Source organism: Pseudomonas hamedanensis, from assembly GCF_014268595.2.
In the GTDB taxonomy this organism is placed as follows: Bacteria; Pseudomonadota; Gammaproteobacteria; order Pseudomonadales; family Pseudomonadaceae; genus Aquipseudomonas; species Aquipseudomonas hamedanensis.
Genome location: NZ_CP077091.1, coordinates 4462300 through 4692985, shown reverse-complemented (window position 1 = coordinate 4692985; position 230686 = coordinate 4462300). Strand labels below are relative to the sequence as shown.

The 230686-nt window shown below is 60.8% G+C and carries 195 protein-coding genes, 2 pseudogenes and 1 riboswitch (2 of these 198 running past the window's edge); of the genes and pseudogenes, 104 read left to right on the top strand and 93 right to left on the bottom strand.

Features of this window, described 5'->3' with window-relative positions; all coding sequences use genetic code 11:
- The 3 genes in view from HU739_RS20385 to HU739_RS20375 are tightly spaced (at most 13 nt apart) and all read right to left on the bottom strand, a layout consistent with a single transcriptional unit that may run on beyond the window.
- Positions 1-465, bottom strand: partial view of an acyl-CoA carboxylase subunit beta gene (locus tag HU739_RS20385; protein WP_186547135.1) — the 5' portion only. The gene continues 1152 nt to the left of window position 1, outside the view; 465 of the gene's 1617 nt are visible here — the first part of the coding sequence; its start codon is at positions 463-465; the stop codon falls past the left edge of the window.
- A gap of 3 nt (positions 466-468) precedes the next feature.
- Positions 469-1338 (bottom strand): SDR family oxidoreductase, encoded by an 870-nt coding sequence (locus HU739_RS20380; protein WP_186547136.1) that lies wholly within the window; start codon positions 1336-1338, stop codon positions 469-471.
- Positions 1339-1351: 13 nt separating this feature from the next.
- Positions 1352-3136 (bottom strand): acyclic terpene utilization AtuA family protein, encoded by a 1785-nt coding sequence (locus HU739_RS20375; RefSeq protein WP_186547137.1) that lies wholly within the window; start codon positions 3134-3136, stop codon positions 1352-1354.
- Between the two features lie 184 nt (positions 3137-3320).
- Between HU739_RS20375 and HU739_RS20370 the strand changes: the two genes are divergently transcribed.
- The 3 genes from HU739_RS20370 (at position 3321) to HU739_RS20360 (ending at position 5933) form a co-directional block, all read left to right on the top strand.
- A complete protein-coding gene (locus tag HU739_RS20370; protein WP_186547138.1) occupies positions 3321-3944 on the top strand; it encodes a TetR/AcrR family transcriptional regulator in 624 nt (207 codons plus the stop codon).
- A gap of 92 nt (positions 3945-4036) precedes the next feature.
- Complete coding sequence (locus HU739_RS20365) at positions 4037-4834, top strand: substrate-binding periplasmic protein (protein ID WP_186547139.1); 798 nt, start codon at positions 4037-4039, stop codon at positions 4832-4834.
- Positions 4835-4919: 85 nt separating this feature from the next.
- Positions 4920-5933 (top strand): GNAT family N-acetyltransferase, encoded by a 1014-nt coding sequence (locus HU739_RS20360; protein ID WP_186547140.1) that lies wholly within the window; start codon positions 4920-4922, stop codon positions 5931-5933.
- 135 nt (positions 5934-6068) lie between these two features.
- Here the strand turns inward: HU739_RS20360 and HU739_RS20355 are convergent, their stop codons facing one another.
- Positions 6069-6623: an RNA polymerase factor sigma-70 gene (locus HU739_RS20355; protein WP_008088195.1), complete on the bottom strand. Its 555-nt coding sequence runs from the start codon at positions 6621-6623 to the stop codon at positions 6069-6071.
- A gap of 368 nt (positions 6624-6991) precedes the next feature.
- Here HU739_RS20355 and HU739_RS20350 point away from each other — a divergent pair, with 368 nt between their 5' ends.
- The 3 genes from HU739_RS20350 to HU739_RS20340 all read left to right on the top strand — a co-directional run bounded on the left by HU739_RS20350 (position 6992) and on the right by HU739_RS20340 (position 22668).
- On the top strand, positions 6992-19990 hold the full coding sequence (locus HU739_RS20350) for a non-ribosomal peptide synthetase (RefSeq protein WP_186547141.1): 12999 nt from the start codon (positions 6992-6994) through the stop codon (positions 19988-19990).
- Positions 19991-20196: 206 nt separating this feature from the next.
- Positions 20197-21021 carry an alpha/beta fold hydrolase gene (locus HU739_RS20345; RefSeq protein WP_186547142.1) on the top strand — a complete coding sequence of 275 codons (825 nt, stop codon included), beginning with the start codon at positions 20197-20199 and terminating at the stop codon, positions 21019-21021.
- Positions 21022-21141: 120 nt separating this feature from the next.
- Positions 21142-22668, top strand: a complete 1527-nt coding sequence (locus tag HU739_RS20340) for a hypothetical protein (protein WP_186547143.1) — start codon at positions 21142-21144, stop codon at positions 22666-22668.
- Positions 22669-22716: 48 nt separating this feature from the next.
- Here the strand turns inward: HU739_RS20340 and dsbG are convergent, their stop codons facing one another.
- The 4 genes from dsbG to HU739_RS20320 form a co-directional block, all read right to left on the bottom strand.
- Positions 22717-23487 carry a thiol:disulfide interchange protein DsbG gene (gene dsbG, locus HU739_RS20335; RefSeq protein WP_186547144.1) on the bottom strand — a complete coding sequence of 257 codons (771 nt, stop codon included), beginning with the start codon at positions 23485-23487 and terminating at the stop codon, positions 22717-22719.
- A complete protein-coding gene (locus HU739_RS20330; protein WP_186547145.1) occupies positions 23463-24344 on the bottom strand; it encodes a TlpA family protein disulfide reductase in 882 nt (293 codons plus the stop codon). The genes dsbG and HU739_RS20330 overlap by 25 nt, the downstream gene beginning before the upstream one ends.
- Positions 24344-26077 (bottom strand): protein-disulfide reductase DsbD, encoded by a 1734-nt coding sequence (gene dsbD, locus HU739_RS20325; protein ID WP_186547146.1) that lies wholly within the window; start codon positions 26075-26077, stop codon positions 24344-24346. The genes HU739_RS20330 and dsbD overlap by 1 nt, the downstream gene beginning before the upstream one ends.
- A 96-nt stretch (positions 26078-26173) precedes the next feature.
- Positions 26174-26866, bottom strand: coding sequence for a hypothetical protein (locus HU739_RS20320; protein WP_186547147.1), 693 nt, complete (start codon positions 26864-26866; stop codon positions 26174-26176).
- 255 nt (positions 26867-27121) lie between these two features.
- On the opposite strand from HU739_RS20320, the gene HU739_RS20315 reads away from it, so the two are divergent.
- The 4 genes from HU739_RS20315 to rarD all read left to right on the top strand — a co-directional run bounded on the left by HU739_RS20315 (position 27122) and on the right by rarD (position 31431).
- A complete protein-coding gene (locus tag HU739_RS20315; protein WP_186547148.1) occupies positions 27122-27802 on the top strand; it encodes a response regulator in 681 nt (226 codons plus the stop codon).
- Positions 27799-29124 carry an ATP-binding protein gene (locus HU739_RS20310; protein ID WP_186547149.1) on the top strand — a complete coding sequence of 442 codons (1326 nt, stop codon included), beginning with the start codon at positions 27799-27801 and terminating at the stop codon, positions 29122-29124. Before HU739_RS20315 ends, HU739_RS20310 begins: the two co-directional genes overlap by 4 nt.
- Positions 29125-29363: 239 nt before the next feature.
- Positions 29364-30338, top strand: coding sequence for a serine/threonine protein kinase (locus tag HU739_RS20305; RefSeq protein WP_186549170.1), 975 nt, complete (start codon positions 29364-29366; stop codon positions 30336-30338).
- A 205-nt stretch (positions 30339-30543) separates the two neighbouring features.
- A complete protein-coding gene (rarD, locus tag HU739_RS20300; RefSeq protein WP_186549172.1) occupies positions 30544-31431 on the top strand; it encodes an EamA family transporter RarD in 888 nt (295 codons plus the stop codon).
- Between the two features lie 223 nt (positions 31432-31654).
- Here the strand turns inward: rarD and HU739_RS20295 are convergent, their stop codons facing one another.
- Entirely contained in the window at positions 31655-32173 is a 519-nt protein-coding gene (locus HU739_RS20295; RefSeq protein ID WP_186549174.1) for a glycine cleavage system protein R, read from the bottom strand.
- A gap of 656 nt (positions 32174-32829) precedes the next feature.
- Between HU739_RS20295 and HU739_RS20290 the strand changes: the two genes are divergently transcribed.
- Entirely contained in the window at positions 32830-35007 is a 2178-nt protein-coding gene (locus tag HU739_RS20290) for a malate synthase G (RefSeq protein WP_186549177.1), read from the top strand.
- Positions 35008-35215: 208 nt separating this feature from the next.
- On the opposite strand, the gene HU739_RS20285 is transcribed toward HU739_RS20290, so the two are convergent.
- A complete protein-coding gene (locus HU739_RS20285) occupies positions 35216-35662 on the bottom strand; it encodes a response regulator (protein ID WP_186549179.1) in 447 nt (148 codons plus the stop codon).
- A gap of 257 nt (positions 35663-35919) precedes the next feature.
- On the opposite strand from HU739_RS20285, the gene HU739_RS20280 reads away from it, so the two are divergent.
- The 8 genes from HU739_RS20280 to HU739_RS20245 all read left to right on the top strand — a co-directional run bounded on the left by HU739_RS20280 (position 35920) and on the right by HU739_RS20245 (position 45036).
- A complete protein-coding gene (locus HU739_RS20280) occupies positions 35920-37854 on the top strand; it encodes a DUF294 nucleotidyltransferase-like domain-containing protein (RefSeq protein ID WP_302467752.1) in 1935 nt (644 codons plus the stop codon).
- On the top strand, positions 37851-38558 hold the full coding sequence (locus HU739_RS20275) for a 3'-5' exonuclease (protein WP_186549183.1): 708 nt from the start codon (positions 37851-37853) through the stop codon (positions 38556-38558). The genes HU739_RS20280 and HU739_RS20275 overlap by 4 nt, the downstream gene beginning before the upstream one ends.
- A 204-nt stretch (positions 38559-38762) precedes the next feature.
- Complete coding sequence (locus tag HU739_RS20270) at positions 38763-39239, top strand: RNA polymerase sigma factor (protein ID WP_189684247.1); 477 nt, start codon at positions 38763-38765, stop codon at positions 39237-39239.
- Positions 39236-40210: a FecR domain-containing protein gene (locus tag HU739_RS20265; protein WP_186549187.1), complete on the top strand. Its 975-nt coding sequence runs from the start codon at positions 39236-39238 to the stop codon at positions 40208-40210. Before HU739_RS20270 ends, HU739_RS20265 begins: the two co-directional genes overlap by 4 nt.
- Before the next feature lie 236 nt (positions 40211-40446).
- Positions 40447-42873, top strand: coding sequence for a TonB-dependent siderophore receptor (locus HU739_RS20260; RefSeq protein ID WP_186549189.1), 2427 nt, complete (start codon positions 40447-40449; stop codon positions 42871-42873).
- Between the two features lie 74 nt (positions 42874-42947).
- Complete coding sequence (locus HU739_RS20255) at positions 42948-44078, top strand: PepSY-associated TM helix domain-containing protein (protein ID WP_186549191.1); 1131 nt, start codon at positions 42948-42950, stop codon at positions 44076-44078.
- Positions 44075-44254: a hypothetical protein gene (locus HU739_RS20250; RefSeq protein ID WP_186549193.1), complete on the top strand. Its 180-nt coding sequence runs from the start codon at positions 44075-44077 to the stop codon at positions 44252-44254. Before HU739_RS20255 ends, HU739_RS20250 begins: the two co-directional genes overlap by 4 nt.
- A gap of 152 nt (positions 44255-44406) precedes the next feature.
- Entirely contained in the window at positions 44407-45036 is a 630-nt protein-coding gene (locus HU739_RS20245) for a glutathione S-transferase (protein WP_186549195.1), read from the top strand.
- A gap of 178 nt (positions 45037-45214) precedes the next feature.
- Here HU739_RS20245 and creD read toward each other — a convergent pair whose 3' ends face one another.
- The 4 genes from creD to rloA2 form a co-directional block, all read right to left on the bottom strand.
- Complete coding sequence (gene creD, locus HU739_RS20240; RefSeq protein ID WP_186549197.1) at positions 45215-46585, bottom strand: cell envelope integrity protein CreD; 1371 nt, start codon at positions 46583-46585, stop codon at positions 45215-45217.
- A 237-nt stretch (positions 46586-46822) separates the two neighbouring features.
- Entirely contained in the window at positions 46823-48241 is a 1419-nt protein-coding gene (gene creC / locus HU739_RS20235; protein WP_186549199.1) for a two-component system sensor histidine kinase CreC, read from the bottom strand.
- Positions 48241-48921, bottom strand: coding sequence for a two-component system response regulator CreB (creB, locus tag HU739_RS20230; RefSeq protein WP_186549201.1), 681 nt, complete (start codon positions 48919-48921; stop codon positions 48241-48243). Before creB ends, creC begins: the two co-directional genes overlap by 1 nt.
- Before the next feature lie 69 nt (positions 48922-48990).
- A complete protein-coding gene (rloA2, locus tag HU739_RS20225; protein ID WP_186549203.1) occupies positions 48991-49497 on the bottom strand; it encodes a retropepsin-like aspartic peptidase RloA2 in 507 nt (168 codons plus the stop codon).
- Between the two features lie 286 nt (positions 49498-49783).
- Here rloA2 and HU739_RS20220 point away from each other — a divergent pair, with 286 nt between their 5' ends.
- A complete protein-coding gene (locus tag HU739_RS20220; RefSeq protein ID WP_186549205.1) occupies positions 49784-50671 on the top strand; it encodes an acyltransferase in 888 nt (295 codons plus the stop codon).
- A 1-nt stretch (position 50672) separates the two neighbouring features.
- Here the strand turns inward: HU739_RS20220 and HU739_RS20215 are convergent, their stop codons facing one another.
- On the bottom strand, positions 50673-51230 hold the full coding sequence (locus HU739_RS20215) for a DUF2780 domain-containing protein (protein WP_186549208.1): 558 nt from the start codon (positions 51228-51230) through the stop codon (positions 50673-50675).
- 235 nt (positions 51231-51465) lie between these two features.
- Here HU739_RS20215 and HU739_RS20210 point away from each other — a divergent pair, with 235 nt between their 5' ends.
- Both HU739_RS20210 and HU739_RS20205 read left to right on the top strand, forming a co-directional pair.
- A complete protein-coding gene (locus HU739_RS20210) occupies positions 51466-51696 on the top strand; it encodes a hypothetical protein (protein ID WP_225922753.1) in 231 nt (76 codons plus the stop codon).
- 59 nt (positions 51697-51755) lie between these two features.
- A complete protein-coding gene (locus HU739_RS20205) occupies positions 51756-51968 on the top strand; it encodes a cold-shock protein (RefSeq protein ID WP_186549212.1) in 213 nt (70 codons plus the stop codon).
- A gap of 134 nt (positions 51969-52102) precedes the next feature.
- Here HU739_RS20205 and HU739_RS20200 read toward each other — a convergent pair.
- The 10 genes and pseudogenes from HU739_RS20200 to HU739_RS20155 form a co-directional block, all read right to left on the bottom strand.
- Positions 52103-52324, bottom strand: a pseudogene (locus HU739_RS20200) (transposase); the annotation flags it as partial.
- Positions 52269-52487 carry a hypothetical protein gene (locus tag HU739_RS20195; RefSeq protein WP_186549215.1) on the bottom strand — a complete coding sequence of 73 codons (219 nt, stop codon included), beginning with the start codon at positions 52485-52487 and terminating at the stop codon, positions 52269-52271. The pseudogene HU739_RS20200 and the gene HU739_RS20195, both read right to left, overlap by 56 nt.
- A 111-nt stretch (positions 52488-52598) precedes the next feature.
- Positions 52599-53798 carry a formaldehyde dehydrogenase, glutathione-independent gene (gene fdhA, locus HU739_RS20190; protein ID WP_186549217.1) on the bottom strand — a complete coding sequence of 400 codons (1200 nt, stop codon included), beginning with the start codon at positions 53796-53798 and terminating at the stop codon, positions 52599-52601.
- Positions 53799-53977: 179 nt separating this feature from the next.
- A complete protein-coding gene (gene purU / locus HU739_RS20185) occupies positions 53978-54835 on the bottom strand; it encodes a formyltetrahydrofolate deformylase (RefSeq protein WP_007959808.1) in 858 nt (285 codons plus the stop codon).
- Positions 54836-55067: 232 nt separating this feature from the next.
- The gene (locus HU739_RS20180; RefSeq protein ID WP_186549220.1) at positions 55068-55700 is read right to left on the bottom strand and encodes a sarcosine oxidase subunit gamma; all 633 of its coding nucleotides are present in this window, start codon (positions 55698-55700) and stop codon (positions 55068-55070) included.
- A 129-nt stretch (positions 55701-55829) separates the two neighbouring features.
- Positions 55830-58847: a sarcosine oxidase subunit alpha gene (locus HU739_RS20175; protein ID WP_186549222.1), complete on the bottom strand. Its 3018-nt coding sequence runs from the start codon at positions 58845-58847 to the stop codon at positions 55830-55832.
- Positions 58844-59173 (bottom strand): sarcosine oxidase subunit delta, encoded by a 330-nt coding sequence (locus HU739_RS20170; protein WP_186549224.1) that lies wholly within the window; start codon positions 59171-59173, stop codon positions 58844-58846. The genes HU739_RS20175 and HU739_RS20170 overlap by 4 nt, the downstream gene beginning before the upstream one ends.
- 14 nt (positions 59174-59187) lie before the next feature.
- The gene (locus HU739_RS20165; RefSeq protein WP_016772829.1) at positions 59188-60438 is read right to left on the bottom strand and encodes a sarcosine oxidase subunit beta; all 1251 of its coding nucleotides are present in this window, start codon (positions 60436-60438) and stop codon (positions 59188-59190) included.
- Between the two features lie 20 nt (positions 60439-60458).
- Complete coding sequence (glyA, locus tag HU739_RS20160; RefSeq protein WP_186549226.1) at positions 60459-61712, bottom strand: serine hydroxymethyltransferase; 1254 nt, start codon at positions 61710-61712, stop codon at positions 60459-60461.
- Between the two features lie 285 nt (positions 61713-61997).
- The gene (locus HU739_RS20155; protein WP_186549228.1) at positions 61998-62708 is read right to left on the bottom strand and encodes a TraX family protein; all 711 of its coding nucleotides are present in this window, start codon (positions 62706-62708) and stop codon (positions 61998-62000) included.
- A gap of 127 nt (positions 62709-62835) precedes the next feature.
- Here HU739_RS20155 and HU739_RS20150 point away from each other — a divergent pair, with 127 nt between their 5' ends.
- Both HU739_RS20150 and HU739_RS20145 read left to right on the top strand, forming a co-directional pair.
- A complete protein-coding gene (locus tag HU739_RS20150; protein WP_016772826.1) occupies positions 62836-63876 on the top strand; it encodes a threonine aldolase family protein in 1041 nt (346 codons plus the stop codon).
- A 324-nt stretch (positions 63877-64200) separates the two neighbouring features.
- Positions 64201-64734, top strand: a complete 534-nt coding sequence (locus HU739_RS20145; protein ID WP_186549230.1) for an REP-associated tyrosine transposase — start codon at positions 64201-64203, stop codon at positions 64732-64734.
- 67 nt (positions 64735-64801) lie between these two features.
- Here the strand turns inward: HU739_RS20145 and gbcB are convergent, their stop codons facing one another.
- A complete protein-coding gene (gene gbcB, locus HU739_RS20140) occupies positions 64802-65902 on the bottom strand; it encodes a glycine-betaine demethylase subunit GbcB (RefSeq protein WP_186549232.1) in 1101 nt (366 codons plus the stop codon).
- A 296-nt stretch (positions 65903-66198) separates the two neighbouring features.
- Here gbcB and gbcA point away from each other — a divergent pair, with 296 nt between their 5' ends.
- Entirely contained in the window at positions 66199-67494 is a 1296-nt protein-coding gene (gene gbcA, locus HU739_RS20135) for a glycine-betaine demethylase subunit GbcA (protein ID WP_016772823.1), read from the top strand.
- Positions 67495-68247: 753 nt separating this feature from the next.
- Here gbcA and HU739_RS20130 read toward each other — a convergent pair.
- From HU739_RS20130 to HU739_RS20100, 7 genes are all read right to left on the bottom strand, one after another.
- A complete protein-coding gene (locus tag HU739_RS20130) occupies positions 68248-68814 on the bottom strand; it encodes a GNAT family N-acetyltransferase (protein WP_186549234.1) in 567 nt (188 codons plus the stop codon).
- 218 nt (positions 68815-69032) lie between these two features.
- Complete coding sequence (gene etfB / locus HU739_RS20125; RefSeq protein ID WP_186549236.1) at positions 69033-69803, bottom strand: electron transfer flavoprotein subunit beta; 771 nt, start codon at positions 69801-69803, stop codon at positions 69033-69035.
- A 9-nt stretch (positions 69804-69812) separates the two neighbouring features.
- On the bottom strand, positions 69813-71033 hold the full coding sequence (gene etfA, locus HU739_RS20120; protein ID WP_186549238.1) for an electron transfer flavoprotein subunit alpha: 1221 nt from the start codon (positions 71031-71033) through the stop codon (positions 69813-69815).
- Positions 71033-72982 carry a dimethylglycine demethylation protein DgcB gene (gene dgcB, locus HU739_RS20115; RefSeq protein WP_186549240.1) on the bottom strand — a complete coding sequence of 650 codons (1950 nt, stop codon included), beginning with the start codon at positions 72980-72982 and terminating at the stop codon, positions 71033-71035. The genes etfA and dgcB overlap by 1 nt, the downstream gene beginning before the upstream one ends.
- 163 nt (positions 72983-73145) lie before the next feature.
- A complete protein-coding gene (gene dgcA / locus HU739_RS20110) occupies positions 73146-75206 on the bottom strand; it encodes a dimethylglycine demethylation protein DgcA (protein WP_186549242.1) in 2061 nt (686 codons plus the stop codon).
- A gap of 15 nt (positions 75207-75221) precedes the next feature.
- Positions 75222-75752: a 4-vinyl reductase gene (locus HU739_RS20105; RefSeq protein WP_186549244.1), complete on the bottom strand. Its 531-nt coding sequence runs from the start codon at positions 75750-75752 to the stop codon at positions 75222-75224.
- 78 nt (positions 75753-75830) lie between these two features.
- Positions 75831-76808 carry a dipeptidase gene (locus HU739_RS20100; protein WP_027610650.1) on the bottom strand — a complete coding sequence of 326 codons (978 nt, stop codon included), beginning with the start codon at positions 76806-76808 and terminating at the stop codon, positions 75831-75833.
- A gap of 231 nt (positions 76809-77039) precedes the next feature.
- Here HU739_RS20100 and HU739_RS20095 point away from each other — a divergent pair, with 231 nt between their 5' ends.
- The 3 genes and pseudogenes from HU739_RS20095 (at position 77040) to HU739_RS20085 (ending at position 78124) form a co-directional block, all read left to right on the top strand.
- On the top strand, positions 77040-77441 hold the full coding sequence (locus tag HU739_RS20095) for a lysozyme inhibitor LprI family protein (protein ID WP_186549246.1): 402 nt from the start codon (positions 77040-77042) through the stop codon (positions 77439-77441).
- A gap of 19 nt (positions 77442-77460) precedes the next feature.
- Positions 77461-77679, top strand: a pseudogene (locus tag HU739_RS20090) (helix-turn-helix domain-containing protein); the annotation flags it as partial.
- 28 nt (positions 77680-77707) lie between these two features.
- The gene (locus tag HU739_RS20085; RefSeq protein WP_186549248.1) at positions 77708-78124 is read left to right on the top strand and encodes a DUF3010 family protein; all 417 of its coding nucleotides are present in this window, start codon (positions 77708-77710) and stop codon (positions 78122-78124) included.
- Positions 78125-78245: 121 nt separating this feature from the next.
- On the opposite strand, the gene HU739_RS20080 is transcribed toward HU739_RS20085, so the two are convergent.
- Positions 78246-79190, bottom strand: a complete 945-nt coding sequence (locus tag HU739_RS20080; protein ID WP_186549250.1) for a GlxA family transcriptional regulator — start codon at positions 79188-79190, stop codon at positions 78246-78248.
- A 190-nt stretch (positions 79191-79380) separates the two neighbouring features.
- Between HU739_RS20080 and HU739_RS20075 the strand changes: the two genes are divergently transcribed.
- The 6 genes from HU739_RS20075 to HU739_RS20050 all read left to right on the top strand — a co-directional run bounded on the left by HU739_RS20075 (position 79381) and on the right by HU739_RS20050 (position 84884).
- Positions 79381-80325: a choline ABC transporter substrate-binding protein gene (locus tag HU739_RS20075; RefSeq protein ID WP_186549252.1), complete on the top strand. Its 945-nt coding sequence runs from the start codon at positions 79381-79383 to the stop codon at positions 80323-80325.
- 74 nt (positions 80326-80399) lie between these two features.
- Positions 80400-81287 (top strand): BKACE family enzyme, encoded by an 888-nt coding sequence (locus tag HU739_RS20070; protein WP_186549254.1) that lies wholly within the window; start codon positions 80400-80402, stop codon positions 81285-81287.
- 138 nt (positions 81288-81425) lie between these two features.
- Positions 81426-82391, top strand: coding sequence for an L-carnitine dehydrogenase (locus tag HU739_RS20065; RefSeq protein ID WP_186549256.1), 966 nt, complete (start codon positions 81426-81428; stop codon positions 82389-82391).
- Between the two features lie 177 nt (positions 82392-82568).
- Positions 82569-83045 (top strand): thioesterase family protein, encoded by a 477-nt coding sequence (locus tag HU739_RS20060; RefSeq protein ID WP_186549258.1) that lies wholly within the window; start codon positions 82569-82571, stop codon positions 83043-83045.
- A 25-nt stretch (positions 83046-83070) separates the two neighbouring features.
- On the top strand, positions 83071-84234 hold the full coding sequence (locus HU739_RS20055; RefSeq protein WP_186549260.1) for a gamma-butyrobetaine dioxygenase: 1164 nt from the start codon (positions 83071-83073) through the stop codon (positions 84232-84234).
- A 386-nt stretch (positions 84235-84620) separates the two neighbouring features.
- Positions 84621-84884 carry a hypothetical protein gene (locus HU739_RS20050; RefSeq protein WP_186549262.1) on the top strand — a complete coding sequence of 88 codons (264 nt, stop codon included), beginning with the start codon at positions 84621-84623 and terminating at the stop codon, positions 84882-84884.
- Between the two features lie 88 nt (positions 84885-84972).
- Here HU739_RS20050 and gbdR read toward each other — a convergent pair whose 3' ends face one another.
- Positions 84973-86076: a choline metabolism transcriptional regulator GbdR gene (gene gbdR / locus HU739_RS20045; RefSeq protein ID WP_007949927.1), complete on the bottom strand. Its 1104-nt coding sequence runs from the start codon at positions 86074-86076 to the stop codon at positions 84973-84975.
- 514 nt (positions 86077-86590) lie between these two features.
- On the bottom strand, positions 86591-87967 hold the full coding sequence (locus HU739_RS20040; RefSeq protein WP_186549264.1) for an L-serine ammonia-lyase: 1377 nt from the start codon (positions 87965-87967) through the stop codon (positions 86591-86593).
- A gap of 436 nt (positions 87968-88403) precedes the next feature.
- Here HU739_RS20040 and HU739_RS20035 point away from each other — a divergent pair, with 436 nt between their 5' ends.
- From HU739_RS20035 to choV, 3 genes are all read left to right on the top strand, one after another.
- Positions 88404-89351 (top strand): choline ABC transporter substrate-binding protein, encoded by a 948-nt coding sequence (locus HU739_RS20035; protein ID WP_186549266.1) that lies wholly within the window; start codon positions 88404-88406, stop codon positions 89349-89351.
- A gap of 77 nt (positions 89352-89428) precedes the next feature.
- A complete protein-coding gene (choW, locus tag HU739_RS20030) occupies positions 89429-90274 on the top strand; it encodes a choline ABC transporter permease subunit (protein WP_186549268.1) in 846 nt (281 codons plus the stop codon).
- A complete protein-coding gene (gene choV, locus HU739_RS20025; protein ID WP_034153601.1) occupies positions 90271-91449 on the top strand; it encodes a choline ABC transporter ATP-binding protein in 1179 nt (392 codons plus the stop codon). The genes choW and choV overlap by 4 nt, the downstream gene beginning before the upstream one ends.
- 253 nt (positions 91450-91702) lie before the next feature.
- On the opposite strand, the gene betT is transcribed toward choV, so the two are convergent.
- Entirely contained in the window at positions 91703-93700 is a 1998-nt protein-coding gene (betT, locus tag HU739_RS20020) for a choline BCCT transporter BetT (RefSeq protein ID WP_186549271.1), read from the bottom strand.
- Positions 93701-94129: 429 nt separating this feature from the next.
- Here betT and betI point away from each other — a divergent pair, with 429 nt between their 5' ends.
- From betI to yccS, 9 genes are all read left to right on the top strand, one after another.
- On the top strand, positions 94130-94723 hold the full coding sequence (betI, locus tag HU739_RS20015; RefSeq protein WP_042561476.1) for a transcriptional regulator BetI: 594 nt from the start codon (positions 94130-94132) through the stop codon (positions 94721-94723).
- An 88-nt stretch (positions 94724-94811) separates the two neighbouring features.
- A complete protein-coding gene (gene betB / locus HU739_RS20010; RefSeq protein ID WP_186549273.1) occupies positions 94812-96284 on the top strand; it encodes a betaine-aldehyde dehydrogenase in 1473 nt (490 codons plus the stop codon).
- Positions 96285-96493: 209 nt separating this feature from the next.
- The gene (betA, locus tag HU739_RS20005; RefSeq protein ID WP_186549275.1) at positions 96494-98197 is read left to right on the top strand and encodes a choline dehydrogenase; all 1704 of its coding nucleotides are present in this window, start codon (positions 96494-96496) and stop codon (positions 98195-98197) included.
- A 279-nt stretch (positions 98198-98476) separates the two neighbouring features.
- Entirely contained in the window at positions 98477-99919 is a 1443-nt protein-coding gene (locus tag HU739_RS20000; protein WP_186549277.1) for a TldD/PmbA family protein, read from the top strand.
- A complete protein-coding gene (locus HU739_RS19995) occupies positions 99919-101256 on the top strand; it encodes a TldD/PmbA family protein (RefSeq protein ID WP_186549279.1) in 1338 nt (445 codons plus the stop codon). Before HU739_RS20000 ends, HU739_RS19995 begins: the two co-directional genes overlap by 1 nt.
- Positions 101257-101445: 189 nt before the next feature.
- Positions 101446-102873, top strand: coding sequence for a multidrug transporter subunit MdtD (mdtD, locus tag HU739_RS19990; RefSeq protein WP_186549281.1), 1428 nt, complete (start codon positions 101446-101448; stop codon positions 102871-102873).
- A gap of 401 nt (positions 102874-103274) precedes the next feature.
- Entirely contained in the window at positions 103275-104612 is a 1338-nt protein-coding gene (gene dbpA, locus HU739_RS19985; RefSeq protein ID WP_238344745.1) for an ATP-dependent RNA helicase DbpA, read from the top strand.
- A 146-nt stretch (positions 104613-104758) separates the two neighbouring features.
- Positions 104759-105937, top strand: a complete 1179-nt coding sequence (locus HU739_RS19980) for a BaiN/RdsA family NAD(P)/FAD-dependent oxidoreductase (RefSeq protein ID WP_186549285.1) — start codon at positions 104759-104761, stop codon at positions 105935-105937.
- A gap of 230 nt (positions 105938-106167) precedes the next feature.
- Positions 106168-108360 (top strand): YccS family putative transporter, encoded by a 2193-nt coding sequence (gene yccS / locus HU739_RS19975; protein WP_186549287.1) that lies wholly within the window; start codon positions 106168-106170, stop codon positions 108358-108360.
- 101 nt (positions 108361-108461) lie between these two features.
- On the opposite strand, the gene HU739_RS19970 is transcribed toward yccS, so the two are convergent.
- Positions 108462-109199, bottom strand: a complete 738-nt coding sequence (locus HU739_RS19970; RefSeq protein WP_186549289.1) for a substrate-binding periplasmic protein — start codon at positions 109197-109199, stop codon at positions 108462-108464.
- Between the two features lie 255 nt (positions 109200-109454).
- Between HU739_RS19970 and HU739_RS19965 the strand changes: the two genes are divergently transcribed.
- Positions 109455-109907: a GNAT family N-acetyltransferase gene (locus HU739_RS19965; RefSeq protein WP_186549291.1), complete on the top strand. Its 453-nt coding sequence runs from the start codon at positions 109455-109457 to the stop codon at positions 109905-109907.
- 115 nt (positions 109908-110022) lie between these two features.
- On the opposite strand, the gene HU739_RS19960 is transcribed toward HU739_RS19965, so the two are convergent.
- Genes HU739_RS19960 through HU739_RS19950 form a run of 3 tightly spaced genes read right to left on the bottom strand, consistent with a single transcriptional unit; the run spans position 110023 to position 113001 of the window.
- On the bottom strand, positions 110023-110319 hold the full coding sequence (locus tag HU739_RS19960) for a winged helix-turn-helix domain-containing protein (RefSeq protein WP_186549293.1): 297 nt from the start codon (positions 110317-110319) through the stop codon (positions 110023-110025).
- A gap of 18 nt (positions 110320-110337) precedes the next feature.
- The gene (locus HU739_RS19955) at positions 110338-110832 is read right to left on the bottom strand and encodes a M48 metallopeptidase family protein (RefSeq protein WP_186549295.1); all 495 of its coding nucleotides are present in this window, start codon (positions 110830-110832) and stop codon (positions 110338-110340) included.
- A 45-nt stretch (positions 110833-110877) separates the two neighbouring features.
- Positions 110878-113001 carry a putative bifunctional diguanylate cyclase/phosphodiesterase gene (locus tag HU739_RS19950; RefSeq protein WP_186549297.1) on the bottom strand — a complete coding sequence of 708 codons (2124 nt, stop codon included), beginning with the start codon at positions 112999-113001 and terminating at the stop codon, positions 110878-110880.
- A 314-nt stretch (positions 113002-113315) separates the two neighbouring features.
- On the opposite strand from HU739_RS19950, the gene HU739_RS19945 reads away from it, so the two are divergent.
- A complete protein-coding gene (locus HU739_RS19945; RefSeq protein ID WP_186549299.1) occupies positions 113316-113984 on the top strand; it encodes a polysaccharide lyase family 7 protein in 669 nt (222 codons plus the stop codon).
- A gap of 98 nt (positions 113985-114082) precedes the next feature.
- Here HU739_RS19945 and HU739_RS19940 read toward each other — a convergent pair whose 3' ends face one another.
- Positions 114083-114484, bottom strand: coding sequence for a hypothetical protein (locus HU739_RS19940; RefSeq protein WP_186549301.1), 402 nt, complete (start codon positions 114482-114484; stop codon positions 114083-114085).
- Between the two features lie 587 nt (positions 114485-115071).
- Here HU739_RS19940 and HU739_RS19935 point away from each other — a divergent pair.
- The 3 genes from HU739_RS19935 to HU739_RS19925 all read left to right on the top strand — a co-directional run bounded on the left by HU739_RS19935 (position 115072) and on the right by HU739_RS19925 (position 121920).
- Positions 115072-119679 (top strand): dermonecrotic toxin domain-containing protein, encoded by a 4608-nt coding sequence (locus HU739_RS19935; RefSeq protein WP_217844292.1) that lies wholly within the window; start codon positions 115072-115074, stop codon positions 119677-119679.
- An 802-nt stretch (positions 119680-120481) separates the two neighbouring features.
- Positions 120482-120790, top strand: a complete 309-nt coding sequence (locus tag HU739_RS19930; protein WP_186549305.1) for a hypothetical protein — start codon at positions 120482-120484, stop codon at positions 120788-120790.
- 440 nt (positions 120791-121230) lie between these two features.
- Complete coding sequence (locus HU739_RS19925; protein ID WP_186549307.1) at positions 121231-121920, top strand: transposase; 690 nt, start codon at positions 121231-121233, stop codon at positions 121918-121920.
- A gap of 365 nt (positions 121921-122285) precedes the next feature.
- On the opposite strand, the gene fba is transcribed toward HU739_RS19925, so the two are convergent.
- The 6 genes from fba to tkt all read right to left on the bottom strand — a co-directional run bounded on the left by fba (position 122286) and on the right by tkt (position 128625).
- Positions 122286-123350 (bottom strand): class II fructose-bisphosphate aldolase, encoded by a 1065-nt coding sequence (fba, locus tag HU739_RS19920; protein ID WP_008081027.1) that lies wholly within the window; start codon positions 123348-123350, stop codon positions 122286-122288.
- A 252-nt stretch (positions 123351-123602) separates the two neighbouring features.
- The gene (locus HU739_RS19915) at positions 123603-123935 is read right to left on the bottom strand and encodes an MliC family protein (protein ID WP_071173874.1); all 333 of its coding nucleotides are present in this window, start codon (positions 123933-123935) and stop codon (positions 123603-123605) included.
- A gap of 57 nt (positions 123936-123992) precedes the next feature.
- Complete coding sequence (locus tag HU739_RS19910) at positions 123993-124214, bottom strand: hypothetical protein (RefSeq protein ID WP_186549309.1); 222 nt, start codon at positions 124212-124214, stop codon at positions 123993-123995.
- A gap of 34 nt (positions 124215-124248) precedes the next feature.
- Positions 124249-125412, bottom strand: a complete 1164-nt coding sequence (locus tag HU739_RS19905; protein WP_186549311.1) for a phosphoglycerate kinase — start codon at positions 125410-125412, stop codon at positions 124249-124251.
- A 12-nt stretch (positions 125413-125424) separates the two neighbouring features.
- Positions 125425-126477 (bottom strand): erythrose-4-phosphate dehydrogenase, encoded by a 1053-nt coding sequence (gene epd / locus HU739_RS19900; protein WP_186549313.1) that lies wholly within the window; start codon positions 126475-126477, stop codon positions 125425-125427.
- 150 nt (positions 126478-126627) lie between these two features.
- Positions 126628-128625: a transketolase gene (gene tkt, locus HU739_RS19895; RefSeq protein WP_186549315.1), complete on the bottom strand. Its 1998-nt coding sequence runs from the start codon at positions 128623-128625 to the stop codon at positions 126628-126630.
- Between the two features lie 258 nt (positions 128626-128883).
- On the opposite strand from tkt, the gene HU739_RS19890 reads away from it, so the two are divergent.
- From HU739_RS19890 to HU739_RS19875, 4 genes are all read left to right on the top strand, one after another.
- The gene (locus HU739_RS19890; protein ID WP_186549317.1) at positions 128884-129879 is read left to right on the top strand and encodes an ArsR/SmtB family transcription factor; all 996 of its coding nucleotides are present in this window, start codon (positions 128884-128886) and stop codon (positions 129877-129879) included.
- An 18-nt stretch (positions 129880-129897) separates the two neighbouring features.
- Complete coding sequence (metK, locus tag HU739_RS19885) at positions 129898-131088, top strand: methionine adenosyltransferase (protein ID WP_186549319.1); 1191 nt, start codon at positions 129898-129900, stop codon at positions 131086-131088.
- Positions 131089-131319: 231 nt separating this feature from the next.
- The gene (ligB, locus tag HU739_RS19880) at positions 131320-132996 is read left to right on the top strand and encodes an NAD-dependent DNA ligase LigB (RefSeq protein WP_186549321.1); all 1677 of its coding nucleotides are present in this window, start codon (positions 131320-131322) and stop codon (positions 132994-132996) included.
- A gap of 95 nt (positions 132997-133091) precedes the next feature.
- Positions 133092-133487 carry a DUF1090 domain-containing protein gene (locus HU739_RS19875; RefSeq protein ID WP_186549323.1) on the top strand — a complete coding sequence of 132 codons (396 nt, stop codon included), beginning with the start codon at positions 133092-133094 and terminating at the stop codon, positions 133485-133487.
- A 166-nt stretch (positions 133488-133653) separates the two neighbouring features.
- Here the strand turns inward: HU739_RS19875 and HU739_RS19870 are convergent, their stop codons facing one another.
- A complete protein-coding gene (locus HU739_RS19870; protein WP_186549326.1) occupies positions 133654-134103 on the bottom strand; it encodes a c-type cytochrome in 450 nt (149 codons plus the stop codon).
- A 128-nt stretch (positions 134104-134231) separates the two neighbouring features.
- Between HU739_RS19870 and mltA the strand changes: the two genes are divergently transcribed.
- Complete coding sequence (gene mltA / locus HU739_RS19865) at positions 134232-135416, top strand: murein transglycosylase A (RefSeq protein ID WP_186549328.1); 1185 nt, start codon at positions 134232-134234, stop codon at positions 135414-135416.
- Positions 135417-135530: 114 nt separating this feature from the next.
- Here the strand turns inward: mltA and HU739_RS19860 are convergent, their stop codons facing one another.
- Positions 135531-135914 carry an MAPEG family protein gene (locus HU739_RS19860; RefSeq protein ID WP_186549330.1) on the bottom strand — a complete coding sequence of 128 codons (384 nt, stop codon included), beginning with the start codon at positions 135912-135914 and terminating at the stop codon, positions 135531-135533.
- A gap of 39 nt (positions 135915-135953) precedes the next feature.
- Positions 135954-136787 carry an EamA family transporter gene (locus tag HU739_RS19855; protein WP_186549332.1) on the bottom strand — a complete coding sequence of 278 codons (834 nt, stop codon included), beginning with the start codon at positions 136785-136787 and terminating at the stop codon, positions 135954-135956.
- Between the two features lie 321 nt (positions 136788-137108).
- Here HU739_RS19855 and HU739_RS19850 point away from each other — a divergent pair, with 321 nt between their 5' ends.
- Complete coding sequence (locus HU739_RS19850; RefSeq protein ID WP_186549334.1) at positions 137109-138278, top strand: MFS transporter; 1170 nt, start codon at positions 137109-137111, stop codon at positions 138276-138278.
- Positions 138279-138527: 249 nt separating this feature from the next.
- Positions 138528-139763 (top strand): cation:proton antiporter, encoded by a 1236-nt coding sequence (locus HU739_RS19845; protein WP_186549336.1) that lies wholly within the window; start codon positions 138528-138530, stop codon positions 139761-139763.
- Between the two features lie 15 nt (positions 139764-139778).
- Here the strand turns inward: HU739_RS19845 and HU739_RS19840 are convergent, their stop codons facing one another.
- Positions 139779-140612 (bottom strand): LysR family transcriptional regulator, encoded by an 834-nt coding sequence (locus tag HU739_RS19840; RefSeq protein WP_407681964.1) that lies wholly within the window; start codon positions 140610-140612, stop codon positions 139779-139781.
- A gap of 54 nt (positions 140613-140666) precedes the next feature.
- Here HU739_RS19840 and HU739_RS19835 point away from each other — a divergent pair, with 54 nt between their 5' ends.
- Together HU739_RS19835 and HU739_RS19830 are read left to right on the top strand one after the other, a co-directional pair.
- The gene (locus HU739_RS19835; RefSeq protein WP_186549341.1) at positions 140667-141080 is read left to right on the top strand and encodes a VOC family protein; all 414 of its coding nucleotides are present in this window, start codon (positions 140667-140669) and stop codon (positions 141078-141080) included.
- A 37-nt stretch (positions 141081-141117) separates the two neighbouring features.
- Complete coding sequence (locus HU739_RS19830; protein WP_225922750.1) at positions 141118-142407, top strand: cation:dicarboxylate symporter family transporter; 1290 nt, start codon at positions 141118-141120, stop codon at positions 142405-142407.
- Here the strand turns inward: HU739_RS19830 and HU739_RS19825 are convergent.
- Both HU739_RS19825 and HU739_RS19820 read right to left on the bottom strand, forming a co-directional pair.
- Positions 142397-143317 carry a formate/nitrite transporter family protein gene (locus tag HU739_RS19825; protein WP_225922749.1) on the bottom strand — a complete coding sequence of 307 codons (921 nt, stop codon included), beginning with the start codon at positions 143315-143317 and terminating at the stop codon, positions 142397-142399. The two genes, HU739_RS19830 and HU739_RS19825, sit on opposite strands and share 11 nt — an antisense overlap.
- 177 nt (positions 143318-143494) lie before the next feature.
- Positions 143495-143899, bottom strand: coding sequence for an acyl-CoA thioesterase (locus HU739_RS19820; protein ID WP_016772772.1), 405 nt, complete (start codon positions 143897-143899; stop codon positions 143495-143497).
- A gap of 197 nt (positions 143900-144096) precedes the next feature.
- Positions 144097-144195: riboswitch (S-adenosyl-L-homocysteine riboswitch) on the top strand.
- 23 nt (positions 144196-144218) lie between these two features.
- Here HU739_RS19820 and ahcY point away from each other — a divergent pair.
- The 4 genes from ahcY to HU739_RS19800 all read left to right on the top strand — a co-directional run bounded on the left by ahcY (position 144219) and on the right by HU739_RS19800 (position 149736).
- On the top strand, positions 144219-145628 hold the full coding sequence (gene ahcY, locus HU739_RS19815; RefSeq protein ID WP_039757587.1) for an adenosylhomocysteinase: 1410 nt from the start codon (positions 144219-144221) through the stop codon (positions 145626-145628).
- 189 nt (positions 145629-145817) lie between these two features.
- On the top strand, positions 145818-146663 hold the full coding sequence (gene metF / locus HU739_RS19810; protein ID WP_186549344.1) for a methylenetetrahydrofolate reductase [NAD(P)H]: 846 nt from the start codon (positions 145818-145820) through the stop codon (positions 146661-146663).
- A 163-nt stretch (positions 146664-146826) separates the two neighbouring features.
- A complete protein-coding gene (locus HU739_RS19805) occupies positions 146827-147639 on the top strand; it encodes a substrate-binding periplasmic protein (RefSeq protein ID WP_186549346.1) in 813 nt (270 codons plus the stop codon).
- Between the two features lie 222 nt (positions 147640-147861).
- Positions 147862-149736 (top strand): DEAD/DEAH box helicase, encoded by a 1875-nt coding sequence (locus HU739_RS19800; protein WP_186549348.1) that lies wholly within the window; start codon positions 147862-147864, stop codon positions 149734-149736.
- Between the two features lie 265 nt (positions 149737-150001).
- Here HU739_RS19800 and HU739_RS19795 read toward each other — a convergent pair whose 3' ends face one another.
- Together HU739_RS19795 and HU739_RS19790 are read right to left on the bottom strand one after the other, a co-directional pair.
- The gene (locus HU739_RS19795) at positions 150002-150580 is read right to left on the bottom strand and encodes a YceI family protein (RefSeq protein WP_039757580.1); all 579 of its coding nucleotides are present in this window, start codon (positions 150578-150580) and stop codon (positions 150002-150004) included.
- A gap of 31 nt (positions 150581-150611) precedes the next feature.
- Positions 150612-151163 (bottom strand): cytochrome b, encoded by a 552-nt coding sequence (locus HU739_RS19790; protein ID WP_186549350.1) that lies wholly within the window; start codon positions 151161-151163, stop codon positions 150612-150614.
- Positions 151164-151477: 314 nt separating this feature from the next.
- Here HU739_RS19790 and HU739_RS19785 point away from each other — a divergent pair, with 314 nt between their 5' ends.
- The gene (locus HU739_RS19785) at positions 151478-151975 is read left to right on the top strand and encodes a hypothetical protein (protein WP_186549352.1); all 498 of its coding nucleotides are present in this window, start codon (positions 151478-151480) and stop codon (positions 151973-151975) included.
- Positions 151976-152329: 354 nt separating this feature from the next.
- On the opposite strand, the gene HU739_RS19780 is transcribed toward HU739_RS19785, so the two are convergent.
- Positions 152330-154096 carry a flavin monoamine oxidase family protein gene (locus tag HU739_RS19780; protein WP_186549354.1) on the bottom strand — a complete coding sequence of 589 codons (1767 nt, stop codon included), beginning with the start codon at positions 154094-154096 and terminating at the stop codon, positions 152330-152332.
- Between the two features lie 224 nt (positions 154097-154320).
- Between HU739_RS19780 and HU739_RS19775 the strand changes: the two genes are divergently transcribed.
- Together HU739_RS19775 and HU739_RS19770 are read left to right on the top strand one after the other, a co-directional pair.
- Positions 154321-155727: an adenosylmethionine--8-amino-7-oxononanoate transaminase gene (locus tag HU739_RS19775; RefSeq protein ID WP_186549356.1), complete on the top strand. Its 1407-nt coding sequence runs from the start codon at positions 154321-154323 to the stop codon at positions 155725-155727.
- Positions 155728-155876: 149 nt separating this feature from the next.
- Positions 155877-156596, top strand: a complete 720-nt coding sequence (locus HU739_RS19770; RefSeq protein WP_186549358.1) for a 16S rRNA (uracil(1498)-N(3))-methyltransferase — start codon at positions 155877-155879, stop codon at positions 156594-156596.
- Between the two features lie 174 nt (positions 156597-156770).
- Here HU739_RS19770 and trhA read toward each other — a convergent pair whose 3' ends face one another.
- Positions 156771-157388 (bottom strand): PAQR family membrane homeostasis protein TrhA, encoded by a 618-nt coding sequence (trhA, locus tag HU739_RS19765; RefSeq protein ID WP_186549360.1) that lies wholly within the window; start codon positions 157386-157388, stop codon positions 156771-156773.
- A gap of 180 nt (positions 157389-157568) precedes the next feature.
- Between trhA and HU739_RS19760 the strand changes: the two genes are divergently transcribed.
- Positions 157569-158489 carry a LysR family transcriptional regulator gene (locus HU739_RS19760; RefSeq protein ID WP_186549362.1) on the top strand — a complete coding sequence of 307 codons (921 nt, stop codon included), beginning with the start codon at positions 157569-157571 and terminating at the stop codon, positions 158487-158489.
- Positions 158490-158603: 114 nt separating this feature from the next.
- Here HU739_RS19760 and madM read toward each other — a convergent pair whose 3' ends face one another.
- The 16 genes from madM to pilG all read right to left on the bottom strand — a co-directional run bounded on the left by madM (position 158604) and on the right by pilG (position 176949).
- Positions 158604-159368: a malonate transporter subunit MadM gene (gene madM / locus HU739_RS19755; protein WP_016984761.1), complete on the bottom strand. Its 765-nt coding sequence runs from the start codon at positions 159366-159368 to the stop codon at positions 158604-158606.
- A 5-nt stretch (positions 159369-159373) separates the two neighbouring features.
- Positions 159374-159766, bottom strand: coding sequence for a malonate transporter subunit MadL (gene madL, locus HU739_RS19750; protein WP_186552304.1), 393 nt, complete (start codon positions 159764-159766; stop codon positions 159374-159376).
- Positions 159767-159831: 65 nt separating this feature from the next.
- Entirely contained in the window at positions 159832-160752 is a 921-nt protein-coding gene (gene mdcH / locus HU739_RS19745) for a malonate decarboxylase subunit epsilon (protein WP_186552303.1), read from the bottom strand.
- Positions 160749-161369 (bottom strand): malonate decarboxylase holo-ACP synthase, encoded by a 621-nt coding sequence (locus HU739_RS19740; protein ID WP_186552302.1) that lies wholly within the window; start codon positions 161367-161369, stop codon positions 160749-160751. Before HU739_RS19740 ends, mdcH begins: the two co-directional genes overlap by 4 nt.
- Positions 161363-162148: a biotin-independent malonate decarboxylase subunit gamma gene (mdcE, locus tag HU739_RS19735; protein WP_186552301.1), complete on the bottom strand. Its 786-nt coding sequence runs from the start codon at positions 162146-162148 to the stop codon at positions 161363-161365. The genes HU739_RS19740 and mdcE overlap by 7 nt, the downstream gene beginning before the upstream one ends.
- On the bottom strand, positions 162145-162996 hold the full coding sequence (locus HU739_RS19730) for a biotin-independent malonate decarboxylase subunit beta (RefSeq protein ID WP_186552300.1): 852 nt from the start codon (positions 162994-162996) through the stop codon (positions 162145-162147). Before HU739_RS19730 ends, mdcE begins: the two co-directional genes overlap by 4 nt.
- Positions 162989-163288 (bottom strand): malonate decarboxylase subunit delta, encoded by a 300-nt coding sequence (locus tag HU739_RS19725; protein WP_056786420.1) that lies wholly within the window; start codon positions 163286-163288, stop codon positions 162989-162991. Before HU739_RS19725 ends, HU739_RS19730 begins: the two co-directional genes overlap by 8 nt.
- A complete protein-coding gene (locus tag HU739_RS19720) occupies positions 163288-164145 on the bottom strand; it encodes a triphosphoribosyl-dephospho-CoA synthase (RefSeq protein WP_186552299.1) in 858 nt (285 codons plus the stop codon). Before HU739_RS19720 ends, HU739_RS19725 begins: the two co-directional genes overlap by 1 nt.
- Positions 164145-165815: a malonate decarboxylase subunit alpha gene (mdcA, locus tag HU739_RS19715; RefSeq protein ID WP_186552298.1), complete on the bottom strand. Its 1671-nt coding sequence runs from the start codon at positions 165813-165815 to the stop codon at positions 164145-164147. Before mdcA ends, HU739_RS19720 begins: the two co-directional genes overlap by 1 nt.
- A gap of 198 nt (positions 165816-166013) precedes the next feature.
- On the bottom strand, positions 166014-166379 hold the full coding sequence (locus tag HU739_RS19710) for a DUF6124 family protein (RefSeq protein ID WP_186552297.1): 366 nt from the start codon (positions 166377-166379) through the stop codon (positions 166014-166016).
- A gap of 534 nt (positions 166380-166913) precedes the next feature.
- Positions 166914-167384 carry a chemotaxis protein CheW gene (locus HU739_RS19705; RefSeq protein WP_186552296.1) on the bottom strand — a complete coding sequence of 157 codons (471 nt, stop codon included), beginning with the start codon at positions 167382-167384 and terminating at the stop codon, positions 166914-166916.
- Positions 167377-173298, bottom strand: a complete 5922-nt coding sequence (locus HU739_RS19700) for a hybrid sensor histidine kinase/response regulator (protein ID WP_186552295.1) — start codon at positions 173296-173298, stop codon at positions 167377-167379. Before HU739_RS19700 ends, HU739_RS19705 begins: the two co-directional genes overlap by 8 nt.
- Positions 173299-173309: 11 nt before the next feature.
- Positions 173310-175358: a methyl-accepting chemotaxis protein gene (locus HU739_RS19695; protein ID WP_186552294.1), complete on the bottom strand. Its 2049-nt coding sequence runs from the start codon at positions 175356-175358 to the stop codon at positions 173310-173312.
- A 210-nt stretch (positions 175359-175568) separates the two neighbouring features.
- A complete protein-coding gene (locus tag HU739_RS19690) occupies positions 175569-176108 on the bottom strand; it encodes a chemotaxis protein CheW (RefSeq protein ID WP_186552293.1) in 540 nt (179 codons plus the stop codon).
- A gap of 10 nt (positions 176109-176118) precedes the next feature.
- On the bottom strand, positions 176119-176484 hold the full coding sequence (pilH, locus tag HU739_RS19685) for a twitching motility response regulator PilH (RefSeq protein WP_186552292.1): 366 nt from the start codon (positions 176482-176484) through the stop codon (positions 176119-176121).
- A gap of 60 nt (positions 176485-176544) precedes the next feature.
- Positions 176545-176949 carry a twitching motility response regulator PilG gene (pilG, locus tag HU739_RS19680; RefSeq protein ID WP_016772743.1) on the bottom strand — a complete coding sequence of 135 codons (405 nt, stop codon included), beginning with the start codon at positions 176947-176949 and terminating at the stop codon, positions 176545-176547.
- Between the two features lie 225 nt (positions 176950-177174).
- Between pilG and gshB the strand changes: the two genes are divergently transcribed.
- The 7 genes from gshB to HU739_RS19645 all read left to right on the top strand — a co-directional run bounded on the left by gshB (position 177175) and on the right by HU739_RS19645 (position 183222).
- Complete coding sequence (gene gshB / locus HU739_RS19675; protein WP_186552291.1) at positions 177175-178146, top strand: glutathione synthase; 972 nt, start codon at positions 177175-177177, stop codon at positions 178144-178146.
- A gap of 107 nt (positions 178147-178253) precedes the next feature.
- Entirely contained in the window at positions 178254-179153 is a 900-nt protein-coding gene (locus HU739_RS19670; RefSeq protein ID WP_186552290.1) for an energy transducer TonB, read from the top strand.
- A 171-nt stretch (positions 179154-179324) separates the two neighbouring features.
- Entirely contained in the window at positions 179325-179897 is a 573-nt protein-coding gene (locus HU739_RS19665) for a YqgE/AlgH family protein (RefSeq protein WP_186552289.1), read from the top strand.
- The gene (gene ruvX / locus HU739_RS19660) at positions 179897-180334 is read left to right on the top strand and encodes a Holliday junction resolvase RuvX (RefSeq protein ID WP_041476809.1); all 438 of its coding nucleotides are present in this window, start codon (positions 179897-179899) and stop codon (positions 180332-180334) included. The genes HU739_RS19665 and ruvX overlap by 1 nt, the downstream gene beginning before the upstream one ends.
- Positions 180335-180415: 81 nt before the next feature.
- Complete coding sequence (gene pyrR, locus HU739_RS19655; RefSeq protein ID WP_186552288.1) at positions 180416-180922, top strand: bifunctional pyr operon transcriptional regulator/uracil phosphoribosyltransferase PyrR; 507 nt, start codon at positions 180416-180418, stop codon at positions 180920-180922.
- A 27-nt stretch (positions 180923-180949) separates the two neighbouring features.
- Positions 180950-181954 (top strand): aspartate carbamoyltransferase catalytic subunit, encoded by a 1005-nt coding sequence (locus tag HU739_RS19650; protein ID WP_016772736.1) that lies wholly within the window; start codon positions 180950-180952, stop codon positions 181952-181954.
- Positions 181951-183222, top strand: a complete 1272-nt coding sequence (locus HU739_RS19645) for a dihydroorotase (protein ID WP_186552287.1) — start codon at positions 181951-181953, stop codon at positions 183220-183222. The genes HU739_RS19650 and HU739_RS19645 overlap by 4 nt, the downstream gene beginning before the upstream one ends.
- A 151-nt stretch (positions 183223-183373) precedes the next feature.
- Here HU739_RS19645 and HU739_RS19640 read toward each other — a convergent pair whose 3' ends face one another.
- Complete coding sequence (locus HU739_RS19640; RefSeq protein ID WP_186552286.1) at positions 183374-183808, bottom strand: NINE protein; 435 nt, start codon at positions 183806-183808, stop codon at positions 183374-183376.
- A 248-nt stretch (positions 183809-184056) separates the two neighbouring features.
- Here HU739_RS19640 and HU739_RS19635 point away from each other — a divergent pair, with 248 nt between their 5' ends.
- Positions 184057-184674, top strand: a complete 618-nt coding sequence (locus HU739_RS19635; protein WP_186552285.1) for a C40 family peptidase — start codon at positions 184057-184059, stop codon at positions 184672-184674.
- Positions 184675-184801: 127 nt separating this feature from the next.
- Here the strand turns inward: HU739_RS19635 and HU739_RS19630 are convergent, their stop codons facing one another.
- Positions 184802-185836, bottom strand: a complete 1035-nt coding sequence (locus HU739_RS19630; RefSeq protein ID WP_186552284.1) for a type IV pilus twitching motility protein PilT — start codon at positions 185834-185836, stop codon at positions 184802-184804.
- A 56-nt stretch (positions 185837-185892) separates the two neighbouring features.
- Here HU739_RS19630 and HU739_RS19625 point away from each other — a divergent pair, with 56 nt between their 5' ends.
- The 9 genes from HU739_RS19625 to HU739_RS19585 all read left to right on the top strand — a co-directional run bounded on the left by HU739_RS19625 (position 185893) and on the right by HU739_RS19585 (position 192608).
- A complete protein-coding gene (locus HU739_RS19625) occupies positions 185893-186579 on the top strand; it encodes a YggS family pyridoxal phosphate-dependent enzyme (RefSeq protein ID WP_186552283.1) in 687 nt (228 codons plus the stop codon).
- Between the two features lie 23 nt (positions 186580-186602).
- Complete coding sequence (gene proC, locus HU739_RS19620) at positions 186603-187421, top strand: pyrroline-5-carboxylate reductase (RefSeq protein WP_186552282.1); 819 nt, start codon at positions 186603-186605, stop codon at positions 187419-187421.
- A 10-nt stretch (positions 187422-187431) separates the two neighbouring features.
- The gene (locus tag HU739_RS19615; protein WP_090287149.1) at positions 187432-188022 is read left to right on the top strand and encodes a YggT family protein; all 591 of its coding nucleotides are present in this window, start codon (positions 187432-187434) and stop codon (positions 188020-188022) included.
- 205 nt (positions 188023-188227) lie between these two features.
- Positions 188228-189367, top strand: coding sequence for a homoserine O-succinyltransferase MetX (metX, locus tag HU739_RS19610; protein WP_186551063.1), 1140 nt, complete (start codon positions 188228-188230; stop codon positions 189365-189367).
- Between the two features lie 7 nt (positions 189368-189374).
- Positions 189375-189995, top strand: coding sequence for a methionine biosynthesis protein MetW (gene metW, locus HU739_RS19605; protein ID WP_034153662.1), 621 nt, complete (start codon positions 189375-189377; stop codon positions 189993-189995).
- Positions 189996-190021: 26 nt separating this feature from the next.
- The gene (locus HU739_RS19600) at positions 190022-190456 is read left to right on the top strand and encodes a DUF4426 domain-containing protein (protein WP_186551062.1); all 435 of its coding nucleotides are present in this window, start codon (positions 190022-190024) and stop codon (positions 190454-190456) included.
- Positions 190453-191049: an RdgB/HAM1 family non-canonical purine NTP pyrophosphatase gene (gene rdgB, locus HU739_RS19595; RefSeq protein WP_186551061.1), complete on the top strand. Its 597-nt coding sequence runs from the start codon at positions 190453-190455 to the stop codon at positions 191047-191049. The genes HU739_RS19600 and rdgB overlap by 4 nt, the downstream gene beginning before the upstream one ends.
- On the top strand, positions 191046-192251 hold the full coding sequence (hemW, locus tag HU739_RS19590) for a radical SAM family heme chaperone HemW (protein ID WP_225922748.1): 1206 nt from the start codon (positions 191046-191048) through the stop codon (positions 192249-192251). The genes rdgB and hemW overlap by 4 nt, the downstream gene beginning before the upstream one ends.
- A gap of 33 nt (positions 192252-192284) precedes the next feature.
- Positions 192285-192608, top strand: a complete 324-nt coding sequence (locus HU739_RS19585) for a DUF3392 domain-containing protein (RefSeq protein WP_003229134.1) — start codon at positions 192285-192287, stop codon at positions 192606-192608.
- 135 nt (positions 192609-192743) lie between these two features.
- On the opposite strand, the gene trmB is transcribed toward HU739_RS19585, so the two are convergent.
- From trmB to HU739_RS19565, 4 genes are all read right to left on the bottom strand, one after another.
- A complete protein-coding gene (gene trmB / locus HU739_RS19580) occupies positions 192744-193469 on the bottom strand; it encodes a tRNA (guanosine(46)-N7)-methyltransferase TrmB (protein WP_024014663.1) in 726 nt (241 codons plus the stop codon).
- Positions 193470-193478: 9 nt separating this feature from the next.
- Positions 193479-194273, bottom strand: coding sequence for a thiazole synthase (locus tag HU739_RS19575; protein ID WP_186551207.1), 795 nt, complete (start codon positions 194271-194273; stop codon positions 193479-193481).
- Between the two features lie 61 nt (positions 194274-194334).
- Complete coding sequence (thiS, locus tag HU739_RS19570; RefSeq protein ID WP_186551208.1) at positions 194335-194535, bottom strand: sulfur carrier protein ThiS; 201 nt, start codon at positions 194533-194535, stop codon at positions 194335-194337.
- A 71-nt stretch (positions 194536-194606) separates the two neighbouring features.
- Complete coding sequence (locus tag HU739_RS19565; RefSeq protein ID WP_186551209.1) at positions 194607-194987, bottom strand: DUF423 domain-containing protein; 381 nt, start codon at positions 194985-194987, stop codon at positions 194607-194609.
- A 74-nt stretch (positions 194988-195061) separates the two neighbouring features.
- Here HU739_RS19565 and mtgA point away from each other — a divergent pair, with 74 nt between their 5' ends.
- Positions 195062-195784, top strand: coding sequence for a monofunctional biosynthetic peptidoglycan transglycosylase (gene mtgA, locus HU739_RS19560; RefSeq protein ID WP_186551210.1), 723 nt, complete (start codon positions 195062-195064; stop codon positions 195782-195784).
- A 180-nt stretch (positions 195785-195964) separates the two neighbouring features.
- On the opposite strand, the gene rpoH is transcribed toward mtgA, so the two are convergent.
- The 4 genes from rpoH to ftsY form a co-directional block, all read right to left on the bottom strand.
- Positions 195965-196819, bottom strand: a complete 855-nt coding sequence (rpoH, locus tag HU739_RS19555) for an RNA polymerase sigma factor RpoH (RefSeq protein WP_016772717.1) — start codon at positions 196817-196819, stop codon at positions 195965-195967.
- 115 nt (positions 196820-196934) lie between these two features.
- Positions 196935-197960 carry a permease-like cell division protein FtsX gene (gene ftsX / locus HU739_RS19550; RefSeq protein ID WP_053124717.1) on the bottom strand — a complete coding sequence of 342 codons (1026 nt, stop codon included), beginning with the start codon at positions 197958-197960 and terminating at the stop codon, positions 196935-196937.
- The gene (gene ftsE / locus HU739_RS19545; RefSeq protein WP_003229148.1) at positions 197957-198628 is read right to left on the bottom strand and encodes a cell division ATP-binding protein FtsE; all 672 of its coding nucleotides are present in this window, start codon (positions 198626-198628) and stop codon (positions 197957-197959) included. Before ftsE ends, ftsX begins: the two co-directional genes overlap by 4 nt.
- Positions 198625-200118, bottom strand: coding sequence for a signal recognition particle-docking protein FtsY (gene ftsY, locus HU739_RS19540; RefSeq protein ID WP_186551211.1), 1494 nt, complete (start codon positions 200116-200118; stop codon positions 198625-198627). Before ftsY ends, ftsE begins: the two co-directional genes overlap by 4 nt.
- A 344-nt stretch (positions 200119-200462) precedes the next feature.
- Between ftsY and HU739_RS19535 the strand changes: the two genes are divergently transcribed.
- The 4 genes from HU739_RS19535 to HU739_RS19520 all read left to right on the top strand — a co-directional run bounded on the left by HU739_RS19535 (position 200463) and on the right by HU739_RS19520 (position 205106).
- The gene (locus HU739_RS19535; RefSeq protein ID WP_186551212.1) at positions 200463-201818 is read left to right on the top strand and encodes a M16 family metallopeptidase; all 1356 of its coding nucleotides are present in this window, start codon (positions 200463-200465) and stop codon (positions 201816-201818) included.
- A complete protein-coding gene (locus HU739_RS19530; protein ID WP_186551213.1) occupies positions 201811-203298 on the top strand; it encodes a M16 family metallopeptidase in 1488 nt (495 codons plus the stop codon). Before HU739_RS19535 ends, HU739_RS19530 begins: the two co-directional genes overlap by 8 nt.
- The gene (rsmD, locus tag HU739_RS19525) at positions 203298-203912 is read left to right on the top strand and encodes a 16S rRNA (guanine(966)-N(2))-methyltransferase RsmD (RefSeq protein WP_186551214.1); all 615 of its coding nucleotides are present in this window, start codon (positions 203298-203300) and stop codon (positions 203910-203912) included. The genes HU739_RS19530 and rsmD overlap by 1 nt, the downstream gene beginning before the upstream one ends.
- A 198-nt stretch (positions 203913-204110) precedes the next feature.
- Positions 204111-205106 carry a hydrolase gene (locus HU739_RS19520; protein ID WP_186551215.1) on the top strand — a complete coding sequence of 332 codons (996 nt, stop codon included), beginning with the start codon at positions 204111-204113 and terminating at the stop codon, positions 205104-205106.
- Positions 205107-205357: 251 nt separating this feature from the next.
- Here HU739_RS19520 and HU739_RS19515 read toward each other — a convergent pair whose 3' ends face one another.
- Positions 205358-206212: a sulfurtransferase gene (locus tag HU739_RS19515; RefSeq protein WP_186551216.1), complete on the bottom strand. Its 855-nt coding sequence runs from the start codon at positions 206210-206212 to the stop codon at positions 205358-205360.
- Between the two features lie 33 nt (positions 206213-206245).
- Positions 206246-206917: a TetR/AcrR family transcriptional regulator gene (locus HU739_RS19510; protein ID WP_186551217.1), complete on the bottom strand. Its 672-nt coding sequence runs from the start codon at positions 206915-206917 to the stop codon at positions 206246-206248.
- Positions 206918-207065: 148 nt separating this feature from the next.
- On the opposite strand from HU739_RS19510, the gene HU739_RS19505 reads away from it, so the two are divergent.
- The 5 genes from HU739_RS19505 to HU739_RS19485 all read left to right on the top strand — a co-directional run bounded on the left by HU739_RS19505 (position 207066) and on the right by HU739_RS19485 (position 211807).
- Positions 207066-208496, top strand: a complete 1431-nt coding sequence (locus HU739_RS19505) for a coniferyl aldehyde dehydrogenase (RefSeq protein WP_186551218.1) — start codon at positions 207066-207068, stop codon at positions 208494-208496.
- 30 nt (positions 208497-208526) lie between these two features.
- Positions 208527-209072 carry a twin-arginine translocation pathway signal protein gene (locus HU739_RS19500; protein ID WP_186551219.1) on the top strand — a complete coding sequence of 182 codons (546 nt, stop codon included), beginning with the start codon at positions 208527-208529 and terminating at the stop codon, positions 209070-209072.
- Positions 209073-209202: 130 nt separating this feature from the next.
- On the top strand, positions 209203-210798 hold the full coding sequence (locus HU739_RS19495; RefSeq protein ID WP_186551220.1) for a GMC family oxidoreductase: 1596 nt from the start codon (positions 209203-209205) through the stop codon (positions 210796-210798).
- Positions 210799-210913: 115 nt separating this feature from the next.
- A complete protein-coding gene (coaD, locus tag HU739_RS19490) occupies positions 210914-211393 on the top strand; it encodes a pantetheine-phosphate adenylyltransferase (protein ID WP_042606545.1) in 480 nt (159 codons plus the stop codon).
- 162 nt (positions 211394-211555) lie between these two features.
- Positions 211556-211807 (top strand): YfhL family 4Fe-4S dicluster ferredoxin, encoded by a 252-nt coding sequence (locus tag HU739_RS19485; RefSeq protein WP_046487844.1) that lies wholly within the window; start codon positions 211556-211558, stop codon positions 211805-211807.
- 125 nt (positions 211808-211932) lie between these two features.
- On the opposite strand, the gene HU739_RS19480 is transcribed toward HU739_RS19485, so the two are convergent.
- The 3 genes from HU739_RS19480 to HU739_RS19470 are packed head-to-tail and all read right to left on the bottom strand — an operon-like array spanning position 211933 to position 213950.
- The gene (locus HU739_RS19480) at positions 211933-212256 is read right to left on the bottom strand and encodes a multidrug transporter (RefSeq protein ID WP_186551221.1); all 324 of its coding nucleotides are present in this window, start codon (positions 212254-212256) and stop codon (positions 211933-211935) included.
- 56 nt (positions 212257-212312) lie between these two features.
- The gene (gene mutM / locus HU739_RS19475; protein WP_186551222.1) at positions 212313-213125 is read right to left on the bottom strand and encodes a bifunctional DNA-formamidopyrimidine glycosylase/DNA-(apurinic or apyrimidinic site) lyase; all 813 of its coding nucleotides are present in this window, start codon (positions 213123-213125) and stop codon (positions 212313-212315) included.
- Positions 213126-213137: 12 nt separating this feature from the next.
- Entirely contained in the window at positions 213138-213950 is an 813-nt protein-coding gene (locus HU739_RS19470; RefSeq protein WP_186551268.1) for an HDOD domain-containing protein, read from the bottom strand.
- Between the two features lie 226 nt (positions 213951-214176).
- On the opposite strand from HU739_RS19470, the gene HU739_RS19465 reads away from it, so the two are divergent.
- The 6 genes from HU739_RS19465 to ilvD all read left to right on the top strand — a co-directional run bounded on the left by HU739_RS19465 (position 214177) and on the right by ilvD (position 221926).
- On the top strand, positions 214177-214716 hold the full coding sequence (locus HU739_RS19465) for a type 1 glutamine amidotransferase domain-containing protein (protein WP_186551223.1): 540 nt from the start codon (positions 214177-214179) through the stop codon (positions 214714-214716).
- Between the two features lie 208 nt (positions 214717-214924).
- The gene (locus HU739_RS19460) at positions 214925-216121 is read left to right on the top strand and encodes a class I SAM-dependent rRNA methyltransferase (protein WP_186551224.1); all 1197 of its coding nucleotides are present in this window, start codon (positions 214925-214927) and stop codon (positions 216119-216121) included.
- 426 nt (positions 216122-216547) lie between these two features.
- Complete coding sequence (locus HU739_RS19455) at positions 216548-217630, top strand: SagB family peptide dehydrogenase (RefSeq protein ID WP_186551225.1); 1083 nt, start codon at positions 216548-216550, stop codon at positions 217628-217630.
- Positions 217627-218604: a diiron oxygenase gene (locus HU739_RS19450; RefSeq protein ID WP_186551226.1), complete on the top strand. Its 978-nt coding sequence runs from the start codon at positions 217627-217629 to the stop codon at positions 218602-218604. The genes HU739_RS19455 and HU739_RS19450 overlap by 4 nt, the downstream gene beginning before the upstream one ends.
- Positions 218597-219829 carry a multidrug effflux MFS transporter gene (locus HU739_RS19445; RefSeq protein ID WP_186551227.1) on the top strand — a complete coding sequence of 411 codons (1233 nt, stop codon included), beginning with the start codon at positions 218597-218599 and terminating at the stop codon, positions 219827-219829. The genes HU739_RS19450 and HU739_RS19445 overlap by 8 nt, the downstream gene beginning before the upstream one ends.
- A gap of 255 nt (positions 219830-220084) precedes the next feature.
- Positions 220085-221926, top strand: a complete 1842-nt coding sequence (ilvD, locus tag HU739_RS19440) for a dihydroxy-acid dehydratase (RefSeq protein WP_186551228.1) — start codon at positions 220085-220087, stop codon at positions 221924-221926.
- 163 nt (positions 221927-222089) lie between these two features.
- On the opposite strand, the gene HU739_RS19435 is transcribed toward ilvD, so the two are convergent.
- The gene (locus HU739_RS19435; RefSeq protein WP_186551229.1) at positions 222090-223151 is read right to left on the bottom strand and encodes an HAD family hydrolase; all 1062 of its coding nucleotides are present in this window, start codon (positions 223149-223151) and stop codon (positions 222090-222092) included.
- A gap of 242 nt (positions 223152-223393) precedes the next feature.
- On the opposite strand from HU739_RS19435, the gene HU739_RS19430 reads away from it, so the two are divergent.
- A complete protein-coding gene (locus HU739_RS19430; protein WP_186551230.1) occupies positions 223394-224785 on the top strand; it encodes an L-cystine transporter in 1392 nt (463 codons plus the stop codon).
- A gap of 90 nt (positions 224786-224875) precedes the next feature.
- Here the strand turns inward: HU739_RS19430 and HU739_RS19425 are convergent, their stop codons facing one another.
- Positions 224876-225388, bottom strand: a complete 513-nt coding sequence (locus tag HU739_RS19425; RefSeq protein WP_186551231.1) for a dihydrofolate reductase — start codon at positions 225386-225388, stop codon at positions 224876-224878.
- Between the two features lie 85 nt (positions 225389-225473).
- Between HU739_RS19425 and HU739_RS19420 the strand changes: the two genes are divergently transcribed.
- A complete protein-coding gene (locus HU739_RS19420) occupies positions 225474-226847 on the top strand; it encodes a DUF2868 domain-containing protein (RefSeq protein WP_186551232.1) in 1374 nt (457 codons plus the stop codon).
- The gene (locus HU739_RS19415; protein ID WP_186551233.1) at positions 226840-228216 is read left to right on the top strand and encodes a GTPase/DUF3482 domain-containing protein; all 1377 of its coding nucleotides are present in this window, start codon (positions 226840-226842) and stop codon (positions 228214-228216) included. The genes HU739_RS19420 and HU739_RS19415 overlap by 8 nt, the downstream gene beginning before the upstream one ends.
- 151 nt (positions 228217-228367) lie before the next feature.
- Here the strand turns inward: HU739_RS19415 and HU739_RS19410 are convergent, their stop codons facing one another.
- A complete protein-coding gene (locus tag HU739_RS19410) occupies positions 228368-229516 on the bottom strand; it encodes a TIGR03364 family FAD-dependent oxidoreductase (protein WP_186551234.1) in 1149 nt (382 codons plus the stop codon).
- Positions 229517-229698: 182 nt separating this feature from the next.
- Positions 229699-230686, bottom strand: the 3' portion of a protein-coding gene (locus tag HU739_RS19405) for a putative 2-aminoethylphosphonate ABC transporter substrate-binding protein (RefSeq protein WP_186551235.1). Its footprint extends 38 nt past the window's final position; only the last 988 of its 1026 coding nucleotides appear in the window; its start codon lies off the right edge, out of view; its stop codon occupies positions 229699-229701.

The window sequence follows — 230686 nt, the reverse complement described above, 5'->3', positions numbered from 1 at the left end:
CGCGTAATTGAGGTTGGCGCCGCCGCTTTCGGCGAGGGTGATCACTGGCAGTTTGTTTTCCAGGGCGATCTGTTGCAGGCGCAGGGATTTTTTCAATCCGCTTGGCGAGATGGTGCCGCCCTTGATCGCGCTGTTGTTCGCCACCACCACCACGCGCACGCCGGACACATAGCCGATGCCGGCGATCAGGCCGCCACCGGCCGCGCTGCCGTCTTTGTCGTCGTGCAACTTGTAGCCGGCGAGGCTGGCCAGTTCGAGGAACGGCGCGCCGGGGTCGAGCAACAGGTTCAGGCGTTCGCGGGGCAACAATTGCCCGCGCTTGTCGAATTTGGCTTTGGCTTCGGCGGCCTTGCCCAGCAGGTTCCGTTCCAGCTGTTGCACCTGCTCGATGGCCGCCAGCATGGCCGCGCGATTGCGCGCGAACGTGTCACTGTGCGGGTCGAGTTGCGACTGTAGGTGCGCCATGGCTTATTCCTTGTCCTTGAGCACTTCTGGAAGATAGGCGCGGTGGAAGCCGTTGAACGACTCGCTGTGGCTGGCCTTGTGCAGCGGCCAGGCGCGACTGCCGAGGCTGGCGGCACCGTCGATTTTCACCGTGGTGCCGCTGATGAACGCGGCTGCCGGACTGAGCAGAAACACGATCGCCGCACTCACCTCCGACTCGGTGCCGATGCGTTTGAGCGGCACATGCTCGCGCAGGGTCGGGATCACCGCTTTGAACGCACCTTCATACGTATCCATGCCGCTGGAGGCGATCCAGCCGGGCGCCACCGCGTTGACCCGAACTCCGGCATAACCCCACTCGAACGCAGCGGTCTTGGTGAAGTTGTCCATGCCCGAGCGCGCCGCGCCGGAGTGGCCCATTCCAGGCATGCCGCCCCACATGTCGGCAAGCATATTGACGATGCTGCCGCCGTGTTTGCTCATCGATTGATTAAACACTTCGCGCGCCATCAGGAAGCCGCCGACCAGATTGGTGCGCAACACGGTTTCGAAGCCTTTCTGATTGATCGAGGCCAGGGGTGACGGATACTGACCGCCAGCGTTGTTGACCAGGCCGTGGACCGGCCCATGCTCAGCGATCAGATCCTTGATCAACTGCCTGACTGCCTCTTCATCGCGAATGTCGCAAGCTTTCCAATGTGCACGGCCGCCGTCCTCGGCGATCTCGGCGGCGACTTTTTCAAGCTTTTCCGGCTTGCGCCCAACCAGCAGCACATTAGCGCCGAGGGCTGCCAGTTCATGGGCGGTGCAACGGCCGATACCACTGCCGCCGCCGGTGACAATGACGTTGTCGCCGCTGAACAGATCGGCTTTGAAAATCGACGCGTAAGCCATGCGCACCCCTCCTTTAATCGAGCTGTTCGGCGATGCTTGTTGGCACCGGAATCTGAATTTCCAACAATTGCTGGGCAAAGGCTTTGCCCTGCGGGTCGATGCGCAGACTGGCTACGCCGCCACCGCCGAGGGCGTTTTCCAAAAGAAAGTTGAGGCTGTGAGTGCCTGGCAGATACCAGCGCTCGACGCGGCCCAGGACCGGATCAAGAACATGACGCATCCAGTCGACTACCACCGAAGTGGTCAGCGCTTCGGCGATCCACGGCAGGTAGTCGGGGTGGCGCGGCAGCACGCCGATGTTGCTGTGGTTGCCCTTGTCGCCAGAGCGCGCCACTGCCAGTTTCACCAGCGGCACACTGGCATCGGCGCGCCCCTGAGGTTTGGGTGGTTGATGGGCGAGCGGTAAATCCTCGCTAACGAGCGCAACCTGCGAGGGCAGGGCGCAGGGATAGCGATCACCGGCCATTTCGACGTGCAGGGTGCAGGCGGTTTTGTCGATCAGGAACGAGAATAGGCGGATCAACGGATAAACCGTCGGGCGTCCACCGACGATACCGGTCAGGCCCGGAGCCATGCCGGTCGCGGCCTGGGCAATCTCTCTGGAGAACAGCACCAGGGCTTTTTTTTCGGGATGGCGCACGGCGATTTTGATCACCACTTCACGGCTGTCGCGGCGTTGACCGTGGGGGCCATAGGTGGCCTCGCTGCCGAGCAATTCGATGTGGGTTTCGCTGTAGGGCGCCCAGCCGCGCAGGCTGAACATTTCAGCGGTCTTGTCGATGATCGCCTGACTGACGCGCCGTGCTTTTTCCACTGCGTCGATGCCGGCCATCAGGCAACTGGCGGTGCAGCGAAAACCATCCGGGTACGTCGCGCTGACCTTGTACTTGTCGGTCGGCGGCAGGCCTTTGGCGCCGTGTACGTGGACGACGTTTTTGCCTTGCTGCTGAAGTTTGACCTGGGAAAAATCGCAGACCACATCAGGCAACAGATAGGCCTGCGGATCGCCGATCTCATAAAGCATCTGTTCGCCGACAGTCAGCGGCGTGACCAGCCCGCCGGAGCCTTCGGGTTTGCTGACGATGAATTGGCTGTCGGCGCTGACTTCGACGATCGGAAAGCCGATGTGCTCGTAATCCGCCACGTCGCGCCAGTCAGTGAAGTTGCCGCCGGTGCATTGTGCGCCGCACTCGATGATATGCCCGGCCAGTGCGGCCTGGGCGAGTTTGTCGTAGTCCTGCCACGACCAGCCGAATTCGTGGACCAGCGCGGCGCTGACCACCGCACTGTCGACCACCCGTCCGGTGATGACGATGTCCGCGCCCAGGCGCAGCGCTTCGACGATACCCGGCGCGCCGAGGTAGGCGTTGGTCGATACGCACAGCGGCGGCAGCGGGGCGCCGCTGAACATCTCGGTGACGCCGGTGAGTTGTTTGAACTGGGGTTGCAGGTCATCGCCCAGCAGTACGGCGATTTTCAGATCAATGCCGGCGTTGTCGCAGGCCGCTTGCAGCGCGGCGGCGCAGGCGTGCGGATTGACGCCGCCGGCATTGCTGATGACGCGAATGTTCTGCTCGGCCAGTTGTGGCAACAGCGGTGCGAGCACTTCGATGAAGTCGCTGGCGTAGCCTGCCTGCGGGTCTTTCATGCGTGCCCCTGCCATGATCGACATCGTGATCTCGGCGAGGTAATCGAACACCAGATAATCCAGGCGTCCAGCGCTTACGAGCTGCGCGGCGGCGGTCGATGTATCGCCCCAGAAGGCACTGGCGCATCCGATGCGGACGGTGGTTGGCATGTTTATCTCCGACTCAGAAGCCTGCGACAGAAGTGTCTGGAGGCTACCAAGCAAGCGCTTGGTTTGTAAACAGTTGAAACTATCTTCTGCCCAAGCGCTTGCTTGGTCACGGTGCGCGGCTTAAATTGCGCGCAACCCTTAAGGTTCGGGGGGCAACGCACTGATCGACTGTAGGAGAGAACGGGTGAACGAGCAAAAAGCCCTGGGGGTCATGCGCCAATTGGTCGACGCGGGCCAGTTGACCGATCCTGATAGCGCCCGCGGCAAATTGCTGCAAGTGGCGGCTCACCTGTTCCGCAACAAAGGCTACGAGCGTACGACAGTGCGCGACCTGGCCGGTGCGGTGGGCATTCAGTCGGGAAGTATTTTTCATCACTTCAAGAGCAAGGACGAAATCCTGCGCGCGGTGATGGAAGAAACCATCCGTTACAACACCGCATTGATGCGCGCAGCGCTGGCCGAAGCCAGCGATGTGCGCGAGCGCGTGCTGGCGCTGATCCGCTGCGAATTGCAGTCGATCATGGGCGGCAGCGGCGAAGCCATGGCGGTGCTGGTCTATGAGTGGCGGTCGTTGTCCGAGGAAGGTCAGGCCAAAGTCCTCGCGCTGCGCGATGTTTACGAAGACATCTGGCTGCAAGTGCTGGGCGAAGCCAAGGACGCCGGTTTTATTCGCGGCGATGTTTTTATTACTCGACGCTTCCTCACCGGCGCACTGTCCTGGACCACCACCTGGTTCCGCGCCGGCGGCAGTTTGAGCCTCGATCAACTGGCCGATGAGGCGCTGATTCTGGTCCTTGAAGAGCGTTGAGCGAGTTTCTATCCGGCCGGGAAACTGGCTAACTGGGCGAAACCGCCTAGCTTGAATGCATTGATCGATCTTTTTTCGGGGAGTGGGGTGTTTTGAAGTCTTTGCCAATTCGGACGGCCGCCGGGCTGATGCTCGCAGGGCTGGCTGCGCTTTGGGTATTGCCCGCTCAGGCAGCGCAATTGGTTCGGGTCGGCGCGGCGCATTTTCCGCCTTACACCATTCGCCCTGAAAACGGCGCCGACACCGGTTTGCTGCCGCAACTGGTCGAGGCCTTGAACCGTTTGCAAAGCGACTATCAGTTCGTTCTCGTACCGACGTCGATTCCGCGGCGCTTTGGTGACTTCAAACAGGGCCGGATCGACATGGCCATCTTCGAAAATCCGCAATGGGGCTGGAAGGAAATTCCCCACACGGATGTCGACATGGGTCTGGAAGACGCCGAGATTTTCGTCGCGCAACGCCAGGACAACCGCCAGCAGAGCTACTTCGCCGACCTTGCAGGCAAGCGTCTGGCCCTGTTCAGTGGGTACCACTACGAATTCGCCAGCTTCAACGCCGACCCGAAGTTCCTCGCCCGCAACTACAACGCGACGCTGACCTATTCCCACGACAGCAACCTGTTGATGGTGCTGCGCGGGCGCGCCGATATCGCACTGGTGACCCGTTCGTATCTGAGTGACTACCTGATGCGCAACGAAAAGGTGCGCGACGAGCTGCTGGTCTCGCAACGTATCGATCAGGTCTATCACCACTACGCCATTTTGCGCAGCGCCGCGCCGATTTCCGGCGAAGCGTTTGCCCGACTGCTCAAGGGCTTGCGCGACAATGGCGAGATGCTGAAGATCTTCGATCCTTACAAGATTGCGGTGGTGCCGGTGCCTCAGCGCTGAAGGCTGTTTTCGCCTTGAGCCTAAATTTCCCCCTGCGGCTCACGTCACATCGTTGAACTGTCGACGATTACCGTGAGCCCGACCCATGTCCCATCTGAATGACCTGACTGCGCTGGCCTTGCCTTCGGGCAGTCAACTCCAGGCCGATGCCAGCGAAAGCCGCCTGAGCCTGAGCCTCGACGGCCAGCCGTTGATTCGTCTGCGCCTTGACCGCGAAGCGAAAGGCCCGATCCAGCTTGATGAACGTTACGCGCTGCCGGCGGGCCAAGCGTTGTGGGCGGCCTGTTATTGGCTTTTTGCTCGTGATCCCGATTGCCGGCAACTGACCTGGCAACTGGATCAGCCGCCGACCGAAGCCTTGCTCAGCGGTTTGCTGGTGAACACCGAGGTCGCCGGTGAATATCGCTGCGAGCGCACGTTGTTCTGGCAATTGCCGCAGCCCTGGCTTGGCACATCCATCAGCGGTAGCTATCCGCAGCAAATGGTGATCAGTCAGGGCAAGCGTCATCCGCGGCGACCGGTCAAACCGCGGGGTGAAGTCTATCGGCGCTTCGATGCCCGTCTTGGCGCCTGGATTTCTTTGCGCACACTTGAGATTGAAGAAGATTTGCCGCGCTTCAATCGCTGGCAGAACAGCCCCCGCGTGGCCAGTTTCTGGCAAGAGGAGGGCAGTCTCGAGCAACACCGCGAGTATCTGCGCAAGCTCGACGCCGACCCGCACACGCTGACCTTGATCGGCTGTTTCGATGATCAGCCGTTTGCCTATTTCGAAGCCTACTGGGCCAAGGAAGATCGCATCGCGCCGTTCTACGAGGCCGGGGATTACGACCGTGGCATTCACATGTTGGTCGGCGAGGAAAATCACCGCGGTCCGCACAAAGTCGCGAGCTGGTTATCGGCGCTGGTACATTACCTGTTTCTTGATGATCCGCGTACCCAGCGCGTGGTGGCCGAGCCGCGGGCCGATAACGCGAAGATGATCGGGCATATGCACAACCAGTGTTTTCATTGCGAAAAGGAATTCGACTTCCCGCACAAGCGTGCGGCGCTGATGATTTTGGGGCGTGAGCGGTTTTTTGATCGGTGCAGCTTGGCCTGACGTGTCCGGGCTCAAGATCTTCTGCGATCTTGAGTCCGCCATCGCGAGCAGGCTCACTCCTACACTCGAACTGTGAACACAGGACCGATGTAGGAGTGAGCCTGCTCGCGATCGGAGGCGCATCGACCCGACAGACTAGCGCCGACCCGCGATCACCGCATCCCGACGGCTGCCCGAAACCTTGCGGCAGTGCACCAGCGCATCACGAATCATGAAGTTGACCAGGGTTGGCGATACGCCGAGCTCCTTGGCAATGTCCTTCTGCGGCACGCCGTGCAAACGGTACATCTCGAACGCGTAGCGGGTGCGGCTGGGCAGCTCGGTCAGCGCATCGGCGATGTGTTCCAGGGTCGAGAAGTTGATGTGCGAGGTTTCCGGCGAAGCACCCTGAATGACCACGTTCAGCCCTTCCTCTTCAGGGCCGGAGTACTTCTGTTCCAGCGCCTGTTTGCGGTAGTGATCGATGGCAAGGTTGCGCACGATCTGGAACAGATAGCTCAGTTGGGCCTTGATGGACGACGTGATCGGTGGTGCCGATTGCAGGCGGAAAAACGCATCCTGCACCACATCTTCGGCGCGTGACCGACAGCCGGTAATGCGCGCTGCAATCTTTACCAGAATCAGTCGGTTGTCGACAAATGCCTGAAGTAGCGGTGAATCGCACCTGCTTGTGGATACCTGTTCCGTCATGGAAATCACCTTGCTGCCAATAGGTTAGTGGAGGGCCTGGGGGACGGGGCCGTCCTACACATCGAGCGACAAATTATGTTGAATGATAATGATTGTCAAATGAGAAAGAGAAGTAGTGCTGTAAGTCGATGTGTTTTGCGAACTGCGGCACGCTGCCGCACCCCGGCCCCGTTGGGGGGCGAGCCTGCCGACTAATTATTTCCAGAGGTCATCCGTTCTCATTGGTGAATGGTCTGGGCTACAACGCCCGGCCAGACAGCTTTGCGAAGCCCTGCGCGGTCGGCCCAGACCGCGCCCCGCGCGCCTTTCGATGGGCGTGTTGCAGCAACCCGATTCCACTGGCAAGCCGATTTCAGGCAGGAAACCTCATGACCGACGCGTTCGAACTCCCCAGCACCCTGGTCCAAGCCCTGCAGCGCCGCGCCGCGCTGACACCGGACCGACTGGCCTTGCGTTTTCTTGCCGAAAACGAAGAGCAGGCTGTGGTACTCAGTTATCGCGAACTGGATCAGCGGGCGCGCACCATCGCCGCCGCGTTGCAGGCCGAAGCTGAGCCGGGCGATCGCGCGGTGCTGCTGTTTCCCAGCGGTCCGGACTACGTCGCGGCGTTTTTCGGTTGCCTGTACGCCGGTGTGATTGCAGTGCCCGCTTATCCGCCGGAATCCGCACGCCGTCATCATCAGGAACGTCTGCTGTCGATCATTGCCGACGCCGAGCCGCGCCTGCTGCTGACCAGTGCCGATCTGCGCGAGGCCTTGCAGCACATTGAAGGCGCGCCGCCGCTGTTGTGTGTCGACACCCTCGACAGCGCGCTGGCCGAGCGCTGGGTTGAACCGCCGCTGCCACCCGAGCACATCGCTTTTCTGCAATACACCTCCGGCTCCACCGCGCTGCCCAAAGGCGTGCAGGTCAGCCATGGCAATCTGGTCGCCAACGAACTGCTGATTCGCCACGGCTTCGGTATCGACGTCAACCCGGACGACGTTATCGTCAGCTGGTTGCCGCTGTACCACGACATGGGCCTGATCGGCGGTCTGCTGCAACCGGTTTTCAGCGGCGTGCCGTGCATTCTGATGTCGCCGGCGTATTTTCTGGCGCGGCCCTTGCGCTGGCTGGAAGCGATCAGCCAATACGGCGGGACCATCAGTGGCGGCCCGGATTTCGCCTACCGCTTGTGCAGCGAGCGGGTCAGCGAATCGGCACTTGAGCGACTCGATCTGAGCCGCTGGCGCGTGGCGTATTCCGGCTCCGAACCGATTCGCCTCGACACCCTTGAGCGCTTCGCCGAAAAATTCGCCGCGTGTGCTTTCAGCGAAAACAGTTTCATGGCGTCTTACGGTTTGGCCGAGGCCACACTGTTTGTCGCCGGCACGCCGCGCGGCACCGGTATTCCCGCATTGCGCGTGGACGATCAGGCGCTGGCGCAAAACCGCGCCGAGCCGGGCGACGGCAGCCCGGTCATGAGCTGCGGCATCAGCCAGCCGCAACATGCAGTGCTGATTGTCGAACCGAATACGCTTGAAGAGTTGACCGACAATACCGTCGGCGAAGTCTGGGCCACCGGCCCGAGCATTGCCCATGGTTACTGGCGCAACCCCGAAGCCAGCGCGAAGACCTTCGTTCAGCACGCCGGTCGCACCTGGCTGCGCACGGGGGATTTGGGCTTCATCCGCGCCGGCGAGCTGTTCGTCACCGGGCGCCTGAAAGACATGCTCATCGTGCGCGGTCACAACCTCTATCCGCAGGACATCGAACAGACCATCGAGCGCGAAGTGGAAGTGGTGCGCAAGGGCCGGGTGGCGGCATTCGCGGTCAATCAGAATGGCGCCGAGGGCATCGGCATCGCGGCGGAAATCAGCCGCAGCGTACAGAAAATCCTGCCACCCGAAGCGTTGATCAAAGCCATTCGCCAAGCCGTCGCCGAGGCCTATCAGGAAGCGCCAAGCGTGGTGGTGCTGCTCAATCCGGGCGCACTGCCGAAAACCTCCAGCGGCAAACTCCAGCGTTCGGCGTGCCGCAGCCGTCTGGTCGACGGCAGCCTCGACAGTTACGCAGTGTTCCCGTCGACGAGCGCCGAACCCCAAACCCCGGCTACCAGCAGCTCAGGCCTCGAAGCGATGATCGGTCAAATCTGGGCCGAACAGCTGAACGTCGAACAGGTCGCCGCCGACGACCACTTCTTTCTGCTCGGCGGTAATTCGATCGCCGCCACTCAAGTGATTGCCAGGGTCCGCGAAGAACTTGCGCTGGAGTTGAACCTGCGTTTGCTGTTCGAAGCGCCAACGTTGTCCGCGTTCACCGCGGCCGTGGCGCAACAGCAACAGGATGGTGCCAGCGCCCAGGCTGCAATCACCGTGTTGTCGCGCAGCGAACCGCTGCCACAGTCGGTGGCGCAAAACCGTCTCTGGATCACTTGGCAACTCGATCCGCACAGCAGCGCCTACAACATTCCCGGCGGCCTGCGCCTGCGTGGCGAACTGGACGAAAATGCGCTGCGCGTGAGTTTTCAGCAACTGATCGAGCGCCATGAGTCCCTGCGCACGCGCTTCTTCGAACGTGACGGCGTGGCGTTGCAGCAAGTCGTTGCCACCGCCGAGCTCAACCTGCAACGCATCGACCTCAGCGACTTGCCAGCCGACCAGCGCGAGGTGCGCGCGCAACAGATTCGCGAAGACGCGGCACGCACCCGATTCGATCTGCAACATGGCCCACTGTTCACGGTGACTCTGGTGCGCCTTGGTGACGAAGACCACCAACTGCTGGTGACGATGCACCACATCATCGCCGACGGTTGGTCGCTGAGCGTGCTGATCGACGAATTCTCGCGCCTCTACGCCGCCGCTTCGCAAGGCCAGCGCGCCGAGCTCGCGCCGCTGCCCACCCAGTACGCCGACTACGGCGCCTGGCAGCGCCAATGGCTGGCGCAAGGCGAGGGCGAGCGACAACTGGCGTATTGGAAAGCGCAGTTGGGCGAGGAGCATTCGCCGCTGGAACTGGCCACCGACTACCCGCGTTCGGCGCAACACAGCCATAGCGCCGCGCGCCACAGTGTGCGCTTGAGCGCCAAGCTCAGCGAGGCGATCCGGCAGACCGCCCAGGCGCATGAAGCTACGCCGTTCATGCTGCTGCTCGCGGCGTTCCAGAGCTTGTTGCACCGCTACAGCGGCCAGCGCGATATTCGCATCGGCGTACCCAACGCCAACCGCCCGCGTCTGGAAACCCAAGGCCTGATCGGCTTTTTCATCAATCCCCAGGTGCTGCGTGCGCAGATCGATTCGCGCCTGCCGTTTGTCGACCTGCTGGCCCAGACCCGCCAGGCCACACTCGGCGCCCAGGCGAATCAGGATTTGCCGTTCGAGCAACTGCTCGAGGCCTTCCCGCAAGCCCGTGAGCAGGGGCTGTTTCAGGTCATGTTCAACCATCAGCAGCGCGACCTCAGCGCGCTTAAACGCTTGCCGGGCCTGCTCGCCGAAGAGCTGCCGTGGCACAGCCGCGAAGCCAAGTTCGACCTGCAACTGCACAGCGAAGAAGACCGCAATGGTCGGCTGACCTTGTCGTTCGACTACGCCAGCGAACTGTTCGATGGCGCGACCATTGAGCGACTGGCCGACCATTTCCATAACCTCGTGAGCGAAGTCTGCGAACGGCCGCAGCAGGCGATTGGCGATCTGCGCTTGCTGACCGTCAGCGAGCAACATCTGCAGGACGACTGGAGCGTGGCACCGTGCACTCCCGCGCAGCAGTGGCTGCCGGAACTGCTCGACGATCAACTGCGCAAAAGCCCACAACGCACCGCGCTGATGTGGGCCGGCGGCAGCCTCGATTTTGCCGAGTTGCACGCGCAGTCCAACCGTCTGGCCCATTACCTGCGCGATAAAGGCGTCGGCCCGGACGTGTGCGTGGCCATCGCCGCCGAGCGTTCGCCGCAACTGTTGATCGGTCTGCTGGCGGTCATCAAGGCCGGCGGCGCCTATGTGCCGCTGGACCCGGATTACCCGGCGGAGCGCCTGGCCTACATGCTCAGCGACAGTGGCGTCGAATTGCTGCTGACCCAGACCGAACTGCTTGAGCGCTTGCCGGCCAGCGCCGGCGTCAGTGTGATCGCGATGGACGCGTTGCACCTGGAAAACTGGCCGAGCCAGGCTCCAGGTCTGCACCTGCACGGCGACAACCTCGCTTACGTGATTTACACCTCGGGTTCTACCGGGCAACCGAAAGGCGTCGGCAACACTCATGCCGCGCTGGCCGAACGGTTGCAATGGATGCAGAACACCTACGGTCTCGATGAAACTGACGTGCTGATGCAAAAAGCGCCGATCAGTTTCGACGTGTCGGTGTGGGAATGCTTCTGGCCGCTGATCACCGGCGCACGCCTGCTGATTAGTGCCCCGGGCGAACACCGCGACCCGCATCGCATCGCGCAATTGGTTCAAGCATATGGCGTGACCACGCTGCACTTCGTCCCGCCGCTACTGGCGCTGTTCACCGACGAACCGCTGAGCGCCGAATGCACCAGCCTGCGCCGGGTGTTCTCCGGCGGCGAAGCCTTGCCAGCCGAGCTGCGCAACCGTGTGCTGGCGCAACTGCCGGCGGTGCAATTGCACAACCGCTACGGCCCGACCGAAACCGCGATCAACGTTACCCATTGGCATTGCACTAGCGCCGATGGGGAGCGCTCGCCGATTGGTCGCCCGTTGGGCAATGTGATTTGCCGCATCCTCGATGCCGATCTAAACCCTGCACCGGCCGGTGTGCCGGGGGAGCTGTGCATCAGCGGCATCGGTCTGGCTCGCGGTTATCTTGGACGTCCTTCGTTGACTGCTGAACGCTTTGTTGGCGATCCGCTGGGCGAGCAGGGCGCGCGTTTGTACCGCACGGGTGACCGCGCGCGCTGGACAGCTGATGGCGTGATCGAATACCTCGGCCGTCTCGATCAGCAAGTGAAGCTGCGCGGTTTCCGCGTTGAACCGCAAGAAATCGAAGCGCGTCTGCTCGCTCAGGACGGCGTTGCCCAAGCCGTGGTGCTGGTGCGGGAAACCGCTGCCGGTGCGCAACTGATTGGCTACTTCACGGCGACCGATGCCGATGAAAACGCCGACCAGCAAATCACTCGCCTTAAAACCGCTTTGGCTGCCGAGTTGCCGGAGTACATGGTTCCGGCGCAACTGCTGCGCCTTGACGCGATGCCCCTGAGCCCCAGCGGCAAACTCGACCGCCGCGCCTTGCCCGATCCGCAATGGCAAATACGCAAACACGTCGAACCGGTTACCGCGCTGGAGCAACAGATCGCCGCGATCTGGTGCGAGGTGCTTGGCCTGAAGCAGGTCGGCCTGCGCGACGACTTCTTCGCCCTCGGCGGTCATTCGCTGCTGGCCACGCAGATCATTTCGCGCAGCCGTCAGGCCTGTGACGTCGAGTTGCCTCTGCGCACGTTGTTCGAACACAGCGAACTCGGCGATTACGCCGAACAGATCCGCCTGATCCAGGCCAGCGGCCGCACCAACCAGCAACTGCCGATCGGCAAAGTCGACCGCCGCCAAGCGGTGCCGTTGTCCTATTCACAACAGCGCATGTGGTTCCTCTGGCAAATGGAACCGGACAGCCCGGCCTACAACGTCGGCGGTATGGCGCGCCTGCGTGGCGTGCTGCATGTCGAACATTTCGAGGCGGCGTTGCAGGCGCTGATCCTGCGTCACGAAACCCTGCGCACGACGTTCCCCAGCATCGATGGCGTTGCTCGTCAGCACGTGCATGCCGAGACGGGCGTGCGCATGGGCTGGAAGGATTTCTCTCGATTGCCGTTCGAAGTGCGCGAGCAGAGCGTCCAGCACCTGGCCGACGAAGAAGCGCACCAGCCTTTCGACCTGGAAGCCGGTCCGCTGCTGCGCGCCTGTCTGGTGAAGACTGCCGAGCAGGAGCATTACTTCGTTCTGACGTTGCACCACATCGTCACCGAAGGCTGGGCGATGGATATTTTCGCCCGCGAACTCAGCGCGCTGTACGAAGCGTTCGTCGATGAGCGCGATTCGCCGCTGCAACCGTTGCCGGTGCAGTACCTTGATTACAGCGTCTGGCAGCGCCAGTGGCTGGAATCCGGCGAGCGTCAACGGCAACTCGATTACTGGACCGCGCAACTGGGCCGTGAACATCCTCTGCTGGAGCTGCCGGGCGACCGGCCGCGTCCACCGGTGCAAAGTCATCAGGGCGAACTGTTCCGCTTTGATCTGAGCGATGAACTCGCCGCGCGGGTTCGTGCCTTCAACGCGCAACACGGTCTGACCCTGTTCATGACCATGACCGCCGCGCTCGCCACGCTGCTTTACCGCTACAGCGGCCAGACCGATCTGCGCATCGGCGCGCCGGTGGCCAACCGCATTCGCCCGGAAAGCGAAGGGCTGATCGGTGCGTTCCTCAATACCCAAGTGCTGCGTTGCCAGCTCGACGGGCAGATGTCGGTGGGTGAACTGTTCGAGCAGGTGCGCCATACGGTTATCGAAGGCCAGTCGCATCAAGATCTACCGTTTGATCATTTGGTTGAAGCCTTGCAGCCACCGCGCAGCGCCGCTTACAACCCGCTGTTCCAAGTGATGTGCAATGTGCAGCGCTGGGAATTCCAGCAGAGCCGGACGTTGGCCGGCATGACGGTCGAGTACCTGGCCAACGATGCGCGGGCGACCAAGTTCGACCTCAATCTGGAAGTCACCGACCTGGATCATCGCCTCGGTTGCTGCCTGACCTACAGCACCGATCTGTTCGACGAACCGACCATTGCGCGCATGGCTGGACACTGGCGCAACCTGCTGCAAGCGCTGATCGCCGATCCGCAGCAACGCCTCAGCGAACTGCCGCTGCTGGATGCGCCGGAGCAACAGCAACTGCTCGACAGCCTTGGCGTCGAGCCGGGCGTGCATCGTCTCGATCAGTGCGTCCATCATCTGTTTGCCGAGCAGGCGCTGGCGTGCAAAGACGCACCGGCCCTGACCTTCGCCGGGCAGACCCTGAGCTACGCCGAACTCGACGCCCGCGCCAATCGTCTGGCCTGGGCGCTGCGCGAGCGCGGCGTCGGCCCGCAGGTGCGCGTCGGTCTGGCGCTGGAGCGTTCGCTGGAAATGGTCATCGGCCTGTTGGCGATTCTCAAGGCTGGCGGCGCCTATGTGCCGCTGGATCCGGAATACCCGCTCGACCGTCTGCATTACATGATCGAAGATAGCCGCATCGGTTTACTGCTCAGTGACCGAGCGATGTTCCAGACCCTCGGTGAGTTGCCGCCAGGTGTGGCGCGCTGGTGCCTGGAAGACGACCGCGCGGCACTGGCCGATTACCCGGCCGGCGAGCTGCCATGCATCAGTCTGCCGCAGCATCAGGCTTACCTGATTTACACCTCGGGCTCCACCGGCAAACCGAAAGGTGTAGTGGTATCCCACGGCGAGATCGCCATGCATTGCCAAGCGGTGATCGAGCGTTTCGCCATGCGCCCGGACGACTGCGAACTGCACTTCTATTCGATCAACTTCGACGCCGCGACCGAGCGTCTGCTGGTGCCTCTGCTCAGTGGTGCGCAGGTGGTGCTGCGTGCGCAGGGTCAGTGGGATGCCGAAGAAATTTGCGGCTTGATCCGTACCCATCAAATCAACGTCCTCGGTTTCACGCCGAGCTACGGCAGCCAGCTCGCGCAATTCCTCGCCTCGCAGAACCAAGTCCTGCCGGTGCGGATGATCATCACCGGCGGCGAAGCGTTGACCGGTGAACATCTGCAACGGATTCGCGCAGCCTTCCAACCGACGGCGTTTTTCAACGCCTACGGGCCGACGGAAACCGTGGTCATGCCGCTGGCCAGTCTGGCCCCCGACGTGCTGGAAGAGGGCGCTGGCAGCGTGCCGATCGGCAGTGTGATCGGCGCGCGCGTCGCCTATATTCTCGATGCCGATCTGGCCCTGGTGCCGCAAGGCGCGACCGGTGAATTGTTCGTCGGTGGCGCCGGTCTGGCGCAGGGTTATCACGACCGCCCCGGCATCACTGCCGAGCGTTTTGTCGCTGATCCGTTTGCTGCTGACGGCGGGCGCATGTACCGCACCGGCGATCTCGTGCGCCAGCGTGCCGACGGTCTGGTCGAGTATCTGGGGCGGATTGACCATCAGGTGAAAATCCGTGGTTTCCGCATCGAACTGGGCGAAATCGAAACGCGTCTGCTCGATCACGCGTCGATCCGCGAAGCGGTGGTACTGGCGCTTGAGGCGCCGAGCGGCAAGCAACTGGTTGGCTACCTGGCGACCGAAGTCGCCGGACACAGCGAAGCGCAACAGGCTGAACTGCGCGAAACCCTCAAGTCGCACCTCAAGGCACAACTGCCGGACTACATGGTGCCGACGCACCTGATCCTGCTGGCGAGCATGCCGCTCACCGCCAACGGCAAACTCGACCGCCGCGCGTTGCCGGCACCGGATCCGGAACTCAATCGTCAGGATTACGTAGCGCCGAGTAACGAGCTGGAGCAGGCGCTGGCGCAGATCTGGTGCGAGGTGCTCAACGTCGAACAGGTGGGGCTGAACGACAATTTCTTTGAACTGGGCGGCGATTCGATTCTGTCGATTCAGGTGGTCAGCCGCGCACGCCAGCAGGGCATTCACTTCAGCCCGCGCGATCTGTTCCAGCATCAGACCGTGCAGACCCTCGCCGCTGTCGCCAGCCGCACACAGCAGGTGAGCGCCGAACAAGGTCTGGTGGGCGGCGACTCGCGCCTGACGCCGATTCAACACTGGTTCTTCGATACCGAGATTCCCCAGCGTCAGCACTGGAACCAGGCGTTGTTGCTAAAACCGACCGTGATTCTTGAACCGCAGCGTTTGCAGCAGGCCTTGCGGGCCATGATCGAACAACACGACGCGTTGCGTTTGCGCTTCAGCGAAGTCAATGACGCTTGGCAAGCGACGCATCAAATGCTGACCGATGCAGACGTTCTTTGGCAATTCAGCGTCGATTCGATGGACCAGTGCGAAGCCTTGTTCGCCGACGCGCAACGCAGTCTGCACCTGCAAAACGGTCCGCTGCTGCGCGCAGTGCTGGTCGACGGCCCGCATGATCAGCAACGGCTGTTTTTCGCTATCCACCACTTGGTTGTCGATGGCGTGTCGTGGCGTGTGCTGCTGGACGATCTGCAGACGGCGTATCGCCAACTCGACGCTGCTCAAACGCTAAAACTGCCGGCCAAAACCAGTGCCTTCAAGGACTGGGCCGCGCGTTTGCAAGCCTACGCCGGTAGCGAATCACTGCGTGAAGAGCTGAACTGGTGGCAAGCGCAACTGGCCGGTCCGAGCGCCGATCTGCCGTGCGAAAACCCGCACGGCGGCGGGCAGAATCGCCATGCGCAAACCGTTAGCGTGCGTCTCGATGCCGAGCGCACCCGGCAGTTGCTGCAACAGGCGCCGAGCGCTTACCGCACGCAGGTAAACGACTTGCTGCTGACCGCACTGGCCCGCGTGCTGTGCCGCTGGAGCGGCCAGTCATCGGCACTGATTCAACTGGAAGGCCACGGCCGCGAAACCCTGTTCGACGAGATCGACCTGACCCGCACCGTTGGCTGGTTTACCAGCGCTTACCCGCTGCGCCTGACCCCGCACGCCATCGAAGAAGCCGCCGGGCAGGGCGCTTCGATCAAGGCGATCAAGGAGCAACTGCGCGCGGTGCCGCACAAAGGCCTGGGGTATGGCGTGCTGCGGTATCTGGCCGATGACGCCAGTCGCCAGCAAATGGCAGCGCTGGCGAACGCGCCAGTCACCTTCAACTACCTGGGCCAGTTCGACCAGAGCTTCGGCGACGACGCATTGTTCCGTCCTGTGGATGAGCCAAGCGGCGCTGCCCATGATCCGCAAGCGCCTTTGCCGAACGAGCTGAGTATCGACAGTCAGGTCTACGGCGGCGAATTGCTGCTGCGCTGGACCTTCAGCGCCGAGCGCTACGCTGAGCAGACCATCAACGATCTTGCCGATGCTTACCTCGGCGAACTGCAAAGCCTGATCGAACATTGCCTGCAAGACGAAGCCGGTGGCCTGACGCCGTCGGACTTCCCTTTGGCGAAGCTGACCCAGGCGCAACTCGATGCCCTGCCGGTGCCCGCCACGCACATCGAAGATGTCTATCCGCTGACGCCAATGCAGGAGGGCATGTTATTGCACACCTTGCTCGAACCGGGCACCGGTCTGTACTACATGCAGGATCGCTATCGTATCAACAGCGAACTCGATGCCGAGCGTTTCGCCCAGGCCTGGCAAGCGGTGGTCGCCCGTCATGAAGCATTGCGTGCGTCGTTCTGCTGGAACGTCGGCGAAGACATGCTGCAAGTGATTCACACGCCGGGGCGCACGCCGATCGAGTCTCTGGACTGGAGTGCCATCGACGAAAACGAGCAGGAACCGAAGCTGCAAGCGCTGCTGAAAAGCGAGCGCGAGGCCGGTTTCGATCTGCTCAATCAAGCGCCGTTCCACCTGCGCCTGATCAAGGTCGGCGCGGCGCGCTACTGGTTCATGATGAGTAACCACCACATCCTCATCGATGCCTGGTGTCGCTCGCTGCTGATGAACGATTTCTTCGAGATCTACACCGCCCTCGGCGAAGGTCGCGAAGCCCACTTGAGCGTGCCGCCGCGTTACCGTGACTACATTGGCTGGTTGCAACGCCAGAGCCTGACCGAGGCGCGGCAGTGGTGGCGACAGAACCTGCAAGGCTTCGAACGCACCACGCCGATCCCGAGTGATCGTCCGTTCCTGCGTGAGCACGCCGGTGAAAGCGGCGGCATGATCGTCGGCGACTGCTACACCCGCCTCGATGTCGAAGACGGTGTGCGCCTGCGTGAACTGGCGCAGGCCCATCAACTGACGGTCAACACCTTCGCCCAGGCGGCGTGGGCGCTGGTGCTGCGGCGTATGAGCGGTGATCGCGACGTGCTGTTCGGTGTGACAGTGGCCGGACGCCCGGTAGACATGCCAGAAATGCAGCGCACCGTCGGCCTGTTCATCAACAGCATTGCGCTGCGGGTGAAGATGCCCGAGGACGACCAACGCAGCAGCGTGCGGCAGTGGCTCAACGCTCTGCTCGACAGCAACATGCAACTGCGCGAATACGAATACCTGCCGCTGGTGAACATTCAGGAACAAAGCGAGTTGCCGAAAGGCCAGCCGCTGTTCGACAGCCTGTTCGTCTTCGAAAACGCGCCGGTCGAAGTCTCGGTACTGGATCGTGCGCAGAGCCTTGACGCGACATCGGATTCAGGTCGCACCCACACCAACTTCCCGTTGACGGCGGTGTGCTATCCGGGCGATGACCTGGGCCTGCATTTATCGTATGACCAGCGTTACTTCGACGAGTCGACGGTCGAGCGCATGCTCGGCGAATTCAAGCGACTGTTGCTGGCACTGGTCGACGGCTTCCATGGCGACATGGACGATCTGCCGCTGCTGGGCGATGAGGAGAAAAGTTTCCTACTGAACGGTTGCAACCAGAGCAGCCACGACTATCCGCTGGAGCAGAGCTACGCTGCGCTGTTTGAAGCACAGGTGGAGCAGCACCCGCAGCGCATTGCTGCCAGTTGCCTTGACCAGCAATTGAGCTATACCGAGCTGAACCACAATGCCAACCGTCTGGGCCATGCATTGGTCGCGGCCGGGGTGCGGATGGATCAACCGGTAGCCTTGCTCGCCGAGCGCAACCTCGATTTGCTCGGCATGATTATCGGCAGCTTCAAGGCCGGTGCCGGTTATCTGCCGCTGGATCCCGGCCTGCCGAGCCAGCGCCTGAGCCGCATCATCGAGCTGAGCCGCACGCCGTTGCTCGTGTGCAGCGCAGCCTGCCGTGACCAGGCGCAGACTTTGCTGGAAGCGTTTGGCTGTTCCAACCGTCCGCGCCTGCTGATATGGGAAGAGATACAAGCCTCGGTCGCCGCGACGCACAATCCAGGTATTCACAGCGGCCCGGACAATCTCGCCTATGTGATCTACACCTCGGGTTCGACCGGCCTGCCAAAAGGCGTGATGGTCGAGCAGCGCGGCATGCTCAACAACCAGTTGAGCAAGGTGCCTTATCTGAATCTGAGCGATGCGGATGTCATTGCCCAGACCGCCTCGCAAAGCTTCGATATTTCGGTCTGGCAGTTCCTCGCCGCGCCGCTGTTCGGCGCGCGAGTGGACATCGTGCCGAACGCCATCGCCCACGATCCGCAAGGTTTGCTGACGCATGTGCAAGAACAGGGCATCACCGTGTTGGAGAGTGTGCCGTCGCTGATTCAGGGCATGCTTGCCTCCGAACGCCTGAGCCTCGACGGCCTGCGCTGGATGCTGCCGACCGGCGAAGCGATGCCGCCGGAGCTGGCGCATCAATGGCTGCTGCGTTACCCGGATATCGGTCTGGTCAACGCTTACGGCCCGGCGGAATGTTCGGACGACGTCGCTTTCTTCCGGGTCGACAGGGCTTCGACGCGCGGCAGTTATTTGCCGATCGGTACGCCGACTGACAACAACGTTTTGTATCTGCTCGATGGCGCGCTGGAGCTGGTGCCGTTGGGTGCGGTGGGTGAGTTGTGCGTGGCGGGCACAGGCGTTGGTCGCGGTTATGTCAGCGACCCGTTGCGTACCGCGCCGGTGTTTGTACCGAACCCGTTCGGCGCGCCGGGCGAGCGCCTGTATCGTACCGGCGACCTGGCGCGGCGGCGCAGCGATGGCGTGCTGGAATACGTCGGCCGAGTCGACCACCAAGTGAAGATCCGCGGTTACCGGATCGAGCTGGGTGAAATTGAAGCGCGCCTGCATGAACAACCGCCAGTGCGTGATGCTGCGGTCGGCGTGCAGGAAGGCGTCAATGGCAAGCATCTGGTCGGCTATCTGGTCGCTGCGGATTCTGCACTCGATCCGGGCCAAAGCCTGGAAAGCATCAAACAGCGTCTGCGCGCCGAACTGCCTGAATACATGGTGCCGTTGCACTGGCTGTGGTTGCCGCAGCTGCCGCTCAACGCTAACGGCAAACTGGACCGCAAGGCCTTGCCAACACTGGAGATCGGGCAATTGCAAAGCCAGGATTACCTGGCCCCGCGCAGCGACCTCGAACAGACCCTGGCCGGTATCTGGGCCGAAGTGCTGAAAGTCGAGAAGGTCGGCGTGCGCGACAACTTCTTCGAGCTGGGCGGGCACTCGCTGCTGGCGACGCAGATCGCCTCACGGGTGCAGAAAGCCCTGCAACGCGATGTGCCGCTGCGGGCGATGTTCGAGTGCGGCACGGTGGAGGAACTGGCCGAGTACATTGCTGGCCTGGCGGCCAGTGATATCACCGAGGAGAAGGTAGACCGGTTGAATGATCTGATGGCGGAGCTGGAGGGGTTGTAGTTCTCTAGTGTTTTCATCGGCCTCTTCGCGAGCAGGCTCGCTCCCACAGTTGGAACGCGTTCCCCCTGTAGGAGTGAGCCTGCTCGCGATGGCGCCGGCGGATTCAACACAAATCAACAGGTACATGTCAGTACATTTCCACCCTTGACGATCACCAACCGGCAGCTCAGTCTGCCGGTTCTGTTTTTTCTCACAGGAGGTGGTCGATGCCTTTTTTCACGGTTGACGGACAAGCGCTGCACTACATTGATCAAGGCACCGGCCCGGCCGTGTTGCTGGCCGGCAGTTATTTGTGGGACCAGGCCATGTGGGCGCCACAGATCGCCGCACTCACTCCGCACTATCGGGTGATTGCGCTGGATCTGTGGGGGCACGGTGAGTCGGGACGGCTGCCTGAAGGGACTGCATCGCTGGATGACATCGCCCGTCAGGCGCAGGCCTTGCTCGATCACCTGAGCATTGACCGCGTCACGCTGGTCGGGCTATCGGTCGGCGGCATGTGGGGCGTTCGCCTGGCACTGTCGGCGCCGCAGCGTCTCAACGGTCTGGTGCTGATGGACACTTACGTCGGCGTCGAACCTGAACCTACTCGTCAATATTACTTCTCGCTGTTCAAGCAAATCGAAGACAGCGGAGAAATCTCCGAGCAACTGCTCGACATTGTTGTGCCGATCTTTTTCCGCCCGGGCATCGATCCGCAGTCGGCGCTGTATCAGGATTTTCGCGCGAAACTTGCGGCTTATTCATCCGATCGCCTGCGCGAAAGCATCGTGCCGATGGGGCGCATCACCTTTGGCCGTGATGATCTGTTGCCGCGTCTGGGCGAGTTGAATGCCGCGACTACGCTGGTGCTGTGCGGCGATCAGGACAAACCGCGCCCGCCGTCGGAAGCCCGAGAAATGGCTGAACTGATCGGCTGTCCATGCGTGCTGGTGCCGGAGGCGGGGCATATTTCCAATCTGGAGAATCCAGAGTTTGTCACGCAGATATTGCTCTCCTTTTTGTCTGAATACGAAAAATTCAGTTCCTGATTCAGCTTTTTGTGAATTGCGCTACTGTCAACTCTGACAGTAGCGCAAACGCTCCTGGGTGGATTTAAATCCCCTTTCGGTCCAAGCAATATCGCGCGGGCTGCGGAAGGAGAAACGTTTATGACCAATCAAACAGAAAATGACCTCGAGCTGCCTGTACTAACCGTCTTGGAGGCTAAAAACAACTCGACATTGGCGCCTTGCGACGTGTTGAGCGGCGCGACGACGCGCATTTCTTTTCAGGGTGTAAACTCCAGGCACGTTGTCCGGCTTGTTTGGGCTGGGCCCTCTGAGTGGGTTCACGAGTTCACTGCACAATGGAAAGAGGATTCACAGTCTTTCGAAGTTTTTGTTCCCGCGGAAGTCATCGGTCTCTCTGTCGGCAAGACGATAGATCTCTCGTATACGGCTAGCCTGGACGGCAGCGTGATGCGCTCCAAGGTTCTGCGCCTGACGGTCGAGTACATTTCACCGGCGCAATTGCCGGAACCCCGGTTACCTGAAATCGTCGTGGAAGAAGGCACCAAGTTTCTCGATATGCGTCGATTCGCCGGTAATCCCCGCGTTCAGCTAGCGCCCTGGAAGTTCATCGCTCCGGGGCAACGCGTCTGGATGAGAGTTGTCGGCCAGCGCGATCATCCCACTCACGAAACCCTTGATTTGGTCACCGCTCTGGAAGTGACGTCAGAGCAGGTCCGCAACGGTCTGGAATTGACCATTGATCGAGCCTGGTTAAATGGGCTTGACTATAAATCGGCATTGACGGTGGAAACATTCGTCACGTTCGATAAAAGCCCGAACATTGACGCTGCTCATGAATTACCGCGCTGGACCCAGCTTCTCATCACATCCGATACTGATTTGCTGGCGCCGACCGTCGAACAAGTCTCAAGCGGCGTACTGGACCCGGAACTGGTCCCTGAGCAAGCATTGATCATTATAGCGTTTAACGGTATGCGACTCACCGACAGGATCACGCCGCAGTGGTGCGGGACTTCGGGCGAGGGATCCCCTGAACTGGCGAGTGTGAATGGCAGCGTTGAAGGGATTGTCAAAGTGGCGGTCGGTGCGGCTGCAGTGATCGCCAATGAAGGTGAAACGGTCGAAGTGAGTTACAAGCTGATGCGCGATGGTATCGAGCGGCCTTCACCCATCACTCGCGTGACGGTGCAGAAGCGACGCTATGTTCACTTGGAAAACTTCGATGAGCAAGAAGAGAAGATTGTCAGCGTAAATCATAATCACTCGTTTACCCTACCTAATATGTCGATCAAATTGGTTGAAGGGGCAGGATCAGCAGGTGTTATGCGTTTTAGTACGACCATTAAGGGGTTGCTGGAAGGGCGATCTTTCGGTATGTGCCTCGACGCGGCTATCATTACTCCACCACAATGCATTCAGTTTGATTTTGACGCTGACTACGAGCGGATTTCCTTTACCTGGACGTACCTCCACGAAAAAGGCGTTGTCACCTACTTCGATGCCGACGGAGCAGTATTGGGAAGGAATGAATATCTCGGCTTTAACAAAGGAGGCGAGGTGCATCGGTTGATCGATTTCGTCGCACCTGCACAATCGCGAATCAAGTCCATGCAGGTTTTAGCAGAGGATTATAGCTTTCTCGACTTTTTTACGATGTGCGGTTAATACGTCAGTCAAACGTCCAGAGCCCGCCTTTCAAGGCGGGCTTTTTCGTTATCTCGGACCAAGAATCTTCACCAGCTTCTCCGGTGTCGGCGCCCCTTGCTGCTGTTGCAGCTCACCCTTGCCATCCATGTAGAAAATTGCCGGCGTGGCCTGCAACTCCAGATCTTCCATCAGTTGCATGTTCGCCGCGAGCTTGGTCTGCACCGCCACCGGAATATCCTTCAGAGCTTTGAGTGAGCTGCCCTTGCCAGCCTTTTCGTGATCCTCCAGCGCCTTGGCCGGATCTTTCGCTGCTAGCAGCGCCGCCGATTTGCCCGGGCTGTCTTCGCGGATGATCCCGACCATGATGTGGCGCAGCTGCACCTTGCCGGCCTTGACCCAGGGCCGCGCCTGTTCCCAGAACACGTTGCAGTACGGACAGTTCGGGTCGCTGAACAGATACACGGTGCGTGGCGCGTCCTTGTTGCCGTCCTGAATCCAGTTGCTGGCTTCGAACTTGGCCCAGACTTCCTTGGCCATTGGCGCGTAGACCAGTTTTTGCAGCGGTTCGCTGCTCAAGTCCTTGCCCTCGGCGTCGTATAGATTGCCCACCATTACGTGCTTGCCATCCGGCGTCAGGTACAGCGCCATGCCGCGGTTCTGATATTGCGCGGCATAACCGCGCAGGCCGTCGGGCGCGTCGAACTGGCCGACGATTTTCGCGCCCTTGGCTTCGATCTGCTTGATCGCGGCGGGCAGTTCTTCAGCAGCCTGCACCGACGGCAAGTGCAGCAGAGCGCTGCCCAGAGTCAGCGTCAGCAGGTGGCGGAGGCGGGGCATGGGAGTTTCCTTGCAGAAGTGGCCGGTGCAGCGGCCGGGTTTGAATTCAGGTTCGGTTCGCCGAAACTTTCCAGGGCGCGTGCCAGACTGGCGTTGGACAATTCGCCCAAGTGGCTGGACAGCAGGCGGCCGTCGGGACTGTAGAACAGCGTAGTCGGCAGCGCCATGGAGCCTACGGCCTGACCGAGTCGACCGCCACGATCGAACAATACGTTGTTCAGGCTCAGGCCCTGGGTTTCGAGGAACGTCGCGACGCTTTGCATGCTTTCGGCCTGATTGACGAACAGGAAGGTCAGGTCCGGGCGCTGCTGCTGGGCGTTTTCCAGCACCGGCATTTCGCGCCGGCACGGTGGACACCAGGTGGCCCACAGGTTGATGACCAACGGGCCGCCCTGATAATCGCTGAGTTTTACCGTTTCTCCGGCGGCGTTGCGCAGTGAGATTTCCGGCAGGCGCGTGCCTTGTTCGTAAATGTTCAGCGACAGGGTTGCCAGCAACCAGAAGGCCACGCCGCTGACCACGCCAAAGCCCAGCGGTCGCCGCAAGCCCGGACGCCGCCAACCGCGATAGAGGGCTGCGAGCAGCAGCACGATCACCCCCGGCCAGGCGAGGAAACCGCCGTCGCGCAGGTCGATGATCTGCCAGGGGTCATTGCGGTAGTGCGGCCAGTACATCAGCACAAACGCAATGCGCGCCGCGAGCATGCCCAGCAGAAACAGGCTGAATAGCGCCGACTCGGGATTCTCGCCGCCACGTTTGGCCACCCGCCAGCCGACAAACGTCGCCAGCGCCAGGGCACTGATCAGCAGCAGGTGGTTAAGTGCGATGGCGAAGGTGCCGAGGGTGAAAGTCAGCATTAATTGGCGTCTCGGGTAGTGGTCCAGCGTTGCAGGAACGCCTCGGCATCGACTTCGCCGGTGATGCGCTGGCTGCGCCGCTCTTCGCCATCCGTGCCGATCCAGATGAAAGTCGGTGGTCCCGGCACTTTGTAACGACCGAGCAGTTCACGGCTGGCGGCGTTGTCGGCGGTGACATCCAGGCGCAGCAGGCGCACATCGTTCAACGCCTGCATCACTTTGGCCTGGCCGAACACCTGTTTTTCCATGACTTTGCACGACACACACCAATCGGCGTAGTAGTCGAGCAGGACCCACTGGCCCTGCGCCTTGGCAGCGTCGAGTTCACGTTGCAACGCCACCGGGTCGTTGATCGTGGTAAACGCCTCGTGACCTGATGGTGCCGCCGTGCTGGCGCGACCGGCACTGTAAACCTGCAGCGGTTGATAGGGATCATCGCTGCCGCCCGCCGCGCCGATCACCAGCAGACTGCCCCACAACCCGAGCAGTAGCGAACTGGCGCCGAATAACTGGGCAACCCGGCCAAAACCTTCGGACTGTTTCCAGGCGCAGAAAGCGGCGATCAACAGCAGTGCACCGCACAGACCCAGCCACAACGAAGCGTCCAGTACCGGGCGCAGCATCAGCAACGCAGTGGCGAGGAACAGGAAGCCGAACACGCCTTTGAGCAGATTCATCCAGGCGCCGGGCTTGGGCAGAAAACGATTGCCGACCGTCACCAATAACAACAGGGGCACACCGATACCGATGCCCAGCGCAAACAGAATCAAGCCGCCGTGCACGGCGTTTCCGCTCTGCGCGATATAAAGCAATGCTCCGGCCAGCGGCGCAGTCATGCACGGGCCGACCAGCAGACCGGACAACGCACCGAGCACACCGGCGCCAATCAGACTGCCGCCGCTGCGGCTGCGCGAGGCGTGTTCCAGTCGGTCACGCAGGGCCACGGGCAATTGCAGCTCGAAGAAGCCGAACATCGGCAGGGCAAGTATCACGAATACGGCGGCGAAGGCACCAAGCAACCACGGGTTCTGTAGCCAGGCCTGCAGGTTTGCCCCAAGCAGTGCGGCGATCACGCCCATTGCCGCATACACCAGCGCCATGCAGACCACATAGCTGCTGGCCAGAGCGAAACCGCGACGGGGTGTGGCACCGCTGCCGACAATCATGCCGGCCAGAATCGGCAGCATCGGCAAGGAGCACGGGGTGAATGCCAACAGCAGGCCAAGGCCGAAAAACACCAGCAGGCTCCAGCCCAACGCCCGTTGTTGCAGGCTGCTGGCGAGGGCCTGATCTGGCGCTTGAGCATCGTCGGCCTGCACCGTTTTGCCGCCCAGATCAATCACCCGGGTTTGCGGCGGGTAACACAGCCCCGCATCCGCGCAGCCCTGATAGCTGACCTTGATCTGCCCTGTGGCGGCGGCCGGGATTTTCATTTCCAGGCCTTGCCGATAGACCGGTTGCTCGCCAAAAAACTCATCGCTGTGGGATTCGCCCGCAGGCAACGTCGGCTGTTGTGCGGGCGTCAGCCCATCGAATTTCAGACGCTTCTGATACAGGTAGTAGCCATCGGCGATTTGCCAGAACACCTGGGTTTCACCCGACTCCAGCCGTTCGGAGGTGAGTACGAATGCCTTGTCGACTGGCAAAAAGTCCGGTTTTGTCTCAAAGGGATTGTTTCCGGCCTGGGCCAGACCGGAGATCAGCAGAGCAAACAACAGAAAAAAACGACGCATGGAGGAGCCTTGTCCCTGTGCAAGTGGGTGCAGAATGGGCGGCGGCGATTAACCGATAATTAACCGTATCCTACTAGCCCCTCCATGATTGGCCAATCAGCCGCGCAACAGACCGGGCCAATTACCTTCATTAATGGTTTGCGGACCGGAAACCAGTCGATCCGACTGGATGTTGTAAGTCAGATATTGATTATGGGTCAGGAAGATATACCAGTAACTGTCGGCAAAGGTCCGGTCATTTTGGGCGGCGGTGATGATTCGGTCCTTGTAGGGTTTTAATGCCCCCAGTTGATAGTCGCCGAAGGGCTTGCGAGTCAGCGTCTTTGCTTTGTAATTGAACGACAAGTAATGCCCGTCATTAAGAATGAAGCGAAACAGGAACGGATGACCGGTCAGTTGAAACCAGGTGCCGGCGATAATCTTATCGAAATACGGCAGGATCGGCTTCCAGATCGAATCGGCCACTTTATGGAAAGCGGCAACTTTGTCAGTGTCCTGATCATATTTACAGACCATCGGGGTTGTTCCCTGGTAAAAGAAGAACCAGGCAATGTCTTCATCGCTATCCACGTTCCAGCCGAACGAAGTGGTGGTCAGGCCAAAGCGCAGGTGTTGGGTAAAAGGGCTGAAACTGTCCCAGTGGCCTGCTGTCTTGGTGGGATAGTTACCAGGGACAATGTTGTCGCCGATATCGAATCGAGAGTAAGTGTCAGTATCCTTGAAAAAGAAATAAATGCGGTCGGGGCCGGAGCGCCAGTCGACGGCGACAAAGTTTTTTAATTCGGTCATGTTTATAAAGTCCATTTAGAAGGTTGGCGAAGTTGCCCGATTCAAAGTAAGTGACGACGCATTCACAGACAAAGCGATGAATTGTTTCTGAAGACGCCTTTAAGTTGGCGAATGTTTCGACCGTCGCTACCCCGGGTTTCCCGTCGCCTGGAAGTGGCCGGAATGTTTAACCGGCTTCCCGTGACTGTCGCGCACGGCCATAATTGCCCCTTAATCCTTGCCTGCTTCACTCGCTATTTTTCTCACGGAGCACCCATGCACGTACTGGTTTGCGAAGACGATGAGCTGATCGCCAGTGGCATTGTCGCCGGCCTCACCGCTCAGGGCTTGACTGTCGAGCACGTCAACACGGCGTCCAAGGCGCGGGCGATGCTCAAAGTCGCGGAATTCGACGTGATGGTGCTTGACCTGGGCCTGCCGGACGAGGATGGGCTCAAGCTGTTGCAGCAGTTGCGTCACTCGGGCCTGGAGATCCCGGTGCTGATCCTGACCGCACGCGATTCGGTCACCGACCGCGTCGATGGCTTGCAGGCCGGTGCCGACGACTACCTGCTCAAGCCGTTCGACCTGCGCGAACTGTTCGCCCGCTTGCAAACCCTGTTGCGTCGGGTTGCCGGGCGCAGCGTCAACCTGATCGAGCATGGCGCGCTGACGTACGATCCGAGCAGCCGCGAAACCACGCTGGCGGGGCAGCCAGTGGACCTGTCGCGCCGCGAGCAGTCACTGTTGCAGGCACTGCTGCACAATCGTGGGCGAGTACTGTCCACCGAGCAGTTGAAAGACAGCGTCTATGGTTTCAACGATGAGCTGGAAAGCAACGCCCTCAACGTGCACATCCATCATCTGCGCAGCAAACTTGGCAAAGGCATCGTCGAAACCGTGCGCGGCCTGGGTTATCGCCTCGGCCCGGCCGACGGCGGGGATCAAGGCAAATGATGAGTCTGCGCCTGCGCCTGAGCCTGACACTCGGCGCCGCGTTTGCGCTGATCTGGGCGCTGGCGGCGGCGTGGATGCTCAGCGATCTGCGCAACCAGATGATGTTTTCCCTCGACCAGCGGCTGGTGGCCTCGGCGCGTATGGTCGCCGGGTTGCTCGAGCAACTGCCGACGCTGCCGAGCAAAGGCGAGGGCACCCACTTCAGTGCCGAGCAACTCAATGTTCCCGGTGGCATGGCCTGTCAGGTCAGTTCCCTGCGCGGGGAAATTCTCGCGCGCAGCCACAACAACCCCGAGCAAGCGCTGGAAGCCGAGAAGATGGGCTTCCACGATCAAATCATCGACGGCGCGCCGTGGCGCAGTTTCACCCTGGCCCGGGGCGATGTGCGCATCACCACGGCGGACCGGCAGATCGAGCGCGAGGCGCTGAACATGTCGATTCTGCTCGCCGCCTCGGTACCGGTCGGCGTCGCCTTGTTGGGCTGCCTGTGCCTGTTATGGCTGGGCATCGGACAAGGGCTGGCTCCGCTCAATCGCCTGCGTGAAGCGTTGATGCGGCGCAACGCCGATTCGCTTGAACCGTTGCAGTTGCAGGCGTTCCCCAGCGAACTGAAACCGTTGCTCGAAACCCAGAACCAATTGTTCCAGCGTATTGGCAAGACCATCGAGCGTGAACGCCGCCTGACCGGTGACGCGGCGCATGAGCTGCGCAGTCCGCTGACGGCCATCAAAACCCACTTGCAAGTGGCGCGCATGACCGATGGCAGCGCCCGCGATCAATCGCTGGCGCGGGCCGAAGAGGGCGCTGACCGTCTGCACCGAACCCTGGAGCAATTGCTGCTGCTGGCGCGCGTCGAGGGCAGCCTGTCGTTCGATGACGGCTCGCAATACAGCGCCGAACAAGTCGCCCGGCTGGCGATTCAGGACGCGACGGGCGGTGAGCGACTGCGGATCAGACTGCAGGTGCCGGATGATCTGTCCGCCGCGCCGCTGCAGATGCCCGCCGTGCTGGCGATCGCGGCGCTGCGTAATCTGCTCGACAACGCACTGCGCCATACGCCTGAAGACTGTGCCGTCGAGGTCACACTGGAAACCATCGGCAATCGCGTGCGTTTTGTCGTGCGCGACCATGGCCCGGGTATCGCGCCTGACGATCTGCAACATCTGACCCAGCGCTTCTGGCGCAATGGCCAAAGCACCGGCTGTGGCCTGGGTCTGGCGATCGTGCAGGCGATTGTTCAGCGTTGTGACTGTGCCTTGCATTTTGACAGCCGCCCGGATGGCCTGCGGGTCGAGTTGACGATGCCGTTGCAAGTCAGCTGAATCCACCACAACTCCCCTGTAGGAGTGAGCCTGCTCGCGATAGCGTCATGTCAGTTGACAAGTTTATTGATGACGGAACGCTATCGCGAGCAGGCTCACTCCTACAGGGGAATGCGTTGCAAATGTAGGAGTGAGCCTGCTCGCGATGGCGTCGGCACAGACACCAACCCCCTCAATGCCTGCCATCTGCGCTACCATGCCGGGCCGGACGCAGCAGCCTGCTGCGCGCAGGAGTCAGCATGGCCCACCCGTTTGAAACCCTCACACCCGACCTTGTCCTCGATGCCGTTGAAAGCATCGGGTTTCTGAGTGATGCACGCATTCTGGCGCTCAACAGCTACGAGAATCGCGTTTACCAGGTCGGCATCGAAGATTCCGAGCCGCTGATCGCCAAATTCTATCGTCCGCAGCGCTGGACCAACGAGGCCATCCTCGAAGAACACCAGTTCACCTTCGAACTGGCAAACATCGACATTCCGGTGGTCGCGCCGCTGATCCACAACGGCGAAACCCTGCACGAACATGCCGGCTTCCGTTTCACCCTGTTCCCGCGCCGTGGTGGCCGCGCGCCGGAGCCGGGCAATCTCGATCAGCTGTACCGTCTCGGTCAGTTGCTCGGGCGCATGCATGCGGTGGGCGGCACCAAGCCATTCGAACACCGTGAAGCCCTCGCCGTGCAGAACTTCGGCCATGCTTCGCTGAAGACCCTGCTCGAAGGCAACTTCATTCCGAAAAGCCTGCTGCCGGCCTATGAGTCCGTCGCTCGCGACCTGCTCAAGCGCGTCGAAGACGTCTATGCCGCCACGCCGCACCAGAACATCCGCATGCACGGCGACTGCCACCCCGGCAACATGATGTGCCGCGACGAAATGTTCCACATCGTCGACCTCGACGATTGCCGCATGGGTCCGGCGGTGCAGGACATCTGGATGATGCTCGCCGGCGATCGTCAGGAATGTCTGGGGCAGTTGTCGGAGTTGATGGACGGCTACAACGAATTCCACGATTTTGACCCGCGCGAGCTGGCGCTGATCGAACCGCTGCGCGCCCTGCGCCTGATGCACTACAGCGCCTGGCTGGCGCGGCGCTGGGATGACCCGGCGTTTCCGCACAGCTTTCCGTGGTTTGGTACGGAACGGTATTGGGGCGATCAGGTGCTGGCGCTGCGTGAGCAACTGGCGGCGCTCAATGAAGAGCCGCTGAAACTGTTCTGACACCGCAGGGCAACCTGTGGGAGCGAGCTTGCTCGCGAAGACGTCATGTCAGGCAACATCGATGTTGAATGTTAGTCCGCCTTCGCGAGCAAGCTCGCTCCCACATGGGTTTGTTTTCATTCATTACTGACCAATCGGTTCAGGCATTTGCAGACAAATCTCCTTACAATCCCTCCTTTGTCAGTTGCCTGAGCAAGGATTCTGCATGCAAGCCGCCAACCCGCGTCGCGGGTACATTCTGGGCCTGAGCGCCTACATCATCTGGGGCCTGTTCCCGATTTATTTCAAAGCCATCGCCGAAGTGCCGGCCGTCGAGATCATCATTCATCGGGTGCTGTGGTCGGCGCTGTTCGGCGCGCTGTTGCTGATGGTGTGGAAGCACCCCGGCTGGCTGCGCGAGTTGCTCGACAATCCCAAGCGTCTGGCGATTCTCGCCTTGAGCGGCACGCTGATCGCGGCCAACTGGCTGACCTACGTGTGGTCGGTGAATAACGGCCGCATGCTTGAGGCCAGCCTGGGTTACTACATCAATCCGCTGGTCAATGTGCTGTTGGGCATGGTGATTCTCGGTGAGCGTCTGCGGCGCATGCAGTGGGTGGCGGTCGGCCTGGCGGCCGTTGGCGTGGCGCAGCAGGTGTGGCAGGTCGGCAGTTTGCCGTGGGTGTCGCTGGCCCTGGCGCTGACGTTCGGTTTCTACGGGCTGATCCGCAAGCAGGCGCCGGTCAAGGCATTGCCGGGGCTGGTGGTGGAAACCTGGATGCTGGTGCCGATCGCTATCGCCTGGTTGTTGTTCAACCAGACCGCGACCAGCGTGCAACCGGCATTCTGGACCACCTCCGAGGCTTGGTGGCTGGTGGCCGCCGGGCCGGTGACACTGGTGCCGCTGGTGTGTTTCAACGCCGCCACCCGCCATCTGCCCTACACCACCATCGGTTTCCTGCAATACATCGCGCCGACGTTAGTGCTGCTGCAAGCTGTGCTGCTGTTCGGCGAGCACTTGTCGTCCAGCACGTTGGTGGCGTTCATGTTTATCTGGGCCGGTCTGGCCGTTTACAGCGTCGACGCGTGGATAAGTCTGCGCCGGCGCAGCTGATCAAAAAACGCACAAACCTCCACAGGCCACGGTTCTCGTGGCCTGCACCGTTCCTTCCCAAGGTTATCCACAGCGTGATCCCCGCCGTTTGTGTGCAACTCACTGATAACTGGCGGTTTTTTGATCAACCTTGGCAAAGCCACGGCCACTATGGGGTTGCGGGCTGTCTCTACAGGTTATCCACAGGCAGGTGCACGTTAAAACTGGATAACCTCAACGGCCGTTAAGCGTCTGTGCGTAACACCAACTCGACCATCAGATCATCGGCGAGGGTTTCCAGCCGTGCTTGCAAGACGTCCAGCGCTAACGTCAGCGGCACCGCGAGTGTTGCTTCGGCGTGAAACAGCGATTCGCTGCTCATCGGGGCCGGACGCACCTCCGTCACCAGCCTTTCCAGATTCACGCCCTGCTCGCTCAACAACCGTGTGATGTCCCGCACGATGCCGGGGCGGTCATTGCCCACCAGTTCCATGGCGATCGGTTTCCAGGTGCAGGATTGCTCGACATTGCTCTCGGCGATCAGCACGCGGATACCGTGCGCCGCCAGCGCCTGTAAGGAATCGACTAATTCGTCGTAAGCCTCCGCCGGCACACCCACACGCAGAATCCCCGCGAATTGCCCCGCCATCCGCGACATGCGGCTTTCCAGCCAGTTGCCGCCGTGCTCGGCAATGCACTGGGCGATGCGCTCGACCTGCCCGGGCTTGTCCGGGGCGAAAACCGTGAGTACGAGATGGTCCATGGCGCAGCCCTCTTGTCATGACTTTTGTTATCGAAGGGCAAGTATAGGCAAGGGCGTTGATTCAGCCCGACCCGGTGCTGGAATTGGAAACCATCTGCAGACGATGACCTGTGGCGAGGGGATTTATCCCCGTCCGGCTGCGCAGCAGTCGTAAATCCTGCCAATTGCGTCTGCCTGCCAGAGCGCAGGGGCGGCTTCGCCACCCAACGGGGATAAATCCCCTCGCCACAGATTCCCTCGCCCCAAAGGTGGAGACGCCAAAACTGCGCCATAGCAGCCAAACAGCATTTATGTGTACAACTTTGGATATTTAGCTGGAACAATCCAACAGTTTTTTGAGAACATCCCGTTCCGCGATGTGACCGCAATGCGACATGAGGTCGCAGAACGACGTAATTAGTCTGATTTTCACAAGCGCAACTCATCATGTAGTATGCCGCAGCGCGCACTACATAACGCTGGATCGATGTCTGCCCAAGGCCCGTCCGCAACCCTGAAAGCCCTGTCAGCAAGGCCCCCAAGCCGTTGATTGGTCCCAGCCCAGCCGCCCGCAATGGCATGTACTGGTCGGCAGGTTTGTGGTTTAAATGGCCCGAGGCTTCATTGCCAAATTGAAGAGCTGAAAAGCGAAATAGCTGAGCAGAGTGAGGCAAGCAATGACTGAACACGTTCAAGTCGGTGGCCTGCAGGTCGCCAAAGTCCTGTTCGACTTCGTGAACAACGAAGCCATTCCCGGTACCGGCCTCACCGCCGAACAATTCTGGGACGGTGCCGACAAGGTCATTCACGACCTGGCGCCGAAGAACAAAGCCCTACTCGCTAAACGCGACGACTTCCAGGCGCGCATCGATGCCTGGCACCAGCAGCATGCCGGTCAGGCTCACGACGCCGTGGCGTACAAGGCTTTCCTGCAAGAGATCGGTTATCTGCTGCCAGAAGCGGCTGATTTCCAGGCCACGACGCAAAACGTCGACGATGAAATCGCCCGTACCGCCGGCCCGCAACTCGTGGTGCCGGTGATGAATGCTCGCTTCGCACTCAATGCCTCGAACGCTCGCTGGGGTTCGCTGTATGACGCCCTCTACGGCACCGACGCGATCAGCGAAGAAGGTGGCGCGGAAAAAGGCAAAGGCTACAACAAGGTGCGTGGCGACAAAGTCATCGCCTTTGCCCGGGCCTTCCTCGACGAAGCGGCACCGCTGGCTGCCGGTTCCCACGTCGATTCGACCGGCTACAAAATCGCTGACGGCAAACTGGTGGTAACGCTGAAGGGCGGCAGCAACAGCGGCCTGCGCGATGACGCTCAGCTGATCGGTTTCCAGGGCGACGCCAACGCGCCGATCGCGATTCTGCTCAAGCACAACGGCCTGCACTTCGAAATCCAGATCGATACCAGCACCCCGGTCGGCCAGACCGACGCGGCCGGCGTCAAAGACATCCTGATGGAAGCGGCGCTGACCACCATCATGGACTGCGAAGACTCCGTGGCCGCCGTCGATGCCGACGACAAAGTGGTGATCTACCGCAACTGGCTCGGCCTGATGAAGGGCGACCTGGCGGAAGAAGTCGCCAAGGGCGGCCAGACCTTCACCCGCACCATGAACCCGGATCGCACCTACACCGCGCCCGATGGCGGTGAAGTCACCTTGCACGGCCGTTCGCTGTTGTTCGTGCGCAACGTCGGTCACCTGATGACCATCGACGCGATCCTCGACAAGCACGGCAACGAAGTGCCGGAAGGCATCCTCGACGGCCTGGTCACTTGCCTGGCGGCGGTGCACAACCTCAACGGCAATACCTCGCGGCGCAACACCCGCACCGGTTCGGTTTACATCGTCAAACCGAAGATGCATGGCCCGGAAGAAGCCGCGTTCACCAACGAGCTGTTCGGGCGCATCGAAGATGTCCTGCGCTTGCCGCGCAACACCCTGAAAGTCGGGATCATGGACGAGGAACGCCGCACCACGGTCAACCTCAAGGCCTGCATCCAGGCCGCGAGCGAGCGTGTGGTGTTCATCAACACCGGTTTCCTCGACCGCACCGGCGATGAAATCCACACCTCCATGGAAGCCGGCCCAGTGGTGCGCAAGGCTGACATGAAGGCCGAGAAGTGGATCGGCGCCTATGAGAACTGGAACGTCGATATCGGTTTGAGCACCGGCCTGCAAGGTCGCGCGCAAATCGGTAAAGGCATGTGGGCGATGCCGGATCTGATGGCTGCGATGCTTGAACAGAAAATCGCTCACCCACTGGCCGGCGCCAACACCGCCTGGGTGCCATCGCCAACCGCCGCTGCGCTGCACGCGCTGCATTATCACAAGGTCGACGTGTTCGCCCGTCAGGCCGAACTGGCCAAACGCGCCCGCGCCTCGGTGGACGACATCCTGACCATCCCGCTGGCAGTGAACCCGAACTGGACGCCAGAGCAGATCAAGCACGAACTGGACAATAACGCCCAGGGCATTCTTGGCTACGTGGTGCGCTGGATCGATCAGGGCGTCGGTTGTTCGAAAGTGCCGGACATCAATGACATCGGCCTGATGGAAGACCGTGCGACGCTGCGTATTTCCAGCCAGCACATCGCCAACTGGTTGCGCCACGGCATCGTCACCCAGGACCAGGTCATGGAAAGCCTCAAGCGCATGGCGCCGGTGGTCGACCGTCAGAACGCCAACGACCCGCTGTATCGTCCGCTCGCCCCGGATTTCGACCGCAACATCGCCTTCCAGGCGGCGGTCGAACTGGTGATCGAAGGCACCCAACAGCCGAACGGCTACACCGAGCCGGTGCTGCACCGTCGTCGTCGTGAGTTCAAGGCTGCGAATGGTCTGTAATTTGCGCTGATGCTGGAAACGAAAAAGGCCCTGATCGAGAGATCAGGGCCTTTTTCATTGGAGAACCGAAATTCTACTATCACTCGAGAGCCAATGTGGGAGCGGGCTTGCTCGCGAAAACGCCCTGTCTGTCGACATCAATGTTGAATGCCGGTCCGCATTCGCGAGCAAGCCCGCTCCCACATTGGATTTTCGTTGGTTCGCAATGTCAGGGTTCTATACCCAATTCGTGTTTCACCAGACCGAGCAGCTTCACTGTATCAATCGGCTTGAGCAGAAAATCCACCACGCTCAGATGCATCGCCTCGATCGCGTCTTTCACGTCGGCATCGCCGGAGACAATGATGATCGGCATCGCTGCCCTCACAGACTCGCGAACCTGCCGGATCAGCTCCAGGCCATCGACGTTGCCCATGCGCAGATCGGTAATCACCAACCCGATCGAAGGCTTTTCGTCGAGCATTTTCAGCGCGGTTTCACCGCTGGCCGCGGTCATGCAGCGAATCCCGTCCAGCGCGAGAATTTCCGACAACAGTTCCCGGGCATCCTTGTCGTCATCGACGATCAAGACACGCTGCGGCGGCAGATCGGGTTCGAGCATCACTGCGCTGAGCGCTTCACGCTCGGCATCGCTCAAAATATCGTGGTCGGACATGGCGTTCTCTAAGTGTTCCAAACAATCATCTGGCAAGTCGTCAGACATCGCCAGACAGCGCTTCAATGTGCACTTCGTCGGATTTTTTTCCAAGGGGCAACGGCACGCTTTTCCGGGCTTTTGCGTAGGGTATTTCCGAAATGTTGCCAATGGTGGCAAAACCTAGACTTACGTCCAATGGGCACCCCGCCTGTGGGGGAAGACCATGGTTGCCACGATCCGACAACAACAATTCGAAAAAGACTGCGGTAATGGTTATGAGTAAAGCGGACGCCTTCACCCAGGCAGGGAAAACCGCGGTTTTGCAGAATATTCAGGGCACCCTGCAATTCCTCCAGCGCTTCCCGCCCTTCAATCAGATGGAACACGCCCACCTCGCTTATCTGGTGGAGCAATGTCAGCTGCGTTTTTTCGCCCAGGGCGAGAGCATCATCAAACCCGCCGACGGCCCGGTCGAACATTTCCATATTGTCAAGCAGGGTCGCGTGGTCGGCGAACGCCAGCACATCACCAAACCCGGCACCGAAACCACCTTTGAAATCACCACCGGCGAATGCTTTCCGCTGGCGGCCCTGCTCGGTGAGCGCGCCACACGCACCGAACATCTGGCGGGTGAAGATACTTTTTGCCTGCAACTGAACAAACTGGCGTTCATCAAACTGTTCGCGCTCTCCAGCACCTTCCGTGATTTCGCTTTGCGCGGGGTCAGCAGCCTGCTCGATCAGGTTAATCAGCAGGTGCAGCAAAAAGCCGTGGAAACCCTCGGCACGCAATATTCGCTGAACACCCGTCTGGGTGAGCTGGCGATGCGGCATCCGGTAACGTGCAGCGCGGACACGCCATTGCGCGAGGCGGTAAAGCTGATGCACGAGCAACAGGTCGGCAGCATCGTCGCGGTGGATGAGCACAAGGCGCCGCTGGGAATTTTTACTCTGCGCGATCTGCGCCATGTGGTGGCCGAAGGTGCCGGCGATTTCAGCGATCCCATCGAACGGCACATGACCCGCGCGCCGTTTTATCTGTCACCGGATCACAGCGCATTCGATGCGGCGATCGCCATGACCGAGCGGCACATTGCGCACGTTTGCCTGGTCAAGGATCAGCGTCTTTGTGGCGTGGTCTCCGAGCGCGACCTGTTCAGTCTGCAACGGGTCGATCTGGTCCACTTGGCCCGAACGATTCGCAGTGCCCAGCGGGTTGAGCAACTGGTGATCCTGCGCGGTGAGATCGGCCAACTGGTCGAACGCATGCTCGCCCACGGCGCATCCTCGACGCAGATCACTCACATCATCACCTTGCTCAACGATCACACCGTATGCCGGGTGATCGAACTGACCCTCGCCGAAAAAGGCGATCCCGGCGTGCCGTTCAGCTGGTTGTGTTTCGGCAGCGAAGGTCGCCGCGAGCAAACGCTGCACACCGATCAGGACAACGGCATCCTGTTCGACGCCCGCGATGCGGTGCACGCGGCGGAGATTCGCGGCAAGTTGCTGCCGATTGCCCAGCAGATCAACCAGAGTCTGGCGCAGTGTGGCTTCACCCTGTGCAAGGGCAACATCATGGCCGGCAACCCCGAGCTATGCCTGTCGCGGGCCGAATGGGCGCGGCGCTTCGCGGCATTTATTCGAGAAGCGACGCCAGAGAACCTGTTGGGCTCAAGCATTTATTTCGACCTGCGCGTGGTCTGGGGCGATGAGCAAGGCTGCGGGCAATTGCGCAGAGGCATTCTCGAGCAGGTCGGCGACAACCGTTTGTTCCAGCGCATGCTGGCTGAAAACGCGCTGCGCAATCGCCCGCCGGTGGGCCGATTCCGTGAGTTCGTGCTGGCACGCAAGAATGGCGAGAAAGCCACGCTGGATCTGAAAATCCAAGGCCTGACGCCGTTCGTGGATGGCGCCCGCTTGCTGGCGCTGGCCAACGGCATCGACGCCAACAACACCCTCGAACGCTTCCGCCAACTGGTGGACAAAGAGGTGATCGAACCGCTAGACGGCGCGGCGTATGAAGAGGCCTATCACTTCATTCAGCAAACGCGGATGCAACAGCATCAATTACAGACCCGCGAAAATCTGCCGTATTCCAACCGCGTCGATCCCGACAGCCTCAATCATCTGGACCGGCGCATCCTGCGTGAATCCCTGCGCCAGGCGCAGCGTCTGCAAAGCAGCCTGACCTTGCGGTATCAGCTATGAGCCTGTTTTCCTGGCTGCGCCCTGCCAGTCCTGTAGTGTCGGCGGCTCTGCAACAGCGTCTGGCAAAGTTGTCAGTCATCACCGGGCCGAGCGAATGCAGCCTGCGCGAGCAGCGTTGGGTAGTCCTGGATCTGGAAACCACAGGCCTCAATATCAACAAGGACCGCGTACTGTCGATCGGCGCGGTGGCCATCGAGGACGGAGCGATTGATTTCAGCCAGCAGTTCGAGCGCACCTTGCAATGCCGTGAGTTGAAGCTCAGCCCTAGCGTGCTGATTCACGGGTTGGGGCCAAATGCGATTGCCGCCGGCAGTGACCCGGCCGAGGCCCTCGTGGAGTTCATGGAGTTTGTCGGCGACAGCCCGCTGCTGGCGTTTCATGCGCCGTTCGATCAGCACATGCTCGGGCGCGCGTTGAAGGAACATCTGGGGCATAAGTTGCAGCATGTGTTTCTGGATGTGGCGGATATCGCGCCATTGCTGTGTCCACAAGCGAACATTCGCGAAGCCGGCCTGGATGAATGGATCGAGTGGTTCCGGCTTGAAGTGTTCGAGCGGCATAACGCGAGTGCCGATGCGCTGGCCACGGCGGAACTGGCGTTGATTCTGTTCAGCCGGGCGCGGGCGCAGCAGATTCATAGTCCGTTGAATTTGCAGCAGCGGCTGGGTCAGTGGAAGCGACGGCAGCAGGCACCGTCCTTTTAGCTTTTCGACGCCTGTCCGGCCGCCTTCGCGAGCAGGCTCGCTCCCACAAGGCAGCGCATTGCCTCATATCACCTGACCAGTGGCCAATTGCTAACCATTCCCACCTCTGCCAGAATCGCGAACAATTCGCGTTAGTTAATATTTCCCAATCGGTGATGTCCGGTGTCGTCAGTCCCAAGTCCCCGCAGTGAGCTCGTCGGTGCGATGTATCGCGATCATCGCGCTTGGCTGCTGGCGTGGTTGCGGCGCAATGTCGCCTGCCCGCAACGCGCCGAGGACTTGAGCCAAGACACGTTTGTGCGCCTGCTCAACCGCGACGAACTGCTGACACCACGCGAACCACGGGCGTTTCTGGTGGCGATCGCCAAAGGCCTGCTGTTCGATTACTTCCGCCGCGCCGCGCTGGAACAGGCCTACCTCACCGAGTTGATGCTGATCCCCGCAGGCGAACAACCGTCGGTGGAAGAACAGCAGATGATCCTCGACGACCTCAAGGCCATCGACCGCCTGCTCGGCAAGCTGTCGACCAAGGCCCGCGCCGCCTTCCTGTATAACCGCCTCGATGGCCTCAGCCACGCCGAAATCGCCGACAAGCTGGGCGTCTCGGTGCCGCGCGTGCGGCAGTATCTGGCGCAAGGCCTGCGCCAGTGTTACGTGGCGCTGTACGGTGAGCCGACATGAGCCCGGCCAGTTCCAGACCGGTACCGGCCCATGTGCTGGACGCGGCGATTGCCTGGCAGTTGACCCTCGATTCGAGCACCGCGCTGGAACGCGAGGAGTTCGCCAAATGGCACGCGGCCCATGAAGAACACGCCCGTGCCTGGCGCCAGTTGGGCATGCTCGATCAGCGCTTCAGCGTTGCCAAGGGCCCGGCCCGAAGTGCGTTGCTGCAATCGCGCGAAGGCATCCGTCGGCGCGTGCGCAAACTCGGCAGCGGGCTGGCCAGCGTCGTCGTGATCATCGGTCTGGGGTTATTTGTCAGTGAGCGTTATCTGCCGCTGGACTACTGGCTCGCCGATCAGCGCACCGCCACCGGCGAACAGCGCACCCTGCGCTTGCCCGACGGCACCCTGCTCAATCTCAACACCCACAGCGCGGTGGATGTGCGCTTCGATGAGCAGCGCCGTTTGGTCGTGCTGCAGGAAGGCGAAATCCTCGTCGAGACTGGCCATGGCGATGCGCGGCCGTTCATCGTCGAAACCCGCGAAGGCAGCATGCGCGCCCTGGGTACACGGTTTCTGGTCAAGCGCGAAGAGCAAGGCACGCGCCTGAGCGTGTTGCAGTCGGCGGTCGCCGCACAGGCGCAAGGCAATCCGGCAGAACAGATTCTGCGCGAAGGCCAGCAAGCGCTGTTGCGCAGCGACGGGCTAGGCTCAATTGTCGCGCTCAACCCCGGCGCCGATGCGTGGACGCGCGGCATGCTGGTGGTGGACAACGCGCGGCTAGGGGATCTGGTGCAGGAGCTGGGACGCTATCGGCGCGGCCATCTGGGCGTGGCGCCGGACGTGGCGGATCTGCGCATCACCGGCAGCTTCCCGTTGCATGACACCGAAAAAGCCCTGAGCGCATTGCTGCCGACCCTGCCGGTGCAGATCGAGCGGCACACACAGTATTGGGTGACCGTGGCGAAGGCTGAGACCAAACCCGAGTAATGCGGCGTCTGAGCGGCCGCCTTCGGGAGCAAGCCCCCTCCCACATTTGAAATGCATTCTCCTTGTGGGAGCGGGCTTGCTCGCGAATGGGCCGTTAGCCACAGCACCAGAAACAGGCTCAACCCAGATATCGGCAGCCCCGGTAAACCGAAATAATTTCCACCCAGCCCTATCACTTTTCGAATCTCGTCCGGCACACAGGCAATTGAGAAATATTTCCATTCAGGAGCCGCCGTATGTCCCGTTCGCTAGACACCTTGTTGCGTCCCAGTCTGCTTGCCATTGCCATTGCTTGCGGGACACCGCTGATCAGCAGCCCGCTGCTCGCTGCTGAACAAGCGTCCAGCGTGCGCGCCTACAACCTGCCGGCGGCGCCGCTGTCGACCACGCTGAACCAGATCGCCAGCCAGGGCGGCCTCGCGCTGTCGCTGAACCCGTCGCTGGCGGCCGGCAAGACCTCGGCGCCGGTCAACGGTCAATATGACCCTGCCGGCGCCCTGCGTGCAGCGCTGCGCGGCACCGGTCTGCAACTGGAACAAAGCAGCGCCGGCACCTTCACCCTGGTGGCCGTGCCCGACGGCACGATGGCCCTGCCGGAAACCGCGATCATCGGCGTGGAAAACCTGGAAAGTGCCTGGGGCCCGGTCGAGGGCTATACCGCGACCCGCACCGCCGCCGGTACCAAGACCGACACCGCACTGGTCGAAGCACCGCGTTCGATTTCCGTTGCCACCCGTCAGCAAATGGACGACCGCAGCGTGCACAGCCTCGATGACGCCGTGCGCTACATGCCGGGTATCACCGCCAGCAGCTACGGCAGCGACACGCGCGCTGACTGGCTGCGTGTACGCGGTTTCGAACCGACCCAATTCCTCGATGGCCTGCCGCTGCCCAAGGGCGTGTACGCCAACCCGAAACAGGAAACCTGGAACCTCGACCGCCTCGCCCTGCTGCGCGGCCCGGCCTCGTCGGTGTACGGCCAGACCCCGCCGGGCGGCCTGCTCGACATGGTCAGCCGGCGTCCCAGCGCCGAAGCCAGCAGCGAAATCCAGCTGCAATACGGCAGCGACAATCACCGCCAGATCAACTTTGCCAGCACCGGCAAGATCGATGACGCCGGGCAGTTTCTCTACGGCATCAGCGGCGTGGTGCGCGACAGCGGCACGCAGGTCGATCATGTCGACAACAAGCGCTACAACATCGCGCCGAGCCTGACCTGGAATATCGATGACGACACCAAATTCACCCTGCTGAGCCAGTTCACCCGCGACGATACCGGCATCACCAGCCAGTTTTTGCCGATCCAGGGCACCAAAATCAAATCGCCGTTCGGTGATATTTCTCACCATAAAAATCTCGGCGATCCGGACTGGGAATATTACGACCGCACTTACTACGCGCTGGGTTACGCCTTTGAGCATCGGTTGAACGATGTCTGGCAGTTCAAGCAGAACCTGCGTTATACCAAGTCGGATTTGTCGTTCCAGTCGCTGACGCCCGGTTCCTACCCGTTCACGACCGTGGATGAGCAGGGCAACGTCGGCCGCACCAGCACGAGCGTCGACGAGGACATCAGCCAGTTCGCCGTCGACAACAACTTCCAGGCCGACTTCTCTACCGGTGATATCCGCCACACCCTGCTGCTGGGCCTGGACCACCAACGCAGCAACACCAACTACACCTCAATCTTCGGCGATGGCCTGACCACCAACGTGATCACGCCGATCTACGGCCAGCCGATCGTGCGCCCGGCGCGCTCCACAGCGTTTTACGACTACAACCAGAAAACCTTCCAGACCGGTCTCTATGTGCAGGACCAGATGGCCCTCGACCAATGGCGCCTGACCCTCGGCGGCCGTGAAGACTGGGTGCACACCAGCACTGAGTTCTTCAACAAGGGCGATGCGACAAATACCCAGCGCGACAAACAATTCAGCGGCAACGCCGCGCTCAGCTACGTGTTCGACAACGGCTTTGTACCGTACCTGTCGTACGCCGAATCCTTCCAGCCGACCACGGGCGCTGACGCCACCTCGACCGGTTCGCTCAAGCCAACCGAAGGCAAGCAGTGGGAACTGGGTATCAAATACCAGCCACCGGGCAGCAAGACCCTGCTGACCGCCGCCGTGTATGACCTCACCCAGAAGAACGTGTCGGTCAACACCTTCGTCAACAATGTCTCGATCACCAGCCAGGCCGGCGAAGTGAAGGTCAAGGGCCTGGAACTGGAAGCGGTCTCCGACGTGACCGACAACCTGAAAATCATCGCCGCCTACACCCTGGCCAAGTCCGAAGTGCAGAACGGCGTCGACAAGGGCAACCGCCTGCAATTGATGCCGAACCAGCAAGCCTCGCTGTGGACCGACTACACCTGGCACACTGGCGTGCTCGACGGTTTCGGCGTGGGCGCCGGCGTGCGTTACACCGGCAACACCTACGGCGACAAGGCCAACACCTGGCTGGGCAAGGCTGACGCCTACACCGTGTTCGACGCTTCGGTGCATTACGACCTCGGCCGCCTGGACAACAGCCTCAAAGGCGCGTCGCTGGCAGTCAACGCGACCAACCTGTTCGATAAAGACTACATTTCCACCTGCGACGGCTTCTATTGCTATTACGGCGACCAGCGCAGCGTGGTCGCCAGCGCGACTTACAAATGGTAAGCCAGTGAGCTGAAACAGGCCCTGTTACCAGGCCGTCCTCCGTGGACGGCTTTGGTGCTTTTGAAGGTCATGAAATGAAAAGTAAAACAATTCGTCGCTGGTCGTTCATCCACACCTGGACCAGCCTGATCTGCACCGTGTTTTTGCTGATGCTGGCATTGACCGGTCTGCCGCTGATTTTCCATCACGAGATCGAGCACCTGCTCGGCGATGCACCTGAAGTGCGCGAGATGCCCGCCGACACACCGCGGCTGAATCTGGCGCAGTTGGTCGCAGCGGCCGAAAAACATCGCCCTGATGACGTCGTGCAGTACTTCGGCTTCGACGACGATGAGCCGAACGCCGTGCTGACCATCATGGCAAAAACCGCCGGCACCGAGCCGAACGCTTCCCACACGTTCATGCTCGATGCGCGCACCGGTGAAGCGCTGGAAACGCCTTCGGCCAACGGCGGCTTGATGCTGTTCATCCTGCGCCTGCACGTCGACATGTTTGCCGGATTGCCTGGCAAGCTGCTGCTGGCGTTCATGGGTCTGCTGTTTGTCGTGGCGATTGTCTCCGGAACGGTGCTGTACCTGCCGTTCATGCGCCGCTTGAAGTTCGGCACCGTGCGCCAGGACAAATCCACGCGCCTGCGCTGGCTCGACCTGCATAACCTGATTGGCGTCGTGACCCTGACGTGGTGCCTGGTGGTGGGCGTGACCGGGGTGATCAGCGCCTGCGCCGACCTGCTGATCGCCGCGTGGCGCAACGACGCGCTGACCACGCTGATCGCGCCGTATCGCGATGCACCGCCGCTAACCAGACTGGCACCGGCCACGCGCCTGCTCGATATCGCCGCTGAAGTGGCACCGGGCATGAAACCCGACTTCATCGCTTTCCCCGGCACACGATTCTCCAGCGAACACCATTACTCGGTGTTCATGAAGGGCGGCACGCACCTCACCTCGCACCTGCTGACGCCGGTGCTGATCGATGCCACGACCCTGCAAGTCACCGCCGTGGCCGAACGCCCGTGGTACATGGACGCCATGGGCATGTCGCAGCCGCTGCACTTCGGTGATTACGGCGGCATGCCGATGAAAATCCTTTGGGCGACGCTGGATGTGCTGACTATCGTTGTGCTGACGAGCGGCGTGTATCTGTGGGTGGTGCGGCGTAAAGCGGCCAGACCGGTGCTGGAAACCACGGAGGCTTCGGCATGAAACCGCGTCAGTCGAGTTTCTGGAAAGTCTTCAGCACGCCGATTGTGCTTGCGCTGCTCAGTGCCGGTGGGCTGTTTGCGGCGTTGCTCGGGGATGGACTCTGGGATGCGTTGAGCTGGGTCGGGCTTGGCGTGCCGGCATTCTTGGCCATAAAGGGATTAATGCGGCGAAGCTGAAATCCCGTGTAGGAGTGAGCCTGCTCGCGATAGCGGACTAATGTTCAACATCGATGTTGACTGACCCAACGTCATCGCGAGCAGGCTCACTCCTACAAGGGATCGGTAACAGGCTATGCTGCCCGATCATAGTCCTGATCGAGACCTTGCCCATGTCCGCCCCCAGCATGACCCTGTACCACAACACCCTGTCGCCCTTCGTCCGCAAGGTCATGGTGCTGCTGCACGAAACCGGTCAGCAGGATCGCGTCGCCCTGCAAGACTGTGTGCTCAGCCCGGTCAGCCCGGACCCGGCGCTGATCGCCGACAACCCGCTGAGCAAGATCCCCGCCCTGCGCCTGGCCGATGGCAACGTCATCCATGACAGCCGGGTGATCCTCGAATACCTCGACCAGCAGCACGTCGGCAACCCGCTGATCCCCCGCGAAGGCGCGGCGCGCTGGCGGCGGCTGACCCTGGCATCGATGGCCGACGGGATCATGGATGCCTCGGTGATGGTGCGATACGAAACCGTTTTACGCCCGGTAGAGAAGCACTGGGACGAATGGCTCGACGCCCAGCGCGACAAGATTCGCCGCGCCCTGGCCGTGCTGGAACAGGATGCGATCGCCGAGCTGACCAGCCATTTCGATGTCGCGGCGATCAGCGTGGCGTGTGCGCTGGGTTATCTCGACCTGCGCTTCCCCGACCTGGACTGGCGCGCGGCCAACCCGCAACTGACCAACTGGTATTTTGAGGTGAGTCAGCGACCGTCCATGGTTGCAACAATGCCCAAGTCCTGATTCTGCGGCGCTTGCTCGGCCCCTATCGCGAGCAGGCTCACTCCCACAGTTGACCGCGTTCCCCTGTAGGAGTGAGCCTGCTCGCGATGGCCCCACCTCGGTTCCACAGGCAAAAGCCCGATAAGCCGCATCACCAATCCGTCCTTCCAATGCTGATCCTCGCGCAAGCCCAACCCGCTCATTGCATCACCTCCACATCAAACTCCAGCGGTTTGGCCGGTTTCAAACCAATCCCGTACCAGTCCAGTTTGCGTGTCAGCACCATGAACACTCCGAGCAAGCCGAACAGCAGCAGCGAGCCCATCAACAGCGCGTAATCCTCGGCGCTCAGCAAGCCATAAAGCAGGCCGTACAACGCCGCCAGCCCGGCCGAAAAACTCAAGCCATGCCACGCGCTGCGCAGCACATGACTGACATAGAAACCGATCAGTAGCACGCAGCCACTGGCCGACAGCACGTACGCCAGGGCAAAACCGATGTGTTCCGACAACGACAGCAGTAACAGATAAAAGAACGCCAGCGCCACGCCGACCAAGGCGTATTGCACAGGGTGCACCGCCAGGCTCTTGAGCACTTCGAAGAGGAAGAAACCGGCGAACGTCAGGACGATGAACAGCAGCGCGTATTTGATCGCCCGATCGCTTTTCAGGTACTGATCCACCGGATCGATGAAGCTCACGCCGAAGCTGCGGCCGGTAAACGCCTCGCACTCGTTGCTATTGACGCAACGGCTCATGGCGTCTTGCAGGTTGGTAGAGAAGAAAGTGGTCTGCCAGTCAGCACTGAAACCGGCGTCGCTGATCTCCCGTTTGCCCGGCAGAAAGTTGCCGACAAAACTGGGGTGCGGCCAGTTGGCAGTCAGGCTGACGCTGCTGGTCTTGCCCACCGGCAACACCTGCAATGAACCGGTGCCTTGCAGGCGCAGGTCGAAACCAAAGCTCAGCTCGGTGGTTTTGCCGGTGTCCAGCAGCGGCAGCGTCACGCGAACGCCTTCTCCGAGCCAGCCGACTTGAGTCCCCGGAACGAAATCCAGGCGCTGGCCGTCGAGTTCCAGTTGCAGTGCGTTTTCGATCCCGCGGATGTCGCTGATACCGACCGCGAGGAACGGCGCGTCAAAACGGTAATCGCTGAAGTCTTCTTTAATCCCCAACTGCGCCGGTAACGAGAAATGACCGTTGATGCGGTTATCGGCGTGAAACAGCCGCGCTTCATAAATGCCCCGGGCGCGCAGCTCGGTCTGCACCTGGCCGTCGAGTTCGAAGCGCTCCGGCAGGAAATACAGACGACCGCGCTCCTCAGTCGGTTCGTCATAGCGCTTGTTGGTTTTATCGTGGGTCTTCCAGTTATGGATCACTTTGCGATACGGCACCACCATCACCGGCCCGCTCAGTTGCTGGCTATAACTGGAACTGCGGGCGATGTCTTCGAGCACGCCGTCGCGCAGTTGCTGACGCTCGTCGATGACGCCGTCGATCATCAGCAACGGGATCAGCAACAGCAGGATCAGCAGGGCAATGGCGCCGAGCTTGATGGTCAGATTCTTGTTCATGGGACTCTCCCTGTTTGGATGAGGGGGAGTCTGGCGATGCGGTGTGGTGGGAATGTGGGGGAAATATGGAGATTGTGTGGAAAATGCACCGGCCCCTGTGGCGAGGGAGCTTGCTCCCGCTCGGCGACGCAGTCGTCGTAAGCCTTTATCAGCGACTCAGCACACACACCGAGGCGCATGGACCCGGGGCCGCTTCGCAGCCCAGCGGGAGCAAGCTCCCTCGCCACAGGGATCAGCTCAAGGCAGGCGCAACGTCACCTCAACACCCTTTTCGACGTTACGAATCCGCATTGTCCCGCCATGCAACTTGACCACTTCCTCGACAAAATTCAGCCCCAGCCCGGTACTTTTGCGCCCGGTGTCCGGGCGCGGCAACGAGTAGAACCGCTCGGTCAAACGCGGCAAGGCGTAATCGGGGATCGGCGCGGTTTGGTTGAACAGACGACATTCGATCTGCTCGCCGACCCGCTCGGCACTGAAGCGCAACACGCCTTGCGCCGGGGTGAAATCGAGCGCGTTTTCCAGCAGATTGCCCAAGGCCTGGCGCAGCAGGAACGGCTCGCCAATCAGCAGCAGATCGCTGCCGATCGCTTGCTCGACACGCAGTTGTTTCCCCTCGATCCGCGCCGCTTGGGCGCTCAATAGTTGCTCGACCAACACCGAAAGCGGCACCGCCACTCGCTCTTCCAGGCCTTGGCGTTGTTCGACCTGCGCCAGGTTGAGCAAGCGTTCGATCAACTGTTGCATGCGCGCACTTTCGCTGTCGATATTGCCGACAAAGCGCAGGCGCTGAACCGTTGGCATGTCCGCCAGCAGCAACTCCGCCGCACCGCGAATCGCCGCCAGCGGGCTTTTCAGTTCGTGGGTCAGCGTGTGCACATAGCGCTCGACGTAGGCCTTGCCTTCCAGTTGCGTGCGCATCTGCTCGACCGCCGTGGCGAGTTGCGCAAGTTCACCGCCGCGATAGTGCGGCACTTCCACCCGCCGCCCTTCGCTCACGGCTTGCGCATAACCGGTCAGGCGATGCAGCGCGCGGCTCAGCCACCACGACAGCAAGGCGCCGAACAACAGACCGAGGCCGATCAGGCCGGCACCGTAAATCAGCAGGCGCCGTTCAGTGCGATCGACATACGGCTGCAGCGAACTGTTGGGTTTGGCCACGGTGACCACGCCGATGATCTTGCCGTTGTCACGGATCGGCGCGCCGACGTGCATGACTGACGAACCCGGATCACCGGCATCGCTGCGGCTGGAGCGCGCGCCGTACTCGCCGCGCAGGGTCAGGTAGACGTCATTCCAGCGCGAGTAATCCTGACCGACCGCCACGCCACTGGAATCGAGCACGACGATGCCTTTGGCGTCGGTGACATAGATGCGGTGGTTGACCTGATTCTTCGGCAGGCCCCAAATCGTCGCCTGCGGCTGGCGCTCGCCATAGGCACGCAGCAATTGCGGCCAGCGGTTCTCGCTGAGGGTGCCGGCCTTGAAATCGTCGCGCAGGATTTCCGCCATCAGGTTGGCGGTATCGACCAGTGTCTCTTCGGTGGACTGGCGCACGCCGGGGCGGATTTCCTCCATCACCGTGTTCAGTACGAAATAACCGGTCAGGCCGACAAACAGCACGTACACCAGGAAAATGCGCAGGCCCAACGACATCAGCTATGCCCCGGACTGTAGCTGTAGCCGAGGCCGCGATGGGTCTGGATCGGCTCGGCGTCGGCGCGCACCAGGCGCAGCTTGGCACGTACGCTTTTGATGTGGCTGTCGATGCTGCGTTCGTAACCGGCATCAGCGGCAACGCCCAGCGCGTCGAGCAATTGCTCGCGGCTGAAAACCCGCTCGGGCTGTTCGAGCAGGCATTGCAGCAGACGGAATTCATGACGGGTCAGGCTCAGTGGCTGGCCGCGATAGCTGATTTGTACGCGTTCGGGATCGATGCGAAACAACGTGGAACCGGTATCCACGGAGGGGCGCGGCGCGATGCGCTTGAGGATGGCTTTGACCCGCGCCGCCACTTCGCGCGGGCTGAACGGCTTGACCACGTAATCGTCTGCGCCGATCTCCAGCCCCACCACGCGGTCGATCTCGGCATCCCGTGCGCTGAGGAACAGCACCGGCACTTCGGTGAAGCGCCGCAGTTGCTTGCAGGTCTCGAAGCCACTGATGTCCGGCAGGCCGATGTCGAGAATGATCAGATCGGCCGGCGTCTGCCGCTGGTGTTCCAGCGCCGCCGCGCCGAGGCTCAGCCACGTGGTGGTGAACCCCTCGCCCTGCAAGGCAAATATCAGCGTGTCGGCAATCGCCGCTTCGTCTTCGACAATCAGAATGTGCGGCATGGCGTCCGAGCCCGTGGCAGGTAATGCGCGAACGGTGCCCCAAGCCCGGCGTTACGTCAATCAGACCACTTAGCAGTCAGGCTTGTCGGCGGTGTAGCGCCGTGCCGGATTGACTGCCGCGCCGAACTCGCGCAAGGCCTTGGCACCGATCAGCAGCGGGTAATTGAAGTGGCTGCGATCGGTAAGGTTGACCTCGACGGTGCGCTTGACGTTGCCCAGGCACAATTCCAGATCGACCACCGGGCGCTTGGCGGCATCGCTGGCGTCGCGCTCTTCATCGTCCTCGTCGGAGCGGCTTTTGATCTTGCTGATGCGCGCCACCTTGTGTTCGAAGACCTTGTTGCTGGCGTCCTTGGTGGCGAGGCGGAAACGCACCCAGTCTTCGCCATCGCGGGTGAAGGTCTCGATGTCCTTGGCCGACAGCGAGGCGGTCAGCGCGCCGGTGTCCATCTTGGCCTTGAGCACTTCGCCGCCGATTTCCGGCAGCGCGATGTATTCGTAACGCCCGTACAGGGTCGGCTCGGCGGCCATGACCGGCAGGGCGACAAGGGCAAACAGAGCAAGGAGGGATTTCACGTAAGGGGGCTTCCTTGGAAAAATTTAAGGGCGGCAGGCGCGAGATTTTAGACACCAGCGAAGTCATTCGTTCGCCATCGGCCGCCTTCGCGGGCAAGCCCGCTCCCACAGGGTGAACGCATTTCAAATTGTGGGAGCGGGCTTGCTCGCGAAGGGGCCAACTCAGTCAACACAACACTTGAGCGAAGCATACCCGGCAAAAAGTGAAACATTCGTCAGCGCCGATTTGGCCTGCTGCGTGAAGCTGCTTATCATGGCCCGCCCACCGGACTTCAAAGAGTTGCTTATGCGCCGCCTGCTCACCGGCTGTTTCGTCACCCTGCTGCTGTTGCTCAACACCCTGATCCTGATCGGGCCGTTGATGGTGTTCGCCCTGCTCAAACTGGTCGCACCCGGGCGCTGGCGTGACTACGCATCATGGGCGGTGATGTGGATTGCCGAGACCTGGGCCGAGATCGACAAATTGATCTTTCAGTGGTGCATTCCGACGCAGTGGGACATTCGCGGTGGCGACGATCTGCGTCGCGACACCTCGTATCTGGTGGTCAGCAATCATCAATCCTGGGTCGATATTCCGGCGCTGATCCAGACGCTCAACCGGCGTACGCCGTTCTTCAAATTCTTCCTGAAGAAAGAGCTGATCTGGGTGCCGTTTCTGGGCCTGGCGTGGTGGGCGCTGGATTACCCCTTCATGAAGCGCTACACCAAGGCGTTTCTGGCGAAAAACCCGGAACTGGCCGGCAAGGATCTGGAAATCACCAAACAGGCCTGCGAGCTGTTCAAGCGCCAGCCGGTGACGGTGGTGAATTATCTGGAAGGCACCCGCTACACCGCAGCGAAAAGCACACAGCAGACTTCGCCGTTCAACCACCTGCTCAAGCCCAAGGCCGGCGGCGTGGCGTTTGTGCTGGCGGCGCTGGGTGAACAACTCGACGCCATGCTCGACGTCACCGTGGTTTATCCGCAGGAAAAAATCCCGGGCTTCTGGGACCTGATCAGCGGCAACGTGCCTCGCGTGATCATCGACATCCAGACCCGCGAACTCGACCCGGCGCTGTGGCAGGGCGATTACGAGAAAGATCCGGCGTTTCGCGAGCGCGTCCAGAACTGGGTCAACGAGCTCTGGACCGAGAAGGACCAGCGCATCGCCGAACTGCGCAACGAGCGCCGTTGAATCAACTGCCGGTACCCGTGCCCCAGATGCTGCCCAGGCTGCTCAACAGCGAACCGCCGACACCCTGCTGACCGAGGTACTGGAGCAGCACCGGAGCAAACTGGCCGATCATGCCGCTGTCCATGCCCAACGCGCTGAAGGCATTGTTCAGGTCATTGGTGTCCTTGACGTTGCCCAGCGCATTCTCCAGGCCTGCGGATTTGCCGGACGAACCGAGCAACGCGCCCAGCGCCGCCAGGTTGCCGCCGCCACCGGACAACTTGTCGATGCCCGGCACTTCCTTGGCCAGTTGCGAGTAATCGGTACTGCTCAACTGATTCTTCGCCAGCCCGAGCATCGCACTGGTGCCGCCGACGGCTTGCTCCGGCGTGACATCCAGCGCACTCAGCGCACTGAGCAAACCGGCGGTCTCCGAAGTCGGCGCGGCAGCGGCCGCCTTGTCACCACCCTGCATGCCCGATACCGCACCGGCCACGTCATTCAGACTGAAACCGGCAAACACCGGCCCGGCGGCCAGGGTCAGGAGCGATGCCAGGGCAAAACCGCGTGAAATATTCATTCAGACATCCTCTTGGGAAAAGCTGCCGCCGGACAACGGCGACCAAACTGCCGGTTTGACCGGGGATCCGGTGGCATGTTCCGGTCATTCCAAATCAAGATTCAGGCTATTCCAAAACGTTTCTAAAAACTGTCAAACCTGACAGTTACCTGCTGAATTCAAGTTGTTTAGATTTGAATTCGAGACAAGTTTGCCGCGGATCAATTTCGAGGGAGGTACTGCGATGGAAAAGCGAATGTCAGACCGCGACGACTCGATCATCCCGCCGGTGAACGGACCGTTGAAGGACGCCGCAAAGGATGTGATTGCCCAACCCTCATCAATCATCTTTTGCGTTGATCCTGACGACCCAATCATTGGAAAAATCAGGGCTGGAAGAAGGGTCAGTTATGAAGTGATGAAAAGCGATACAGGGCAGCAATACGCAATCAACGTTCGACTGGTTCGCGACAGAAGGAACAGATAAATCCTGGTCGCTATCGCTCGGATATGAATCGATACACAAAGCAAACAGGAAGCATGGACATGTCAGACAAACAAACCGGTGTGGTCAAATGGTTCAACGATGAAAAAGGTTATGGTTTCATCACGCCTCAGAGTGGTGACGATCTTATCGTCCATTTTAGAACCATCCAATCGGATGGATTCAAAAGTCTAAACGAAGGGCAGAAGGTGTCATTCGTTGCCAAAGAAGGAGATAAAGGTATGCAGGCGGAAGAAGTTCAGATTATCGAGTAGAACAGAACACAGTTGCACAAAAAAACGGCGCCAGACCAGACTGTGTGAAAACGCACTGAAGGCCAGCCCAACAAACGCCCCGAACTTGTTCGGGGCGTTTTGTTTTGTGTGAGCAGCAGACGAAAAAAGGCCTTTCAGCCCATCAGCGCCATCAGCTGGCGGGCTCCGAGCACGCTAATCGCTCGCTTGAGGTTATAGGCGTTCACCGCCAAGGCCATTTCTGCTTTTGCTCCCTCCAACTGGCGCAGCAGGAAACGACCATTCCCAAACAGCCATTGCTTGAGGTTGCCGAAAGGGTGCTCAACGATGGATCTTCGGCTGGCCATCATCTGCGGATGCGCCAGCATTCGCTGCTCCGGTGCCTTTGGGCAGCGCTTTATCAAAGCCCAGTTGCACCAGATCCAGCTTGGCGACGTAGAGATCAATGCCCCGTACGAGGTGATCTTCGGGGATCAACTCTTCCAGCGAGACCGGGAACAGGCTGGTCTGGCTGCGGGACTGTTCTTGGATGTAGGCCATAACGAAAAATGCTCCGTATCTTTCGATACGGAGCATTTTCTTTGAGCCCTGCGCAGATTGCTAGGTTTTCACACAGTCTGAGACGGCGCCGTTTTGCGTTGCAATAAAGCCTTACGCCGCACTAAACAACTTATGCGGATCAATCACAAACTTCTTCGGCACACCCGCATCGAACTCGCCGTAACCTTCCGGCGCTTGATCAAGGCTGATGACTTGCACGCCGACCACTTCGGCGATGTTGATGCGATCCCACATGATTGCCTGCATCAGTTGGCGGTTGTATTTCATCACCGGGGTCTGGCCGGTGTGGAAGCTGTGGGATTTGGCCCAGCCCAGGCCGAAGCGGATGCTCAGGCTGCCCATTTTTGCGGCGGCGTCGACGGCACCTGGATCTTCGGTGACGTACAGGCCCGGGATGCCGATCTTGCCGGCAACCCGCACCACGCCCATCAGTGAGTTGAGCACCGTGGCCGGGGCTTCGGCCTTGACGCCGTCGTGGCCATGGCCGCGTGCTTCGAAACCGACGCAGTCGACTGCGCAGTCGACTTCCGGCTCGCCCAGCAGAGCGGCGATCTGTTCGTGCAGCGGCGTGTCGGTGGACAGGTCGACGATTTCAAAACCCTGGGCCTTGGCGTGGGCCAGGCGGATGGTGTTGACGTCGCCGATGATCACCACCGCCGCGCCCAGTAGGCGTGCGGAGGCAGCAGCGGCCAGACCGACCGGGCCGGCGCCTGCGATGTAAACGGTGCTGCCCGGGCCAACGCCGGCAGTGACGGCGCCGTGGTAACCGGTCGGGAGGATGTCGGAGAGGCAGGTCAGGTCACGGATTTTCTCCATGGCCTTGTCGCGGTCCGGCAGTTTCAGCAGGTTGAAATCGGCGTACGGCACCAACACGTATTCGGCCTGGCCACCGGTCCAGTCACCCATGTCGACATAGCCGTATGCGCCACCGGCACGGGCCGGGTTGACGGTCAGGCAGACGCCGGTGTGTTGCTCTTTGCAGGAACGGCAGCGCCCGCAAGCGACGTTGAACGGCACGGAGACCAGATCGCCGATCTTCAGGTTTTCGACGTCGGAGCCTTTTTCGATCACCTCACCGGTGATTTCATGGCCCAGCACCAGACCGGTCTGCGCCGTAGTCCGGCCGCGCACCATGTGCTGGTCGGAGCCGCAAATATTGGTGGAGACCACTTTGAGAATGACCCCGTGCTCGATCTTGCGACCGCGCGGGTCCTGCATTTTCGGGTAGTCGATTTTCTGTACTTCGACCTTGCCAGCGCCGAGATACACCACACCACGATTGCCAGACATGCTTTCACCTCGCTGTTGTTTTTATGGAACTGCGTTGCCCCGGTTGGGCAGCGCGTTGAGTGCTCGGGTTATTGCTTGTTGGGTTTTGCGTTGTTTGTTATGACCCTATCGCGAGCAGGCTCACTCCTACATTTGGAATGCGTACCCCTTGTAGGAGTGAGCCTGCTCGCGATGGCGATCTAAAGAACGACCGTGCGATTGGCGTTGAGAAACACCCTCCGCTCAATGTGATATCCAACCGCCCGCGCCAAGGTCAGGCCTTCGATATCCCGCCCCTTGGCAATCAGATCCTCGGGGTAATGGCTGTGATCCACCGCCTCGACGCCCTGGGCAATGATCGGTCCTTCGTCCAGATCGTTGTTGATGTAGTGCGCGGTGGCGCCGACCAGTTTCACGCCCTTGTTGTAGGCCTGGTGATACGGCTTGGCGCCCTTGAAGCCCGGCAGCAGCGAGTGGTGAATATTGATCGCCTTGCCGTCGAGCTTGCGGCACAGCTCCGGTGACAACACCTGCATGTAGCGCGCGAGGATCACCAGTTCGGCACCGGCCTCTTCGATCACCTGCCAGACCTGACGCTCCTGCGCCGGTTTGTCGTTGGGGTCGAGAGGGAAATGGTAGTAGGGAATCTGGTGCCAGTCGGCCAGCGGCTTGAGATCCGGATGGTTGGACACCACCGCCGCCACGTCCATCGACAACTGGCCGATGCGCTGGCGGTAGAGCAAGTCGTTGAGGCAGTGATCGGCCTTGGACACCATGATCACCACTTTCGGCCGGTAGTTCGGCGCGGTCAGCTCGAAGATCATGCCAAAGGCCTGCCCGCGCTCGGCCAAGCCTGCACGGAAGGACTGTTCGTCGAAGCCGTCGGGCTGACGGAATTCCACACGAATGAAGAAGCGCCCGGAGAGGCGATCATCGAACGAGTGGTGCTCGGTGACATAACAGCCCTGCTCGAACAGAAAACGCGTCACCGCGTCCACGGTGCCGAGGACGCTGGGGCAGTCGGCGGTCAGAATCCATGTGTCTGGGGCGCGGCTCATGGTGCGGTGACTCCTGTTACAACAACGGTGAGCAAAGTGAACTCTGAACCAGGCTGACCTGCGCTGCACTGCTTCTGTGGCGAGGGGATTTATCCCTGTTCGGCTGCGAAGCAGTCGCAAAACCTGTGAATTCGATCTACCTGATGAACTGCGGTGATTGGTTTTGGGGCGGCTTCGCCACCCAACGGGGATAAATCCCCTCGCCACAGAAGCAGGCACTGGCCATTCAGCTTCAAGCCTGAACGCTCAAACCGTACTCAGCCGAAGCATCCTGCAACCACAACCACCAGTAATCGGAAAAGCTACGGCGAATCAGCAATTCCCAAGTGTCTTCAGCCGTGTGACGAATCATCAGTTGTGACTTGGCGAACACCGTGCCTACAGCCTTGCCGACCGGAAAGTTGTTCGGGTGCACGTCATAGCTGGTGGACTTCATCAGCACCTGACGCACGTTCGGCCCGCTCAGTTCGAGAATCTGCTGGCCGCCGCTGACGTTGACGATCGCGATGTGCAGATCGCCCAGCGCGTCGCGCAGCTTCTGTTCGGCGGCAAATTCTTCACCGCTTGGCACGATCAGCAGCCACTCGTCCGGGCCCATCCATTGCAGGCTGGTTTCGCCTTTGACGATGACGCTGAGGGCGCCGGGCAATTCAATGCCGAGGGCCTTGTGCACGCCGGCGGCGAACGCTGCGTCGTGGCCATCGCCACGAATGGTCAAATGGCCGAGGAGTTTCTTTTCACGCACGATCACGCCGGCGTTCTTGCGGCCCTTGCCGACCAGGCTGGCGAGGTCGGCATGGTGCAACGACGACTCGGCACGGGCGCCAGTGGTCGGGCGTTGTAGGTATACGTTGGCTGTGGTCATAAAGCACCTTCTTGTATTGATCGTTCCCACGCTCTGCGTGGGAATGCCGCCATGGACGCTCTGCGTCCGCTCTTGGGACGCGGAGCGTCCCGGGATGCATTCCCACGCGGAGCGTGGGAACGATCAGTTTCAGATGTTCTGCCGCTCACCCTTCGGATCGAAGAACACCGAAGAAACGATTTCCGCCTCGATCACGCTGCCATCGGCCAGCGGTGCAAACACCCGCTCACCCAGACGCTTGAGACCGCCCTTGACCACGCCCATGGCAAACGAATAACCGAGGGAGTTGTGCGCGTAGCTCGAGGTCACGTGGCCGACCATGGTCATCGGGATCGCCTGCTTGGTGTTGAACACCAGCTGCGCACCTTCCGGCAGCCACTTGGTCGGATCGATGGGCTTGAGACCGACCAACTGTTTACGCTGATCGCGTACGCAGTCTTCACGGTTCATGCCGCGCTGGCCGATCCACGAGAACGGTTTGGTGCGACCGACACACCAGCCCATGTTCAGATCGTCCGGGGTCATCGAGCCGTCGGTGTCCTGGCCGACGATGATGAAACCCTTCTCGGCACGCAGCACGTGCATGGTTTCGGTGCCGTACGGCGTCAGGTTGTATTGCTTGCCGGCCTCGACGATTTTCTCCAGCACGCCCATCGCATAGTCGGCCTGCACGTTGACTTCGTAAGACAGTTCACCGGTGAACGAGATGCGGAACACCCGCGCCGGCACATCGCCGACCAGACCTTCTTTCCAGGTCATGAACGGGAACGCTTCGTTGCTCAGATCAATGTCGGTCACGGCGCTGAGCAGCTTGCGGCTGTTCGGCCCGGACAGGGTCATGGTCGCCCAGTGGTCGGTGACGGAGGTGAAGTAAACCTTCAGGTCCGGCCATTCGGTCTGGTGGTACAGCTCCAGCCACTGCAGTACGCGTGCGGCGCCGCCGGTGGTGGTGGTCATGACGAAATGGTTATCGGCCAGACACGCCGTCACACCGTCGTCGAAGACCATGCCGTCTTCCTTGCACATCAAACCGTAGCGGGCCTTGCCCACGTCGAGTTTGGTCCAGGCGTTGGTGTACACGCGGTTAAGGAACTCGCGGGCATCCGGGCCTTGAATGTCGATCTTGCCGAGGGTCGAGGCGTCCAGCAGGCCGACGCTGTCGCGCACGGCTTTGCATTCGCGCTTCACCGCGGCGTGCAGGTCTTCACCGTTTTTCGGGAAGTACCATGGACGCTTCCACTGACCGACGTCTTCAAACTCGGCGCCGTTCTTCACATGCCAGGCATGCAGTGCGGTGTAGCGCACCGGTTCGAAGATGTGTCCACAGTGCCGACCGGCCACGGCGCCGAAAGTCACCGGCGTGTAGTTCGGGCGGAACATGGTGGTGCCCATCTGCGGGATGGTCACGTTCAACGAACGGGCGGCGATGGCCAGACCGTTGACGTTGCCGAGCTTGCCCTGATCGGTGCCGAAGCCTAGCGCGGTATAGCGTTTGACGTGCTCGACCGACTCGAAACCTTCACGGGTCGCCAGTTCGATGCCACCGGCGGTGACATCGTTCTGGAAGTCGACGAATTGCTTCGGTGCACGCGCCGAGTTCTTCTCGTGGGGCACCTGGAACAGCGCCAGCGTTGGCTCTTCGAGACGGCTCAGCGCTTTGGGCAACACGCCTTCGACGGTCTGGAAACCGGCTTCGACGGCCGCGCGCACGCCGCCTTCGAAACCGTCGGCCAAGGCATCGCCCAGACCGTAGACGCCGTTGATGCCACCGACGCACACGCGTTTCTGCGGCGCTTCGCCCGGCACAAATCCGAGGATGTCTTCGCGCCAGACCGGCTTGCCGCCCAGGTGCGAGGCCAAGTGCACCACCGGACTGTAACCGCCGGAGCTGGCGACCACATCGCAGTCGAGCCATTCGCCCGGGCTGGTCACGGCGTGTGCCTTGACGTCAATCGCGGCGACCCGGGCAGCGGTGACGCGCTTGCTGCCACGGGCTTCGATCACGGCGCTGCCGGTGAGGATACGAATGCCCTTGGCGCGCGCCTCTTCCACCAATGCACCGCGCGGATTGCTGCGGGCGTCGGCGATGGCGACCACTTGTAGACTGGCATCGAGCCAATCGAGAGCGACGCGATAGGCGTGATCGTTGTTGGTCGACAAGACAAGCTTCTTGCCCGGTGCGACGCCGTAGCGGCGCACGTAAGTCGAGACAGCACCGGCGAGCATGTTGCCCGGCACATCGTTGTTGCCGTAGACCAGCGGACGCTCATGGGTGCCGGTAGCCAGCACCACACGCTTGGCGCGCACGCGGTGGATGCGCTGCCGTACCTGACCGATCGGCGCACGGTCACCGAGGTGATCGGTGAGACGTTCGTGAATGGTCAGGAAGTTGTGGTCGTGATAACCGTTGACCGTGGCGCGCGGCAACAGCAGCACGTCCGGGGTGTTCGCCAGTTCCGCGATGACACTGGCGACCCACTCCATCGCCGGCTTGCCGTCGAGGCTTTCGCGCGAGTCGAGCAGGCTGCCGCCAAACTCTTCCTGCTCATCGGCCAGAATCACCCGCGCACCACTGCGCGCCGCCGCCAGGGCAGCGGCCAGACCGGCCGGGCCGGCACCAACGATCAGCACGTCGCAGTGCTGGTTCATGTAGTCGTAGGTGTCCGGATCGTTCTCGGTCGGCGAGCGGCCTAAACCTGCGGCCTTGCGGATGTACTTCTCGTAAGTCATCCAGAACGATTGCGGGTACATGAAGGTTTTGTAGTAAAAGCCCGGCGGCATCAGCTTGCCGCCGACCTTGCCGAGAATGCCCATCATGTCGTTGTTGACGCTTGGCCAGCCGTTGGTGCTAGTGGCGACCAAGCCTTGATACAAAGCCTGTTGCGTGGCGCGCACGTTGGGAATCTGCGTGGCTTCAGTAGCGCCAATCTGCAGCACAGCGTTCGGCTCTTCGGCACCGGCAGCGAAGATCCCGCGAGGACGCGAATACTTGAAACTGCGGCCAATGATGTCGACGCCGTTGGCGATCAGGGCGGCGGCCAGCGAGTCGCCTTCAAAGCCTTTGTAGGTCTGGCCGTTGAAGGTGAAGCTCAGCACTTTGTTGCGGTCGATCCGTCCACCGTTGGACAGGCGATTGATCTGGCTCATACCTTCTCTCCCAGAGCCGTGGCGGCCGCTTTCTGAGTGTCAGCCTTGTCAGTGAATTGCGGCTTCTCGCCGATCTTGTAGCTCTCGAGAATCTCGTAGGTCACAGTGTCGCGGGTGACGTTGAAATACTGGCGGCAACCGGCAACGTGGTCCCACAACTCGTGATGCAGACCGCGCGGGTTATCACGAAAGAACATGTAATCGCCCCACTCCTCGTCGGTGCAGGCGTTCGGATCCAGCGGACGCGGGATGTGCGCCTGGCCGGATGCATGGAATTCCTCTTCGGAGCGCAGTTCGCCGCAGTGAGGACAGAAGATGTGCAACATAGGGATTTCTCCTGTTAGTGGGCGACGGCAGCAGCGCCGTGTTCGTCGATGAGCGCACCGTTGTGGAAACGGTCGATGGAAAACGGTGCGGCCAAGGGGTGCATTTCACCCTTCGCGAGGCTTGCGGCAAACACGTTGCCCGAGCCCGGGGTGGCCTTGAAGCCGCCGGTGCCCCAACCGCAGTTGAAGAACATGTTCGGTACCGGCGTTTTCGAGATGATCGGGCAGGCGTCCGGGGTGGTGTCGACGATGCCGCCCCACTGACGGTTCATGCGCACCCGCGAGAGCACCGGGAACATTTCGACGATGGCCTGAATGGTGTGCTCGATCACCGGGTACGAACCACGCTGGCCGTAGCCGTTGTAGCCGTCGATGCCGGCGCCGATCACCAGATCGCCCTTGTCGGACTGGCTGATGTAACCGTGCACGGCGTTGGACATGATCACGCTGTCGATAATCGGTTTGATCGGCTCGGACACCAGCGCTTGCAGCGGGTGGGATTCGATCGGCAGGCGGAAACCGGCAAGCTTGGCCATGTGCCCGGAATTACCGGCAGTCACCACGCCGACGCGCTTGGCACCGATGAAACCCTTGTTGGTTTCAACGCCGATGCACACGCCGTTTTCCTTGCGGAAACCGATCACCTCGGTCTGCTGGATCAGGTCCACGCCCAAGGCATCGGCGGCACGGGCAAAGCCCCAGGCCACGGCGTCGTGACGGGCGACGCCGCCGCGACGCTGGACGGTGGCGCCCATGATCGGGTAGCGGGTGTTCTTTGAGCAGTCGAGGTATGGAATTTCGTCCGCAACCTGCTTGGCGTCGAGCAGCTCGCCATCGACGCCATTAAGGCGGTTGGCGCTGACCCGACGCTCGGAATCACGAATGTCCTGCAGGGTGTGGCACAGGTTGTAGACGCCGCGCTGGGAGAACATCACGTTGTAGTTGAGATCCTGCGACAGGCCTTCCCACAATTTCATCGCGTGTTCGTAGAGGTGCGCCGACTCGTCCCACAGGTAGTTGGAACGGACGATGGTGGTGTTGCGCGCGGTGTTACCGCCGCCCAGCCAGCCTTTCTCGACCACGGCGACATTGGTGATGCCGTGTTCCTTGGCCAGGTAGTAGGCCGTCGCCAGGCCATGCCCGCCGCCGCCGACGATGACCACGTCGTAGACTTTTTTCGGGGTGGGCGTGCGCCACATGCGCTGCCAGTTTTCGTGGTGGCTGAGCGAGTGTTTGAACAGGCCGAAGCCGGAATAGCGTTGCATAGTCAGTTACTCCAAAACGCTCAGCGATAAACCGGGAAGTCAGCGCACAGGGCCGAAACCTGCTGGGCGACATTGGCCTCGACGTCGGCATCGCCGAGGTTGTCGAGGATGTCGCAGATCCAGCCGGCGAGGGTTTCGCACTGGCTGACCTTGAAGCCTCGGGTGGTCACCGCCGGGGTGCCGATGCGCAGGCCCGAGGTCACGAACGGCGACTGCGGGTCGTTCGGCACGGCATTCTTGTTGACGGTGATGTGCGCACGGCCCAGCGCGGCATCGGCATCTTTACCGGTCAGGCCCTGACGGATCAGGCTGACCAGGAACAGGTGGTTGTCGGTGCCACCGGAGACGACATCGTAGCCCCGCTTGATAAACACGCCGGCCATCGCCTGGGCGTTGTCGATCACTTGCTGCTGATAAGCCTTGAAGCCAGGCTCCAGCGCTTCCTTGAAGCACACCGCTTTACCGGCGATGACGTGCATCAGCGGGCCGCCCTGGGCGCCGGGAAAGACCGCGGCGTTAAGCTTTTTCTCGATCTCTTCGTTGGACTTGGCCAGGATCAGCCCGCCACGCGGACCGCGCAGAGTTTTGTGGGTAGTGGTAGTGACCACGTCGGCATACGGCAGCGGGTTCGGGTACAGGCCAGCGGCGACGAGGCCGGCAACGTGGGCCATGTCGACGAACAGCAGCGCACCGACCTTGTCGGCGATCTGACGGAAGCGCGGGAAGTCCAGAGTCTTCGAATACGCCGAGAAACCGGCAACGATCATTTTCGGTTGGCATTCGACGGCCAGACGCTCGACTTCGTCGTAGTCGATCAGCCCGGTGTCGGTGTTGATACCGTACTGCACGGCGTTGTAAAGCTTGCCCGAGGACGACACTTTCGCGCCGTGGGTCAGGTGACCGCCGTGGGCCAGGCTCATGCCCAGAATGGTGTCGCCCGGCTTGATCAGCGCCAGGTACACGGCGCTGTTGGCGGAAGATCCGGAGTGCGGCTGGACGTTGGCGTAATCGGCGCCGAACAGTTGCTTGGCGCGTTCGATGGCCAGCGCTTCGACTTTATCCACATGCTCGCAGCCGCCGTAGTAGCGCTTGCCCGGATAGCCTTCGGCGTACTTGTTGGTCAGGCCGCTGCCTTGTGCCTGCATGACGCGCTTGCTGGTGTAGTTCTCCGACGCGATCAGCTCGATGTGATCTTCCTGACGTTGCTCCTCGGCATTCATCGCCGCCAGCAGTGCATCGTCGTAACCCTGGATCTGGTCTTGCTTGCTGAACATCGCGTCTCTCCCAGCGGCATCTGTGCGCCATTTCGTCTCGGTGAGGCACCGGCAATCGCAGCGGTGCCCTTTGATGCGATGGTATGACCGGCACAGACAGCTCAAATGCCTGCGCGCGCCACGCAAAGGTGCGTTTACGACATGGCTGGAAAAGGCTGGTCGGACACATCATCCAAAACTGTGGAGATCCCCTGTGGGAGCGGGCTTGCTCGCGAAGAGGCCGTGTCAGTCACATCAATGCCGCCTGACACACCGCCTTCGCGAGCAAGCCCGCTCCCACAAGGGTTAGGTGTATGCCGCACGGACGGCGAGCAACATTAGGAAGTGCACGGGATAAAGCGCATAAGCCCAGCGGCGCATCGGTGGTGGCTGGAGATGTCGCAGATGTCGCAACAAGAACATCCCCAGCATCGGCGCAAACAGACACGTCGCCAGGCCGAGAGTCGCCAGGCTGCTGCCGAACCGCGCCGATTCAAGCAGCACCTGCCATTGATTCGCGGCGAGACAAATCAGCCCCGGCAACACACTGAGAGACCATGGCCGGCGAAATACCAGCAGCATCGCCAACGGCAGCATCACTCCGAAAAAGCCGAACATCAGTCGCTCTGAAAACACCGCCGCGGCGACCAGCGCGGCCAACGCGAGCAATCGCGACACCGGCGCTGAATCCTGCCAGCCCCGAGCCACCAGCAGGCCCAGCGCCAGGGTCGGCATTACGTTCAAGGTGTCAGGCTCGGGTATGTACAAGCGATACGGAATTTCACTGACAGCGCTGAACAGCACCAGCCAGCCCAGATAACGCCATTCCGTTTTCCGCCTGCCGTCACGGGCCAGATTCGCCGCCATCGCCAGGCAAAACCACGGAAACGCCAGCCGCCCCGGCACGTAGAGCCAATCGGCGGAGAACCCGACATAGCGCAGGTGATCGAGCAACATGCTCAGCAGCGCCAGCCACTTGAGCAAATCGAGGGCGCCGTCGCGTTTTCTCAGGTGCATAATCGGCCCGTGTCCTTGTAAAGTTCTGCCAGCGACATCCCGTGTGCTCCCCGGATGATCTTCGGTAAAGTGCGCACCCTCATTGACCAACGAAGCGTCAAAAGCGCTTCGATCACGGAAGCCGGCCATGACCGACAAGAGCCAACAATTCGCCAGCGACAACTATTCCGGTATCTGCCCCGAAGCCTGGGCGGCCATGGAACAGGCCAACCACGGCCACCAGCGCGCTTACGGCGACGATGAATGGACCGCCCGCGCGGCCGATCATTTCCGCAAACTGTTCGAAACCGACTGCGAAGTGTTCTTCGCCTTCAACGGCACCGCCGCCAACTCGCTGGCCCTGTCGTCGCTGTGCCAGAGTTACCACAGCGTGATCTGCTCGGAAACCGCCCACGTCGAAACCGACGAATGCGGCGCCCCGGAATTTTTCTCCAACGGTTCGAAACTGCTGATCGCCGGCACCGAAAACGGCAAGATCACCCCGCAGTCGATCCGCGAAGTCGCGCTCAAGCGCCAGGACATCCATTACCCGAAACCGCGCGTGGTCACCCTGACCCAGGCCACCGAAGTCGGCAGCGTCTACACCCCGGAAGAAGTCCGCGCGATCAGCGCCACCTGCAAGGAACTCGGCCTGCACCTGCACATGGACGGCGCACGTTTCTCCAACGCCTGCGCATTCCTCGGCTGTTCCCCCGCCGACCTGACCTGGAAGGCCGGCGTCGACGTGCTGTGCTTCGGCGGCACCAAGAACGGCATGGCGGTGGGTGAAGCGATTCTGTTCTTCAACCACAAACTCGCTGAAGACTTCGACTACCGCTGCAAACAGGCCGGGCAACTGGCGTCGAAGATGCGCTTTTTGTCAGCACCGTGGGTCGGCATTCTGGAAAACGACGCCTGGCTCAAATACGCCCGCCACGCCAACCACTGCGCGCAACTGCTCGCCGAGCTGGTCAGCGACATCCCCGGCGTCGAGCTGATGTTCCCGGTGCAGGCCAACGGCGTGTTCCTGCAACTGTCCGAGCCGGCCATTGCCGCCCTGACCGCGAAGAACTGGCGCTTCTACACCTTCATCGGCAAGGGCGGCGCGCGCTTCATGTGCTCCTGGGACACCGAAGAAGAGCGTGTGCGCGAACTGGCGCGCGATATTCGCGAAGTCATGTCTGCCTAGTTCCCTCCCTGCGCGAAGAGGCCGTCACGATCGTTCCCACGCTCTGCGTGGGAATGCCTCTCGGGACGCTCCGCGTTCCAGCTTCACCATTGGCGACAGCTGAACACCGCTATGACGCAGAGCGTCAGTGGCGGCATTCCCACGCGGAGCGTGGAGACGATCCCGCGTCTAAATGACGTTTCCCACGAACACCAGTGACTTCTTCCTCTAGCGAGTTAAATCCTCACGCCTCACCCTGATCGTTCCCACGCTCTGCGTGGGAATGCATCCCGGGACGCTCCGCGTTCCATCTCCGTCGCACCGCAAGATTCAAGGAAGAATCCCATGGGCCGCAGCCGCTATACGATTACCGAAGCCGACAAGCCACACTTCCTCACCTGCACGGTCATGGAGTGGTTGCCGTTATTCATTCGTCCGTACATCGTTGAACACCTGCTCAATTGCTGGCGATATCAACAGGCTCATCACGAGTTGAAACTGTACGGTTACGTGATTCTGGAAAACCATCTTCACTTTGTTGCCCAAGCGCCCGACCTAGGGAAGTGCCTCAGCCAGTTCAAGTCCTTCACTGCGCGACAGATCATCAACGACTTGCAAACAAAAGGCGCCAACAAAGCCCTGCAGCGCCTGCGCTTCAGCAAGCGTGCGCACAAGCAGGATCGGTTGTATCAGCTATGGCAAGAAGGCGCGCACGCAGAGATGGTCTACGGCGAATCAGTGATGCGTCAGAAGCTTGATTACATTCACAACAACCCGGTGAAACGCGGGTATGTGGATTTACCGGAGCACTGGCGTTATTCGAGTGCCAGGGACTACGCGGGAATTGAGGGGCTGATCAAGGTTCAGTGCTGGTATTGAAATGGGACGCGGAGCGTCCCGGGCTGCATTCCTTTGCTGCACGTGGGAACGATCAAGTACAACCTACTTAAAACTCAATCCGCACATCCCCCTTCGGCACACTGCAGCACGACAAGATAAACCCTTCAGCCTCATCGTCCTCGGTAATCCCGCCGTTGTGCTCCATCTCCACCTCGCCGCCCAGTTTCATTACCTTGCACGTCCCGCAAATACCCATGCCGCAGGCTTTCGGAATCATCAGGCCAAGCTTGGCTGCCGCCGCGTGCACGGTTTCGCCCGGTGCCACGCGGATGCTTTTGCCGGAGGCAGTGAATTCGACCTGATGCAGATCCGCTGCGTCGATTTCCGGCGCATCGGCGGCTTGTTCGGCCTGTTCCACTGCATCGGCGCGAGCCTCGGGTGGCGTGGCGCCGAAGGACTCCTCGTGATAACGCGACATGTCGTAACCGGCCACTTCCAGCAGGCGTTTGACCGCGTTCATGTACGGCGTCGGGCCGCAGCAGAACACTTCGCGCTCGAGGAAGTCGGGGACCATCAATTCGAGCATCTTGTGATTCAGATAACCGCGATACCCGGCCCAAGGCTCGCCGAGGCCGTGCTTTTCACAGATCAGGTGCAGGCTGAAGTTGTCGATGCGCGAGGCCATGTGTTCCAGCTCGCGGTGGTAAATGATGTCTTTCGGCGAGCGCGCGCTGTGCACGAAGGTCATGTCGACGTTGGCGTTGGTGTCGTAGAACCAGCGCGCCATCGACATGCACGGCGTGATGCCGACCCCGCCGCTCAGATACAGGACTTTCGGGCTCGGGAAGTCCATCGCATTGAACAGACCGACCGGGCCGTGCACCGCCAGCTCCTGCCCCTCATGCAGGGTGTCGTGCAACCAGTTCGACACCTTGCCGCCCGGCACCCGTTTGATCGTCACCGAAAAGCTGTACGGCACCGACGGCGAGCTGGAGATGGTGTAGGAGCGCATGATCGGCTGGCCTTCGATTTCCAGCTCCAGGGTGACGAACTGCCCGGGCTTGAAGAAGAACAGGATCGGCTGGTCGGCCATGAAGCAGAAGGTGCGCACATCCCAGGTTTCCTGGATGACTTTGACGCAACGGACAATGTGTCGGCCATTGGCCCAGGTCTGGGTGGTGACCGGATTCAGGAAGCTGTTGGACATGCTGTTCTCCACGGCCGACTGTCGGCCTCATGTCGGCGATTCTGCGTATAGCGCCGAGCGTGCGTTTACCTATTCGCGACATTGACATACTTATCGCGACCAGCCCCCAACCACCGGGGGTTGCGCGTCGGGAACAGATTGCGCCATGTCGCCCATGGATAAGGTTGCGGGCCGCGCCGGCCCCACACTCGCCTCAACACAAGACGACTTCTTTACACCTTGCGTAGCAACCGTTTTGCAGCACACCTGATCAGCCACTTTCGCCGGCCACGCAGAGGGCCATGAGGATTACATCGATGGACGTCACCGCAAAAATCAGCCTGGGCGATCCGCTGGAACCCGCACGCAAGGCCACCGCGCAAATGCTTCAGGAGCGCGAGCGCACCTTCTCCCTGCCACAGCCGTTCTACAGCGACGAGCGGTTGTTCGATATCGACATGCAGGAGATCTTTCAGAAAGAGTGGTTGATCGCCGGCATGACCTGCGAGATCCCGGCCAAGGGCAATTACCTGACCCTGCAGGTCGGCAAGAACCCGATCATCGTCATTCGTGGTGCCGAAGGTGTGGTGCATGCGTTTCACAACGTCTGCCGCCACCGTGGCTCACGGCTGTGCACCAGTGAAAAAGGCAAGGTCGCCAAACTGGTCTGCCATTACCACCAGTGGACCTACGAGCTGGATGGTCGCCTGTTGTTCGCCGGCACCGAGATGGGCGCCGACTTCGACATGAAGCAGTACGGTCTGAAACCGGTGAACGTGAAAACCGCTGGCGGCTACATCTTCATCAGCCTGGCGGAAAATCCGCCGGCCATCGATGACTTCCTGTCGACGCTCAACCATTACATGGAACCGTACGACATGGAGAACACCAAGGTGGCGATTACCACCACCTTGATGGAAAAGGCTAACTGGAAACTGGTGCTGGAAAACAACCGCGAGTGCTACCACTGCAACGCCTCGCACCCGGAACTGCTGAAAACCCTGCTGGAGTGGGACGACGTCACCGACCCGCGCGCCGACCAGGCGTTCAAGGACCACGTCGCCGCCTCAGCCGCCGCCTGGGAAGCCGAGAAGATCCCTTACGCCCATGCCAGTTTCGGTCTGCGCAACCGCATCGTGCGCATGCCCCTGCTCAAGGGCACTGTGTCGATGACCCTCGACGGCAAACAGGGCTGCGCGAAACTGATGGGCCGGATCAAGAACCCGGATCTGGGTTCGATGCGCATCCTGCACCTGCCGCATTCGTGGAACCACTGCATGGGCGACCACATCATCGTCTTCACCGTGTGGCCGATCAGCGCCCAGGAAACCATGGTCACCACCAAATGGCTGGTGCACAAGGACGCGGTCGAGGGTGTCGATTACGACGTCGAACGCATGCGCCAGGTGTGGGACGCGACCAACGACCAGGACCGCCGTCTGGCAGAGGAAAACCAGCGCGGGATCAACTCCACCGCTTACCAGCCTGGGCCTTACTCCAAGACTTATGAGTTTGGCGTGGTCAACTTCGTCGATTGGTACAGCGAGCGGATGTTGAACAACCTCGGGGCAGAGCCTGCTCCGTATCTCAAAGGTGTTCCGGTTCAAGGCTAAAAGCAAAAGCTTCGCGAGCAAGCCCGCTCCCACAGGTGGAATGCATTTCAACTGTGGGAGCGGGCTTGCTCGCGAAGGCTTCCTGACAGACGACACGTTTCTCAAACCCGATTGCACAATTTCTGACCAACCACCCCGCCGCCCATGCCCACCAAGCCCTCCAGCCTTCCGCGAACAAGTTATCCACATGCTCACCCACAGCAAATGGGGGTAACTGTGAACGAGATGAAAAATATCTTTCTGATTTATAAAGAAAAACCGTGACTTATTCAGAAGCATGGTTCCCAACAACCGTTGAGCGTTTTTTGATCAAAGCCCTGCAAGCCACGGTTATAAAGGCTTCTAGCGGGGAGCGAACATGTTATCCACAGAAGCGCCAACAGAGATCGGGGGTAACTTTGGCTTGCTTGTGGAAAAGCGTGCTCAACTGGGGAAAAGCGCTTGCTCAGGCCGCTTGTAACGCTGGAAAGCTGCATTTGGTCAATAATTGATCAAACGTGTGTAAGCCTTGATCCATATAGCCTACAGCTGATAGCGAACATCTTATCCACAGAAGCGCCAACAGAGATTGGGGGCAACTGTAAGATCCGTTCACGGAAAAACCCTCGAAAAAACCGCAACTTAAATTGGTTATTTTTTGAGCTCCTGTGCAAAGGGCACGCTCTGCGTGGTCCGCAGCGATGGGCAAACATGTTATCCACAGACTGACCAACAGCGATTGTGCGTAAACCCAGCTCAGTGGATAACTACATGCTAAGCGCGATACATCAGATAAGCCTCACCTGTCACCCGGATCAGCGGATGCGGCGCCACTTGGCAGGTTTTAACAATGCCAAAGCCGTGGCGCTCGTAGAATCGCCGCGCACCGGTATTGGCCGAATAGTCGATCAGGCTCAGGCCTTTGAGCGCCAACTGATCGGCGCGCTTCTGGGCATGCTGGAGGAACTGCACGCCCAGCCCCTGGTTGCGCCAGCCTTCATGCAGCGCCAGGCTGGAGATGTACAACGAATCCGCCACTTCCATGTCGGCATATGGCGCCAGCACCGGATCGGTGGGCGGCGCAGGCTCGGGGTCTTCGCGCATGGCGTAGCTGTGCATCATGCCCACGACGCACCCTTCAGCCTCGGCAATCAGGCAGTTCTGCCAGGAAAAATCCACATCGTCGCGGGCATAACGCCGCTCACCGACATCGAGCAAATCCTCGCCCGGCTGCGCCAATTGGCTCCAGATGTAATCCGAGGCGCCCTCCGAGGAAATCTGAAACAAACGCGCAATGTCGCGCGCATCCGTGCACCGGGCAGGTCGAAACTTAACGGTCATTCGCTTGACTCCTTAGGCTTGAGCGACGGTTTTAACCTGCATTTGAACGCCGGAACAACCACAGCCAAGGCGGTTTTTCATGTCAACAAATGACAGCTGTCGACCCAATACCTGTGGGAGCGGGCTTGCTCGCGAAAGCGGTTCATCGGCCAACATATTTGTCGACTGACCCGACGCATTCGCGAGCAAGCCCGCTCCCACAGAGGATAGTGGCGGTGTCAGCGGACGACGCCTTCTTCGATCAGCAGCTTGAGAATGGCCTCGGCGCCGGCCTGTGGGGTGACGCCTTTGAGCACTTGACCGCCGCCGCCACTGGCCTTGGCTGTCGCCGCTTTCATGCGGTCGGCGCCGCTCTTGGCCGTGATTACTTTCAGGCGTTTTGGTCTCGGTTTAGCTGGTTGCAAGGTGGCGACCGCCAAAAGGTCGTCGTTAACGATCTCGACGTCGTCGGCCTCCAGCCCCCCACGCCGTGCCGGGCCATAAGCACTCTGCCGAGGCTTGGGCGCGGCGTTATCCACAGTCGCCAGAAACGGCAGTTTCACCTTCAGCCGCCGTCGCTGCCCGCGCGGCAACGCTTGCAGGACCAGCGCCGAACCGTCATTGATCGACTCGACCTGCGCCAGACCCACCACCAGCGGCCAGCCCAGCCCTTCAGCCAGGAGGAACGGCAACATCCCCGAGCCTTCACCGGTTTCCGCCTGACTGCCGGTCAGCACCACTTGCGCCCCGGCATCGCGCAGATACTCGGTCAATGCCGGCAGAGCATCGCCCCCCGGCGGTTGTTCCAGCACATGCAACTGCTCAAGGCCCATGCCCAGATAGGCGCGCAACGCAGGTTCGGCGGCATCGCCGGCGTGCAGCACTTGCAGGTTATCCCCAGCCAGTTGCAGGCCCAGTTCCACCGCGCGCGCATCCTGGTCGGCGCGACGAGGCCGGCCGGAGGTCGGGTGGGCGCCGATCGAGACCAGACTGATCACTTTACTGTTCATAGGGTTTCCTTAAGCCGCGTCGCGCTTGGCGTCGTTGCGATAGGCCTCAACTGCCGCGATCAGTGCGCGCAGAATCTCTGCGCTTTCGCCGATCACCGAGAGGTCGGCGCGTTTGATCATGTCGCAGCCCGGATCAAGGTTGATCGCCACCACCTTGTCGCAGGCACCGATGCCTTGCAGGTGCTGGATCGCCCCGGAAATACCCACCGCGACGTACACCCGAGCCGTAACCCAGGTGCCAGACGCGCCGACCTGGCGGTCACGGGCCATGAAACCGTCGTCCACCGCAACGCGCGAAGCGCCTTCAGTGGCGCCGAGCGCTGCCGCCGTTTCGTGGAACAGCGCCCAGTCTTTCACGCCGTTGCCGCCGGAGAAGATGAACTCGGCCTCGGCCATTGGAATCGCCGCCGGGTCCACCGCCACCGCGCCGAGATCTTCGATCCGCGACAGGCTGCGCGCCACGCTTGTGGATAACTCCACTGGCAACGCTTCGTGACGGGTTTCGCTGACCGGTTCAGCGCATTCGGCAGCGGCGAGAATCAACCGCGCAACCGGACGCGCAAGGTCTTGCAGCCCCGCACCGGCGCGGCCGATGCACTCTTGATCCTTGACCTGCCACACCCGTGTTGCCGGACGCTCACCCAACGCTGCGGCAAAGCGACGACCGAGTTCGCCACCACCGCTGCGGCTGTCAGGCAGCAACCAATGGCGCGGGTTGAACTGGTTATCCACAGCGCGCAAACCTTGCACCCGTTGCTCCGGTGCATAACCGCTGAATTCCTCGCCTTCGAGCACCAGCAAGCGATCGACGCCAGCGGTTTCGAAAGCGCTTTCCTTGTGCTCGCCAAAGACCACCGCCAACACTGCACCGGCGGTGCCTGCGAGTTGATGAGCGAGGCCGAGCAGGTCGCGGTCGTGGCTGCTCAGGCGGCCGCCGACCATGTCCGGCACCACGCAAATGTAGAACGCCGGCGCCGGTACCTGATGCAGCGGCAATTGCACTTCCACCGTGGCCGAGCGTTTGACTGCCCCGCCCTGCTGAGCGCCGCTGCGGTCGATTCGCTTGATGCCGTTGGGCCCGACAAAGCCCATGCCGTGGGGGTTCTTGCGGATGACGCCGTTAGGCCCCATCCAGCTGTGCTGCGCCGGTTGCATCGCTGCGTGCAGCGGATGCAGGCGGTTGCGCGCGATCCATTCGGCACGCGGGTCGCGGCGGATAATGTCGCTCATCAATGGACCTCCGCAGGTTCACGTTTGGCCGGCGTGGCAGGTTTGCTCGGCGCCGCGTCTTCGAGCAAGGCGTCGGCCACCAGTTCGGCAATGTCCTTGATCAGCGGACGTGGTTCGACCACGCCTTCAAGCATCGCCGTGCACTGTGGACAGCCCACGGCCACCAGTTCGGCGCCGGTCTCGCGGATGTCTTCCATGCGCATGTCGGGAATCCGCTGCTTGCCCGGAATGTCAGTGATCGGCGCGCCGCCACCGCCGCCGCAGCAGCGCGAACGGAAACCGGAACGTTGCATCTCTTTGACTTCGATGCCGAGCGCACGCAGCACTTCACGCGGTGCTTCGTATTCGCCGTTGTAACGCCCCAGGTAGCACGGATCGTGATACGTCACGCTGTTGCCTTTGTGCTGCCCAAGATTGAGCGCGCCAGCCTGGATGATCTCGGCCATGTAGGTGCTGTGGTGCTGCACCAGGTAGTTGCCGTCAAAGGCGCCGTACTCGTTTTTCAGCACGTGGAAACTGTGCGGATCACAAGTGACGATGCGGTTGAAGCTGTATTTGGCCAGGGTCTGGATATTGCGTTTCGCTAGCGTCTGGAACGTCGCTTCGTCGCCGAGGCGCCGGGCCACGTCACCGCTGTCGCGTTCTTCGAGGCCAAGCACGGCGAAGTCGATTTTCGCCGCTTTCAGCACTTTGACGAACGCGCGCAACGTGCGCTGGTTGCGCATGTCGAAGGCGCCGTCGCCGACCCAGAACAGCACGTCGGTGGATTTCTTCTCGCTGAGCAGATTCAGGTTCAGGTCCGCCGCCCAGTTCATCCGCCCGCCCGGGGCGAAGCCGCCAGGGTTGTCGGTGGCGATGAGGTTTTCCAGCACTTCGGCACCCTTGTTCGGCGTCGCGCCTTTTTCCAGGGTCAGATGACGGCGCATGTCGACGATGGCATCGACGTGCTCGATCATCATCGGGCATTCCTCGACGCAGGCGCGGCAGGTGGTGCACGACCACAGGGTTTCGGCATCGACCAGACCGTTGACGATCGGTTGATGCGGGTTGCCGCCGTGTTCGCCCACAGGCTTGCCTGGATACGGGCTACCGGCGAATTTGGCATCGGTGCCACCAGCGAGGCCGACGACCATGTCCTGAATCAGTTTTTTCGGGTTCAGCGGTTGGCCGGCGGCGAAGGCCGGGCAGGCCGCTTCACACTTGCCGCATTGCACGCAGGCGTCGAAACCGAGCAACTGGTTCCAGGTGAAATCCTTGGGTTTTTCCACGCCCAGCGGCGCATCGGGATTGTTCAGGTCCAGCGGTTTCAAACCAGTGGAGCGACCGCCACCAAAGCGCTCGGGACGACGGTGCCAGGCCAGGTGCAAGGCACCGGCAAAGGCGTGTTTCATCGGCCCGCCCCAGGTCATGCCGAAGAACAATTCGGTCACGCCCCACAGCACACCGATACCAAGAATGACCGCGAGCACCCAGCCGCCGAAGTTCTCCGGCAGGATCCCGGCCACCGGCAGGGTCACCAGGAAAAACGACGCGGAGAATGCCAGCAGGCTTTTCGGCAGACGCATCCACGGGCCTTTCGACAGGCGTGCCGGCGGGTTGCGTCGGCGCAGGTACATGAAGATCGCGCCGACGAACATCACCGCCGACATCAGCAGCAGGGCGTAGCCGAGGATGCGGTTATGCAGGCCGAAACCGTGCACCAGAATCGCCAGCACAATCGACGCCACCGCGCCGCCCGCCGTGGCGACGTGGGTGTTGGCAATGTATTTGTCCCGCGCCACGACGTGGTGCAGATCGACCATGTAGCGCTTGGGCATGGCCAGCAGACCGCCAAGCAGATCGACCTTCGCCGCCCGCCCCCGGCGCCACATGTTCACCCGCCGCAACGCGCCGAGGACAGCAAGGCCCAGGGCTGCGAACAACAGGATTGGAAGAAGGGTGTTCAACATAGGTGCAGCTCCCAAAGACCTCGGGTCTTGCAGGTCGAGATGCCTTACTCGGTTCCTGTGGGAGCGAGCTTGCTCGCGAAGGCGGACTGACATTCAACATCGATGTCGACTGACCCACCGCTTTCGCGAGCAAGCTCGCTCCCACAGGGTTGTGTGCAAGCCTTTAGAAGTCTTTACACAGTCTGAGTGCGTCATAGATCGCGGCGTGGGTATTTCGCTGCGCCACGCAGTCGCCGATGCGGAACAGCAAGTAGCCGTCGCCCGCCTCGCTCAGCGAAGGCTGCGGCTGGATCGCGAACAGCGCTTCGACGTCGATCTGGCCCTTGTTGCGCGAGCCGTCCTTGAGGGCGTAGTAGATTTCCTCGTCCGGGCGTACGCCGTTTTCGACGACCACCTGATCGACCACCCGCTCCTCTTTCGCACCGGTGTATTCGTTCTCCAGCACCGCAACCAGTTTGTCGCCCTCGCGATAGACCTTCTCCAGCATCATGTCGCCGGTCATGATCACTTCTTTCGGGTACATGCTGCGGTAGTAGGTCGGGAACGAGGTGCCGCCGATGGCCACGCCCGGTTTGATGTCGTCGGTGACGATCTCGACCTGGCTACCCTTGTCAGCGAGGAAGTCGGCAACCGACATCCCGGTGAACTCGCAAATGGTGTCGTAGACCAGCACGTTCTTGCCCGGCGCGACTTTGCCGTCGAGCACGTCCCAGCTGCTCACCACCAGGCCTTCGGCCGCGCCCCAGTGCTCGTTCTGCTCAAGGTACGGATGACCACCGACTGCCAGCACCACCACATCCGGACGCAGGTCCATGATCGTGTCGGCATCGGCCGCCGTGCCCAGACGCAGATCGACCTTCAGCCGCGCCAGTTCCAGCTGGAACCAACGGGTGATACCGGCAATCTGGTCGCGCTGCGGCGCTTTCGACGCCGTGGTGATCTGCCCGCCGATGAAGTCTTTTTTCTCGAACAGGGTCACGTCGTGGCCACGTTCGGCGGCGACGCGCGCGGCTTCCATCCCGGCCGGGCCGGCACCGACGACCACCACTTTGCGTTTCGGCCCGGTGGATTTCTCGATGATGTGCGGCACGCCCATGTACTCACGGGAGGTCGCAGCGTTCTGGATGCACAGCACGTCCAGCCCCTGATACTGGCGGTCAATGCAATAGTTGGCGCCCACGCACTGCTTGATCTGATCGATCTGGCCCATCTTGATCTTGGCGATCAGGTGCGGGTCAGCAATATGCGCGCGGGTCATGCCGACCATGTCGACGTAGCCGCCCTCGAGAATGCGCGTGGCCTGATTCGGGTCCTTGATGTTCTGCGCGTGCAGCACCGGCACCTTGACCACTTCCTTGATCCCGGCAGCCAGGTGCAGGAACGGCTCCGGTGGATAACTCATGTTCGGAATGACGTTGGCCAGGGTGTTGTGGGTGTCGCAACCCGAGCCGACCACGCCGATGAAATCGAGCATGCCGGTGTCGTCGTAATACTTGGCGATCTGCTTCATGTCTTCGTGGGACAGGCCGTCCGGGTGGAACTCGTCACCGCACAGGCGCATGCCCACGCAGAAGTCGTCACCGACCTCGGCGCGCACGGCTTTGAGCACTTCCAGACCGAACTTCATTCGGCCTTCGAAGCTGCCGCCCCATTCGTCGGTGCGCTTGTTGACGCGCGGGCTCCAGAACTGGTCGATCATGTGCTGGTGCACGGCCGACAGCTCAACACCGTCAAGGCCACCGGCCTTGGCCCGGCGCGCGGCCTGGGCGTAGTTGCCGATCACCCGCCAGATTTCTTCCGGCTCGATGGTCTTGCAGGTGGCGCGGTGCACCGGTTCGCGGATGCCCGACGGTGACATCAGGGTCGGCCAGTGGAAACCGTCCCAGCGCGAGCGGCGACCCATGTGGGTAATCTGGATCATGATCTTGGCGCCATGCTTGTGCATGGCGTCGGCCAGATTCTGGAAGTGCGGAATGATCCGGTCGGTCGACAGGTTGACCGAACTCCACCACTGCTGCGGGCTGTCGATGGCGACCACCGAGGAGCCGCCGCAGATCGCCAGGCCGATGCCGCCCTTGGCTTTCTCTTCGTAATATTTGACGTAGCGCTCGGTGGTCATGCCGCCGTCAGTCGCGTAGACCTCGGCGTGCGCAGTGCTGAGCACGCGGTTGCGGATGGTCAGTTTGCCGATCTGGATCGGCTGGAACATTGCTTCGAAAGCCATGGCACGGTCCTCGGCTTACAACGGCTTGACGATGAACAAGCCGTCATCGTGGCCCTCTTCGGAGCCTCCGTAGACTTGTTCGGCCACAGTGCGGATCTTGCTGCCACGGGCTTCAAGGATTTGATCCATGGCGCCGGCAAACCAGCCAGTGAACATGTAATCGACCTTGCGCCCGACCTTGCCATAGACGTAGACGAATGCGGAGTGCTCGAGCTTGACGCTGGCGGTGCCTTTGTCGAGGTCGATGTCCTGAATTTTGAACAGGCCCCAGCCGCGCTGCGACAAGCGCTTCATGTAATGCTCGAACACTGCGACGCCTTCCAGACCGTGGCATTCGGCTTCTTTTTCGCACCAGTGCCAGGCGGATTTGTAGCCGGCCTTGTAGAGGATCTCGGCGTAGGCGTCAGCGCCCAGCACTTCCTCGATGCCCATGTGGTTGTTGACGAAGAAGTGACGTGGCACGTAGAGCATCGGCAGGGCGTCGGAGGTCCAGACACCGGTCTCGCTGTCGACTTCGATAGGCAATTGCGGGGCGATCTTGGCCATGGAAACTTAACTCCAGAAAATTTGGTTTGTTGCCCCCGGCGCGGATGGCCGGGGGAAAGGATTCAGAAGTGCGGCGGCTTATTCGCCCCAGACATCCTTCAAGACGTTGACCCAGTTCTCGCCCATGATCTTGCGCACCACGCGTTCGGAGTGACCGCGCTTGAGCAGGGTTTCGGTGAGGTTGGGGAATTCGCCGACGGTGCGGATGCCCAGCGGGTTGATGATCTTGCCGAAGCTGGTCAGACGGCGGGCGTAACCCTTGTCGTGGGTCAGGTACTCGAAGAAGTCCTGGCCGTGGCCCTGAGTGAAATCGGTACCGATGCCGATGGCGTCTTCGCCGACGATGTTCATGGTGTATTCGATGGCTTCGGCGTAATCGTCGATAGTCGAATCGATGCCCTTGGCGAGGAACGGCGCGAACATGGTCACACCGACAAAACCGCCATGGTCGGCAATAAACTTCAGTTCTTCATCGGACTTGTTGCGCGGGTGCTCTTTGAGACCCGACGGCAGGCAGTGCGAGTAGCACACCGGTTTTTTCGATTCGAGGATGACTTCTTCGGAGGTCTTGGAACCGACGTGGGACAGGTCGCACATGACGCCGACGCGGTTCATCTCGGCGACGATCTCGCGACCGAAACCCGACAGGCCGCCGTCACGCTCGTAGCAGCCGGTGCCGACCAGGTTCTGGGTGTTGTAGCACATTTGCACGATGCCGACGCCGAGCTGCTTGAACACTTCGACATAGCCGATCTGGTCTTCAAAGGCGTGAGCATTCTGGAAGCCGAAGAGGATGCCGGTCTTGCCCTGCTCCTTGGCGCGACGGATGTCGGCGGTGGTGCGCACCGGCATCACCAGGTCGCTGTTCTCGCGGATCAGCTTCTGGCTGGCAGCAATGTTGTTCACGGTCGCCTGAAAGCCTTCCCACACCGACACGGTGCAATTGGCTGCCGTCAGACCGCCCTTGCGCATGTCTTCGAACAGCTCGCGGTTCCATTTGGCAATGATCAGACCGTCGATAACGATGCTGTCGGCGTGTAATTCGGCTGGGCTCATCAGGCGTCCCCTTATTGGCGATTCATGCGCCGAATCGTCTGCCGGCGCTTTGGGGCCAGCATATGCCTCGGTGCCGGGGCGACCGGGTGCAAAAACGACAGGGGAATTGCCGAAAGCGTCAATCCGCGACAAAGGGTCGTCGGCCGCTGCGCTCGGTGACCTGTTCAAGCCTGCGCGCTTGCGCCAGAATCTGCCGCATCCTGCACACACCACTGGATTAGAGCGACCTCAATGAAATCGATCTTCCTCGCCCTGGCACTGATTGCGACCGGCGTCCACGCCGCTGAAGAATCCGAGAACAACCCGTGCGACGCGGTGGAAAACGACATCCAGACCCTGGAATGCTCGGCCTACAGCCGCACCACCGCCGAAGACCTGCTCAAAGACAACTACGCCAGCCTCAACGAACGCCTGCAGACTGCGTACGGCAAGAACCCGACACAGCTGGCGGATATCACTGCCAAGTTGAAGACGGCACAGCAGCAATGGCTGAAAACCCGCGATGCCGACTGCGCGGTGGAAGCGTTCCCGGCAACGGCGGGAAGTAAGGCGTTCACCATTGCGCAGAATGACTGCGTGGCGCGGATGAGTGACGAGCGGTCGGAGTTTTTGGAGTCGATCGGGCAGGAATAAACATAAAAAGGATAAATCAATGATTCCTCATGAAGTGGTCAGCCAGATGGTTGACGGCGCGACACCGATCCGTGCCTGGCGCGAACATCTCAACCTGACTCAGGAAGAAGTCGCCAAGCGCATGGGCATCTCGCAACCGGCGTTTGCCCAGCAGGAAACAGTCGCCAAGCCCCGCAAGGCCACCCGCGAGAAAATCGCCGCCGCGTTCGGCATCACAGCCAGTCAGCTCGAGCTGTAGGCTGCCCTCTTTATTCAAAGGAACTCCCATGAACATCTGCGGCATTGAAATCAAAGGCAGCGAAGCGATCATCGCTGTGGCTGCGCTCGACGGTTCGACGTTGAGTCACGTCCCTCTCGCGACAAAAAAGATTGCGCTTGAAGAGGATGACGAGGCGGCGAATGTGCGGCGGTTCGCGGCGCAGGTGGCGTCGTTTGTGCGGGAGAATTCGGTGGACCGGATTGCGATCAAGAAGCGCAGCAAGAAGGGTGAGTTTGCCGGTGGGCCGACGACGTTCAAGATTGAGGGTGTGTTTCAGTTGCTTGATGGCTGTGAGGTGACGCTGTTGTCGCCGCAGACGATCAATGCACAGGCCAAGAAGCATAATTTCGAGCTGCCGGGGACGTTGAACAAGTATCAGCATGAGGCTTACAAGGCGGCGTGTTCGGCGTTGGTGAAGAAATAACGCTGATCGCATTGTAGGAGTGAGCCTGCTCGCGATAGCGGTGGGTCAGTCCCACACATGTCAGCCGATAGACCGCTATCGCGAGCAGGCTCACTCCTACAGGGGGTTTGTGTGCATCCATTCAGGCTTGGGCGGTACGCCGGTCTTCCCGGGGGCAGCGGGCGAAGCGGGCGCGATAGCTGCGGGTGAAATACGACGGTGATTCAAAGCCGCAGGCGATGCTGACTTCGAGCACGCTCATGTCGGTCTGGCGCAACAGCTGCCGGGCTTTCTCAAGCCTTAACCGTAGATAGAAGTTGCTCGGCGTATCGTTCAGATGCAGCCGAAACAAACGCTCCAGTTGCCGCCGCGTGACCTTGATCGACTCCGCCAATTGCAGCGTGGTCAGCGGCGGTTCGCTGTGTTGCTCCATCTCGCCAATCACCTGCACCAGCTTCTTGTTGTTGATGCCGTAGCGCGTGGCGACTTCCATGCGCTGGTGGTCTTTGCGCGGGCGAATGCGCCCCAGCACAAATTGCTCGCTGACCTGAATCGCCAGTTGCGGGCCGTGGGCCTGGGCGATCAGGTCGAGCATCAAATCAATCGACGCCGTGCCACCGGCCGAGGTGATCCGCCGCCGGTCGATCTCGAACAGCTCCTGGGTCACGCTGAGCTGTGGATAAGATTCCTTGAACGCGTCAATAGCTTCCCAGTGCAGGGTCAGGCGATGCCCATCGAGCAAGCCCGCTTCGGCGAGGACGAAGCTGCCGGTGTCGATGGCGCCGAGGGTCACGCCTTCCTTGTCCAGCCGGCGCAACCACTGCTCCAGCGCCGGCGTCATGAATTTCAGCGGTTCGAACCCGGCCACCACCAGCAACGTCGCGCCTTTCTTCAGCGGCTCCAGCGCCGCGTCGGCGTTGACCGACATGCCGTTACTCGCCAGCACCGCGCCGCCATCGGCGCTGAGAACATGCCAACGATACAGCTCCCCGCGAAAACGGTTGGCTACGCGCAGCGGTTCGATCGCGGAGATAAAGCCGATGGCGGAGAACCCCGGCATCAGCAAAAAGTAGAAATCCTGGGACATGGGCGCACTCGGTTGGCGGACGCGTGGCTCGTTGATACGCCGATTGTCGGCGCCGTTCAAGCGTGCAGGTCGCTACAGTGCAAATGCCAGTCGCCGCAGTGCGCTTTCACCGGCCCGTAGCTGCGTAACTTGGCATCACCGGTGCGCAGATGCCGGAAACCACAATAATCGAACTGCCGAGGAACCCGACATGAAACGACTGATCAGCAGCTGCGTTCTTGCACTCAGCGGTACCGCTTTCTTCAGCGCCGGCGTCATGGCCGCCGAACCTGCATCGTGCAAGAACGTACGCATGGGCGTGGTCAACTGGACTGACGTGATCGCCACCAGTGCCATGACCCAGGTCCTGCTCGACGGCCTCGGCTACAGCACCAAACAGACCAGCGCCTCCCAGCAGATCATTTTCGCCGGGATTCGCGATCAGCGCCTGGACCTGTTCCTCGGCTACTGGAACCCGCTGATGACGCAGACCATCACTCCGTTCGTCGAGGCCAATCAGGTCAAAGTGCTCGATGCGCCCAGCCTGAAAGATGCGCGCGCCACCCTCGCCGTGCCGACCTATCTGGCCGACAAGGGCCTGAAAACTTTCGCCGACATCGCCAAATTCGAGAAGGAACTGGGCGGCAAGATCTACGGCATCGAGCCTGGCTCGGGCGCCAACACGCAGATCAAGGCGATGATCGCCAAGAACCAGTTCGGTCTGGGCAAATTTCAGCTCGTCGAGTCGAGCGAGGCCGGCATGCTCGCCGCCGTCGATCGCGCGGTGCGCCGCAAGGAAGCCGTGGTGTTCTTCGGCTGGGCGCCGCACCCGATGAACGTCAACGTGCAGATGACCTATCTGACCGGCAGCGAAGATGCGCTTGGCCCGAACGAAGGCATGGCCACGGTGTGGACGGTCACTGCACCGAAGTACGCCGAGCAATGCCCGAACATCGGTCGCCTGCTGAGCAACCTGACCTTCACCGCCGAATCCGAGAGCCGAATGATGCAGCCGTTGCTTGATCACAAGGATGCCTTCGAGTCGGCGAAGCAGTGGCTCAAGGATCACCCCGAAGACAAGCAGCGCTGGCTCGAAGGTGTAACGACTTTCGATGGCAAACCGGCCGCTGAAAATCTGCAACTGACCAGCAAGTAACTCACGAGAAATCGACGCTTCGCAGCCCCGCCACGGGCTGCGAACAGACCCATCACGCCTGAAGGAAACGCACCATGAACCACGACGTCATCATCACCTGCGCACTTACCGGTGCTGGCGACACGACCGCCAAAAGTCCACACGTGCCGGTCACCCCGAAACAGATCGCCGCGGCCGCCGTGGAAGCGGCCAGGGCCGGCGCCACCGTTGTGCACTGCCATGTGCGCGACCCGCAGACCGGCAAGTTCAGCCGTGACGTGGCGTTGTACCGCGAAGTGATGGAGCGCATCCGCGAAGCCGACGTCGACATCATCGTCAACCTCACCGCCGGCATGGGCGGCGACCTGGAAATCGGTGCCGGGGAGAGCCCGATGGAATTCGGCCCGAACACCGATCTGGTCGGCCCGCTGACTCGTCTGGCCCACGTGGAAGAACTGCTGCCGGAAATCTGCACCCTCGATTGCGGCACGCTGAATTTTGGCGATGGCGACACCATTTACGTCTCCACGCCAGCGCAACTGCGCGCCGGGGCCAAACGCATCACCGAGCTGGGCGTGAAGGCCGAACTGGAGATTTTCGACACCGGTCACCTGTGGTTCGCCAAGCAGTTGATCAAGGAAGGCTTGCTCGACAACCCGCTGTTCCAGCTATGCCTGGGCATCCCGTGGGGTGCGCCGGCCGACACCACCACCATGAAAGCCATGGTCGACAACCTGCCGGCCGACGCGGTGTGGGCCGGTTTCGGCATCGGCCGCATGCAGATGCCGATGGCCGCGCAAGCGGTGTTGCTGGGCGGCAACGTGCGGGTCGGCCTTGAAGACAACCTGTGGCTGGACAAAGGCGTACTGGCGACCAATGGCCAATTGGTTGAACGCGCCGCGCAAATCCTCAGCCGACTGGGTGCCCGCGTACTCACGCCCGCAGAAGGCCGCCAGAAAATGGGCCTGACCCAGCGCGGCTAATGAACACCCATTTCCCTTGTAGGAGTGAGCCTGCTCGCGATGGCGTCAGTACATCCGAAGCATCTCCAGCGGATGAACAACCGCTATCGCGAGCAGGCTCACTCCTACAGATTTCGAGCCAATTTCAGGAAATCCATCATGCGCTTTATCACTGAAATCAAAACCTTCGCCGCCCTCGGCAGCGGTGTCATCGGCAGCGGCTGGGTCGCTCGTGCCCTCGCCCATGGCCTGGATGTGGTCGCCTGGGACCCGGCGCCGGGAGCCGAAGCGGCGCTGCGCAGACGCGTCGCGAATGCCTGGGGTGCGCTGGAGAAAAACGGTCTGGCGCCGGGCGCCTCACTGGATCGCCTGCGCGTTGTCGCGACCATCGAGGAATGCGTGCGTGATGCCGATTTCATTCAGGAAAGCGCCCCGGAGCGGCTGGAGCTGAAACTGGACCTGCACAGCAAAATCAGCGCAGCGGCCAAACCTGACGCGCTGATCGGATCGAGCACCTCGGGCCTGCTGCCCAGCGAATTCTACGAGAGTTCGACACACCCGGACCGCTGCGTGGTCGGGCACCCGTTCAACCCGGTCTACCTGTTGCCGCTGGTGGAAGTGGTCGGCGGCAAGCACACCGCGCCCGAGGCGATCCAGGCGGCCATGCAAGTCTATGAATCCCTCGGCATGCGCCCCCTGCATGTGCGCAAGGAAGTGCCCGGCTTTATTGCCGACCGCTTGCTTGAGGCGCTATGGCGCGAGGCGCTGCACTTGGTCAATGACGGCGTGGCGACCACTGGCGAGATCGACGATGCGATTCGCTTTGGTGCCGGCCTGCGCTGGTCGTTCATGGGCACGTTCCTGACTTACACCCTGGCGGGCGGCGATGCCGGCATGCGCCACTTCATGTCGCAGTTCGGCCCGGCGTTGCAGTTGCCGTGGACCTATCTGCCGGCGCCGGAACTGACCGACAAGCTGATCGATGATGTGGTCGATGGCACCAGCGAGCAGTTGGGCCGGCACAGCATTTCGGCGCTGGAGCGCTATCGTGATGACTGCCTGCTGGCGGTGCTGGAGGCGGTGAAGACCACCAAGGAAAAGCATGGGATGAGTTTCAGCGAATAAATGCCGCTCCCTGTGGCGAGGGAGCTTGCTCCCGCTCGGCCGCGAAGTGGTCGTAAAACCAGCGAACGCAGTCTGACGGACGCATGCGCTCAGAGGATTTGGGACTGTTACGCAGCCCAGCGGGAGCAAGCTCCCTCGCCACAAGTGTGTTCCGCCAGCGATTTATGGAGTTCAGCCATGCCTCACCTCACCACCTACCAGACCAGAATCATCCCCGACTGGGTCGACTACAACGGCCACCTGCGCGACGCCTTCTACCTGCTGATTTTCAGCTACGCCACCGACGCCTTGATGGATCGCCTCGGCATGGACAGCAACAACCGCGAAGCCAGCGGCCATTCGCTGTTCACCCTCGAACTGCACCTCAACTACCTGCACGAAGTGAAGCTCGACACCGAGGTCGAAGTGCGTACGCAGATCATCGGTCACGACAGCAAACGCCTGCATCTCTATCACAGCCTGCACAAGGTCGGGGACGAGCAGGAACTGGCTGGCAACGAGCAAATGCTTCTGCATGTCGACCTCGCGGGACCGCGCTCGGCGCCGTTCAGCCCCGACACGCTGGATCGCCTGCAAGCTATCGTCGCCGATCAAACCGACCTGCCCGCCCCCGTTTACATCGGTCGCGTCATCGCCCTGCCACCCGCCCGGTAAATCCACCCATCGCCAAGGAGCCGCCATGAACACCGCTGCCGTTGTTGCCGATTTTCGTACTTATCCGTTGATCAGCGCGCTCGGTAGCGTGCAGACCCTGGCCGATCGCGTTGCCGTCGAATGGGCGGACGGGCGCATCAGCCCGTTCCACCATGTCTGGCTACGGGACAACTGCCCGTGCCAACAGTGCGTCTACAGCGTCACCCGCGAGCAGGTCTTCGAAATTGTCGATGCGCCCGACGATCTGCAACCGACTGCCGCGCACATCGATGCCGAGGGCTGCCTGTGCCTCGACTGGCATGACGGCCACCGTAGCCGTTTCGACCCAGGCTGGCTGCGGGCGCATGCCTATGACGATCAATCGCGCGCCGAACGCCTGGCCGGCCAACCGCAAAGCCATTTATGGCGCAGCGATTTGCAGTTGCCGGTGTTCGAGTACACGGCGTTGATGGAAGACCCGGCGGCTTTGCTGCAATGGCTGATTGCCGTGCGTGACATCGGCCTGACCCAGGTGCGCGGCGTGCCCACCGCACCCGGCTCGCTGAAACTCATCGCCCAACGCATCTCGTTCATCCGCGAAAGCAACTTCGGCGTGCTGTTCAACGTGCAATCCAAAGCCGACGCCGACAGCAATGCCTATACCGCTTTCAACCTGCCCTTGCACACGGATTTGCCGACTCGCGAGTTGCAACCGGGACTGCAGTTTTTGCATTGCCTGGTCAATGACGCCGAAGGTGGCGAAAGTATTTTCGTCGACGGTTTTGCGATTGCCGATGCGTTGCGCAGTGAAGACCCAGCCTCGTTTCAGGCGCTCTGTGAAATCCCCGTGGAATTTCGCAACAAGGACAGGCACAGCGACTACCGCTGTCTGGCGCCGATCATCGCGCTGGATGCGCTGGGCCGGGTCGCGGAGATTCGCATGGCGAACTTTCTGCGCGGCGCGTTCGATACCTCGGTAGAGCAGATGCCACGCCTGTATCGGGCCTATCGGCGGTTTATGGCGATGACGCGCGAGCCGCGGTTTCGCCTGATGCAGCGGCTCAATCCGGGCGAGCTGTGGTGCTTTGACAATCGCCGCACGTTGCATGCGCGCAATGCGTTCGATCCGGCGACCGGGGCGCGGCATTTTCAGGGCTGCTATGTCGACCGGGATGAGTTGTTGTCGCGGATTCTGGTGTTGCAACGTTAGACCGCGTCATCGTTCTTCGTCGGAACGCCGCCCGGAGTCAGGCTCGCTCCCACAGGGGAACGCATTCCAAAGTGGGGCGAGCCTGCTCGCGAAAGCGTCAGCGGGAACAACAAATCTCTGGCTGATTCACAGGCAAAAAAAACCCCGATCAAGCCGTGACAGGATCGGAGCTGAGGAGGGTACTGTCGAGGAGCTGCCCAGGCGAGGGTGACCAAACCTTCGTGAAGCGAGCTGGAGCCAGTGTGCCCACTCGCCAAGCGGCTCAGTTAGCCGAAAACGACCTGTTCATAGTCGTCATAGCCACTGCGACAAATCGCCCTTGCCGCGCCCGGCCGTGGCTACCAGAATCGATCCAAGACCTCCGTTGCCACAGAAGGATTTGCGTGATGATGTACGCCGATTTGATTGACCAGGAAGATCTGCTGGGCCAGCTCAAGGCCTTGGGCATTCAGGTGCCGAGCGGCACCACGGCCGATCAGGCCTGTGAGTGCGCTGTGCGTGGTCTGGATAATGTTCGCGCGTTTGAACTGCGCAAGATGGTCAAGGACATGTACACCAGCGGCGCCAGTATCCAGCCGGCGGTGCGCCAGGCGATCGACAAGCAATTGCTGCCGGCCCTGGCGGATTACCAACAGTCCCACCGCGCCTGATAAATCCCTTCGCGAGCAGGCTCGCTCCCACTCTGGAATGCATTCCAACCGTGGGAGCGAGCCTGCTCGCGAAGAACGATGACTCGGTCTACAGCCTTACACTGGCAAAAGTGGACTCATTGCGCGCCTGACTCAGCGCCGACATCGGCCCCGACAGCGGCGACATCACGATGGCCTGCGGCAGCGGCAGCATCGCCACTTGCTGGGTGGTGTTGGAGCCCACGCGTTCGTCACGCGGCGGGATGCCGAAGTATTCGCGGTAGCACTTGGAGAAGTGCGGCGTGGAGACGAAACCACATACCGAGGCCACTTCGATGATCGACATCGGCGTCTGCTTGAGCAGTTGCCGGGCGCGGATCAGGCGTAGCTTGAGGTAATAGCGCGACGGCGAGCAGTGCAGGTATTTCTGGAACAGCCGCTCCAGCTGGCGACGCGACACCGCGACGTAGACCGCCAGTTCGTCCAGGTCGATCGGCTCTTCCAGGTTGGCCTCCATCAGCGCGACGATTTCCTGCAACTTCGGCTGGTTGGTGCCAAGCATGTGCTTGAGCGGCACGCGCTGGTGATCCTGCTCGTTGCGGATGCGCTCGTAGACGAACATTTCCGAGATCGCCGCCGACAGTTCACGGCCGTGATCGCGGCTGATCAGGTGCAGCATCATGTCCAGCGGCGCGGTGCCGCCGGAGCTGGTGAAACGGTTGCGGTCGAGGGTGAACAGGCGTGTGCTCATCGCCACCCGCGGGAAGGCTTCCTGCATCGCCGCCAGACATTCCCAGTGCACGCTGCAATCGAAACCGTCGAGCAGACCGGCGCAGGCCAGCGCCCAACTGCCGGTGCACACCGCACCGAGACGCTTGGACTGACGCGCCTGGCTTTGCAGCCACGAGACGTGTTCACGGGTCACGGTGCGCTGGATGCCGATGCCGCCGCAGACGATCACGGTGTCCAGCGGCGGGGCTTTGTGCATGGAGGCGTCGGGAGTGATTTGCAGACCGTCACTGGCCCACACCTGACCGCCATCGACGGTGAGGGTGCTCCAGCGATACAGCTCGCGACCGGACAACTGGTTGGCCATGCGCAGTGGTTCTACTGCGGACGCCAGAGAAATCAGCGTGAAATTGTCCAGCAGCAGAAAGCCGATGGATTGAGGCGCACGGTTCTGGGGTTGGGCCCCGGAGTTGAACGACGTCATCGCGGTATCTCCTCACACAAAGCGGGTGATGGCCTCAGGCGGAGGCTCTTGTTATTGCCGGCGTACTCACGGGGAGACGGGCTTTGTTATGACAGAGCAATTGCCATGCCTAAAATTGGATGGGCGTTCAATAACTCCTGAAAACGACCTCGCGACGTGTCTATTCGAGACCTCGGAACAGGGCATTTCGAAGTGCCATCAAGCGCTGCCAGGGGCCTGCTGCGCAGTCTGTGAGCAGATCGGTAGCACTTGTGGGAACGGGCCTGCGCGCGATTCAGACAGAGTGTCACCGCAAGCACGGGCGATGGACGGTCAAGTAGCGACTCAGCAGTCACGACCGACAACGACTCTTGTCTGATTGCGACGCGCCAAAAGGTGGCGTGGCTGGTTTGTGGTGTTCGTTTGGTGAGCAGTTTTGACTGGTCTTGCCTCATCGCGAGCAGGCTCACTCCTACAGGGGAACGCATTTCAAATTGTAGGAGTGAGCCTGCTCGCGAACAGAGACAACTCGGTTTCAGCATTCAACGGCGCTGACCGCCAATCCACCCCGGGAGGTCTCTTTATATTTGTCATGCATATCCGCGCCGGTGTCGCGCATGGTGCGGATCACCCGGTCCAGCGAGATAAAGTGCTGACCGTCGCCACGCAGGGCCATTTGCGCCGCGTTGATCGCTTTCACTGCCGCGATTGCATTGCGCTCAATGCATGGCACTTGCACCAGGCCACCGACCGGGTCGCAGGTCAAACCAAGATTGTGTTCCAGGCCAATCTCCGCCGCGTTGCATAACTGCTCCGGCGTAGCCCCGAGAATCTCCGCCAGCCCCGCCGCCGCCATGGCGCAAGCCGAACCGACTTCGCCCTGGCAACCGACTTCGGCACCGGAGATCGAAGCGTTCTTCTTGCACAGAATCCCGACCGCCGCCGCGCCGAGGAAATAGTCGACGACGTTGGCGTCCGTGACCGCTTCGCTGAACTTCATAAAGTAGTGCAACACCGCCGGGATGATCCCCGCTGCGCCATTGGTCGGTGCCGTGACCATGCGCCCGCCCGCCGCGTTCTCTTCGTTGACCGCGAGGGCGAACAGGTTGACCCACTCCATCGCGCTGAGGGTTGAGCCGATCACATTGGGCTTGCCCAACTCCTGCAGGCTGCGGTGCAACTTCGCCGCGCGCCGCCGCACGTTCAAACCGCCGGGAAGGATGCCTTCGTGCTTAAGACCCTGCTCGACACAGTCCTGCATGGCCCGCCACAGCTTCATCAGCCCGGCGCGGATTTCTTCTTCGCTGCGCCAGACCTTTTCGTTGGCCATCATCAGTTCGGCGACGCGCAGATTGTTCTTCTTGCACAGGTCGAGCAGCTCGACCGCACTGGAAAAGTCGTAAGGCAATTCGGTGCGATCCAGATCGACCACGCCGCTGCTGGCTTGCGCCTCATCAACGACAAAGCCGCCGCCGACCGAATAATAGGTGTCGCGGTGCAGCTCACCGGATTCACCTTCGGCAACCAGGGTCATGGCATTGGGATGGAACGGCAGGTTTTCGTCGATCAGCCGCATGTCGCGCGCCCAGACGAACGGCACCGACAAGCGACCATCAAGTAACAGCGTGTGGGTTTCGCGCAGTGCCTGAATGCGCGGACCGATTTGCAACGGATCGATTGCGTCCGGCCATTCGCCCATCAGCCCCATGATCACCGCGTTGTCGCTGCCGTGGCCGATGCCGGTGGCCGACAGCGAACCGAACAATTGCACCTCGATGCGCCGCACCTGCTCCAACTGATGCTTGCCGCGTAGCGACTCGACGAACAATGCGGCGGCGCGCATCGGGCCGACGGTGTGGGAACTGGAGGGGCCGATGCCGATTTTGAACAGGTCGAAAACGCTGATAGCCATTGCTGCGAAGCTCCTGAAGATGCCGGTCCGGATGTGAAAAGCACCCGCTGGCGGAGCTGCTACGCTCAAGCTGCGATCCGCCGAATGCCCGCATCATCGGGCTTTTGCCGGCTCGTGCGGCGTCTGACACCGACGCACTCATGTCCACCAGCGCCGTAGTGTTTTCACCCCGCAAATGCGCCGTTTTTATGCAGTTCAGAAGATCATCGGGGGCGGAAAAAAGCTGTAAGCGACGTCACCGACACTGGAAGCGACCATCCCTGTACTGGATACGACCCTCCCTGTAGGCGTCAGATTTTCACTGGTACATGATCGGGATGACTCGATTGCAAGGCGCTGCGGTACAGCTGTCTCCAGAACGCCACCCAACCGCAACCTATAAGTGCGGTGGTCCACAGTCGGAACACTGCCAAAAAAAACACCAAGGAGTCCATCCATGAAAGGTTCCCCGTCGTTGTTGTTGGCCGCCCTGCTGAGTCTGCCGTTACTGGCGCAAGCCGCAGAACCGGCACAGTGCAGCCTCGTTAACTTCTCCGATGTCGGCTGGACCGACATCACCGCGACCACCGCCACCACCTCCGTGGTCCTCAACGCCCTCGGCTACAAGACCAAGACCACCATGATTTCTGTCCCGGTGACCTACAAGTCGCTGGCCGACGGCAAGAACATGGACGTGTTTCTCGGCAACTGGATGCCGACCATGGAGAACGACATCAAGGCCTACCGTGACGCCGGCACCGTGGAAACCGTGCGCACCAACCTCAAGGGCGCCAAATACACCTTGGCCGTGCCGCAAGCGCTGTACGACAAAGGCCTGCATGACTTCGCCGACATCGCCAAATTCAAGAAAGAACTCGACGGCAAGATCTATGGCATCGAGCCGGGCAACGACGGCAACCGCCTGATCCAGAGCATGATCGACAAGAACGCCTTTGGCCTGAAGGACGCCGGTTTCAAAGTCGTCGAATCCTCCGAGGCCGGCATGCTCTCGCAGGTCGACCGTGCACAGAAACGCGACACCGCCGTGGTCTTCCTCGGCTGGGCGCCGCACCCGATGAACAAGCGTTTCAAGATTCAATACCTGACCGGCGGCGACGATTTCTTCGGTCCCGACTTTGGTGCCGCCACCGTGGCCACCAACACCCGCAAGGGCTACGCCACCGAATGCAGCAATGTCGGTCAGTTGTTGAAAAACCTGGAGTTCACCGTCGACATGGAAAGTGAACTGATGGGCAACATCCTTGACGACAAAATGAAGCCTGACGCGGCCGCCAAGGCCTGGCTGAAAAAGAATCCACAGGTGCTCGAAACCTGGCTCGCTGGCGTGACCACCATTGACGGTAAACCTGGCCTGGAGGCCGTGAAAGCCAAGCTCGCGCCTTGATTCCAGAGGCACCGCTTATGCCGGGCAGGCGTGCCTGCCCGGGCTGTTAATTTCCTTGCATGCGGACGTTCACTACCATGCTGATTGATCAGAAAATACCTTTAGGCCAGTACATCGCGGGCTTCGTCGAATGGTTGACGCAACACGGCGCCAACACCTTCGACGCAATCGCCGTGACACTGGAAACGATGATCCACGGCGTGACGTTTGCGCTGACCTGGTTCAACCCACTGGTCTTGATTGGCCTGATCGCGCTACTCGCTCACATGATCCAGCGCAAATGGGGCCTGACTGCGTTCGTGGTCGCCTCGTTCCTGCTCATCCTCAACCTGGGGTACTGGCAGGAAACCATGGAAACCCTCGCCCAGGTGCTGTTCGCGACCCTGGTCTGCGTGTTGATTGGCGTGCCGCTGGGCATCGTCGCCGCGCACAAACCGATGTTCTACACCATGATGCGGCCGGTACTCGATCTGATGCAGACCGTACCGACCTTCGTTTACCTCATTCCTACCCTGACCCTCTTCGGGCTGGGTGTGGTGCCAGGCCTGATCTCGACGGTGGTCTTCGCCATCGCGGCGCCGATCCGCCTGACCTACCTGGGCATCCGCGATGTCCCGCAAGAACTGATGGACGCCGGCAAGGCCTTCGGCTGCTCGCGTCGCCAACTGCTCTCACGGATCGAACTGCCGCACGCCATGCCGAGCATCGCGGCCGGCATCACCCAGTGCATCATGCTGTCGCTGTCGATGGTGGTGATCGCGGCACTGGTCGGCGCCGACGGACTTGGCAAACCGGTGGTCAACGCACTGAACACTGCTGATATTGCGCTGGGCTTCGAAGCAGGCCTGGCAATCGTACTGCTGGCGATCATGCTCGACCGTATCTGCAAACAACCCGACGCTAAAGTAGGGGGTGACGCATGAGCATTATTCGCTTCGAAGACGTCGACGTAATCTTTTCCAAGGATCCACGCGAGGCGCTCAAGCTGCTCGATCAGGGCATGACCCGCAACGAGATCCTGAAGAAGACCGGTCAGATCGTCGGCGTGGAAAAAGCCACGCTGGACATCAACAAAGGCGAAATCTGCGTGCTGATGGGCCTGTCCGGCTCAGGCAAGTCGAGCCTGCTGCGCTGCATCAACGGCCTCAACACCGTGAGCCGCGGCAAGCTGTTCGTCGAGCATGAAAACCGCCAGATCGACATCGCTTCCTGCACCCCGGCCGAGCTGAAAATGATGCGCACCAAGCGCATTGCCATGGTGTTCCAGAAGTTTGCCCTGATGCCTTGGCTGACGGTGCGCGAGAACATCAGTTTCGGCCTGGAAATGCAGGGCCGACCGGAGAAGGAACGCAAGAAACTGGTCGATGAAAAACTCGAACTGGTCGGCCTCACGCAATGGCGCAACAAGAAGCCCGACGAACTCTCCGGCGGCATGCAGCAGCGCGTCGGCCTCGCCCGCGCGCTGGCGATGGACGCCGATATTCTGCTGATGGACGAACCGTTCTCGGCCCTCGACCCGCTGATTCGCCAAGGCCTGCAGGACGAGCTGCTGGAGCTGCAGCGCAAGCTGAGCAAGACCATCGTATTTGTAAGCCACGACCTCGACGAGGCGCTCAAATTGGGTAGCCGCATCGCGATCATGAAAGACGGCCGGATCATCCAGTACAGCGTGCCGGAAGAAATCGTGCTCAACCCGGCGGACGACTATGTACGCACCTTCGTCGCCCACACCAACCCGCTCAACGTGCTCTGCGGCCGCAGCCTGATGCGCACGCTGGACAAGTGCAAACGCATCAACGGCTCGGTGTGCCTCGATCCGGGCGGCGATTCGTGGCTGGACCTGGCCGAAGGCAACACCATCAAAGGCGCGCGGCAGAACGGTTCGGTGCTGAACCTGCAGAACTGGGCACCGGGCCAGGCGGTGGAAGGCCTGGAACGCAAGCCGACGCTGGTGGACTCGAACATCGGCATGCGTGACGCACTGCAGATCCGTTATCAGACCGGCAACAAGCTGGTGCTGCACGATGACAATCATGTGGTCGGGATTTTGGGGGACAGCGAGTTGTATCATGCGTTGTTGGGCAAGAATCTGGGGTAGGAATCCCAGACACAAAAACGCCGCGAGACTCTCGCGGCGTTTTTGTTAGTGCAGATATCTAGCTGTAAACAAAGAACCTGTGGCGAGGGGATTTATCCCCGATGGGTCGCGAAGCGGCCCCAAGTCGTCAATCGCGGTAATTCAATAAAACCGCGTTTGACGGTTTCAGGACTGCTTCGCAGCCCAACGGGGATAAATCCCCTCGCCACAATGGTTCAGCGGTGCAGCTGACTGCATCGCTGAATCTCAAGGTTTAGCTATACACCCGCCCAAGAAGCTGCCGATGGCTCTCGAACTGATCCAGCACATCCCGGGTGATCTGCTCCGGGGTGAAGCCCATCAAGTCGTAATCCTGACTGCCATTGTGCAAATACACCTCGGCCCGGTAATAACGCTGACGAGCCTCATCCGATTGCGCCGATTCGGTCGGGGTCGCCAGATAGCCCTCCAGGCTCACTTCGTAAACGAAAGGGTTGCCCTCTTCCATCTCGACCCGCACGCCCATGCAGCGCTTGGCTTTGCCCAACAGCGTCTGCACTTCAATCCCCTGATTGCGCAATTGCGCGGCTGCATCTTCCAGTGCCGGGGTCACATGTTTGTCCATAAAGCGCTGCACCACCGATTGGCTCGGCTGCAGATCCAGCTGCGTCAAACGCTCGCTGAATCCGCGACGTCCGCGCTCGGCCAGTTGCGCTTGCTCCTGTTCAATCTGCACGTCCTGGCGCATCGCCTTGTGCAAGCCGAACATGAAGCAGATCAGCACCACCGAGAACGGCAGACCGGCCAGCACCACCATGGTCTGCATGGCTTCGAAATTACCGGCAAACAACAGGCCGATGGTCACCAGCGTAATCACCACCGACCAGAATATCCGCAGCCAGTGCGGCGCGTCTTCATCGACGTTGCCGCCCTTGCACGACAGATTCGCCATCATCACCGCGCCGGAGTCGGCCGGTGTCAGGAACAGCACGAAGCCGACGAAGATCGACACACCAATGACAATCTTCGACGCCGGGTAATGCTCCAGCAATTGATAGATCGCCATCGACGGCTGTTCCAGCGCCGTCTTGCCCAGCTCCACCGCGCCCTGGTTCATCACCAGATCCAGCGCCGAGTTACCGAAGATCGACAGCCAGGCCAAGGTGAAACCCAGTGGAATCAGCAGCACGCCCGCGACCAGCTCACGCACGCTGCGGCCACGGGAAATCCGCGCGATGAACATGCCCACGAACGGCGCCCAGGAAATCCACCACGCCCAATAGAACAGAGTCCACAGACCCAGCCAGCGATCAGACTTGGCGTTGTCGCCTTCATAGACGTACAGGTCGAACGTCTTCAGCACCACGCCGTTGAGGTAGTCGCCGATGTTCTGCACGAAGCCGTTGAGCAAGTGCAGGGTCGGGCCGAACAGCAGAACGAAGATCAGCAGACCGCTGAACAGCACGATGTTCAGGTTGGACAGACGACGAATACCGTTTTCCACGCCCGACACGGCAGCGATGGTCGCCACGGTGCTCATGACGATGATCACGATCAGCAGGTTGGTGTTGCTGTGTTCCATGCCGAACAGGTTTTCCAGCCCGGACGACACTTGCAGCGAGCCAATGCCCAGGTTGGTCACCAGCCCCAGCAGGGTCACGAACATGCCGAAGCCGTCGACCGCATGACCGGCCGCGCCTTTGACCCAACGCTCGCCAACCAGCGGATACAGCGCCGAACGCAGCGCCAATGGCTGGTTGTGCCGATAAGCAAAGTACGCCACGGCGAGACCGACCAGTGCGTAGATCGCCCAACCGTGCAGGCCCCAATGCAGGAACGTCAGCTGAACCGCCTGACGCGCGGCCATGTGGGTGGCCGACGTGCCTTCTGGCGGATTGAAATAGTGATCCAGCGGCTCGGAGGCGCCGAAGTACAGCAGCGAAATACCGATGCCCGACGAGAACAGCATCCCCGCCCAGGCGCCGTAACTGAAATCCGGGGTGTCGTCCTTGCTGCCCAGTTTGAGTTTGCCGTACGAGGAAAACGCCAGACCGACCACAAACACCAGGTAGGCCGCGATCACCACCATGTAGTACCAGCCGAAGCTGCGCGACAACCAGGCCTGGGCCATCCCCAACATTCTGCCGGCCTCTTGCGGGGCGATGATCAGAATGGCGGTCAACAACAGAATCAGCGCGGTCGAGGTGTAGAACACCCAACCGTTGACCGTCACCTTCTCGGGCGGGGTCTTTATTAGCGAGGCAGAACTCATGGCACAAATGCTCCAGGCAGTGCGAGAGAAGAACACAAGGCAACACGGGACCCGATCAATCGGTTAGTTGGCAGCCGACCGGCGGGTGATATAAAGACACTCCGAAAAAAGCCCGAACCTGCCGAAATGGCGTTGCGTATTCGCTTTCGTGGCCAGCGATGCCGGACGTTCATCCGAAACCTGGCCCCGAGCGTCTTGCCCTTTCAACACGTCCATCGAATCGCGAACCGCGCCATGCTCCACGCAGGTTTCGAGCCGTTTCAGGTGTCGGTTTTTATCGTCATCACGCGTAGGAAAAATCTGTAGGCAGCGACGAATTGTCGCAGATCTTATTCTTTGTTGATTGAACGTTCAATCAAAACAAAATAGACTGGCCCTCAATCCGATCGGCGTCATTCGCCCCTCGGAAGGCCTAAGGAGATGTGCAAGATGCCCAAGGTCGGTATGCAACCCATCCGCCGCCAACAACTGATCGAAGCCACATTGCAGGCGGTCGATCAGGTCGGAATGGGGGACGCCAGCATTGCGCTGATCGCCCGTCTGGCCGGTGTCTCGAATGGCATCATCAGTCATTACTTTCAGGACAAGAACGGCCTGATCGCCGCCACGATGCGGTACCTGATGACCGCCCTCAGCGAGAGCGTCACCGCGCGCCGTCAGGCGCTGGCAGATGACAGCCCACGGGCGCATCTGCAGGTGATCATCGAAGGCAACTTCGACGCCAGCCAGGTCAATGGCCCGGCAATGAAAACCTGGCTGGCCTTCTGGGCCACCAGCATGCACCAGCCGTCTTTGCACAGGTTGCAGCGGATCAACGATCACCGTCTGTATTCCAACCTGTGCTGCCAGTTCCGCCGTGTGCTGCCGCTCGAAGATGCGCGCAGCGCCGCCCGAGGCCTGGCAGCGTTGATTGACGGCTTGTGGTTGCGCGGCGCGCTGTCGGGAGACGCTTTCGACACGGCGCAGGCGCAACAGATCGCTTACGAATACATGGATTTCCAATTGGCCAAGCAGGTGAGCTAGAGCACACAGAAAACGCTCAGCCCCTGAACTCCACCGCAGCGTGATCGCGGTGGGCAACGCCAACCACCAATGCACTTGCGAGGACACTATGGCCCGTTTCGAACTGCAAAAACTCTACATCGATGGCGCGTACACCGACGCTGGCAGCGATGCCACCTTCGAAGCCATCAACCCGGCGAACGGTGAGGTCCTCGCGCTGGTGCAACGTGCAACCAAGGAAGACGTCGAGCGCGCCGTGGTCAGCGCCGAAAAGGGCCAGAAAATCTGGGCCGCGATGACCGCCATGGAGCGTTCGCGCATCCTGCGTCGCGCCGTCGACATCCTGCGCGAGCGCAACGATGAGCTGGCCGCGCTGGAAACCCTGGACACCGGCAAATCCTTCTCCGAAACCAAGTACGTCGACATCGTCACCGGCGCCGACGTGCTGGAATACTACGCAGGCCTGGTGCCCGCCATCGAAGGCGAGCAGATCCCGCTGCGTGACACCTCTTTCGTTTACACCCGTCGCGAGCCACTGGGCGTGGTTGCCGGTATCGGCGCGTGGAACTACCCGATCCAGATCGCCCTGTGGAAATCCGCACCGGCGCTGGCCGCCGGTAACGCGATGATCTTCAAGCCAAGCGAAGTCACCTCGCTGACCACCCTCAAACTGGCGGAAATCTACACCGAAGCCGGCGTGCCGAACGGCGTGTTCAACGTGCTGACCGGCAGCGGCCGTGAAGTCGGCACATGGCTGACCGAGCACCCGCGCATTGAGAAAATTTCCTTCACCGGCGGCACCGACACCGGCAAGAAAGTCATGGCCAGCGCCTCGGCCTCGTCGCTCAAAGACGTGACCATGGAACTGGGCGGCAAGTCGCCGCTGATCATCTGCGACGACGCCGACCTCGATCGCGCCGCCGACACCGCGATGATGGCCAACTTCTACAGCTCCGGTCAGGTCTGCACCAACGGCACCCGTGTATTCGTCCCGGCGCACCTGAAAGCCGCGTTCGAAGCCAAGATCGTTGAGCGCGTTGCACGCATCCGCGTCGGCAACCCGGAAGACGAAAACACCAACTTCGGCCCGCTGGTCAGCTTCGCCCACATGGAAAGCGTGCTGTCCTACATCGAAAAAGGCAAGGAAGAAGGTGCCCGCGTACTGTGCGGCGGCGGTCGTCTGACCGACGGCGAATTCGCCAAAGGCGCGTTCGTTGCGCCAACCGTGTTCACCGATTGCACCGACGAGATGACCATCGTGCGCGAAGAAATCTTCGGCCCGGTCATGGCGATCCTCTCCTACGAAACCGAAGAAGAAGTGATCCGCCGCGCCAACGACACCGACTTCGGCCTGGCCGCCGGTATCGTCACCAAAGACCTGAACCGCGCGCACCGCGTGATTCATCAACTGGAAGCCGGTATCTGCTGGATCAACGCCTGGGGCGAGTCCGACGCGAAAATGCCGGTCGGCGGCTACAAGCAGTCGGGCGTGGGCCGTGAAAACGGAATCAGCTCGCTGAACAACTTCACCCGCATCAAATCGGTACAGGTCGAGCTGGGCGATTACGTCTCGGTGTTCTGATCTGACCCAGAGTCCGGGTGGGGCCCTTGTGGCGAGGGGATTCATCCCCGTTGGGCTGCGAAGCAGCCCCCTCACCCAGACACTGCAATTCTCCAGACAGAACCCAGTCGCTGACTCTGCGACTGCTGCGCAGCCGAACGGGGATAAATCCCCTCGCCACAGGTGCGCGGTCACAGTTGACCTGACCAACTTCAAAGAGGGTGCATTCAATGTCCCAAGAATTCGATTACATCATCATCGGTGCCGGCTCGGCCGGTAACACCCTGGCGACCCGTCTGACTGAAGACGAAGGCGTCACCGTTCTGCTGCTCGAAGCCGGTGGCCCGGACCATCGCCTCGACTTCCGCACGCAAATGCCGGCCGCGCTGGCCTTCCCGCTGCAGGGTCGTCGCTACAACTGGGCTTACGAAACCGATCCAGAACCACACATGGACGGTCGTCGCATGGAGTGCGGTCGCGGCAAGGGCCTCGGCGGTTCTTCGCTGATCAACGGCATGTGCTACATCCGCGGCAACGCCATGGACTACGACGGCTGGGCGAAACTGCCGGGCCTGGAAGACTGGTCCTACCTCGACTGCCTGCCGTACTTCCGCAAAGCCGAAACCCGTGACATCGGCCCGAACGATTACCACGGTGGCGATGGCCCGGTCAGCGTGACCACGCCGAAAGCCGGCAATAATCCGCTGTTCCACGCCATGGTTGAAGCCGGCGTGCAAGCCGGCTATCCGCGCACCGAAGACTTGAACGGCTACCAGCAGGAAGGCTTCGGCCCGATGGACCGCACCGTGACGCCGAATGGCCGTCGTGCTTCCACCGCGCGTGGCTACCTCGACATCGCCAAGAAGCGCTCGACCCTGACCATCGTCACCCACGCCCTGACCGACAAGATCCTGTTTGAAGGCAAGCGTGCGGTCGGCGTGCGTTACCTGATTGGCGACGCTGAAGAGCGCGTTGAAGCCAAGGCGCGCAAGGAAGTCCTGCTGTGCTCCGGCGCCATCGCCTCGCCGCAAATTCTGCAGCGCTCCGGTGTCGGCCCGGCGAAACTGCTCGAAAGTCTCGACATCCCGGTGGTTCACGACCTGCCGGGCGTGGGCGAAAACCTGCAGGATCACCTTGAGCTGTACCTGCAATACGCCTGCACCCAACCGGTCTCGCTGTACCCGTCGCTGCTCTGGTACAACCAGCCGGCGATCGGTGCCGAGTGGCTGTTCAACGGTACCGGCATCGGCGCCAGCAACCAGTTCGAGGCCGGCGGTTTCATCCGTTCGCGTCCGGAATTCGAATGGCCGAACATCCAGTACCACTTCCTGCCGGTGGCGATTAACTACAACGGCAGCAACGGTGTGAAAGAACATGGTTTCCAGGCGCACATGGGTTCCATGCGTTCGCCGAGCCGTGGTCGCATCCAGGTCAAATCCAAGGATCCACGCCAGCACCCGAGCATCCTGTTCAACTACATGGCCACCGAGCAGGACTGGCAGGAATTCCGCGACGGCATCCGCCTGACCCGGGAAATCATGCAACAGCCGGCACTGGACGCTTTCCGTGGCCGCGAAATCAGCCCGGGCATTGAAGTGCAAACCGATGAGCAGCTCGACAAGTTCATCCGCGAGCACGCTGAAACCGCGTTCCACCCGTCCTGCTCGTGCAAGATGGGCACCGACGAGATGGCCGTTGTCGATGGCGAAGGTCGTGTGCATGGCATGCAGAACCTGCGCGTGGTCGATGCCTCGATCATGCCGATCATCACCACCGGCAACCTCAACGCACCGACGATCATGATGGCCGAGAAAATCGCCGACAAGATCCGCGGCCGCAAGCCACTGCCGCGCAGCAATGCGGCTTACTACGTGGCGAATGGTGCGCCGGTGAAGGGCAAACCGATGCGTGATATCACCCCGGTTACTCAGTAATCCAATTACACTGCATCAAGGCTGATCGCGAGCAGGCTCACTCCTACAAGGATCTCCAGTGAACACAAACTCTGTGGACACTGATGATTAACTGTAGGAGTGAGCCTGCTCGCGATGAGGCCCTGCCATTCAGCACAAATCCCTCTGTTTCAAGTAAATCCCCCTACACCCCCTCTCCACTTGATCCTACCCCCACGCAGGCCTACTCTAGACCTCGCGCAGCCGTTTCACCCCGCCCCGCCGTCGCTCTACCGCTTCCCCCTACAAGGAGGTTCCCGAATGTTCGATTTCCACCCCCAGCTCAAGCAGCGCTTCGCTGCCTTGCGCACGGGCGCTGAATTCTTTTCCCTGCGCTATGTGCGCGAATCCGGGCAGTACCTGTCGGTGCGCAAGAATGTCGCCGAACCGCCGAGCCTGAGCCGGGACGAAGGGGCGATGCTCACCGTGCGCGTCAATGGCGTCGAAGCCTACGCCGCGACCAACGACCTGTCGCAGCAAGGCCTGCAAGCGGCCCTCGAACGCGCCGAACAGCAGGCACGCCGGCTCAAGCCGCATGCCCTGCTCGACCTGCGCGAGCAACCGGTCTCAAGCGACCGCGCGGATTATTTTTCACCCAACCTGGAACAGCCCTTCCCGTCCCTGAGCGAATGTTTCGAACTGCTCGGTGCGGAGTCCGCCTCGGTGCCCAAGGATGAGCGCTTGGTGAACTGGCAGGTAAGCATTGGCATTACCCATGTCGAGCAGATTTATTTGAGCAGCGCCGGCGCCGAATTGCGTCAGGCCCAGCGCTTCGTCTACCCGAGCCTCGACGTCACCGCCTACGACGGCAACGACAGCCAGACCCGCAGCCTGGGCCGTGAAAACTTCGGCCAACAGGGCGGCGCCGACGTGATCAGCCGCTGCGGCCTGGTGGGCGCCGGCCCACAAGTCGCCGATCAGGCGCTGCAATTGTTGCTCGCCCCCAATACCCCGCAAGGCCCGCGCGATCTGTTGTTGATGCCGGACCAGATGATGTTGCAGATCCACGAGTCCATCGGCCATCCGCTGGAGCTCGACCGGATTTTGGGCGACGAGCGCAATTACGCCGGCACCAGTTTCGTCAAGACCAGCGATTTCGGCAGCCTGCAATACGGCTCAAACCTGCTTAACGTAACTTTCGATCCGGGCATTCCTGAAGAACTCGCCAGCTACGGCCATGACGACGACGGCACTGCGGCGAGCAAACAATTCCTGATTCGCGATGGCCTGCTGCTGCGCCCATTGGGCGGGGCGCTGTCGCAGTATCGCGCCGGCCTCGACGGCGTTGCCAACAGCCGCGCCTGCGGCTGGAACCGGCCGCCGATCGACCGCATGGCCAACCTCAATATCGAGCCGGGCGATCAGACGCTGGAGCAGATGATTGGCGGTATCGAACACGGCATTCTGATGAGCACCAACCGTTCGTGGTCGATCGACGATGCGCGCAACAAATTCCAGTTCGGCTGCGAATGGGGCCAGTTGATCGAGAAGGGTGAACTTAAAGGCGTGGTGAAAAATCCCAACTACCGGGCAATTTCCGCGCACTTCTGGAAAAGCCTGCGCGCGGTCGGCGACGCCAACACCGTCAAGGTGCTCGGCACACCGAACTGCGGCAAGGGCGAACCGAACCAGGTGATTCGCGTCGGCCATGCTTCGCCGGCCTGCGTATTCAGCAACATTGATGTGTTTGGGGGAGACGCCTGATGAACATTTCCAAGCGTCAGTCCGACGCCTTCAAGGTCATGGTCGACTGGCTGCGCGACAGTGTGCGCGAGCCGGAACAATTCACGCTCAGCTACGCCGCCGAAGCCTCGGCGTTCGTGCGCTTCAATCACGCCAAGGTGCGCCAGGCCGGGCAGGTGCAGCAGGCCAATGTCGGCTTGAAACTGATCAACGACGGTCGTCACGCCGATTTGCAGATCACCTTGTCCGGGGACCAGGAAGCCGATCTGCAGCGTCTTGCCGAAGGCCTGCAACAATTGCGCGAAACCCTGCCATTGCTGCCGCAGGATCCGTATCTGCTGCTCAATCACAACGGCTGGCAGAGCACGCATGTACAAGCACATCCGCTGCCGGACACAGAAGATGTCGTGGCCCAAATCTGCGCGGCCGCTGAAGGTCTGGATTTGGTCGGTTTTTACGCGGCCGGCCCGATCAGCCGGGGTTTCGCCAGTTCGGCGGGTGCGTTTGGCTGGCATGAGGCCAACAGTTTCAATTTCGACTTCAGTCTGTTTCACGAAAACGGCGAAGCGGTAAAAGCCAGCTACGCCGGCCACGACTGGAGCGACGAAGGTTTCGCCAGGCGTTTCGCTCAGGCACGCGAGCAACTGGAGTTTCTTGGTCGACCGTTGCGCACGTTGGCGCCAGGACAATACCGCGCCTATCTGGCACCGGCAGCGCTGGAAGAAATCATGGGCATGCTCAGCTGGGGCGGCTTCTCGGCGCAGTCGATCGCCAGCAAGAGCAGTCCGTTGCAGAAACTGTATGTCGGTGATCACGCGTTCAGCCCGTTGGTGTCGCTGGATGAAAAGGTCAGTGAATCGCTAAGCCCGGCGTTTTCCGCCGAAGGTTATCCGCGCAGCGATCTGCGGCTGATCATCGAAGGCCAGGCCGGCGATCAACTGGTCGGTTCGCGCAGTGCAGCCGAATACGGTTTGGCGGCCAACGGCGCGGGCGGCGGCGAAATGCCCAGTGCGTTGAACATGGCGGCCGGTGATCTGTCGCAAGAACAGATACTGAAAGAGCTGGGCACCGGGCTGTACATCAGCAATCTGTGGTACCTGAACTACTCGGATCAACCGGCGGCGCGCATGACCGGCATGACCCGCTTCGCGACCTTCTGGGTCGAGAACGGCGAGATCCAGGCGCCGGTCAGCACCATGCGTTTCGACGATAGCGCCTACAGCCTGCTCGGTTCGCAGCTTGAGGCGCTGACCACGGAGCGCGAATTGCTGCTGTCGGCGAGCACCTACAGCCAGCGCAATACTTCGTCATCGCTGTTGCCGGGGGCGCTGATCAGCCGGTTGACCCTAACGCTGTAAAACAAAGATCCCCGGCACACAGGGATCAACTGTTGGAATAGAAACTGTGGCGAGGGGATTTATCCCCGATGGACTGCGCAGCAGTCCCGCTTTTTTGGGGCCGCTGCGCGACCCAGCGGGGATAAATCCCCTCGCCACAGGGTTTCATGTTTGAACAAAAATCTGGATTAACCACCCATCAGAGGTTCCATGCCCAACCGCCCGCCTCTCGACGCCATCACCGCCCGCTGGTTGCCGTGGGTGGTGGCCATTGCGTTTTTCATGCAGTCCCTCGACGGGACGATTCTCAACACCGCGCTGCCGGCCATGGCCAGCGATCTGGCCGAAGACCCGTTGCGCATGCAGGGCGTGATCATTGCCTACATGCTCACCGTGGCTCTGTTGATCCCGGCCTCAGGCTGGATAGCCGACCGCTTCGGCACCAAGAAAATCTTCTTCGGCGCAATTCTGCTGTTCAGCTTCGGCTCGCTGCTGTGCGCCTTGTCCAGCAGCCTGAGCATGCTGATCGGTGCACGGGTGATTCAGGGCCTCGGCGGTGCGCTGATGTTGCCGGTCGGGCGGTTGGTGGTATTGCGCGCCTATCCGCGCTCGGAACTGGTGCGGATCATGGGTTTCATCACCATCCCCGGCCTCCTCGGCCCACTGATCGGTCCGACCATGGGCGGCTGGATGGTCGAATACCTGACGTGGCACTGGATCTTCCTGATCAATCTGCCGGTCGGGGTGATTGGTTGTTATGCGGTGTGGAAATTCATTCCCGACCTGCGCGGCACTGAGCGCACACGCTTCGATAGCCTGGGCTTTCTGCTGTTCGGTGCGGCGATGATCTTGATCACCATCGCCATGGAAGGCCTCGGCGAACTGCACTTGCCGCACCTGCGGGTGATGTTGCTGCTGTTCGCCGGCATGGCCTGTCTGGCGGCGTACTGGTTGCGCGCCGGGCATATCGAGAATCCGCTGTTCGCGCCGTCGCTGTTCAAGACCCGCACCTTTGCCGTCGGCATTCTCGGCAACCTGTTCGCGCGTCTGGGCAGCGGCGCCCTGCCGTTTCTGGTGCCGTTGCTGCTGCAAGTGGCCTTGGGCTATTCGCCGTCCCAGGCCGGCATGAGCATGTTGCCGCTGGCCGCTGCGGCGATGGTTGCCAAGTGGGTCGCACGACCGCTGATCGAACGCCTCGGCTACCGCATCGTGCTCACCGGCAACACCCTGGCACTGGGGATCATGCTGGCGAGCATGGGTCTGGTCAGCGAACAGACGCCGTACTGGCTGCTGTTGTGCCTGCTGGCGGTGCTGGGGGCAATCAACTCGCTGCAATTCACGGCGATGAACACCGTGACGCTGATCGACCTCGACGATGCCAGCGCCAGCAGCGGCAACAGCTTGCTGTCGGTGGTGGCGCAGTTGTCGCTGAGCCTCGGCGTGGCGTGTGCCGGTGCGCTGCTCGGCGGCTTCACCGCCAAGGTCGGCAACGATGGCGTGGAAACCGTACTCGGCGCGTTCCAGCTGACCTTTGTCACAGTCGGCATCATGGCCATGCTCGCCGCGACGATTTTCTCGCAGCTGTCGAAGGAAGACGGCCGCCGCGCCAAGCGTCCTGAAGAGCACATCGAGCACTGATTCTGCCAAAGGACTTCTGGAGCTGGTGAAGGACTACTGTGGCGAGGGGATTTATCTGTGGCGAGGGGATTCATCCCCGTTGGGGTGCGTAGCGCCCCTCTGCTTCTGCTGTCGCCTTGGCCAGTCAGGCTGATCGCATTCATCTTTTTTGGGGGGTGCTACGCACCCCAGCGGGGATAAATCCCCTCGCCACAGATAAATCCCTTCACCACAGATAAATCTCCTCGCCACAAGTCATCTTCGGACAGGAACCGCTCGCGGATATCGATTGAGTCGCTGTTCGTCCAGAACTGTCGAGGAAATCGTCACGGGGCTGCTACACTGCGCGACATTTTGTTTTGCAGGCCAGTCCCGTGACCACCATCGCCACCGCTTTTAATACTCTGCCGCTGTCCGCCGCCATGCTGGCTAACCTCGAATCACTCGGTTATGCCCAGATGACGCCGATCCAGGCGCAGAGCTTGCCGGTGATCCTCAAGGGGATGGACCTGATCGCCCAGGCCAAGACCGGCAGCGGCAAGACCGCCGCGTTCGGCATCGGTCTGCTCAACCCGATCAACCCGCGCTACTTCGGTTGCCAGGCGCTGGTGATCTGCCCGACCCGCGAGCTGGCCGACCAGGTCGCCAAGGAAGTTCGCCGTCTGGCCCGTGCCGAAGACAACATCAAGGTCCTGACCCTGTGCGGCGGCGTGTCGTTCGGTCCGCAGATCGCTTCGCTGGAACACGGCGCGCACATCATCGTCGGCACCCCGGGGCGCATTCAGCAGCACCTGCGCAAGGGTTCGCTGGTACTCGATGGCCTGAACACGCTGATTCTCGACGAAGCCGACCGCATGCTCGACATGGGTTTCTACGACGCCATCGAAGACATCATCATCAAGACCCCGGAACGCCGTCAGACCCTGCTGTTCTCTGCGACGTACCCAGTGGGCATCAAGCAACTGGCGTCGAAATTCATGCGCGACCCGCAGACCGTCAAGGCTGAAGCCTTCCATGACGACACGCAGATCGAGCAGCGCTTCTACGAGATTTCCCCGGAAGAACGCATGAGCGCGGTGACTAAAGTCCTGCACCATTTCCGTCCGGCGTCCTGCGTGGCGTTCTGCTTCACCAAACAACAGGTGCAGGAAACCGTCGATCACCTGACCGCCAAAGGCATTTCCGCCGTCGGCCTGCACGGCGATCTGGAACAGCGCGATCGCGATCAGGTGCTGGCGATGTTCGCCAACCGCAGCACCTCGGTACTGGTTGCCACCGACGTTGCGGCCCGTGGTCTGGACATCGACGCGCTGGACATGGTGATCAACGTCGAGCTGGCGCGCGATTCGGAAATCCACATTCACCGCGTCGGCCGTACCGGTCGTGCGGGCGAGAAAGGCATCGCCATCAGCCTCGTCGCGCCGTCCGAAGCACACCGTGCGCAAGCCATCGAACAACTGCAGAAAGCACCGCTGAACTGGGATCAGATCGACAACCTGAAGTCTCAAGGCCTGGCACCGCTGCAACCGCCGATGACCACCCTGTGCATCGGCGCCGGCCGCAAGGACAAAGTACGTCCGGGCGACATTCTTGGTGCGCTCACAGGCGAAGCCGGCATTCCCGGCGCTCAGGTTGGCAAGATTGCGATCTTCGATTTTCAGGCTTTCGTGGCCGTGGAACGCACCGTCGCCATGCAGGCTTTGCAGCGCTTGAACGACGGCAAAATCAAGGGCCGTTCGTTGCGGGTGCGTATCCTGTAAGAACAACGCGGCTTTGATCGTTCCCACGCTCCGCGTGGGAATGCATCCTGTGACGCTCCGCGTCACGATTGAAAGCGGACGCAGAGCGTCCATGGCGGCATTCCCACGCAGAGCGTGGGAACGATCATTTGTGTGAGGACACCGTTTTGCGCTCTACCGAAGTCGTGATCATTGGCGCTGGCGCCGCCGGCTTGATGTGTGCCCTGACCGCCGCCGGGCGTGGGCGCGAAGTGTTGTTGCTCGACCATGCGAACAAGGCCGGCAAGAAGATCCTCATGTCGGGCGGTGGCCGCTGCAATTTCACCAACATGTACACCGAGCCGAGCAATTTCCTTTCGCAGAATCCGCATTTCTGCAAATCGGCACTGGCGCGTTACACCCAGTGGGACTTTATCGGTCTGGTCGGCAAACACGGCGTGCCGTACCACGAGAAGAAACTCGGCCAGCTGTTCTGCGATAACAAATCCAGCGACATCCTCGGCATGCTTCTCGATGAATGCGATCAGGCAGGCGTAGAGCTGCACCTCGACACGTCGATCCAGACGATTGAAAAGGTCGACAACGGCTATTTGCTCGACACCACCCTCGGCCAGATTCAATGCCAATCGCTAGTCATCGCCACTGGCGGTCTGTCAATTCCAACCCTGGGCGCGACCGGATTCGGTTATCAAGTGGCGAAACAGTTCGGCCATGAACTGCTGCCGACCCGCGCCGGCCTGGTGCCGTTCACCATCACCGATCAGCTCAAGGAGCTGTGCACCGAGCTGTCCGGAACGTCGGTGGATTGTCTGGTCAGTTGCAACGACCAGAGCTTTCGCGAAAACATCCTGTTCACACATCGCGGCCTCAGCGGCCCGGCGATCCTGCAGATTTCCTCGTTCTGGGAACCCGGCGACACGGTCGAGATCAACCTGCTGCCGGATCACGACGCCGCCACATGGCTGCAACAGCAAGTCGCCGAACGCCCGAACAGCGAGCTGAAAACCCTGCTTGGCGAAATCTTCACCAAGAAAATGGCCAATCTGCTGGCGGACAGCTGGTTTGTCTCCAAGCCGATGAAGCAGTACACCCACGCGGAACTGGCAGAGATTGCCGAGAAGCTCGGCAGCTGGAAGGTTGTGCCGGCGGGGACTGAAGGCTATCGCACCGCTGAAGTGACCCTGGGCGGCGTCGACACCCGCGAGGTCTCATCCAAGACCATGGAATCGTTGAAAAGCCCCGGCCTGTATTTCATTGGTGAAGTGCTGGATGTCACGGGGCACCTGGGTGGCTTCAACTTCCAGTGGGCTTGGGCCTCCGGTTACGCTGCTGCGCAGTACGCTTAACTCAAGGCCAAATACAAAACCCTGTAGGAGTGAGCCTGCTCGCGATAGCGGCCTGTCAGCCAATAAATTCGGTGACAGACACACCGCTATCGCGAGCAGGCTCACTCCTACATTTGTCATGTGTGATGCAGTAAGGAACACTTTTTGCTGTCAGATGTGCTCGGCGCCATTGCGTCGGCGTCATTACTGGCTCAATTTAGCGGCATCGCCTCGGAAGGCCTTCGCACTTCATGTCCTCGACCTCGTTTCGTCAGTCTTTGCGGCGCCTGTGGGCGCTGGATAAATTCAGCTACAGCGTGCGGGTATTCATCGCCCTGACCGGCAGCATGGCGCTGTGTTGGTATCAGGATGAAATGGGCCTGCTGATCCCGTTATTCCTGGGAATCATCGCCAGCGCCCTGGCCGAGACCGACGACAGTTGGCAGGGTCGCCTCAATGCGCTGGCAGTGACGCTGGTGTGTTTCAGCATCGCCGCGCTGTCGGTGGAGCTGCTCTTCCCCTACCCGATCATTTTTGCCGCGGCCCTGGCACTGGCCAGTTTCGGCCTGACCATGCTCGGTGCACTGGGCGAACGTTATGGGGCGATTGCCTCGGCGACGCTGATTCTCTCGGTGTACACGATGATCGGCGTCGACCAGCGTGGCGGCGCAGTCACCGACTTCTGGCATGAACCGATGCTGCTGGTGGCCGGCGCGGCGTGGTACGGCCTGCTCTCGGTGCTGTGGCAGGCGCTGTTTTCCAATCAGCCGGTGCAGCAGAGCCTGGCGCGGTTATTCCGTGAGCTGGGTTTTTACCTGAAGCTGAAATCCTCGCTGTTCGAGCCGATCCGGCATATGGACGTCGAGGCTCGACGCCTCGAATTGGCGCAACAGAATGGGCGCGTGGTCGCCGCGCTCAATACGGCCAAGGAAATCATTCTGCACCGGGTCGGCAACGGCCGCCCCGGCTCGAAAGTCAGCCGCTACCTCAAGCTGTACTTCCTCGCACAGGACATTCACGAACGCGCCAGCTCGTCGCACTATCCCTACAACGCGTTGGCCGAGGCGTTCTTTCACAGCGACGTGCTGTTCCGCTGCCAGCGTCTGCTGCGCCAGCAGGGCAAGGCCTGTCGCGCGCTGGCCGAATCGATTCAGATGCGCCAGCCGTTCACCTACGACGCCAGTTTTGCCGAAGCCCTGAGCGACCTCGACGCCTCGCTTGAACACCTGCGCATCCAGAGCAATCCGGCGTGGCGCGGCCTGCTGCGCTCGCTGCGCGCACTGGCGACCAACCTCGGCACCCTCGACCGTCTGCTCAGCGACGCGAGCAACCCCGACGCCCTCGCCGACGCCACCGACAGCAGCCTGCTCGACCGCTCGCCGCGCAATCTCAAAGACGTATGGATTCGCCTGCGTACGCAACTGACGCCGACCTCGTTGCTGTTCCGCCATGCCCTGCGCCTGCCACTGGCGCTGAGCATCGGCTACGGCATGGTGCATCTGATCCACCCTTCGCAAGGCTACTGGATCATCCTTACCACGCTGTTCGTTTGCCAGCCGAACTACGGCGCGACGCGGCGCAAACTCGGCCAGCGGATTATCGGCACGGCGATCGGCCTGACCGTGGCGTGGGCATTGTTCGATCTGTTCCCCAACCCATTGGTGCAGTCATGTTTCGCCATCGCCGCCGGGGTAGTGTTCTTTACCAACCGCACCACCCGCTACACCCTCGCGACGGCGGCGATCACCATCATGGTGCTGTTCTGCTTCAATCAGGTGGGCGACGGTTACGGGCTGTTCCTGCCACGGCTGTTCGATACCTTGCTGGGCAGCCTGATTGCGGGGCTGGCGGTGTTCCTGTTCCTGCCTGACTGGCAAGGTCGGCGCCTGAATAAAGTGCTGGCCAACACCCTGACCTGCAACAGCATTTATCTGCGCCAGATCATGCAGCAATACGCCGCTGGCAAAAGCGACAACCTCGCGTATCGACTGGCCCGCCGCAATGCGCACAACGCCGATGCGGCACTGTCGACGACACTGGCGAATATGCTGATGGAGCCAGGGCATTTCCGTAAGGAAGCCGATGTCGGCTTCCGCTTTCTGGTGCTGTCGCACACGCTGCTCAGTTATCTGTCGGGGCTGGGCGCGCACCGCGAGACGCAACTGCCGGCCGATGTGCGCGAACACTTGATCGAAGGCGCCGGGGCGAAACTGGCCGCCAGCATCGACGAGATCGCCCAAGGCCTGGCGAGCAAACAGCCGGTCGCGATTCAAAGCGATGAAGAGGAAGCACTGGCCAATGAGCTGGAGCAGATGCCCGATGAAATCGATGAGGGCCAGCGTCTGGTGCAAACGCAATTGGCTCTGATTTGTCGGCAGTTGGGGCCGTTGCGCACGTTGGCGGCGCATCTGATCAAGGACACCAGTGAGGTTAGCGCTGGCTGAAAGGCCTTCGCGAGCAGGCTCGCTCCCACAATTTGAAATGCATCCCCTGTGGGAGCGAGCCTGCTCGCGAAGACGCCATCAGCCAAAGGCCGGATCAGCCCTCACATCCCATGTCGTCGCAACAACTTCTCGTAAGTCCCGTCGGTCTTCATCTCGGCAATCGCCCGATCAAACCCGGCCACAATCTGCTCATGCTGCGGGTTCTTCAGGCTGACCAGGATATGCAGGCTGTTCTCACTCAACGGCTTGGGTAGAAACTCCACCGAGTTACGCACCTTGGCCGATTCCCGCGCCAGGTAGTATTTCGCTACGTACTCGTCTTCCAGCGTCAGCTTGACCCGATCCGCCGCGAGCATGCGCACGCCCATGGCGAAGTTATGCACAGGGACTTTCTGCAGCGCGGTGTCGGCATCGAACGGCGCCGAGTACGCATAACCCCGCACGACGGCAATCGGATAAGTGTGCAGCTGTTGCAGATTGCTGTATTCGACCGGAGTGTCCTTGCGCTTGAGGAAGCGAATGCGGTTGGTCAGGTATTCGCCAGAGAACTGGCCGATCAGGGTGCGCTCGTCGTTGTACCAGGCGTTGACCAGCACGTCGTAGCGCCCTTCGCCAATCCCCAGCAATGCCCGCGCCCAAGGCACTTGTTCATAACCGCTGGCATAGCCGGCGCGGGCCAGCGCAGTGCTGACAATGTCGGTGGCCAGCCCACCGTTGACCAGCGCGTCGTCGGTAAAGGGCGGCCAATTATCGAACACCAGCCGCAGCTTCTGCGCCGCAGCGCTCTCGGCCAGCAGCAACAATCCGATCAAAGCAACGACTTGCAGCAATCGCAGCATGCTTGAACATCCTCAGCGGGCGTCTGCCCGACGTGTCTTCACGTCAAAATCCAAGGCCCCTTACCGGCAAAACCCAAGCGTTGAACATTAGCTCATGCAAGCCGGTGCGCAGTGCTCACCAGCAGATTACACAAAGTCGGCATGACTGCGCGAAAGGAATGATGGCATTTTGACCTTTGTTTCCGACGCTTACGCCATACAGACATCTTCGGCGAGTGCGCTTAGTATCGGCCGACACGTTCAAGGAATCGGAAAATGACTATCGAGTGGATCTGCAAACATCACAGCGATCTGGGCAAAGAGCAGCTTTACGCGGTTTTGAAGCTACGCTCGGACGTGTTTGTGGTGGAACAGAAATGCACCTACCCGGATCTCGACGGTCAGGATCTTGAGGGCGACACCCACCACCTGATGGGATGGGAGGATGATCAGTTGATGGCTTACCTGCGTCTTCTGGATCCGGAGTCCCAAGGCGGTGACGTAGTCATCGGGCGCGTGATCACCGCGCCCGCCGGTCGCGGCAAAGGGCTGGGGCACGCGATGATGGAGCAGGCGCTGAAACAGGCCGAGAAGCACTGGCCGCAGGTGCCGATCTATCTGTCGGCACAGGCGCATTTGCAGGGGTATTACGGCAAGTACGGGTTTGGCGTGGCGGGTGAGGAGTATCTGGAAGATGGCATCCCGCATATAGGCATGCGTCGTTCTTGAGGGCCCTTTTCGCGAGCAAGCCCGCGCCCACATTTTGACCGGATTTTTCTGGAGAAGTCGGTCTACTGTGGGAGCGGGCTTGCTCGCGAAGACGTCAGCCCGATCTCTGCGGGACTCAGGGATATTCGAGGACAGTCTTTATCTGCCGCAGATTCTGCTCTATCCACCCTCGATCAATCGCCCCCCACTCACGAATCCGATAGCGCCCGGCATGGTTGCGCGCGCCTTCTTCCTGCTCGAATTCACAAACAATATCCAGATCAGCCAGCGCAGCGATGGTGTCCTGCGCCGTGCGCCGGGGCATGCCAGTGACTTCGATCAACGCGGGCACACTCGGCGCCAGGCCGCTGTCGATCAGCCAGGCCACGTACAAACGACGGTAGAAACTGCTTTTGGTCTTGCTGACGTCCATCCACACCTTCCTGATTGGTCAAGCCTGCATATCGCGCCACGTCAGGTACACGCGCAGATCGAACTCGATCTGGTGATACCCCGGCAGCATGTGTTCGCACAGCTTATAAAACGCCTTGTTGTGATCCGACTCTTTAAAGTGCGCCAGTTCGTGCACGACGATCATTTTCAGAAAATCCGGCGCGGCATCCTTGAACAGCGAAGCGATGCGGATTTCCTTGTTGGCCTTGAGCTTGCCACCCTGCACCCGCGAGACCGTGGTGTGCAGACCCAGCGCACGGTGGGTCAGGTCGAGGCGGTTGTCGAACAGGACCTTGTCGATGGCTGGGGCGTTGCGCATGTACTGCTGTTTGAGATCCAGTGCGTAGCTGTACAACGCCTTGTCGCTCTGCACGTCATGCCGCCCTGAATAGCGTTGATCCAGATAGTCACCCAGGCGCCCCTCGGCGATCAGTTGGCGCACCTGATCCTGCAAACGCTCGGGATAGGCCTGGAGGTACTTCAACACAGTCATGGACGGGCAACACGGTTCGAAAAAAGGTGCGCCAGTGTAGCGAATTCAGCCGGACACTGCGCTCCAGTCGAACGGTTCGACGAAGCGAGCGGCGTCTTCGGCCATCAACGGACGCGCGACCAGGAAACCCTGCACGTATTCGCAGCCATGGGCTTGCAGCCAGTGGTATTGCTCAAGGGTTTCGACCCCTTCGGCGATCACCAGCAAGCCGTACTGTCTGCACAGCGCGATTACCGTACTGACCAGCGAAGCGTCTCTGGACGAATCAGGCAAGCGCGCGATCAGGCGACGGTCGAGCTTGAGCGTATCCAGTTCCAGATCGCGCAGATGCGCCAGCGAACACGGGCCGGAGCCGAAGTCATCGAGGGCCACGCGCACACCAAGATTGCGCAACAGACGCAGTTGCTTGCGGGTCTCGTCCGGGTTTTGCATCAGCGCCTCTTCGGTGATCTCCACCTCGAGCTGCCGGGGTTGCAAGGCGTGCCGCTCCATGACCTGGCGCAGCTCGGTGACCAGATTCGGCAGGCTGAACTGGGTGTTGCTCAAACTTACGCCAAGCACCAGATCTTCATCAAACAGCGATTCCCAGGCTTTGCGCTGGCCGGCGCCACGATGGTAAATCCAGCTACCGAGGCGACTGATCAACCGCGCCTCTTCCAGCAACGGCAGGAACAACCCCGGCGGCACATCGCCAACGCTCGGATGCTGCCAGCGCAACAAGGCTTCAAAGCCACGAATCACACCGCTGCCGATAGCCACCTGCGGCTGATAGACCAGATTGAAGTCACGATTGTCGATGGCGGCCCGCACGCTTTCTTCAAGCATCAGCCGCGAGCGCGCCCGGCCGTTCATTTCAGGATCGTAGAAACGATACTGCTGACGCCCGGCCCGCTTGGCTTCGTACATGGCAATGTCAGAGGCGCGCAGCAAGCCATCGAGGTTCGAGCCGCAGTCCGGATACGTGGCGATGCCAATGCTGGCACCGAGCGCGATGTCCAGGCCTTCGATCTGCTGGCAGACCGAAACCCGTTCGATGAGTTTCTCGGCGATTTTCGCCGCCTGCTCGGGAAATTCCAGGTCCAGCAGCGCGGTGAATTCATCGCCGCCCATGCGCGCCAGAATGTCGAATGGCCGCAGACAGGCTTTCAACTGTTCGGACACCCAGCGCAGGACGCGATCGCCGGCATCGTGACCGAGCGAGTCATTGACCCGTTTGAATCCGTCCAGATCCAGATACAAGAGCACCCAACTGCTGTCACTGCGCTCACCGCGCAGCAGCAGGTTCTCCACGGTTTGATAAAAACCACGGCGATTGAGCAAACCGGTCAGCGGATCGGTGACGGCCTGGAATTCGAGTTGCTGGTGCAGGTGACGCACCACCGACATGTCCAGCACCGTCACCACCATGGCGTGCTGCTCCGCTGGCAACGCAGCGCAGGACAAGGCCACCGGCACCTGCTGACCGGGCGCGGTGCGCAGCAAGGCATCGTGCAGCCTCAGCGTCTCGCCACGCTTGTAGCTGGCATAAAAGTCGCAATCGGCCCACACCGGGATGTGCGGTTTCTGCAGATAATCAAGAAACTCCCGCCCTTCGAGTTCCCTCACCGGCGCATTGAGCAACCGCGAAATCGCAGGATTGGCAAAGCGGATCAGCCCGTCCTCAGCCAACACCAGAATCCCTTCGGCCGCGTTATCCAGCACCGAGGCGTTGAACGCACGGGCAACCTCCAGATCATGGCTCAAGCGCTGCAAGGCACGGCGATTGCGCTGATGCTCCAGCAGCGCCTGCACTTTCGGCTTGAGAATCTGCGGGTCGAAGGGTTTGAACAAGTAATCCACGGCGCCGTTGGCGTAGCCCTTGATCACCGCGTCCTGGGATTGCTCATTGGCCGTCAAGAAAATAATCGGGGTCAGACGCGTGCGTTGGCTGCCGCGCATCAGCCGTGCGACTTCAAAACCGTCCATGCCCGGCATTTGCACATCCAGCAGCACCAGGTCGACGTCGTGTTCGAGCAAAAGATTGAGCGCCTCGAAACCGGAGGCGGCGGTGATGACGTGCCAGTCCTGCCGCTGCAACAAGGCTCGCATGCTGATCAGGTTTTCGGGGTAATCGTCGACGATCAATAGGACCGATCTGCCTTCACCTGGCTGGGGTTGCGCGCATTCCATGCTGCTTCTCTTATCGGGACCGGTAGCCGGCAAAAACCATAAACATACTGAGCCTTCACTCTAGTCGTGGATCCGCTAAAGCAGAAGCTGTCGTCCCGCCATCATTTCGCCAAAGTTTCCTCCAGCCGACTAACGGTCGCGCCTGAAGGCCCCTAAAACCGGCGAAGATGGCATTTCGACAGGATGTTGACGTCAATCATCCGCCGGACGGGCATTAACAAATATTGCCGCTACGCTTATAAAGGCCGGCCCAAAAGGCGCGGGCTAGAGCTTCTGGCACCCGCGTTCCGGATGAATCGAGTGGAAGAACCGATATGATCGACCTCGCAACCTGGAACCTCAGCGTTCCCGTTGGCAGCCCGCCGTACACCGTCGAAACCGAAAAACTGGTGAACGGCTTCAAGGATCAATACTTCCATTCCGACACTGGCACCTTGTTCTTCTGGTCACCGGTTACCGGGTCAAAAACCGCCAACGCCGTCTATCCGCGCACCGAATTGCGCGAGACTTACAGCAACGGCACCCTGCGCAACTGGTATTACCCGGACGCCGACAACCTGCTGCGCGCCACCCTCACCGTCAACCAGGTCCCGAGCTCGGGCAAGATCGTCATCGGCCAGATCCACGCGTACGAGAGCCAGCGGCCGATGGTCAAACTCGAATATCAGTACAAGGAAAAAACCCAGACTGGCAATCTGGTGATCAAAGTGCGCATGCGCCCGGACGATGCCGAAAGCCGCGTCATCACCCTCGCCACCGGCATCAAGCTTGATCGCGAATTCAACTACCTCATCCACCTAAGCCCCGGCGGTGCGCTGGGCGTCAGTGCGGCGGGTTATCAGTGGGATTCCCAGATCAGCGCGACCTGGCGTGACAAGCCGTTGTATTTCAAGGCTGGGGTTTATGTGCAAGACAACACTGGATATACGAGTGAAGGTGGGCAGGTCACGTTTTCGAAACTTGATATCGATCATGACAAATAAATATTTACTACCTGAACGCCTTGGGTCGCTGATAAAAATGAAAATGGCAGGCTCAGGGAGTCTGCCACTTGCTCTAACGTCGCATAAGCCATGGAATCTCAAATTCGAAAAAAATCAAAAACCGCTAATACAGAAAATGCGTTATTTTCGGACCAACAGATTACTCCCTTCGGATAAGCACCGTTTCTGTACAGATAAATAATACCCTCGGCTTGTTTATCACTATCAAACTCATCCAGTTTCAGGTGAGCAGATGCTACTGTCCCCAGCTCGCCCAGCTTGTGAGCAACGTTGATCTCAGCATTCAACTTAATTCGGGAACCAATATAAAAATTGTGCCCTCCCAAACTGAAGGACGTTCCAAAGCGGAAATAATCTTCGCCCCATTCTAAAAAATCTTTACCCCCAATTGAGTATATAAATTCCTCCTCTTGGAAAGTCGTTAACGACAAGTAAATGTTACCCTTAGCGTTCGCTTTGGTTAGCTTATCCGTTGACATTTCGTGCATCCTTAAATAGAAGTGAGCACTTACGGTAAGCCTTTAATAAAATAGTCACTACTGTCATATCTGACAGGCTTTTAGATCATTTAGAAATATACATCCAGCTTTTGACAGTCACATTAGGCGTTTGCCTGTGCAACCGGCGCGCAGGCCGACACAAGCGGCAACAGGCACACTCGCCATGTAGTAACCATGTATATCGGGTCCGTTGGCGCGAGCCATTAGGGTAGGTCGAATCGATTGTTCGATTCGCGTGCAGCACCGCCAGCACGGGCGGCACTGCATGTTGAACCTACCTTAAGGAACCCCGGGTCATGACTTCATCCTCACTCAAACCTGAAGGCGCCCTGCGCCGATTGCCGGCGTGCATCGCCGCCATCGAGCATCTGCTCGACGCGCAGCCGGACTTCGCGGCGGTAATGGCCACGCATTTACGGCAGGGCCTGGCAAACCTTGTACCCGACAGCCCGCCTGATCCCGACGCGGTGTTTCTCAATGAGTACATTTATGACACGCCGCCGGACGCGCAGGACAACACCGCACAGCCAGCGCGCCTCACCCGCACGCGCAACCTGACACAGGTGTTGCAGGACGCCATTGCGACGGGACAATCAGCGACCGAACTGGAAAAAGAGCCGGAAACCGCGCGCGTCGACCGCGCAGTGGGGTTTTACCCTCGCGCTGTCGGCACAGGTCGCGATGGCGAAATCGGCGCCCTGGAAGTCACGGCAGTGAATACACTGATCAGTGATTTGCAGCAGGACAGCCCGATGCTCTATTGGCTTGCGCTTGAGGCATTCTGGTCGTCGCCCCATGTCACCACGGGTGCGCTGACGGTGCATGAGGCTGTCAGTCAAAAACAGCGCATGGCGTTTCGTCTCGAGGCGGACCTCAAACTGCACGATGCCCGACAACAGCTACTGCAAGCCGAGCAGGCGTTGCAGCAAAAGCCTGCCGACCTACAACGCCAGACCGCGTTGGACACTGCCAGGACCTACCTGGCGGTGGTGACCGAAGGCCGGCAACTGATCGAAAATCTTGTACTCCACGAGACCACGAACACCGCCAGGCCCGAGCAAGTCGTGGGCATTACGTTGTATGCGACGGATTTGCCGGAATGGTCGGCCCCGTTGAGCGGCTGTTTCATCATTACCGAGCAATTGCATGGCGCGCGACCCACCGTGCTTTACACCCCGCAATTCGGCATCGAGATATTCCAGCACTTCACCGCCATGGAAAATTTCATGCACCGTCGCCTCGTGGCAGGCCTTGAGAAAACGCTGCTGCTCAAGAACATTGCGCTCAGCGAAAGGGCTCGCGCCAGCGAGGTGTTGAGCCAGGGGCAGAACTTGCGTTACAGCCCGATCACCGGCGCGGTGTTCAGTGCTTGCCTGAAGGCTTGCCGCCAACAGCAGGAAGCCGAACTGGATCACGCCTTCGACTCGCCCCGGACAACCTTCGAGGCCTTGGCCACGCGCTTGCATTCCGCCCTGGCGCTGCCGCTCAAGGGCTGTCCGGACTTGATCGCGCGATTGCCTGAAACGCCCCCGCCGATGAACATCACCGCGCAGGCTCTGCCGGACACCGAGCAACAGACACGCTTGATTCAACGCTGGAACGATCTCAATCAGCAGATCGGCGATGTACTCGACGAGCAGCGGCATCCTTCACTGCAGACGGCCCTCACATCTCTGCTCAAGGAGACCTTCCCACAGCTGCCGACCGATAGCGGATTCGCCGGTTTATATGTAAACCACTACCAGACCGATGACGATGGTCTTCGCCGACTGGAGTCTTCTCGCCCATTGCTCGAAGCGCTGCGCACCTTGTTGCTGTGGGAAAACACCGCTGTGCCCAGTGATGAGGATGACGCTGTGCAACCGGAGGACGCCGCTCCGGTCACCGAAGGCGTATTCAGCAGCCCCACGGCTTGCAACGAAGCCGAGCAGATCCTGCTGAGCGGCTCACTGGCGCAACTGGCTGATGCTCTGCAGGCGCGCTTGTGCGAACAGGTCAGCGCTTACTGGCAGACCCCGATCGCCCCTGAGCTGAACTGCCCACAGGTGCGGTTGATCGAGCTTCATCGCCAGGCCCTGGATGTTCAGGCGTGCCTGCGCACAGCCGACCAGACTCTGAGCCCACAGGCGAAACAGTTGATCGACAGCGCGCTGCGCTATCCGACTTTGGCCCGGCGTGAGGTCAACTTCAGCGACGGCGCGCGGCCTGGCGTCTATCAATTGACGGTCAACAGTGGCACCGCCGAAGGCGCACGCCTGGCGGGCAGTTTCGTCCTGACGGCCCGGGACGGTTCCAGCCCGGTGCTTCCTCATTGGCCCCACAGACACAAAAATCTCGATAGCCGAGGCGTCGGCGGGAGCAGCGACGCCGGCCTGGTGGTGCTCTATACACCGCATCTGGGCTTTGAAGAGATGCCGACCCTGCAAGCGCTACGTAACACGTTGGTGGCACGCTTCAATGCCGGCGACGACACCGGCAGGTTGCTCGCCGTCGGTTTGCCGCTAGCGGTACAACACACGAAAACCGGTTTGTGGGGCAGCGACCTGCGCCACGCCTTCGCACCGATAGCGGACGACTTTGTCGCCGACAGTATCCAGGCAATGTTGGACAAGCAGCAGACAGATATCCATACGATTCTGGGGCTGACCGAAGATGAGCCGGACAGTGCAAGCAATGCCCGCACAGAACTGATCGAATTGCTGGATATGGCCGACGCATTCATGGCACGTAATCGGCAGTTGCTGGAGCACTGGCGACCGGAATGGGAAAAACGCCTCAGCCCCAATGACCGCAAGGCGCTGCAAGAGCTGGCGCAGACCGCAGAAGAAAAACAGCAACAACTGAGTCAGCAATGGAAAGCTCTCATCCCCTCCCTGGCGGAGTACGCCAAGGAACAGGTGCTGCTGAAGATACGCACATACCTCGAAGAAAAAGGGCCGGACGGCCAGGCCAGGGCAGACTACCCGTCCGAGGGCGTCGACCCGGACCAGACCATCGTCATTCAGACCACTAGAACCCGGGTCGGCTCTGGCGTACAGGCCGGGTTTGGTACGCTGCATGAAAGCCTCGCAACCACTCGCATGACGCTGACCAACCTGCTGCTGAAAAACAACAAGCCCTGGGAAAAGAGCCTTGCATGGACAGAGCACGACTCGCTGGCGGCCAGGCTGGTTACAACGCAAGGTCGCGGGGTATTTGATCGCCAGGGCAAAGCCGTCAGCCTCGATCAACAATGCCTGGAGCGCTGGGTCAAAGAGCTGAACATTGGTCAGCGATACACGCAAAGCGTGCTGGACAGCCACCTGGCTCCCCAGGCCACTACGACCGATGCCATAGCCCTGAAACAGGTCTGGATGAACAATCAGGCGTGTGCGCTGGAATACTCGGCGCTGTCGGCCCGATTGAGCCCTGATGCCTATCGTAGTGCATTGCACAGCGACAATACGCAGAAAAAAGCCGCGGCATGGATGGCGGCAGTCCTGGCCGGCCCCGATCCGGCAACGCGCCAGACCGTCGACGGACAGGCAATCATTGCCAACGCCCTGATGTTCAACCCGGCCAACAACGCTCCTGAGGGACGCGGTGGCCAAACCGTGAACGGCGTGCTGATTCTCTCTGCCACCAACAGTGACATGCGCGTGCTGTACACGCCGGACGCACCGGACGGCATGGACCTGCGAGAGATCGCCAGCGAAGCACATCTGTCCGCGCTGATGCGCAGCCCGGCCTGGCAGGCTTACCTGAAGGCACGATTACCGGCGAACACTCGTCTGCTAAACCACCGACTGGCCGCCTACACCGGCGATATGCTAGCGGGACTGTATCGACAGAACTATTTGCACCTGCGTGACAAGACTGACACCGAAAGCGTGACCAACGAAGAACTGGACGCGCAGTCCAGGTTCAACAAGGTCATGTTCGGGGTCGATGTCGTGACGACTGTGCTGGGCGCGCTCCCCTGGGCAGGCCATCTGGGCTCTACGGCGTTGCGCTGGGCCGGTGGCGCCGGTCGTATCAGCGTCCAGACCGTGCGCCACCTGGGGCAAAACGTTGCGGGCCTCATTCTCCGTCGCGGGATGACTGGGCGCGTGCTGTTCGAGGTCGCGACGGCGACGACAAAAGTCGGCAGCGTTGCGCGGTCTACCGGCATTGGCATCAAACCGTTGCAGATGCTGTTCAGGCCGGTGAAGCAAACACCGATCGCCGATCTGAGCGGATACCAAAGAGCGTTTTTGCAGGAACACGCGCGCCTGCTGGTAAAGGGCGGTATTCCGACCGGGTCCTCCTTGGCCGAGGGCACGGGCATCTATCGCTCCCCGGCCAATAACTTGCTGGTGCGCAGCACCGGCGCAGAGGGTGAAGAGCACGTATTCCGGATCCAGAACTCATTCAACCTCTACGACCCCAAAGGGCTGGTCGCTCCGGTGCTCACGCCGAGCGGAGCGTTTACCTCTTTCAGATTACGCAAGATGCCCAATCAACTCTGGGCACTCGATACTCTGAACCGGTTACCCGGTGGTGGCCCCAAGGCTGACAGCCGGATATTAAGGGCGCTTAAAGAATGGGAAGAACGGATCACCGCCAATGCCCAATCGGCCAACCCTTTACCTACTCTCGATCCCGTACCTTTTTTCAATGAACGAAACATCCCGGTACGGTCCTGGAACAAATTCGTCAGACAACGCACAGGAGAAATCAATACGCTCGGCTACGCGATGCTCAGGCCGGCACACTACGAGAAGCTGACAGACAACCTTTTTCAAATATGGCTTTGCATGAATCAACCCACCAAAGAGGCCGCAGAGACGTTTGCCAGGACTCACCGCCTGCACCCTTTGAGGTGGCGCACCTTCGTCGCAAAAAATGGCGAGCTGACCATCCCTGGCACTATCAGGGCAATAAAACTGCATAAAGGCTCCGCGGGAAAGTACACCAGGATTACCGACCAGCACTTTCGAGACTGGCACCAGCTTGCTCTCAAACCGGAAAACCGAAACCGCTACGCGGTCGTCAAGTTTGCACTCGATAACGACATTCATGCTGAATCGTGGATGAAATACGTCCAAACCAACGGCGAATTCAGGATGACGATCCGAACGGTTGCTGAACGGGTAAACCGGTTGGGACTGACAAACACGCAGCCCCAACCGGGGCGTTCGGGGTCCTCTGCCTGAACAGGCAGTGCTGGAGGACCTGAAGCTCCCTTGAAGCAAGCCTGCTTGCGATTGCGCAATATCGCCCGGCGGCATTGTCGGCCGGACTATCGCCATCGCGAGCAGGCCCGCGCCTGCAAGCTCAGCTGTGCACCGCGGAGTGCGCCACCTCGACGTGATCCAGCCCCCGTTTCACCGCCAGCTCCGCCAGTAGGGTGATGTGCGCAATTGCCAGAATCGATTCGGGTGATTCCCAGGGGTTTAATAAATCTGTCCCTTTTTAGAAACAAAGAAACAAAGCGGACAGAAACTACGAAACTAAGGGGACAGATTTATTAAACTAAGGGGACAGATTTATTTAAATCCGATGGATCAAGCCGCGCAGCCTTCCGAACTGCAGTTGATAAGAGGGGCGTTGCAACGAGGGCAATTGACGGGCAGTCCGCGCTTCACAGACGTAATTGAAAACATCACGGGAATGCGGATTTCACGGCGCTCTAGAGGGCGACCTGCGAAATAGTGCGGACGCTTACACACAATCGAAGGGGCACAGGGGATGATTTAATAAATCTGCCCCCTTTTTTTCTTTTTTCCAAATTTATGGCCACGGTCAACGAACCCGACCGCATGTACTTCGCCCCCTCGCCTACAACACCGAATCCCTGCTTGCCAACGCCAGCGAAATTGAACTATTGCCTATAACAAAAAAATATAAAAAACTGTAATTTCTGTCAGGTGTCAAAACCCACATACCCAATTAATCTGGAACAGCAAACAACAAACAACAAACCAATTTTTTATACGTCGGACAAGGAGTTCCAAAATGTACAGAACCAACATCACCAAAAACATGCTAATCACAGGGGCTGCTGTTTCGCTTCTAAGCCTGACAACTCAAGCATTTGCAGCGTGCAATGCAGAAGAGGTTTCTTACGCAGTCGGAAACAGCCTTCCCCCTACGAGTTCTCCAGCGTTTCAAGCAGCATTAGATAGCTACATGAATCAGACAGGCGCAGCACAAGTTCGCGGCGTCGCGCCAAGCGGCATCACGACCAAGGATTACAAATCAGATGCTCTGTGGGTATGGTACGACAACGCAAACAAGATCACTAAATTCGTATGTGGGCATTAATTTAAGTTGAAACAGCAATAAAAGAGCAATGAAGTGGACGGATTTATTTAGCCGCCAACCTATCATTAACCGCTACAAGCTGCGCGGACCATGACAATGTCACCCATATCGGACTCCGGCCAAGCCAATCCAGATATTTTCCGTTATAGGTGACATTTCATGGAGCAGAAATAGGACTTAAAGGGGACCAAAAAGGACCAAAAAGGGGACAGATCTATTTAGATCCCCGCCTTCCCCTGTGACGAGGGAGCGTACTCCCGCTCGAACACGTAGTAGGCCCCGCTTTTTTAGGGCCGCTTCGCGCCCCAGCAGGAGCAAGCTCCCTCGCCACAGGTATTTTGTCACTGAAAAAGGTGAAAAAAGGGGGCAGAACTATTGAAATCACCTGCCCTTCTCCGCTGCTACACTTGCCTTATCGCTACAAGGACGTAGGAGGCTACATGCCAAGAATGGCACGAATTGTATTACCTAATTATCCGCATCATATCGTACAGCGAGGCCACAACAAGCAAGTCGTATTTGCCGAGCCAGAGGACTTCCGGCGCTATCTCAGCGATTTAAAAGAACTTAAACACCATTTCGAGGTGAAGGTCTATGCCTTCTGCCTAATGACCAATCATGTCCATTTACTACTCGCTCCAAGAGAAGACGCATCTACACTCGGGCAGCTAATGAAAGGCTTGGCGGGCCGCATGACGCGTTATCGCAACAAGCTCGAAGGACGTTCGGGCACTCTGTGGGAAAGTCGGTACAAATCCAGTGTCGTCGAAACAGACACCTATTTGCTGGCCTGTAGCCGATATATCGAACTCAACCCGGTGCGAGCTCAAATGATTGCTCGGGCACAGGATTACCCTTGGTCGAGCTATTCCTTGAGGCTCAAAGAGACTGCAGAGAACACTTGGCTGGATGAAGGCCCTGGCTTCAAAGGACTTGGCTTGGACCATTCAACCCGCGTGGATCGTTACATAGCGTTCATGGATCAAGCTGCGCCACCCTCCGAACTGCAGTTGATAAGAGGGGCGTTGCAACGAGGGCAATTGACGGGAAGTCCACGCTTCACAGACCAAATTGAAAACATCACGGGAATGCGGATTTCACGGCGCTCTAGAGGGCGACCTGCGAAATAGTGCGGACGCTTACACAAAATCGAAGGGGCAATAGGGATGAGTTAATAAATCTGTCCCCTTTTTCCTAACAGCAGGATTTACGTCACGCTATCTCCAAACGGCGCGACTCAACTGGGATCAGGAGAGTCTTACGGAGACGGAAATTTTGGCTTTACAATTAGCTTCCCGGAAAAAGGGTTACAAAAAGTTGTTGCAACAGCCTTGGTAAATGGTGTCGCTGACAATACAAGATGGTCAGCCGTATATTCGTATAATGTTGCATAATTTAAACCCCATAAACTCATGCCCTCTATTTTAGCGAACGAGTCATCCACAAAAAACCCGCCTCTCGGCGGGTTTCTTTTAAATCAGCTCAACACTCAGGCTCAGTTAACCTTCGCGTTCAACTCACCCTTCAAATAACGCTGATACATCGCTTCCAGCGAGATCGGTTTGATCTTCGAAGCATTGCCGGCAGTACCAAACGCTTCATAACGAGCGATACACACATCACGCATTGCAGTCACGGTCGCGCCGAAGAATTTACGTGGGTCGAATTCGCTCGGGTTGGTGGCCATCAGGCGACGCATCGCACCGGTGGAGGCCAGGCGCAGGTCGGTGTCGATGTTGACCTTGCGCACGCCGTGCTTGATGCCTTCGACGATTTCTTCAACCGGTACGCCGTAGGTTTCTTTGATGTCGCCGCCGTACTGGTTGATGATCGCCAGCCACTCTTGTGGCACCGAGGACGAACCGTGCATTACCAGGTGGGTGTTCGGAATGCGCTTGTGGATTTCCTTGATGCGGTCGATCGCCAGCACGTCGCCGGTCGGTGGCTTGGTGAACTTGTAGGCGCCGTGGCTGGTGCCGATGGCGATGGCCAGGGCGTCGACCTGGGTGCGCTTGACGAAGTCAGCGGCTTCTTCCGGGTCGGTCAGCATCTGGCTGTGATCCAGAACGCCTTCGGCGCCGATGCCGTCTTCTTCACCGGCCATGCCGGTTTCCAGCGAACCCAGGCAGCCCAGCTCGCCTTCTACCGATACGCCGCAGGCGTGGGCCATGGCGACGGTTTGTTGGGTGACGCGGACGTTGTAGTCGTAATCGGTCGGGGTCTTGCCGTCTTCGCCGAGCGAGCCGTCCATCATCACCGAACTGAAGCCCAGCTGGATCGAGCGCTGGCAGACGTCAGGGCTGGTACCGTGGTCCTGGTGCATGCACACAGGGATGTGCGGGAATTCTTCGATCGCCGCCAAGATCAGGTGACGCAGGAAAGGCGCGCCGGCGTATTTGCGGGCGCCGGCCGAAGCCTGGACGATCACCGGGGAGTCAGTCTTGTCAGCGGCTTCCATGATGGCGCGCATCTGCTCAAGGTTGTTGACGTTGAAGGCTGGAACGCCATAGCCGAACTCGGCTGCGTGGTCCAGCATCTGGCGCATGCTGATAAGTGCCATTGTGTGTGTCTCTCCCGGTTGAGGGTCGTTGATCGTGCCAGCCTGCCGGAGCGGCGGCGGCTATTCAAGTTAATGCAGATCGGGGGTTGAGGCCCGGTCTGGTGATTCGATGAAGCAAATTCTTCAGAACTGCACAGATCCCCTGTAGGAGTGAGCCTGCTCGCGATAGCTATCTTGCAGTCAATATTGCAGCGACTGTCATACCGCTATCGCGAGCAGGCTCACTCCTACATTAGGCCTGCGGTGTCGCAATTATTCGGCTTTGCAACCGCGGCCAATCAGGTCATTGGTGGCGACCCAGTACACCAGGCCTTCGTCACCCTTGACGTGAAACGCCAGCATGCCGTCGCTGTACAGCGTGCCCGAGGCGCCCGGCTCTTCTTTCAAGCGATAGACCTGATCGCCGCCGCCGAGGCGAACGTCGACTTCTTTCTGGCCGGCATCGGCGTAACGCCACAACACCTTGGCCTGGCTGTCGCAGGTCCAGGTCGTCCAGTTGTCCGCCGGGGCCGACGACTGAAACAGGTTCAATTGCGCGCAACCGCCCAACAATGCCAACGCCGCAACGGCGATCAAGCCTTTCATCCGTGTTCCTCGACTGACAGCGCACGCCGCCAGCCCTGAGTTAAAGAGTCAGACCCGTCAAGGACAACCATGTTCCTTGACCGGGGTTTGCGTCTCGTATTTGTCCAGGCCGTCCGGCCCCGAGCGCTTGTTCAGCACCGGGTTGGTTTCGGCCTGCCAGTCGGCCTGGTAACAGCCTTTCTGCGCCTCACTCGGTGCAGGTGTGGCTTCGGCCTTCGGGTTACTCCCGCAGGCCGCCAGCGTACCGGTCAGCAACAACAGTGCTAACGACTTGACCATGTGAACACTCCTTTGCCTGGCCAAACGGGCGGCCTCAGGCCTTGGCCCGGCTTTCCAGCACTTCAACCGCTGGCAGCACCTTGCCCTCGACGAATTCGAGGAACGCGCCACCACCGGTGGAAATGTAGGAGATTTGCTCGGACACGCCATATTTATCGATGGCCGCCAGCGTATCGCCACCGCCGGCAATGGAAAACGCCGAGCTTTCGGCGATGGCCTGGGCCAGCACTTTGGTGCCGTTGCCGAACTGGTCGAATTCAAATACGCCGACCGGGCCGTTCCACAGAATAGTCTTCGACGATTTCAGCAGTTCGGCGAAATTGGCCGCGGTTTGCGGACCGATGTCCAGAATCATGTCGTCCGCCGCAACGTCGGCGATCAGCTTGACGGTGGCTTCGGCGCTTTCGGCAAATTCCTTGGCGACCACCACGTCAACCGGCAAAGGCACGCTGACTTTGGCCGCGATTTCACGTGCAGTGTCGAGCAGGTCCGGTTCGTACAGCGATTTGCCGACCGGATGACCGGCGGCAGCGAGGAAGGTGTTGGCGATGCCGCCGCCGACGATCAGTTGGTCGCAGATCTGGCTCAGGCTGTTCAGCACGTCGAGCTTGGTCGACACCTTGGAACCGGCAACGATGGCCGCCATTGGCTTGGCCGGTGCGCCAAGGGCTTTGCCCAAGGCTTCCAGTTCAGCGGCCAGCAGCGGGCCAGCGGCAGCAACTTTGGCGAACTTGGCGACACCATGCGTCGAACCTTCGGCGCGGTGAGCAGTGCCGAAGGCGTCCATCACGAACACGTCGCACAGGGCCGCGTATTGCTGGGCCAGTTCGTCGGCGTTCTTTTTCTCGCCTTTGTTGAAGCGCACGTTTTCGAACAGCACGATCTCGCCGGCCTTGACGTCGACGCCGCCCAGGTAGTCGGCCACCAGCGGCACTTCGCGGCCCAGGGCCTTGCTCAGGTAGTCGGCGACAGGCTTGAGGCTGTTCTCGGCCGAGAACTCGCCTTCGGTCGGACGGCCAAGGTGCGAGCAAACCATCACGGCCGCACCTTTTTCCAACGCCAGCTTGATGGTCGGCAGCGAAGCCAGGATTCGCGCGTCGCTGGTGACAACTCCGTCCTTGACGGGGACGTTGAGGTCTTCGCGGATCAATACGCGCTTACCTTGCAGATCGAGGTCGGACATCTTCAACACGGTCATGGGTCGCACTTCCTACGGTTTTTTTGAAGTTGCTGTTTGCAGATAGTGGTCTGCAACGTCCAGCATTCGGTTGGCAAAACCCCATTCGTTGTCGAACCAGGCCAGGATGTTCACCAGCCGTGGGCCGGAAACGCGGGTCTGACTGGCATCGACGATGGCCGAATGTGGGTCATGATTAAAATCACAGCTGGCGTGCGGCAACTCGGTGTAGGCCAGCAGGCCTTTGAGCGGGCCGTTGCTAGCGGCTTCGCGCAGGATCCGGTTGACCTCGTTGGCGTCCGTCGCTGTGGCGGTCTGCATCGTGATGTCGAGGCAGGACACGTTGACGGTCGGCACGCGCACGGCTTTGGCCTGAATTCGCCCGGCAAGTTCCGGCAGCAGGCGCTCGATTCCGCGCGCCAGACCGGTGGACACCGGGATCACCGACTGAAACGCCGAACGGGTGCGGCGCAGGTCTTCGTGATGATAGGCGTCGATCACCGGTTGGTCATTCATTGCCGAATGGATGGTAGTGATCGATACGTAATCCAGGCCGATCGCCTTGTCCAGCAAGCGCAACAGCGGCACGCCACAGTTGGTGGTGCAGGACGCGTTGGACACCAGCAGCTCGTCGCCGGTCAGGCAGTCCTGATTGACGCCGTAGACGATGGTGGCGTCGACATCCGCTTCGCTGGCCATCGGCTGCGAGAACAGCACCCGCGGCGCGCCTGCATCGAGAAAGCGCTGACCGTCTTCGCGGGTGTTATAGGCACCGGAGCATTCAAGCACCAGATCGACGCCCAGCGACGCCCAATCGATGCCTTCGGGGGTGGCACTGCGCAGAACCTTCACGCAATCGCCATTGATATGCAGACAATCGCCCTCTACACGCACCTCGCCAGGGAAGCGACCGTGAGTGGAGTCGAAGCGTGTCAGGTATTCGATGCTGGCCATGTCGGCCAGATCATTGATCGCGACAATTTCAAACCCGGCCTTTTCGCCTCGCTCGAACAATGCCCGCAAGACGCAACGACCAATGCGGCCGTAGCCGTTGAGTGCAACTTTGTAGGGACGCGGTTGAGGCATGGGGTTCTCGATTACCGTGGTGAATCAGAAAGCTCTTTATTGCCTGAACCGACGCTATCGCGAGCAGGCTCACTCCTACATGGGACATAAACCCCTGTAGGAGTGAGCCTGCTCGCGATGGCGCCAGCCCAGACAACTCAACTGTCAGACTTAGTCTTCCAGCAGTTCTTCAGCCTGACCGAGGATGTTTTCCAGGGTGAAGCCGAACTCTTCGAACAGTGCCGAAGCCGGCGCCGACTCACCGTAGGTGGTCATGCCGATCACGCGACCTTCCAGGCCCACGTACTTGAACCAGAAGTCGGCGTGGGCCGCTTCGATGGCGATACGTGCGCTGACTTGCAACGGCAGCACCGCCTGTTTGTACTCCGCATCCTGAGCATCGAACGCGCTGGTGCATGGCATCGACACCACGCGCACCTTGCGGCCCTGTTCGGTCAGTTTGTCGAAGGCCTGAACGGCCAGACCGACTTCCGAACCGGTGGCGATCAGGATCAGCTCAGGCTCGCCTGCGCAGTCCTTGAGTACGTAACCACCACGGCTGATGTTGGCAATCTGGCCGGCATCACGTTCCTGGTGCTGCAGGTTCTGCCGCGAGAAGATCAGCGCCGACGGGCCGTCCTTGCGCTCCAGGGCGTTTTTCCAGGCCACCGCCGATTCCACGGCATCAGCAGGACGCCAGGTGTCGAGGTTCGGTGTGCTGCGCAGGCTGGTCAGTTGCTCGATCGGCTGGTGCGTCGGGCCGTCTTCGCCCAGACCGATGGAGTCGTGGGTGTAGACGTGGATCACGCGCTTCTTCATCAGTGCCGACATGCGCACCGCGTTGCGCGCGTATTCCATGAACATCAGGAAGGTCGCGCCGTAAGGCACCAGACCGCCGTGCAGGGCAACGCCGTTCATGATGGCGGTCATGCCGAACTCGCGCACGCCGTAATACATGTAGTTGCCGCTCGCGTCTTCAGCGTTGACGCCTTTACAGCCTTTCCACAGGGTCAGGTTGGAGCCGGCCAGGTCAGCCGAACCGCCGAGCATTTCCGGCAACAGCGGGCCGAACGCATTGAGGGTGTTCTGGCTGGCTTTGCGGCTGGCGATGGTTTCGCCCTTGGCCGCGACTTCGGCGATGTAGGCCGAGGCTTTTTCCGAGAAGTCGGCCGGCAGTTCGCCGCTCAGGCGACGGATCAGCTCATTGGCTTCGGTCGGGAACGCTGCTGAGTAGGCAGCGAAACGCTGATCCCACTCGGCTTCAGCGGCGCGACCTTTTTCCTTGGCGTCCCACTCGGCATAGATCTCGGCCGGGATTTCGAACGGGCCGTAGTTCCAGTTCAGCGCCTGGCGGGTCAGGGCGATTTCCGCGTCACCCAACGGGGCGCCGTGGCAATCTTCCTTGCCCTGCTTGTTCGGCGAGCCGAAACCGATGGTGGTCTTGCAGCAGATCAGCGTCGGCTGCGCGCTCTTGCGCGCGGTTTCGATGGCGGTCTTGATCTCTTCAGGATCGTGGCCGTCGACGTTGCGGATGACCTGCCAGTTGTAGGCTTCGAAACGCTTCGGCGTGTCATCGGTGAACCAGCCTTCGACTTCGCCGTCGATGGAAATGCCGTTGTCATCGTAGAAGGCGATCAGCTTGCCCAGGCCCAGCGTGCCGGCCAGGGAGGCCACTTCGTGGGAAATGCCTTCCATCATGCAGCCATCACCGAGGAATACGTAGGTGTGGTGATCAACGATGTTATGACCAGGACGGTTGAACTGCGCGCCCATGACTTTTTCCGCCAGCGCGAAACCGACGGCGTTGGCCAGCCCCTGACCCAGCGGGCCGGTGGTGGTTTCGACGCCCGGGGTGTAACCGAATTCCGGGTGGCCCGGGGTGCGGCTGTGCAGCTGACGGAACTGCTTGAGGTCGTCGATCGACAGGTCGTAACCGGTCAGGTGCAGCAGCGAGTAGATCAACATCGAACCGTGACCGTTGGACAGCACGAAGCGGTCACGGTCGGCGAACGATGGGTTGCTCGGGTTGTGCTTGAGGTAGTCGCGCCAAAGCACTTCGGCGATATCTGCCATACCCATGGGGGCACCGGGATGGCCGCTGTTGGCTTTTTGCACGGCATCCATGCTGAGGGCACGAATGGCGTTGGCACGCTCACGACGGCTAGGCATCGCTGATCTCCTGGGTGTGAATAGATTGAAACGGAAAAAAGGAGGGCATTTTCCCTCACCCAAGCGCCTCGGGGCAATGACAGATAGTCATCGGCAGGCGTTTTTCCCATGGTTGGCGACGGTTTCGACAGGTGAAACCTTTCCGCTACGGGTTTGTAGAGTTAACCGTTTCGTGAGAAGTGCCATTTATCGAGCAATATCAAAACTTTTTGATATTGACCTTGCGATGCTTTCTCGCCGTCACTAGACTGCGGCCCTATGAATTTACGCGTGCCTTCCATTCGCCACGACGATTGCGACGAGCTGGCGGCCCTGTGCAAGGCCGGCGGCGATCCGCTGCGGCTGAATGTCTTGCGCGCGCTGGCCAACGATTCGTTTGGTGTATTGGAGCTGGCGCAGATTTTCGGCATTGGCCAGTCGGGCATGAGTCATCACCTTAAAGTGCTGGCGCAAGCCGATCTGGTAGCGACACGCCGTGAAGGCAACGCGATTTTTTACCGCCGCGCCCTTCCGCACACCGAATTGCTCGGCGGCAAATTGCATGCTGCATTGTTAGAAGAAGTCGACAATCTGGCTTTGCCGGATGACGTGCAATCACGGATCGAGCAGGTCCATGGGCAACGTGCTGCCGCCAGTCAGGACTTTTTCGCCCGGGTTGCGGAGAAATTCCGTGCCCAGCAGGATTTGATCGCCGGCCTGCCGCAGTACCGCGATAGCGTGCTGGCCCTGCTCGACAAGCTGAATTTCAATGGCGCTGCCACGGCCATCGAAGTCGGCCCCGGTGACGGCGCTTTTCTGCCCGAACTGGCGCGCCGCTTCCACGCTGTGACGGCACTGGACAACAGCCCGGCGATGCTCGAACTGGCGCGTCAGGTCTGCGAACGTGAACAGCTGGCTAACGTCAGCCTGCAACTGGCCGATGCATTGAATGGCTCAAGCCTTCAGGCCGATTGCGTGGTGTTGAACATGGTGTTGCACCATTTCGCCGCCCCGGCCGATGCGCTCAGGCACATGGCCGACCTGCTGCAACCGGGCGGTAGCCTGCTCGTGACAGAGTTATGTAGCCACAACCAGAGTTGGGCCAGGGAGGCCTGCGGTGATCTTTGGTTGGGGTTTGAACAGGACGATCTGGCCCGTTGGGCCACCGCTGCGGGACTCGTTCCCGGGGAAAGCCTCTATGTAGGCTTACGTAATGGTTTCCAGATTCAGGTTCGCCACTTTCAGCGACCGGCTGGCGACACTCACCATCGGTAAATTCAGGAAAACATCGAGATGAGCGAATACTCCCTCTTCACCTCCGAGTCCGTGTCTGAAGGACATCCGGACAAAATCGCCGACCAGATTTCCGATGCGGTGCTGGACGCCATTATTGCCCAGGACAAACACGCCCGCGTGGCTGTGGAAACTCTGGTCAAGACCGGCGTGGCCATTGTTGCCGGTGAAGTGACCACCAGCGCCTGGGTCGACCTGGAGCAGATCGTTCGTGACGTGATCTGCGACATCGGTTACACCAGCTCCGAAGTCGGCTTCGACGGCGCGACCTGCGGCGTGATGAACATCATCGGCAAGCAGTCCCCCGACATCAACCAGGGTGTTGACCGTGCCAAACCTGAAGATCAGGGCGCCGGCGACCAGGGCCTGATGTTCGGCTACGCCAGCAACGAAACCGACGTGCTGATGCCAGCACCGATCACCTTCTCCCACCAACTGGTGCAGCGCCAGGCCGAAGCGCGCAAGTCGGGCCTGCTGCCTTGGCTGCGTCCGGACGCCAAGTCGCAAGTGACCTGCCGTTACGAAGGCGGCAAGGTGGTCGGTATCGACGCCGTGGTTCTGTCGACCCAGCACAACCCTGAAGTGTCGTACAAAGACCTGCGCGAAGGCGTGATGGAGCTGATCGTCAAGCACGTACTGCCTGCCGAACTGTTGAGCAAGGACACCCAGTTCCACATCAACCCGACTGGCCAGTTCATCATCGGCGGTCCGGTAGGCGACTGCGGCCTGACCGGTCGCAAGATCATCGTCGACAGCTACGGCGGCATGGCCCGTCACGGCGGCGGCGCGTTCTCCGGCAAGGATCCATCGAAGGTCGACCGTTCGGCTGCCTACGCTGGCCGTTACGTTGCCAAGAACATCGTCGCGGCCGGCCTGGCCGAGCGCTGCGAGATTCAGGTTTCCTACGCGATCGGTGTAGCCCAGCCTACCTCGATCTCGCTGAACACCTTCGGCACCGGCAAGATCAGCGATGACAAGATCGTCAAGCTGGTGCGTGAAGTGTTCGACCTGCGTCCTTACGCCATCACCACCATGCTCGACCTGCTGCACCCGATGTACCAGGAAACTGCAGCCTACGGCCACTTCGGTCGTGCACCGCAGACCAAGACCGTGGGTGAAGACAGCTTCACCACGTTCACCTGGGAAAAAACCGACCGCGCCGACGCCCTGCGTTCTGCCGCTGGCCTGTAATTCCCTGGCTGCATAAAAGCCCCGCACGGTTCGCGCCGTGCGGGGCTTTTTTACGCCTGAATACAACCTTTCATTCACGCCGGCCTCCTGTGGGAGCGAGCCTGCTCGCGAAGGGGCCCGCACTCGCAACATGAATTCGGCAAACCGGAAACACCTCGAAAAACACCCACACACCGCATTGCAAATCCTCACCTACCCTTCAAACATTCCCCTTGAGCAAGGACGCTCACAATGCTCTTCACGCTGCGCTTGTTATTGGTTTTCCTGCTGGCACACATCGCACTCGCCGCCCACGCCAACTGTCCCAACTGGCCCCGCCCACAAGCCCAACGCGAAATCACCACCCTGCAAAACCAGATCGACCAATGGAACGACGCCTACCACCGCGAAGGCCGCTCACTGGTCGCCGACGAACTTTACGACCAGGCCCTGTCGCGGCTGAGCGAATGGCGCAACTGCTTCCAACAACCCTCATCACAGCAGCCTTTGCGCTCGGCGTCAGGCTCGGTTGTACACCCGACCCCACACACCGGCCTGGATAAACTCCATAAAGCCGAGGAGGTGGATCGCTGGATGCGTGATCGCCGAGACGTCTGGGTGCAACCCAAAGTCGACGGCGTTGCCATCACGTTGATCTATCGCCAGGGAGTATTGCAGCAGGCCATCAGTCGCGGTGACGGTGTCAGCGGCCAGGACTGGACCGTCTCCGCGCACAGGATCGCTGCCATTCCACAACGGCTGACACAGCCACAAAACCTGCTGGTGCAGGGCGAGCTCTACTGGCGACTGAACGACCATGTGCAAGCGCAATCGGGCAGCGTCAATGCCCGCGCGACGGTCGCAGGTCTGATGGGGCGAAAATCCCTCACGGCCGAAGACGCCGCCGGGATCGGCCTGTTCGTCTGGGACTGGCCGCAGGGCCCTTCAAATCTGCCTGAGCGATTCTCCGCACTGGCGGCGCTGGGGTTCGCCACAACCGAGCCGTACACCCATCCGATCCGCGAGTTTGCCGATGCGCAAAAATGGCGCGAGCACTGGTATCGCTCACCGTTGCCGTTTGCCAGTGACGGTGTGGTGCTGCGCCAGAATCAGCGCCCGCCCGCCGAACGCTGGCAGGCACGCGCACCGTACTGGGCGATCGCCTGGAAATATCCATTTGCCCAGGCGCTGGCTGAAGTGCGCAAGGTGCACTTCAAGGTCGGCCGAACCGGACGTATCACCCCGGTGCTGGAGCTTGTGCCGGTCAAGCTGGACGATCGTGAAATCAGACGAGTCAGCGTCATCTCGCTCAAACGCTGGCTGACACTCGACGCGCGTCCTGGCGATCAGGTGGCAATCAGCCTGGCCGGCCTGACCATCCCGCGACTCGACAGCGTGGTGCTGCGCGCCAGCGAGCGAGCCGATCTCTTCGTCCCCGGCGCCAGTGACTACCACGCCTTGAGCTGCTGGCAACCGACGCCCGGATGTGAGACCCAGTTTCTCGCGCGCCTGACCTGGCTCAGTGGCAAGCAGGGCCTGGCCATGCCGCATGTCGGGCGCGGCACCTGGGAGAAACTTCTCGAAACAGGCCGTCTGAACAACCTGCTGGATTGGTTGACCCTCGATGCGCCAGAGCTTGCTAACATTGCCGGCTTCGGCGAGCGCAGCAGCGCGCGCCTGATGCACAGTTTTCATAGCGCCCGGCAACAGCCGTTCGCTCAATGGTTGAAAGCGCTGGGCCTGCCACCAACCGGGCAGGCCCGACTCCCCGATTCGTGGCAGGCGCTGGTACAACGTGACACCGAACAATGGCAGGCAGAAGCCGGCATCGGCCCGGGGCGCGCGGCGCAATTGCGTGCATTCCTGCGCGATCCGCAGGTGCTGGCCTTGAGCGAAACCTTACACGCCGCCGGAATCGACGGTTTCTGAACATGCACGCCCGGCACGCCGGGAACCCACGGCGGACAAGGCGCTCCAACTGCGCAGTGCCTGACCAGCCGATTGCCTTTGCACATGGAGCTATTATGAAATTTCTCACACCGCTCGCCCTGCTGACCCTTTGCGGCGTAATGGCCGCCCCGGTAATGGCGGAAGAAGACGGCCCGGGCCTGACCGGCTGCGCGGCCAAGAAGCAGGGCATCATCAATCAGATCGAACAGGCCAAGTCGCGCGGCAACCTGGAGCAGCAGGCAGGCCTGGAAACCGCGCTGCGTGAAGTGACCGAGCACTGCACCGACGCCGGTCTGAAGAAAGAACGCGAAAACAAAGTGCTTGAGGCCAAGCATGAGGTGAGCCAGCGTCAGGCCGATCTCGACAAAGCCATGAAGAAAGGCGATCCGGAGAAGATCAACAAGCGCAAGGAGAAGCTGGCCGAGTCGCGCAAGGAACTGCAGGAAGCGCTGGACCAGATCGACAAGTGACCGAAGCCCCTGTGGCGAGGGGATTTATCCCCGTCCGGCGGCGAAGCCGTCGCAAATTCGGCTAGTCGCGTCTGACTGAAAAAACTCGGCTGTATGGTTTTGGGGCTGCTTCGCAGCTCATCGGGGATAAATCCCCTCGCCACAAGGTACTCAGCAGCGTCAGGAGTCAATGATCGCGAAACTGTTTATGGCAAGCACTGCAGGCATCTTCAACTTTCTGCACCGCCGGCCCGAGATTGCTGGCCTTGTACGGTTGAACCTGACTGGCGAGCACCAATTCGCCAGTGGCCGCTTCAAGAGCGCGGGCCATTTTCTGAAACTGTGCCTGCTTGCGCCAGACATCGTCGGTGGCACTGGTGTGGTCTTCCTCACGCACCTGCGGGAAATGCTTCCACGGTTCATGGGACAAGGCATCAAGCTTGACCGCACCTTCGGCAAATTTCGGCCCGTCGAACGGGATGCGTCCGCGCAACATGCCACCCAGCTCTTCGCTGGTCTTGAGCATCTGTTTGAAGATGGCCTTGCGCTGGCCCAGCGGGGAATTCGGATCGACGCCGCCACAGGCGGACAAGCTCAGGCAGGCCAGCAATACAACAGCAATTCTTTTAAGCGTCATGGTGGCTTCAGGTCACGGAAATCGGCGGCCAGTATCCTCGCGTCACCGCCAAACACCAATAGCCCTATTAAAAATACGGGTTGCCGGAGCGCAGGGAGCACTCGGGTAACCGGCACAGGAATCACTCCATGAACAGCCGTCTCAAGGCCTGGCGTCATCCGCTGATCGCCACCCTTCCCCTGCTGGCGGTTCTCGCCGGCTGCACCGGCGGCGACAGCGCCAAGCCGACAACCCATGCGCTGGCCACCTATTCCAGTGCAACGTGGGAAGCCCTGCCGGCGGTATCCGACAACGACCTGGTTGCCGGTTTCGGCTCATGGCGCAGCGCATGCACGCGCCTCAAAGCCGATGCGGTCTGGGGACCGACCTGCGCCGCAGCGGTCAACGTGCCGCAGGATGCCGAAGAAATTCGCGCATTCCTCAAGCAAAACCTTGATGTCTACGGCCTGCGTGCCGAGCACGACAACCCCAATGGCCTGATCACCGGCTACTACGAACCGGTCTACCCCGGCAGCCTGACGCCAACCGAAACGGCGAACGTGCCGGTGTACGGCGTGCCCGAAGACATGATCATCGTCTCGCTGGACAGCATCTACCCGGAGCTGAAGGGCAAGCGCCTGCGCGGACGCCTCGAAGGACGCGTACTCAAGCCTTACGACGATGCGGCGACCATCGAATCCAAAGGCGTGAACGCGCCAGTGGTGGCTTACCTGACCGACCCGATGAATCTGCAATTTTTGCAAATCCAGGGTTCCGGCCGGATCCAGACAGAGGATGGCAAACAGCTGCGCATCGCCTACGCCGACCAGAACGGCCACCCGTACCGGCCGATCGGCCGCTGGCTGGTCGAGCAAGGCGAGCTGAAGAAAGAAGACGTGACCATGAGCGCCATCAGCAATTGGGCCAAGGCCAACCCTTCGCGTATTCCGGAACTGCTGGGCAGCAACCCGAGCTATGTGTTCTTCACCCGCAACCCGGACAGCAACGAAGGGCCGCGCGGCTCGCTGAACGTGCCGTTGACCGCAGGCTACAGCGCGGCGGTGGATCGCAAAGTGATTCCGTTGGGCAGCCTGTTGTGGCTGTCGACCACGCGTCCCGACGGCACGCCGCTGGTGCGTCCGGTCGCGGCACAGGACACTGGCGGCGCGATTGCCGGCGAAGTCCGTGCGGATCTGTTCTGGGGCACCGGGGATGCGGCCGGGCAACTGGCCGGGGATATGAAACAACAAGGCCAGATCTGGATGCTCTGGCCTAAAGGCGCGGCGTTGCCGCAAGTGCCGCAAGTCGCGGATACGCCGAAGGCAAAACCTTAATATATTCGGCGTCTGACCGATCGTCTTCGCGAGCAGGCTCGCTCCCACATCGGGATGCGTTCCGAATGTGGGAGCGAGCCTGCTCGCGAAAAGGCCGGCAGCAACACCCAATATTCACATAGACACAAAAAAGAACGAAGCAATCAACCCCATCCCCACAAACCATACCAGCGACCGCAGAATCGCCCAGTCCGCCAGGTAGCAGATGACGTACAGCAGGCGACTGGTGATAAACAGCACCGCCAGTACATTCACCGTCACCAACTGTGCCGTCCCCACCAGATGCGCAACGATCACCGCCACAGCAAACGCCGGAATCACTTCAAAACTGTTCAATTGCGCCGCATGTGCCCGCCGCGCCAGACCGTTGAGACTCTCCATAAAGTCCCGCGGGTCATGATTGTCACTTAACCGGTAGCCACCCACGGCCTTGGCTATGCCTGTGCAGACATAGGGCAGAAAAATCGCGATCAACACACACCATAGAGCCACCGTCATAACGCCGTCCTTTTTTCGAGTTATAAAATTCGCGAGTGGTCAGAACTTCATCACCAGCATGCCGATCAGCACCAGCCCACAGGCTAAGAGCCGCGGGCGGCCAAAAGGTTCTTTGAGGTAGCGCATTCCGAACAGCACCACCAGAATCACACTGATTTCGCGCAACGCTGCTGCTTCGGCGATCGACCCCAACTGCATCGCCCACAGCACCAGAGCGTAGCTGAACAACACGCAAAACCCGACGGCCAGCCCGAGTTTCCATTGCTCGCGCCAGAACTGCAGGAACGCCGGGCGCCGTGCAACCCACGCCAGCAGCGGAAACGGCCAGGCGCTGAGCAGCGTGACCCAGACCAGATAATCGAGCGGGTGCGACCAGCGCCGCAGCGCCTGCCCATCAATGTAGGTGTAACAGCCGATGCACAAACCGATCAGCGCCACCACCGGCAGCATCGACCACGGCAAGCGCCCGCCGCCGCCACCCTGCCACAGCAGACAGACCATACCGAACGGGATCAGCATGATTCCGAAGATCTGCTGGGTGGTCAGCACCTCACCGGCGAAGATCAGGGTCAACGCCAGCACCACCAAAGGCGACAGCCCGCGCATCAGCGGATAGACGAGGCCGAGATCGCCCACGCGATAAGCCTGAATCAACAGATAACGATACAGCAGCTCGAACGCCGCTGAAGCGAGAATCCAGGGCCAGATCTGCACGGGCGGCAGACTCACGAAGGGCAGCGCGAGGGCGACAAACAGCAGCGCCACGGTGTCCATGCACGCCACCACCAGCAACCGTTCGGCGCTGAATTTGATCAGGGTATTCCACGCCGCATGCAGCAGCGCCGCCACCAACACCAGAGCTGTCGCCAGCACAATTGACCCCTTTATTTTTATTAACCCCTGTAGGAGCTGCCGAAGGCTGCGATCTTTTGACCTTGCCTGTAAAAAATCAAAAGCAAAAGATCGCAGCCTTCGGCAGCTCCCACAGTGGACATCCGAAAATCCGAAAACCGATTAGTCAGATTATTGATTCGCGATGTGTCAGCAGCTGTTTATACTGCAAGCAACCACGCCGCACTCAGCTACACACCGAAAAATTCCAATAAAAGCTGCCTGCTCCCGCTCCTCCACGAACGGTCGCTGGCACGCGTATGCCTGATCAAAGCGTCAAGACTACCGACAGAGACCTTGCGCATGCCACTCGCCTTGCTTGCCCTTGCTGTTGCCGCGTTCGGCATCGGCACCACTGAATTCGTCATCATGGGCCTGCTCCCCGATGTCGCCCGCGACCTCGCGGTGAGTATTCCGCACGCCGGCCTGCTGATCACCGGTTACGCCCTGGGCGTGGTGTTCGGTGCGCCCATCCTGGCGATCGGCACGGCCAACATGCCGCGCAAGGCAACACTGCTGGGCATGACGCTGATGTTCATCCTCGGCAACGTGCTGTGTGCGCTGGCACCGAACTACGCCACGCTGATGGCCGCGCGCGTGGTTACCGCGTTGTGTCATGGCGCGTTTTTCGGCATAGGCTCGGTGGTTGCCGCCGGGCTGGTCGCGCCGAACAAACGCGCCCAGGCGATTGCCATGATGTTCACCGGCCTGACCCTGGCGAATGTGCTCGGCGTGCCGCTGGGCACTGCACTGGGCCAATACGCCGGTTGGCGTTCAACCTTCTGGGCAGTGTCGGTGATCGGCATCATCGCCGCGCTCGCGCAATGGCTGTGGTTGCCGAAACACATCGCCATGGACAAAGCCAACCTCGCCAGCGAGTTCAAGGTCCTGGGCAAAGCCAACGTGCTGCTGGCGCTGGGCATGAGCGTGCTGGCCTCGACCAGCCTGTTCAGCGTGTTCACCTACATCGCGCCGATCCTGCAGGACATCACCGGCGTCAGCCCCCACGGCGTGACCGTGATGCTGCTGTTGTTCGGCGTTGGCCTGACCGCTGGCAGCATGCTCGGCGGGCGTTTGGCCGATAGCCGTTTGCTGCCGTCACTGGTCGGGGTGGCATTGGCGGGGGTGGTGGTTCTGGCCGCCTTCAGTCAGACCAGCCGCTCGGTAGTTCCGGCCGCGATCACCTTGGTGCTGTGGGGGATTTTCGCGTTTGCGCTGTGCCCGATCCTGCAACTACTGATCATCGATCAGGCCCATGAAGCGCCGAATCTGGGTTCGACCCTGAACCAGAGCGCGTTCAACCTCGGCAACGCGGCGGGCGCATGGATTGGCGGCCTGGTTGTGGCCAGCGGCGCGGATCTGGCGGACCTGCCGTGGACCGGGGCGCTGGTCGGCGTGCTGACTGTGCTGACGGCACTGTTGTTCATTTACCTGCAACGTCGGCGAGCGACTGCGGTCAATGTGTCCGACTGAGACCTCTGCGACCACCCACCTGTGGCGAGGGGATTTATCCCCGCTGGGCTGCGCAGCAGCCCCAAAACCATTCAATCGGGTCTTGTCAGAATAACCGATAAACCGGGTTGCGACGGCTTCGCCGCCGAGCGGGGATAAATCCCCTCGCCACAATGAACTGTGTTGTATCCCCTGCCGCTGTTGGCCCATCCAACCCCTGCGACCAGACTCCGGTCGCGCTCCATTCACCCTTCATCCAAAGGACCCCGGATGCTTGAACTTGTCGCCGCTTTCATCTGCCTCACCACCCTCCTGACCTTCGTCAACTTCCGCTTCATCGGCCTGCCGCCGACCATCGGCGTGATGGTCACCGCGCTGCTGTTCTCGCTGATTCTGCAAGGCCTCAGCGTGCTCGGCTTTCCCGGCCTCGAAGAGCGCGTGCAACAACTGATCGGCCAGATCGACTTCGGCGATCTGCTGATGAACTGGATGCTGTCGTTCCTGCTGTTCGCCGGCGCCCTGCACGTCAACCTGAACGACCTGCGCAGCTACCGCTGGCCCATCGGCCTTTTGGCCACGTTCGGCGTACTGATCGCAACCGTGGTGATCGGCAGCCTGGCCTTCTACATCTTTGCTCTGTTCGGCTGGCACGTGAGCTTCCTCTATTGCCTGCTGTTTGGCGCGCTGATTTCGCCGACTGACCCGATTGCGGTACTCGGCGTGTTGCGTACCGCCAACGCGTCAAAGCCGCTGAAGACCACCATCGTCGGCGAGTCGCTGTTCAACGATGGCACTGCGGTCGTGGTGTTCACCGTGCTGCTGGGCATCGCGCAACTGGGCGAAACGCCGACCGTCAGCGCCACGGCCATGCTGTTTGTTCACGAAGCGATTGGCGGTGTGCTGTTCGGCGGGCTGATCGGCTATCTGGTCTATCGGATGATCAAAAGCGTCGAGCAGCATCAGATCACCGTCATGTTGACCCTGGCCCTAGTGATTGGTGGCTCGGCCATGTCCACAGAGCTGCACGTCTCGGCGCCAATCGCGATGGTGGTTGCCGGTCTGATCATCGGCAACCTGGGGCGCAATCTGGCGATGAACGACATGACCCGTCGCTACCTCGACGGTTTCTGGGAATTGCTCGATGACATGCTCAACGCCTTGCTGTTTGCGCTGATCGGCATGGAGTTGTTGCTGCTGCCGTTCAACTGGCTGCACATGGCCGCGGCAGGTTTGCTCGCGGTGGCGATTCTGCTGTCGCGCCTGCTCACCGTAGCGCCGGCAATCCTCTTGCTGCGCCGCTGGCGCTCAGTGCCGGCCGGCACTATCCGCATCCTGACCTGGGGCGGTTTGCGTGGCGGCGTCTCGGTCGCGCTGGCCCTGTCGCTGCCATTGGGGGCCGAGCGCGACCTGCTGCTGAGCATTACCTACATCGTCGTGCTGTCGTCGATTCTGGTTCAGGGCCTGACGATTGGCCGAGTCGTACGCCGGGTGACTCAGCCGACCTGAGTGAGCGCGGCGGCGCTAGCCGCTGCACAGCAACTCAAGCAGATACCGCATCGCCACAGGACGGTGCGGCGTCGAACCCTGCAGCACTACCAGATCCCGCGCATAGCGCGGGTTATCGACCGGCAGCACTTGCACGCCGTCCAGGTTCATCCCGGCCCACTGCGGCACCAGCGAAACGCCCATTCCCTGAGCGACGAGCATGACGATGGTCTCCAGCGCATCCAGCTCACACAGAAGCGTCGGCTCAAGCGATTGTTCATCAAGGAAGCGCTGTGCAATCTGTCCACCCCAGGAGCGTGCGTCATAACGAATGAACGGCTCCTCGCGCAGCAAACTCACCAGCGACGGCTCGCTGAGACTGGCCGGAGCGATGAGGATCAGCGGCTCGGCCTTGAGCAGCTTCAGCGCGAGAGCTTTGGGCGGTGGAAACGGTGGCCGGACCAGAATTGCCGCATCCAGCTCACCGCTCAGCACCTTTTCATAGAGGCTTTTTGAATCACCCGGGGTGATCTTCAGCTTCAACTCCGGTGCCGACTGCGCCAGACGCTCGATCACGCCGGGCAACACACCGGTCAGCGCCGTCGATATCGCCCCGATCTTCACTTCACCCGACAGCCCGTCACGACTCAGATCGTGATGCAACGCCTGCGCCTGCTCAACGATTGCGCGGATTTTCGGCATCAGCAGCAGGCACTGATCCGATGGCCGCGCGGTATGCGCCGTTCGTAACAGCAAGGCGCATCCCAGCGTTCGTTCCAGCGCCTGGACACGCTGACTGATCGCCGCTGCCGTGCGGTTTTCCCGGCGCGCAGCTGCCGCAATCGAACCGGTCTCGACCACCGCAATCAGGCTTTCGCCGCGCGGGCTGTTTACCCTGAGCGCTCCTTCACTCGGGGATCTCCCATGAACAGACCCTTTCACGCTGCATACCATGTTTGCGACCTGGAACAGACGCGGATTTTTTATCGAGATGTGTTGGGTTGCACCGAAGGGCGCAGCACCGACACCTGGATCGACTTCGATTTTTTCGGCAACCAGTTATCCCTGCACCTGGGCACGCCCTTCGCCACGACTCGCACCGGTCAGGTCGGCGAACACAAAGTGCTGATGCCGCACATCGGCGTGGTATTGCCACTTGAGCAATGGCTGGTACTGGCCGAGCGCCTGACCCACCTCGGCACCCGATTCGAGATCCCGCCCGTGGTGCGCTTTGCCGGCGAACCCGGCGAGCAACGCACGATGTTTTTCCTCGACCCCAGTGGCAATCCCCTCGAAGTCAAAGGCTTCAAAGACTTCAGCAACCTCTTCGCACACTGATTCCACCCCAACAAACACAACAACAAAGGGGCACACCATGCGCAACAGAAAACCCACCAGCCTTGTCACCCGGATCATGCTCGGCCTCGCGGCCGGGGTCATCGTCGGCCTCCTGCTTAACCAGTTTCCCGAACACAAGACGTGGTTCATCGACAACTTGCTGCAGCCGGCGGGCGACTTGTTTATCCGCCTGATGAAAATGATCGTCGTGCCGCTGGTGTTTGCCTGCATGGTCGTCGGTATCGCCGGCGCGGGCAGCACCCGGGCGCTGGGGCGCGTCGGGATAAAGACGCTGGTGTATTTCTTCACCGTCACCAGCATTGCCATCGTCTTCGGTTTGATCGTCGGCAACGTCTTCCAGCCCGGCGCCGGCGCAGACTTCAGCAGCACCCTGCAAACACCGGTAACCGGCCTCGCCGCGACGGGCGAGGCGCAGAACCTTGGCCGCACTCTGGTCAACATTGTTCCGGACAACATCGTTCTCGCCATGTCTCAGGGCAAGCTGCTGTCGGTACTGTTCTTCGCCATCCTGTTCGGCTGCGCCCTGTCGATGCTGCCCGAACAGCAGAAAGCACCGTTGATTGCGGTGATACAGGCGATCTCGGACACCATGTTCAAGGTCACACATCTGGTCATGCACTATTCGCCGATCGGTATCTTCGGCCTGATCGGGGTCACCGTGGCGAGTTTCGGCCTCAGCGCATTGCTGCCGCTGGCCAAGTTGATCGGTATCACGTACGTGGCGGTACTGCTGTTCGCGTTTTGCGTGCTGGGGCTGGTGGCGCGAATAGCCGGCATCCGTTTTTTCCGCCTGATCAAGGCCATCCGCAGTGAACTGATACTGGCCTATAGCAGCGCCGCGTCGGCCACGGTGATGCCGCAACTGATCGAGAAAATGGAGCGCTATGGCGCACCGCGCCCTATCACCAGCATGGTCATCCCGCTGGGTTACTCATTCAATCTGGATGGCGCGTCATTGTTCGCCGGTCTGGGCACCCTCTTCATTGCCCAGGCCTACGGCATCGATCTGAGCCTGTCCGACCAGGCGATGCTGGTGCTGATCATGGTGCTGACGTCCAAAGGCGCGGCCGGCGTGCCCGGCTTCATGTTCATCATCCTGACAGCAACGTTGACAGCGGCCGGGTTGCCCGTGGAAGGCGTGGCAATCATCGCCGGCGTCTATCGCTTGATGGACATGCCGGTCACGGCGCTCAACGTGCTGGGCAACGCGCTGGCGCCTCTGGTCATCGCTCGCTGGGAAGGCCAGCTCAAGGCGCCTGAAAGCGAACCCGCCCAGGCGCCAGCCGCCCAGACGTTCAAGGCCTGACGCTTTTTTCAGGTGAGGCGGATTTCGCGCGCAACGGAGCCGGGCCTGTTTGATCAGGGCTCGGTTTATCCGCCTTCGGCGCACCGCTCTCACTGCGAATCTGTGCATGGCTGATCAACGCGAAAATGAAACTGCCGCCGATGATATTCCCGGCCAATGTCGGTCCAGCAAATACCGCCCAGAAATCACCCCAAGGCAGTTCACCGGCAAAGACCAGATATGACACTTCTGCCGAGCCGACCACGATATGGGTGAAGTCGCCGAGCGCCATGAAATAGGTGATGAGGATGATGATCCACATCTTCGCGCTCTCCATGGACGGAATCATCCAGACCATGGTGGCGATCATCCAGCCGGAGACGATGCCCTTGGCGAACATCTGCCCGGCGCTGTGCTCCATCACCTTGCGGCCGATTTCCAGGAAAGCGTGGTCGGTCTTGCTGTCGAAGATCGGCAACTCAAGCATCACGTAAGCCACCAAAATCGTGCCGCACAGGTTGCCGAGCAACACCACCGTCCAGAGGCGAATCAGCCGTGCGAAATTGAGCAGGGTCGGTTTGGTCATGACCGGCAGTACGGCGGTCAGGGTGTTTTCGGTGAACAATTGCTGGCGAGCGAGAATCACCGCAAGAAAGCCTGCGCAGTAGCCGAAACTGGCGATCACCTTGAATTCGTCACCGTCGGGCAGGCGCGAGTTGAGCAGGCCCATCCCCATCAGCGACAGGCCCATGGTCAGGCCGGCCGCGAGCGCCGACCACCACAGCGCAGCAATGCTGCGCTCCAGTTCCTGATCGCCCTGGGCACGAATGATTTCATGCAGAACCGCCGCGCGTGGCGGCTGGTTTTTCTCGATTTCTTTCTTTTCCTGGGTCGACAGGTCTGGGGTCTTGCCGTCAGTGGGGGTGGTCATGGCGTAGGAAACCGTGGGGGACGATTTAGCTACGACCGTTGCGCTTGGGAATACGTTCTGTAGGCAGCGGGCAAATCTTCATGCGTTCAAACCAGCTTTCGCGAGCAGGCTCGCTCCCACAGGTACCGTGTGATCCCTGTGGGAGCGAGCCTGCTCGCGAAGAATGCGCCGCCGATCTTATTGAACCGCTTCGTCATCCTTGAACTGGTCTTTCACATATTTTATCTCGGTGCGCCCGTGTGGTGCCGGCAGGCCGTCCTCACCCAGGTTGACGAAAACCATCTTCTCGACCGTGAGGATGCTCTTGCGGGTGATCTTGTTGCGCACTTCGCAGGTCAGGGTGATCGAGGTGCGGCCGAACTCGGTGGCGGTGATGCCCAGTTCGATGATGTCGCCCTGGCGCGAGGCGCTGACGAAGTTGATTTCCGAGATGTATTTGGTCACCACGCGCTGATTGCCCAACTGGACGATGGCGTAGATCGCCGCTTCTTCGTCGATCCAGCGCAGCAGGCTACCGCCGAACAAGGTGCCGTTGGGATTGAGGTCTTCGGGTTTTACCCATTTGCGGGTGTGGAAATTCATGTTCACTCCTGAGCGCTTGCCGAAAGATGCGCCCATCTTGGCAGACTGACCAGTCAGGCTCCAGGCCGCTGCGACTATGGTCGCCATTGGCGATCTTCATTTGGTCGACAGAAACCCTTTGGAAGATCAGCCCGGACGGCTATAATCGCTTCCGTTTCAAAAACGGTAATGATCGCTTGCTACCGTTTTCCCGCCACCTGTCCGAGGGGCGCTGCAGCAGGTTCGACCTGTCAGGCTCGGATGGGGCGTTGACTGGCCACGGCCAGACACTAAACGCACAACGGCGCCCATTCGCATACATTACGAATGGAGGCTCTTCATGAGCGCTGTCAACACGCCTGCCGATTTTACCGATTACAAAGTTGCCGACATGTCCCTCGCAGCCTGGGGCCGTCGCGAAACCATCATCGCCGAATCGGAAATGCCGGCTCTGATGGGTCTGCGTCGCAAGTACGCTTCCGAGCAGCCGCTCAAAGGCGCGAAAATCCTCGGCTGCATCCACATGACCATTCAAACCGCCGTGCTGATCGAAACCCTGGTTGCCCTGGGTGCCGAAGTACGCTGGTCGTCGTGCAACATTTTCTCCACTCAGGATCAGGCCGCTGCCGCTATCGCTGCTGCCGGCATCCCGGTGTTCGCCTGGAAAGGCGAGACTGAAGAAGAGTACGAGTGGTGCCTGGAGCAGACCATCCTCAAGGATGGCCAGCCATGGGACGCCAACATGATCCTCGACGATGGCGGCGACCTGACCGAGCTGCTGCACAAGAAATACCCGCAGGTGCTGGACCGCGTTCACGGCGTGACCGAAGAAACCACCACCGGCGTGCATCGCCTGCTGGACATGCTGGCCAAGGGCGAGCTGAAAATCCCGGCCATCAACGTCAACGACTCGGTGACCAAGTCCAAGAACGACAACAAGTACGGCTGCCGTCACAGCCTGAACGATGCGATCAAGCGCGGTACCGACCACCTGCTGTCCGGCAAGCAAGCGCTGGTCATCGGTTACGGTGACGTGGGCAAGGGTTCGGCGCAGTCCCTGCGTCAGGAAGGCATGATCGTTAAAGTCTCCGAAGTCGACCCGATCTGCGCCATGCAGGCCTGCATGGACGGTTTCGAACTGGTTTCGCCGTTCATCGACGGTATCAACGACGGTTCCGAAGCGAGCATCGACAAAGCGCTGCTGGGCAAGATCGACCTGATCGTGACCACCACCGGTAACGTCAATGTTTGCGATGCGAACATGCTCAAAGCCCTGAAGAAGCGCGCCGTGGTCTGCAACATCGGTCACTTCGACAACGAAATCGACACCGCTTTCATGCGCAAGAACTGGGCATGGGAAGAAGTGAAGCCACAGGTGCACAAAGTTCACCGCACCGGTGCCGGCAGCTTCGACCCACAGAACGACGACTACCTGATCCTGCTGGCCGAAGGCCGTCTGGTGAACCTGGGCAACGCCACCGGTCACCCGAGCCGCATCATGGACGGTTCGTTCGCCAACCAGGTACTGGCGCAGATCTTCCTGTTCGGTCAGAAATACGCCGACCTGTCGCCAGCGCAGAAAGCCGAGCGCCTGACCGTTGAAGTACTGCCGAAGAAACTCGACGAAGAAGTGGCCCTGGAAATGGTTCGCGGCTTCGGCGGCGTGGTCACTCAACTGACCAAGCAACAGGCTGACTACATCGGCGTCACCGTCGAAGGCCCGTTCAAGCCGCACGCTTACCGCTACTAAGTAACCGGCTGCTTTATTTGTAGGAATGGCTTGTTGTGGCGAGGGAGCTTGCTCCCGCTGGGCTGCAAAGCGGCCCCAGGATGTTGGGAGCGCTGCGCACTCCAGCGGGAGCAAGCTCCCTCGCCACATACAGGTTCGCTCCTACAGATGAAACATACCGAAGGCTTTCGTGTTTCCAAGGGTATGACCATGTCCCAAGACCGTCGCTACAGCTTCGAGTTCTTCCCGACCAAGACCGATGCTGGGCATGAAAAACTGCTTGCCACTGCCCGTCAGCTGGCCACTTACAACCCCGACTTCTTTTCCTGCACCTATGGCGCTGGTGGTTCGACCCGTGATCGCACCCTCAACACCGTGCTGCAACTGGAAAGCGAAGTCAAAGTACCGGCCGCACCGCACCTGTCGTGCGTCGGCGACAGCAAGGACGACCTGCGCGGGCTGCTGAACGAGTACAAGGCGGCCGGCATCAAACGCATCGTCGCCCTGCGCGGCGACCTGCCGTCCGGCATGGGCATGACCAGCGGTGAGCTGCGTCACGCCAATGAGCTGGTGGAATTCATTCGTGAAGAAACCGCCGATCACTTCCACATCGAAGTCGCCGCTTACCCGGAGATGCATCCGCAAGCGCGCAACTACGAAGACGATCTCGCCAACTTCGTGCGCAAGGCTCGCGCCGGCGCCGACAGCGCGATTACCCAGTACTTCTTCAACGCCGACAGCTATTTCTACTTCGTCGACCGTTTGCAGGCGCTGGGCGTGGACATTCCGGTAGTGCCGGGGATCATGCCGATCACCAACTACAGCAAACTCGCGCGCTTCTCCGATGCCTGCGGGGCGGAAATTCCGCGCTGGATCCGCAAGCAACTGGAAGCCTATGGCGATGACGCGCTCAGCATTCAGCGCTTTGGCGAGCAAGTCGTCACCGAGATGTGCGAACGCCTGTTGCAGGGCGGCGCACCGGGGCTGCATTTTTATTCCATGAACCAGGCCGAGCCTAGCCTGGCGATCTGGAATAACCTGAAGTTGCCGCGCTGAAGCAGCTGTAAGCTACAAGCTACAAGCAAGGTCCAGAAATCGCAGCCTTCGGCGGCTCCTGCAGGAGTTGTCGTAGCTGTGATTTTTTGCGTTTGGAGCCGCGAAACAGAGCTTGTGCAGGCGCTTTCTGGCTCTTTGCGGGTTCTCGTCGTAATCTCCAGCCATGCCTTTGATCACGCAATTATTCGCCGTGCTGGTTTTTGCTTGCCTGAGCTTCGCCGCTCGAGGCGAGAAGCTGCGTATTGTCACCGAGCCGTGGGCGCCTTACGTGTACGAAGAGGATGGCCGAAGTCTCGGTCTGGATTACGAAACCACGGCCATCGTGTTCAAGCGCCTGGGCATTGACGTCGAATGGCAGTTCCTGCCGTGGAAGCGTTGCCTGTCGATGCTTGAATCCGGTCAGGCCGACGGTGCGCTGGACATCTTTCACAGCGATGAGCGCGACGCCACCCTGCTCTACCCCAGCGAGCCGCTGTCGGACGTCGAGTTCGTGATGTTCTACGCCAATGAGCGCCCGCACCCGTTCAACACGCTCGAACAACTCAAAGGCCTGACCATCGGCACCTCGCCGGGCTATCTGTACAGTCCCGATTTCAGCCAGTCGGACCTGTTTACTCGCGAACCTGCACCGACCCATGAAGCCAATTTCGGCAAGCTGGTGCGTGGCCGCATCGATCTGTTGATCACTGACCGTCGCGTCGGTCAGCATTTGCTCGATCAGTTGGGTTTGCGCGCGCAAATCAGCGAAAACCCCACCGTCATCAGCCGTCAGAGCCAATTTTTGGCGGTTCGGCGCAATGCGGGCATGGACTTGCTGGTGCAGCGTTTCGGCGCCGAACTCAAGCGTTTCAAGCGTGAACCTGCCTACGCCGAACTGAGCGCACGCTACGGAGCCGCACCTGCCGGCAGTGCGCCGATACGCTCTGCCACGGCCAACGGCAAAACCGTTGAGCAGCAGGAAAGCGGCGCGCGGTGATTGCTCTGTTATACTCCGGCGTTCCCGCCAGGCTCACGCCCGGACGCCCGGAACCGTAAAAGGCCTCACGACCCGCTACAGCGCAGCTTTGCAGCCCGCGCGAGCGCTCCTGACGTGCCTTCGGAACCGCAGCAGGACCGGACGGGATTGCGTCCTCTTAAACGTGATTCGCGCCAGGCAAGACTCCCATTGGGCCAAGCCCTAACTAAAACAGGATTACTCATGTCCTTTGCTTCCCTCGGTCTCTCCGAGGCTTTAGTCCGCGCCATCGAAGATGCGGGCTATACCGAGCCTACTCCGGTGCAACAGCGGGCCATTCCCGCCGTGTTGCAAGGTCGCGACCTGATGGTCGCGGCTCAGACAGGTACCGGTAAAACCGGCGGTTTCGCCCTCCCGATTCTGGAGCGGTTGTTCCCCAACGGTCACCCGGACAAATCCCAGCGTCATGGCCCGCGCCAACCGCGCGTACTGGTCCTGACCCCGACCCGCGAACTCGCGGCTCAGGTGCACGAGAGCTTCAAGATCTACGCCCGTGACCTGAAATTCGTCAGCGCCTGCATCTTCGGCGGTGTCGGCATGAACCCACAGGTCCAGGCCATGTCCCGCGGCGTCGACGTGCTCGTCGCCTGCCCGGGTCGTCTGCTCGACCTGTGCGGCCAGGGCAGCGTTGATCTGTCCCACGTGGAAATCCTCGTCCTCGACGAAGCCGACCGCATGCTCGACATGGGTTTCGTGCACGACGTGAAAAAAGTCCTCGCACGCCTGCCGTCCAAGCGTCAGAACCTGTTGTTCTCGGCGACGTTCTCCAAAGACATCACCGACCTTGCCGGCAAGCTGCTGCACAACCCGGAACGCATCGAAGTGACGCCGCCGAACACCACGGTCGAGCGCATCGAACAACGCGTGTTCCGTCTGCCGGCCAGCCACAAGCGTGCACTGCTGGCGCACCTGATCACCGCCGGCGCGTGGGAACAGGTGCTGGTGTTCACCCGCACCAAGCACGGCGCCAACCGTCTGGCCGAGTACCTGGACAAACACGGCCTGCCGGCTGTGGCGATTCACGGTAACAAGAGCCAGAACGCCCGCACCAAAGCCCTGGCCGACTTCAAGGCCGGCGAAGTGCGCATTCTGGTCGCCACCGACATCGCCGCCCGTGGTCTGGACATCGATCAGTTGCCGCATGTGGTCAACTTCGAGCTGCCGAATGTCGACGAAGACTACGTGCACCGCATTGGCCGTACCGGCCGTGCCGGTCGCTCGGGCGAGGCGATCTCGCTGGTCGCACCGGACGAAGAAAAGCTGCTGAAAAGCATCGAACGCATGACCAAACAGAAGATTGCCGACGGCGATCTGATGGGCTTCGACTCGAGCACCATCGAAGCCGAGAAGCCGGAAGTCCGTGAGCGTCCGGATGTCCGCAACCCACGCAATTCCCGTGGCCCGCGCGGCGACGGCCCGAATGGCGGCGGCGGTGGCGGCGGTCGTAAAGACAAGGGCAAGGACAAAGGCAAGGAAAAACCGGCCGGCGACCGTGGCGAACGCCCTGCCCGCGCGCAGAAACCACGCGAAGGCACGCCGAGCCGCGAACAGCGCCCGAGCCAGCCACCGCGTGCAGCGGCTGACCGTGCCCCGGACGAGTTCCTTGACGACGATGTGGATAACTTCGGTAACCGCGTTGACTACGTGCCGAAAGCCGCTCCTGCCGGCGGCCGTGGCCGTCGTCCGGGCGCACCGGCGCAAGGCGCTGGCGCTGGTGCACCGCGTGGCGGTCAGCCACAAGGTCGGCAGAACGGTCCGCGCAACAGCAACGGTTCGAGCACCGGCACCCCGCCCGCCAAACGCAGCGGCCCGCGTAACGGCGCTCCGCGCGATGGTCAGTCAGGACGTCGCGACGATTCCGCCCCGCGCAACCGCCGTCCGGCCCGCGACGATCAGCCACGTACCGAGCAGCCCGCCGTGCAGAACCCGCGCAGCAATGGCCCGAAGATCATGCACAAGGAATCGAAAGCCGACCGCTTCCCGACGCCTGAGCAGCTCGATCAACTGCCAAGCCGTCCGCGTGGCGAGAAACCGGCACTGCTGACTCGCAATCGCTGAGTTAACGCCGCAATGAAAAATGCCCCGGTTCGAAAGAGCCGGGGCATTTTTTTACCTCGAATATTTCTGCCACACCGCAATACCCTGTGGGAGCGAGCCTGCTCGCGAAGGCGTCGGATCAGCTCAATCTCTGCCGAATGACACACCGCTTTCGCGAGCAGGCTCGCTCCCACAAGATATCTTCTACAAGGGGTCCGTGGTGTGGCAGGCAATAAAAAACGCCCCCGGCCTTTCGACCGGGGGCGTTTTTTATGTGCGGCGAAGATTACTTCGCTTTCACACCTTCAAACGAAACGTACAGCTCGACCGCATCGGACTTCGGACCGAGGTCTTTCTGCTTGCCGAAATCGGAACGCTTGATAGTGGTGGTGCCTTCGAAGCCGGCACGGTAGCCGCCCCATGGATCTTTGCCTTCGCCCAGGAAAGTCGCTTTGACAACGACAGGCTTGGTCACGCCCAGCAGGGTCAGGTCGCCGGTCACGTCAGCGGTGTTGGCACCGGTGGACTTGACGCTGGTGGAGACGAAGGTGGCCTTGCCGAATTTGCTGGCGTTGAGGAAGTCAGCGCTGGCGATGTGCTTGTCGCGCTCGGCGTGGTTGGTGAACACGCTGGCGGTGTTGACGTTGAACTCGATTTTGCTGTCTTCAGGCTTGGCAGCGTCGAAGCTGAACTTGCCGTCGATGTCCTTGAAGGTACCGGTGATGTAGCTGTAGCCCAGGTGGCTGATCTTGAAGTCGACGAAGGCGTGCTGGCCTTCTTTGTCTACGACATAGTCAGCGGCCATTACGTTGGCGGACAGGACGGCAGAACCGATTGCCAGAGCGGCCAGAGTCTTTTTCAACATGCTTTCTTTTCCTTTGAGTCGAGGTTGAATTTCAGGCTTTGCGACCGAGCATTCGAGTGAGGGTCGCATCACGATCGATAAAGTGGTGCTTCAATGCTGCCAACGCATGGAGACCGGAAAAAATTACCAGCGCCCACGCCAGCCAGAGATGAATCACCCCAGCGGTATCTGCCTGATCCGGTAGTCCGGAGAGCAGAGCAGGAACTTCAAACAGGCCAAACACCGGGATCCCGACACCGTCTGCGGTGGAAATCAGGTAACCGGCAATCATCACAGCAAACAGCGCCAGATACAGAAACCCGTGGCCGAATTTCGCGCCGATACGGGTCATGCGGCTGTAGCTTTGCAGCGTAGAGGGCGGTGGGCTGATAAAACGCCACAGCACCCGCAACACCATCACAGCGAGCAGCACCAGACCGATGCTTTTGTGCAGATCCGGCGCGTCTTTGCGCCAGGTGCTGTAGTAATCCAGCCCGACCATCCACAGACCCAGCGCAAACAGCCCGAAGACCGCCAGCGCCACGCCCCAGTGCATGAAGATGCTGACCCAACCATAGCGCGAAGAAGAGTTACGTAGCTGCATTGCCCAAATCCTGTGAGAACTGCGAACCAAGACTAGCGAGTTATCTATCGAATTAAAGCGGAAAATTTTGCTTTGAAATATCGAGAAATACGATCAAGAGTCTGCGAGCGGGGTGTTAAGGAAGGATTAAAGGCGATTTCGCTGTGGAACGCTTGGACAAATGATCGGTGCTGCGTCATCGCTCAAGAGCACCTTGGCGAAGGCATACGCAGACCGTTAACGGGGAAATTCGCAACCGATAACTATGTACCGCTGTTACCACGGATGAACCTGTTCGAATGATGCCCCGTCATCATTTTTAACAGGCGCAAGATATGTCTCTGCGATATACCCCGTTTCAGGCAAACGGTTCTTCTGTATTGCCGCCCAATCAAACAATGTCGGCCGGCCAGTACCTGCAATCGGACAACGCTCGATTTCGCTTGCTGTTGCAGAGCGATGGAAATCTGGTCATGAAAGAGGGCGAGGCTGACATCTGGATTGCGGACAACAACCAGCCTTACAGCGCAACGTTGCATCCGAAGAGAATGCGCGAGCCGCTGCAATTCGTAATCAGCAACAACGGTTTCCTTTTCGACCCCTCCAGACGGCGACTGTGGATTGCCGAAAGCACGCACAGCCTTGATAAATCGCTGTGGTACAACACTTACATGACGCTTCAGGACGATGGAAACCTGGTGATTTATGACCAGCGCACGGGAAATCTGCGCTGGGCGCGCTTTGGTTTTATTCCCGGGCGAATCCGCAAGCCCAAGCAAAAGTGGCTGAAGAAATTGCCGAACGGCATCGAGTTCTTCAAATGGGAGTTCTAACCGTTTTGACTGACTAGTTATGCAGTACCGCCGGCGGTTGCAGGCAATCGGCGCTGTAAGGATCTATCTGGCAGGTGTGCGCAAGTTCAGAACCATACCCGCCCGGAAAGAAATGCCCATGGGTACAGCCGGAAAGTGTCATCAGCAAAAGTATGAGCGTGAGCGTTTTCATCAAGTGCCTCCAATTTCTCCCAGCTTAAAATGGGCGCTCAGGCAGCCGCTATCACCCCTTTCCGAGTGTCTTGTGGGAAGCCTCCGCTACGCAGGTAAGCCCCGTGGGCGGATCGCGAAGGACATAAATACAGGCCAAAAAAAACGCGACCCGAGGGTCGCGTTTTTCATGGGAGCAAAGCCTTACTGCGCCTTGGTCTCGGCCGGTGTTGCTGGCGCCGCAGGTTTGGCGGCTGGCTTCTTCGCCGGTTCAGTTTTCTTCGCCGGCGCTTTTGCCACAGGCTTCTTCGCCTCGGTCTTGGCTGCCGGTTTCTTCGCGGCAGGCTTGGCCGCAGCCTTCTTCGCGGGCTCAGCTTTCACCGGGGCCGCTGGCTTCGGCGCTTCCACCGGGGCTGGCGCAGGTGCCGGGGCTGGCGCGACCGGAGCAGGAGCAGGCTCTGGCGCCTTCACCGGCTCAGGCTTCTTGTCGTCATCGGAACCGCCAAACAGGTTAGTGAAGAAATTGCCCTTCTTCGCCGCCACGGCACCCGCCGCGCCTGCCGCTGCGGCAGCCGGAACCACTTTGACCGGTTCGAACGATTTGCCTGCCGCCAAATCTTCAACCTGGCTGGCCGCGCGCTGACCGGTGCGCAACGCACCTTCCAGTGTGCCCGGGTACAAGGTGTCGGTGTGTTCGCCAGCAAACGCTACGCGTTGCAGAGGACGCTCCCACAGGCGCCAGAACCTGCTGATCTGCCCCGGGCCGTAGGCCAGGTAGGCGCCGCCCATCGACGGGTCGGTGCTGTAGCGACGGATTTCATAACCGGTGAACGAGCCACGGGCCTGTGGATAAAAAGCGTGCAGACGGATCAACACCTGATCAACCATTTGCTTGTCGCCGAACGCCTGCATGACGCGGGCGTTGTCGCCGGACAGGTTGATCACTACGTTGGCGCCACCCTTCAGCGCCGGCTCGATCCAGAGCATGCCCAGACCGGTATTGCTGTAGATCTCGCCGGACATGCGCGATTTGCTTTCCCACACTGGCGTCTTGAACTTCAGCATGATCTGGTCGCGCCAGCCGTAGTTGGTGCCTTTGATCGCAGCCAGATGCTGGGCATCCAGTGCTGGAGTCAGCTGGATCTTGTTCAGCGCACGCAGCGGCACCGCCAGCACCACGTAATCGGCCTGGTAACCGACGCTGCCGACCTTGACGGTCACGCCGTCCTTGTCCTGGGTCACTGCCGACACTGGCGAGTTGGTCTTGATGGTCTTGATCTGTTTCACAAAGGCCTGGGCCAGCACCTGACTGCCGCCGACCAGACGCGAGGCACGCAGGTCACGGTCGGAGACGCCACGATAAACGCGGTTCTGCTGGGCGAAATACAATAGCGACAGACGGGAAGGTTCGTCGTAGTGGGTGCGGATGTCCTGATTGATCAACTGACGTGCGGTGGCCGGCAGGTTCTGCTTGTCGAGCCAGCTCGACACGGTGATCTGATCCAGCGCGTGCAGGGTGGCGGTCGCTGCCGGGTTCTGCGGATCGTCGATCGAGCGTGCCAGATCGTCGAGGGTTTTCTGGTAGCGCTTGAGCGCGTCGGCGGTGGCTGGCTGCTTGGTCGCCAGATCAGCAGCAGTGAAATAATCACCGTCGATCAGATAACTCGGCGTACGCACGAATTCCGGTGCCGGCGTGGTGCCGAGCTTGAAGGTCGAGACGTACTTGTTCAGCACCGGCTGGGTCTTGTCGTTGCCGATCCACTCACTGGTGGCCATGCCCGAACGACCACCCAGGCTCGGTTTGGCTTCCAGCAGCGTGACCTGCCAGCCCTTGTTTTGCAGCTCATAAGCAGCCGTCAGGCCCGACAGGCCGCCGCCGATCACGATTGCGGTTTTATCCTTGGCCAGCGCCGTAACGCTGAACAGCCCCAACATCACCAGCGCACAGGCGCGCAGCCAACCGACAGACATTCAGCGAACTCCGGAAAAAACACGTAGGAAAAATCAGTTGTGCGGGTCAGACGACCCAAAGAACCGCGAAGAATACGTTAGCCATCAAAACGCCGCCAGCGACGTCTATCGGCTCAGACAAAGTAGCTCAATCGACACAATGGGTTGTCCCCGCGCGACGCATTGCATAGGCTTGCCCGATTGTTCGCCCGCGCCTGACGCGAGCCGCCTCGAGGAGACTGTAAATGGGCCTGAATAACCAGTGGATGCAACGCGATCTTGCGGTGCTGTGGCATCCCTGCACCCAGATGAAAGACCACGAACAGCTGCCGCTGATCCCGATCAAGCGCGGCGAAGGCGTCTGGCTCGAAGATTTCGAAGGCAAGCGTTACCTCGACGCCGTCAGCTCGTGGTGGGTCAACGTGTTCGGCCACGCCAACCCGCGCATCAACCAGCGCATCAAGGATCAGGTCGATCAACTCGAACACGTGATCCTTGCCGGGTTCAGCCATCAACCGGTGATTGAGCTGTCCGAGCGTCTGGTCAAGATGACGCCGGAAGGCCTGAACCGGGTGTTCTACGCCGATAACGGCTCGTCCTGCATCGAAGTCGCGCTGAAGATGAGCTTTCACTACTGGCTCAATCGCGGCCAACCGAACAAAAAGCGCTTTGTCACCCTGACCAACAGCTACCACGGTGAAACCATGGCAGCGATGGCGGTCGGCGATGTGCCGCTGTTTACCGAGACCTACAAAGCGCTGCTGATGGACACCATCAAGGTTCCGAGTCCGGACTGCTACGGGCGCCCCGACGGCATGAGCTGGGAAGAGCATTCGCGCAATATGTTCGCCGCCATGGAACAGACGCTGGCCGAGCATCATGACAGCGTCGCGGCGGTGATCGTCGAGCCGTTGATTCAGGGCGCGGGCGGCATGCGCATGTATCACCCGGTGTACCTCAAGCTGCTGCGCGAGGCCTGCGACCGCTACGGCGTGCACCTGATCCACGACGAAATCGCCGTTGGTTTCGGCCGCACCGGGACCATGTTTGCCTGCGAACAGGCCGGCATCCGCCCGGACTTCCTCTGCCTCTCGAAAGCTCTGACCGGTGGCTACCTGCCGCTGGCAGCGTGCCTGACCACTGACGATGTCTACAGCGCGTTCTACGACGACTACCCGACCCTGCGCGCCTTCCTTCATTCGCACAGTTACACCGGCAATCCGCTGGCCTGCGCGGCGGCGTTGGCGACGCTGGATATTTTCGAGCAGGACAATGTGATCGAGAACAACAAGGCGCTCGCTCAGCGTATGGCCTCGGCGACGGCGCATCTGGTTGATCACTCGAACGTCTCGGAAGTGCGCCAGACCGGCATGGTCCTGGCGATCGAGATGGTCAAGGACAAGGCCACCAAGGAGGCCTACCCTTGGCAGGAACGCCGTGGCTTGAAGGTGTTCCAGCATGCGCTGGAGCGTGGCGCGCTGCTGCGGCCGCTGGGCAGCGTGGTGTATTTCCTGCCGCCGTATGTGATCACCCCGGAGCAGATAGACTTTTTGGCCGAGGTTGCCAGTGAAGGCATCGACATTGCGACGCGTGACAGCGTCAGCGTGGCGGTGCCGAAGGATTTCCACCCCGGTTTCCGTGATCCGGGCTGATGCAAATCATTCAAGATATGTAGTGCCTGGCGGCCGCTTTCGCGAGCAAGCCCGCTCCCACAGGGGAATGCATTTCAAGTGTGGGAGCGGGCTTGCTCGCGAATGAAGTCGACGCCGATCCAACTGATTCATATTTGCAGAGACCCGAAATGAGACTGTCCCGCTTCTTTATCGACGCCCCGCTGAGCACCGGCGAACACGAATTGCCGGAAGCCCAGGCGCATTACATCAGCCGCGTGCTGCGCATGGCCGAGGGTGATGCCGTGCAGTTGTTCGACGGCTCCGGCCATGAGTTTCGCGGATCGCTGGTGGAAGTCGGCAAGAAGCGCGTCGTCGTGCAGATCGACGAGCAATTCGCCGGGCAGGTCGAATCGCCGCTGCAGATCCACCTCGGCCAGGGCTTGTCCCGTGGCGAGCGCATGGACTGGGCGATTCAGAAAGCCACCGAACTGGGCGTGACTGAAATCACGCCGATCTTCAGCGACCGCTGCGAAGTCCGCCTCAAGGATGAACGCGCCGACAAGCGTTTGCTGCACTGGCGTCAGGTGGCAATCAGCGCCTGCGAACAGTGCGGGCGTTCACGGGTGCCGGTGATCCACCCGCCCGTGCTGCTGGCGGATTGGCTCAAGCAGACCGAAGCCGAGTTGAAGCTGGTGCTGCACCCGGTGGCCGAGCCGCTGGTCAGCCATGCGAAACCGGCGACGCTGGCGTTCCTGATCGGGCCTGAAGGGGGCTTGTCGGATGCCGAAGTCGAGCAGGCCAAGGCCAACGGCTTCCACGCCGCCCGCCTCGGCCCGCGGGTGCTTCGCACCGAAACCGCGCCGGTGGTTGCATTGGCAGTGGCCCAGCAGCTTTGGGGAGATTTCTAAGGCCTCTTCGCGAGCAAGCTCGCTCCCACAGTAGATCTCCAGGGAATAGAGATTTTGGGAGCACTCTAGATCCAATGTGGGAGCGGGCTTGCTCGCGAATGCGGTGTGTCATTCAACGAAATGTTGGCTGATCTGACGCCTTCGGGAGCAAGCCCCCTCCCACAGGGATTGCATTCACAGGACGTAAAACAGAATCGCGACAAAGTGCAGCAGACTCCCGGCAATCACAAACAGATGCCAGATGCCATGGGCATGCCGCAACCGATGATCCAGGGCAAAAAAGAAAATCCCCACCGTGTACAAAACCCCGCCCGACGCCAGCCAGGTAAACCCCGCCGTGCCCAATGCGGCGATCAGCGGTTTAACCGCGACCAGCACAATCCAGCCCATCACCGCGTAAATCACGATCGACAGAATCCGCGCTTCGGAACGCGGTTTGATCTCTTGCAGAATCCCGATCAGCGCCAGCCCCCAGACAATCCCGAACAGCGTCCAGCCCCACGGCCCGCGTAACGTCACCAGGCAAAACGGCGTGTAGCTGCCGGCGATCAACAGGTAGATCGAAAAATGATCGACCTTCTTCATGATCGCTTTCTTGCGCCCGCGCACGCTGTGGTACACGGTCGAGGCGCTGTAGAGCACCAGCAAGGTGAAGGCGTAAATCGCCACGCTGACGATCTTCCATGGACTGCCGTCGAGGCTGGCAATCACCAGCATCCACACGCCGCCGATAAACGCTGCGATGGCTCCGACGAGATGGGTCCAGGCGTTAAGTTTTTCCCCGTGATACATGTATCGCACACCTCATATTCATTACCGCAGCGCGCAAGGCTCGGGCCTTGAGCGTAAAAGCGCAATGTTTCCGTTTAAAAGATCAAAAGATCGTCCGATCGCGGCCCGAGCCTTCGGCAGCTCCTACAAAGGGCGGCGCATACCGTGCACAATCGGCGCATTCCAAAAAGAGTCCGCGCCATGCTGATCGACGAAGAATTGACCCTGAAAAAACTCGAGGTGTTCCTCGCCTTCATGCGCACCGGCAACCTCGCCCGCGCCGCCGCCGAATTGCAGACCAGCAATGTCAGCGTGCACCGCGCCATTCACTCATTGGAAAACGCCCTGCGCTGCCCACTGTTCAAACACGAAGGCCGCAACCTGACGCCGCTGGAAAGCGCTTACGTGCTGGAAGAACGCGCGCAGAAGCTGATCAACGACGTGGTCGAAAGCGTGCGCCTGACCCGCGAAGCCGCCGGGTTCTCTGCAGAACGCTTCAAGCTTGGCTCGCTGTATTCGCTGACGGTAAAGACCGTGCCGCAGCTGATCATGGGCCTGAAAATCCGCCGCAGCGAACTCAACATCGACCTGATCCTCGGCTCGAACATCGACCTGCTCTACAAGCTGAAAAACATGGAAGTCGACGCGATTCTGGTGTCGCTGGACGACAGCATCAACGATCCGGATTGCGAGCAGATTGCGCTGTTCTCCGACGACATCTTCCTCGCCACCCCGGCGGATTCAAAGTTTGCCCAGCGCAGTGAAGTGGATCTGGCGGAGGTGCGTGATGAAACTTTCATCACCCTGACCCAGGGTTTTGCCACGCATCAGGACGGCGTGCGGGTGTTCAAACAGGCAGGATTCGAGCCGAAGGTGGCGATGCAGGTGAATGACATTTTCACCCTGCTGAGCATGGTCAGTTCCGGGGTGGGTTATGCACTGCTGCCGGGGCGGATTGCGGCGGTGTACGAGAACCGGGTGAAGCTGATTCCGTTGCAGGAGAAGTACCGGTTGCAGCAGCACATAGGCGTGGTGTTTCTGAAGGCCAAGGAGCGCGATCCGAATCTGCTGGCGTTGCTGGCGGAGTGCCGGATGTATGCCAATCGCCAGGCCAGCGCATGATCGTTCCCACGCTCTGCGTGGGAATGCCTCAATGGACGCTCTGCGTCCGCTTTGGGACGCGGAGCGTCCCGGGCTGCATTCCCACGCAGAGCGTGGGAACGATCAGTCAACCGACTAGCCCACCAACCCGCGCATCGCCAGAAACAATAGCGAAGGTCCGAGCAGACACCCAAGCGCTGTATAGAACGCCGCCGTCAGGCACCCATAAGGCACCAGTTTCGGGTCGGTCGCCGCCAGCCCGCCGGCCACACCGCTGGAGGTACCCATCAAGCCGCCGAAGATCACCGCACTGCGCGGATTGTTCAGGCCGATCATGGGTGCCACGAACGGTGTCATCACCATTACCAGAATCGCCTTTATCAAGCCCGCCGCAATCGACAGTGCCATGACTTCGGAACTGGCGCCAATCGCCGCGCCGGTCACCGGGCCGACGATGTAAGTCACGGCGCCTGCGCCAATGGTGGTCAGGCTGACCGCATCGGTGTAACCGAACGCCATCGCCACGCCGACCCCGGCCACGAACGAAGTGCCCACGCCCACGAACAACGCCAGCACACCGACAAATCCGGCGCGCTTGAGCTCATCGACACTGACCCCGAACGCTGTGGCGACAATCGCAAAATCCCGCAGCATCGCGCCCCCCAGCAGACCGATGCCGGACAGCAGCGGAATATCCACCACACCCTTCTGCCCGCCGGTCAGCGCACCGCCGACATACGACAGCACCAGCCCGAGCAGAATGGCGATCGCCGAACCGTGCAAACGACCCTTGGTGAACGTGTTGGACATCCAGTAGGACACCCACATGGTCAGGCCAACAATCAAAAAGCCGCTGATCAAACCGTAGCCGGTGATCACTTTCATCATCGATTCGTACATGGCGATCACCCTGCGGTCTTGGCTGGGGCGATGGGGGTCTGCTCCTTGTTGCCCATGCGCGTCAGCACCGGCACCAGGGCAAAGGCGATCACCACGGCGAGCGTTCCGGCGAGGATCGCCATCGGCCCACCCTTCAGTGCGCCGTAGACGTTCTGCTGCGCCGCCATGGCCACGACGATAGGGATGTAGATCGCGCTCCAGAACTCGACGCCCTGCTCGGTCTTGCCCTTGAGCCAGCCGCTCTTGTAGAGGTAGCTGCCCAGGCCGATCAACAGCAGCATCGCAATACCGACGCCGCCGACATTGGCCGGCACGCCGATCAGCTTGCCGAGCAATTCACCGACCCAGATACCCACCAGCGTACAAAAGGCGAGAAACGCCACACCGTAAATAATCATTGTTGTAGTCCTCAATGTGCATCGTCGAATGTTGTTTTTGTTGTTCGAAGCTTGAGTCGGCGGTTTTAGAGTTGGCGGCCACCCTCCTCTCGTAACAGCGCTTGCAAGGTATCGAGGCGGGCACTGTCAAAGGCAGTGACGGTGCCCTGCTCGAACACCCGGCGCGCCAGCCCGGTCAGCACCGCACCGGGCGGCAGTTCGATGTGTAAACGCACGCCGCGCTCGTAGGCGCTTTGCACGGTGCCGCGCCAATCCACCACGCGGCACATGTTGCAGGCGAGGTCGTCGCGCAGCGCTTCTACTTTGGTCACAGGGCGAGCACGGCTACCACTGAGATAGGCAATCCGTGGGGTTTTCAGTTCGACCCTGGCGAAGGCTTCCGCGAGGGCCTGCGCCGGTTTTTCCAGCAGCGGGCAGTGCGATGGCACGCTCACGGCCAGACGTTTCGCCAGTCCGGCGCCACGGCTGCGCGCCAGCTCCGCTACCGTTTGCATGGCCGGGTCGCTGCCGGCGATCACCACTTGGTTATCGGCGTTGATATTGGCCAGATACACCGGTGTTTCTTCGCTGTGCACCTGGGCCAGCAGCGTTTCGACGGTGGATAACTGCAAGCCGATGATGGCGGTCATGCCGTAGCCCTGTGGATAAGCTTGCTGCATCAGCTCGCCGCGCAGGCTGACCAGATGCAGCGCATCGCTGAAACTCAATGCCCCCGCCACCACCGCCGCGGGGTATGCGCCGATGGACAGGCCGGCGACGTAATCAACACTGAGTCCGTCCGCAAGCAACTGCCGCGATGCCGCAACACCAGTGATCAGCAGGCACAGCTGAACCGCCCTTGTTGTGCGCAGCGCCTCGGCAGAATCGAGCAGCAAAACGTCCTCGCCGAGCACATCACTGGCCTCGACCAGCGTTTCCCTTGGCAAACGCTGGAGCATGCCCGCTCGCTGTGCGCCCTGGCCCGGAAACACCAGCAAACTGCTCACGCTGCCTGCTCCTGCGGGTTCCACGGATCAATTACCAATTCAGCCTGATGTGCATTTTTCAGCAGCACCCGTGCCGAGCCGCTGGCCCATTCACGCAAGGCGACCGCGCCGAATGGCGTCTGCAATTGCATGTCGATGCGGCACACAGCTTGATCGAACAACTCGACCAGTTCGCGTGCCTGATGACGGGTGATTATCTGCGGCGTACGCAAAATCAAATCAAGATCGCTCGCCTCATGCATCGCAACAAATCCGCTGGCCAATTCAAACCCGGCACTGCCGCTGACACCCCAGACCCAACCGCAATCGTCGAGCAGCGGGCGCACTTGCCTCAGCGCGTGCATGACCGGCAAATCGCGTTGGCAATCAACATGACTCAGCGCTTCAGGACTGACCCGCCGCGTAACCGCGTCAACCGCCATGAACGCCGCCAGTCGCTGCTCACGCGCAACCCCACGCACACCGACGGCGACAAAACCTTCAGCGCTCAACGCCCGCCGCACCACCACCGGTTGCCCGGCGGCGAGCGACTCGACGGCCCAGTGCGGCGCATCCGCCGATAACTGCGCAGGCGTCATGCCCCAGAGCAGGTCGTGAGCCAGTGGCAGATTCACCACTGCGCCCTCAGCAATTCGCGGACACGGCTGGAAGCTGCGCGGTTACTCGCACCAAGGCGCCCTTTCAAATCGGTACTGGTGACATCGCTGATCGCTTGTTTCAGGCACTCGACCACCCGTGCCAGATCTTCCGCCGTCGGCTGTTCGATCTGCTGCACCGAAAGGGTTTCCCAGAGCAGACCGAGGCTGGCGTAGCTGTCGATGTCGTAGGCCATCGGCGGCACGCTGGCGGCCAGCGCTTCCAGTTCCTCAACGCTGCGCAACGTCACCCGCGCCGCCGAGGCCTTGCCCATCGCGTGCACCATCACGCCGGGGTCGCGCAAAGCAATCAAGCGATTGGCCTGATAACCGTGAGCCAAAAACGCACCCGACATGGCCTTGCCCACCAACAGCGCAATCACCGGATGCCCAGCCAACCGGGCACGGGCATAACTGTCCGCCGCGCCGGCCAGCGCCTGATGAATGCCGAGGGCCTCTTCGCGCCGACCATAGGCTTGGCTCGGCACATCGACGATGGCGATGATCGGGCGCTTCTTCGGGTTGTCGCGGTCGGCGCTGATTGCGTCATCCACAGCCTTGGCCAGACCCCAGCCTTCGAGCAAACCGACCTCACCGTTCCGGGCGCGGGGAAAACGATTGTCCGGGTCTGCGACCACAGCGATGAATCGCCCGAGCTCAGCATCGGCCACCTTCAATGAGGGCGGCAAACCTTCGACGACACTGGCGCCAGCGCTCAAGGCGTTGAACCAGTGCAAACCGCGCAGTGAATAACCGCTCATGAGCGCTCTCCTTGATACAGATCGCGAACCACCGCCGGTTCGATTTGCCGGTCAGTGTTCAAACTGCCGAGGCGTTGCAGAAACCATTCGGCGCGTTGACTGCGCGGCTGCGCCGGCAAGCCTTGCTGGAGCAGTTCGCCGACCTGCTGACGAATCTGCGCCACGTCATCGCCGACATAACGATCCACCAGACCGCTGTTGAAGCGCTGTTCGCCACCGGTCAGGCTCCAGATGAATGGCCTGTCGCGGGAGTCGTACTCTTCGATCCCGGCTTCCTGCTCGATCACTTGCGGGCCGTTCAAGCCGAGACGTGCTTCCTGGGTCACCAGCAAATAACTGCACAGCGCCGCCGCAATCGACATGCCGCCAAAGCAACCGACACTGCCCGCGACCACACCGACCACCGGCTGGTATTGCTGCAAATCGACGATCGCTGCATGAATATCGGCAATCGCCGCCAGCCCGAGGTTGGCTTCCTGCAAACGCACGCCACCGGTTTCCAGCAGTAACACCGCGCGGGTCGGGATGCCGTTGCGATTGTCTTCGGCGGCCAGTTCCAGCGCACCGGCGATCTTCGCCCCGCCGACTTCGCCAAGGCTGCCACCCTGAAAAGCGCCTTCAATCGCGGCGATCACCACCGGCAAACCGTCGAGACTGCCCTTGGCGATCACCACGCCGTCGTCGGCCTGCGGAACCACGCCCTGGCGTTCAAGCCATGGCGACATCACCCGTTGAAACGGATCGAGCAATTCGCGAAAGGTCCCGGCGTCGAGCAAGGCTTTCGCCCGTTGCCGCGCGCCGAGTTCGACGAAGCTGTGTTTGTTGAGCAGCGCTGCGCTGTCAGTCATGGCCGATCTCCTCGAAACCCTGTTCCAGACGCAAGCGCACCACCCCCGGCGTCGCGCCGAAATCGTGGATGTCGATGGCCATCGCCGGCGGCGTAGTGCCGTCGAACATCCGTGCAAACAGGTGCTGCCAGCGCTGCTGTGCGCCGTTGACCGAAGTCTGCACGTTGATGGTCAACTTGCCGGCCAGGCCCGGTTCGATCAGCACTTCCAGATCACCCGAGCCGACACAACCGACCAGCGCACGCCCACGTGGCGGCTGCCCGGCGGGGAATTCAAACGATAGGCTTTCCATCAATACGCTCCCTGAACAATGCCGTCGCGCTCGATGCGATCGAGCAGCAGCGTGGCGGCGAGCAAGTCGGCGGCGCCACCGGGCGAGGCATTCAATGCGATGAGTTGTTGATCGAGTTCATGCAAGCGACGGCGGCCGCTGAGAGAGGCGCTGCCGCCAGCATCGAGCACTGCTTGTGCGCCGCGTTGCATGGCGTGCAGGCCGGGTTCGCCGGCGCGGTAGAGCACGCAGGTGTCGGCCAGCTCGGTCATGATTGCGAGCAAGGCGTCGAGCCGGGCGTTCTGTTCGCCGTGGCCGTTGGCGCGGCTTTTGTGCAGTTGCGGCAGGCCGCGTTGCAGCACGGACGGGAAGCCCAGTTGCGCTTCTTCCCGGGCACCGCGTGCGCCGTAGCGCTGGGCGACTTGTGCACCGTGGCTTAACGGTTTCGGTGCATAGCAGTCGTCGAGCAGTGCCAAACGTGCGGCACACAGGGCGATGAATTTCGGTTGCAGCGCGGCCGCCGTCACCAACAGTCCCAACGCCCAGATCGCACCGCGATGGGTGTTGACGCCGTTGGTGGTGGCGAGCATCGCTTGCTCGCCTTCACGACCGATGCGGCCAATGGCTTCGCGCAATGGCAAACCGACTTCGCCAATGTTCAGCGCTGCCTCGACCATTTCCTTGAACGCCGGCCACAACGCCAACGCCGAAGCGTGCATCAGGCCCAGGTGCAGGTCGGTGTGCGCGCCATTGCCGCGACGATCTACCAGTGCCGGTTTCGGCGACAGGTCCGCTTCGTCGATCAGCGCGTCCACCGCCAGATCGGCCAGGCGCTCGGCCAGCGACAGCGGTTTCGCTTGCAGGTTGAGTGCGTGCATTACCAGCTCCTGAATTTGGCGGGCGGGTTATAGAGACCGCCGGACCACTCGACCAGATCGGCCACACTTTTCGCCGCGAGCAATTCGCGAGTGGCGTCGGTGCGGCGAATGCCGAGGTCTTCGGGCAAAGCGATCAGGCCTTCTCGGCGCATGCGCTCGGTGTCTTTCGGGTTGTGGCGCAGGCCGATGGCGGTGACGCCAGCGACCGCTGCGATCATCGCTTGGCGTTCCTCCAGCGAGCGCGCCTTGTACAAATAGGCGATGCCTTCTTCGGTGAGCAAGTGGGTGACGTCATCGCCGTAGATCATGATCGGCGCCAGCGGCATGCCGCCTTTCTTCGCCACTTCCACGGCATCGAGGGTTTCGACGAAGGTCGGTTTGCCGCCCTCCTGGAAAGTCTCGACCATTTGCACCACGAGTTTCTTGCCGCGTTCGAGCATCGGTTGCGGCGCATCGCCGTGGCGCATATCGAGCCACGCCGGGGTGCCGTGACGGCGGCCTCGCGGGTCGTGGCCCATGTTCGGCGCGCCACCGAAACCGGCGAGACGACCACGGGTTACGGTCGAGGAATGGCCATCGCCATCGACCTGCAATGTCGCGCCGATAAACAGGTCCACCGCGTATTGTCCGGCCAGTTGGCAGACCATACGGTTGGAGCGCAGCGAGCCGTCGCGCCCGGTGAAGAACACATCCGGGCGGGCGGCAATGTAGTTTTCCATGCCCAGTTCGGTGCCGAAGCAATGCACGCTTTCGACCCAGCCGCTTTCAATCGCCGGGATCAGCGTCGGGTGCGGGTTGAGCGTCCAGTTGCGGCAGATCTTGCCTTTCAGACCGAGGGATTCGCCGTAGGTTGGCAGGATCAACTCGATGGCGGCGGTGTTGAAACCGATGCCGTGGTTGAGCGACTGCACGTTGTGTTTTTCGTAGATGCCACGGATCGCCATCATCGCCATCAACACGTGCACAGGCTTGATGTGCCGTGGGTCGCGGGTGAACAGCGGTTCGATGTAGAACGGCTTGTCGGCCACGACGACGAAATCGACCCATGAGGCGGGTATGTCCACGCGGGGCAATTCGCTGACGTCGTCGACCAATTGGTTGACCTGGACGATGACGATGCCATCGCTGAACGCGGCCGGCTCAATCAGCGCCGGGGTGTCTTCGGTGCTCGGGCCGGTGTAGATATTGCCGGCGCGGTCGGCCATGAACCCGGCCGAAAGCACAACGTTGGGGATCAGATCCACCACCAGCCGCGCATAGAGTTCGATGTAGGTGTGGATCGCGCCGACTTCCAGCAAGCCGTCTTCCAGCAACTGGCTGATGCGCAGGCTCTGAGTGCCGGCGAAGGAGAAATCAAGCTTGCGGGCGATGCCGCGTTCGAACAGATCAAGGTGCTCGGAGCGGCCGACGCTGGGCATGATCATGTGCAGATCGTGGAGCTTGGTCGGGTCGGCCTTGGCCAGCGAGCGCGAGAGGAAATCCGCCTGCTTCTGATTGTTGCCCTCCAGCACCACGCGGTCGCCGGGATGGATCAGCGCTTCGAGCGCGGCGACGATCTTGTCGCTGGGCAACACCGCGCCATCGGCCAGCCCGCGCACCTTGTCGAGCCGGCGCTGCTTCTCGTCACGCCGCCGCGTCCAGCGCGAGTCGGGGGAAATTGTTGTTGTCATGCTCACTCCACGGGGTTCGCTGTCGTGGAGCCAAGTTAGGCGTGTGCGGGGCGGGCATCAATCAAGCTGGGTGGTGAATCATTACGCTGAGCGTAACGTTCGGAATAGCTATCGCGAGCAGGCTCACTCCTACAGTTGGAATGCGTTCCCCTGTAGGAGTGAGCCTGCTCGCGATGGCGTCGGTGGGCTCACCACCTCTCAGTCAGTGGGCACCAACTTGTCCAGCACCCGATTCACCGCCATCTCCGCCACCATCACAATCTGCGCGATACCCTGCAGGGTCTTGCGCTGGGAACCTTCAAGCGAGGCGGCGTGGTTATGCAGCATCACCGTTGCCGAACCGAGGGTTTCACAGGCATCGGCCAGCAGTGATTCGGTGTCGACGTCGGGATTGGCCATGTACAGCGTGTTGGGGGTGTACGGCGGGGCCATGAAGTCAGCGCTGGGCGGGCCGAGGTAATGGTCGAGGGCGCGCTCGGCGGCTTCGTGGAATTTCTTTGAGTCGGGGGATTCGTAGGGAGATGCCGGGTCTGTGGCCGGCGGATTGGGCGTTACTTTGAACATAAGCTGTGTTCCCGTTGTTGAGCGCCAACCCCTTGGCTACTAAACGAAAGGGAGGCAGCTGTACGCAGGTTAGTAGACCGGGGAACTCAGCTTAAGCCGGCGCGCCGAAGCGCCCTACGTACAGCCACCATCAAGCTCAGATGCGGAACACCTGTGATGAATGCACGACCAGCTGAATTACCGCGGGCTACTAAACCCGATCACTGGGAATCAGTGACCCGATCCACGTTACGCAGCAAGCCCTGGGCGCACAAGCCGGCGGATTCTGGCGCAAGCGTAGGCAGGGGCGCAAGGATTTGTAGGCTGGCGGGGCGTAACACCGGGTGTCTTTAAACACCGGTAAAGATTGGTGTTTATTGAGCTACAGGAATTGAGGATTTACCTGTGGGAACTTGGTGATGCGACTGGCGTAATCGCGAGCAGGCTCACTCCTACAATGGATCTGCGTCCAGCCGAAAAATCTCATGCACCGCAGCCCCCCTGTAGGAGTGAGCCTGCTCGCGATGAGGCCAGCAAAGCCGCCCAAAATCCGGATCAGCCCACTAGGCCAGCCTCCACCAACAACCGCTCCAGCCCCAACAAATCCGGTACCTTCGCCACCTGATCCCCCACCTGCACCGCCGCTTGCTCCAGCCCACACAACGGCACATCAACGTAACTCAGCTGACTATCCAGCTTGTAAGACCGAGGAATCCCCTGCACCAGCAGCGCAATGAATTTCAGCTCCGGCAACCCACCCAAGGCATTCAGAATCACGATCCGCGCCCGTTCGCCAATAACGATTTTCTGCCCGCACGCAGACTCGAAACTGATCAACGGAATCTGCCGCTCACGCCAGGTCACCCGACCCAAGTACCACGGCGGCGTGTCGAGGTCGAAGGCGCTGGCCTGGTAGTCGATCAGCTCGGCGATGGCGACGTTAGGCAGGATCAGATTGCGATCGGCCAACGGCAGCAGCAGCCCGGTGAGTTGGCTGGTGCGCGGGTTATGCCGGTGCTCATGCATGTTTCTTGCTCCACTGGGCGATGCTCTCCAGCAGCACCGATTCCTGATACGGCTTGCCGAGGTAGTCGTTGACACCGATGGCCATGGCGCGGTCGCGGTGTTTCTGCCCGGTGCGCGAGGTGATCATGATGATCGGCAAGTGGCGCAGGCGTTCGTCGTTGCGCACCTGAGTGGCGACTTCAAAACCGTCCATGCGTGGCATTTCGATGTCGAGCAGCATCAGGTCCGGCATGTGCTCTTCGAGCAGCAGCATCGCATCGACGCCGTCCTTGGCGGTCAGCACGTTCATGCCGTGGCGTTCGAGCAAGCGGCTGGTGACCTTGCGCACCGTCACCGAGTCATCGACGACCATGATCAGCAGCGGCTTGTGCGGTTCGCTGTCGATCTCCCCGCGCGCCGGTTCCTGCGCCAGCCGCGCCTGCATCGCACGGATCGGCGCGAGCAGGTCGAGGATCAGCACCACCCGACCGTCGCCGAGAATTGTCGCCCCGGTCACGCCCTGCACCGCCGCGAACTGCGGGCCGAGGCTCTTGACCACGATTTCGCGAGTGCCGGCCATGGCGTCCACCAGCACCGCAATGTGCCGGTCGTTGTAATGCACCAGCAGCACCGGCAATGGCTGATTCAGCCCGAGCAGCTTTGGCCGTGGCGCGGTTTTCAACAGCTCGCCCAGGTAGCACAGCTCATAGCGCTGGCCGCCGTATTGGTAGCGCGGCGGATCGTGACGGAAATGCCCTTCCAGATCATTCGGCAACACGCGCACGATGCCTTCGATGGTGTTCAGCGGAATCGCATATTGGTCCTCGCCGCACTGCACCATCAGCGCGCGGTTGACCGACACGGTGAATGGTAGGCGAATGCGGAAGTGCACGCCCTGCCCCGGCACCGAATCGATGCTCATGCTGCCGCCGAGCTGGCGCACCTCTTCATGGACCACGTCCATACCGACGCCACGCCCGGAAATCTGGGTGATCTTTTCCGCCGTGGAGAAGCCCGGCTGGAGGATGAATTGCAGCACATCGCGGTCACTGATATCGGCGTCGGGCGCCAGCAAACCGCGCTTGATCGCCTTGCGCCGCACGGCTTCCAGCGGCACCCCGGCACCGTCGTCGCGGATGTCGAACACGATGTCGCCGCCCTCCCGGGACAGGTCGAGGGTGATTTGCCCTTGCGCCGGTTTGCCTGCCGCCAGCCGCACTTCAGCGGATTCGAGGCCGTGGTCAACGGCGTTGCGCAACATGTGTTCCAGCGGCGCGGCCATGCGTTCGAGGACGTTACGGTCCATCTCGCCATCGGCATTGCCGACAACAAACGCGACATCCTTGCCCAGTTCTTCGGCGACCTGACGAACAATGCGTTTGAGGCGCGGCACCATGCGCTCGAACGGCACCATGCGCGTGCGCATCAGGCCTTCCTGCAATTCGGTGTTGATCCGCCCCTGTTGCTGCAACAGGTTCTCGGCGTCGTGGTTACGCCGATCGAGGGTTTCCTTGAGGTCGAGCAAATCCGAAGCAGATTCGAACAACGCCCGCGACAGTTGCTGCAACTGAGAATGGCGGTCCATTTCCAGCGGGTCGAACTCTTCGTAACCGAGGCGTTCGCCGTCGACTTGCTGACGGCTGAGAATCCGTCCCTGGGTTTCGGTGTCGAGGCGGCGTAACTGATCGCGCATACGCTCGATGGTGGTTTCCATCTCGTTGAGGGCAATCTGCGCATCGTTGACTTGCTGTTCGATTCGTCCACGAAAAATCGAGGTTTCCCCGGCCAGATTGACCAGTTCATCGAGCAGTTCGGAGGACACCTTGACCATGTCCGCGCCGGCATCGGCGGTCGGCGGCGCAGCCTCGGGCTTGGGCGCAGAGGTCAAGGCAGGCGTCGGTGCCGGCGGCGCTTCGACCTGCTCTGGATGGCTGAAATTCTGGATCGCGCTAATCAGCCGATCGGCTGGCGGACAAGGCTGGCCGGCACGCACGCCATCGAGCATTTGCGCCAGTCGGTCATGCCCACGCTGCACCAGTGCAAACAATTCTGCCGAGGGCTGCAACGCACCGGTGGAGAGGCTCTCGTAAAGAAATTCCAGTTCATGGGCAAGGTCGCCGATCGGGCCGATCTCGACCATCCGCGCGCCGCCCTTGAGGGTGTGCAGATCGCGCAGCAGGGTTTCCACTTCCTGACGATTGCCTGGTTCGGCCTGCCAGCGCAGCAGCGCGGCGCCGGAGCTTTCGATGATGTCGAAGCCTTCTTCGAGGAAAATCTCCAGCAACTCCGGATCGTGCCCGGCGCTGTCGTGATCGGCTGGCGCGGACGCTGTAGCGCCCACGGTCTGGCCCTGGCGCAGATCACGAATGGCTTCAATCAGGTCCTGCGCCGGGTTCGGCGGCTGGTGGTTTTGCAACTGCTCAACCAGCAGCGCCAGACGCGCATGGCTCTGCTGCAACAAGCGGCCAAGGGCTTCGCTGTGGCTATAGCGTCGGTCCGCCAGGCCTTCGTAAAGGCTTTCCAACTCTTGAGCCAGATCGCCGATGGCCTCGACCTCGGCCATCCGCGCGCCGCCCTTGAGGGTGTGAAAATCGCGCTGCAACGAGGACAGCGGCGCAGTGTTATCCGTGTCGCTGAGCCAGCGCCCCAACGCCTGACTGGCGCTGTCGAGAATATCGACGGCCTCTTCGATAAAGATCTCGACGATCTCGTCGTCTGCGTCCGCAGCGTCTGAGGACTGCTGCAATTGCGCGGTGGCACTGCCCAGTTCGTGAATGCTCAGCGTGCGGCTGCCATCGCTGCGAATCAGGCCCATGGCCGATGGATCAAGCCCTTCATCGAGCAGATCCTGCAAGGCATGGATCCGCGCCGGTTGCGCGGTGATTTCCTGGCCGGCAGCGAGTTCATCGAGCATGTTGATCAGCGCTTCGTGGGCCAGTTGCGCCTCGTGAAAAAACCGCTCGCTGACCGCCAGGCTGCTTTCTTCCACCGCGCCATAGAGGTCGAGCAAGGCTTCGCACAAGCCGTCGACCGGCGACAGATCGGCGAGGTGCGCGCCCTCGCCCAGGGTGGTCAGTTCATCGAGCAAGGCGCTGAGTTCCTGGCGCTCGCCGGGGTGTTGCTGCCAGCGCTGCAACAGGCTTTCGGCGTCGAGCAGGATGTCCATGCCCTGGGCGAGGAAGTTGTTGATCAGTTGCGGATCGCGCTTGACGCGCAAGCCGGTGTCGGGAGACTCGAAGTTCGCTTGCAGACGCTCGGCAAGCAGCGCATCGGTGCGTTTGATCAGCGATTGCGCGCCGACAATCGGCGCCAGCGGATCGTGCTTGAGCTGACGCAGGCCGACGCGAAACAGGCCCTCGGCTTCAAGCAGCAACTCCACTTCATCAAGGTCTAGCGGCAACTGGTGCGCCTTGAATTCCCGGGCCAGTTGATCCAGCGACGCGGCGAGTTCAGCCATCGGCAACACACCGGCCATCGAGGCGCTGCCCTTGAGCGTGTGCAGCGCGCGTTGCAGCTCATCGCTGGCCTGCAACGGCACGTGCTCGGCAGCCTGATCGAGGAAACGGTTAAGGCTGGCGAGGTGGGTTTCGGCTTCGTTGCGGAAGATCTCCAGCAACAACGGATCGAGCGCGGCGACGTCATCGGTGTCTTCGGCGGCCAGCGGCTCATCGCCCTTGGCCAGCGCATGGGCGCGGGCGGCGAGCTGGTCGACGTCGCTGCGCTGACGCTGTCGATGGGTGGCGAATTCGCTGATCAGCTCGGGCAGCAGTAACACTGTGTCGTCGAGCAACTCGCGCAGCACTGTGCCGGGTTCGACGCTTTGCTCCAACACGCGGTTGAGCAGGTTTTCCACGGCCCAGGCCAGTTCGCCGAGGACCAACGCGCGGACCATGCGCCCGCTGCCCTTCAAGGTGTGGAAGGCGCGGCGCAGTTCAGTCAGCGCGGCGCGGTCCTGCGGGTGGGCGGTCCAGCGCGGCAGGTATTCATGGAGGACTTCGAGGACCTCGTCGGTCTCTTCGAGGAACACCTCGCGCAGCTCATCGTCGACCGGTTCTTCATCGGCCGGCGGCGGCATCAGGCTGCCGGGGGTCGTGCGTGCCGGCGGATTGAGCGCCGACAGCGGACTGGCCAGCACTTCGGCCAGCGACTGCACGACTTCGGGATCGTCAAGCGTTTGCAGATCCTGCATGACCCGCGCTTCGCTGGGGCTAAGCACCTCGTCGAGCACCGGCACCTGCGCCTCGCCGGGCTGCTCGCTTGGGAAGAAGCCGAGACTGGCAAGGCCGTTCCGGGCGACATCGAGCAGATGCTCGGCAGGTGCCTGTGGGTCATCGCTCAGGCGTTCGAGGTAATACTCGAGGCTGCTGATCACATCGGCCAAGTGATCGAGTTGTTCCCAACCCGGCTCGTGGGCATCGAGCATCAAATGCTCGCGGATAAAACCATTGCAGGCTTCGACCAGACTCGCCGCACGCGTCAGCGGAATCATCGCCAGCGCCCCGCGCACTTGGGTCAGCAGGTCGGGCAGTGGTTGCAGATGCTGGCGGTCCCAATCGGCGTCGATGTAGTCGACGATCATGTCCTTGGCCTGTTGCAGGCAAATGCGCGCTTCCTTGATCACGATCTGGTGGATCTGTGTCAGATCGGTGGTCGGCAGGCGCGCGTCGTCGGCGCTTTGCGTTTCCACTGTGCCGACCATGCCGGCCAGCGTCGCTTCGACGTAGAGCAAGGCCCCGGCAACGTCCATGAGGATCGCGTCATTCGGTTCGCGCTGGCCCTGAGCGAGGCTGAGCACTACCGCCAGTTGGTCGATGATGACTTTGCGCGGCTGGCCGAAACCCAGCACCGCGAGGGTGTCGGCGATCTGCCGCAGCGGTGCGAGCAGACTGTCCAGATCCGAGGCGTGCTGGCGGTCGCTGCGCACGAACAGGTCGAGGCGCTCCTTGACCCGCACCAGCTCCTCGCAGAGCGCGGCCAGCACCGAGCGCATGGCATCGCGATCGGGGCCGGCGAGGCGTGCGCGTTCTTCATCGACCATCGCGCTGTCGGGCAACGCGTCGTCCAGGGAGTAGCGATCTTTCATGGTCAGCATCTGCCCGGTGGGATGTTCGGCTTTGGCAATATAGAACAGCAGGCTTTTGAGCAGTTCTGGCGGGGGCGGCTGGTTGAGTCCGGCCATGCCTTGTTCGAGCAGGCGCTTAAGCTCTTTGTCGGCGTCCTTGAAAAGACTGCGCAGCGCCGGGCTGTTGCCGATGGCGCCTTCGCGCATGCCCTCGACCAGCGCCGAGGCGACGTGCCACAGCGGACTCAAGGGCGAATCGCCGCTCAGCGTTTCAAGGCGGGTGAAGACTTTACTCAGGTAATCGAGGTGAGTCTGATCGTCCTGTTCGCGCATCAGACCGACCAGAGCCATCTGCAGCATCTGCCGCAGTTTGCGCAGCACATTGGCCAGCTCTGGCGGTTCGAGCAGGGCCAGCGCCTCTGCGCCCAGCGGTGCCGGTTCGGGCAACTGCGGGCTGAACAGACTGGTTTCCGAGAGCAGGCTTTCGCCGCGAGCGCTGCGCAGGTCATTGATCAACGGTAACACCACCAGCGGCAGGTCGCGGCGGGCGTTTTGCACGCGGTCGAGATACGTCGGCAGTTGCCCCATGGCTTGCAGCAACAGGTGCAGGGCTTCGTCGCGGTGCAGCACGCGTTCTTGCTGCAAGGCCTCGACCAGTTGCTCCATTTCTTCGGCAAGCAACGCGGCGCCGTAGAATTCGACCATCTGCAGACTGCCGTGCACCTGATGAACGTATGCCAGGCACTCGTCCAGCCCGGGAAAGGCCTGCGGATCATCAAGCACGGCTTCGATCGCCTGATGCGCCAGCCTCAGCGTTTCGGCAATTTCGCCCTTGACCCATTCCAGGGCCACATAGTCGTGCCGATCCCCCATAACCACTCCACTCACGCTTTGTCTGTCGTCGCCGGCAGGGTGAAACCGGATACCGAGCGACGCAACTGACTGGCCATTTTTGCCAGATTGCCGATGCTCTCAGCGGTGGCCGTGGAGCCTGACGATGTCTGCGAGGTGATCTGCTGGATCACGTTCATCGTCAGCGAGATCTGCCCGGCCGAAGACGTCTGCTGCTGCGCCGCGTTGGAAATGCTCTGGATCAGCGCCGCCAGGGTTTTCGAAACGCCTTCGATTTCTTCCAGGGCCACACCGGCATCCTGCGCCAGTCGCGCGCCGCGCACCACTTCGGTGGTGGTCTGCTCCATGGAAATCACCGCTTCGTTAGTGTCGGCCTGGATCGCCCGCACCAGTGTTTCGATCTGCCGCGTGGCGGCGGAGGATCGCTCAGCCAGACGCTGGACTTCGTCGGCAACCACGGCAAAACCGCGCCCGGCATCGCCGGCCATCGACGCCTGAATCGCCGCGTTGAGGGCGAGGATGTTGGTCTGGTCGGCAATGTCATCGATGAGGCTGACGATGTCGCCGATTTCCTGGGACGACTCGCCAAGGCGCTTGATGCGCTTGGCGGTGTCCTGAATCTGTTCGCGAATGTTGTCCATGCCGTGGATGGTGTTGTGCACCACCTCGTTGCCCTTGTTGGCAATTTCCACGGAACGCTCGGCCACCGCCGACGACTCGGCGGCGTTGGCCGAGACCTGATCGATGGACTCGGCCATGTCGCTGATCGCCGTCGACGCTTCGGAAATCTGCTGGGCCTGTTGCTCCGAGGCCTGCGCCAGGTGCATGGCGGTGGCCTGGGTTTCCTGTACGGCAGCGGCGACCTGGCCGGCGGTGAGGTTGATGGTCGCGACCAGATCACGCAACTGATCGACGGAATAGTTGATCGAGTCGGCGATGGTGCCGGTGAAGTCTTCGGTCACCGACGCGGTCACCGTGAGGTCGCCGTCGGCGAGATCTTCGATCTCGTCGAGCAGGCGCATGATCGCGTTCTGGTTGCGTTCGTTTTTTTCCGCGGTTTCACGCAACTGGCGGTTGGTTTCGCGGACCATCACCAGCCCAATGAGGATGATCGAGGCCAGCGCCAGCAAGCCCAGCACGTAGCCACCGATGGTGTCGGTGTTGCGCCCGCTGGCGAGGTTCTCAAAACCAGTGGCCAGGTGCGAGGCTTCGTCGAGCAGGGTTTGCGACAGGCTGAAAATGTTGGTGGCCGACTCGCGCACCTTGAACAACTCCGGCGAGGTTTCGAGGATTTCATCCACGGAGCCTGAGACGAACTGGAACAGTTCCGAGATTTCGCTCAAACGCGCACGGGCGTCGCGGTCTTCGACCTGGCTGATTTTCAGCGCCGGGTTGCCCTGCAACATGCCATTGAGCACCTGACCGAAACGTGTGGCGTCGCGACCAAACGCGTCGGCGGCCTGCTGGGAGTTCTCGTCGCCGGCCAGCACGGTGTTGACCGCGCCGAGGATGCGCTCGGCCAGCAGCGATTGACGCTGGGCCATCGCCACCTGGCCCGCCGGAGCGCCGCGCTGGAGCAGAATTTCCACGACCTTTTCGTATTCGATCTGCAACTGCGGCACGGTTTCGGCCAGGGTCGCGGCGACCTGGTGCAGCGACAGCACGGTCTGCTCGCTGGTGAGGATCGCGTCGGTGTTTTTCAGCAGGCGTTCCCAGTCCAGTTGCACCGCACGCATTTCCGGGCGCACGGCAGCCGGTGCCGGCGGCAGCCCGGTGTTCGGGTCGCCTTTTTTCAAATAACCCCAGCGCTGGGCAAAATCGTTGCGCGCATCGCTGAGCAATTTGAATGCTGCCGCCTTGCCCGCCGCCGCTTCGGTGGCGTTTTTGGCGATGCGTTGCGAGAGCACGCGCAGCTCACCGGCGTGGCCGATGTACTGCTTGTCGTAGTTCGCCTGGGTGTTGAGGTAGGCGAAGTTGGCGAACAGCAGCATGATGAACACGATCAGTGCGATAAACAGCACGATGATCTGCGCGCGACTGCGCGACCCTTCTGCCGACTTGCCTGTTTTTGCTGTTGTCATCGGTCCTCGCCTATGAAACCTGCCACCTTCAAATGTGGGAGCGGGCTTTGTGGCGAGGGGATTTATCCCCGTTCGGCTGCGAAGCAGTCGCAAAAATATCGCATGCGCTGACGGTGTCAGGCATTGCAGTTTTTGGGGCCGCTGCGCGACCCAACGGGGATAAATCTCCTCGCCACATGGCCCGCGTCCACATGGGTTCAGTTGTTCCTGCTATATCGCAACACCCATGAACACCGGGGACTTGGCCAGTGCGAACAGGCTGAACACCCGCCAGTTCTGTTCGCGACGGAAATAGCCTTTGACGAACTCGGCCTTCGAACCCTGGCGCTTGCTGATCGACAGCGGCTCGAAACTGCCCTGCTCGAAATGCTGCAAACCGATGACTTCATCGACCATCAGCCCGGCAAACACATCCCCATGTTCCACCACCAATACCCGCCGTTGTTTACGCAGTGGCGACAGCTCGTGGCCGAAGAACCCGCACAGGTCCATGATCGGCAGCAGCCGCCCGCGCAGATTCGCCACACCCTTGACCCACGGTTTGACCCCGGGCAATTGGGTGAAGCGCGGCTCGTGCAGCACTTCGCTGACTTCGCCCATCGGCGCCACATACCAATGCTCGCCAAGGCGAAAGCCGATGCCGCTCCAGCGATCCTGGCGTGCCGCTTGCGACGGCAGGTCCGCCGCCAGCAAGCGGCAGCGCTGGTCGATCTGCCAGAGCAGTTCGAACGCGGTCAGCGATTCGTTCATGATCGCGCGATCAGCCTTTGAGCACGTTTTTCAGGGTCTTGATCAGGGTGTCTTCGTCGACCGGTTTGGTCAGATAATCCTTGGCGCCCTGGCGGGTGCCCCAGACCTTGTCGGTCTCCTGATCCTTGGTGGTGATGATGATCACCGGGATGTGCGCAGTGTCGGCATCCTTGGTCAACTGACGGGTCGCCTGAAAACCGTTGAGGCCGGGCATGACGATGTCCATCAGCACCGCGTCGGGTTTTTCCTGACGGGCCAGGGCCACGCCATCGGCGCCGTTCTCGGCCTTGAGTACTTCATGGCCGTGCTTTTCGAGCATGCCGGTCAGTTTGTACATTTCAGTCGGCGAATCATCGACGATCAGGATACGTGCCATGGTCTTCCCCATTTTTCTGGTCGACTGCCGGCCCGCTGGCCGAGCGTCACTGTGCGTGTCTTACTGCGGCAAAACAGCGGCGAAGCCCGGAACATGGGCCTGGATCGCATTGAGCAGTTCTTCTTTGCTGAACGGCTTGGTCAAAAATTGATCAGAACCGACAATCCGCCCCTTGGCCTTGTCGAACAGCCCGTCCCTGGAGGACAGCATGATCACCGGCGTGGCCTTGAAGGCGCTGTTGTTCTTGATCAGGGCGCAGGTCTGATAGCCATCCAGACGCGGCATCATGATGTCGACAAAGATGATCCCCGGATGGTGGTCGGCGATCTTCGCCAGCGCATCGAAACCGTCGATGGCGGTGATCACTTCGCAACCGACATTCTTCAACAATGTTTCGGCGGTGCGGCGAATCGTTTTCGAGTCGTCGATCACCATGACCTTCAAGGCGCTGGACTGCTGTTCCATAAGAGGGTTCTACCGTCGCCTTTGCGAATCAAATTGTCCGTTTTGCTGTGAGTTTTGGCCCCAAACCCTTGATAGCCAAGGGGCGGCGCGCTCTGCCAGCCTTTTTAGCACAGTCTCCAGATGCAATCTATCGACGGGTTTTTCCTTGACCCGAAACACGCCCGGCGCCACTCTGGCGGCACTTTTTCAATACCGATCCGGTAGCCAAATTTCGAGGAAAACCCAATGAGCGTTCGCGTCGGGATTGTCATGGACCCTATCGCCAGCATCTCCTATAAAAAGGATAGCTCGCTGGCCATGCTGCTGGCCGCGCAGAAGCGTGGCTGGGAATTGTTCTATATGGAGCAGCGCGACCTGTATCAGGGCGAAGGCCAGGCACGGGCGCGGATGAAGCCGCTGAAAGTGTTCGCCAATCCGGAAAAATGGTTCGAACTGGACGCCGAGCAGGACCAGCTGCTGAGCGACCTGGACGTGATCCTGATGCGCAAGGATCCGCCGTTCGACATGGAATTCGTCTACTCCACTTATCTGCTGGAGCAGGCCGAAGCCGCCGGCGTGCTGGTGGTCAACAAGCCGCAGAGCCTGCGCGACTGCAATGAAAAGCTGTTCGCCACGCTGTTCCCGCAGTGCACGCCGCCGACCGTGGTCAGCCGCCGCGCCGACGTGTTGCGCGAATTTGCGGCGAAACACGGTGACGTGATCCTCAAGCCGCTCGACGGCATGGGCGGCACTTCGATTTTCCGCCATCGTGCCGGCGACCCGAACCTGTCAGTGATCCTGGAAACCCTGACCGCACTCGGCGGCCAGCAAATCATGGGCCAGGCCTACCTGCCGGCGATCAAGGACGGCGACAAACGCATCCTGATGATCGACGGCGAGCCGGTGGATTACTGCCTGGCGCGCATTCCCGCCCAGGGCGAAACCCGTGGCAACCTCGCTGCCGGCGGCCGTGGCGAAGCGCGTCCGTTGAGCGACAAGGATCGCTGGATCGCCGCCCAGGTCGGCCCGACCCTACGCGAGAAAGGCCTGCTGTTCGTCGGCCTCGACGTGATTGGCGAACACCTGACCGAAATCAACGTCACCAGCCCGACCTGCATCCGCGAAATCGACAATGCGTTTGGCACTGATATCGGCGGCATGCTGATGGATGCCATCGATAAAAAGCTGCAAGCGGCCGGCAAAAAGCCACAAGCTTGATGCACGTCACATGCAGTCTGTCGCTTGAAGCGTGAAGCCCAAGGCGCGAAACCAACATTGCGTTATCATGCGCAGCCTCTGAAAAACGCGATGTTGGTTTTTTTGTCATGACCCTCCCGTCCGATCTGCCCGCTGAACTCGCCCATCGTGGCGTGCGCCCGGCCGATCGCCTCGGTTTTACCCTGTTTCTCGCGGCGCTGATTCATTTGGCGCTGCTGCTGGGTGTCGGCTTCACCATGGTCGAGCCGCAGCAGATCAGCAAAACCCTGGAAATCACCCTGGCCACTTTCAAGGCCGAGAAGAAGCCTGAGAAGGCTGACTTCCTCGCCCAGGAAAATCAGGAAGGCAGCGGCACGCTGGACAAGAAAGCGATTCCCAAGACCACCGAGGTCGCGCCGTTCCAGGACAACCAGGTCAAAAAAGTCACCCCGCCGCCGGCCGCCAAGCCAGAAGTGCAGGAAGCTGCGCCCAAGGCAGCGGTGACCACCGTCGCGCCGAAACCGAAAAAAGCGCCGACCAAAAAAGAAGAAAGCAAAACCGAAGTCAAACCGACAGTCGACGCGCCGACGTTCGACAGCTCACAGCTGTCCAGCGACATCGCCAGCCTGGAAGCGGAACTGGCCAAGGAACAACAGCTGTACGCCAAACGCCCGCGCATCCACCGTCTGAGCGCCGCCTCGACCATGCGCGACAAAGGCGCCTGGTACAAGGACGACTGGCGCAAGAAGGTCGAGCGCATCGGCAACCTCAATTATCCCGAAGAAGCACGGCGCAAACAGATCTACGGCAATTTGCGTCTGATGGTCTCGATCAACCGCGACGGTTCGCTGTATGAAGTGCTGGTGCTCGAATCCTCCGGCCAGCCGCTGCTCGATCAGGCCGCGCAGCGCATCGTTCGCCTGGCCGCGCCGTTTGCACCGTTTACCGGGGATCTGTCGGATATCGACCGCCTGGAAATCATCCGCACCTGGAAATTTGCCCGGGGCGACAAGCTCTCCAGCAACTGACACACCGCAAATCCCTTGTAGGAGTGAGCCTGCTCGCGATAGCGGTGTGCCAGAACCTGAATATTTGACTGACACTCCGCTATCGCGAGCAGGCTCACTCCTACAGTTGATCGGTGTGTTGCTTACATCTCCAGCTTGTCAGTTCGCCCCTCGAACGCCACACTAGCGCACATGAAAAACGTCAGCCCCAGCTACCTCAAGCATCACTTCCTGATCGCCATGCCGCACATGGCCGACCCGAATTTTGCCCACACCTTGACCTACATCGTCGAGCACACGGCCAATGGCGCGATGGGGTTGGTGGTGAACAGGCCGCAAGAGTTGAGTCTGGCCGACATCCTCGAACAACTGCGCCCGGACATCGAGCCGCCGGCCCTGTGCGAGCATGTGCCGATCTTCATCGGCGGGCCGGTGCAGACCGATCGCGGCTTTGTCCTGCATCCCGCCGGCCAGATCTTCCAGGCCACCGCGCAGCTGGAAGGCGACCTGGCCCTGTCCACGTCGCAGGACGTGCTGTTCGCCATCGCTGATGGCGTCGGCCCGTCGAAAAGCCTGATCACCCTCGGCTACGCTGGCTGGGAAGCCGGGCAACTGGAAGCCGAACTGGCCGACAACGCCTGGCTGACCTGCCCGTATAACGCCGACATCCTCTTCAATACCAGCAGCGAGTTGCGCCTGGAAGCGGCGGCGCGGCATTTGGGGGTCGACCTCAATCTGCTCACCAGCCAGGCAGGTCACGCCTGATGGCCCTGCGCCTGATTCTCGGCTTCGACTATGGCACCAAACAGATCGGCGTCGCGGTCGGCCAGGTCATTACCGGCCAGGCCCGCGAGCTGTGCACCTTGAAAGCGCAGAACGGCGTGCCGAACTGGGATCAGGTCGAAGCGCTGATAAAAGAATGGAAGCCCGACGCCGTGGTGGTCGGCCTGCCGCTGAACATGGACGGCACGCCCAGCGACATGTGTGTACGCGCCGAGAAGTTCGCCCGACGCCTCAACGGCCGCTACAACCTGCCTTTCTATACTCACGACGAACGCCTGACCACCTTTGAAGCCAAAGGCGAGCGGCTGGTGCGTGGCGGGCAGAAAGGCAGTTACCGCGACAACCCGGTGGACGCCATCGCCGCCGCTCTGCTGTTGCAGGGCTGGCTCGATGAAAACACTGCATTGTTTGAATCCTGACAAGCGCTTCGGCGCTTTTCTTTTGGTTATAAACCGAGCCTTGTCCGGCAGGACGCGGCCCGGATTCACGAAGGAGCAACCATGAGCCTGCCCAATCCCGCCGATCTGATCAGCCAGATGGCGACCCGCCTCAAGGCGCACCTTGCCCAGCGTGACATCAGCGAACCGCGTTACATCGGCATCCGCACTGGCGGCATCTGGGTCGCGCAGGCGCTGCTCAAAGAGCTGGCCAGCGATGCGCCACTGGGCACCCTGGACGTGTCCTTCTACCGCGACGACTTCAGCCAGAACGGCCTGCACCCGCAAGTGCGCCCATCCGCCCTGCCCTTCGAGATCGAAGGCCAGCATCTGGTGCTGATCGACGACGTGCTGATGAGCGGTCGGACCATCCGCGCCGCCATGAATGAACTGTTCGACTACGGCCGCCCCGCCAGCGTCACCCTGGTCTGCCTGCTGGACTTGGACGCCGGTGAGCTACCGATCCGCCCGAACGTGGTCGGCGCCACCCTGACACTGGCCGCCAACCAGCGGGTCAAGCTGTCCGGCCCCGAGCCGCTGACGCTTGAACTGCAAGACGTCACCCTTTAATCCGCCCTATTGAGAGTCCCCCTCGCGATGACGCCTCTAGATACCAAGCGCCCGCTGCAGCTCAATGATCAGGGCCAGCTGCGCCACTTCCTCTCGCTCGATGGCCTGCGCCGCGAGTTGCTGACGGAAATCCTCGACACTGCCGACTCGTTCCTCGAAGTCGGTGCCCGGGCGGTGAAAAAAGTCCCGTTGTTGCGCGGCAAGACCGTGTGCAACGTGTTCTTCGAAAACTCCACGCGCACCCGCACCACGTTTGAACTGGCAGCCCAACGGCTGTCGGCGGACGTGATCACCCTGAACGTGTCGACATCGTCGGCAAGCAAGGGCGAAACGTTGCTCGATACCTTGCGCAACCTTGAAGCCATGGCCGCCGACATGTTCGTTGTGCGCCACGGCGATTCCGGCGCTGCGCACTTCATCGCCGAGCATGTCTGCCCGCAAGTGGCGATCATCAACGGCGGCGATGGCCGTCATGCGCACCCGACGCAAGGCATGCTCGACATGCTCACCATCCGTCGGCACAAGGGCGGATTCGAAAATCTCTCGGTGGCCATCGTTGGCGACATCCTGCATTCGCGGGTGGCGCGCTCGAACATGCTTGCGCTGAAAACCCTCGGTTGCCCGGACATCCGCGTAATCGCGCCGAAAACCCTGCTGCCGATCGGCATCGAGCAATACGGCGTCAAGGTCTACACCGACATGGCCGAGGGCCTGAAAGATGTCGACGTGGTGATCATGCTGCGCCTGCAACGGGAGCGCATGACCGGCGGCCTGCTGCCGAGCGAGGGCGAGTTCTATCGCCTGTTCGGCCTGACCACCGCGCGTCTGGCCGGGGCCAAACCGGATTGCATCGTCATGCACCCGGGGCCGATCAACCGCGGCGTGGAAATCGAGTCGGCAGTGGCCGACGGCCCGCACTCGGTGATCCTCAATCAGGTCACTTACGGCATCGCGATTCGTATGGCCGTGCTGTCCATGGCCATGAGCGGGCAGACTGCGCAACGTCAATTCGAGCAGGAGAACGCCCAGTGAAGCTCAGCATCCTCGGCGCACGCGTCATCGATCCAAGCAGCGGCCTGGATCAAATCACCGACATCCACGTTGAAGCCTGCAAGATCGTCGCCCTTGGCGCCGCGCCGGCCGATTTCAACGCTGTCGAAACGATTGATGCCCACGGTTTGGTTGCCGCGCCTGGCCTGGTCGACCTCAACGTCGCCCTGCGCGAGCCGGGCTACAGCCGCAAAGGCTCGATCGTCAGCGAAACCCGCGCCGCCGCTGCCGGTGGCGTGACCAGCCTGTGCTGCCCGCCGAAGACCAAACCGGTGCTCGACACCTCGGCCGTGGCCGAACTGATCCTCGACCGTGCCCGCGAAGCCGGCAACACCAAGGTGTTCCCGATTGGCGCACTCAGCAAAGGCCTGGACGGTGAGCAACTGGCCGAACTGGTGGCTTTGCGCGACGCCGGTTGCGTGGCGTTCGGCAACGGTCTGGAGAGTTTCCGCAACAGCCGCACCCTGTGCCGGGCGCTGGAATACGCGGCGACTTTCGATTTGACGGTGATTTTCAACTCGCAGGATCACGACCTGGCCGAGGGCGGTCTGGCCCATGAAGGCGCCGTCGCCAGTTTCCTCGGCCTGCCGGGCATCCCGGAAACCGCCGAAACCGTGGCGCTTGCTCGCGATCTGCTGCTGGTCGAGCAAACCGGCGTGCGTGCGCACTTCAGCCAGCTGACCAGCGCTCGCGGCGTGGCGTTGATCGCCCAGGCGCAGGCCCGTGGCCTGAAAGTCACCGCCGATGTCGCGCTGTATCAGTTGATCCTGACTGACGAAGCGCTGATCGACTTCAACAGCCTCTATCACGTGCAACCGCCGCTGCGTACCCGCGCTGACCGCGATGGCCTGCGCGAGGCGGTCAAGTCCGGCGTGGTTTCGGCGATCTCCAGCCATCATCAGCCCCACGAGCGCGACGCCAAACTGGCACCGTTCGGCGCGACCGAGCCGGGCATCAGCAGTGTTGAACTGCTGCTGCCACTGGCGATGACGCTGGTGGAGGATGGTTTGCTCGATCTGCCGACGCTGCTGGCGCGTCTTAGCGCAGGCCCGGCGCAAGCGCTGCGCTTGCCGGCGGGCAAACTGGCAGTAGGCGGTGCGGCGGATATCGTGTTGTTCGATCCGAAGGCATCGACGGTGGCAGGTGAGCAGTGGCTGTCGAAGGGCGAGAACTGCCCGTTCATCGGTCACAGTCTGCCGGGGGTGGTGCGCTATACGCTGGTGGATGGGCGGATCACCCACCAGGCATAACCTGCTGCTGAGGAACTTGTGGCGAGGGGATTTATCCCCGTTCGGCTGCGAAGCAGTCGCGAAGCCATCGCGCGCGGTGGATCATATCCACCGCGTTCTCAGATTCAGGACCGCTTCGCGGCCCAACGGGGATAAATCCCCTCGCCACAACTTATTGGAAGGCGCCGCGCTTCTGCGCGTTACGCACCGACACCTGATCGTTCAGCGTCCAGAAGTCATACAGCACGCCCAGAAAGAACAACCCTCCCGTCAGCAGATACAGCAAACCGCTGATCCATTTGCCCTGATACATCCGGTGCACGCCGAACACACCGAGGAAGGTCAGCAGGATCCACGCGACGTTGTACTCGATTGGCCCGGCGGTAAAGCGCAGGTCTGCTTCGCGATCCATCGCCGGGATCAGAAACACGTCGATCAGCCAGCCAATCCCCAGCAAACCGAAGGTGAAAAACCAGACCGTCCCGGTCACCGGCTTGCCGTAATAAAAGCGGTGCGCGCCGGTGAAGCCGAAAATCCACAGCAGATAGCCGATGACTTTGCTGTGGGTGTCTTTTTCCTGCACACGGGGTAGCTGATAGCTGTTCATTAAAACCTCATTGCACTCGATAGATAAATATTCTTCATTTCTTTGTGACTTTTTTACAGGTGCCCGACGTATGGCAAATGTTACCGTTGCTAGCGCGAAACCCTTGTAGAACCTGACTTCTGTCGGACAATTGCGTACTTTTTGTGCTTTTTTGGTTCCGTAGCAAGCCGAAGGAATCGATGAACGGCCTCGGAGCGGCAAAAAAAGCTGTTATAAAGTTGCGCGCTACCACTCAAGAGCCACGCCTAATGCGACCATTTTTCAAGACATGGCTAACTATTTGCCTATTAATGCCACTGGCCGCCCACGCCACCAATCGTGAGCAACGTCTTCCCAACGTCAACGGCTTCACCCCTAAATCCCATGCTTCGGCTCCTTCGAGCAAAAGCAGCAAGAGCAAAACCACCACGCTGAGCAGCAAGAGCCACAGCAAGCTGGTGCCACCGATGGCGAGCAAGGAAAGCAGTAACGTGCTGAGCCGTGCGGTGAACGTTCTCGGTACACCTTATCGTTGGGGCGGCAGCAGCCCAAGTAAAGGCTTTGATTGCAGCGGCCTGGTGAAATACGCGTTCAACGACGCCACCTTCGACCTGCCACGCACCTCCAATGCCATGGCCAGCGGTCACGGCGAGAAAGTCGAACGCAAGGATCTGAAGCCGGGCGACCTGATTTTCTTCAACATCAAGAGCCGTCGGGTCAATCACGTTGCCATCTACCTGGGCAACGACCGCTTCATCCACGCCCCGCGCCGCGGCAAAGCGGTAAGCATCGACACGCTGAACAAACCGTACTGGCAGAAGCACTACGTCGTGGCCAAGCGGGTGTTGCCGAAAGAGCAACAGCAGTTGCGCGTAGTTCAGCGCTAACACGCGATTGATCGTTCCCACGCTCCGCGTGGGAATGCATCAATGGACGCTCCGCGTCCGCTTCGGCAGGGACGCAGAGCGTCCCGGGCTGCATTCCCACGCAGAGCGTGGGAACGATCACCGTCCCTCAGAAATTATCCGGGGTACGCGCCTTCTCCCGAGCGTGCTCGCGGCTGATCAAGCCCTTGGTCACCAGATCCTTCAGGCACATGTCCAGTGTCTGCATGCCCAACGACCCGCCGGTCTGAATCGCCGAATACATCTGCGCCACCTTGTCTTCGCGGATCAGATTGCGGATCGCCGACGTGCCGAGCATGATTTCGTGCGCCGCCACCCGCCCGCCGCCGATCTTCTTGATCAGCGTCTGCGACACCACCGCCAGCAATGACTCCGAGAGCATCGAGCGGACCATCGACTTCTCGTCCCCGGGAAACACGTCGACCACGCGGTCGATGGTCTTGGCCGCCGAGGTCGTGTGCAACGTGCCGAACACCAGATGTCCGGTCTCAGCGGCGGTCAGCGCCAGGCGAATGGTTTCCAGATCGCGCATCTCGCCAACCAGAATCACGTCCGGATCTTCACGTAGCGCCGAACGAAGCGCCGTGGCGAAACTGCGGGTATCGCGATGAACTTCGCGCTGATTGATCAGGCATTTGCGCGATTCATGAACAAATTCGATCGGATCTTCAATGGTCAGGATGTGATGATGCCGATGGGTGTTCAGGTAATCGATCATTGCCGCCAACGTAGTCGATTTGCCGGAGCCGGTCGGCCCGGTCACCAGCACCAGCCCGCGCGGCGCATCGGTGATCTTGCGGAAAACATCGCCCATGCCGAGGTCTTCCATGCTCAGCACTTTCGACGGAATGGTGCGGAACACCGCGCCAGCGCCACGGTTCTGGTTGAACGCGTTGACCCGAAACCGCGCGACACCGGGCACATCGAAGGAAAAATCGGTTTCCAGATTTTTCTCGAAGTCGACCCGCTGGGTGTCGTTCATGATGTCGTAGATCAGTTCGTGTACTTGCTTGTGGTCCAGCGCTGGCAGATTGATCCGCCGCACATCACCATCGACACGGATCATCGGCGGCAGGCCGGCCGACAGGTGCAGGTCGGAAGCGCCCTGTTTGGCGCTGAAGGCCAGCAGTTCAGTGATATCCATAGCGTCCCTCAATTCCAGTAGAATGCCGCGAACCTACAGACCGCCGGCGCCTCTTGATGTCCACGATAGCAGACAACATCGCCCTCGTTAGTTCACGCATTCAGGCCGCGACTGCCGCTGCCGGACGACCTGAAAACAGCGTCCAGCTACTCGCCGTGAGCAAGACCAAACCTGCCCAGGCCCTGCGTGAAGCCTACGCCGCCGGCCTGCGCGACTTCGGTGAGAACTACCTGCAGGAGGCCTTGAGCAAACAGCTGGAGCTGGCCGACCTGCCCTTGATCTGGCACTTCATCGGCCCCATTCAATCGAACAAGACTCGCGCGATTGCCGAGCATTTCGACTGGGTGCACTCCGTGGATCGCCTGAAAATTGCCCAACGCCTGTCCGAACAACGCCCGGCCGAGCTGCCGCCGCTGAACATCTGCATCCAGGTGAATGTCAGCGGCGAAGCGAGTAAATCCGGCTGCAACCCGGCCGATCTGCCCGCGCTGGCCGAGGCCATCAGCCAACTGCCGCGTTTGCACTTGCGCGGTTTGATGGCGATTCCCGAGCCGACCGAAGCGCGCGCCGAGCAAGATGCTGCCTTCGCCGCCGTGCAGACATTGCAGGCGAGCCTCAATCTGCCACTCGACACATTGTCCATGGGCATGAGCCACGACCTCGAGTCGGCCATCGCCCAAGGCGCCACCTGGGTGCGGATCGGTACCGCGCTGTTTGGCGCCAGAGATTACTCCCAGTCTTGAACGTTTCCAGATAAGGACCACACATGAGCAACACACGTATTGCGTTTATCGGTGCGGGCAACATGGCGGCCAGTCTGATTGGCGGCTTGCGCGCCAAGGGTCTGGAAGCGGCGCAGATTCGCGCCAGCGATCCGGGCGAAGAAACCCGCGCCAAAGTCAGCGCCGAACACGGCATCGAAACCTTTGCCGAGAATGCCCAGGCCATCGACGGCGTCGATGTCATCGTGCTGGCGGTCAAGCCACAGGCGATGAAAGCCGTGTGCGAGGCGCTCCGCCCGAGCCTGAAGCCGCATCAACTGGTGGTGTCGATTGCCGCCGGCATCACCTGTGCGAGCATGACCGCGTGGCTCGGCGAGCAGCCGATCGTGCGCTGCATGCCCAATACCCCGGCGCTGCTGCGTCAGGGCGTCAGCGGCTTGTACGCCACCGACGAGGTAACCGCCGAGCAGCGTCAGCAAGCCGAAGAGCTGCTGTCCGCCGTTGGCATCGCCCTGTGGCTGGAAGAAGAGCAGCAACTCGACGCAGTCACGGCGGTCTCAGGCTCTGGCCCGGCGTACTTCTTCCTGCTGATCGAAGCCATGACCGCTGCCGGCGTGAAACTCGGCCTGCCCAAGGCAATCGCTGAACAGCTGACCGCGCAAACCGCGCTGGGCGCCGCGCACATGGCGGTGTCCAGCGACGTTGACGCCGCCGAACTGCGCCGCCGCGTGACCTCGCCAAACGGCACGACGGAAGCGGCGATCAAATCATTCCAGGCTGGCGGCTTCGAAGCGCTGGTCGAAACCGCACTCGGCGCCGCCGCGCACCGCTCGGCCGAAATGGCCGAACAACTGGGCAAATAAGGAGCCTTTCATGATCGGATTGAACACCGCAGCGGTTTACGTGCTGCAAACCCTCGGCAGCCTGTATTTGCTGATCGTGCTGCTGCGCTTCGTCCTGCAACTGGTGCGGGCGAACTTCTATAACCCGCTGTGCCAGTTCATCGTCAAAGCCACCCAGCCGCTGCTCAAGCCTCTGCGCCGGATCATCCCGAGCCTGTTCGGCCTCGACATGTCGTCGCTGGTGCTGGCGATCCTGGTGCAACTGCTGCTGATGGCGCTGACCCTGCTGCTGACCTATGGCACCACCGGCAATCCGCTGCAACTGTTGATCTGGTCGCTGATCGGCGTCACCGCGCTGTTCCTGAAGATTTTCTTCTTCGCCCTGATCATCAGCGTGATCCTGTCGTGGGTCGCACCGGGCAGCCACAATCCGGGCGCCGAACTGGTCAACCAGATCTGCGAACCGGCACTGGCGCCGTTCCGCCGCTTCCTGCCGAACCTGGGCGGCCTGGACCTGTCGCCGATCTTCGCTTTCCTCGCGCTGAAATTGATCGACATGCTGGTCATCAACAATCTGGCGGCGATGACGATGATGCCGGAGATTCTGCGTTTGCTGATGTGAGATGGTGCGTTCGGTCTGACTGACCGAGTCGCGCTTTTCGCGAGCAGGCTCACTCCTACATTTGGAATGCGTTCCCCCTGTAGGAGTGAGCCTGCTCGCGATGGGCGCACCTCGATATAGCTGAATAAACGCAGACCCGATCGTTGCTTGCCGCTAACCCCCCCGGTCTTTAGACTTACGCCTCATTTCAACGAGAGCAGGGTCGATGCCAACTGCCTTTCCCCCCGATTCTGTTGGTCTGGTAACGCCGCAAACCGCGCATTTCAGCGAACCGCTGGCGCTGGCCTGTGGTCGTTCGCTGGCCGCCTATGACCTGATCTACGAAACCTACGGCACGCTCAATGCGCAGGCGAGCAACGCCGTGCTGATCTGCCACGCCCTGTCCGGCCATCATCACGCCGCCGGTTATCACAGCGTCGACGACCGCAAGCCCGGTTGGTGGGACAGCTGCATCGGTCCCGGCAAGCCGATCGACACCAACAAGTTCTTCGTGGTCAGCCTGAACAACCTCGGCGGCTGCAACGGCTCCACCGGCCCGAGCAGCGTCAACCCGGAGACCGGCAAGCCGTTCGGCGCCGACTTCCCGGTGCTCACCGTGGAAGACTGGGTGCACAGCCAGGCGCGTCTCGCTGACGTGCTCGGCATTGGCCAGTGGGCGGCGGTGATCGGCGGCAGCCTCGGCGGCATGCAGGCGCTGCAATGGACCATCACCTACCCGGATCGCGTGCGTCACTGCCTGGCCATCGCTTCGGCGCCGAAGCTGTCGGCACAGAACATCGCCTTCAACGAAGTCGCGCGTCAGGCGATCCTCACCGACCCGGAATTCCATGGCGGTTCGTTCCAGGAAGCGGGCGTGATCCCCAAGCGCGGCCTGATGCTGGCGCGCATGGTTGGGCACATCACCTACCTGTCCGACGACTCCATGGGTGAGAAATTCGGCCGGGGCCTGAAGAGCGAAAAGCTCAACTATGACTTCCACAGTGTCGAGTTCCAGGTTGAAAGCTACCTGCGTTATCAAGGCGAGGAGTTCTCCGGTCGTTTCGATGCCAATACGTACTTGTTGATGACCAAGGCGCTGGACTACTTCGATCCGGCGGCGAACTTCGACGATGATCTGGCAAAAACCTTCGAAAACGCCACGGCGAAATTCTGCGTGATGTCGTTCACCACTGACTGGCGCTTCTCCCCAGCCCGTTCGCGGGAATTGGTGGACGCGCTGATGGCCGCGCGCAAAGACGTCAGTTACCTGGAAATCGACGCGCCGCAGGGCCACGACGCCTTCCTGATTCCGATCCCGCGTTATTTGCAGGCGTTCGGCAATTACATGAACCGCATTTCGTTGTGAGAAAGCCATGAGAGCTGATCTGGAAATCATCCAGGAATGGATCCCCGCCGGCAGCCGCGTCCTCGACCTTGGTTGCGGTGACGGCGAACTGCTGACCTGGCTGCGCGACAACAAGAACGTCACCGGTTATGGCCTGGAAAACGACGCCGAGAACATCGCCGAGTGCGTGGCCAAGGGCATCAACGTCATTGAGCAGGATCTGGACAAAGGGCTGGGCAACTTCGCCAGCAACAGTTTCGACATCGTCGTCATGACCCAGGCCCTGCAAGCCGTGCATTACCCGGACAAGATCCTCGACGAAATGCTTCGCGTCGGCCGCCAGTGCATCATCACTTTCCCGAACTTCGGCCACTGGCGCTGCCGCTGGTATCTGGCGAGCAAGGGCCGCATGCCGGTGTCGGAATTTCTGCCTTACACCTGGTACAACACGCCGAACATCCACTTCTGCACGTTCGAGGATTTCGAAGAACTGTGCCGCGAACGTGATGCGAAGGTCATTGATCGGCTTGCCGTGGATCAACAGCACCGCCACGGGTGGGCCAGTAAGCTATGGCCTAATCTGTTAGGTGAAATCGGTATCTACCGCGTCAGCAGCCCGCAACTGGCGGACCACAAGGTCGCGGTCTGAGCCGAGCCATTTCGAGGAGCACGAACATGAGTCGTCTAGCGTTGTTGTTACTCACTGCCTGCCTGAGCGCTGGCGCCATCGCGGCGGACGTCATCAAGGGTGAACGCAAGGAAACCTTTGGCGACATCACGGTGCACTACAACACCTTCAATTCGACGTTCCTGCAACCAGACATCGCCAAGGCTGCCGAGCTGATCCGCAGCAAGAACCAGGGCGTGATCAACGTTTCAGTGATGAAGCACGGCAAACCGCTGATCGCCAGCGTCACCGGCACGGTCAAAGACCTGACCAGCCAAAGCGTGCCGCTGAGTTTTCGCCAGGTCACCGAGCAGGGCGCGATCTACTACATCGCCCAGTACCCGGTGCCGCAGCAGGAAACCCGCACCTTTGAAATCAAGGTGCAGAACGGCGACAAGACCCACACTATCCACTTCAACCAAGAACTCTTTCCCGGCGAATGATGAACATCAAGCAGCTCGTACTGGCCAGCCATAACGCCGGCAAACTCAAAGAACTCCAGGCCATGCTCGGCGAATCGGTGCAACTGCGTTCGATTGGCGAGTGGAGCAAGGTCGAGCCGGAAGAAACCGGCCTGTCGTTCGTCGAGAACGCGATTCTCAAGGCACGCAACGCCGCGCGCATTTCCGGTTTGCCGGCACTGGCCGACGATTCCGGGCTGGCGGTGGATTTCCTCGGCGGCGCGCCGGGTATTTACTCGGCGCGTTATGCCGACGGCAAGGGCGATGCAGCCAACAACGCCAAACTGCTCGAGGCGCTGAAAGACGTGCCGCAAGCCGAGCGTGGCGCGCAATTCGTTTGCGTATTGGCGCTGGTGCGGCATGCCGACGATCCGCTGCCAATCCTCTGCGAAGGTCTGTGGCACGGGCGCATCCTCACCGCTGCCAGCGGCGCACACGGTTTCGGTTATGACCCGTTGTTCTGGGTGCCGGAGCGCGACTGCTCCAGTGCCGAGTTAAGCCCGGCCGACAAGAACCAGATCAGCCACCGCGCCCGTGCAATGGATCTGCTGCGCCAGCGTCTGGGCCTGAAATGACCACTGATTCTTCCGCGTCGTCGCTGATCTTCGGCGGCGCCGCGTCTTCGCCTCGGGCGCCGCTGGCAACCTTGCCGCCCCTGGCGCTGTACATCCACATCCCGTGGTGTGTGCGCAAATGCCCTTATTGCGACTTCAACTCGCACACCGCCAGTCCCGTGCTGCCGGAGCAGGAATACGTCGACGCGTTGCTGGCCGATCTCGATCAGGATCTGCACGCTGTTTACGGCCGTGAAATCAGCTCGATTTTCTTCGGTGGTGGCACGCCGAGTCTGTTCAGTGCCGAGGCGCTCGGACGCTTGCTGAAGGGTGTCGAGCAGCGCATCCCGTTCGCCAGCGATATCGAAATCACCCTTGAGGCTAACCCGGGCACCTTCGAACAAGAGAAGTTCGTGGCGTACCGTCAGTTGGGCATCAATCGCCTGTCGATCGGCATCCAGAGTTTCCAGCAGGAAAAGCTTGAGGCGCTGGGCCGCATCCACAACGGCGACGAAGCGGTGCGCGCTGCCGGCATGGCGCGGCAGGCCGGGTTCGACAACTTCAACCTCGACTTGATGCACGGTTTGCCCGATCAATCGCTGGACGATGCGTTGAGCGACCTGCGTCAGGCCATCGCGCTGAATCCGACGCATATCTCGTGGTACCAGCTGACGCTGGAGCCGAACACGGTGTTCTGGAATCAGCCGCCGGTGCTGCCGGAAGACGACACGCTGTGGGACATTCAGGAGGCCGGGCAGGCGCTGCTGGCCGAGCATGGTTACGCGCAATATGAAGTGTCGGCGTATGCCCAGGCCGGACGGCCGGCGCGGCATAACCTCAATTACTGGAGCTTCGGCGATTTCATCGGCATCGGCGCCGGTGCGCATGGCAAGTTGAGTCATCCGGACGGGCGCATTGTGCGGACCTGGAAGACCCGCCTGCCGAAAGACTATCTGAATCCGGCGAAAAGCTTTCAGGCCGGCGAGAAATCGCTGACCGATGAGGAAATGCCGTTCGAATTCCTGATGAATGCCCTGCGTCTTACCGCCGGGGTGGACTCGCGCCTGTACAGCGAGCGTACCGGTCTGTCTCTGGACACGCTTGCCGAAGGCCGGCGCGAGGCCGAACAAAGCGGTCTGTTGCAGGTCGAACCGTCACGTCTGGCGGCCACCGAACGCGGCCAGCTGTTCCTCAACGATTTGCTGCAACAATTTCTGAACTGAGCCCAACCCCGAACGGCAGCCCAAGGAAAACCCATGGATTTGATACTCGACCTGCTCGCCACTGTCTCCCGCTGGAGCCGCAGCAACCTCTCGGAAATCGCTCTGGCGCTGGTCGGTTGCCTGCTGGTGCTGTTCGGCGCCGATTTCAAAGGCTGGGTCGAGCAACGCCTGGGCAGCATCGCCGGCGCCCTGCGCGTGCCACTGATGGCCCTGCTGTGTGTGATAGGCAGCGGCGCCGCGCTGATCTACGCCACGCCGTGGGTAGTGAAGGGTTTGAGCCAGTTCAACAACTACAGCCTGGCGCCGGTGTTGCTGGTGGTGCTGGTGTTGATTGGCGTGGTTGCTGATCGCCGCTAAAGAGCTGGTTTTTTTGTGATCGTTCCCATGCTCCGCGTGGGAATGCCTCAATGGACGCTCTGCGTCCGCTTTGGGACGCGGAGCGTCCCGGGCTGCATTCCCACGCAGAGCGTGGGAACGATCATTGCGTGATGCTTAAGCGATCTTTTCGAACTTCAGATCCCACACGCCATGGCCGAGACGTTCGCCACGGCGTTCGAACTTGGTGATCGGGCGTTCGGCCGGGCGCGGCACGCACTTGCCGTCTTCGGCGAGGTTGCGGTAGCCCGGGGCGACGTTCATCACTTCCAGCATGTATTCGGCGTACGGTTCCCAGTCGGTGGCCATGTGCAGAATACCGCCGACCTTCAACTTGCTGCGCACCAGTTCGGCAAACGAGGCCTGGACGATTCGGCGCTTGTGGTGGCGGCTCTTGTGCCACGGATCGGGGAAGAACAGCATAAGGCGGTCGAGGCTGTTGTCGGCGATGCAGCGGTTGAGCACTTCGATAGCATCGCAATCGTAGACCCGCAGATTGGTCAGACCTTGGGTCAGTACGCCATTGAGCAGCGCGCCGACACCCGGACGGTGCACTTCAACGCCGATAAAATCCTGCTCCGGCGCCGCCGCGGCCATTTCCAGCAGCGAGTGGCCCATGCCGAAACCGATTTCCAGCGAGCGCGGTGCCGAGCGGCCGAACACCTGGTCGTAATCGACCGGCGCATCGGCCAGCGGCAGCACGTACAGCGGCGCGCCCTGATCCAGGCCGCGTTGCTGGCCTTCGGTCATGCGCCCGGCGCGCATCACGAAACTCTTGATGCGGCGGTGTTGGCGCTCGTCGCCTTCGTCCGGCTGGACAGGCGTGTCGTTCGATTCAGTCATCAATGGCTCTTACTTGATCAGACCATCCAGCGGCGAAGAGGCGCTGGCATAGAGTTTTTTCGGCATGCGGCCGGCGAGGTAAGCCAGACGGCCCGCGACGATCGCGTGTTGCATGGCTTGGGCCATCATTACCGGCTGCTGGGCGTGGGCGATGGCCGAGTTCATCAGTACGGCGTCGCAGCCCAGTTCCATGGCGATGGTCGCGTCGGAAGCGGTACCGACGCCGGCATCGACCAGCACCGGGATCTTCGCTTCTTCAAGGATGATCTGCAGGTTGTACGGATTGCAGATGCCCAGACCGGAACCGATCAGACCGGCCAGTGGCATCACGGCGATGCAGCCGATTTCCGCCAGTTGCCGGGCAATGATCGGGTCATCGCTGGTGTAGACCATCACGTCGAAGCCTTCCTTGACCAGCGTTTCGGCGGCCTTGAGGGTTTCGATCACGTTGGGGAACAGGGTTTTCTGGTCGGCCAGCACTTCCAGCTTCACCAGGTTGTGGCCATCGAGCAGCTCACGAGCGAGGCGGCAGGTGCGCACGGCTTCGATGGCGTCGTAGCAACCGGCGGTGTTCGGCAGGAAGGTGTAGCGATCCGGCGACAGCACTTCGAGCAGGTTCGGCTCGCCTTCGATCTGGCCCAGGTTGGTGCGGCGTACGGCGAAGGTGACGATCTCGGCGCCCGAGGCTTCGATGGCCTGGCGGGTTTCTTCCATGTCACGGTACTTGCCGGTACCGACCAGCAAACGCGACTGGTAAGTACGACCGGCCAGCACAAAAGGCTTGTCGTTACGAACGATGCTCATGGGGAATCCTCTTCAAGGGTGAGGGTCTTGCAGAATGCTTGCCCTTGCGGGCCGAGGGCGATCAGCCGCCGCCGATGGCGTGCACCACTTCGACATTATCGCCATCGTTCAATGGGGTATCGGCATGCTGGCTGCGCGGGACGATGTCCAGATTGAGCTCGACCGCCACCCGGCGTCCGGTCAGATCCAGACGGGTGATCAGGCCCGCAACGGTTTCACCGTCGGGCAATTCAAAGGACTCACCGTTCAACTGAATGCGCATGCACAACGCCGCCATCATTTTTAGGGGCTGGCATTCTAGCCCGATCATGACCTAAAGGTCAGCACCAAGCGTCAAGCGGTTAGCTGCAAGCGCCAGGCGGCGAGGCCGAGGCAGACCCAACCGAGCAGAAACGCCAGGCCACCGAACGGCGTAATAATGCCGAGTTTGCTGATACCGGTGATAGTCAGCACGTACAGGCTGCCCGAGAACAGCAGAATACCCACGGCGAAGGAAACGCCGGCCCAAGCGACCAGCCGGCCTTGAATCTGCGTGGCCAGCAATGCCACGCCGAACAATGCCAAGGTGTGCACCAATTGGTAGGTGACGCCGGTGTGAAAAATCGCCAGGTACTCCGGGGTCAGACGGTTTTTAAGGCCATGGGCGGCAAAGGCGCCCAGCGCAACACCGGTGAATCCGAAAAAAGCGGCCAGCATCAAAAAGCCACGCAGCATGGGGAACTCCAGTCAGACGCGTTCGGCAGGGTCTGTATAATGGCCCGCTCCACGGGTTCGGCCAAGCCATCTCTATGCTGCGTTCAATTTTCCGTCGTCTCACGAAGGCCCTGCTCTGGTTCGCCGGTGGCAGTGTCTTGCTGGTGTTGGTGTTTCGCTTTGTGCCACCGCCGGGAACGGCGTTGATGGTCGAACGCAAGATCGAGTCCTGGGTCGACGGTGAGCCGATCGATCTGCAACGCAGCTGGAAGCCGTGGGACGAGATCTCCGACGACCTCAAGGTGGCGGTGATAGCCGGCGAGGACCAGAAATTTCCCGAGCATTGGGGCTTCGATCTGCGCGCGATCCAGGCCGCACTGGCCCATAACGAACTGGGCGGCTCGATTCGCGGCGCCAGCACCTTGAGTCAGCAAGTGTCGAAAAACCTGTTTCTGTGGTCTGGCCGCAGCTATCTGCGCAAGGGCCTGGAAGCGTGGTTCACCGCGCTGATCGAGGTGTTCTGGCCCAAGCAGCGAATTCTTGAGGTGTACCTGAACAGCGTCGAATGGGATGACGGCGTGTTTGGCGCTGAAGCGGCGGCCCGGCATCACTTTGGCGTGAGCGCGAGGTCTTTGTCGCGCCAGCAGGCGAGTTACCTGGCGGCGGTGCTGCCCAATCCGCGGGTGTGGAGCGCGAGTCATCCGACCGGTTATGTGTCTCGCCGGGCTGGTTGGATTCGTCAGCAGATGAGTCAGTTGGGTGGGGACAGTTACTTGCTGGGGCTCAACGATTCGCGTCGCGCGCCTTGGTCGGAATAACACTGAAGAACCAGTGTAGGAGTGAGCCTGCTCGCGATAGCGGTTTGTCAGTAACGAAGAGGTTGCCTGATACACCGCTATCGCGAGCAGGCTCACTCCTACAGGGGATTTGTGTGGAGCCGGAAATCAAAACGCCCCGATCATCGCTGATCGGGGCGTTTTTTGTTACTGATTCGCCAGTTATGCGGCGATCGACAACTTGAGCTTGTTCATCGCGCTCTTCTCGAGCTGACGGATTCGCTCGGCCGACACGTTGTACTTCTGCGCCAGGTCGTGCAGCGTGGCTTTTTCTTCTGCCAGCCAACGCTGGTAGAGGATGTCACGGCTGCGCTCGTCCAGCACTTCGAGGGCTTCGTGCAGGTTGGTGTTGGAGTTGTCGCTCCAGTCGGCATCTTCCAGTTGACGCGCCGGGTCGTACCGGTGGTCTTCCAGATAGTTGGCCGGCGACTGGAAAGCGCTGTCATCGTCGGCCTCTGCAGCCGGGTCGAAGGCCATGTCATGGCCGGTCAGACGACTTTCCATCTCGCGCACTTCCCGCGGCTCGACACCGAGGCTTTCCGCCACACGGTGGACTTCCTCGTTGTTCAGCCACGCCAGACGTTTCTTCTGGCTGCGCAGGTTGAAGAACAGCTTGCGCTGGGCCTTGGTGGTCGCGACTTTCACAATGCGCCAGTTGCGCAGGATGAACTCGTGAATTTCCGCCTTGATCCAGTGCACGGCGAACGACACCAGACGCACACCCATTTCCGGGTTGAAGCGCTTCACGGCCTTCATCAGGCCGACGTTACCTTCCTGGATCAGGTCAGCCTGAGCCAGACCGTAGCCGGAATAGCTACGGGCAATGTGTACGACAAAACGCAGGTGGGCGAGCACCATCTGCCGAGCCGCCCCCAAATCCTGCTCATAGTAGAGACTCTCGGCCAGTTCACGCTCCTGCTCCGGCGTCAGCAATGGAATGCTGTTGACGGTGTGCACGTAAGCTTCCAGGTTCGCACCCGGAACCAACGCATACGCAGGTTGCAAAGAATTGGTCATACGAAAAAACCTCCCACTCACATACTCGTGCCTCTCGGCACTGCGAAAAATTGACCGGGAACTCAGGTACAAGTTCCCATAAAAACCGCAAGGTCAATCACGCGCAAAAAAGATTCTACTTCGGCGCCAGCTCCCTGAGATGACGTGCGACTGCAATCCATGCACCGATATAACCCAACAGCACCGCGCCAAGCAAGAGCGACAGACCGTCGGCCACTGGCACGCCGGCCAGGGCGAAATCACTGCCGTACAAGCCGGCCAGTCCAACCACCGCGTCGTTCAGCCAGTTCAGGCCGAACGCCAAAACGCCCCAGGACAACAGCCCTGCACCGAAGCCATACAACGCGCCCATATAAAGGAAAGGGCGGCGCACATAACTGTCAGTGCCGCCGACGAGTTTAATCACTTCTATCTCGGTGCGGCGGTTTTCAATATGAAGACGAATGGTATTGCCTATCACCAAAAGTAATGCAGACACCAAAAGCACAGTCAGACCGAAGACAAAGCGGTCGCCCAGCTTGAGGATGGCGGCCAGACGCTCGACCCAGACTAGATCAAGTTGCGCCTGTTGTACCTTGGGCAGCTCGGAAAGTTTTTGTCTTAATGCTTCGAGTGTCGGCTTGTCGACTTCGTTCGGTGTGACTAAAACCACACCCGGCAAAGGGTTCTCAGGCAACTCACGCAGGGCTTCGCCCAGGCCGGACTGTTGCTGGAACTCTTCCAGTGCCTGATCGCGACCGACATATTCGGCATCAGCGACGCCGGGCATGCCTTTGATCTGCTCACGCAGCGACTCGCCCTGCTCCGGGCTGGCGTCGAGTTGCAGGTACAGCGAAATCTGTGCCGCGCGCTGCCAGGAGCCACCGAGACGCTCGACGTTGTTAAGCAACAGCGAAAGCCCCATCGGCAGACTCAACGCAACGGCCATCACCATGCAGGTGAAGAAGCTGCCGATCGGCTGTTTGCCGAGACGGCGCAGGCTGTCGAGCAGGCTGGCGCGATGGCTTTCAATCCAGGCGCGGAACAGCGTGGCAAAGTCCGGACCGTCGTCATCGTCATGTTTTTTCTTTTTCTGCGGTTGCGGGTCGGCGGCCTTCGGGGCCACGCGCTCGGAAACCTTCGGACTGCGTGTTGCACTCATACCCCGGCCTCCCCGTCGCCGATCAAGCGGCCGCGTTGCAGAGTCAGCATGCGATGACGCATGCGCGCGATCAGCGCCAGGTCGTGACTGGCAATCAGCACGCTGGTGCCCAGACGGTTGATGTCTTCGAACACGCCCATGATTTCGGCGGCCAGACGCGGGTCGAGGTTACCGGTCGGCTCATCCGCCAGCAGCAAGGCCGGGCGGTGAACAATGGCGCGGGCAATGCCGACGCGCTGTTGCTGACCAGTGGACAGGTCGCCCGGGTACAGATCGGTTTTATCCGACAGCGCCACGCGCTCCAGCGCCGAATCGACGCGCTTGGCGATTTCGGCCTTGGACAGGCCGAGAATCTGCAGCGGCAAGGCGACGTTGTTGAACACCGTGCGATCAAACAGCAACTGGTGATTCTGGAACACCACGCCGATTTGCCGGCGCAGAAACGGGATCTGCGCGTTGCTGATGGTGCTCAGGTCTTGCCCGGCGAGCAGCAACTTGCCGCTGGTCGGACGCTCCATCGCCAACAACAGGCGCAACAGCGTGGATTTACCGGCGCCGGAATGGCCGGTGACAAAAAGGAACTCGCCACGACGGACTCGAAAGCTCAGCTCATGCAAGCCGACGTGACCGTTCGGGTAGCGCTTACCGACCTGTTCGAAACGAATCATGAACGCTCCCGCTCGGCAAACAGTGCCTGGACAAAGGGTTCGGCTTCAAAGGTACGCAAATCGTCGATGCCCTCGCCGACACCGATGTAGCGGATCGGCAGGCCGAACTGCTTGGCCAGGGCAAAGATCACCCCGCCCTTGGCGGTGCCGTCGAGCTTGGTCAGCGCCAGCCCGGTCAGCTCGACGGTCTGGTTGAATTGCTTGGCCTGGTTGATGGCGTTCTGGCCAGTACCGGCGTCGAGCACCAGCAGCACTTCGTGCGGCGCGTCGGCGTCGAGCTTGCCGATGACCCGGCGAACCTTTTTCAGCTCTTCCATCAGATTGTCTTTGGTGTGCAGCCGCCCGGCGGTGTCTGCGATCAGCACATCGATGCCGCGGGCCTTGGCCGCTTGCACAGCGTCGAAGATTACCGAAGCGGAGTCAGCACCGGTGTGCTGGGCGATCACCGGGATCTTGTTGCGCTCGCCCCAGACCTGCAATTGCTCCACGGCCGCGGCACGGAAGGTATCGCCGGCGGCCAGCATGACTTTCTTGCCTTCGAGTTGCAGCTTCTTCGCCAGTTTGCCAATGGTGGTAGTTTTGCCGGCGCCGTTGACGCCAACCACCAGGATCACGAACGGCTTGTTCTGCGAGGCGATTTTCAGCGGCTGTTCGACTGGTTTGAGCATTGCTGCCAGCTCGGCCTGCAGGGATTTGTACAGCGCGTCGGCGTCAGCCAGCTCTTTGCGCGCAACCTTCTGGGTCAGGCGCTGAATGATTTGCGTGGTGGCTTCGACGCCTACGTCAGCAGTGAGCAGGCGGGTTTCGAGGTCGTCGAGCAGTTCATCGTCGATGGTCTTGCGGCCGAGGAACAGACTGGCCATACCCTCGCCGATGCTGGCGCTGGTCTTCGACAGGCCCTGCTTGAGGCGGGCGAAGAAACCGGCCTTGGTTTCTTCGCTGCGCGGGGTTTCGACCGGCGTTTCTACGAGGGCTTCAACCGGCACGACTGCAGTCGCAACCGGGGTAACTGACGCAGCGGCAATCGGTGCAGGCTCAGGCTCGGACGGCTGGGCAACCCGTGTGTTCGGCTCGGAAATCGCCGGCGCTTGCTCAACAACCGGTGCAGGCTCAGGCTCCACAGCAACCACGGCAACCGGCGCTGGAGTCACTGGCGTCACCTGCGGCGCAGCTTCTTCGACGAAGGCAGCCGGCTCTTCCGCTACCGGCAAGCTCGGCCTCGGCTCGGCGGCGGACGTCAGCGGCAACTCGGCAGCGGCCGGCGTTTCAGGCTCGGCTTCTGCCTGCGGTTGCAGCACCGGCTCGGCGATCGGCAGAACAATCGGTGCCAGCTCTTCTTCTATTGCAGGTGCTGGCGCCGGAGCCGGCTCAGGAATCGCGGGCGGCTGTTCGACGACGGTTTCCTGCGGTTTCTTCCGCAGCCATCCGAACAGGCTTTTCTTCTCGCCAGCCGCAGCTGGGGTCTTCTTGTCGTCGTTGGAACCAAACATGGAGGACGGCTATCTCACGGTAGCGACGCGCCAACAGGGCGCCCCGGCAAATAAATATTCGATGCAGAACAGACTGTGTTTCATCCAGCTTGTTCACGCGCAACATTTTGTCGAGGCACGTAAGGCACCTCAAGGATCGTTTTAACGATGGTCTATACCGGCAAAAATCGGCGAAAACGCGGAGTTTAGTGGGAAAAACACTGCTTTGCGCCGCGAACCTATACAGCCTTATCAACCCTTGAGGTCTGATAGACGTGGTCGCCGGTAAAACGGATCAGTATCCTAGCACCTCCTCGCCCGCCTAGGCTAAGACCAAGCGGGCAGCCCAACAGGTTGAAAAACGAATGAATGCTCTAGCCCGCCGCGCTGCCGGCCTGCTGCTCAGCGCAGTCTGCCTGCCCCTTTCGGCCCTGGCGGCCGACCCGCAACCGACTCATGAATTCACCCTGGACAACGGCCTAAAGGTTGTCGTGCGCGAGGACCATCGTGCGCCGGTGGTTGTCTCGCAGATCTGGTACAAGGTTGGCTCCAGCTATGAGACCCCGGGCCAGACCGGCCTGTCCCACGCGCTCGAACACATGATGTTCAAGGGCAGCGAAAAAGTCGGCCCCGGCGAAGCCTCGCTGATCCTGCGCGACCTCGGTGCCGAAGAGAACGCGTTCACCAGCGACGACTTCACGGCGTATTACCAAGTGCTGGCCCGCGACCGCCTCGGCGTGGCCTTCGAGCTGGAAGCCGACCGCATGGCCAATCTGCGCCTGCCGGCCGACGAGTTCGCCAAGGAAATCGAAGTCATCAAGGAAGAGCGCCGCCTGCGCACCGATGACAAGCCGATGTCCAAGGCCTACGAGCGCTACAAGGCCATGGCCTACCCGGCCAGCGGCTACCACACGCCGACCATCGGCTGGATGGCCGACCTGGAACGCATGAAGGTCGAAGAGCTGCGCCACTGGTACCAATCCTGGTACGCGCCGAACAACGCAACGCTGGTGGTGGTCGGTGACGTCACCCCGGACGAAGTGAAAACCCTCGCCCAGCGCTATTTCGGTCCGGTCGCCAAGCGCGACGTGCCGGCGGCGAAAAAGCCGCTGGAACTGGCCGAGCCCGGCGAACGCCAGATCACCCTGCGCGTGCAAACCCAGCTGCCGAGCCTGATGCTCGGTTTCAACGTACCGAGCATTGCCACTGCCGAAGACAAGCGTTCGGTGAACGCCTTGCGCCTGATCTCCGCTCTGCTCGACGGCGGCTACAGCGGGCGCATCCCGACACAACTGGAGCGCGGCGAAGAACTGGTCTCCGGCGGCTCGTCGGACTATGACGCCTACACCCGTGGCGACAGCCTGTTCACCTTGTCGGCGACGCCGAACACGCAGAAGAAAAAGACCCTCGCTCAGGCTGAGGCCGGCTTGTGGAAGCTGCTCGAGCAGTTGAAAACCACCGCGCCGTCTGCCGAAGAGCTGGAGCGCGTGCGCGCCCAAGTCATCGCCGGTCTGGTCTACGAACGTGATTCGATCACCAGCCAGGCCACCGCTATCGGTCAACTGGAAACGGTCGGTCTGTCGTGGAAGTTGATGGACACTGAACTGGCCGATCTGGAAAGCGTGACTCCGCAAGACATCCAGAACGCCGCGAAAAAGTATTTCACCCGCGAACGTCTCAGCGTCGCCCACGTCCTGCCACTGGAGACGACTCATGAGTAAGCGCACATCCCCACGCCTGTTGCTCGGCCTGATCGGCGTGGCCGTGATCGGCTCTGCCGCGGTGTACTTGTCGCCAAGCGCTGACAGCCAGGCCAGCGAAGCACTGGATAACGCCAAAACCAGCCAGAAACTGCAATCGCTCGCCGAGCTCGACGGCAAGGCCCCCGCCAGCCGCAAGCTAGACGTGCAGACCTGGAACACCGCTGAAGGCGCCAAAGTGCTGTTCGTCGAAGCCCATGAGCTGCCGATGTTCGACATGCGCCTGATCTTCGCCGCCGGCAGCAGTCAGGACGGCAACGCCCCTGGCCTCGCCGTGCTGACCAACGCCATGCTCAACGAAGGCATCGCCGGTAAAGACGTCGGCGCGATCGCTCAGGGTTTCGAAGGCCTCGGTGCCGATTTCGGTAATGGTGCGTTCAAGGACATGGCGCTGGCCTCCCTGCGCAGCCTGAGTGCCGCCGATAAACGTGAACCGGCGCTGAAGCTGTTCGCCGAAGTGGTCGGCAAACCAACCTTCCCGGCGGACTCCTTCGCGCGCATCAAGAACCAGATGCTCGCCGGTTTCGAATACCAGAAACAGAACCCCGGGAAACTCGCCAGCCTGGAGCTGATGAAGCGCTTGTATGGCGATCACCCGTACGCGCATTCGAGCGACGGCAACCCGCAGAGCGTGCCGAAGATCACCGTCGCGCAAATGCGTGCATTCCATGCCAAGGCCTACGCCGCAGGTAATGCGGTGATTGCGCTGGTAGGTGATTTGTCGCGAGCAGAAGCCGAGGCGATTGCCAATCAGGTCTCCTCCGCCCTGCCGAAGGGCCCGGCGCTGGCGCCGATCGCTCAGCCGCAGGAACCGAAGGCCAGCGTCAGCCACATCGAATTCCCGTCCAAGCAAACCAACCTGATGCTCGCGCAACTGGGCATCGACCGTGACGATCCGGATTATGCGGCGCTGTCGATGGGCAACCAGATTCTCGGTGGCGGCGGTTTCGGTACGCGCCTGATGAGCGAAGTGCGCGAGAAACGTGGCCTGGCCTACGGTGTGTATTCGGCGTTCAGCCCGATGCAAGCCCGCGGCCCGTTCATGATCAACCTGCAGACCCGCGCGCAAATGAGCGAAGGCACGCTGAAACTGGTGCAGGACGTACTCGCCGATTACCTGAAAAGCGGGCCGACGCAGAAAGAACTCGACGACGCCAAACGCGAGCTGGCCGGCAGTTTCCCGCTGTCCACCGCGAGCAATGCCGATATCGTTGGCCAACTCGGCGCCATGGGCTTCTATAATCTGCCGCTGAGCTATCTGGACGACTTCATGCGTCAGTCCCAGAGCCTGACCGTGGAACAAGTCCGCGAGGCCCTGAACAAACACCTGAGCACGGATAAAATGGTCATCGTTACCGCCGGCCCGACCGTGCCGCAAGAGCCGTTACCGGCCCCATCTGACAAACCTGCCGAGCAACCGCTCGGGGTTCCGGAGCATTAATGGCCACTCGACCAGCGAAAAAACCTGCGCATAACGTGCATAACGGCGTCAATCAGCTGCGCATCATTGGCGGCCAGTGGCGCAGCCGCAAGTTGAGCTTCCCTGACGCACCAGGCCTGCGCCCGACGCCGGATCGCGTGCGTGAAACCCTGTTCAACTGGCTCGCGCCGTACGTTGAAGGGGCGAAAGTGCTGGACCCGTTCACTGGCAGCGGCGCGCTGTTTCTCGAAGCGTTGTCCCGTGGCGCGGCCATGGGCCAAGCGCTGGATGCCAGTAACATTGCCGTCTCCAGCCTCAAAGAACACCTCGGCACCCTGCGCTGCACCAACGGTCAGGTACAGACCGCCGACGCGCTGCGCTATCTGGAAACCCAGACCGCGACGCCGTTCGACCTGGTGTTCCTCGACCCGCCGTTCAACCAGAACCTGCTGCCAGCGGTTTGCACATTGCTGGAAGAACGTCAGTGGCTGGCGGCGGATTCGTGGATCTACACTGAAAGCGAGACAGCGCCCTCGACTCTGGGCCTGCCGGGGAACTGGCGCCTGCACCGTGAACAGAAATCGGGGCGGGTTTATTACGCGCTGTGGCAGCGCACGGCAGACATCGCCGATTAGTCCAAGGCGAGCAAGTACCTGTGGCGAGGGAGCTTGCTCCCGCCGGGTCGCGAAGCGGCCCCTCTTTTTCTACTCAAAAGCAGGGGACTGCTGCGCAGCCCAGCGGGAGCAAGCTCCCTCGCCACAATGAGCCTGTGTATTCTGAAAACTGACTATCGGCCTTGTGGGCCTCATCACATCGCTGCATCGAGAACCATCGTGTCCGCCTCTTCAGAACGGTTTATCCCCGCCTTCGGCCTCGGCAATCCACACTTGCAAACCTTGTGGGGGCCGCTGTGGCGCAAGACGGTGCATATCGAACGTGAACGAGAGCGCTTATGGCTCGAAGATGGCGACTTTCTCGACCTCGACTGGCACGGCCCGCACAGTGCCGAGGCGCCACTGGTACTGGTGCTGCACGGTCTGACGGGTTCGTCCAATTCGCCCTACGTGGCGGGCATTCAAAAGGCGCTGGCCGATCAGGGCTGGGCCAGCGTCGCGCTGAACTGGCGCGGTTGTTCCGGCGAACCGAACCTGTTGCCACGCAGCTACCACTCAGGCGCCAGCGAAGACCTTGCCGAAGCCATCCAACACCTGCGCGCCAAGCGCCCGCTGGCACCGCTGTACGCGGTTGGCTATTCACTGGGCGGCAATGTACTGCTCAAACATCTGGGCGAAACCGGCAGCGCCAGCGGCGTACTCGGCGCGGTGGCGGTGTCGGTGCCGTTCCGCCTCGATCAGTGTGCCGACCGTATCGGCCAAGGATTTTCCCGGGTCTATCAGGCGCACTTCATGCGCGAGATGGTCGCTTACATCAAGAACAAGCAGCGCCAGTTCCAGCATGACGGGCGTGAGGACGGGCTGGCAAAACTGGCGGCGCTCGGCTCGCTGGAAAACATGCGCACGTTCTGGGACTTCGACGGCCGGGTGACGGCGCCACTGCACGGTTTCACCGACGCCGAGGATTACTACCGCCGCGCTTCAAGCCGCTACTACCTCGGCGAGATTCGCACGCCGACCCTGATCATTCAGGCCGCGGACGATCCGTTCGTGTTTTCCCACAGCCTGCCGCAAGCGGCTGAGCTGTCGGACTGTACGCAGTTCGAATTGCAGGCGCGTGGCGGTCACGTCGGTTTCGTCGACGGCTCGATTCGTCAGCCCGGGTATTACCTGGAGCGGCGTATTCCGCAGTGGCTGGCCGCCGCCTGCCTGTGAACACCGCATCCCCCCTGTAGGAGTGAGCCTGCTCGCGATAGCGGTTCGTCAGTTAAAAATCAATGCCTGACAGGACGCCTTCGCGAGCAAGCCCGCTCCCACACGGATTTGCGCTTTGATCAGATTTTGCCATGTCGCACGAGACTATGTGGGAGCGGGCTTGCTCGCGAAAGCGGTGTGTCAATCAGCGCTGAATTCACAGACAAACCGCTATCGCGAGCAGGCTCACTCCTACAGGAGGTTTGTGGTGGTTATGCGCCGGTGGCAACGCCGCGCGAAGGCTCGTTGATCCACTCGCTCCACGACCCGGCATACAAAGATCCCAACGGATAACCCGCCAGGCACAGTGCAAACAAGTTGTGACACGCCGTCACCCCGGAGCCGCAATAGGCGACCAGATCAGCCGGCGAGCGGTCGCCCAGTTTCTCCGCAAAGCGCTGCTTGAGTTGCGCCGCCGGCAGGAATCGCCCGTCGCTCCCGAGGTTGTCGGTGAATGCCGCGCATTGCGCACCGGGAATATGTCCGGCAACCGGATCAATCGGTTCGACCTCGCCTTTGAAACGCGGCAGCGCGCGGGCGTCGAGCAGGGTCAGCGTTGGCTGGCCGAGGCGTTGCTGCAATTGTTCGGCGCTGAGCAGCAGGCGCATGTCAGGCTGACCGGTAAAACTGCCCGGCGTCACGCTTGGCGGATCCAGGCTCAGCGGCAGGCCAGCCGCGTGCCAGGCCTTGAGCCCACCATCGAGGATAAACACACCGTCACGCTTGCCCAGCCACGCCAGCAACCACCACGCCCGCGCGGCATATGCGCCCGGACCGTCGTCATACAAAACCACCTCGCTGTCATTGCTGATGCCCCAGGCTTGCAGGCGCTCGATCAAGGCTGCCGGCTCCGGCAATGGATGGCGACCCGTTACGCCCTTCTCGACCTTACCGCTGAGGTCACGCTCCAGGTCCGCAAAGCTCGCCCCGGCAATGTGCCCTTCGGCGTAGCTGCGTTGGCCGTAGTCCGGATCTTCGAGGGCGAAACGACAATCGAGAATCACCAGCCCCGGCTGCTCTTTGCGGGCATCGAGGGCTTGCGGGCTGATCAATTGCGCTATCGGCATAACGGGGCTCCTGGTGGCTTTCAACACTACGGTTTATTGCACGTCTTCGAGGGCCTGGGCCAGCGGTACGTAGAACTCGTCGAACAGGGCATTGACTTGCTCACGCGCCTGCTCGGTGACGAATCCCGCCTCCAGCACCAGCACCTGGTACACGCCACGCTTTACCGCCTGTTCGCTGAGATGATTGGAATTCTCCCGGGTGGTGCACAGAAAACGCACCCACGACGTCAGGATGATCCAGGCGTTGAGGGTCAGCGATTCGATCTGCACGCGATCCATTTTCAGAATCCCGGCGGCGACAAAACCTTCGTAGATCGCCGCGCCCTGGATCACGCAGCGCTGGGAAAAGCGCCGGTAACGCGCGGCCAGTTCCGGGTCGCTGTCGAGCAGATGTTCGAGGTCGCGGTGCAGAAAGCGGTAACGCCACATCGCCGACAGCAATTCCTTGAGATAGAAACGCTTGTCTTCGACGGTTGCCGCGCGCCCCTGCGGCGGCCGCAGGAAGCTGTCTACCAGCGCTTCGTACTCGCTGAACAACACAGCGATGATCGCCTGCTTGTTAGGGAAGTGGTAGTACAGGTTGCCCGGAGAAATCTCCATGTGCGCGGCGATGTGGTTGGTACTGATGCTGCGCTCGCCCTGTTGATTGAACAGCTCCAGGCTGTTCTGCACGATGCGCTCGCTGGTTTTTATTCGTGGGGCCATGGCTTGAGCTTTAATTCAGAGTGCGTAGACGGAGCATCTTACGACCTAACCGGAAATGGATAAAACACTGCTGTGCCGGGAAGTCATTTGACTTTCTAGAGTATAGACTCTAAAAAGTCCTCCACTACAATAAAATCCGGAGCCTTCGATGACCGCCGACATTGCTTATCTGCAGACGTTGCAACAGCCACTGGACGAGCTGGATCGGTTGTTCGAAGCGCAACGCGCAGCTTATGCACTCAACCCGATGCCACCCGCCGCACAGCGCCAGCAATGGCTGAAGGCATTGCGCGAACTGTTGAGCAGCGAGCGTCAGGCATTGATCGAGGCCATCAGCGCCGACTTCAGCCATCGCAGCGCCGATGAAACCCTGCTCGCCGAACTGATGCCGAGCCTGCACGGCATTCACTACGCCAGCCGCCACCTCAAAGGCTGGATGAAACCGTCGCGACGCAAGGTCGGTGCCGCTTTCCAGCCCGCTTCAGCGAAAGTGGTGTATCAACCGCTGGGGGTGGTCGGTGTGATCGTGCCGTGGAATTACCCGTTGTACCTGGCCGTCGGCCCGATGGTCGGCGCATTGGCGGCAGGCAATCGGGTGATGCTCAAGCTCAGCGAATCGACCCCGGCCACCGGACTGCTGCTCAAGCAATTGTTCGCGCGAATCTTCCCCGAAGACCTGGTCTGTGTAGTGCTCGGCGAAGCCGATGTCGGCGTGGCGTTCTCGCGCCTGCCCTTTGATCACCTGCTGTTCACCGGCTCCACCAGCGTCGGCAAACATGTCATGCGCGCCGCCGCAGAAAACCTCACCCCGGTCACCCTGGAGCTGGGCGGCAAGTCCCCGGCCATCGTGTCCCGCGATGTCCCCCTCAAGGACGCCGCCGAGCGTATCGCCTTCGGCAAAACCCTCAATGCCGGACAGACCTGCGTCGCCCCCGATTACGTGCTGGTGCCGGAAGACCGCGTCGGGGCCTTCGTCGAGGCCTATCGCCTGGCCGTGCAGGGTTTTTACCCAAGCCTGGCGGACAACGCCGATTACACCGCGATCATCAACGACCGCCAGTTGGCGCGCCTCAACGGCTATGTCAGCGACGCGACCAGCAAGGGGGCGCTGTTGATTCCGTTGTTCGAGCAAGGCCAGGGCCGACGCATGCCGCACAGCGTGCTGCTGAATGTCAGCGACGAGATGACCGTGATGCAGGACGAAATTTTCGGTCCGCTGCTGCCGATCGTGCCGTATCGCGATCTGGAACAGGCATTCGCTTACATCAATCAGCGGCCTCGTCCTCTGGCTCTTTACTACTTCGGCTACGACAAACGCGAACAGCAGCGGGTGCTGCACGAAACCCATTCCGGCGGCGTGTGCCTCAACGACACCCTGCTGCACGTGGCACAAGACGACATGCCGTTTGGCGGCATCGGCCCTTCAGGCATGGGGCATTACCACGGCCACGAAGGTTTTCTGACTTTCAGCAAGGCCAAAGGTGTGTTGATCAAACAGCGCTTCAACGCGGCGCGATTGATTTACCCGCCGTACGGCACATCGATCCAGAAGCTGATCCAGAAGCTGTTCATCCGCTAAATAGCTGTTACTGCCCGGGTAATAAAAACAATGCACCCAAGCCTGACCGAAACACCTGCCCTGTCGCGCCGTGGCCTGCTGAAATTCAGCCTCGGCGCCACGGCGTTTCTCGCCACCGCCGGGCTTGGGGCGAGCCTCAGCGGCTGCTCTTCAAGCGTTATGGCCAACGGCTTCGTCGCGCTGCGCGACGGCGACCTGTTGTTTTTGCGCGCACTGATCCCGGTGATGCTTGAGGGCGCCGTGGTCGCGGCGAACATGCCCGCTGCGGTGGACGGCACGCTCAAGTCGCTGGACTACAGCCTTGATCGCCTGTCGCCGGAAATGCTCAAGCTCACCCGGCAATTGTTCGACGTGCTGGGCATGGCCGTGACCCGTGGGCCGCTGACCGGCATTTGGGGCAGTTGGGAAAATGCCAGTCCCGAAGCGATGCGCAGTTTTCTCGAGCGCTGGGAAAACAGTTCGTTGAGCCTGCTGCGCATGGGCCATAGCTCGTTACAGCAGATGGTGATGATGGCCTGGTATACCCGCGCCGAATCCTGGGCTCATTGCGGTTATCCCGGGCCGCCGAAGGTCTGAGACCGAGGCGCGGCCTTCGCGAGCAGGCTCGCTCCCACATTTGAATGCATTCTCCTGTGGGAGCGAGCTTGCTCGCGAAGGGGCCAGCCGCACACCGCAGCATCCAAAAATAATAAAGAGAACCTGATCGATGCCCGTACCCGACCCCTTCCGCGAAGGCCTCGCCCGAGGCTGGAAAACTTACAACGGCGCGCAACTGACCGACGACCTCAGCCTTGAAGCCGATGTGGCAATCATCGGCAGCGGCGCCGGCGGTGGCACCACGGCGGAAATCCTCAGCGCGGCCGGCTATAAGGTCCTGTTGATCGAAGAAGGCCCGCTGAAAACCAGTTCCGACTTCAAACTGCTCGAAGACGAGGCCTACAGCAGCCTCTACCAGGAAGGCATCGGCCGCATGAGCAAGGACGGCGCGATCACCATCCTGCAGGGCCGCGCAGTCGGCGGCACGACGCTGATCAACTGGACGTCGAGTTTCCGCACGCCCGAGCCGACCCTCGAACACTGGGCCAAAGAACACAACGTCACAGGCCACAGCCCGGCAGAGATGGCGCCGTGGTTCGAAAAGATGGAACAGCGCTTGGGCGTGGCCCCGTGGAGGGTTCCGCCCAACGCCAACAATGACGTGATCCGCAAAGGCTGCGAACAGCTCGGCTACAGCTGGCACGTGATTCCGCGCAACGTACGCGGCTGCTGGAACCTCGGTTATTGCGGCATGGGCTGCCCGAGCAACGCCAAGCAATCGATGATGGTCACGACCATCCCCGCAACGCTGGAAAAGGGCGGCGAGCTACTGTATCTGGCGCGGGTGGAAAAGCTGCTGATCAGCGGCGACAAGGTCTCCGGCCTGCATTGCGTGGCGATGGACGAACGCTGCGTCGAACCGACCGGACGCCGCATCACGGTCAAGGCGCGGCACTACGTACTGGCCGGCGGCGGCATCAACAGCCCGGCGCTGTTGCTGCGCTCAGATGCCCCGGATCCGCATAAATGCCTGGGCAAGCGAACCTTTCTGCATCCGGTGAACATGTCCGCCGCGCGCTTCGCCGATGTGGTCAATCCGTTTTACGGCGCGCCGCAATCGATTTATTCCGACCATTTTCAGTGGAAGGACGGCACCACCGGACCGATGGCGTTCAAGCTGGAAGTACCGCCGCTGCACCCGGCGCTCGCGGCCACCTTACTCGGTGGTTTTGGTCAGGAAAACGCACAACACATGGGCGATCTGCCACACACCCACGCGATGCTCGCGTTGCTGCGCGACGGTTTTCACCCTGACAGCATTGGTGGCTCGGTTGAATTGCGCAGCGACGGTTCGCCAGTGCTCGACTATCAGGTTTCGCCCTACGCCTGGGAGGGGCTGCGTCGGGCCTTTCACGTCATGGCCGAAATCCAGTTCGCCGGTGGCGCGCAATCGGTAATGCCGATGCACGCCGATGCGCGTTACGTGAAGACCCTTGGCGAAGCTCGCACCCTGATCGATGGCCTGAGTCTCGAGCTGTACCGCACGCGACTGGGCAGCGCCCACGTCATGGGCGGCTGCACGATGGGCGAGGACCCGAAAAACGCGGTCACCGACAGCCTCGGTCGCCATCATCAGCTCAGTAATCTGTCGATTCACGACGGCTCGCTGTTCCCCACCAGCATCGGCGCCAACCCGCAGTTGTCGGTGTATGGCCTGACCGCGCAACTGGCCACGGCGCTTGTCGACCGGCTGCAAAACCCATGAATTTTCGCGATATTGCCATCGTCTATAGTGCTTTCTTACCCAACAGGCGACTTGGCCGACCGGGAAGGCTGCGATACCATCCGACTCCCCAACGGACTCCCGCCAGGACGACGCGATGAACCGAGTGTTGTACCCAGGTACCTTCGACCCTATTACCAAGGGCCATGGCGATCTGGTCGAACGCGCCTCGCGCCTGTTCGATCACGTGATCATTGCGGTCGCCGCCAGCCCGAAAAAGAACCCGCTGTTTCCGCTGGAACAACGGGTCGAACTGGCTCGCGAGGTCACCAGACACCTGCCGAACGTGGAAGTGGTCGGTTTCTCGACGCTGCTCGCGCATTTTGCCAAGGAGCAGAACGCCAACGTGTTCCTGCGCGGCCTGCGCGCGGTGTCGGACTTCGAGTACGAGTTCCAGCTGGCCAACATGAACCGCCAGTTGGCCCCGGACGTGGAGAGCCTGTTCCTCACCCCGTCGGAGCGTTACTCGTTCATTTCGTCGACACTGGTGCGGGAAATTGCCGCGCTGGGTGGCGATATCAGCAAGTTCGTTCACCCGGCCGTGGCCGACGCATTGACCCTGCGCTTTAAAAAGTAAGCGCTGCCGAAGGCTCGGGCTGCGATCAGACGATCTTTCGATCCTGAAATGATCGCAGCCGAGTGCCCTTGATCGCCCCCGCGTGCACTGCGAGCGCCAATGCGGCACAATTGCGCGCATTGATTTATAGCGCCCGGGCGTGCCGCCCCGGCTGGAGTTAGCATGTCCCTGATCATCACCGACGATTGCATCAACTGCGACGTCTGCGAACCCGAGTGCCCGAACGCCGCCATCTCCCAAGGCGAAGAGATCTACGTGATCGACCCGAACCTGTGCACCCAGTGCGTCGGCCACTACGACGAACCGCAGTGCCAGCAGGTCTGCCCGGTGGATTGCATTCCGCTGGACGAAGCCCATCCGGAGACGGAAGAGCAGTTGATGGCGAAGTACCGCAAGATTACCGGCAAGGCCTGAGCCTTCAGCGCCTTTACCGACGCTATCGCGAGCAGGCTCACTCCTACATTGGAACGGGTTTCAACTGTAGGAGTGAGCCTGCTCGCGATGAGGCAATCAGCAGCACCCACAAATCCCTGATCAGCTCACTCGCGCCGCTCAAACCCCTCCCCCGTACACCCCAGACACCGCACAAACGCCGCCTTCGCCGGATCCACCACCAGCGCCTGCCCTGCATCGCCTACTCCGCCACCCAACGCGGTAAACGGCAGAGACACCAAAAACGCCCCCGCACCAATCACCGTCGCCACTACCAGCAAAGGTCGGGCAATCAGCAAGTCGCCAAGCATGGCATAAGCCGGAGGATTCTGGATGGTGTAGCGCGGATCACCGCTGCCGCTTTCCGAAGCCTGAGCCAGCAGGCTGGAACACAGCAGCGCAGTGATGAAGAAGACTTGCAGGACTTTCATGGCACGATCCTTCGGGCTGTACAGTGAGACTTCTCACTATAGACCGGAGGATTTTTTCAGGTCTGGCAGCGCGGGCAAAACACGCTGGCACGCTGGCCCAGCTTCACTTCCCGCAGCCCGGTACCGCAGACTTTGCAGTGTTCACCGCCTCGGCCGTAAACAAACAGTTCCTGCTGGAAATACCCCGGTTGGCCGTCACCGCCGATAAAGTCCCGCAGCGTCGTGCCGCCACGCTCGATGGCCGCGGCGAGGATGCGTTTGATCTCGATCGCCAGCTTCAGGTAACGCCCCCGGGAAATCCCCCCGGCCTCGCGACGCGGGTCAATCCCGGCGGCGAACAGCGCTTCGGTTGCGTAAATATTGCCCACCCCGACCACCACCGCGTTATCCATGATGAACGGCTTGACCGCCATCGAGCGCCCGCGCGACAGCTGGAACAAGCGCTCGCCATCAAATAGATCGGTCAGTGGCTCCGGCCCGAGACGAATCAGCAATTCGTGGTTGAGCGGGTCGGTACTCCAGAGCATTGCACCGAAACGCCGCGGGTCGGTGTAGCGCAGGGCCAGCCCCGACTCCAGTTCGATATCGACGTGCTCATGCTTGAGCGCCGGCAAGCCGACCTCCACCAATCGCAGATTACCCGACATGCCCAAGTGGCTGATCAACGTGCCGATCTCGGCATTGATCAGCAGGTACTTGGCGCGCCGCTCGACCAGCACGATACGTTGCCCCGACAGACGCACATCGAGATCGTCGGGGATCGGCCAGCGCAACCGCCGGTCACGCACAATCACCCGGCTGACGCGCTGGCCCTCCAGATGCGGAGCAATGCCCCGGCGGGTGGTTTCGACTTCCGGCAATTCAGGCATGGCGTCCTCGGATCAATGCGCGCCGAGGTCGCGGATGGTTTGTTTGAGGGTTTCGAAGTCGTAGTCCGACAGACCGACGTAATCGAGCACCAGCGGGCCGACCGCCTGCCATTCGAAATCCTCGGTCTGGTTGCCCAGCACCCGGTACGAGGCGCAAATGTGCTCGGCCATTTTCAGGATCGCCAAGAGGTTTTTCAGCTGGCTGTTCTTCGACGATTCGTCGCTGAAAATCGCCAGTGCGTTGTGGTGGTTGGCGATGGCGGCGCTGACATGCTCCGGCAGGCGCCACGACTTGGCGGTGTAGTAACCGACCACGGCGTGGTTGGTGTTGAACACGCGGTTCTCGGTATCAACCACCCGGCAGTCAGGGCTGGCACTGGCGTAGGCCTCTTCCAGCACGGTCATGTAATTGGGGAAGCGTTGCAGCATCAACGGCACGCCGCAGTCGTGGAACAGGCCCAACGCGTAGGCTTCGTCGCCGGCCTGGGTGCCGATGCGCTTGGCCAGGGTCAGGCAGGTCATTGCCACATCCTGCGCGGTGTCCCAGAAACGGTTGAGGGTGACGATGGTGTCGTCATTCATCTCGCCCTTGATCGACTGCGCGTTGATCAGGTTGATGATCGAACGGCTGCCCAGCAGGTTCACCGCGCGCTGGATCGAGGTGATCTTGTTGCTCAGGCCGTAATACGGCGAGTTGACGATTTTCAGCAGCGCGCCGGACAGGCCGGGATCCTGGGAGATCAGCCTGGCGATCACCTCCAGGTCCGGGTCGGGCATGTACTGCTCCATTTGCAGATCCACCATGATCTGCGGTTGCGCCGGCACACTGATGCCTTGCAGCGATTGTTGAATCTGTTCGGTGGTCAGCTCTTGGGACATAAGTACACACTCTGGGACAGGCGGCGATTCTAACCGCTGAAACCGCAGGGCGACACACCGGCAGGCACATCGCTGGAACTTTCATCCGCGCGCAGGCTTCGGACTCTGTAGGGCGCGTCGCACCGTTGTGGTCCGGCGCGAAGCAAACTCCCACAGACTCAGGAGCTTACCGATGGCAATTTCCCTCAGCGGCAAACGCGTCGCTTTTTTGGTAACCGACGGTTTCGAGCAGATTGAATTGACAGGTCCCAAGGACGCCCTCGAACAGGCTGGCGCGCAGGTCGATATTCTTTCGGCCGAGGCCGGCACGGTCAAAGGCTGGAACCATGACAAACCGGCGGACGATTTTCCGGTCGCCAACACCTTCCAGGCCGTGAGCATCGATCAATACGATGCCGTGCTACTGCCGGGCGGTGTGCAGAACTCAGACACCATTCGCATCGATCAGGACGCTCAGCATCTGGTCAAGACTGCCGCCTCGGCCGGCAAACCGATTGCCGTGATCTGTCATGGCAGCTGGCTGCTGATCTCGGCGGGCCTGGTCAATGGCAAAACCATGACCAGCTATAAAACAGTCAAGGACGATCTGGTCAACGCCGGTGCGAACTGGGTCGATCAAGAGGTGGTCAAGGACGGCAATCTGATCAGCAGCCGCCAGCCGGACGATGTGCCGGCGTTCAGTCAGGCCTTGATTGAAGCGCTGGCGGCGTAACATGCCCACCTGTGGCGAGGGAGCTTGCTCCCGCTCGGCTGCGCAGCAGACGCAAACCCTGCGACCCGGCTTTCACTGGCCGGCCATGTAATGGTTTGGGGCCGCTACGCAGCCCAGCGGGAGCAAGCTCCCTCGCCACAGGTCCATTCACCGGCCAAACAGGCCGAGCAACACGCTATACTCCCGCTCTTTTTTCCGGAGCGACGTCATGTCCCTGCCTAGCCTGCGCCTCAAAGCCAACGCCGACCGTCGCCTGCGCAACGGCCACTTGTGGGTCTACAGCAACGAAATCGATGTCGCCGCCACGCCGCTGCACGGTTTCAACGCCGGCGATCAAGCCATCCTCGAAGCCGCCGGCGGCAAGCCGCTGGGCATCGTTGCGATGAGCCCGAACAACCTGATCTGTGCCCGCCTGCTGTCGCGCGACATTAAAGTGGCGCTGGACAAATCCCTGCTCGTGCACCGCCTGAACGTTGCGCTGTCGCTGCGCGAGCGCCTGTTCGACAAACCGTTCTATCGCCTGGTCTACGGTGACTCCGACCTGCTGCCGGGCCTGGTTGTCGACCGTTTCGGCGATATCCTGGTGGTGCAGATCGCCTCTGCCACCATGGAAGCGCACAAAGACGACGTGATCGCCGCGCTGACCCAAGTGCTCAAGCCAAGCGGCATTCTGTTCAAGAACGATTCCGCCGCTCGTGACGCCGAAGGCCTCAACCGCTACGTCGAAACCGTATTCGGTCTGGTCCCGGAATGGGTCGCGCTGGAAGAGAACGGCGTGAAGTTCGAAGCACCGGTCATTCAAGGGCAGAAAACCGGCTGGTTTTACGACCACCGCATGAACCGCGCGCGCCTGGCGCCTTACGCCAAAGGCAAACGCGTTCTCGACCTTTATAGCTACATCGGCGGCTGGGGCGTGCAGGCTGCCGCATTCGGCGCCAGCGAAGTGTTTTGCGTGGACGCATCGGCGTTCGCCCTCGATGGTGTCGAGCGCAACGCTGCCCTGAACGGCTTTGCCGACAAGATGACCTGCATCGAAGGCGACGTGTTCGAAGCCTTGAAAGAACTGAAGGCCAGCGAAGAGCGTTTCGACGTCATCGTGGCCGATCCGCCAGCGTTCATCAAACGCAAGAAGGACATGAAAAACGGCGAAGGCGCCTACCGCCGCCTCAATGAGCAAGCCATGCGCCTGCTCAACAAGGACGGCATTCTGGTCAGCGCTTCGTGCTCCATGCATTTGCCGGAAGATGACCTGCAGAACAGTCTGCTGACCAGCGCCCGCCACCTGGATCGTAATATCCAGCTGCTCGAGCGCGGTGGCCAGGGTCCGGATCACCCGGTACACCCGGCCATCGCCGAAACGCGCTACATCAAGAGCATCACCTGCCGTCTGCTGCCCAACAGCTGATTGACACGCGATTGAACGGGGAGCCAGCGGCTCCCCTTTTTTTTGCGCGCCCCTCCCAACTGGCAACTTCCTACATTAGTTTCCCACCGGAACGCAGGAAATTTCCCTGCATAATTAATTATTCAAACTTATCCTACAAGTTAACGCTCGACGCACGACAAGTCCGACAAAATCGTTGGAATATTCCTACTTAATATCCGCTTGCCAATATTCCATTACAAACTATTATTGAGTTGTCGCCACGAGGCGACTTCAACTATCAAACGAACAAGGAGTTCATGCTATGAAAGTTATTTCTATGGAAAGCAACAAAATCGCAAACCTGGCATTTCTGGTAGCGCCTAAAGCCCGCTAAGCACGTCTAGACGCCGGAGAGTGCCGGCAATCCGGCGTCTACAAGACATTCAACCAGAGTGACTCTCCAACATGCACGTCAATCCTTATTTATTTATATTACCGCGCACGCCTGCCCAAATCGTCTGGAACTATAAAGACCATGTTCAGTACGAGCTGGATCTGGAACATTCGTCACGCCTCGGCGAACTCATCAACAACCCCGACCTGTTCGACGAACAGAACAACATAGATCTGCAACTACTGGATGCCGGCATATTAACTTCGCAAAAGACGGATACTCCGCCATGGGGCTGGGATGAACTGTCGAGAATCTTTCATATCGGTACACAAAACATCCCCAGCCAAAAAAACCCGCAAACGATCGATGAATGGGCCAGGCAATACCTCCAACACTGCAACGACGTGCTGGCCAGCCCTGCGCCTGATACCGCTCGCCTGCCCAACCCCTTGGGTGAAACCATCGCCCTCCCCACACCCGCCATCCCGGACCCTGACAGCCTGACCGACGTGCTGACCCGACGGAAAACCTGTCGCTCATTCACGGGTCGCGCCGTTTCACTCGTCGATGCCAGCACCCTGCTGTATTGGTCTTTCGGCTATCTGCGTGAGCGCGATCCTTCCGGCGACGGCATCGCCGAAGGCCTCGAAGCACGACGCAGCAGTCCTTCAGGCGGCGGCTTGAACGCCTGCGAATGCTTTGTCCTCGCCCAGCATGTCGATGGCCTGGAGCCGGGGGTTTACGCTTACCACCCCGACAGGCATGTTCTGACAGCGGTGAGCCCTTCGCTGCAGTCTCCGCTCGGCCTGTTGCTGGGTGGGCAGCATTTCATCAATAACCTGCCGCTGGGGCTGTTCATCACCGCCCGATTCGACAAGCTATGGTGGAAATACCAACATTCGCGCGCCTATCGAATGGCCTTCGTCGAGGCCGGCCACCTTTCACAAACCCTGCAGATGGTCGCCACGGCGCTCGGCCTCGGCACCTGGCTGACAGGGGCTTTCGCCGACGCGCAGGTCGAGGCGTTGCTGAAGGTTGCCGGCCGCGCAGAACAGCCCTTGTTTTTTGTCGGCTGCGGCGAAAGCGACGGCGAAGCGATGTGCCTGGAAATGCGCGAGTTGTTGCAGCGACAGCCCTGTGAGTCGCAACCATGAGCACACTCACCGACGCTCAGGATACGCCGCCTGTTTCCTGGGCCCTGCGATTCACTTTGGGTGACTGGGACCGTCGCGCCTCGGTGCGTAACAGCCAACACGACTACCAGTTGCCGGACGACCTGCAGGAACAACTGCAAGCACGGTTCTGGTTTCCGCCAGCGTTCCTGCCCTATCTGGCCCATCCGGCCGTCGTCGCCGCCGGCAGCGCAGTGGCGCATCGCCTGTGCGCCAATCATCTGGTGCATTTTCTCGATTACACGACGCTGCTCGAACACCGCATCGTCAATCGTGCCGTCGAAGTCATCGTTCACGAAGAACTGCCAATGTTCGTTCCGGCGCAAATGAAAACCGCCGCCCTGCAGCTGTACACCGACGAGGGCTACCACGCACTTTTCTCCAATCGTCTTGCCGAACGGATTGCCGGTTTTTACGGTTTCACCGGGCGACCAGTCATGCCGTTGCGGATCACCCGACTCAACGCCCTGATCGCCCGCACGCCCGAAAGCCATCGCCCGCTGGCCTGGTTTCTGCTGGGCTTTGTCTCGGAAACCATCATCGCCCGGGAATTGCTGGATGTGTGCCGGGACAGTCTGGTGTCCAGCGTCAGCGACATGCTGCGCGACCACCTGACCGACGAGGCGCGGCACAGCCGCTATTTCAGCGAAGTGTTCCATTACCTGTGGCTGACCCTGAACGCCCGGCGGCGCACATTTGCGGCCCGGGCGCTGGTGGACATCCTCGGAATTTTCTTCGAGGTCGACGAAGGCTGGTTGCAGCAAAGCCTGCGCGGGGCCGGCATCGCCGACGAAGCGATCAAGGAGATTCTCGCCAGCCTGACCCACCGGGAAGCCAAACGCCTGCGCGCCAGAAACGGCGCCATCGCGACCCTGGATGCATTGAAAAAGGCCGGTTTTTTCGCCTTGCCCAACAACTGCAAACTCTTCGCCAAGGCGGGACTGATCGATGAATGAAAACAGCTCTGCGGTCACCTCGCGGCAAAAACGCGGGGCGGTCAGTCTCTTGTTGGCGATGGTCTTGCTGGGGGTGTTTCCACTGGATGTGCTGCTGCCTTCCTTTCCAGCCCTGGCCGCTCACTTTCACCACACCCCGGCGGACATAGCGCTGTCCATCAGCCTGTTCGCCCTGGGCATCGCGTTCGCCCAGTTGCTGATTGGCCCGCTGTCCGACGCCATTGGCCGCAAAGGCTTGTTACTGACCGGCATGACGGTCTCGATGGTCGGTGCCCTTGGCTGCGTGGTGACCAGCGACTACACCGTGTTCCTGATCTTTCGGGTGGTGCAGGCGCTGGGTTGCGGTTGCTTCGTCCTGTCCCAGGCGCTGGTCCAGGATCTGTTCGAAGGCGAGGAACGTGACCGCCTGCGCATCCTGATGGTCACGGCCACAGGGATCTTCATCTCGGTCTCGCCACTGGCCGGCACCTTTTTACAGGCCACCCTCGGCTGGCGTGGCAGTTTCTGGCTGTTCACGCTGCTGGCGGCGCTGGTATGGCTTAAAGCCTGGTGGTTTCTGCACAACGACCGCCCGACACACCGGGACAGGCCGCTGGGTTTCATTCAGTCTTATCGCAAAGTGCTGGGCAACGGCGAGTTTGTCGGCTACTGGCTGATCTCGGCTTTTGCATTCGCCTGCCACTTCTCGTTCATCGTGATATCGCCGCTGATTTTCATGGATCAACTGCAACTGGCGCCGTATGACTTCTCGCTGGTTCTGCTGGCTTACGGTGCGGCCTACGTCGTCGGCGGCCTGGTCGCCACGGTATTGAGCCGACGGATGAACCCCGAGGAGCAAATCGTCGCAGGGCTGAGTCTGATTCTGTTGTCAGGGCTGGTGATGCTGATCCTGTCGTCGGCTTTCACCTTGACCATCACCAGCGTGCTGATTCCCATGCTGATCTGTACCGCCGGCACCACCATTGCTCGCCCGGCCGCCACCTCGCGGGCCATGGATATTTTTCCACACATCGCCGGCACCTCGGCTTCGGCGGGCAGCATCATCATTTTCATCTGCGGCGGTTTGATCAGCGCGCTGATCAGCCTGAGCCCCACCAACCTTCAATCGACCCTGGCGTGCAGTTTCCTGCTGCTCAGCGGCGTGGCGCTGCTGCTGAACCAGTGGATCAGCCGCCGCCGAACACACCTGGCCGGCCAGGGCGTTGCGCAACCGAGACGCCCATAAACCTGCCGGTCGTCATCCCGCACACCGTGACAGCGGGGGAACAACACGTTGCGCCATTCCCTCCAGACGCCAGCGGTGTAGAATCGCTGGATTCATCGCCATTCATCCCCGGCGGGTTTATGAGCTCAGGCTGAGACCAGCGGCGATCCCGCAACGTCATCGGCAACTTCCGGACACACGGCCATTTCTGAGTGTCCCTGAGGTCAACAGAAGCTCACTCCCCTTAAGTACCTGATTAGCCGCCCGGAGTGCTCCATGCCAGATTACCGCTCGAAAACATCCACCCACGGCCGCAACATGGCCGGCGCCCGCGCACTGTGGCGCGCCACCGGGATGAAAGATGACGACTTCAAGAAGCCGATCATCGCCATTGCCAACTCGTTTACCCAGTTCGTGCCGGGCCATGTGCACCTCAAGGACCTGGGCCAACTGGTCGCCCGCGAAATCGAGCGCGCCGGCGGCGTAGCGAAGGAATTCAACACCATCGCCGTGGATGACGGCATCGCCATGGGCCACGACGGCATGCTTTATTCGCTGCCGAGCCGCGAGATCATTGCCGACTCCGTCGAGTACATGGTCAACGCCCACTGTGCCGACGCCATCGTCTGCATTTCCAACTGCGACAAGATCACCCCGGGCATGCTGATGGCGGCCTTGCGCCTGAACATTCCGGTGATCTTCGTTTCCGGCGGTCCGATGGAAGCCGGCAAGACCAAGCTCGCCGCCCACGGTCTCGACCTCGTCGATGCCATGGTGATCGCCGCCGACTCCAGCGCGTCCGACGAGAAAGTCGCCGAGTACGAGCGCAGCGCCTGCCCGACCTGCGGTTCGTGCTCCGGCATGTTCACCGCCAACTCAATGAACTGCCTGACCGAGGCGCTGGGCCTGGCCTTGCCGGGCAATGGTTCGACCCTCGCCACCCACAGCGACCGCGAACAGCTGTTCCTGCAGGCCGGCCGGACCATTGTCGAGCTGTGCAAGCGTTACTACGGCGAGAACGACGAGTCGGTACTGCCGCGCAACATCGCCAACTTCAAGGCGTTTGAAAACGCAATGATGCTCGACATCGCCATGGGCGGTTCGACCAACACCATCCTGCACTTGCTCGCTGCCGCCCAGGAGGCCGAAATCGATTTCGACCTGCGCGACATCGACCGTCTCTCGCGCAGCGTTCCACAGCTGTGCAAAGTCGCACCGAATATCCAGAAGTACCACATGGAAGACGTGCACCGCGCCGGCGGCATTTTCAGCATCCTCGGCTCGCTGGCCCGCGGCGGCCTGCTGCACACCGACCTGCCAACCGTGCACAGCCGCAGCATGGAAGAAGCCATCGCCAAGTGGGACATCACCCAGACCACCGACGAAGCCGTGCATCACTTCTTCAAGGCAGGTCCTGCGGGCATTCCGACGCAAACCGCATTCAGCCAGTCGACTCGTTGGGAAACCCTCGATGACGACCGTGAAAACGGCTGCATCCGCAGCTTCGAACACGCCTACTCGAAAGAGGGTGGTCTGGCCGTGCTGTACGGCAATATCGCGCTCGATGGTTGTGTGGTGAAAACCGCCGGTGTCGATGAGTCGATCCACGTCTTCGAAGGCAATGCGAAAATCTTCGAAAGCCAGGACAGCGCGGTGCGCGGCATCCTTGCCGACGAAGTGAAAGCCGGCGATATCGTGATCATTCGTTACGAAGGGCCGAAAGGTGGCCCAGGCATGCAGGAAATGCTCTATCCGACCTCGTACCTGAAATCCAAAGGCCTGGGCAAAGCCTGCGCCCTGTTGACCGACGGCCGTTTCTCCGGCGGCACCTCGGGTCTGTCCATCGGTCACGCTTCGCCAGAGGCTGCGGCCGGCGGCGCAATCGGCCTGGTGCAGGACGGTGACAAGGTGCTGATCGACATTCCGAACCGCTCGATCAATCTGTTGGTCAGCGACGAAGAACTGGCGGCACGCCGGATCGTGCAGGACAGGAAAGGCTGGAAACCGGTCGAACAGCGTCCGCGCAAAGTGACCACAGCGCTGAAGGCCTACGCCCTGCTGGCGACCAGCGCCGACAAGGGTGCGGTGCGCAACAAGGCGATGCTCGACGGCTTGTAAGTCTTAAGCGTCATAAAAATGCCCCGCCAAGTGCGGGGCATTTTTTTGCCTGACTAATTTAGCTGGTGAACATGATGGCCCCATCGCGAGCAGGCTCGCTCCTACAGGGGAACGCATTTCAATCTGTAGGAGTGAGCCTGCTCGCGATGGGGACGACGCGGTATTACTGAATATCCTCCGGCTTGACGATCACCCAGTTCTTGTCCGCCGTCACCGGCAAACCTTGCTTGGCCTGGGCCGCGGCGTGCTTGGCCATCATGCCGTTGATTTGGGTCATGTACTTGTCCTTGCGGTTGATCCACAAGTGAATGCCGCCCTTGGCCACGTCGACATCATGGAACAGCATGTAGCCATCGCTGGTCGGGGTGTCGCCACCCACCAGCACCGGTTTTTTCCATTCGTCGATGTAAGTGAGGATCGCGGCGTGCTTGCCGGCCATCCAGGTGGCCGGGGTCCACAAGTAAGGAGTCAGCTCCAGGCCGAGGTTAGCCTGCTCGTCGTATTTGCCGGCGGTGATCTGCTTGCGTGCAGTGGTCAGTTCGCCGCTCTTGCGGTCCTTGAGCAGCAGCGAAACGCCGATCACGTTCTGCGGCTTGACGTTGTAGCCGTACTTCGGATCCGCCGCGACCATGCGCACCAACTCTTCAGAGGCCGCGGTCATCACGTAGACCTCAATGCCGTTCTCCATCAGCTTGTTGTACAGCTCCTGCTGACCGGTGAAGATTTTCGGCGGGTTGACGTCGAGCGTCTTCACCACATCGCCTTCGTAGTAAGTCGCTGGCACCGGTTTGCCCGATGCCATCAGCTCATCAACGTAGCCCTTGAGTTCCTTGAGGGTAAAACCGGAGAACACCTGCGCCACCCACGGGTAGCAGACCATGTCGTCGATTTCGCAGAGACGGTAGTAATAACTGAACAGGCTTTCCTTGTGCTCGGCGGTGTCCTTGAACGGCATCAGTTTCAGCGAGGGATCGAGCTTGTCGCGGGTGATCAGGCCCTTGTTTTCCATGAAGGGCAGCAGGGATTCTTCGAGGTCGTAGCGGTAACTGGTGTTGTCCATGTCGAACACCGCGTAGTTACCCTTGTTGGCATTGGCGGCGATCATCGCGTCGAGCGCCTTGGCCTGATCCGCCGGCCAGTGTTTGAGGTCAGTGGCAAAGGCCTGGCTGGCGAAGGCCAGACCCACACTCAGCGCAACAGCCAGATATTTCGGTGCGAACTTCATAAGGCCCTACTCCCCGCGTTGAAAGAGCTCGACCGTAACAAATCGATATGACGAACTTCGTCTGCCAGCGACCGTCCGCGTCCGTTTTACGCCAGGTGCTTTGCCGAGAACGACACGCGCTTATTCCAAAAACGACGGAGAGCCTGCGATTTTGGTATTAATTCATTGCAAATCAAGCTGTTAGGCTTATCGGTTCGCAGCAGCCCCGGACGGCTGTTGGCACAGTCTTTCCTGGAGTCCTCATGAACCTACCGTTGATTCTCAACCTGCTGGTGTTCCTCGCCCTGCTCTTGGGCCTGGCGCAGACCCGCCACACCTCATGGAGCCTGGCGAAAAAAGTCCTGCTCGCGCTGGTTCTGGGTGTGGCCTTCGGCGTGGCGCTGCACACGATTTACGGTGCCGGCAATCCGGTGCTGAAAGCCTCGATCAGTTGGTTTGATCTGGTCGGCAACGGCTACGTGCAGTTGCTGCAAATGATCGTCATCCCGCTGGTATTCGCCTCGATCCTCAGCGCCGTGGCGCGTCTGCATAACGCTTCGTCGCTGGGCAAAATCAGTTTCCTGACCATCGGCACGCTGCTGTTCACCACGGCCATTGCCGCATTGATCGGCATCGGCCTGACCAATTTGTTCGGCCTCACCGCTGAAGGCCTGGTCGCTGGCACCCAGGAAATGGCTCGCCTGCAAACCATTCAGAACGACTACGCCGGCAAGGTCGCCGACCTGAATGTGCCGCAACTGCTGCTGTCGTTCATTCCGCAGAACCCGTTCGCCGACCTGGCCCGGGCCAAGCCGACCTCGATCATCAGCGTGGTGATTTTCGCAGCGTTCCTCGGGGTTGCTGCCCTGCAGTTGCTCAAGGACGACGTGGAAAAAGGTCAGAAAGTGATCAATGCCATCGACACCCTGCAAGCCTGGGTGATGCGTCTGGTGCGTCTGGTGATGAAGTTGACGCCGTACGGCGTGCTGGCGCTGATGACCAAAGTGGTCGCCGGTTCCAACCTGCAAGACATCATCAAGCTCGGCAGTTTCGTAGTCGTGTCGTACCTCGGCCTGGGCCTGATGTTCGTGGTGCACGGCGTGCTGGTCTCGGCGGCCGGGATCAACCCGCTGCGCTTCTTCCGCAAGATCTGGCCGGTGCTGACGTTCGCGTTCACCAGCCGCTCCAGCGCGGCGACCATTCCGCTGAGCATTGAAGCGCAGACTCGTCGTCTGGGCATTCCGTCGTCGGTCGCCAGTTTCGCCGCTTCGTTCGGTGCGACCATCGGCCAGAACGGTTGTGCCGGTCTCTATCCGGCGATGTTGGCAGTGATGGTGGCGCCGACGGTCGGCATCAACCCGCTGGATCCGCTGTGGATCGCGACGCTGGTGGCGATTGTCACGTTGAGTTCGGCCGGTGTGGCCGGGGTCGGTGGCGGCGCGACGTTCGCCGCACTGATCGTGCTGCCAGCGATGGGCTTGCCGGTGTCACTGGTGGCGTTGCTGATTTCGGTCGAGCCGCTGATTGATATGGGCCGTACCGCGCTGAACGTGAGTGGCTCGATTACCGCGGGTGCGATTACCAGCCAGGTCATGCAGCAGACTGATAAAGAATTGCTGGATGCCGATGAGCATGCGGAGTTGGCGCAGGCATAAGTAGCGCCTGACAAACCGCTATCGCGAGCAGGCTCACTCCTACAATTGGAATGCGTTCCCCCTGTAGGAGTGAGCCTGCTCGCGATGCTTTTAAGCCTTCTCCCAAACCTCAAAGCTGTACGCCGGTTTGTCACCTTCAGCCGGATTCGGCACGTTCGAGACCAGCTTCCACTCGCTCAAATCAAACTCTGGAAACCACGCGTCGCCCTCCGGGGTCAGCGCCACGCGGGTCAGGTACAGCCGATCGGCCTGTGCCAAGCCTTGCGCATACAGTTGCGCCCCGCCAATCAACATCAACTCATCAACGCCCTGCTCTTTCGCCCACTCTTCGGCGCGAACCACTGCTGCCTCAAGCGACGGATAAACCTCGGCGCCTTCAAGCACCAGCTCTGGCTGGCGGCTGACGACGATGTTCAAGCGCCCCGGCAGTGGCCGACCGAGCGAATCCCAAGTCTTGCGGCCCATGATGATCGGCTTGCCGAGCGTGGTCGCCTTGAAGTATTTGAAATCCCCCGGCAGGTGCCAGGGCATGCTGTTGTCGACGCCGATCACGCGGTTTGCACCGAGGGCTGCGATCAGGCTTAAAGGGAGTGATTTAGTCATGCCGGCGAGGATACCAGAGCCGCGCTTACCCCGATAAGCGCCACAGCGGTTATGCTCAGCGCTCGATCAAGCAACGGGACGCCGCGTGACTGAACTGACTCCATTGCAAAACCTCTGGCTGACTGAAACCGTGCGCCTGCGCGAAGAACACGCAGGCCCCTTGGACGATCTGGAAGCCAATCGGCTGGCCCGTGCGGCCGGCGGCGATCTGCCCGGCCGCATTCAGCGCCGTGCGTTATGGCTGGCCGAACGTGACGGACTGACGGCTGCGCTCAAGCACTGGCTGCAAGGCGCGCGTCTGGCGCTGGTGTTGTTGATGATCTTCGCGGTGCTGAGCGGCGCCGGTCTGGCCTTCGCCGCACTCGGGCAGACGCCCGTGAATGTGTTCTGGGCTTTAGGCAGCCTGCTCGGGATCAATCTGATTCTGTTGTTGAGCTGGGCGCTGGGCTTGATCTTTGCCGGCGAACACGGCGCCACGCTCGGGCGTTTGTGGTTGTGGCTCAGCGAAAAACTTGCCCGCGACGCCAAAGCCGCGCAACTGGCGCCGGCCCTGCTGCTGATGCTGCAACGCAAGAAACTCAACCGCTGGGCGCTCGGCGCGCTGGTTAATGGCCTGTGGCTACTGGCGATGTTCAGCGCGCTGATCCTGCTGCTGACGCTGATGGCGACCCGGCGCTACGGCTTCGTCTGGGAGACCACGATTCTCGGCGCCGACACGTTTATCTCTATCACCCAGGCCCTCGGCTATCTGCCTTCGCTGATGGGCTTCAACGTGCCGACGGTTGAGATGATCCGCGCCAGCGGCAACGGCGCCCTCGACATCGAAAGCGCCCGGCAGGCCTGGGCGAGCTGGCTGGTCGGGGTGCTGGTGGTGTACGGCGTGCTGCCGCGACTGCTGCTGGCGCTGTTGTGTTTCTGGCGCTGGAACCGCGGCAAAGCCTCGCTGCGTCTGGACCTGAATTTGCCCGGTTACGCACAACTGCGCGAGCGGCTGATGCCGACCAGCGAACGCCTCGGCGTCAACGACCCGGAGCCGGCGCAATTGCATCGCGTGGAAAGCCAGGCCGGCGAGCTGGCCAGCGAAGGCGCGCTGCTGGTCGCCATCGAACTCGACGAGCAGCGCCCATGGCCGCCCGCGCTGCCGAAAAACGTCAACAATGCGGGCATCCTCGACAGCCGCGAATCCCGCCACAAGCTCCTCGAACAACTGAGCCGCTTCCCGCCGGCGCGGTTGGCGATTGCGTGTGATCCGCGGCGCTCGCCGGATCGCGGCAGCCTCGCCTTGATCGCTGAACTGGCGCGCAATGCCGGCGCCACCCGGGTCTGGCTGCTGCAAGCGCCACCCGGCGAAGGCCTGGACGCCGAACGCCTGGGTGACTGGCACGTCGCGCTGCAACAGCTGGAGTTGCCGTTCGCCGATTGCGCGCCGATGAACTGGCTGGAGAGCGGACATGACTGATGCACGCAAGGCACCGCTGAAACTCGCGGTGGTCGGCCACACCAACGTCGGCAAGACCTCACTGCTGCGCACGCTGACTCGCGACGTCGGTTTCGGCGAAGTCTCCCATCGACCGAGCACCACCCGGCACGTCGAGGGAGCGAGGCTGTCGGTGGATGGCGAGCCGTTGCTCGACCTCTACGACACGCCGGGGCTGGAAGACGCCATCGCCCTGCTGGATTTTCTCGAGCGCCTGGAACGCCCCGGCGAACGCCTCGACGGCCCGGCGCGACTGGCGCGGTTCCTCGACGGCAGCGAGGCGCGCCAGCGTTTCGAGCAGGAAGCCAAAGTGCTGCGGCAACTGCTCGCCTCGGATGCCGGCCTGTATGTGATCGACGCCCGCGAACCGGTGTTGGCTAAATATCGCGATGAACTGGAAGTGCTCGCCAGTTGCGGCAAACCGCTGCTGCCGGTGCTGAATTTCGTCAGCAGTGCCAACCATCGCGAGCCGGATTGGCGCGAAGCATTGGCGCGGCTGGGGCTGCATGCGCTGGTGCGTTTTGACAGCGTTGCGCCGCCCGAGGACGGTGAGCGCCGGCTGTACGAAAGCCTCGCGCTGCTGCTGGAAAACGCCCGGCCGCAGCTGGAGCGCTTGATTGCCGACCAACAGGCGCAGCGCCTGGCGCGTCAGCAAAGTGCGGCGCGCCTGATTGCCGAATTATTGATCGACTGCGCCGCGTGCCGGCGCAGTGTGATCAGCGAAGCCGAACAGGAGCAGCAAGCGATCAGTGAGTTGCGCAAAGCGGTGCGTCAGCGCGAACAGCGTTGTGTCGAGGCGCTGCTCAAACTCTACGCGTTCCGCCCACAGGACGCGGCCGCCAGTGATCTGCCGTTGCTTGATGGGCGTTGGGGCGATGACTTGTTCAACCCCGAGACCCTGAAGCAACTCGGCGTACGCGTTGGCGGCGGTATTGCTGCCGGCGCAGCGGCCGGGGCTGGCGTGGATTTGCTGGTGGGCGGAATTACCCTCGGCGCAGCGGCGTTGGCCGGGGCGATTGCCGGTGGCGCGCTGCAAACGGCGCGCAGTTATGGCAGCCGCCTGCTCGGCAAGATCAAGGGTCAGCGGGAATTGACGGTGGACGATGCGGTGCTGCGCCTGTTGGCGTTGCGCCAGCGGCAGCTGTTGCTGGCGCTTGATCAGCGCGGGCATGCGGCGCTGGACAGCATTCAGGTGGCCACGCCTGTGGACAAGACCTGGCGCGAGGGCAAGTTGCCCGAAGCCTTGAACAAGGCCCGGGCGCATCCGCAGTGGTCATCGCTCAATCCGCATCCGAAACTGAATCAGGCGGAGCGGCAGGAGCAGATTGAGGCGTTGGCCAAAGATTTATAGCGACTGGTCTGGCCTCTTCGCGAGCAAGCTCGCTCCCACATTGGATAGTGGTCACAACACAAAACCCTGTGGGAGCGAGCTTGCTCGCGAATGCAGCACCGCGGTTCAGAGGCTTACCCACAAGCAGTCGCGCCGCTTTCTCTGCGCGGGATCATCTATGCGTGGTTTCTGCCTCCTCCAAAAGCTGCACGATATTGCGCTCGGCCAGCGCCGGGCCGACGCTCATGCCGACGCCGCTGTGCATCAGCGCCACACTCAAGCCCGGTGCGGGGCGCAGGAACGAAAACGGCGCCGGCCCGCGAGCACCATAGACGCCCTGCCAGCGCTCGACCACTTGCACCTTGCAGCCCAGCGTCTGCTCGGCCAGTTCGAGCATCCAGTTGTCGATCTGCTCGGCGTTGAACGGTGAAACATCGCTGCCGTAATGATGCGAATCGCCAATGATCAGTTCGCCATAGGGGGTCGGGCTGATCAGCAGGTGAATGCCGTTGGCGTGCAGGTGTGGCTGACCGCGGCAGATCTGCGCCTGCACCGCCGCTGCTTCCGGCAAATCGGCGAACGCGCCGTAGTGCACACAGCTCAAACCGGTGAGCACAGCGTGTTGCAGATTCAGCTCGATTTGCGGTTTTGCGCGGAGCATCTGTAGCTGGCAGATTCGCGGCTCAAGCGCGGCGATCGGCTCGGCCAGCAGGGTTTGATAGTCGTGGCCGGAACAGACGATGATTTGCGGCGCAGTGAAGTCGCCGGCAGTGCTGCTCAGACGTCCCGATTCAACGTCGCGCACCAGTGTGGAAAAGTGAAACTCGACGTCGAGGTCGCGCCGCAGGTAGTCGACCAATGCCGGAATCGCTTCGCGCGAATACAGCTGTTGATCGTCAATGCCGTGCAATGCTGCACGGTGATGGCTGAACTGGCCGCGATAGAGATCGCGCAGCGCTGCGCCGCGCAGCAGGTCAACGTTGTAGCCGTGCTCGATTGCGCGGCCAGCGCAGAAGGCTTCAAGCAGTTGCTCTTCGGCTTCGGTACGGGCGAACAGGTATGAGCCGTTGCGCTTGATCTGCAGGCCGGCAAGTTGCGCCCAGTCGCCCCAGATTTCGCGGCTGGCCTTGGCCAGTTCCAGCATCGTGCCGGGTGGCTGGCCGGTGACCAATGCCTGGCCGAAGTTGCGCACCGAGGCGCCGAGGGGGGTGGCGGTGCGTTCGAACACCGCGACTTTGAGACCGCGTTTGGCGGCGGCGTAGGCGTGAGAGAGGCCGAGGATGCCGGCGCCGATGATAAGCAGGTCTTTGTGGTGTGTCATGAACCACCTCTATGATCGTTCCCACGCTCCGCGTGGGAATGCAGCCGAGGACGCTCCGCGTCCTTTGTGACGCGGAGCGTCACGGGATTCATTCCCACGCGGAGCGTGGGAACGATCAGAACTGAAGATCCAATGTGGGAGTGAGCCTGCTCGCGAAGGGGCCCTGTCAGTCGATAGAGATCTTACTTGGCGACAACCTTTTCGGACTTGCCGTCATAGCGCTTGCGCCATTCAGCCAGGATCGCATCGCGGTTCTTCGACGCCCAGGCAAAGTCATTTTTGATCAGGCGCTGCTCATAATCGGCCGGCAATTCGGTCTGCGGCTTGGCGATCCCCGGCTGGGCGAGCACGGCGAAGTTTTCTTTGTACAAATCCATCGCCTCGGCACTCGCCGAAAAATCAGCCAGTTTCTTCGCCGCTTCTTCATGCGGCGTGCCTCTGATCACCGCTGTCGCTTCGATCTCCCAGCCCAGGCCTTCCTTCGGCAGGATGATGTCCAGCGGCGCGCCCTGGCGCTTCAACTGTACGGCTGGATACTCAAAGGAGATGCCGATTGGAAACTCGCCCGCTGCCGCCAGTTTGCAGGGCTTGGAACCGGAGTGAACGTACTGGCCGATGTTCTGGTGCAGACCGTCCATATAGGCCCATCCCTGCGGCTCGCCGAAGGTTTGCAGCCAGGCGCTGACGTCGAGAAAACCGGTGCCGGACGAGGCCGGGTTGGGCATGACGATCTTGCCCTTGTACTCAGGTTTGGTCAGGTCCTGCCAGCTCACTGGCTTGGTCAGACCCTGCTTCTCGGCTTCGACGGTATTGAAGCAGATCGTCGCGGCCCAGACATCCATGCCGACCCACGCCGGCGGGTTGGCGGCGTCGCGGTAGTTCGCACCGATCTTGCCCAGATCCTTCGGCGCATAGCTTTGCAGCATGCCTTGCTGAGCAAGGATCGCCAGGCTGGACGCCGCCAGGCCCCACACCGCATCCGCCTGCGGCCGGGCTTTTTCAGCCAGCAGTTTGGCGGTGATGATTCCGGTGGAATCGCGCACCCATTTGATCCCGATGTCCGGGTTGGCCTTTTCAAAGGCTTCCTTGTAAGACTTCAGTTGCTCGGCTTCGAGGGCGGTGTACACCGTCAACTCGGTTTTTGCCGCGAAGGCATTCAGGCTGAACGTC

What these genes read in the sequence shown, in the direction of transcription:
- HU739_RS20380 (WP_186547136.1), bottom strand. Translation starts at nt 1,338, where the DNA reads ATGGCTTACGCGTCGATTTTCAAAGCCGATCTGTTCAGCGGCGACAAC.
- HU739_RS20375 (WP_186547137.1), bottom strand. Translation starts at nt 3,136, where the DNA reads ATGCCAACCACCGTCCGCATCGGATGCGCCAGTGCCTTCTGGGGCGAT.
- HU739_RS20360 (WP_186547140.1), top strand. Translation starts at nt 4,920, where the DNA reads ATGTCCCATCTGAATGACCTGACTGCGCTGGCCTTGCCTTCGGGCAGT.
- HU739_RS20355 (WP_008088195.1), bottom strand. Translation starts at nt 6,623, where the DNA reads ATGACGGAACAGGTATCCACAAGCAGGTGCGATTCACCGCTACTTCAG.
- HU739_RS20350 (WP_186547141.1), top strand. Translation starts at nt 6,992, where the DNA reads ATGACCGACGCGTTCGAACTCCCCAGCACCCTGGTCCAAGCCCTGCAG.
- HU739_RS20345 (WP_186547142.1), top strand. Translation starts at nt 20,197, where the DNA reads ATGCCTTTTTTCACGGTTGACGGACAAGCGCTGCACTACATTGATCAA.
- HU739_RS20340 (WP_186547143.1), top strand. Translation starts at nt 21,142, where the DNA reads ATGACCAATCAAACAGAAAATGACCTCGAGCTGCCTGTACTAACCGTC.
- dsbG (WP_186547144.1), bottom strand. Translation starts at nt 23,487, where the DNA reads ATGCCCCGCCTCCGCCACCTGCTGACGCTGACTCTGGGCAGCGCTCTG.
- HU739_RS20330 (WP_186547145.1), bottom strand. Translation starts at nt 24,344, where the DNA reads ATGCTGACTTTCACCCTCGGCACCTTCGCCATCGCACTTAACCACCTG.
- dsbD (WP_186547146.1), bottom strand. Translation starts at nt 26,077, where the DNA reads ATGCGTCGTTTTTTTCTGTTGTTTGCTCTGCTGATCTCCGGTCTGGCC.
- HU739_RS20320 (WP_186547147.1), bottom strand. Translation starts at nt 26,866, where the DNA reads ATGACCGAATTAAAAAACTTTGTCGCCGTCGACTGGCGCTCCGGCCCC.
- HU739_RS20315 (WP_186547148.1), top strand. Translation starts at nt 27,122, where the DNA reads ATGCACGTACTGGTTTGCGAAGACGATGAGCTGATCGCCAGTGGCATT.
- HU739_RS20310 (WP_186547149.1), top strand. Translation starts at nt 27,799, where the DNA reads ATGATGAGTCTGCGCCTGCGCCTGAGCCTGACACTCGGCGCCGCGTTT.
- HU739_RS20305 (WP_186549170.1), top strand. Translation starts at nt 29,364, where the DNA reads ATGGCCCACCCGTTTGAAACCCTCACACCCGACCTTGTCCTCGATGCC.
- rarD (WP_186549172.1), top strand. Translation starts at nt 30,544, where the DNA reads ATGCAAGCCGCCAACCCGCGTCGCGGGTACATTCTGGGCCTGAGCGCC.
- HU739_RS20295 (WP_186549174.1), bottom strand. Translation starts at nt 32,173, where the DNA reads ATGGACCATCTCGTACTCACGGTTTTCGCCCCGGACAAGCCCGGGCAG.
- HU739_RS20290 (WP_186549177.1), top strand. Translation starts at nt 32,830, where the DNA reads ATGACTGAACACGTTCAAGTCGGTGGCCTGCAGGTCGCCAAAGTCCTG.
- HU739_RS20285 (WP_186549179.1), bottom strand. Translation starts at nt 35,662, where the DNA reads ATGTCCGACCACGATATTTTGAGCGATGCCGAGCGTGAAGCGCTCAGC.
- HU739_RS20280 (WP_302467752.1), top strand. Translation starts at nt 35,920, where the DNA reads ATGAGTAAAGCGGACGCCTTCACCCAGGCAGGGAAAACCGCGGTTTTG.
- HU739_RS20275 (WP_186549183.1), top strand. Translation starts at nt 37,851, where the DNA reads ATGAGCCTGTTTTCCTGGCTGCGCCCTGCCAGTCCTGTAGTGTCGGCG.
- HU739_RS20270 (WP_189684247.1), top strand. Translation starts at nt 38,763, where the DNA reads ATGTATCGCGATCATCGCGCTTGGCTGCTGGCGTGGTTGCGGCGCAAT.
- HU739_RS20265 (WP_186549187.1), top strand. Translation starts at nt 39,236, where the DNA reads ATGAGCCCGGCCAGTTCCAGACCGGTACCGGCCCATGTGCTGGACGCG.
- HU739_RS20260 (WP_186549189.1), top strand. Translation starts at nt 40,447, where the DNA reads ATGTCCCGTTCGCTAGACACCTTGTTGCGTCCCAGTCTGCTTGCCATT.
- HU739_RS20255 (WP_186549191.1), top strand. Translation starts at nt 42,948, where the DNA reads ATGAAAAGTAAAACAATTCGTCGCTGGTCGTTCATCCACACCTGGACC.
- HU739_RS20250 (WP_186549193.1), top strand. Translation starts at nt 44,075, where the DNA reads ATGAAACCGCGTCAGTCGAGTTTCTGGAAAGTCTTCAGCACGCCGATT.
- HU739_RS20245 (WP_186549195.1), top strand. Translation starts at nt 44,407, where the DNA reads ATGTCCGCCCCCAGCATGACCCTGTACCACAACACCCTGTCGCCCTTC.
- creD (WP_186549197.1), bottom strand. Translation starts at nt 46,585, where the DNA reads ATGAACAAGAATCTGACCATCAAGCTCGGCGCCATTGCCCTGCTGATC.
- creC (WP_186549199.1), bottom strand. Translation starts at nt 48,241, where the DNA reads ATGTCGTTGGGCCTGCGCATTTTCCTGGTGTACGTGCTGTTTGTCGGC.
- creB (WP_186549201.1), bottom strand. Translation starts at nt 48,921, where the DNA reads ATGCCGCACATTCTGATTGTCGAAGACGAAGCGGCGATTGCCGACACG.
- HU739_RS20220 (WP_186549205.1), top strand. Translation starts at nt 49,784, where the DNA reads ATGCGCCGCCTGCTCACCGGCTGTTTCGTCACCCTGCTGCTGTTGCTC.
- HU739_RS20215 (WP_186549208.1), bottom strand. Translation starts at nt 51,230, where the DNA reads ATGAATATTTCACGCGGTTTTGCCCTGGCATCGCTCCTGACCCTGGCC.
- HU739_RS20210 (WP_225922753.1), top strand. Translation starts at nt 51,466, where the DNA reads ATGTCAGACCGCGACGACTCGATCATCCCGCCGGTGAACGGACCGTTG.
- HU739_RS20205 (WP_186549212.1), top strand. Translation starts at nt 51,756, where the DNA reads ATGTCAGACAAACAAACCGGTGTGGTCAAATGGTTCAACGATGAAAAA.
- HU739_RS20195 (WP_186549215.1), bottom strand. Translation starts at nt 52,487, where the DNA reads ATGGCCTACATCCAAGAACAGTCCCGCAGCCAGACCAGCCTGTTCCCG.
- fdhA (WP_186549217.1), bottom strand. Translation starts at nt 53,798, where the DNA reads ATGTCTGGCAATCGTGGTGTGGTGTATCTCGGCGCTGGCAAGGTCGAA.
- purU (WP_007959808.1), bottom strand. Translation starts at nt 54,835, where the DNA reads ATGAGCCGCGCCCCAGACACATGGATTCTGACCGCCGACTGCCCCAGC.
- HU739_RS20180 (WP_186549220.1), bottom strand. Translation starts at nt 55,700, where the DNA reads ATGACCACAGCCAACGTATACCTACAACGCCCGACCACTGGCGCCCGT.
- HU739_RS20175 (WP_186549222.1), bottom strand. Translation starts at nt 58,847, where the DNA reads ATGAGCCAGATCAATCGCCTGTCCAACGGTGGACGGATCGACCGCAAC.
- HU739_RS20170 (WP_186549224.1), bottom strand. Translation starts at nt 59,173, where the DNA reads ATGTTGCACATCTTCTGTCCTCACTGCGGCGAACTGCGCTCCGAAGAG.
- HU739_RS20165 (WP_016772829.1), bottom strand. Translation starts at nt 60,438, where the DNA reads ATGCAACGCTATTCCGGCTTCGGCCTGTTCAAACACTCGCTCAGCCAC.
- glyA (WP_186549226.1), bottom strand. Translation starts at nt 61,712, where the DNA reads ATGTTCAGCAAGCAAGACCAGATCCAGGGTTACGACGATGCACTGCTG.
- HU739_RS20155 (WP_186549228.1), bottom strand. Translation starts at nt 62,708, where the DNA reads ATGCACCTGAGAAAACGCGACGGCGCCCTCGATTTGCTCAAGTGGCTG.
- HU739_RS20150 (WP_016772826.1), top strand. Translation starts at nt 62,836, where the DNA reads ATGACCGACAAGAGCCAACAATTCGCCAGCGACAACTATTCCGGTATC.
- HU739_RS20145 (WP_186549230.1), top strand. Translation starts at nt 64,201, where the DNA reads ATGGGCCGCAGCCGCTATACGATTACCGAAGCCGACAAGCCACACTTC.
- gbcB (WP_186549232.1), bottom strand. Translation starts at nt 65,902, where the DNA reads ATGTCCAACAGCTTCCTGAATCCGGTCACCACCCAGACCTGGGCCAAT.
- gbcA (WP_016772823.1), top strand. Translation starts at nt 66,199, where the DNA reads ATGGACGTCACCGCAAAAATCAGCCTGGGCGATCCGCTGGAACCCGCA.
- HU739_RS20130 (WP_186549234.1), bottom strand. Translation starts at nt 68,814, where the DNA reads ATGACCGTTAAGTTTCGACCTGCCCGGTGCACGGATGCGCGCGACATT.
- etfB (WP_186549236.1), bottom strand. Translation starts at nt 69,803, where the DNA reads ATGAACAGTAAAGTGATCAGTCTGGTCTCGATCGGCGCCCACCCGACC.
- etfA (WP_186549238.1), bottom strand. Translation starts at nt 71,033, where the DNA reads ATGAGCGACATTATCCGCCGCGACCCGCGTGCCGAATGGATCGCGCGC.
- dgcB (WP_186549240.1), bottom strand. Translation starts at nt 72,982, where the DNA reads ATGTTGAACACCCTTCTTCCAATCCTGTTGTTCGCAGCCCTGGGCCTT.
- dgcA (WP_186549242.1), bottom strand. Translation starts at nt 75,206, where the DNA reads ATGGCTTTCGAAGCAATGTTCCAGCCGATCCAGATCGGCAAACTGACC.
- HU739_RS20105 (WP_186549244.1), bottom strand. Translation starts at nt 75,752, where the DNA reads ATGGCCAAGATCGCCCCGCAATTGCCTATCGAAGTCGACAGCGAGACC.
- HU739_RS20100 (WP_027610650.1), bottom strand. Translation starts at nt 76,808, where the DNA reads ATGAGCCCAGCCGAATTACACGCCGACAGCATCGTTATCGACGGTCTG.
- HU739_RS20095 (WP_186549246.1), top strand. Translation starts at nt 77,040, where the DNA reads ATGAAATCGATCTTCCTCGCCCTGGCACTGATTGCGACCGGCGTCCAC.
- HU739_RS20085 (WP_186549248.1), top strand. Translation starts at nt 77,708, where the DNA reads ATGAACATCTGCGGCATTGAAATCAAAGGCAGCGAAGCGATCATCGCT.
- HU739_RS20080 (WP_186549250.1), bottom strand. Translation starts at nt 79,190, where the DNA reads ATGTCCCAGGATTTCTACTTTTTGCTGATGCCGGGGTTCTCCGCCATC.
- HU739_RS20075 (WP_186549252.1), top strand. Translation starts at nt 79,381, where the DNA reads ATGAAACGACTGATCAGCAGCTGCGTTCTTGCACTCAGCGGTACCGCT.
- HU739_RS20070 (WP_186549254.1), top strand. Translation starts at nt 80,400, where the DNA reads ATGAACCACGACGTCATCATCACCTGCGCACTTACCGGTGCTGGCGAC.
- HU739_RS20065 (WP_186549256.1), top strand. Translation starts at nt 81,426, where the DNA reads ATGCGCTTTATCACTGAAATCAAAACCTTCGCCGCCCTCGGCAGCGGT.
- HU739_RS20060 (WP_186549258.1), top strand. Translation starts at nt 82,569, where the DNA reads ATGCCTCACCTCACCACCTACCAGACCAGAATCATCCCCGACTGGGTC.
- HU739_RS20055 (WP_186549260.1), top strand. Translation starts at nt 83,071, where the DNA reads ATGAACACCGCTGCCGTTGTTGCCGATTTTCGTACTTATCCGTTGATC.
- HU739_RS20050 (WP_186549262.1), top strand. Translation starts at nt 84,621, where the DNA reads ATGATGTACGCCGATTTGATTGACCAGGAAGATCTGCTGGGCCAGCTC.
- gbdR (WP_007949927.1), bottom strand. Translation starts at nt 86,076, where the DNA reads ATGACGTCGTTCAACTCCGGGGCCCAACCCCAGAACCGTGCGCCTCAA.
- HU739_RS20040 (WP_186549264.1), bottom strand. Translation starts at nt 87,967, where the DNA reads ATGGCTATCAGCGTTTTCGACCTGTTCAAAATCGGCATCGGCCCCTCC.
- HU739_RS20035 (WP_186549266.1), top strand. Translation starts at nt 88,404, where the DNA reads ATGAAAGGTTCCCCGTCGTTGTTGTTGGCCGCCCTGCTGAGTCTGCCG.
- choW (WP_186549268.1), top strand. Translation starts at nt 89,429, where the DNA reads ATGCTGATTGATCAGAAAATACCTTTAGGCCAGTACATCGCGGGCTTC.
- choV (WP_034153601.1), top strand. Translation starts at nt 90,271, where the DNA reads ATGAGCATTATTCGCTTCGAAGACGTCGACGTAATCTTTTCCAAGGAT.
- betT (WP_186549271.1), bottom strand. Translation starts at nt 93,700, where the DNA reads ATGAGTTCTGCCTCGCTAATAAAGACCCCGCCCGAGAAGGTGACGGTC.
- betI (WP_042561476.1), top strand. Translation starts at nt 94,130, where the DNA reads ATGCCCAAGGTCGGTATGCAACCCATCCGCCGCCAACAACTGATCGAA.
- betB (WP_186549273.1), top strand. Translation starts at nt 94,812, where the DNA reads ATGGCCCGTTTCGAACTGCAAAAACTCTACATCGATGGCGCGTACACC.
- betA (WP_186549275.1), top strand. Translation starts at nt 96,494, where the DNA reads ATGTCCCAAGAATTCGATTACATCATCATCGGTGCCGGCTCGGCCGGT.
- HU739_RS20000 (WP_186549277.1), top strand. Translation starts at nt 98,477, where the DNA reads ATGTTCGATTTCCACCCCCAGCTCAAGCAGCGCTTCGCTGCCTTGCGC.
- HU739_RS19995 (WP_186549279.1), top strand. Translation starts at nt 99,919, where the DNA reads ATGAACATTTCCAAGCGTCAGTCCGACGCCTTCAAGGTCATGGTCGAC.
- mdtD (WP_186549281.1), top strand. Translation starts at nt 101,446, where the DNA reads ATGCCCAACCGCCCGCCTCTCGACGCCATCACCGCCCGCTGGTTGCCG.
- dbpA (WP_238344745.1), top strand. Translation starts at nt 103,275, where the DNA reads ATGCTGGCTAACCTCGAATCACTCGGTTATGCCCAGATGACGCCGATC.
- yccS (WP_186549287.1), top strand. Translation starts at nt 106,168, where the DNA reads ATGTCCTCGACCTCGTTTCGTCAGTCTTTGCGGCGCCTGTGGGCGCTG.
- HU739_RS19970 (WP_186549289.1), bottom strand. Translation starts at nt 109,199, where the DNA reads ATGCTGCGATTGCTGCAAGTCGTTGCTTTGATCGGATTGTTGCTGCTG.
- HU739_RS19965 (WP_186549291.1), top strand. Translation starts at nt 109,455, where the DNA reads ATGACTATCGAGTGGATCTGCAAACATCACAGCGATCTGGGCAAAGAG.
- HU739_RS19960 (WP_186549293.1), bottom strand. Translation starts at nt 110,319, where the DNA reads ATGGACGTCAGCAAGACCAAAAGCAGTTTCTACCGTCGTTTGTACGTG.
- HU739_RS19955 (WP_186549295.1), bottom strand. Translation starts at nt 110,832, where the DNA reads ATGACTGTGTTGAAGTACCTCCAGGCCTATCCCGAGCGTTTGCAGGAT.
- HU739_RS19950 (WP_186549297.1), bottom strand. Translation starts at nt 113,001, where the DNA reads ATGGAATGCGCGCAACCCCAGCCAGGTGAAGGCAGATCGGTCCTATTG.
- HU739_RS19945 (WP_186549299.1), top strand. Translation starts at nt 113,316, where the DNA reads ATGATCGACCTCGCAACCTGGAACCTCAGCGTTCCCGTTGGCAGCCCG.
- HU739_RS19940 (WP_186549301.1), bottom strand. Translation starts at nt 114,484, where the DNA reads ATGTCAACGGATAAGCTAACCAAAGCGAACGCTAAGGGTAACATTTAC.
- HU739_RS19930 (WP_186549305.1), top strand. Translation starts at nt 120,482, where the DNA reads ATGTACAGAACCAACATCACCAAAAACATGCTAATCACAGGGGCTGCT.
- HU739_RS19925 (WP_186549307.1), top strand. Translation starts at nt 121,231, where the DNA reads ATGCCAAGAATGGCACGAATTGTATTACCTAATTATCCGCATCATATC.
- fba (WP_008081027.1), bottom strand. Translation starts at nt 123,350, where the DNA reads ATGGCACTTATCAGCATGCGCCAGATGCTGGACCACGCAGCCGAGTTC.
- HU739_RS19915 (WP_071173874.1), bottom strand. Translation starts at nt 123,935, where the DNA reads ATGAAAGGCTTGATCGCCGTTGCGGCGTTGGCATTGTTGGGCGGTTGC.
- HU739_RS19910 (WP_186549309.1), bottom strand. Translation starts at nt 124,214, where the DNA reads ATGGTCAAGTCGTTAGCACTGTTGTTGCTGACCGGTACGCTGGCGGCC.
- HU739_RS19905 (WP_186549311.1), bottom strand. Translation starts at nt 125,412, where the DNA reads ATGACCGTGTTGAAGATGTCCGACCTCGATCTGCAAGGTAAGCGCGTA.
- epd (WP_186549313.1), bottom strand. Translation starts at nt 126,477, where the DNA reads ATGCCTCAACCGCGTCCCTACAAAGTTGCACTCAACGGCTACGGCCGC.
- tkt (WP_186549315.1), bottom strand. Translation starts at nt 128,625, where the DNA reads ATGCCTAGCCGTCGTGAGCGTGCCAACGCCATTCGTGCCCTCAGCATG.
- HU739_RS19890 (WP_186549317.1), top strand. Translation starts at nt 128,884, where the DNA reads ATGAATTTACGCGTGCCTTCCATTCGCCACGACGATTGCGACGAGCTG.
- metK (WP_186549319.1), top strand. Translation starts at nt 129,898, where the DNA reads ATGAGCGAATACTCCCTCTTCACCTCCGAGTCCGTGTCTGAAGGACAT.
- ligB (WP_186549321.1), top strand. Translation starts at nt 131,320, where the DNA reads ATGCTCTTCACGCTGCGCTTGTTATTGGTTTTCCTGCTGGCACACATC.
- HU739_RS19875 (WP_186549323.1), top strand. Translation starts at nt 133,092, where the DNA reads ATGAAATTTCTCACACCGCTCGCCCTGCTGACCCTTTGCGGCGTAATG.
- HU739_RS19870 (WP_186549326.1), bottom strand. Translation starts at nt 134,103, where the DNA reads ATGACGCTTAAAAGAATTGCTGTTGTATTGCTGGCCTGCCTGAGCTTG.
- mltA (WP_186549328.1), top strand. Translation starts at nt 134,232, where the DNA reads ATGAACAGCCGTCTCAAGGCCTGGCGTCATCCGCTGATCGCCACCCTT.
- HU739_RS19860 (WP_186549330.1), bottom strand. Translation starts at nt 135,914, where the DNA reads ATGACGGTGGCTCTATGGTGTGTGTTGATCGCGATTTTTCTGCCCTAT.
- HU739_RS19850 (WP_186549334.1), top strand. Translation starts at nt 137,109, where the DNA reads ATGCCACTCGCCTTGCTTGCCCTTGCTGTTGCCGCGTTCGGCATCGGC.
- HU739_RS19845 (WP_186549336.1), top strand. Translation starts at nt 138,528, where the DNA reads ATGCTTGAACTTGTCGCCGCTTTCATCTGCCTCACCACCCTCCTGACC.
- HU739_RS19835 (WP_186549341.1), top strand. Translation starts at nt 140,667, where the DNA reads ATGAACAGACCCTTTCACGCTGCATACCATGTTTGCGACCTGGAACAG.
- HU739_RS19830 (WP_225922750.1), top strand. Translation starts at nt 141,118, where the DNA reads ATGCGCAACAGAAAACCCACCAGCCTTGTCACCCGGATCATGCTCGGC.
- HU739_RS19825 (WP_225922749.1), bottom strand. Translation starts at nt 143,317, where the DNA reads ATGACCACCCCCACTGACGGCAAGACCCCAGACCTGTCGACCCAGGAA.
- HU739_RS19820 (WP_016772772.1), bottom strand. Translation starts at nt 143,899, where the DNA reads ATGAATTTCCACACCCGCAAATGGGTAAAACCCGAAGACCTCAATCCC.
- ahcY (WP_039757587.1), top strand. Translation starts at nt 144,219, where the DNA reads ATGAGCGCTGTCAACACGCCTGCCGATTTTACCGATTACAAAGTTGCC.
- metF (WP_186549344.1), top strand. Translation starts at nt 145,818, where the DNA reads ATGTCCCAAGACCGTCGCTACAGCTTCGAGTTCTTCCCGACCAAGACC.
- HU739_RS19805 (WP_186549346.1), top strand. Translation starts at nt 146,827, where the DNA reads ATGCCTTTGATCACGCAATTATTCGCCGTGCTGGTTTTTGCTTGCCTG.
- HU739_RS19800 (WP_186549348.1), top strand. Translation starts at nt 147,862, where the DNA reads ATGTCCTTTGCTTCCCTCGGTCTCTCCGAGGCTTTAGTCCGCGCCATC.
- HU739_RS19795 (WP_039757580.1), bottom strand. Translation starts at nt 150,580, where the DNA reads ATGTTGAAAAAGACTCTGGCCGCTCTGGCAATCGGTTCTGCCGTCCTG.
- HU739_RS19790 (WP_186549350.1), bottom strand. Translation starts at nt 151,163, where the DNA reads ATGCAGCTACGTAACTCTTCTTCGCGCTATGGTTGGGTCAGCATCTTC.
- HU739_RS19785 (WP_186549352.1), top strand. Translation starts at nt 151,478, where the DNA reads ATGTCTCTGCGATATACCCCGTTTCAGGCAAACGGTTCTTCTGTATTG.
- HU739_RS19780 (WP_186549354.1), bottom strand. Translation starts at nt 154,096, where the DNA reads ATGTCTGTCGGTTGGCTGCGCGCCTGTGCGCTGGTGATGTTGGGGCTG.
- HU739_RS19775 (WP_186549356.1), top strand. Translation starts at nt 154,321, where the DNA reads ATGGGCCTGAATAACCAGTGGATGCAACGCGATCTTGCGGTGCTGTGG.
- HU739_RS19770 (WP_186549358.1), top strand. Translation starts at nt 155,877, where the DNA reads ATGAGACTGTCCCGCTTCTTTATCGACGCCCCGCTGAGCACCGGCGAA.
- trhA (WP_186549360.1), bottom strand. Translation starts at nt 157,388, where the DNA reads ATGTATCACGGGGAAAAACTTAACGCCTGGACCCATCTCGTCGGAGCC.
- HU739_RS19760 (WP_186549362.1), top strand. Translation starts at nt 157,569, where the DNA reads ATGCTGATCGACGAAGAATTGACCCTGAAAAAACTCGAGGTGTTCCTC.
- madM (WP_016984761.1), bottom strand. Translation starts at nt 159,368, where the DNA reads ATGTACGAATCGATGATGAAAGTGATCACCGGCTACGGTTTGATCAGC.
- madL (WP_186552304.1), bottom strand. Translation starts at nt 159,766, where the DNA reads ATGATTATTTACGGTGTGGCGTTTCTCGCCTTTTGTACGCTGGTGGGT.
- mdcE (WP_186552301.1), bottom strand. Translation starts at nt 162,148, where the DNA reads ATGAGCGGTTATTCACTGCGCGGTTTGCACTGGTTCAACGCCTTGAGC.
- HU739_RS19730 (WP_186552300.1), bottom strand. Translation starts at nt 162,996, where the DNA reads ATGACTGACAGCGCAGCGCTGCTCAACAAACACAGCTTCGTCGAACTC.
- HU739_RS19725 (WP_056786420.1), bottom strand. Translation starts at nt 163,288, where the DNA reads ATGGAAAGCCTATCGTTTGAATTCCCCGCCGGGCAGCCGCCACGTGGG.
- HU739_RS19720 (WP_186552299.1), bottom strand. Translation starts at nt 164,145, where the DNA reads ATGCACGCACTCAACCTGCAAGCGAAACCGCTGTCGCTGGCCGAGCGC.
- mdcA (WP_186552298.1), bottom strand. Translation starts at nt 165,815, where the DNA reads ATGACAACAACAATTTCCCCCGACTCGCGCTGGACGCGGCGGCGTGAC.
- HU739_RS19710 (WP_186552297.1), bottom strand. Translation starts at nt 166,379, where the DNA reads ATGTTCAAAGTAACGCCCAATCCGCCGGCCACAGACCCGGCATCTCCC.
- HU739_RS19705 (WP_186552296.1), bottom strand. Translation starts at nt 167,384, where the DNA reads ATGCATGAGCACCGGCATAACCCGCGCACCAGCCAACTCACCGGGCTG.
- HU739_RS19700 (WP_186552295.1), bottom strand. Translation starts at nt 173,298, where the DNA reads ATGGGGGATCGGCACGACTATGTGGCCCTGGAATGGGTCAAGGGCGAA.
- HU739_RS19695 (WP_186552294.1), bottom strand. Translation starts at nt 175,358, where the DNA reads ATGACAACAGCAAAAACAGGCAAGTCGGCAGAAGGGTCGCGCAGTCGC.
- HU739_RS19690 (WP_186552293.1), bottom strand. Translation starts at nt 176,108, where the DNA reads ATGAACGAATCGCTGACCGCGTTCGAACTGCTCTGGCAGATCGACCAG.
- pilH (WP_186552292.1), bottom strand. Translation starts at nt 176,484, where the DNA reads ATGGCACGTATCCTGATCGTCGATGATTCGCCGACTGAAATGTACAAA.
- pilG (WP_016772743.1), bottom strand. Translation starts at nt 176,949, where the DNA reads ATGGAACAGCAGTCCAGCGCCTTGAAGGTCATGGTGATCGACGACTCG.
- gshB (WP_186552291.1), top strand. Translation starts at nt 177,175, where the DNA reads ATGAGCGTTCGCGTCGGGATTGTCATGGACCCTATCGCCAGCATCTCC.
- HU739_RS19670 (WP_186552290.1), top strand. Translation starts at nt 178,254, where the DNA reads ATGACCCTCCCGTCCGATCTGCCCGCTGAACTCGCCCATCGTGGCGTG.
- HU739_RS19665 (WP_186552289.1), top strand. Translation starts at nt 179,325, where the DNA reads ATGAAAAACGTCAGCCCCAGCTACCTCAAGCATCACTTCCTGATCGCC.
- ruvX (WP_041476809.1), top strand. Translation starts at nt 179,897, where the DNA reads ATGGCCCTGCGCCTGATTCTCGGCTTCGACTATGGCACCAAACAGATC.
- pyrR (WP_186552288.1), top strand. Translation starts at nt 180,416, where the DNA reads ATGAGCCTGCCCAATCCCGCCGATCTGATCAGCCAGATGGCGACCCGC.
- HU739_RS19650 (WP_016772736.1), top strand. Translation starts at nt 180,950, where the DNA reads ATGACGCCTCTAGATACCAAGCGCCCGCTGCAGCTCAATGATCAGGGC.
- HU739_RS19640 (WP_186552286.1), bottom strand. Translation starts at nt 183,808, where the DNA reads ATGAACAGCTATCAGCTACCCCGTGTGCAGGAAAAAGACACCCACAGC.
- HU739_RS19635 (WP_186552285.1), top strand. Translation starts at nt 184,057, where the DNA reads ATGCGACCATTTTTCAAGACATGGCTAACTATTTGCCTATTAATGCCA.
- HU739_RS19630 (WP_186552284.1), bottom strand. Translation starts at nt 185,836, where the DNA reads ATGGATATCACTGAACTGCTGGCCTTCAGCGCCAAACAGGGCGCTTCC.
- HU739_RS19625 (WP_186552283.1), top strand. Translation starts at nt 185,893, where the DNA reads ATGTCCACGATAGCAGACAACATCGCCCTCGTTAGTTCACGCATTCAG.
- proC (WP_186552282.1), top strand. Translation starts at nt 186,603, where the DNA reads ATGAGCAACACACGTATTGCGTTTATCGGTGCGGGCAACATGGCGGCC.
- HU739_RS19615 (WP_090287149.1), top strand. Translation starts at nt 187,432, where the DNA reads ATGATCGGATTGAACACCGCAGCGGTTTACGTGCTGCAAACCCTCGGC.
- metX (WP_186551063.1), top strand. Translation starts at nt 188,228, where the DNA reads ATGCCAACTGCCTTTCCCCCCGATTCTGTTGGTCTGGTAACGCCGCAA.
- metW (WP_034153662.1), top strand. Translation starts at nt 189,375, where the DNA reads ATGAGAGCTGATCTGGAAATCATCCAGGAATGGATCCCCGCCGGCAGC.
- HU739_RS19600 (WP_186551062.1), top strand. Translation starts at nt 190,022, where the DNA reads ATGAGTCGTCTAGCGTTGTTGTTACTCACTGCCTGCCTGAGCGCTGGC.
- rdgB (WP_186551061.1), top strand. Translation starts at nt 190,453, where the DNA reads ATGATGAACATCAAGCAGCTCGTACTGGCCAGCCATAACGCCGGCAAA.
- hemW (WP_225922748.1), top strand. Translation starts at nt 191,046, where the DNA reads ATGACCACTGATTCTTCCGCGTCGTCGCTGATCTTCGGCGGCGCCGCG.
- HU739_RS19585 (WP_003229134.1), top strand. Translation starts at nt 192,285, where the DNA reads ATGGATTTGATACTCGACCTGCTCGCCACTGTCTCCCGCTGGAGCCGC.
- trmB (WP_024014663.1), bottom strand. Translation starts at nt 193,469, where the DNA reads ATGACTGAATCGAACGACACGCCTGTCCAGCCGGACGAAGGCGACGAG.
- HU739_RS19575 (WP_186551207.1), bottom strand. Translation starts at nt 194,273, where the DNA reads ATGAGCATCGTTCGTAACGACAAGCCTTTTGTGCTGGCCGGTCGTACT.
- thiS (WP_186551208.1), bottom strand. Translation starts at nt 194,535, where the DNA reads ATGCGCATTCAGTTGAACGGTGAGTCCTTTGAATTGCCCGACGGTGAA.
- HU739_RS19565 (WP_186551209.1), bottom strand. Translation starts at nt 194,987, where the DNA reads ATGCTGCGTGGCTTTTTGATGCTGGCCGCTTTTTTCGGATTCACCGGT.
- mtgA (WP_186551210.1), top strand. Translation starts at nt 195,062, where the DNA reads ATGCTGCGTTCAATTTTCCGTCGTCTCACGAAGGCCCTGCTCTGGTTC.
- rpoH (WP_016772717.1), bottom strand. Translation starts at nt 196,819, where the DNA reads ATGACCAATTCTTTGCAACCTGCGTATGCGTTGGTTCCGGGTGCGAAC.
- ftsX (WP_053124717.1), bottom strand. Translation starts at nt 197,960, where the DNA reads ATGAGTGCAACACGCAGTCCGAAGGTTTCCGAGCGCGTGGCCCCGAAG.
- ftsE (WP_003229148.1), bottom strand. Translation starts at nt 198,628, where the DNA reads ATGATTCGTTTCGAACAGGTCGGTAAGCGCTACCCGAACGGTCACGTC.
- ftsY (WP_186551211.1), bottom strand. Translation starts at nt 200,118, where the DNA reads ATGTTTGGTTCCAACGACGACAAGAAGACCCCAGCTGCGGCTGGCGAG.
- HU739_RS19535 (WP_186551212.1), top strand. Translation starts at nt 200,463, where the DNA reads ATGAATGCTCTAGCCCGCCGCGCTGCCGGCCTGCTGCTCAGCGCAGTC.
- HU739_RS19530 (WP_186551213.1), top strand. Translation starts at nt 201,811, where the DNA reads ATGAGTAAGCGCACATCCCCACGCCTGTTGCTCGGCCTGATCGGCGTG.
- rsmD (WP_186551214.1), top strand. Translation starts at nt 203,298, where the DNA reads ATGGCCACTCGACCAGCGAAAAAACCTGCGCATAACGTGCATAACGGC.
- HU739_RS19515 (WP_186551216.1), bottom strand. Translation starts at nt 206,212, where the DNA reads ATGCCGATAGCGCAATTGATCAGCCCGCAAGCCCTCGATGCCCGCAAA.
- HU739_RS19510 (WP_186551217.1), bottom strand. Translation starts at nt 206,917, where the DNA reads ATGGCCCCACGAATAAAAACCAGCGAGCGCATCGTGCAGAACAGCCTG.
- HU739_RS19505 (WP_186551218.1), top strand. Translation starts at nt 207,066, where the DNA reads ATGACCGCCGACATTGCTTATCTGCAGACGTTGCAACAGCCACTGGAC.
- HU739_RS19500 (WP_186551219.1), top strand. Translation starts at nt 208,527, where the DNA reads ATGCACCCAAGCCTGACCGAAACACCTGCCCTGTCGCGCCGTGGCCTG.
- HU739_RS19495 (WP_186551220.1), top strand. Translation starts at nt 209,203, where the DNA reads ATGCCCGTACCCGACCCCTTCCGCGAAGGCCTCGCCCGAGGCTGGAAA.
- coaD (WP_042606545.1), top strand. Translation starts at nt 210,914, where the DNA reads ATGAACCGAGTGTTGTACCCAGGTACCTTCGACCCTATTACCAAGGGC.
- HU739_RS19485 (WP_046487844.1), top strand. Translation starts at nt 211,556, where the DNA reads ATGTCCCTGATCATCACCGACGATTGCATCAACTGCGACGTCTGCGAA.
- HU739_RS19480 (WP_186551221.1), bottom strand. Translation starts at nt 212,256, where the DNA reads ATGAAAGTCCTGCAAGTCTTCTTCATCACTGCGCTGCTGTGTTCCAGC.
- mutM (WP_186551222.1), bottom strand. Translation starts at nt 213,125, where the DNA reads ATGCCTGAATTGCCGGAAGTCGAAACCACCCGCCGGGGCATTGCTCCG.
- HU739_RS19465 (WP_186551223.1), top strand. Translation starts at nt 214,177, where the DNA reads ATGGCAATTTCCCTCAGCGGCAAACGCGTCGCTTTTTTGGTAACCGAC.
- HU739_RS19460 (WP_186551224.1), top strand. Translation starts at nt 214,925, where the DNA reads ATGTCCCTGCCTAGCCTGCGCCTCAAAGCCAACGCCGACCGTCGCCTG.
- HU739_RS19455 (WP_186551225.1), top strand. Translation starts at nt 216,548, where the DNA reads ATGCACGTCAATCCTTATTTATTTATATTACCGCGCACGCCTGCCCAA.
- HU739_RS19450 (WP_186551226.1), top strand. Translation starts at nt 217,627, where the DNA reads ATGAGCACACTCACCGACGCTCAGGATACGCCGCCTGTTTCCTGGGCC.
- HU739_RS19445 (WP_186551227.1), top strand. Translation starts at nt 218,597, where the DNA reads ATGAATGAAAACAGCTCTGCGGTCACCTCGCGGCAAAAACGCGGGGCG.
- ilvD (WP_186551228.1), top strand. Translation starts at nt 220,085, where the DNA reads ATGCCAGATTACCGCTCGAAAACATCCACCCACGGCCGCAACATGGCC.
- HU739_RS19435 (WP_186551229.1), bottom strand. Translation starts at nt 223,151, where the DNA reads ATGAAGTTCGCACCGAAATATCTGGCTGTTGCGCTGAGTGTGGGTCTG.
- HU739_RS19430 (WP_186551230.1), top strand. Translation starts at nt 223,394, where the DNA reads ATGAACCTACCGTTGATTCTCAACCTGCTGGTGTTCCTCGCCCTGCTC.
- HU739_RS19425 (WP_186551231.1), bottom strand. Translation starts at nt 225,388, where the DNA reads ATGACTAAATCACTCCCTTTAAGCCTGATCGCAGCCCTCGGTGCAAAC.
- HU739_RS19415 (WP_186551233.1), top strand. Translation starts at nt 226,840, where the DNA reads ATGACTGATGCACGCAAGGCACCGCTGAAACTCGCGGTGGTCGGCCAC.
- HU739_RS19410 (WP_186551234.1), bottom strand. Translation starts at nt 229,516, where the DNA reads ATGACACACCACAAAGACCTGCTTATCATCGGCGCCGGCATCCTCGGC.